General features: G+C 72.4%; 195 protein-coding genes and 3 riboswitches (2 of these 198 only partly in view). Of the genes, 107 read left to right on the forward strand and 88 right to left on the reverse strand.

From position 1 onward, the window contains the following. On the forward strand, positions 1–501 hold the 3' portion of the coding sequence (locus tag ACIP9H_RS06535) for a DUF1963 domain-containing protein (RefSeq protein WP_401581777.1). It extends 297 nt beyond the left edge of the window; the window shows 501 of its 798 coding nt (coding positions 298–798); its start codon lies off the left edge, out of view; the stop codon is at positions 499–501. Between the two features lie 98 nt (positions 502–599). On the opposite strand, the gene ACIP9H_RS06540 is transcribed toward ACIP9H_RS06535, so the two are convergent. Continuing rightward, positions 600–1,280: a response regulator gene (locus tag ACIP9H_RS06540; RefSeq protein ID WP_401581780.1), complete on the reverse strand. Its 681-nt coding sequence runs from the start codon at positions 1,278–1,280 to the stop codon at positions 600–602. Positions 1,281–1,825: 545 nt separating this feature from the next. Here ACIP9H_RS06540 and ACIP9H_RS06545 point away from each other — a divergent pair. The 4 genes from ACIP9H_RS06545 to ACIP9H_RS06560 all read left to right on the forward strand — a co-directional run bounded on the left by ACIP9H_RS06545 (position 1,826) and on the right by ACIP9H_RS06560 (position 6,116). Then, on the forward strand, positions 1,826–2,932 hold the full coding sequence (locus ACIP9H_RS06545) for a ricin-type beta-trefoil lectin domain protein (protein WP_401581783.1): 1,107 nt from the start codon (positions 1,826–1,828) through the stop codon (positions 2,930–2,932). A 377-nt stretch (positions 2,933–3,309) separates the two neighbouring features. Next, positions 3,310–4,782, forward strand: coding sequence for a DEAD/DEAH box helicase (locus tag ACIP9H_RS06550; RefSeq protein ID WP_401581786.1), 1,473 nt, complete (start codon positions 3,310–3,312; stop codon positions 4,780–4,782). A gap of 150 nt (positions 4,783–4,932) precedes the next feature. Then, positions 4,933–5,082, forward strand: a riboswitch (cobalamin riboswitch). A 35-nt stretch (positions 5,083–5,117) separates the two neighbouring features. Next, entirely contained in the window at positions 5,118–5,339 is a 222-nt protein-coding gene (locus ACIP9H_RS06555; protein ID WP_389255346.1) for a CbtB domain-containing protein, read from the forward strand. Between the two features lie 18 nt (positions 5,340–5,357). Then, entirely contained in the window at positions 5,358–6,116 is a 759-nt protein-coding gene (locus ACIP9H_RS06560; RefSeq protein WP_401581788.1) for a CbtA family protein, read from the forward strand. 51 nt (positions 6,117–6,167) lie between these two features. Here ACIP9H_RS06560 and metE read toward each other — a convergent pair whose 3' ends face one another. After that, positions 6,168–8,486 carry a 5-methyltetrahydropteroyltriglutamate--homocysteine S-methyltransferase gene (gene metE, locus ACIP9H_RS06565; RefSeq protein ID WP_401581790.1) on the reverse strand — a complete coding sequence of 773 codons (2,319 nt, stop codon included), beginning with the start codon at positions 8,484–8,486 and terminating at the stop codon, positions 6,168–6,170. Between the two features lie 183 nt (positions 8,487–8,669). Next, positions 8,670–8,817: riboswitch (cobalamin riboswitch) on the reverse strand. 116 nt (positions 8,818–8,933) lie between these two features. Then, a complete protein-coding gene (locus tag ACIP9H_RS06570) occupies positions 8,934–9,407 on the reverse strand; it encodes a hypothetical protein (protein ID WP_401581793.1) in 474 nt (157 codons plus the stop codon). On the opposite strand from ACIP9H_RS06570, the gene ACIP9H_RS06575 reads away from it, so the two are divergent. Beyond that, the gene (locus ACIP9H_RS06575) at positions 9,408–10,109 is read left to right on the forward strand and encodes an alpha/beta hydrolase (RefSeq protein WP_401581796.1); all 702 of its coding nucleotides are present in this window, start codon (positions 9,408–9,410) and stop codon (positions 10,107–10,109) included. It abuts the gene before it with no gap. Positions 10,110–10,181: 72 nt separating this feature from the next. Here ACIP9H_RS06575 and ACIP9H_RS06580 read toward each other — a convergent pair whose 3' ends face one another. Then, a complete protein-coding gene (locus ACIP9H_RS06580; protein ID WP_401581797.1) occupies positions 10,182–11,393 on the reverse strand; it encodes an acyltransferase in 1,212 nt (403 codons plus the stop codon). Between the two features lie 214 nt (positions 11,394–11,607). Between ACIP9H_RS06580 and ACIP9H_RS06585 the strand changes: the two genes are divergently transcribed. From ACIP9H_RS06585 to ACIP9H_RS06595, 3 genes are all read left to right on the forward strand, one after another. Beyond that, positions 11,608–12,693 carry a PP2C family protein-serine/threonine phosphatase gene (locus ACIP9H_RS06585; RefSeq protein ID WP_401581799.1) on the forward strand — a complete coding sequence of 362 codons (1,086 nt, stop codon included), beginning with the start codon at positions 11,608–11,610 and terminating at the stop codon, positions 12,691–12,693. Positions 12,694–12,765: 72 nt separating this feature from the next. Then, entirely contained in the window at positions 12,766–13,491 is a 726-nt protein-coding gene (locus tag ACIP9H_RS06590; RefSeq protein WP_401581802.1) for an alpha/beta fold hydrolase, read from the forward strand. A gap of 234 nt (positions 13,492–13,725) precedes the next feature. Further along, on the forward strand, positions 13,726–14,655 hold the full coding sequence (locus ACIP9H_RS06595; protein ID WP_401581805.1) for a hypothetical protein: 930 nt from the start codon (positions 13,726–13,728) through the stop codon (positions 14,653–14,655). Positions 14,656–14,733: 78 nt separating this feature from the next. On the opposite strand, the gene ACIP9H_RS06600 is transcribed toward ACIP9H_RS06595, so the two are convergent. Next, complete coding sequence (locus ACIP9H_RS06600) at positions 14,734–15,240, reverse strand: cupin domain-containing protein (RefSeq protein WP_401581808.1); 507 nt, start codon at positions 15,238–15,240, stop codon at positions 14,734–14,736. Between the two features lie 136 nt (positions 15,241–15,376). Here ACIP9H_RS06600 and ACIP9H_RS06605 point away from each other — a divergent pair, with 136 nt between their 5' ends. From ACIP9H_RS06605 to ssuE, 11 genes are all read left to right on the forward strand, one after another. Then, on the forward strand, positions 15,377–15,811 hold the full coding sequence (locus tag ACIP9H_RS06605) for an RrF2 family transcriptional regulator (RefSeq protein WP_401581810.1): 435 nt from the start codon (positions 15,377–15,379) through the stop codon (positions 15,809–15,811). Beyond that, a complete protein-coding gene (locus tag ACIP9H_RS06610; RefSeq protein ID WP_401581812.1) occupies positions 15,808–16,722 on the forward strand; it encodes a DsbA family protein in 915 nt (304 codons plus the stop codon). Before ACIP9H_RS06605 ends, ACIP9H_RS06610 begins: the two co-directional genes overlap by 4 nt. A gap of 490 nt (positions 16,723–17,212) precedes the next feature. After that, positions 17,213–18,787, forward strand: coding sequence for an ABC transporter substrate-binding protein (locus ACIP9H_RS06615; protein WP_401957872.1), 1,575 nt, complete (start codon positions 17,213–17,215; stop codon positions 18,785–18,787). Between the two features lie 31 nt (positions 18,788–18,818). Further along, positions 18,819–19,847, forward strand: coding sequence for an ABC transporter permease (locus ACIP9H_RS06620; protein WP_401581817.1), 1,029 nt, complete (start codon positions 18,819–18,821; stop codon positions 19,845–19,847). Positions 19,848–19,849: 2 nt separating this feature from the next. Beyond that, positions 19,850–20,734 carry an ABC transporter permease gene (locus ACIP9H_RS06625; protein WP_401582385.1) on the forward strand — a complete coding sequence of 295 codons (885 nt, stop codon included), beginning with the start codon at positions 19,850–19,852 and terminating at the stop codon, positions 20,732–20,734. Then, positions 20,731–21,630 (forward strand): ABC transporter ATP-binding protein, encoded by a 900-nt coding sequence (locus ACIP9H_RS06630; protein ID WP_401581820.1) that lies wholly within the window; start codon positions 20,731–20,733, stop codon positions 21,628–21,630. The genes ACIP9H_RS06625 and ACIP9H_RS06630 overlap by 4 nt, the downstream gene beginning before the upstream one ends. Further along, positions 21,627–22,493 carry an ABC transporter ATP-binding protein gene (locus ACIP9H_RS06635; RefSeq protein ID WP_401581823.1) on the forward strand — a complete coding sequence of 289 codons (867 nt, stop codon included), beginning with the start codon at positions 21,627–21,629 and terminating at the stop codon, positions 22,491–22,493. Before ACIP9H_RS06630 ends, ACIP9H_RS06635 begins: the two co-directional genes overlap by 4 nt. A gap of 27 nt (positions 22,494–22,520) precedes the next feature. Then, the gene (locus ACIP9H_RS06640; protein WP_401581826.1) at positions 22,521–23,897 is read left to right on the forward strand and encodes an NtaA/DmoA family FMN-dependent monooxygenase; all 1,377 of its coding nucleotides are present in this window, start codon (positions 22,521–22,523) and stop codon (positions 23,895–23,897) included. Between the two features lie 9 nt (positions 23,898–23,906). After that, positions 23,907–24,941 carry an LLM class flavin-dependent oxidoreductase gene (locus ACIP9H_RS06645; RefSeq protein WP_401581829.1) on the forward strand — a complete coding sequence of 345 codons (1,035 nt, stop codon included), beginning with the start codon at positions 23,907–23,909 and terminating at the stop codon, positions 24,939–24,941. Between the two features lies 1 nt (position 24,942). Next, on the forward strand, positions 24,943–25,719 hold the full coding sequence (locus tag ACIP9H_RS06650; protein ID WP_401957878.1) for an alpha/beta hydrolase: 777 nt from the start codon (positions 24,943–24,945) through the stop codon (positions 25,717–25,719). An 89-nt stretch (positions 25,720–25,808) separates the two neighbouring features. Further along, entirely contained in the window at positions 25,809–26,366 is a 558-nt protein-coding gene (gene ssuE, locus ACIP9H_RS06655; RefSeq protein WP_401581835.1) for an NADPH-dependent FMN reductase, read from the forward strand. Between the two features lie 27 nt (positions 26,367–26,393). Here the strand turns inward: ssuE and ACIP9H_RS06660 are convergent, their stop codons facing one another. From ACIP9H_RS06660 to ACIP9H_RS06670, 3 genes are read right to left on the reverse strand one after another with little or no spacing between them, the layout of a single operon-like run. After that, positions 26,394–28,460 (reverse strand): iron ABC transporter permease, encoded by a 2,067-nt coding sequence (locus tag ACIP9H_RS06660; RefSeq protein ID WP_401957881.1) that lies wholly within the window; start codon positions 28,458–28,460, stop codon positions 26,394–26,396. A 4-nt stretch (positions 28,461–28,464) separates the two neighbouring features. Further along, positions 28,465–29,436, reverse strand: coding sequence for an ABC transporter substrate-binding protein (locus tag ACIP9H_RS06665; RefSeq protein WP_401957884.1), 972 nt, complete (start codon positions 29,434–29,436; stop codon positions 28,465–28,467). Further along, positions 29,433–30,305, reverse strand: a complete 873-nt coding sequence (locus ACIP9H_RS06670; protein WP_401581841.1) for an ABC transporter ATP-binding protein — start codon at positions 30,303–30,305, stop codon at positions 29,433–29,435. Before ACIP9H_RS06670 ends, ACIP9H_RS06665 begins: the two co-directional genes overlap by 4 nt. 77 nt (positions 30,306–30,382) lie before the next feature. On the opposite strand from ACIP9H_RS06670, the gene ACIP9H_RS06675 reads away from it, so the two are divergent. The 3 genes from ACIP9H_RS06675 to ACIP9H_RS06685 all read left to right on the forward strand — a co-directional run bounded on the left by ACIP9H_RS06675 (position 30,383) and on the right by ACIP9H_RS06685 (position 32,400). Further along, positions 30,383–31,201, forward strand: a complete 819-nt coding sequence (locus tag ACIP9H_RS06675; RefSeq protein WP_401957888.1) for a siderophore-interacting protein — start codon at positions 30,383–30,385, stop codon at positions 31,199–31,201. A gap of 92 nt (positions 31,202–31,293) precedes the next feature. Then, positions 31,294–31,851 carry a hypothetical protein gene (locus ACIP9H_RS06680; protein ID WP_401581847.1) on the forward strand — a complete coding sequence of 186 codons (558 nt, stop codon included), beginning with the start codon at positions 31,294–31,296 and terminating at the stop codon, positions 31,849–31,851. Positions 31,852–31,911: 60 nt separating this feature from the next. Beyond that, complete coding sequence (locus ACIP9H_RS06685) at positions 31,912–32,400, forward strand: hypothetical protein (RefSeq protein WP_401581849.1); 489 nt, start codon at positions 31,912–31,914, stop codon at positions 32,398–32,400. Here ACIP9H_RS06685 and ACIP9H_RS06690 read toward each other — a convergent pair. Next, complete coding sequence (locus tag ACIP9H_RS06690; RefSeq protein WP_401581851.1) at positions 32,371–32,991, reverse strand: hypothetical protein; 621 nt, start codon at positions 32,989–32,991, stop codon at positions 32,371–32,373. The two genes, ACIP9H_RS06685 and ACIP9H_RS06690, sit on opposite strands and share 30 nt — an antisense overlap. Positions 32,992–33,070: 79 nt before the next feature. Next, on the reverse strand, positions 33,071–35,197 hold the full coding sequence (locus ACIP9H_RS06695) for a SpoIIE family protein phosphatase (RefSeq protein WP_401581853.1): 2,127 nt from the start codon (positions 35,195–35,197) through the stop codon (positions 33,071–33,073). 152 nt (positions 35,198–35,349) lie between these two features. Here ACIP9H_RS06695 and ACIP9H_RS06700 point away from each other — a divergent pair, with 152 nt between their 5' ends. The 4 genes from ACIP9H_RS06700 to ACIP9H_RS06715 all read left to right on the forward strand — a co-directional run bounded on the left by ACIP9H_RS06700 (position 35,350) and on the right by ACIP9H_RS06715 (position 42,589). Continuing rightward, positions 35,350–36,231 (forward strand): class I SAM-dependent methyltransferase, encoded by an 882-nt coding sequence (locus tag ACIP9H_RS06700; protein ID WP_401581856.1) that lies wholly within the window; start codon positions 35,350–35,352, stop codon positions 36,229–36,231. After that, entirely contained in the window at positions 36,231–36,842 is a 612-nt protein-coding gene (locus ACIP9H_RS06705; RefSeq protein WP_401581859.1) for a TetR/AcrR family transcriptional regulator, read from the forward strand. Before ACIP9H_RS06700 ends, ACIP9H_RS06705 begins: the two co-directional genes overlap by 1 nt. A 119-nt stretch (positions 36,843–36,961) precedes the next feature. Beyond that, positions 36,962–38,017: a PP2C family protein-serine/threonine phosphatase gene (locus ACIP9H_RS06710; protein ID WP_401957894.1), complete on the forward strand. Its 1,056-nt coding sequence runs from the start codon at positions 36,962–36,964 to the stop codon at positions 38,015–38,017. Between the two features lie 474 nt (positions 38,018–38,491). Continuing rightward, complete coding sequence (locus ACIP9H_RS06715) at positions 38,492–42,589, forward strand: carboxypeptidase regulatory-like domain-containing protein (RefSeq protein WP_401957897.1); 4,098 nt, start codon at positions 38,492–38,494, stop codon at positions 42,587–42,589. A gap of 90 nt (positions 42,590–42,679) precedes the next feature. Here the strand turns inward: ACIP9H_RS06715 and ACIP9H_RS06720 are convergent, their stop codons facing one another. The 3 genes from ACIP9H_RS06720 to ACIP9H_RS06730 form a co-directional block, all read right to left on the reverse strand. Further along, positions 42,680–43,576, reverse strand: coding sequence for an RNA polymerase sigma-70 factor (locus tag ACIP9H_RS06720; RefSeq protein WP_401581866.1), 897 nt, complete (start codon positions 43,574–43,576; stop codon positions 42,680–42,682). A 97-nt stretch (positions 43,577–43,673) separates the two neighbouring features. Continuing rightward, entirely contained in the window at positions 43,674–44,411 is a 738-nt protein-coding gene (locus tag ACIP9H_RS06725; RefSeq protein WP_401582386.1) for an SDR family oxidoreductase, read from the reverse strand. 196 nt (positions 44,412–44,607) lie between these two features. Then, positions 44,608–45,054 carry a cupin domain-containing protein gene (locus ACIP9H_RS06730; RefSeq protein WP_401957900.1) on the reverse strand — a complete coding sequence of 149 codons (447 nt, stop codon included), beginning with the start codon at positions 45,052–45,054 and terminating at the stop codon, positions 44,608–44,610. Between the two features lie 303 nt (positions 45,055–45,357). Between ACIP9H_RS06730 and ACIP9H_RS06735 the strand changes: the two genes are divergently transcribed. The 7 genes from ACIP9H_RS06735 (at position 45,358) to thiE (ending at position 53,208) form a co-directional block, all read left to right on the forward strand. Beyond that, positions 45,358–45,840 carry a cupin domain-containing protein gene (locus ACIP9H_RS06735; RefSeq protein WP_401581872.1) on the forward strand — a complete coding sequence of 161 codons (483 nt, stop codon included), beginning with the start codon at positions 45,358–45,360 and terminating at the stop codon, positions 45,838–45,840. A gap of 182 nt (positions 45,841–46,022) precedes the next feature. Then, positions 46,023–47,255, forward strand: a complete 1,233-nt coding sequence (locus ACIP9H_RS06740) for an NAD(P)/FAD-dependent oxidoreductase (protein WP_401957903.1) — start codon at positions 46,023–46,025, stop codon at positions 47,253–47,255. 160 nt (positions 47,256–47,415) lie between these two features. After that, positions 47,416–49,116 (forward strand): L-aspartate oxidase, encoded by a 1,701-nt coding sequence (locus ACIP9H_RS06745; protein ID WP_401582388.1) that lies wholly within the window; start codon positions 47,416–47,418, stop codon positions 49,114–49,116. A gap of 110 nt (positions 49,117–49,226) precedes the next feature. Continuing rightward, positions 49,227–49,973, forward strand: a complete 747-nt coding sequence (locus tag ACIP9H_RS06750; protein ID WP_401581877.1) for an SDR family oxidoreductase — start codon at positions 49,227–49,229, stop codon at positions 49,971–49,973. A 247-nt stretch (positions 49,974–50,220) separates the two neighbouring features. After that, positions 50,221–50,314, forward strand: a riboswitch (TPP riboswitch). Beyond that, on the forward strand, positions 50,306–51,697 hold the full coding sequence (locus tag ACIP9H_RS06755) for a purine-cytosine permease family protein (RefSeq protein ID WP_401581880.1): 1,392 nt from the start codon (positions 50,306–50,308) through the stop codon (positions 51,695–51,697). (Overlaps the previous riboswitch by 9 nt.) A 39-nt stretch (positions 51,698–51,736) precedes the next feature. Beyond that, positions 51,737–52,546, forward strand: a complete 810-nt coding sequence (gene thiM, locus ACIP9H_RS06760; RefSeq protein WP_401581882.1) for a hydroxyethylthiazole kinase — start codon at positions 51,737–51,739, stop codon at positions 52,544–52,546. Beyond that, a complete protein-coding gene (gene thiE, locus ACIP9H_RS06765; RefSeq protein WP_401581885.1) occupies positions 52,543–53,208 on the forward strand; it encodes a thiamine phosphate synthase in 666 nt (221 codons plus the stop codon). The genes thiM and thiE overlap by 4 nt, the downstream gene beginning before the upstream one ends. Here the strand turns inward: thiE and ACIP9H_RS06770 are convergent. Then, the gene (locus ACIP9H_RS06770) at positions 53,205–54,797 is read right to left on the reverse strand and encodes a cytochrome bc complex cytochrome b subunit (protein WP_401957909.1); all 1,593 of its coding nucleotides are present in this window, start codon (positions 54,795–54,797) and stop codon (positions 53,205–53,207) included. The two genes, thiE and ACIP9H_RS06770, sit on opposite strands and share 4 nt — an antisense overlap. A gap of 244 nt (positions 54,798–55,041) precedes the next feature. Between ACIP9H_RS06770 and ACIP9H_RS06775 the strand changes: the two genes are divergently transcribed. Further along, the gene (locus ACIP9H_RS06775; RefSeq protein ID WP_401957911.1) at positions 55,042–55,833 is read left to right on the forward strand and encodes an RNA polymerase subunit sigma; all 792 of its coding nucleotides are present in this window, start codon (positions 55,042–55,044) and stop codon (positions 55,831–55,833) included. Between the two features lie 87 nt (positions 55,834–55,920). On the opposite strand, the gene ACIP9H_RS06780 is transcribed toward ACIP9H_RS06775, so the two are convergent. The 4 genes from ACIP9H_RS06780 to ACIP9H_RS06795 form a co-directional block, all read right to left on the reverse strand. Beyond that, entirely contained in the window at positions 55,921–57,276 is a 1,356-nt protein-coding gene (locus tag ACIP9H_RS06780; RefSeq protein ID WP_401581893.1) for an NAD(P)/FAD-dependent oxidoreductase, read from the reverse strand. A gap of 72 nt (positions 57,277–57,348) precedes the next feature. Next, complete coding sequence (locus ACIP9H_RS06785; protein ID WP_401581895.1) at positions 57,349–58,338, reverse strand: ABC transporter ATP-binding protein; 990 nt, start codon at positions 58,336–58,338, stop codon at positions 57,349–57,351. Then, complete coding sequence (locus ACIP9H_RS06790) at positions 58,335–61,106, reverse strand: FtsX-like permease family protein (protein ID WP_401957914.1); 2,772 nt, start codon at positions 61,104–61,106, stop codon at positions 58,335–58,337. The genes ACIP9H_RS06785 and ACIP9H_RS06790 overlap by 4 nt, the downstream gene beginning before the upstream one ends. A gap of 1 nt (position 61,107) precedes the next feature. Then, on the reverse strand, positions 61,108–64,443 hold the full coding sequence (locus tag ACIP9H_RS06795; RefSeq protein ID WP_401957916.1) for an FtsX-like permease family protein: 3,336 nt from the start codon (positions 64,441–64,443) through the stop codon (positions 61,108–61,110). A 342-nt stretch (positions 64,444–64,785) separates the two neighbouring features. Here ACIP9H_RS06795 and ACIP9H_RS06800 point away from each other — a divergent pair, with 342 nt between their 5' ends. The 7 genes from ACIP9H_RS06800 (at position 64,786) to ACIP9H_RS06830 (ending at position 71,242) form a co-directional block, all read left to right on the forward strand. Beyond that, a complete protein-coding gene (locus ACIP9H_RS06800) occupies positions 64,786–65,481 on the forward strand; it encodes an ABC transporter ATP-binding protein (RefSeq protein ID WP_401582390.1) in 696 nt (231 codons plus the stop codon). Positions 65,482–65,647: 166 nt separating this feature from the next. Next, positions 65,648–65,860, forward strand: a complete 213-nt coding sequence (locus tag ACIP9H_RS06805) for a hypothetical protein (protein WP_401957918.1) — start codon at positions 65,648–65,650, stop codon at positions 65,858–65,860. Positions 65,861–66,073: 213 nt separating this feature from the next. Continuing rightward, entirely contained in the window at positions 66,074–66,451 is a 378-nt protein-coding gene (locus ACIP9H_RS06810) for a hypothetical protein (protein ID WP_401957921.1), read from the forward strand. A gap of 204 nt (positions 66,452–66,655) precedes the next feature. Then, positions 66,656–67,228: a dihydrofolate reductase family protein gene (locus ACIP9H_RS06815; protein WP_401581907.1), complete on the forward strand. Its 573-nt coding sequence runs from the start codon at positions 66,656–66,658 to the stop codon at positions 67,226–67,228. A gap of 87 nt (positions 67,229–67,315) precedes the next feature. After that, entirely contained in the window at positions 67,316–68,749 is a 1,434-nt protein-coding gene (locus tag ACIP9H_RS06820; protein WP_401581910.1) for an aldehyde dehydrogenase family protein, read from the forward strand. A 114-nt stretch (positions 68,750–68,863) separates the two neighbouring features. Next, complete coding sequence (locus ACIP9H_RS06825) at positions 68,864–69,679, forward strand: siderophore-interacting protein (RefSeq protein ID WP_401581913.1); 816 nt, start codon at positions 68,864–68,866, stop codon at positions 69,677–69,679. A gap of 207 nt (positions 69,680–69,886) precedes the next feature. After that, positions 69,887–71,242, forward strand: a complete 1,356-nt coding sequence (locus ACIP9H_RS06830) for a lamin tail domain-containing protein (RefSeq protein WP_401582392.1) — start codon at positions 69,887–69,889, stop codon at positions 71,240–71,242. A gap of 120 nt (positions 71,243–71,362) precedes the next feature. Here the strand turns inward: ACIP9H_RS06830 and ACIP9H_RS06835 are convergent, their stop codons facing one another. Next, entirely contained in the window at positions 71,363–72,271 is a 909-nt protein-coding gene (locus ACIP9H_RS06835; RefSeq protein ID WP_401581916.1) for an RNA polymerase sigma-70 factor, read from the reverse strand. Between the two features lie 294 nt (positions 72,272–72,565). Between ACIP9H_RS06835 and ACIP9H_RS06840 the strand changes: the two genes are divergently transcribed. Both ACIP9H_RS06840 and gap read left to right on the forward strand, forming a co-directional pair. Then, a complete protein-coding gene (locus ACIP9H_RS06840) occupies positions 72,566–73,513 on the forward strand; it encodes a GlxA family transcriptional regulator (protein WP_401581919.1) in 948 nt (315 codons plus the stop codon). 130 nt (positions 73,514–73,643) lie between these two features. Further along, positions 73,644–74,642, forward strand: a complete 999-nt coding sequence (gap, locus tag ACIP9H_RS06845; protein WP_401581922.1) for a type I glyceraldehyde-3-phosphate dehydrogenase — start codon at positions 73,644–73,646, stop codon at positions 74,640–74,642. 59 nt (positions 74,643–74,701) lie between these two features. Here gap and ACIP9H_RS06850 read toward each other — a convergent pair whose 3' ends face one another. Next, positions 74,702–75,436, reverse strand: a complete 735-nt coding sequence (locus tag ACIP9H_RS06850; protein WP_401581925.1) for a DUF4142 domain-containing protein — start codon at positions 75,434–75,436, stop codon at positions 74,702–74,704. Positions 75,437–75,676: 240 nt separating this feature from the next. Here ACIP9H_RS06850 and ACIP9H_RS06855 point away from each other — a divergent pair, with 240 nt between their 5' ends. The 4 genes from ACIP9H_RS06855 (at position 75,677) to ACIP9H_RS06870 (ending at position 78,703) form a co-directional block, all read left to right on the forward strand. Further along, positions 75,677–76,168, forward strand: coding sequence for a MarR family winged helix-turn-helix transcriptional regulator (locus ACIP9H_RS06855; RefSeq protein ID WP_401957928.1), 492 nt, complete (start codon positions 75,677–75,679; stop codon positions 76,166–76,168). A 196-nt stretch (positions 76,169–76,364) separates the two neighbouring features. Then, the gene (locus tag ACIP9H_RS06860; protein WP_401957931.1) at positions 76,365–77,780 is read left to right on the forward strand and encodes a molybdopterin-dependent oxidoreductase; all 1,416 of its coding nucleotides are present in this window, start codon (positions 76,365–76,367) and stop codon (positions 77,778–77,780) included. Further along, positions 77,777–78,274 (forward strand): hypothetical protein, encoded by a 498-nt coding sequence (locus ACIP9H_RS06865; RefSeq protein ID WP_401581932.1) that lies wholly within the window; start codon positions 77,777–77,779, stop codon positions 78,272–78,274. Before ACIP9H_RS06860 ends, ACIP9H_RS06865 begins: the two co-directional genes overlap by 4 nt. Positions 78,275–78,334: 60 nt before the next feature. Next, positions 78,335–78,703 carry a VOC family protein gene (locus tag ACIP9H_RS06870; RefSeq protein ID WP_401581934.1) on the forward strand — a complete coding sequence of 123 codons (369 nt, stop codon included), beginning with the start codon at positions 78,335–78,337 and terminating at the stop codon, positions 78,701–78,703. A 66-nt stretch (positions 78,704–78,769) separates the two neighbouring features. Here the strand turns inward: ACIP9H_RS06870 and ACIP9H_RS06875 are convergent, their stop codons facing one another. The 3 genes from ACIP9H_RS06875 to ACIP9H_RS06885 form a co-directional block, all read right to left on the reverse strand. Continuing rightward, positions 78,770–82,216, reverse strand: a complete 3,447-nt coding sequence (locus tag ACIP9H_RS06875) for a phosphocholine-specific phospholipase C (RefSeq protein ID WP_401957935.1) — start codon at positions 82,214–82,216, stop codon at positions 78,770–78,772. A 221-nt stretch (positions 82,217–82,437) separates the two neighbouring features. Beyond that, positions 82,438–83,289 (reverse strand): formate/nitrite transporter family protein, encoded by an 852-nt coding sequence (locus tag ACIP9H_RS06880; protein WP_401957938.1) that lies wholly within the window; start codon positions 83,287–83,289, stop codon positions 82,438–82,440. Positions 83,290–83,516: 227 nt separating this feature from the next. Beyond that, positions 83,517–84,656 (reverse strand): FAD-dependent monooxygenase, encoded by a 1,140-nt coding sequence (locus ACIP9H_RS06885; RefSeq protein ID WP_401957940.1) that lies wholly within the window; start codon positions 84,654–84,656, stop codon positions 83,517–83,519. 316 nt (positions 84,657–84,972) lie between these two features. Here ACIP9H_RS06885 and ACIP9H_RS06890 point away from each other — a divergent pair, with 316 nt between their 5' ends. Together ACIP9H_RS06890 and ACIP9H_RS06895 are read left to right on the forward strand one after the other, a co-directional pair. Continuing rightward, entirely contained in the window at positions 84,973–86,283 is a 1,311-nt protein-coding gene (locus ACIP9H_RS06890) for an epoxide hydrolase family protein (protein WP_401957942.1), read from the forward strand. Positions 86,284–86,839: 556 nt separating this feature from the next. Then, entirely contained in the window at positions 86,840–90,244 is a 3,405-nt protein-coding gene (locus ACIP9H_RS06895) for a S8 family serine peptidase (protein WP_401581946.1), read from the forward strand. Between the two features lie 90 nt (positions 90,245–90,334). On the opposite strand, the gene ACIP9H_RS06900 is transcribed toward ACIP9H_RS06895, so the two are convergent. Beyond that, complete coding sequence (locus ACIP9H_RS06900; protein WP_401581948.1) at positions 90,335–91,240, reverse strand: AraC family transcriptional regulator N-terminal domain-containing protein; 906 nt, start codon at positions 91,238–91,240, stop codon at positions 90,335–90,337. A 218-nt stretch (positions 91,241–91,458) separates the two neighbouring features. Here ACIP9H_RS06900 and ACIP9H_RS06905 point away from each other — a divergent pair, with 218 nt between their 5' ends. Next, complete coding sequence (locus tag ACIP9H_RS06905; protein ID WP_401581950.1) at positions 91,459–91,776, forward strand: putative quinol monooxygenase; 318 nt, start codon at positions 91,459–91,461, stop codon at positions 91,774–91,776. 35 nt (positions 91,777–91,811) lie between these two features. After that, entirely contained in the window at positions 91,812–92,786 is a 975-nt protein-coding gene (locus tag ACIP9H_RS06910) for an alpha/beta hydrolase (RefSeq protein ID WP_401581953.1), read from the forward strand. A gap of 19 nt (positions 92,787–92,805) precedes the next feature. Here ACIP9H_RS06910 and ACIP9H_RS06915 read toward each other — a convergent pair whose 3' ends face one another. The 4 genes from ACIP9H_RS06915 to ACIP9H_RS06930 form a co-directional block, all read right to left on the reverse strand. Continuing rightward, positions 92,806–93,861: an alpha/beta fold hydrolase gene (locus ACIP9H_RS06915; protein WP_401957947.1), complete on the reverse strand. Its 1,056-nt coding sequence runs from the start codon at positions 93,859–93,861 to the stop codon at positions 92,806–92,808. 124 nt (positions 93,862–93,985) lie between these two features. Beyond that, positions 93,986–94,780, reverse strand: coding sequence for an SDR family NAD(P)-dependent oxidoreductase (locus ACIP9H_RS06920; protein ID WP_401581958.1), 795 nt, complete (start codon positions 94,778–94,780; stop codon positions 93,986–93,988). 200 nt (positions 94,781–94,980) lie between these two features. Then, positions 94,981–95,769 (reverse strand): hypothetical protein, encoded by a 789-nt coding sequence (locus tag ACIP9H_RS06925; RefSeq protein WP_401581961.1) that lies wholly within the window; start codon positions 95,767–95,769, stop codon positions 94,981–94,983. 316 nt (positions 95,770–96,085) lie between these two features. Further along, entirely contained in the window at positions 96,086–96,538 is a 453-nt protein-coding gene (locus tag ACIP9H_RS06930) for a MarR family winged helix-turn-helix transcriptional regulator (protein ID WP_401581963.1), read from the reverse strand. Between the two features lie 170 nt (positions 96,539–96,708). Between ACIP9H_RS06930 and ACIP9H_RS06935 the strand changes: the two genes are divergently transcribed. Next, positions 96,709–97,182, forward strand: a complete 474-nt coding sequence (locus ACIP9H_RS06935; RefSeq protein ID WP_360907547.1) for a carboxymuconolactone decarboxylase family protein — start codon at positions 96,709–96,711, stop codon at positions 97,180–97,182. 105 nt (positions 97,183–97,287) lie between these two features. Here the strand turns inward: ACIP9H_RS06935 and ACIP9H_RS06940 are convergent, their stop codons facing one another. The 4 genes from ACIP9H_RS06940 to ACIP9H_RS06955 are packed head-to-tail and all read right to left on the reverse strand — an operon-like array spanning position 97,288 to position 101,272. Continuing rightward, a complete protein-coding gene (locus tag ACIP9H_RS06940; protein WP_401581967.1) occupies positions 97,288–98,316 on the reverse strand; it encodes a LacI family DNA-binding transcriptional regulator in 1,029 nt (342 codons plus the stop codon). 48 nt (positions 98,317–98,364) lie between these two features. Next, entirely contained in the window at positions 98,365–99,273 is a 909-nt protein-coding gene (locus tag ACIP9H_RS06945) for an ATP-binding cassette domain-containing protein (protein WP_401581968.1), read from the reverse strand. Continuing rightward, positions 99,270–100,265, reverse strand: coding sequence for an ABC transporter permease (locus tag ACIP9H_RS06950; protein WP_401581970.1), 996 nt, complete (start codon positions 100,263–100,265; stop codon positions 99,270–99,272). The genes ACIP9H_RS06945 and ACIP9H_RS06950 overlap by 4 nt, the downstream gene beginning before the upstream one ends. Positions 100,266–100,270: 5 nt before the next feature. After that, entirely contained in the window at positions 100,271–101,272 is a 1,002-nt protein-coding gene (locus ACIP9H_RS06955; protein ID WP_401581973.1) for a sugar ABC transporter substrate-binding protein, read from the reverse strand. 263 nt (positions 101,273–101,535) lie between these two features. Between ACIP9H_RS06955 and ACIP9H_RS06960 the strand changes: the two genes are divergently transcribed. The 8 genes from ACIP9H_RS06960 (at position 101,536) to ACIP9H_RS06995 (ending at position 114,831) form a co-directional block, all read left to right on the forward strand. Further along, positions 101,536–102,594, forward strand: coding sequence for a carbohydrate kinase (locus ACIP9H_RS06960; RefSeq protein ID WP_401957954.1), 1,059 nt, complete (start codon positions 101,536–101,538; stop codon positions 102,592–102,594). Positions 102,595–102,694: 100 nt separating this feature from the next. Beyond that, complete coding sequence (locus ACIP9H_RS06965; protein ID WP_401581978.1) at positions 102,695–105,145, forward strand: glycoside hydrolase family 32 protein; 2,451 nt, start codon at positions 102,695–102,697, stop codon at positions 105,143–105,145. Positions 105,146–105,543: 398 nt separating this feature from the next. Further along, positions 105,544–108,843: a LamG-like jellyroll fold domain-containing protein gene (locus tag ACIP9H_RS06970; RefSeq protein ID WP_401957957.1), complete on the forward strand. Its 3,300-nt coding sequence runs from the start codon at positions 105,544–105,546 to the stop codon at positions 108,841–108,843. A 116-nt stretch (positions 108,844–108,959) separates the two neighbouring features. Beyond that, positions 108,960–110,048: an ABC transporter substrate-binding protein gene (locus tag ACIP9H_RS06975; RefSeq protein WP_401581983.1), complete on the forward strand. Its 1,089-nt coding sequence runs from the start codon at positions 108,960–108,962 to the stop codon at positions 110,046–110,048. A gap of 103 nt (positions 110,049–110,151) precedes the next feature. Further along, on the forward strand, positions 110,152–111,768 hold the full coding sequence (locus ACIP9H_RS06980; RefSeq protein WP_401581984.1) for a sugar ABC transporter ATP-binding protein: 1,617 nt from the start codon (positions 110,152–110,154) through the stop codon (positions 111,766–111,768). After that, on the forward strand, positions 111,761–112,729 hold the full coding sequence (locus ACIP9H_RS06985; RefSeq protein WP_401581987.1) for an ABC transporter permease: 969 nt from the start codon (positions 111,761–111,763) through the stop codon (positions 112,727–112,729). Before ACIP9H_RS06980 ends, ACIP9H_RS06985 begins: the two co-directional genes overlap by 8 nt. Next, the gene (locus ACIP9H_RS06990) at positions 112,726–113,754 is read left to right on the forward strand and encodes an ABC transporter permease (RefSeq protein WP_401581990.1); all 1,029 of its coding nucleotides are present in this window, start codon (positions 112,726–112,728) and stop codon (positions 113,752–113,754) included. The genes ACIP9H_RS06985 and ACIP9H_RS06990 overlap by 4 nt, the downstream gene beginning before the upstream one ends. A gap of 63 nt (positions 113,755–113,817) precedes the next feature. Further along, on the forward strand, positions 113,818–114,831 hold the full coding sequence (locus ACIP9H_RS06995) for a LacI family DNA-binding transcriptional regulator (RefSeq protein ID WP_401581992.1): 1,014 nt from the start codon (positions 113,818–113,820) through the stop codon (positions 114,829–114,831). Positions 114,832–114,838: 7 nt separating this feature from the next. Here ACIP9H_RS06995 and ACIP9H_RS07000 read toward each other — a convergent pair whose 3' ends face one another. Continuing rightward, positions 114,839–115,681 carry an SDR family NAD(P)-dependent oxidoreductase gene (locus ACIP9H_RS07000; RefSeq protein WP_401581995.1) on the reverse strand — a complete coding sequence of 281 codons (843 nt, stop codon included), beginning with the start codon at positions 115,679–115,681 and terminating at the stop codon, positions 114,839–114,841. 126 nt (positions 115,682–115,807) lie between these two features. On the opposite strand from ACIP9H_RS07000, the gene ACIP9H_RS07005 reads away from it, so the two are divergent. Further along, complete coding sequence (locus ACIP9H_RS07005) at positions 115,808–116,317, forward strand: winged helix-turn-helix transcriptional regulator (RefSeq protein WP_401581997.1); 510 nt, start codon at positions 115,808–115,810, stop codon at positions 116,315–116,317. A gap of 85 nt (positions 116,318–116,402) precedes the next feature. Here ACIP9H_RS07005 and ACIP9H_RS07010 read toward each other — a convergent pair whose 3' ends face one another. From ACIP9H_RS07010 to ACIP9H_RS07030, 5 genes are all read right to left on the reverse strand, one after another. Further along, on the reverse strand, positions 116,403–116,831 hold the full coding sequence (locus ACIP9H_RS07010) for a TIGR03668 family PPOX class F420-dependent oxidoreductase (RefSeq protein ID WP_401582000.1): 429 nt from the start codon (positions 116,829–116,831) through the stop codon (positions 116,403–116,405). 7 nt (positions 116,832–116,838) lie between these two features. Further along, the gene (locus ACIP9H_RS07015; protein WP_401582003.1) at positions 116,839–117,663 is read right to left on the reverse strand and encodes an LLM class F420-dependent oxidoreductase; all 825 of its coding nucleotides are present in this window, start codon (positions 117,661–117,663) and stop codon (positions 116,839–116,841) included. A 150-nt stretch (positions 117,664–117,813) separates the two neighbouring features. Further along, the gene (locus ACIP9H_RS07020; RefSeq protein WP_401957965.1) at positions 117,814–118,899 is read right to left on the reverse strand and encodes a PP2C family protein-serine/threonine phosphatase; all 1,086 of its coding nucleotides are present in this window, start codon (positions 118,897–118,899) and stop codon (positions 117,814–117,816) included. Between the two features lie 107 nt (positions 118,900–119,006). Next, on the reverse strand, positions 119,007–120,026 hold the full coding sequence (locus tag ACIP9H_RS07025; protein ID WP_401582007.1) for an acetamidase/formamidase family protein: 1,020 nt from the start codon (positions 120,024–120,026) through the stop codon (positions 119,007–119,009). Further along, positions 120,023–121,435 carry an APC family permease gene (locus ACIP9H_RS07030; protein ID WP_401582010.1) on the reverse strand — a complete coding sequence of 471 codons (1,413 nt, stop codon included), beginning with the start codon at positions 121,433–121,435 and terminating at the stop codon, positions 120,023–120,025. The genes ACIP9H_RS07025 and ACIP9H_RS07030 overlap by 4 nt, the downstream gene beginning before the upstream one ends. A gap of 249 nt (positions 121,436–121,684) precedes the next feature. Here ACIP9H_RS07030 and ACIP9H_RS07035 point away from each other — a divergent pair, with 249 nt between their 5' ends. From ACIP9H_RS07035 to ACIP9H_RS07055, 5 genes are all read left to right on the forward strand, one after another. Further along, on the forward strand, positions 121,685–123,130 hold the full coding sequence (locus tag ACIP9H_RS07035) for a WGR domain-containing protein (protein WP_401582011.1): 1,446 nt from the start codon (positions 121,685–121,687) through the stop codon (positions 123,128–123,130). A 93-nt stretch (positions 123,131–123,223) separates the two neighbouring features. Beyond that, positions 123,224–126,100: a SpoIIE family protein phosphatase gene (locus ACIP9H_RS07040; protein ID WP_401582013.1), complete on the forward strand. Its 2,877-nt coding sequence runs from the start codon at positions 123,224–123,226 to the stop codon at positions 126,098–126,100. Between the two features lie 71 nt (positions 126,101–126,171). Then, a complete protein-coding gene (nthB, locus tag ACIP9H_RS07045) occupies positions 126,172–126,843 on the forward strand; it encodes a nitrile hydratase subunit beta (RefSeq protein ID WP_401582015.1) in 672 nt (223 codons plus the stop codon). Then, the gene (gene nthA, locus ACIP9H_RS07050) at positions 126,840–127,436 is read left to right on the forward strand and encodes a nitrile hydratase subunit alpha (RefSeq protein WP_401582018.1); all 597 of its coding nucleotides are present in this window, start codon (positions 126,840–126,842) and stop codon (positions 127,434–127,436) included. Before nthB ends, nthA begins: the two co-directional genes overlap by 4 nt. Then, positions 127,433–127,774 carry a nitrile hydratase accessory protein gene (locus ACIP9H_RS07055; protein ID WP_401582020.1) on the forward strand — a complete coding sequence of 114 codons (342 nt, stop codon included), beginning with the start codon at positions 127,433–127,435 and terminating at the stop codon, positions 127,772–127,774. Before nthA ends, ACIP9H_RS07055 begins: the two co-directional genes overlap by 4 nt. Before the next feature lie 49 nt (positions 127,775–127,823). On the opposite strand, the gene ACIP9H_RS07060 is transcribed toward ACIP9H_RS07055, so the two are convergent. Next, entirely contained in the window at positions 127,824–128,780 is a 957-nt protein-coding gene (locus tag ACIP9H_RS07060; protein ID WP_401582022.1) for a hypothetical protein, read from the reverse strand. Positions 128,781–128,981: 201 nt separating this feature from the next. After that, complete coding sequence (locus ACIP9H_RS07065) at positions 128,982–129,422, reverse strand: winged helix-turn-helix transcriptional regulator (protein ID WP_401582023.1); 441 nt, start codon at positions 129,420–129,422, stop codon at positions 128,982–128,984. A gap of 203 nt (positions 129,423–129,625) precedes the next feature. Here ACIP9H_RS07065 and ACIP9H_RS07070 point away from each other — a divergent pair, with 203 nt between their 5' ends. Continuing rightward, the gene (locus ACIP9H_RS07070; protein WP_401582025.1) at positions 129,626–130,279 is read left to right on the forward strand and encodes an FMN-dependent NADH-azoreductase; all 654 of its coding nucleotides are present in this window, start codon (positions 129,626–129,628) and stop codon (positions 130,277–130,279) included. 72 nt (positions 130,280–130,351) lie between these two features. On the opposite strand, the gene ACIP9H_RS07075 is transcribed toward ACIP9H_RS07070, so the two are convergent. Together ACIP9H_RS07075 and ACIP9H_RS07080 are read right to left on the reverse strand one after the other, a co-directional pair. Next, positions 130,352–131,659, reverse strand: a complete 1,308-nt coding sequence (locus ACIP9H_RS07075) for an FAD-dependent oxidoreductase (RefSeq protein WP_401582028.1) — start codon at positions 131,657–131,659, stop codon at positions 130,352–130,354. After that, entirely contained in the window at positions 131,656–132,555 is a 900-nt protein-coding gene (locus ACIP9H_RS07080; RefSeq protein ID WP_401582031.1) for an LLM class flavin-dependent oxidoreductase, read from the reverse strand. Before ACIP9H_RS07080 ends, ACIP9H_RS07075 begins: the two co-directional genes overlap by 4 nt. A 230-nt stretch (positions 132,556–132,785) precedes the next feature. Here ACIP9H_RS07080 and ACIP9H_RS07085 point away from each other — a divergent pair, with 230 nt between their 5' ends. Beyond that, positions 132,786–133,505: a hypothetical protein gene (locus tag ACIP9H_RS07085; protein WP_401582034.1), complete on the forward strand. Its 720-nt coding sequence runs from the start codon at positions 132,786–132,788 to the stop codon at positions 133,503–133,505. Here the strand turns inward: ACIP9H_RS07085 and ACIP9H_RS07090 are convergent. Continuing rightward, the gene (locus ACIP9H_RS07090; protein ID WP_401582037.1) at positions 133,496–133,867 is read right to left on the reverse strand and encodes a winged helix-turn-helix transcriptional regulator; all 372 of its coding nucleotides are present in this window, start codon (positions 133,865–133,867) and stop codon (positions 133,496–133,498) included. The genes ACIP9H_RS07085 and ACIP9H_RS07090 overlap by 10 nt on opposite strands. Positions 133,868–133,931: 64 nt before the next feature. Continuing rightward, positions 133,932–134,510 carry an MEKHLA domain-containing protein gene (locus tag ACIP9H_RS07095; protein ID WP_401582039.1) on the reverse strand — a complete coding sequence of 193 codons (579 nt, stop codon included), beginning with the start codon at positions 134,508–134,510 and terminating at the stop codon, positions 133,932–133,934. A 350-nt stretch (positions 134,511–134,860) separates the two neighbouring features. Here ACIP9H_RS07095 and ACIP9H_RS07100 point away from each other — a divergent pair, with 350 nt between their 5' ends. Next, a complete protein-coding gene (locus ACIP9H_RS07100; protein ID WP_401582042.1) occupies positions 134,861–135,307 on the forward strand; it encodes a universal stress protein in 447 nt (148 codons plus the stop codon). Positions 135,308–135,396: 89 nt separating this feature from the next. On the opposite strand, the gene ACIP9H_RS07105 is transcribed toward ACIP9H_RS07100, so the two are convergent. The 20 genes from ACIP9H_RS07105 to ACIP9H_RS07200 form a co-directional block, all read right to left on the reverse strand. Beyond that, complete coding sequence (locus ACIP9H_RS07105; RefSeq protein ID WP_401582394.1) at positions 135,397–136,026, reverse strand: hypothetical protein; 630 nt, start codon at positions 136,024–136,026, stop codon at positions 135,397–135,399. An 8-nt stretch (positions 136,027–136,034) separates the two neighbouring features. Continuing rightward, positions 136,035–137,381, reverse strand: coding sequence for a hypothetical protein (locus tag ACIP9H_RS07110; RefSeq protein WP_401582044.1), 1,347 nt, complete (start codon positions 137,379–137,381; stop codon positions 136,035–136,037). Then, the gene (locus tag ACIP9H_RS07115; protein ID WP_401582395.1) at positions 137,378–138,169 is read right to left on the reverse strand and encodes an ABC transporter ATP-binding protein; all 792 of its coding nucleotides are present in this window, start codon (positions 138,167–138,169) and stop codon (positions 137,378–137,380) included. The genes ACIP9H_RS07110 and ACIP9H_RS07115 overlap by 4 nt, the downstream gene beginning before the upstream one ends. 29 nt (positions 138,170–138,198) lie before the next feature. Further along, positions 138,199–139,131 carry a zf-HC2 domain-containing protein gene (locus ACIP9H_RS07120; RefSeq protein WP_401582047.1) on the reverse strand — a complete coding sequence of 311 codons (933 nt, stop codon included), beginning with the start codon at positions 139,129–139,131 and terminating at the stop codon, positions 138,199–138,201. Then, a complete protein-coding gene (locus ACIP9H_RS07125; protein ID WP_401582049.1) occupies positions 139,128–139,706 on the reverse strand; it encodes an RNA polymerase sigma factor in 579 nt (192 codons plus the stop codon). The genes ACIP9H_RS07120 and ACIP9H_RS07125 overlap by 4 nt, the downstream gene beginning before the upstream one ends. Before the next feature lie 293 nt (positions 139,707–139,999). Further along, on the reverse strand, positions 140,000–141,088 hold the full coding sequence (locus ACIP9H_RS07130) for a sugar phosphate isomerase/epimerase family protein (protein WP_401957979.1): 1,089 nt from the start codon (positions 141,086–141,088) through the stop codon (positions 140,000–140,002). Between the two features lie 34 nt (positions 141,089–141,122). After that, the gene (locus ACIP9H_RS07135; RefSeq protein WP_401582055.1) at positions 141,123–142,511 is read right to left on the reverse strand and encodes a nucleotide pyrophosphatase/phosphodiesterase family protein; all 1,389 of its coding nucleotides are present in this window, start codon (positions 142,509–142,511) and stop codon (positions 141,123–141,125) included. Next, positions 142,508–143,677 carry a metabolite traffic protein EboE gene (eboE, locus tag ACIP9H_RS07140; protein ID WP_401582057.1) on the reverse strand — a complete coding sequence of 390 codons (1,170 nt, stop codon included), beginning with the start codon at positions 143,675–143,677 and terminating at the stop codon, positions 142,508–142,510. The genes ACIP9H_RS07135 and eboE overlap by 4 nt, the downstream gene beginning before the upstream one ends. Before the next feature lie 13 nt (positions 143,678–143,690). Further along, positions 143,691–144,539: a TatD family hydrolase gene (locus ACIP9H_RS07145; protein WP_401582060.1), complete on the reverse strand. Its 849-nt coding sequence runs from the start codon at positions 144,537–144,539 to the stop codon at positions 143,691–143,693. Continuing rightward, entirely contained in the window at positions 144,539–145,168 is a 630-nt protein-coding gene (locus tag ACIP9H_RS07150) for an EboA domain-containing protein (protein WP_401582063.1), read from the reverse strand. The genes ACIP9H_RS07145 and ACIP9H_RS07150 overlap by 1 nt, the downstream gene beginning before the upstream one ends. Then, positions 145,165–146,022 carry a sugar phosphate isomerase/epimerase family protein gene (locus ACIP9H_RS07155; protein ID WP_401582066.1) on the reverse strand — a complete coding sequence of 286 codons (858 nt, stop codon included), beginning with the start codon at positions 146,020–146,022 and terminating at the stop codon, positions 145,165–145,167. Before ACIP9H_RS07155 ends, ACIP9H_RS07150 begins: the two co-directional genes overlap by 4 nt. Beyond that, positions 146,019–147,182 (reverse strand): SCO3242 family prenyltransferase, encoded by a 1,164-nt coding sequence (locus ACIP9H_RS07160; RefSeq protein ID WP_401582069.1) that lies wholly within the window; start codon positions 147,180–147,182, stop codon positions 146,019–146,021. The genes ACIP9H_RS07155 and ACIP9H_RS07160 overlap by 4 nt, the downstream gene beginning before the upstream one ends. Beyond that, complete coding sequence (locus tag ACIP9H_RS07165; RefSeq protein ID WP_401582071.1) at positions 147,179–148,348, reverse strand: inositol-3-phosphate synthase; 1,170 nt, start codon at positions 148,346–148,348, stop codon at positions 147,179–147,181. Before ACIP9H_RS07165 ends, ACIP9H_RS07160 begins: the two co-directional genes overlap by 4 nt. A gap of 75 nt (positions 148,349–148,423) precedes the next feature. Further along, positions 148,424–152,152, reverse strand: coding sequence for a ThuA domain-containing protein (locus ACIP9H_RS07170; protein ID WP_401582073.1), 3,729 nt, complete (start codon positions 152,150–152,152; stop codon positions 148,424–148,426). 301 nt (positions 152,153–152,453) lie between these two features. Continuing rightward, complete coding sequence (locus ACIP9H_RS07175) at positions 152,454–153,458, reverse strand: sugar phosphate isomerase/epimerase family protein (RefSeq protein ID WP_360904023.1); 1,005 nt, start codon at positions 153,456–153,458, stop codon at positions 152,454–152,456. Between the two features lie 30 nt (positions 153,459–153,488). Further along, positions 153,489–154,706, reverse strand: coding sequence for a Gfo/Idh/MocA family protein (locus tag ACIP9H_RS07180; RefSeq protein ID WP_401582076.1), 1,218 nt, complete (start codon positions 154,704–154,706; stop codon positions 153,489–153,491). A 49-nt stretch (positions 154,707–154,755) separates the two neighbouring features. Continuing rightward, on the reverse strand, positions 154,756–155,811 hold the full coding sequence (locus ACIP9H_RS07185; protein ID WP_401582079.1) for a substrate-binding domain-containing protein: 1,056 nt from the start codon (positions 155,809–155,811) through the stop codon (positions 154,756–154,758). Positions 155,812–155,975: 164 nt separating this feature from the next. Next, entirely contained in the window at positions 155,976–157,010 is a 1,035-nt protein-coding gene (locus ACIP9H_RS07190; protein WP_401582081.1) for an ABC transporter permease, read from the reverse strand. Next, positions 157,010–158,551, reverse strand: a complete 1,542-nt coding sequence (locus ACIP9H_RS07195; RefSeq protein WP_401582083.1) for a sugar ABC transporter ATP-binding protein — start codon at positions 158,549–158,551, stop codon at positions 157,010–157,012. The genes ACIP9H_RS07190 and ACIP9H_RS07195 overlap by 1 nt, the downstream gene beginning before the upstream one ends. Positions 158,552–158,678: 127 nt before the next feature. After that, entirely contained in the window at positions 158,679–159,860 is a 1,182-nt protein-coding gene (locus ACIP9H_RS07200) for an ROK family transcriptional regulator (protein WP_360904092.1), read from the reverse strand. Between the two features lie 286 nt (positions 159,861–160,146). Here ACIP9H_RS07200 and ACIP9H_RS07205 point away from each other — a divergent pair, with 286 nt between their 5' ends. Next, a complete protein-coding gene (locus tag ACIP9H_RS07205; RefSeq protein WP_401582088.1) occupies positions 160,147–161,463 on the forward strand; it encodes an acyltransferase in 1,317 nt (438 codons plus the stop codon). A 25-nt stretch (positions 161,464–161,488) separates the two neighbouring features. On the opposite strand, the gene fabV is transcribed toward ACIP9H_RS07205, so the two are convergent. Together fabV and ACIP9H_RS07215 are read right to left on the reverse strand one after the other, a co-directional pair. Then, positions 161,489–162,715, reverse strand: a complete 1,227-nt coding sequence (fabV, locus tag ACIP9H_RS07210; protein WP_401582090.1) for an enoyl-[acyl-carrier-protein] reductase FabV — start codon at positions 162,713–162,715, stop codon at positions 161,489–161,491. Positions 162,716–162,938: 223 nt separating this feature from the next. Next, positions 162,939–163,826, reverse strand: coding sequence for an alpha/beta fold hydrolase (locus ACIP9H_RS07215; RefSeq protein ID WP_401582092.1), 888 nt, complete (start codon positions 163,824–163,826; stop codon positions 162,939–162,941). Positions 163,827–164,471: 645 nt separating this feature from the next. Here ACIP9H_RS07215 and ACIP9H_RS07220 point away from each other — a divergent pair. The 3 genes from ACIP9H_RS07220 to ACIP9H_RS07230 are packed head-to-tail and all read left to right on the forward strand — an operon-like array spanning position 164,472 to position 165,937. After that, on the forward strand, positions 164,472–164,987 hold the full coding sequence (locus ACIP9H_RS07220; protein ID WP_401582094.1) for a hypothetical protein: 516 nt from the start codon (positions 164,472–164,474) through the stop codon (positions 164,985–164,987). 6 nt (positions 164,988–164,993) lie between these two features. Beyond that, a complete protein-coding gene (locus ACIP9H_RS07225; protein WP_401957991.1) occupies positions 164,994–165,335 on the forward strand; it encodes a hypothetical protein in 342 nt (113 codons plus the stop codon). Positions 165,336–165,382: 47 nt separating this feature from the next. After that, positions 165,383–165,937, forward strand: a complete 555-nt coding sequence (locus ACIP9H_RS07230; protein WP_401582100.1) for a GNAT family N-acetyltransferase — start codon at positions 165,383–165,385, stop codon at positions 165,935–165,937. A 29-nt stretch (positions 165,938–165,966) separates the two neighbouring features. Here ACIP9H_RS07230 and ACIP9H_RS07235 read toward each other — a convergent pair whose 3' ends face one another. Next, positions 165,967–166,638, reverse strand: coding sequence for a hypothetical protein (locus tag ACIP9H_RS07235; RefSeq protein WP_401582102.1), 672 nt, complete (start codon positions 166,636–166,638; stop codon positions 165,967–165,969). A 172-nt stretch (positions 166,639–166,810) separates the two neighbouring features. Between ACIP9H_RS07235 and ACIP9H_RS07240 the strand changes: the two genes are divergently transcribed. The 3 genes from ACIP9H_RS07240 to ACIP9H_RS07250 all read left to right on the forward strand — a co-directional run bounded on the left by ACIP9H_RS07240 (position 166,811) and on the right by ACIP9H_RS07250 (position 171,230). Then, positions 166,811–168,019, forward strand: a complete 1,209-nt coding sequence (locus ACIP9H_RS07240) for a HupE/UreJ family protein (RefSeq protein WP_401582104.1) — start codon at positions 166,811–166,813, stop codon at positions 168,017–168,019. Positions 168,020–168,148: 129 nt separating this feature from the next. Beyond that, positions 168,149–170,074, forward strand: a complete 1,926-nt coding sequence (locus ACIP9H_RS07245) for a fibronectin type III domain-containing protein (RefSeq protein ID WP_401582106.1) — start codon at positions 168,149–168,151, stop codon at positions 170,072–170,074. A gap of 76 nt (positions 170,075–170,150) precedes the next feature. After that, the gene (locus ACIP9H_RS07250; protein ID WP_401582108.1) at positions 170,151–171,230 is read left to right on the forward strand and encodes a WxL protein peptidoglycan domain-containing protein; all 1,080 of its coding nucleotides are present in this window, start codon (positions 170,151–170,153) and stop codon (positions 171,228–171,230) included. Positions 171,231–171,503: 273 nt separating this feature from the next. Here ACIP9H_RS07250 and ACIP9H_RS07255 read toward each other — a convergent pair whose 3' ends face one another. After that, the gene (locus ACIP9H_RS07255; RefSeq protein WP_401582110.1) at positions 171,504–172,409 is read right to left on the reverse strand and encodes an alpha/beta hydrolase; all 906 of its coding nucleotides are present in this window, start codon (positions 172,407–172,409) and stop codon (positions 171,504–171,506) included. Positions 172,410–172,590: 181 nt separating this feature from the next. Here ACIP9H_RS07255 and ACIP9H_RS07260 point away from each other — a divergent pair, with 181 nt between their 5' ends. Both ACIP9H_RS07260 and ACIP9H_RS07265 read left to right on the forward strand, forming a co-directional pair. Further along, the gene (locus ACIP9H_RS07260; protein ID WP_401582112.1) at positions 172,591–173,139 is read left to right on the forward strand and encodes a hypothetical protein; all 549 of its coding nucleotides are present in this window, start codon (positions 172,591–172,593) and stop codon (positions 173,137–173,139) included. Positions 173,140–173,257: 118 nt separating this feature from the next. After that, entirely contained in the window at positions 173,258–174,010 is a 753-nt protein-coding gene (locus tag ACIP9H_RS07265) for an SDR family NAD(P)-dependent oxidoreductase (protein ID WP_401582115.1), read from the forward strand. 81 nt (positions 174,011–174,091) lie between these two features. Here the strand turns inward: ACIP9H_RS07265 and ACIP9H_RS07270 are convergent, their stop codons facing one another. The 4 genes from ACIP9H_RS07270 to ACIP9H_RS07285 form a co-directional block, all read right to left on the reverse strand. After that, a complete protein-coding gene (locus ACIP9H_RS07270) occupies positions 174,092–174,451 on the reverse strand; it encodes a DUF805 domain-containing protein (RefSeq protein WP_401582117.1) in 360 nt (119 codons plus the stop codon). Positions 174,452–174,959: 508 nt separating this feature from the next. After that, on the reverse strand, positions 174,960–177,476 hold the full coding sequence (locus ACIP9H_RS07275; protein ID WP_401582119.1) for a CehA/McbA family metallohydrolase: 2,517 nt from the start codon (positions 177,474–177,476) through the stop codon (positions 174,960–174,962). A 479-nt stretch (positions 177,477–177,955) separates the two neighbouring features. Next, on the reverse strand, positions 177,956–178,588 hold the full coding sequence (locus ACIP9H_RS07280) for a TetR/AcrR family transcriptional regulator (RefSeq protein WP_401582121.1): 633 nt from the start codon (positions 178,586–178,588) through the stop codon (positions 177,956–177,958). Positions 178,589–178,640: 52 nt separating this feature from the next. Next, positions 178,641–179,960, reverse strand: a complete 1,320-nt coding sequence (locus tag ACIP9H_RS07285) for an MFS transporter (RefSeq protein ID WP_401582123.1) — start codon at positions 179,958–179,960, stop codon at positions 178,641–178,643. Between the two features lie 455 nt (positions 179,961–180,415). Between ACIP9H_RS07285 and ACIP9H_RS07290 the strand changes: the two genes are divergently transcribed. From ACIP9H_RS07290 to lexA, 6 genes are all read left to right on the forward strand, one after another. Next, positions 180,416–181,024 carry a DinB family protein gene (locus ACIP9H_RS07290; protein WP_401582124.1) on the forward strand — a complete coding sequence of 203 codons (609 nt, stop codon included), beginning with the start codon at positions 180,416–180,418 and terminating at the stop codon, positions 181,022–181,024. Between the two features lie 146 nt (positions 181,025–181,170). Further along, positions 181,171–185,688 carry a S8 family serine peptidase gene (locus ACIP9H_RS07295; RefSeq protein WP_401958001.1) on the forward strand — a complete coding sequence of 1,506 codons (4,518 nt, stop codon included), beginning with the start codon at positions 181,171–181,173 and terminating at the stop codon, positions 185,686–185,688. 359 nt (positions 185,689–186,047) lie between these two features. Further along, a complete protein-coding gene (locus ACIP9H_RS07300) occupies positions 186,048–186,482 on the forward strand; it encodes a DUF2267 domain-containing protein (RefSeq protein ID WP_401582129.1) in 435 nt (144 codons plus the stop codon). Between the two features lie 51 nt (positions 186,483–186,533). Then, positions 186,534–187,763 (forward strand): MFS transporter, encoded by a 1,230-nt coding sequence (locus ACIP9H_RS07305; protein WP_401582131.1) that lies wholly within the window; start codon positions 186,534–186,536, stop codon positions 187,761–187,763. A 48-nt stretch (positions 187,764–187,811) separates the two neighbouring features. After that, positions 187,812–188,825 carry a questin oxidase family protein gene (locus ACIP9H_RS07310; RefSeq protein ID WP_401958004.1) on the forward strand — a complete coding sequence of 338 codons (1,014 nt, stop codon included), beginning with the start codon at positions 187,812–187,814 and terminating at the stop codon, positions 188,823–188,825. Positions 188,826–188,935: 110 nt separating this feature from the next. After that, entirely contained in the window at positions 188,936–189,619 is a 684-nt protein-coding gene (gene lexA, locus ACIP9H_RS07315) for a transcriptional repressor LexA (protein WP_401582137.1), read from the forward strand. 13 nt (positions 189,620–189,632) lie between these two features. On the opposite strand, the gene ACIP9H_RS07320 is transcribed toward lexA, so the two are convergent. Next, positions 189,633–190,436 (reverse strand): DUF427 domain-containing protein, encoded by an 804-nt coding sequence (locus ACIP9H_RS07320; protein ID WP_401958007.1) that lies wholly within the window; start codon positions 190,434–190,436, stop codon positions 189,633–189,635. A gap of 110 nt (positions 190,437–190,546) precedes the next feature. Beyond that, positions 190,547–191,815: a PP2C family protein-serine/threonine phosphatase gene (locus ACIP9H_RS07325; protein ID WP_401958169.1), complete on the reverse strand. Its 1,269-nt coding sequence runs from the start codon at positions 191,813–191,815 to the stop codon at positions 190,547–190,549. Between the two features lie 259 nt (positions 191,816–192,074). On the opposite strand from ACIP9H_RS07325, the gene ACIP9H_RS07330 reads away from it, so the two are divergent. Further along, on the forward strand, positions 192,075–193,619 hold the full coding sequence (locus tag ACIP9H_RS07330) for a GMC family oxidoreductase (RefSeq protein ID WP_401582141.1): 1,545 nt from the start codon (positions 192,075–192,077) through the stop codon (positions 193,617–193,619). 45 nt (positions 193,620–193,664) lie between these two features. Here ACIP9H_RS07330 and ACIP9H_RS07335 read toward each other — a convergent pair whose 3' ends face one another. Further along, entirely contained in the window at positions 193,665–194,246 is a 582-nt protein-coding gene (locus tag ACIP9H_RS07335; protein ID WP_360903933.1) for a TetR/AcrR family transcriptional regulator, read from the reverse strand. A gap of 79 nt (positions 194,247–194,325) precedes the next feature. Further along, positions 194,326–194,796, reverse strand: coding sequence for a lipocalin-like domain-containing protein (locus ACIP9H_RS07340; protein ID WP_401582143.1), 471 nt, complete (start codon positions 194,794–194,796; stop codon positions 194,326–194,328). 184 nt (positions 194,797–194,980) lie between these two features. Here ACIP9H_RS07340 and ACIP9H_RS07345 point away from each other — a divergent pair, with 184 nt between their 5' ends. From ACIP9H_RS07345 to ACIP9H_RS07360, 4 genes are all read left to right on the forward strand, one after another. Further along, positions 194,981–195,619 (forward strand): isochorismatase family cysteine hydrolase, encoded by a 639-nt coding sequence (locus tag ACIP9H_RS07345; RefSeq protein WP_401582145.1) that lies wholly within the window; start codon positions 194,981–194,983, stop codon positions 195,617–195,619. Then, positions 195,612–197,198, forward strand: coding sequence for an aldehyde dehydrogenase (NADP(+)) (locus ACIP9H_RS07350; RefSeq protein ID WP_401582148.1), 1,587 nt, complete (start codon positions 195,612–195,614; stop codon positions 197,196–197,198). Before ACIP9H_RS07345 ends, ACIP9H_RS07350 begins: the two co-directional genes overlap by 8 nt. An 86-nt stretch (positions 197,199–197,284) precedes the next feature. Then, positions 197,285–198,049, forward strand: a complete 765-nt coding sequence (locus ACIP9H_RS07355; RefSeq protein ID WP_401582151.1) for a MerR family transcriptional regulator — start codon at positions 197,285–197,287, stop codon at positions 198,047–198,049. A gap of 70 nt (positions 198,050–198,119) precedes the next feature. Then, positions 198,120–198,863 (forward strand): hypothetical protein, encoded by a 744-nt coding sequence (locus tag ACIP9H_RS07360; protein WP_401582153.1) that lies wholly within the window; start codon positions 198,120–198,122, stop codon positions 198,861–198,863. On the opposite strand, the gene ACIP9H_RS07365 is transcribed toward ACIP9H_RS07360, so the two are convergent. From ACIP9H_RS07365 to ACIP9H_RS07375, 3 genes are all read right to left on the reverse strand, one after another. Beyond that, positions 198,853–199,479 carry a hypothetical protein gene (locus ACIP9H_RS07365; protein ID WP_401582155.1) on the reverse strand — a complete coding sequence of 209 codons (627 nt, stop codon included), beginning with the start codon at positions 199,477–199,479 and terminating at the stop codon, positions 198,853–198,855. The two genes, ACIP9H_RS07360 and ACIP9H_RS07365, sit on opposite strands and share 11 nt — an antisense overlap. Before the next feature lie 99 nt (positions 199,480–199,578). Further along, positions 199,579–200,373: a HEAT repeat domain-containing protein gene (locus tag ACIP9H_RS07370; RefSeq protein WP_401582398.1), complete on the reverse strand. Its 795-nt coding sequence runs from the start codon at positions 200,371–200,373 to the stop codon at positions 199,579–199,581. A gap of 91 nt (positions 200,374–200,464) precedes the next feature. Beyond that, positions 200,465–201,295 (reverse strand): helix-turn-helix transcriptional regulator, encoded by an 831-nt coding sequence (locus ACIP9H_RS07375; RefSeq protein WP_401582158.1) that lies wholly within the window; start codon positions 201,293–201,295, stop codon positions 200,465–200,467. A gap of 288 nt (positions 201,296–201,583) precedes the next feature. Between ACIP9H_RS07375 and ACIP9H_RS07380 the strand changes: the two genes are divergently transcribed. Then, the gene (locus tag ACIP9H_RS07380; RefSeq protein WP_401958013.1) at positions 201,584–201,820 is read left to right on the forward strand and encodes a hypothetical protein; all 237 of its coding nucleotides are present in this window, start codon (positions 201,584–201,586) and stop codon (positions 201,818–201,820) included. A 131-nt stretch (positions 201,821–201,951) separates the two neighbouring features. After that, positions 201,952–202,698 (forward strand): SDR family oxidoreductase, encoded by a 747-nt coding sequence (locus tag ACIP9H_RS07385; protein ID WP_401958016.1) that lies wholly within the window; start codon positions 201,952–201,954, stop codon positions 202,696–202,698. 7 nt (positions 202,699–202,705) lie between these two features. Here ACIP9H_RS07385 and ACIP9H_RS07390 read toward each other — a convergent pair whose 3' ends face one another. Next, entirely contained in the window at positions 202,706–203,314 is a 609-nt protein-coding gene (locus tag ACIP9H_RS07390) for an HD domain-containing protein (protein WP_401958019.1), read from the reverse strand. Between the two features lie 215 nt (positions 203,315–203,529). Between ACIP9H_RS07390 and ACIP9H_RS07395 the strand changes: the two genes are divergently transcribed. Then, positions 203,530–205,260, forward strand: a complete 1,731-nt coding sequence (locus tag ACIP9H_RS07395; RefSeq protein ID WP_401958022.1) for a SpoIIE family protein phosphatase — start codon at positions 203,530–203,532, stop codon at positions 205,258–205,260. 63 nt (positions 205,261–205,323) lie between these two features. Here ACIP9H_RS07395 and ACIP9H_RS07400 read toward each other — a convergent pair whose 3' ends face one another. Further along, positions 205,324–206,946, reverse strand: coding sequence for a flavin monoamine oxidase family protein (locus ACIP9H_RS07400; protein ID WP_401958025.1), 1,623 nt, complete (start codon positions 206,944–206,946; stop codon positions 205,324–205,326). Positions 206,947–207,192: 246 nt separating this feature from the next. Here ACIP9H_RS07400 and ACIP9H_RS07405 point away from each other — a divergent pair, with 246 nt between their 5' ends. Next, positions 207,193–207,837 (forward strand): dihydrofolate reductase family protein, encoded by a 645-nt coding sequence (locus ACIP9H_RS07405; RefSeq protein WP_401958028.1) that lies wholly within the window; start codon positions 207,193–207,195, stop codon positions 207,835–207,837. A 29-nt stretch (positions 207,838–207,866) separates the two neighbouring features. Here ACIP9H_RS07405 and ACIP9H_RS07410 read toward each other — a convergent pair whose 3' ends face one another. Beyond that, a complete protein-coding gene (locus ACIP9H_RS07410; RefSeq protein WP_360903886.1) occupies positions 207,867–208,142 on the reverse strand; it encodes a hypothetical protein in 276 nt (91 codons plus the stop codon). A gap of 442 nt (positions 208,143–208,584) precedes the next feature. On the opposite strand from ACIP9H_RS07410, the gene ACIP9H_RS07415 reads away from it, so the two are divergent. The 5 genes from ACIP9H_RS07415 to ACIP9H_RS07435 all read left to right on the forward strand — a co-directional run bounded on the left by ACIP9H_RS07415 (position 208,585) and on the right by ACIP9H_RS07435 (position 212,902). Then, the gene (locus tag ACIP9H_RS07415) at positions 208,585–210,078 is read left to right on the forward strand and encodes an IMP dehydrogenase (protein WP_401958031.1); all 1,494 of its coding nucleotides are present in this window, start codon (positions 208,585–208,587) and stop codon (positions 210,076–210,078) included. 94 nt (positions 210,079–210,172) lie between these two features. Beyond that, the gene (locus ACIP9H_RS07420) at positions 210,173–210,853 is read left to right on the forward strand and encodes a TetR/AcrR family transcriptional regulator (RefSeq protein ID WP_401582179.1); all 681 of its coding nucleotides are present in this window, start codon (positions 210,173–210,175) and stop codon (positions 210,851–210,853) included. 49 nt (positions 210,854–210,902) lie between these two features. Then, positions 210,903–212,114 carry a cytochrome P450 gene (locus tag ACIP9H_RS07425; RefSeq protein ID WP_401958035.1) on the forward strand — a complete coding sequence of 404 codons (1,212 nt, stop codon included), beginning with the start codon at positions 210,903–210,905 and terminating at the stop codon, positions 212,112–212,114. Positions 212,115–212,158: 44 nt separating this feature from the next. Further along, entirely contained in the window at positions 212,159–212,380 is a 222-nt protein-coding gene (locus tag ACIP9H_RS07430; protein WP_401958037.1) for a ferredoxin, read from the forward strand. A 66-nt stretch (positions 212,381–212,446) separates the two neighbouring features. Next, positions 212,447–212,902 (forward strand): hypothetical protein, encoded by a 456-nt coding sequence (locus ACIP9H_RS07435; protein ID WP_401958040.1) that lies wholly within the window; start codon positions 212,447–212,449, stop codon positions 212,900–212,902. 12 nt (positions 212,903–212,914) lie between these two features. Here ACIP9H_RS07435 and ACIP9H_RS07440 read toward each other — a convergent pair whose 3' ends face one another. The 6 genes from ACIP9H_RS07440 to ACIP9H_RS07465 all read right to left on the reverse strand — a co-directional run bounded on the left by ACIP9H_RS07440 (position 212,915) and on the right by ACIP9H_RS07465 (position 221,726). Continuing rightward, on the reverse strand, positions 212,915–213,433 hold the full coding sequence (locus ACIP9H_RS07440) for a hypothetical protein (RefSeq protein WP_401582189.1): 519 nt from the start codon (positions 213,431–213,433) through the stop codon (positions 212,915–212,917). A gap of 29 nt (positions 213,434–213,462) precedes the next feature. Further along, entirely contained in the window at positions 213,463–213,942 is a 480-nt protein-coding gene (locus tag ACIP9H_RS07445) for a hypothetical protein (RefSeq protein WP_401958043.1), read from the reverse strand. 141 nt (positions 213,943–214,083) lie between these two features. Then, positions 214,084–214,380, reverse strand: coding sequence for a hypothetical protein (locus ACIP9H_RS07450; protein WP_401582194.1), 297 nt, complete (start codon positions 214,378–214,380; stop codon positions 214,084–214,086). 136 nt (positions 214,381–214,516) lie between these two features. Further along, positions 214,517–216,916 carry a SpoIIE family protein phosphatase gene (locus ACIP9H_RS07455; RefSeq protein ID WP_401958046.1) on the reverse strand — a complete coding sequence of 800 codons (2,400 nt, stop codon included), beginning with the start codon at positions 216,914–216,916 and terminating at the stop codon, positions 214,517–214,519. A 37-nt stretch (positions 216,917–216,953) separates the two neighbouring features. After that, positions 216,954–220,988 carry a HAMP domain-containing protein gene (locus tag ACIP9H_RS07460; RefSeq protein WP_401582199.1) on the reverse strand — a complete coding sequence of 1,345 codons (4,035 nt, stop codon included), beginning with the start codon at positions 220,986–220,988 and terminating at the stop codon, positions 216,954–216,956. A 264-nt stretch (positions 220,989–221,252) separates the two neighbouring features. Continuing rightward, entirely contained in the window at positions 221,253–221,726 is a 474-nt protein-coding gene (locus ACIP9H_RS07465) for an SPW repeat protein (RefSeq protein WP_360903859.1), read from the reverse strand. A 346-nt stretch (positions 221,727–222,072) separates the two neighbouring features. On the opposite strand from ACIP9H_RS07465, the gene ACIP9H_RS07470 reads away from it, so the two are divergent. The 8 genes from ACIP9H_RS07470 to ACIP9H_RS07505 form a co-directional block, all read left to right on the forward strand. Next, positions 222,073–222,645 carry a type 1 glutamine amidotransferase domain-containing protein gene (locus tag ACIP9H_RS07470; RefSeq protein WP_401582203.1) on the forward strand — a complete coding sequence of 191 codons (573 nt, stop codon included), beginning with the start codon at positions 222,073–222,075 and terminating at the stop codon, positions 222,643–222,645. Positions 222,646–222,745: 100 nt separating this feature from the next. After that, positions 222,746–223,429 carry a 1,4-alpha-glucan branching protein gene (locus tag ACIP9H_RS07475; protein ID WP_401582205.1) on the forward strand — a complete coding sequence of 228 codons (684 nt, stop codon included), beginning with the start codon at positions 222,746–222,748 and terminating at the stop codon, positions 223,427–223,429. A 128-nt stretch (positions 223,430–223,557) separates the two neighbouring features. After that, the gene (glgA, locus tag ACIP9H_RS07480) at positions 223,558–224,724 is read left to right on the forward strand and encodes a glycogen synthase (RefSeq protein WP_401582207.1); all 1,167 of its coding nucleotides are present in this window, start codon (positions 223,558–223,560) and stop codon (positions 224,722–224,724) included. A gap of 49 nt (positions 224,725–224,773) precedes the next feature. Further along, entirely contained in the window at positions 224,774–225,991 is a 1,218-nt protein-coding gene (gene glgC, locus ACIP9H_RS07485; protein ID WP_401582210.1) for a glucose-1-phosphate adenylyltransferase, read from the forward strand. A gap of 117 nt (positions 225,992–226,108) precedes the next feature. Next, positions 226,109–227,050, forward strand: coding sequence for a DMT family transporter (locus ACIP9H_RS07490; RefSeq protein ID WP_401582212.1), 942 nt, complete (start codon positions 226,109–226,111; stop codon positions 227,048–227,050). A gap of 96 nt (positions 227,051–227,146) precedes the next feature. Then, positions 227,147–227,656: a hypothetical protein gene (locus ACIP9H_RS07495; protein ID WP_401582214.1), complete on the forward strand. Its 510-nt coding sequence runs from the start codon at positions 227,147–227,149 to the stop codon at positions 227,654–227,656. 105 nt (positions 227,657–227,761) lie between these two features. Next, positions 227,762–228,235 carry an ATP-binding protein gene (locus ACIP9H_RS07500; RefSeq protein WP_401582216.1) on the forward strand — a complete coding sequence of 158 codons (474 nt, stop codon included), beginning with the start codon at positions 227,762–227,764 and terminating at the stop codon, positions 228,233–228,235. Positions 228,236–228,633: 398 nt separating this feature from the next. After that, positions 228,634–230,686, forward strand: partial view of a SpoIIE family protein phosphatase gene (locus ACIP9H_RS07505; RefSeq protein ID WP_401582219.1) — the 5' portion only. It continues 53 nt past the right edge of the window; 2,053 of the gene's 2,106 nt are visible here — the first part of the coding sequence; its start codon is at positions 228,634–228,636; its stop codon lies off the right edge, out of view.

A 230,686-nucleotide genomic window follows, 5' to 3' on the forward strand; every position in this document is an offset into this window, starting at 1 on the left:
CACCTCGATCCGGACGTGCCGTACGACGTCCTCCGCACGCTGGACGTCTCCGGACCCGGCGCTGCCCGCGTGCTCCCCGCCGACCCCGCACGGGCTGTCGGGACGGTCACGCCCGAACCGGCGAGACGCTACCCCGCCGTACCTCTGCACGCCGCGGAGGTGACCATGCTCCCCGACTGCTGGGACGTCGAGGACGAGGACATCGAGTTCGACAGGGACCGGCACTGGGGTGCGCCATCGTTCGTCCTCAGCGAGATGGGCGATCTCGACGGGAACACCGCCGGCGCCCACTTCGCCTTCGGATGGCCGGACACCTCGTACACCATGAAGGTGACGTCTCGGGACGCCGACGGCCCGGCGGTCCACCTGCTCCAGCTTGCGGAGGAGGCGGACCTCGGATGGGGCTGGGGCGACGCGGGCACCTTGTACTACACGATCCCGGTGGGAGCGTTGAGGGCCGGGGACTTCGGCAAGGCCGTGGCGCGGGTCCAGAGCTGCTGACGGCCTCAGGCCGGGCCACGCGGCCGGGGGTCGAACGCGACCCGGCACACCGCACCGAGTGAGGCGTCGAACCGCATGACGCCTCACTCATGCCCGCGTCATTTCTGGAACTTGTAGCCGACCCCTCGGACGGTGAGGAGATGGCACGGCCTTCCCGGGTCCGACTCGATCTTGATGCGCAAGCGCCTCATGTGGACATCGACGGTCTTGCCGTCACCGAAGTGGTCCGCACCCCACACGTAGTCCAGGATCTGCTGCTTGGTGAGCACCCGGCCCGGGTTCTGGAGCAGAAAGCGCAGGAGGCCGAACTCCTTCAGCGGGAGGTAGACCTCTTTTCCGTTCACCGTGGTGAGGTGCTGTTCGACGTCCATCCGGACGGGCCCCACCTCAAGAACGTTCAAGGGGACGTGGTCCAACTTGCCCCGGCCACGCAGCACGGCGCGGATCCGGGCGATGAGTTCACGGCTGGAGAACGGCTTGGTCACGTAGTCGTCCGCCCCCATTTCCAGTGCCACGACCTTGTCGATCTCGCTGTCCTTGGCGGTCACCATGATCACGGGCACATTGGAGGTCTGACGGAGCCTGCGGCACACCTCAAGTCCAGGGAATTCAGGAAGAATCCAGTCCAGCAGGACCATATCGGCACCGTCGCTGCCGAACTGACTCAGCGCGCCCGGCCCGGTGTCCGCGACCGCGACTTCGAATCCCTCCATCCGCAGGACGAGGGACAGGGCGGTGCTGATCGCCTCGTCGTCCTCCACGACAAGAATCCGGGTCACGAGAACCTCCGGGGCGGGCGCGGGTCGGCATGTGGGCCGGAAACGGATCGTCTCGCCGCCGATGGCGCCACGTCGCCCGGCATCCCTCCCCCGGCACCCCAGTGGCCCGCGACATTCCCGGCCGCTCGGCGCCGGGGCCACTCGACAGGACCGCTCCGGACGGGAAGCACTCCTCCGATCACCGCCACACCACCGGCGCGGTCCGCGCCCCGATCTCCCACCCCGGCTGCCCCCTCGCCACCCTCGCACCGTCGACCCCGGCCACACGACGCAATCCGGCCCCCACGTGCTCCCAACTCAACGCCCCCAGTCCATCAAAGTGCAGCAATAATTCATTCATCATTAAGCTCAGGTTCACTCGATAGAGGTTACCGAAGACCCACGGCGAGCTTCCGGTTCGCGGGGCATCTCGGGGGCGCCGATGCACACATGGACACGGTCGCGCGAGCATTGACAGGTATGCGTCAGTAAGGTTTCCTTTCAATCCGGTGGCCACCCCTGTCCCACCCGTTCGGACGTTCTTCAACGATCGGAAGAGGTGCCCCATGACGCGTACTCGCTTTCGCCTGGGCCTCGCCGCCCTCGGCGTCGCCGCGGCCACGCTGACCGCGACGGTCGGCGTCGGCGCGACCGCATCGAACGCCGCCGGAGCCGCGCAGGCCGTGGCGGCCGCGGGACCGACCGCGGCCCAACTGCTCGCCAAGGCGCAGAACTGCACTCCCGCCTCGAACGGCAAATACGCGACGGACGACGGCGGAGCCGCGACCGTGCAGATCTGCAAGAACGGGTCCGCGTACACCTGGACGTCGGACATGGACATCGACTGCGACGGCGTCGGCACGACGCACTGCAACGCCGCGACCGACCCCTGGTACCAGCCGCAGACGTCCTTCGAGACCTCCACCGGCCAGCCCTTCACCTCGGAGACCACGCACTACTACGTCGTGCCCCTGCCGAGCAGCCGCTTCAACTACCAGTCCGCGGGCATCTCGCCGGGCAGCGTCGCCGCGGTGGTCTACAACGGCAGGGTCGTCTACGCCACGTTCGCCGACGAGGGCCCGGACAACATCATCGGCGAGGGCTCCTACGCGCTGGCCACGGCGCTCGGCATCGATCCCAACCCCGCCACGGGCGGAACCGAGGGCCCGGTGACGTTCATCGTCTTCCCCGGCAAGGTCGCGAGCCCGATCGAGAGCAACACCGCCATCGACAACGTGGGAGCCTCCGCGGCCACCACCTGGGTCGGCGGCACCACCCCGCCCCCCGGCGGCACCGGCCCGATCCGCTCCGGGTACGCCGGCAAGTGCGTGGACATCGCCGGCGCGGCCACCACCAACGGCACCGCGGTCCAGCTCTACGACTGCAACGGCACGGACGCGCAGAAGTGGACCGTCGGCAGTGACGGCACCTTGCGGGCGCTCGGCAAGTGCATGGACGTCGTCGCCGCCGGCACCGCCAACGGCACGAAGGTGGACCTGTACGACTGCAACGGCACCGGGTCGCAGGTCTGGCAGAAGTCCGGCAGCACGCTGGTCAACCCGCAGTCCGGCAAGTGCCTGGACGCCACCGGGCCGAGCTCGGCCAACGGCACCCGCCTGCAGATCTGGAGCTGCGCCGACTCGACCAACCAGCAATGGACGCTGCCCTCCTGACGGAACGGCAGATCTCTCGCACCGCCCGGCGGGCGGCACAGCGGGGCCTCCCGTGCGGCTCGGGGTCGTCGGGACCGGCGAGCACCGGGAGGCCCCGCGTCCGCACGGAACCGTGGTCCGCGTCACACCGCCGTCGCCGTCCCGCCCGGAAAGCCCGGAAAGACGGCCCGGACGGGTAAACTTCCGGCGAGCAGCGCCGTCGCCCGGGCGTCGGCGCCCGGCGCCGGCACGCACGACGCACCCGGGACCCCCGCGCCGAAGGGACGGGGCCGTCGCTGCCGATCACCGTCTTGTCTTCGGCTCGTTCTGGCGACTCCCCGGCCGCACCGCCCCACCGGGAATGCCTCGATGCGCTGCCCCGTCGAGGAAGGTCTCCCATGAACCGTTCGCCCCGCAACGACCACCGCTCCGGCCAGGCGGGGCGTTCCCGTCAGCAGGTTCCCGGGCGCCTGGCCGGCACGGGCCGCCCCGCGGCGGCCCCGCGGGGCGAGTTCGCGGCACCCGGGACGGTCACTCCCGGTCTGCCGCCGGTCACCGGGTTCGCGGAGCTGGGACTCCCGTCGCCCCTGCTCACGGCCCTGACCGCACTCGGAGTGGAGCAGCCGTTCCCCATCCAGGCGGCCACACTGCCGAACGCGCTGGCCGGGCGCGACGTCCTGGGCCGGGGGCGCACCGGCTCCGGCAAGACCCTGGCCTTCGGCCTGGCGCTGCTGGCCCGCACCGCGGGGCAGCGTGCCGAGCCCAAGCGGCCCCGTGCCCTGGTCCTGGTGCCGACGCGGGAGCTGGCCCAGCAGGTCACGGAGGCACTGACCCCCTACGCCGAGGCGCTGGGCCTGCGGCTCGCGACCGTGGTCGGCGGCCTGTCGATCGGCCGGCAGGTCGGCGCGATCCGGGCCGGGGCAGAGGTCGTCGTCGCCACGCCCGGACGGCTGAGCGACCTCGTCGGACGCCGTGACGCGCATCTGGACCACGTGCGGATCACGGTCCTGGACGAGGCGGACCAGATGGCCGACCTGGGCTTCCTGCCGCAGGTGACCGAGCTGCTGGACCTGGTGCGCCCCGATGGCCAGCGGATGCTGTTCTCCGCGACCCTCGACCGGAACATCGATGAGCTGGTCCGCCGCTACCTCAGCGATCCGGTGGTCCACTCGGTCGACCCCGCGGCCGCGGCCGTCGTCGCCATGGAGCATCACCTGCTCTACGTGCACGCCGCCGACAAGTTCGCCGCCGCCACGGAGATCGCCGCCCGTGACGGCCGGGTGATCATGTTCCTGGACACCAAGCACGCCGTCGACCAGTTCACCCGGCACCTGGAGGGTTCGGGCGTGCCCGCGGAGGGCCTGCACAGCGGGAAGTCCCAGCCGCAGCGCACGCGGGCCCTCGCCCGCTTCAGGGCCGGCGAGGTGACGACCCTGGTGGCGACCGACGTCGCCGCCCGCGGCATCCACATCGACGATCTGGATCTCGTGGTGAACGTCGATCCCCCCGCCGAGGCCAAGGACTACCTCCACCGCGGCGGCCGGACCGCCCGCGCCGGGCGCTCCGGCACTGTGGTGACTCTCGTCACCTCCCACCAGCGCGGCGCCGTGACCAGGCTCATGTCCGAGGCCGGTATCCGCCCCACGATCACTCAGGTGCGTTCCGGCGAGACGGCGCTGAGCCGGATCACCGGGGCCCAGGCCCCCTCCGGAGTCCCCGTCGCCGGTGCGGCGCCCGTGAAAGCGCCGGCGCGCGGCGGTGCCCCCTTCCGCGGCCTGGGCACGCGGCCCGGGAAGGAGTCGCGCAAGGCGGCCGAGGCCCGGCAGATGGCCGCCGCCCGCGAGGCCGCACGGGTCCGCCGGGGCAACTGACACAAGGCACCGGGGGCACGGCGTCTGTCGGTCGGCGACGGTGCGTCAGATCACGCGGCAGCTCTGGGAGTTGCCCGTCCTCCCGGCGTAATGGTCCAGGCGGACGCCCCGTCGGCGGCTCCCGGGCCCGGGGCGCGGTCTTGGCCGGGGGTACCGCGGCGCGGTACGGTTTGCCGGATACGACGACGGCATGGCGGAATCCGGTGGAATCCCGGGACGGTCGCGCCACTGTGAACCAGACCGGCCTCAGGGCCGGAACGCCTGGTGAGTCAGACCCGCAGCCGACGTCCTGTGCACCACCGAGATGGGACGCGAACTCCCGAGGAGGACCTGCCATGGCGCAGCCTGTCGCCCAGCCGCCAGTCACCACCCCCGTCATACCGGCCAAGCTGCCGCTGAAGGACATCGCCCCGTGGGCGGTCTTCATCGGCGTCCTCATGCTGATCCTGCTGTACTTCGTCGGCGCCGAGCAGGGTGCCACCTCCGTCGTCAACGGCGCGGACGTCCACGAGTGGGTGCACGACGCCCGCCACCTGCTCGGCTTCCCCTGCCACTGACGGGGACCTCGCGCAGCCATGAACTCCGCAACCGTGAGGAACCTCCTCGTCCGCGGCATGCTCGCCGGCCTGATCGCCGGCGCGCTCGCCCTCCTTGTCGCCTACTTCCTCGGTGAACCCAGCGTCGACAACGCCATCGGCTTCGAGGAGGCGCACGCCTCCGGGCACGAGCACGAGGTCGAACTCGTCAGCCGCCACCTGCAGTCCACCGCGGGGCTGGCCACCGGCATCCTGCTCTACGGCGTCGCCTTCGGCGGAATCGCCGCGCTGGCCTACTGCTTCGCGCTCGGGCGCGTCGGCCGCTTCTCCGCCCGTGCGACGGCCCTGCTGCTGTCGGGCTGCGCGCTGCTGGCGGTCTACGTCGTCCCGTTCCTCAAGTACCCGGCCAACCCGCCGTCGGTGGGCGATCCGGACACCATCGGCAAGCGCACCACGCTGTACTTCCTGATGATGGTGCTCAGCGTGCTGCTGGCGATCGCCGCCGTGATCGTCGGCAAGCGCCTGGCACCCCGCGTGGGCACCTGGTACGCCACGGTCGTCGCGGTCGGGGCCTTCGTCGTCGCCATCGGGCTGGCCTACGCGTTCCTGCCGGTCATCAACGAGGTGCCCGCGGACTTCCCGGCCACGCTGCTGTGGCGGTTCCGCCTGTCGGCCCTGGCCATCCAGCTGACGCTGTGGGGCGGCTTCGGCCTCCTCTTCGGCGAGCTGGCACAACGCCTGCTGTCCCCCCGGCCCGCTCCGTCCGCCTCCGGCCGGGCGGTACCGGCGGCCAACTGAGGCATCACCCGTCGAGAGGGCCCGCGGAACCGTCCGCGGGCCCTCTCGTGTTCAGGACGCGGGGAGTTCGGAACGGACCGTGCGGGCCGCCGCGACCAGGTTCTCCAGGGAGGCGCGGGTCTCCGCCCAGCCGCGGGTCTTCAGCCCGCAGTCCGGGTTGACCCACAACCGCTCGGCGGGGATGGCCTCCAGACCCTTCCTCAGCAGGGCGGCCACCTCGTCCACTCCCGGCACGCGCGGCGAGTGGATGTCGTACACGCCGGGCCCGGCCTCGCGCGGGTACCCGTGCGCGGCGAGTTCGCGGGCGACCTGCATGTGGGAGCGGGCGGCCTCCAGGCTGATGACGTCGGCGTCGAGGTCGTCGATCGCCGCCACAATGTCACCGAATTCGGCGTAGCACATGTGGGTGTGGATCTGCGTGTCCGGACGCACGCCGCTGGTGGTCAGCCGGAACGCCTCGGTGGCCCAGGCCAGGTAGCCGGCGCGGTCGGCGGAGCGCAGCGGCAGCGTCTCGCGCAGGGCGGGCTCGTCGACCTGGACGACCGGCGTTCCCGCGCGCTCCAGGTCGCCGACCTCGTCGCGCAGGGCCAGGGCGACCTGGCGCGCGGTGTCGGCGAGGGGCTGGTCGTCGCGGACGAAGGACCAGGCGAGCATGGTGACCGGACCGGTGAGCATGCCCTTCACCGGCCGGTCGGTGAGCGAGCGGGCGTAGGCCGTCCACCGCACGGTCATGGGCTCGGGGCGGGAGATGTCCCCGGCGAGGACCGGCGGACGGACGTAGCGCGTGCCGTAGGACTGCACCCAGCCGTGCTGGGTGGCGAGGCAGCCGGTGAGCCGCTCGGCGAAGTACTGGACCACGTCGTTGCGTTCGGCCTCGCCGTGCACGAGGACGTCCAGTCCGGTCTTCTCCTGGAAGGAGATCACCTCGCCGATCTCGGCCTTGATGCGCTCCTCGTACTCCGTCTCGCCGATCCGGCCGGCCCGCAGATCGGCCCGTGCCGTGCGGAGTTCCGCGGTCTGCGGGAACGAGCCGATGGTGGTGGTCGGGAGCAGAGGCAGGCCGAGGTGGGCGCGCTGGGCCGCCGCCCGCTCGCCGTACGGCTGCGAGCGGCGGGCGTCGGCGCTCGTGACCGCCGCGGCCCGTGCCCGTACGGCGGGGTCGTGGGTGATGGGCGACGAGGCGCGGGACGCCAGGGCGGCGCGGTTGGCGGCGAGTTCCCCGGCGATGGCGCCGGTCCCCCGGCTCAGCCCCTTGGCGAGGGTGACGACCTCCGCCGTCTTCTGCCGGGCGAAGGCCAGCCAGCGCAGGATCTGCGGGTCGATGTCGCGCTCGGCCGCCGTGTCGAGCGGCACGTGCAGCAGGGAGCACGAGGCGGCCACGTCGACCCGGCCGGCCAGTCCCAGCAGCGTGCCGAGGGTGGCGAGGGACTTCTCCAGGTCGTTGACCCAGATGTTGCGTCCGTCCACGACACCGGCCACCAGGCGCTTGCCGGGCAGGCCGCCCACCGCGGCGAGCGCGTCGAGGTTGGCGGCGGCCGCCCCGGTGAAGTCGAGCGCGAGCCCGTCCACCGGTGCCTTGGCGAGTACCGGCAGGGCCTCGCCGAGCCGGTCGAAGTAGGAGGCCACCAGGAGCCTCGGCCGGTCCTCGACAGCGCCGAGGCGCCCGTACGCCCGCTCCGAGGCGCCGAGTTCGGCGGCGGTCCGGTCCTGCACGAGCGCCGGCTCGTCGAGCTGCGCCCAGCCGGCCCCCGCGGCACGCAGATCGGCCAGGACCTCCGCGTACACCGGCAGCAGCCGGTCGAGGAGGGAGAGCGGCTCGAAGTCCGCGGGGACGCCGGGGGCGGGCTTGGCGAGCAGGAGGTAGGTCACGGGGCCGACGAGGACCGGCCGGGGCGCGAGGCCGAGGGCGAGGGCCTCCTTGACCGCCCCGACCTGCCGGGACGAGTCGGCCGCGAACACGGTGTCCGGACCGAGCTCGGGGACCAGGTAGTGGTAGTTGGTGTCGAACCACTTCGTCATTTCGAGCGGTGCCGTGTCCTGGGTGCCGCGCGCCATCGCGAAGTAGCCGTCGAGCGGGTCGGCGGCCACGGCCCCCCGGTGCCGCGCGGGGACGGCGCCCACCATCACGGTCGTGTCGAGGACGTGGTCGTAGTACGAGAAGTCGCCGGTCGGTACTTCGTGCACGCCGGCCTCGGCGAGCCGCCGCCAGTTCGCGCGGCGCAGTTCGGCGGCGGTGGCCCGGAGGGCGTCGGCGGTGACCCGGCCCTTCCAGTACCCCTCGACGGCCTTCTTCAGCTCCCGGTTGCCGCCCTGGCGGGGGTAGCCGTACACGGTGGGCCGTGCTGCCGCGGCTGCGGACTTGGTGGTCACGGAGATCTCCTTCGCGAGATGAATCCCTGAGATCCCGGGGACGGGTCGAGAGCGCGAAGGCGACGCAGACCGGCGGCCGGAACACGCGCGGCGGGGCGCGGTCATCCGCCAGGTATGTACGCCGACCCGCCCTCGAGGTCACCGGGATGTCCGCGCGCGTTCGGTCGCGCACGGGCAGCGGGCAGGTCTTCGGACTCGCGGGCACGCCTGCCGGGGGCAGACACCTACTGGCCGTCGCTTCCCAGACCCGGCCGGGCCCAGTGCGTATGACGGCGCTCGTTCCCACTCACCGCTGCGGGGCAGTCCCGGATTCCCACCGGGTTCCCTCTTACGACGCGTCCCGCCTGGCGGACGGGGGCGAACCAGCTGCGTCCGCCAGCCTACGGCTCCGGGGGCCGCCATGGGCGGCGGTGCCCGTATTCCGGGACGGCGGGTCGCGGCAGCGGATCAGCGGTGGGACAGCCTCCGCCGTCGGCGCAACGCCCGTTCCAGCAGCACGACGTTGACGATCGCGGCGCACGTCAGCAGCACCACGTTCAGCGTCGTGCTGCCGAGGCTCAGCCAATCGGCCTCCTCACCGCCCGGCCCGGCCACGGGGGACCAGATCCCGCCGACCGCGGAGAGCGCCGCATAGCCCCCGTACATCGCCGGCAGCGCCACGGCCCCCGCGGGCAGGGTCAGCGCGACCGCGAGCAGGTAGTAGACGGCCTGCTCGTGGACGGCCCCCGCCACGGCGAGGCCCCCGATCAGCACGACGTACGCCGCCGCGGCAGCTCTCCCCACCCTGCGCTTCATGTCCGCCCCCAGCGTGCGCGCTTCGGCCTCCGGCCATGCTAGGGCGTGCATCGGAGATGCATCACTGACGGGCTCTCCGATGTCCAGGATCATCTTCTTCGGCACGTCGATCCGGGGGGTGGTCAAGTGACCAGCGCAGTTGTGGTTCACGGCTTGTACCACCAGCCGGAGCACTTCCTCCGGGTTGCCGAGGGTCTGCGGGCTGTCGGCGTGAACGTGGTCGCTCCCGAACTGCATCGAGGCTCGTTGGCCGCGGACACGGCGGCGGTGCAGGCCGCCGTTGACGCGCTGGAGGCGCCTCCCTTGGTGCTGGGCCACTCCTACGGAGGGTCCGTGATCACTGGTCTGCATGGAGTCGAGCGTTTGGTGTATCTGGCGGCCTTCGTGCCGGATGCGGGTGAGAGCGCGGCGGGCTTGGGCGGCGCCTCCAGCCAGTTGAAGGCCGCAATCGAGCCCCAGAACGACGGTTCTACCCGCCTTGAACCAAGCGGGGCCGTGGACGCGCTGTACGCGGATTGCCCCGAGCACCTGGCCGCTTGGGCAGTGGGACTGCTTCGACCCCAGGCGGCGGGCTGCGGTCGAGGAGTCCCGGAACGCCAAAGCTGGAAACATGCCCCTTCCACCTATGTCGTGTGCGCGAAGGACCGAGCCATCGATCCCGGACTCCAGCACGTCATGGCCGCGCGCTGCGACTCCGTCCGCGAGTGGCAGACCGGGCACTCGCCGTTCGTGGGGCGGCCGGAGCTGGTCGTCGACCTGCTTCTGGAGTTGCTAGACGCCCCAGACGCACCGGCCCGGGCAGACCCGGGGATCACAGCCAGTCGTTGATGGCGGCGATGAGGACGGTCGCCGCGCGGCGGCTGTCAACGAGCGGCAGTCACCAGCACATTGGAGTCGCCTCTAGGGCCGCATCCCGAACAGGAAGCGGGTCGCCCGCGTGCGGCGGACCAGGAGCTCGTACGCGGTGAGGGTGAGGACGAGGGCGATCACCACGAGCACGGCGTACTCGACCAGGATCGGCGCGGACCAGCCGGTCACGAAGTAGGCGACGGCGACCACGATCGGCTGGTGCAGGACGTACAGCGGCAGCACGGCCGCGGCGAGATAGCCGTAGAGGCGCCGGCGCGTCGTCGGGGCCGGGTGCGGGGTCGCACGCGGTCGCTTGAGCCGCCGACGGTCGAGGAGGCCCGGGATGGCGACCACCAGGCACCATCCGGCCGCGCCGAACAGCGCCCGGGAGGCGGTGGCCAGGGCGGTCATCTCGGTGAAGGGCTCGTCCGCCAGCGCGAAGCCAGGACCGGCGGCCGCGAACAGCAGGGCGCCGAGCCAGGCCGCGGTCCCGGCGTCGCGCCGCATCGCGGTGCGGAAGCGGTCGTCGCCCGCGAGTACGAAGCCGGCGACGAAGAACAGCAGGTAAGACCAGCGGTGCCAGCCCGCGTAGTCCTCCTCCAGCCGTGCGAGGGCACAGATCGCCGCGAGGACGAGGGCCGGCAGAAGCACGACGCCCCGCCGGCGCAGGGTCGTCTCCGCCACCCGGTCGCCGATGCGGCGGACACGCTCGCGCGGCAGCCACCGGTGGAACGGCACCAGCATGAGGGAGAACGCCAGGAGGAGCACGACGAACCACAGGTGGCCGGTCTCGAAGTGCTCGCCCTGGACGAGGAAGGGGAACTCCGCGGGCTCCAGGTGCACGTCGAAGAAGCGGGGCAGGAAGCCCAGGTACGACTCGTGGTAGCCGGCGTCGGCCGCGCGCAGCCGCAGCCACTGCGGCAGCGGGTTCAGCGCGAGGGTCGCGAACACCAGCGGAACGCCGAGCCGCAGCAGCCGCTCCCTGGCGAAGCCGCCCGCACCGCGGCGCTGAAGCGAGTGCCAGGCGCCGAGGCCGGAGATGAGGAACAGCAGCGGCATGGCCCAGACGACCCCGAACCCGGCGATGATCATGACGGCTTCGGTGGTCTCGGCGTTCTTGACATAGAAGTCGTCGTCGGCGGCGAAGACGAGCGCCGAGTGGAAGAACACCAGGCCGATCACGACCAGCATCCGGATGGTGTCCAGCTCCGGCCGCCGCCGCTCCGGCAGCGGTGCCTGCGCCGGTTCCGCGCGCGTCGCCATGTCGGTGCCCCCCCCTGTCGCCGGTACGTCACCAGTGTTGGAAAGGCGGCCGCCGGGCGCTACCCCCGCGACGCGGGACGTACGGCAGTGCGGGGGGGGCATCACGCTCCGCTACGGCCGGACGCCGTGGCCGCAGGAGCCGCTGGTAGCGGGAGGGCGGCCGGCGAGCGACCGTGGAAGGGAGGAGGGCACGACGCGGCAAGAGGACGGTGCCATGCCTGGTGTCTTCGGCAAGAGGGGCGGCGGCCAACCGTGGCTGCCGCGATGGGCGCGCAAGCTGAAGATCACCGGCTATGCGCTGGTCCTGATGAGCGTGGCCGCCGACTTCGCGGTGGGGACGAATGTCACCTTCTCCCCGGTCCTCGCCGCTCTCCCCGTGCTGGCGAGTGCGGGTGCCCGCCGGGCGACGGTCCCAGCGGCGGCGGGAGCGGTCGCGTGCGGCCTTTTCGCCGCCCTGGCGATCTACGACGTCGGCGTGCCCGCCGTCGTCCTGGCGACCGCGGCGGCCACGATCGTGGCGACCACCTTCTTCAGTTGTGCGGGCGTCGTGGTGGTGGCCAGCCAGGAACGGGAGCTGGCCAAGGTGCACACGGTCGCCGAGGCGGCACAGCGTGCGCTGCTGAGGCTGGTGCCGCGACGGCTGGGGCCGCTGGTGATGGCGGTGCGCTATGTGGCGGCAGAGGCAGAGGCACGCATCGGAGGTGACCTGTACGAGGCGATACCCACCAGCTACGGAGTGCGCCTGATCATCGGGGACGTACGCGGAAAGGGCCTGGCCGCCGTGGAGACCGCGGCCGACGTGCTCGGGGTGTTCCGCGAGGCCGCGCGGGCGGAACCGGAGCTGGCGGAGGTCGCCAAGCGGCTGGACGCGGCGCTGGTCCGCCGCCCGGCGAGGGAGGAGTTCGTCACGGCGGTACTGGTCAGCGTCCCGGACGCACCCGGACCGGCGGCCGTGGTCAACTGCGGGCACCCGCCGCCGCTGCTCCGGCACGCGGGCAGCTGCCGCGAGGTGATCCCGTCGGTCGCCGCACCGCCGCTGGGGCTGCAGGGGCTGGTGGGCAGGGACTACCGCGCCTGCCCCGTCCCGTTCGTCAGCGGTGACCTGATGCTGCTCTACACGGACGGCGTGGCGGAGGCACGGGACGCCGCGGACCGCTTCTACCCACTGACCGAGCGGCTGAGCGCCCTGCCCGCCACCGATCCGGAGGACCTGCTGGACGACCTGCTCGCGGACGTCCGCGCCTACGTCGGCTCCGAACTCGCGGACGACGCGGCTCTGCTGGCCGTCCGCCGGGTGTGAACCGTAAGAAGGGCGTCAAACTTGTCGCGGCCGGCGGGTCCCCGGAGCAGTACGGAACGTAGCGTCGGACGTATGACGCGATCGTCACCCTTTGTCATGGTTCCTGGAGCGTGGCACGGCGGCTGGTCCTGGCAGCCCGTGGCCCGGCTCCTGAGGGCCGCGGGGAACGAGGCGGTTGCGCTGACGCTTCCGGGTCTCGCCGACGGCGACGACACCGTGGCCCCTCGCCCGGAGGATGCCGTACGCCATATCGTCCGCCGCGTGGAGCGCCTCGATGCGGAGAACGTCGTCCTGGTCGCCCACAGCTGGGGCGGCTACCCGGTGACGAACGCGGCGTTCGCGCTGGGGAGGCGGGTGGCGGCGGTGATCTACTGCAACGCCCTCCTGCCGGCACCAGGCAGGAGCACGTTCGACGAACTCCTGCCGGAGATGCAGCCGGGGGTGCGCACACTGCTGGACTCACCCGCCCATGCGTGGCCGATCGACTTCGACTTCGTCCGGACGTACCTCCTCCAGGGCCGGTCCGAGGACCTGCAACGCCTCGTCGCGGCCCTGGTCACTCCCATGCCGGGCCACTACGAGACCGAGCCCTTCGACGCCCCGGATCTGGCGTCGCTCGGCATCCCCCTGCTCTACCTCCTCAGCACGGACGACCGGGCGCTGCCCCGGCCGGGTGCGGAGTTCGCCGCACGGCTCGGCATGCGCCCGGTCATGATCCCCGGCCCTCACGACGCCCTGATCACCCACCCCGAGGAAGTGGCACGGGGCATAGGGGACTTCGTCGCACGTCACGTGTGACCGCCGTCACGGCCCGGACCGGTGCGGCAGGGCGGCGTCAGAATCCGTGCGCCGGGCAACAGAGTCGCGTACCGGAGGGCGTGCCGGACCAGGGAGCGGGAACCGGCGGTGACATGATGGCTACGCGGTGCCCCGATGTGCTGGTCACCGTCCATGGCGACCGCCCCGGGCAGGGAGCCGGGGAGAACGGAACGGCTCAGGGAGGGAAGGCTCGTGGTGCGGGAAGGTCGTGCGATGCGGCAGGCGGCGGTCCTCGACGTGGGCTGCCACAGCGCCCTGTTGACGGTGGTGCGGCGGTCGGAGGACGGCGAGCTGGAGCCCGTGCTCTCCCACAAGGTGCGGTTGGGACTGCACCACAGCCTGGGCCCGGAGGGCCAGTTGCGCCAGTCCGGGGTCAGGACGGTGCAGGAGGCGGTGGCCGAGGTGGTCGCCGCGCACCCGAGGCTCCGGCTGCCGGAGGTCTTCGCGTTCGCCACCTCCGTGATCCGGGACGCCCCCAATTGCGACGACGTCATCGAACGGGTCGCGGACACCACCGGCGTCCAGCTGCGTGTGCTGCCCGGTGAGGAGGAGGCGCGGCTCGCCTACGCGGCAGCGCGCCGCTGGGCGGGTCCTGTCGACGGCCCGCTGCTCGTCCTGGACATCGGCGGCGGCACCGTGGAGATCGCCTCTGGCACCGACGCCCGGCCCCGGACGGTGCTCTCGCTGCCGCTGGGCGCCCGCACGGTCACGCGCAAGCACCTGTCCGGCGACACCACCCCGTCCGCGGAGCAACTGGCGGAGTTGCGGCGGGAACTGCGCCGGTATCTGGGGACGGTGACCGAACTGCCCCGCGCCGAGCCGGGCGGAGCGGTCCTGGCGTGCTCCAAGACCTTCACCCAGCTCGCCCGGCTCGCGGCGGGCCGGGACAGGCGCGCCCGCACGCCGGAGCGGCTGACCCTGCCCGCCCTGCGGGAGGCGATCCCGCTGCTGGCGGCCACGACGCCGGGGAGCCGGGACAAGCTGCCCGGGATCTCCGCGCACCGCGCCGGGCAGTCCCTGGCCGGAGCCCTCGTGGCGGAGGCCTTGATGGAGGCCTGCGATGCCCGCAGCGTGACCATCTGCCCGTGGTCCACCCGCGAAGGGCTCCTCCTGGAACGCCTCGGCGGCCCGTCCGTCAACTGACACACCGTCATGCCCCGCGAACGGGGCGTGACGGGACTTTCCGCTGGCCGCGCAAACTCCCGTACGCTACAAGGCTTTTCAGGCCTCGTCGGCCGGAAGCGCGTACAGCCCCGGGAGGTTGACCACGATCGCCTCCTGGGTGCTGCGGGCGATGACGACCACGGCCTCCTCGGCGGGATCGGGGTTCTCCTCCCGGTGCGGCACGAACGGCGGGACGAAGATGTAGTCGCCCGGTGCGGTGCGCAGCCGCACCTCACGGGGCGGCTCGCCGGAGCCGTCGAGGAAGACGAACTCGGGGTGCCCGCTCACCACGTAGATGGCGGTCTCGGACTCGCCGTGGTGGTGGTCGGAGGACGATGCCGCGGGGGCCACATGGGTCTGGCCCATCCACAGTTTCTCGGATCCCACGGTCTTCCCGCTGACGGCGGCGAACCGGCGCATCCCGCCGGTCTGCGCCGTCCCGCCGTCCAGGGAGTCCGCGCGGATGTGGTGCAGCCGGGAGCGCAGGGGCGTCGTCCCGTGCCCGGGGGTGTCGGGGAGATGGGGGTGGAAGCCCTCACCGGGGTTCGTCAACGGCTCGCTCATGCCGGGACGGTAGAGCCGCCCGGAAAAGGATGTCAAGAAGTGTCCATTGCCCTTCACCTGCGGCAATACTGCCGCAATAGGGCGGGCGAACCGCACGGGCCCCGGTCGGCCGCCGCAGGTCCGGCATGATGTGCCCATGCATATCTCCGCGAAGGCGGACTACGCCGCGCGCGCTCTCCTGGAGCTCGCCTGTGAGCCCGCCCGTCCCCTGACGTGCGAGGCGATCGCCTCCTCGCAGCAGATCCCGTTCCGCTTCCTGAAGTCCGTGGTGGGCGAGCTGCGCAAGGCCGGGCTGGTGCGCAGTCAGCGCGGTTGCGAGGGGGGCTACTGGCTCGGCCGGCCCGCCGGGGAAATCACCCTCCTGGACGTCTCACTCGCCGTGGACGGCGAGTTGATCACCTTGCGGGGCGAGTCGCCGGCCGGGCTCGACTATCCCGGTGCCGCCTCGGGACTGCCCGGCGTGTGGCGCCAGGTCGAGGCGAGTGCGGCGGCGATCCTCGGCGGGGTGACCCTGCTGTCGCTGCTGCCGGCGGACGCCGCGGGACAACCGGCCCGGAAGGGAGCCGCGTGACGGCCGGACTTCCCCCGCCCGCGGTGGAGGTGGTCGAGTACACCGATCCGCTGTGTCCGTGGGCCTGGGGATCGGAGCCCGTCTTCCGCAGGCTGAGGGCGGCGCTGGCCGGGCGGGTCGAATGGCGCCGGGTGTACTGCCTGCTGTTCGACCTCGACGACGATCCGGCCCCCGACCCCGCCGCGGAGACGGCCTGGTACACGGCCTACATCAAGGGGATCACCGCCCACACCCGGGCACCGCGGGCGCCGCGGCTGGACCGTGTGGCGGCGAGTTCCTGGCCGTCTTCGCTGGCGGCCAAGGCCGCGGAGTTCCAGGGCGGCGAGGTGGCGGAGCGGGTGCTGCGCCGTCTGCGGGAGACCGTGTTCGTCCTGGGGGAACCGGCGGACACACCCGCGCTGGCGCTGGCCGCCGTACGGGGCGTGCCCGGTCTCGACCTGGAACGGCTGTCGGCCGACGCGGCGTCCGCCGAGGTACGGGAGCGGGTGCGCGCCGACCGGGCGGAGGCGCGGCGCCCGGTGCGGGACGTGCTGTCGGTGTCCGGCCGCTCGCCGCATCCCGGCGGCGCGAAGGAGACCGGCGACGGCGGGTACCGGTACGCGCTGCCGACGCTGCTCGTCCGCGCCCCGGCGGAGCACCGCGTGGTGCCGGGCTGGCGGACCTACGAGGAGTACACCGCGGCGGTGGAGCAGCTGCGCCCCGGACTGACGGCCGCCGTGCCCCCGCTCCCGCCGGCGCAGGCCCTTCGCTCCTACCGCAGCCTCACCGGCCCGGAGCGCGAGCTGCTGACGGAAGGCCCGTGGCCACCGCCGGGGGCGGTCCGGGTGGACACCGGGAACGGCCCCCTGTGGCTGGACCCCGAGGAGGCCGCCGTGCACCCGGCGACCCGCGGCGGCGCGCACACCTGCTGAACCGGACGGCCTCTGACGGCCGATCAGGACCGCGTCCCGCCCAATGAGACACCAATTGGTGTCTATTGACAGCCGTTCGCGGCGGTCGCCAGGATGTGCACCATGCTCACGACGCACCCCGGTGTGGTGTGCCGCTACGTGGACCTGCGGCGCACCTCCAGCGCCCTCTGTCGCTGACCGGCCGCCGCCCCGGCCCACAGGCGCCTGACCCCTCCCGTCGGCGCCGGCCGTCCCGCCGCTCAGCCGCCGCGGGCGCCCGTCGCCCGCGCCGCCCCCGCGCTTCGCCGCCTCCCCTCGCCCTTCTCCCGGTGAGCCCCCGCGTACCTGCCGACGCCCTGCCCTGAGCGCGGCGTGCCCGATGTGTGCGTCCGCGCGCACACCGGCACGTCCGGAGGGGCACGAGCCGGCTCCGGCGCGGGTGCGAACCGCGCCCGCCGCCGCGCCCCCGCCCGCCCCGAGACGGGCCGGGGCCCTCGCAGAAAGCCTTGAGATGCCCGGACGACTCAGCACCCGCCCTTCCGGAACCGACCCGCGATCCGCCCGGCGAACGGCCCGGCCGCGCGCCGCGGCCCTCGGCACGGCACTTGTCTGCGTACTCGCCCCCGGCCTCAGCGCGTGCGCCGACGGCACGGGCGCCGCGACCGCCGGCGCCACGCTGAAGTGGGCCTCGTCCTACTTCCCCGCGCACTGGGACCCGGTGGTGTCGGGCAGTGGCGCCCAGTTCCGCGAACTCGCCCTGGTGTACGCATCGTTGACACGCACCGACGAAAACGGCAAGGCCGTCCCCGACCTCGCCGAGAGCTGGGACTACAACGCCGAGGGCAACGAGATCACCTTCCATCTGCGCCCCGGCCTGAAGTTCAGCGACGGCGAGCCGGTCGACGCGGCCGCCGTCAAGGCGGCCGTCGAACGGGCCAAGAAGCAGCAGAACTCGGCGCTCTTCGGCGACCTGACCTCGATCGGGTCCGTGGACGCCGAGGGACTGGACGCCGTCGTCCACCTCACGCAGGTCGACTACCAGATCCCGCAACTGCTCGGTCAGCGCGTGCTGCAGATCGCCAGCCCCAAGGCGGCCGCGCACCCGGAGAAACTGGACCAGGATCCCGTCGGCGCCGGGCCCTTCGTCGTCGAGCAGCTGATTCCCGGCACCAAAGTGCTGCTGAAGAAGAACCCGGACTACTGGGACGCGAAGAACATCCACATCGACGACGTCGAACTGGTCTCGGCCCCCGACGCGTCGACCGTGGTCTCCGGACTGCAGACCGGCGTCTACAACTTCGCCGACATCAAACCGAGTCAGGCGGACGCCGCCAAGAAGGCCGGCCTCGACGTCTTCGTCCAGCCCGGCTACAACGCGTCGAACATCAGCCTCAACATCAACAAGGCACCGTTCGACGACGACAGGGTCGTCGACGCCGTCCGCCACGCGATCGACCGCAAGGAGTTCGTGGACAAGCTGACCTTCGGCTACGGCGAGGCGACCGACCAGCCGTTCCCCAAGGGCTACGTGGCCTACGACCCGCGGTCGGAGAACGCCTACCCGTACGACCCGGCGACATCCAGGAAGCTGCTCGCCGAGGCGGGCCACAAGCCGGGGGACATCAAGCTCGACCTGGTCATCCCGGCGGAGGACCCGCAGGCCGAGATCGTCCAGTCGCAGCTGGGCGCCGTCGGCATCACCGTCGACATCAAGATCGACAAGAACTGGGCCACCCCCTTCTTCGCCAAGGACCTGACGTTCTCGCTCTACGGCACCACGGGACGTGACTCCGCCGCGCAGACCCTCACCGCCCACTTCGGCCCCGACGGCCCGCTCAACCTCAGCTCGCCGTACGAGCCGGCCGGCTTCGAGGCGGCCGTCGCCAAGGTCCGCCGGACCCCGCTGGACGCTCCGGACTACGCGCAAACCCTGCAGGCGGCGACCCGGGCGGGCCTGCAGACCAAGGCACTGGTCTTCACGTACTCCTCGCCGAACCTCTTCGCCAAGAGCCGGTCGATATCGGCCCTGCCGAAGAACCCGGCCCACCTCGACTGGACCGGCGTGACGATCTCCGGTCGCGGCTGACCGCCCGTCCGCCGCAGAAAGGGGCACCCTCATGACGACGACCGCCCTGCCGGTCACCTCCGCCCGACATCGCGGTGTCGCCGCGATCAGGGTCCGGCGGACCGCGAGCCGCATCCTGACCGCTCTCGCCCGCTCGGTCGCGATCTTCGTACCCGTGTTCCTGGTCGCGACCTTCGTGACCTTCGCGCTGCGGTCGCTGAGCGGCCTCAGCCCGGCGCGGATCCAGCTGGGCGAGGACGCGACCCCCGAGGCGATCGCCAGGGTCGAGGCCCACTGGGGGCTGAACCGGCCCTTCCTCGTGCAGTACTGGGACTGGTTCACCGGCATCCTGCACGGACAGCTCGGCACCAGCTGGACCAACGGTGCCGACATCTCCACCCTCATCGGCCTCGGCCTCGATGTCAGCCTCTCGGTCGCCACCTTCGCACTGGTCCTCGGAGTGACCGTGGGCTTCGCCCTCGGCACGGTGGCGGCGCTCCGCAGCACCACCTGGCTCGACCGCGCGATCACGGGCTTCGTCACGGTGATCTCGGTGATGCCCCCCTTCGTGGTGGGCATCGTGCTGGTCGCCGTCCTCGCCGTGGAACTGCACCTGTTCCCCTCCGCCGGCTACGTCCCGGCGGAGCAGGGCATCGGCCCGTGGCTCGCGCACATCACCCTGCCCGCCGTCGCCCTGAGCCTCGACGTCGTCGCGGACGTCGCACGCCAACTGCGCACCAGCCTCGTCGCCGCCTACCGCGAGAACTACGTGACCGGCGCGGTGGTACGGGGCCTCAGCCCACGGCGTGTGTTCTTCGGCCATGTCCTGCGCAACGGCATCGGGCCGGCGCTCGCGACCGTCGGGCTGAAGTTCCCCGCGCTGGTCGGTGCCTCCGTCGTCACGGAGTGGATCTTCGGTCTCCAGGGCTTCGGCAGGTTCGCCAACGACTCCGCGCAGGCGGGCGACGTACCCGCCGTGCAGGGCGTCCTCGTGGTGTCGATCGTCCTGGTCGTCACCTTCAACCTGATCGTCAACCTGGTGCTGTCGCGCGTGACGCCGGCCGCCCAGCGGGGGGTATGACCATGGTGCGCCGCGTCCTCGCTCTCCCCTCCGGCCGGATCGCCGCGGCCGTCCTCGCCGTGATCGCGCTGCTGGCGGCCCTCGGCCCGGTACTCGCCCCCGCCGATCCCCTGGCCACCGGCGCCGACACGCTCGCCGGCGCGTCCTCGGCCCACTGGCTGGGCACCGACTACCTCGGCCGTGACGTGCTGAGCCGGCTGCTCGACGGCTCCCGCGTCAGCGTGCTCGGCTCCCTGGAGGTCGCGCTCACCGCCCTGGTGGTCGGTGCGGTCCCCGGCATCCTGTCGGTCCATCTCGGCCGGGTCTTCGAGTGGATCACCCTCCGTCTGGCCGACACGCTCGTCGCCCTGCCGTTCCTGCTGTTCGCCGTCGCGGTCATCGCCCTCCTCGGCAACGGCATCACCCAGGCCATGCTGGTCACCGGCGCCCTGGTGTCGCCGCTGTTCTACCGGGTGGCCCGCGCCGCGACCCTCGCCGTGGCCCGGGCGCCGTACGTGGAGGCCGCGCTGATCTCCGGGGCCTCCATCGGCTGGATCGTCCGCCGCCACGTCTGGGTCAAGGTGCTCCCGCCGATCGCCGTCGCGTTCGCCCAGACGATCGGACTCGGCTTCGTCATCGTGTCGAGCCTGACGTTCCTCGGCATCGGCGTCCAGCCTCCCGCGCCCACGTGGGGCGGCCTGCTCGCCTACGACCTGGGCTACCTCAGCCAGCAGCCGTGGGCGCCACTGGCACCCGCCCTGCTGATCATGGTCGCCGTCTGGGCCGGCAACCAGCTCGCCGACGCGATCCGCGACGTCTCCGGCGAGGCGGGCCGCGCGCTGGTCAACGCCCGCAAGGCCCGTGCCAACCGCCGAGACCGGATCGACGCCGCCGGAGGTGCGCGATGACCACCGTGTCCGAGAACCTCGACCCCGGACAGACCGCAAGCGCCGTGCCCGGCGATGCCGGCGGAGACGAAGCCGGCCCGCCGGCGCCGGTGCTGTCCCTGCGCGACGTGCACATCGGCGACCGGGCAGGTGACCGCGAGATCGTCCACGGCGCGACCTTCGAACTCACCCCCGGCAAGGCGGTCGGCATCGTCGGAGAGTCCGGCAGCGGGAAGACCCTCACCTGCCGCGCAGCGCTCGGCATCCTGCCCCCGCACTTCGAGGTGACCGGCGGCTCGGTCGAGATCCTCGGCACGGACATCGCGACGCTGACGCCTCCGCAGTGGACCGCGCTGCGGGGCGCGGTGATCAGCGCCGTCTTCCAGGACCCCGCGTCCTATCTGAACCCCTCGATCCGGGTGGGTCCGCAGATCGCCGAGGTCGTCCGGGCCAAGAAGAAGCTGAGGCGGCGCGAGGCACGCGACCGTGCCGTCGAACTGCTGCGGGCGGTCCGGCTGCGCGATCCGGAACTCGTCTTCACCCAGTACGCCCACGAGCTCTCCGGGGGCATGCTCCAACGGGTCCTGATCGCGGCGGCCATCGCCGCGGACCCGCGGGTGCTCATCGCCGACGAGGCCACGACGGCCCTCGACGTCACCGTCCAGGCCGAGATCCTCGACCTCCTGGCCGAACTGCGCGACCGCACAGGGCTGGCCCTCGTCCTCGTCTCCCACGACCTGGCCGTCGTCGCCCAGTTGTGCGACGAGGTCCTCGTCATGCGCCAGGGCGAGGTGGTCGAGCAGGGACCGACGCACGCCGTACTCCACGCCCCGCGGCACGAGTACACCCGCCTGCTCGTCGCCGAGCACCAGCAGTACGGCCTGGAGAAGTTCCGCACCCCCGAGGAGGACCGTTGACCACCGAACCGCCCGCAGCGCGCTCCGCCGGCGGCGAACCGGGCGCCCCCGTCCTGGAGGTCGCCGGACTCCAGGTCCACTACGGCCTCGGCCGCCGTCGCCGCCGGGCCCTGCACGACGTCTCGCTGACCGTCGCGCCGGGCGAGATCGTCGGCGTCATCGGTGAGACCGGATCGGGCAAGACCACCCTCGCGCGCGCCGTACTGGGCCTGGTGCGCCCCTCCGCGGGCTCGGTCGCCGTCGGCGGCGAGGACGTCAGCGCCCACGGCCGCCGGCAATGGCGTGCCCTGCGCCGCCGCGGCGTCGTCCAGTACGTCTTCCAGGACCCGCTGCGCAGTCTCGACCCGGACCTCACCGTCGAGGAGTCCCTGGCCGAGCCGCTGCTCCTTCGCGGGGACACCCGCGCCGCGGCGGCCGAGCGGGTGCGCGCGTTCCTGCCCCGCGTGCGCCTGGACGAGGAGTTGCTGCACCGGTTGCCCGGGGAGCTCTCCGGCGGTCAGCGCCAACGGGTCGCCGTCGCGCGGGCGCTGATCACCGATCCGCGGCTGGTCGTCCTGGACGAGCCGGTCAGCGCCCTGGACTCGGCCAACCGCGTGCAGATCCTGGAGATCCTCAAGGAACTGCGTGCCTCCGGCGTCGCCCTGGTCCTCATCTCCCACGACCTCGGCTCCGTGGCCGGTGTCTCCGACCGCATCGCCGTGCTCTACCGGGGCGAACTGGTCGAGGCCGGCGCCGCCCGCGACATCGTCGGCCGGCCGCGGCACCCGTACACACGCCTGCTCGTCGGCTCCGCGCCCACGCTGCACTCCTCCCCCGCGGACCGTGCCGAACGCGAAGCCCTGCGCACCCTGCTCGACGCCTGAGCCCACCACACACAGGAGGAAGCCACCATGTCCCGCAGGATCCACCTCGCGCTCCACCCCTACGGTGTCGGCGGCCCCGGCCAGCACGGCCTGTGGCGGGACGCGCGCGTCGCCAAGAACGCCAGCATCGACATCAACTACTACATCGAACAGGCCAAGGCGGCCGAGCACGCCCTCTTCGACGCCCTCTTCATCGTCGACAGCCAGTTCATCAACGCCACCTACCCGGCCCACTACCTCAACCGGCTGGAACCCCTGACCCTGCTGTCGGCGGTGGCCACGCACACCCGGCACATCGGCCTGGTCGGCACCGCCAGCTCGACCTACAACTCGCCCTTCAACCTGGCCCGGCGCTTCGCCTCCCTGGACCACATCAGCGGGGGCCGCGCCGGCTGGAACGTCGTCACCAGCTTCGACACCGGCACGTCCCGGAACTTCGGGTTCGACGAGCACCTCGACTACGCCACCCGGTACGGCCGGGCCCTGGAGTTCGTCCAGGTGGCCCGCGGTCTGTGGGACTCCTACGAGGACGACGCGTTCCCGGCCGACGTGGACCGCAACCTCTTCCTCGACCCGGCCAAGCTGCACGCGCTCGACCACGTCGGCGAGCACTTCAAGGTCGCCGGCCCCCTCAACCTCTCGCGGTCGCCGCAGGGCCAGCCCGTGATCTTCCAGGCCGGGGTCTCCGAGGAGGGGCGCGACCTGGCGGCGCGGGTGGCCGAGGGCATCTACGCGCCCGGCGGGTCCCTGGAACAGGCCCACGACTACTACACCGACATCAAGCGGCGCACCGCCGCCCACGGCCGCGACCCCGGCCACATCAAGATCTTCATCCACGGCAGTCCCGTCGTCGCCGCCACCGACGGGGAGGCCCGGCGCCGCGAGCGGGAGATCTTCGAGGAGGACAACGACTTCGACCGCAACCTCGCGCTGCTGGGCCGCGCCTTCGGCGCGTACGACTTCAGCGCGCACGACCTCGACGCGCCGTTCCCGGACGTCGCCCACCTCGCCGAGAAGGGCGGCAGGACCGGCGCCGCACGGATCATCGAGCGGGCGAGGGCCGAGAACCTCACATTGCGTCAGATCGCGGACTCGGTGAACGAGTTCCGCGTCTCGCCCTTCGTCGGGGCGCCGGACACCGTGGCCGACACCATCGAGCGGTGGTTCCTGGCCGACACCTTCGACGGCATCAACCTGGCCTTCCGCACCAGCGACGAACTCGCCCTCTTCGTCGACGGTGTCGTCCCGATCCTGCAGCAACGCGGCCTGTTCCGCACCGAGTACGAGGCCGACACCCTGCGCGGCAATCTCGGCCTGCCGGTCCCGGCCAACCGCCATACCGAGGGACGCCGGCTCGTGGACGGCCTCGTCGAGGGCCTCACCGACGATCTCGTCAACGACTGAGGCCGGCCCATGACCTCCGCGACACCGCGCTTCCGGCTCGGCTTCCTCACCCATGTCCAAAGCCGCGACGACAACCCGGCCCGCACCTACCGCAACGCCCAGGAACTCTTCGTCGCCGCCGACGAACTCGGCTTCGACGTCGGCTGGGTCGCCCAGCACCACGTGCCCGCCGGCGGTGGCGGGCTGTCCTCGCCGTGGACCTTCCTCGCCCACGCCGCGGCACGGACCACCCGTATCCGGCTCGGCACGGCCGTCACCGTCCTTCCTCTGGAGGACCCGGTGCGTCTGGCCGAGGACGTCGCCACCGTCGACACGCTCAGCGGCGGCCGCGTCGAGATCGGCGTGGGCAGCGGCTACAACGGCCTGGAGTACGCCGCGTTCGGCAAGGACATCGAGCGCAGGCGTGAACTGACCAGCGCGCACCTCGACATCCTGCGCCGGGCCCTGGCCGGCCAGGAGGTGCGGGCGCCCGGCTTCCGTGTGCAGCCCGCCACGGGTGACGTCACCGACCGCGTCTGGCAGGGCGTGTTCAGCGCGCAGGGCGCCGCGTACGCCGCGGCGGCCGGCTCGAATCTGCTCCTCAACCGGGCCGCGTACGGGTTCGACGCGCCGACCGACACCGTGCAGCGCCCGTGGGCGGACGCCTTCCTCGCCGCCTGGGAGCAGCCGCGCCGCCCACGGATCGGGTTGTCCCGGTTCGTGTTCCCCGCGAAGGACAAGCGCACCGCGCTCCGGCAGATCGGCGACGACGTCCTCCGGGCGGCATCGCGCATGGCGGACAGCGGCGCCTTTCCGAGGGGCCTGGACGTGGCCGAGGCCCTGCGCCGCTTCCATGCCTTCCACGGAGCTCCCGAGGAGATCGTCGCCGCGCTGCGGCAGGAGAGGGTGCTGCCGGTCGCGACCGATCTGATCACCCAGTTCAACCCCGCGGTCCCCGACCACGACGCGGCGCTCCGCGCCCTGGAACTCATCGCCACGCGGATCGCCCCCGCCTTGGGCTGGCAGCCCGCCGGCGCACCCCGGCCCGAACCCGCGGGAGTCTGACATGACCGAATACACCGACCACCACGCCCCCGAAGGCCTGCGCACGCGCGGCACGGTCGTCGTGGTGCCCGGTCGCGGGGAGACACGCGCGACCTACGCCCGGTTCGGCAGGCGGCTGGCCGCCGACGCCTACCGCGTCCGCGTGATCGACGCCCCGGCGGTCGGCACCGCCGATGCGGCGGAGTCGTCGGCCGCGTTCGGCAGGCGCCTCGCCGAGGCCGTCGAGGGCGCCGCCGGCGAGGACGGCCCGGTACGGCCCCTGGTCCTCGTGGGAGCCGACGCCGGCGCCGTGGCGATCGCCGCGTTCCTCGCCCTCGTCGCGAGCATCGAAGGGACGGATGCCGGACGGCCGGACGCCGTCGTCCTCGCGGGTCTTCCGGGCCGGGCCGCCACCGCGCCCGGCACCTGGGAGGCCGAGTTGGACGTCCGCACCTCCTGCCCCGCGCACCGGAGCACGCTCACGCAGGACCCGCGGGTGAGCCGGGGCTCGCTCGGCGACGCCCTGCCGGATGCCCTGCTCGCGGCGGCCCACGACACCGAGGCCGACGTCCCCGCCCTGCTCCTCGTCGGTGACGCCGATCCGCTGGCGGACCGCGACGCGCTCGCCCGTACCGCCAAGTCCCTGCCCCGGGCACGCCTGTCGGTGGTCCGGGGCGCCCACCACGACGTCCTCAACGACCTTCAGCACCGCTCGGTCGCGGCCGAGGTCGTGCTGTTCCTGGAGGCGCTCCGCGATGGCCTCGTGCCCGTCGTCACGGTGGAGTCGAGCGCCTGGTGACCACCGCCGCCGACACCTCCCCCGCGCCCCTGACCCAGTGGCGAACCGCCCCACCCGGTACGTCCGTACCCCGAACCCGGAAGGTCCGCATGGCCGCCATCCTGTCCGTCTCCGGAAGCCCCTCCGCCACCTCCCGCACCGCACGTCTGCTGCGTCACCTCGACGAACGCCTGCGGCTCCAGGGCCACGACGTCGTCTCGCTGGAGGTGCGCACCCTGCCCGCCGAAGCGCTGCTCGGCGCCGACTTCCGGCACCCGGCCGTCACCGAGGCGGCGGCCCTGTTCCAGCGCTCCGACGGCGTGGTGATCGGCACACCCGTCTACAAGGCCGCCTACTCGGGGCTGCTCAAGTCGCTGCTCGACCTGCTCCCGCAGTACGCGCTCGCCGACAAGACGGTGCTGCCGCTGGCCACCGGCGGCAGCACGGCCCACGTGCTGGCCATCGACTACGCGCTGCGTCCGGTGCTGAGCGCCATGGGCGCCGCGCACATCGTGCCGGGCTGGTTCACGCTCGACAAGGACATCACCGTGGCCGACGACGGCGCACTGACCGTCGCGCCTGCCGCGGCCGAGGCCCTGGTCCAGGTCACCGACCGCTTCTCCGCCGCCCTCGGAGGCCGTACGACAGCCCTCGCGCCCACGGGATGAGCGCCGCGCCGCCATCGCCGTGACGGCTCAGCGACGGGTGCGCAGCAGCAGCCGCAGGAAGTACGGCGTGCCGATGACGGCTGTCATGAGCCCGGCGCCGAGCTGCGCCGGGGCGATGACCGTACGGCCGATGAGATCGGCGGTGCAGACGAGCACCGCGCCGAGGAGGACCGCGACCGGGACGACCCGCACGTGCCGACGGCCCACCAGGGCCCGCGCCGCGTGCGGGGCGACCAGTCCGACGAAGCCGATCGTGCCCGCGGCGGCCACGGCGGTGGCGGTCAGCAGCACGCTCGTCACGAGGATCCCGAGCCGGGCCCGGCCCGGTCGCAGACCGAGGAGGCGGGGGGTGTCCTCGTCGAGGGAGAGGAGGTCCAGTTCGCCGCGCCGGGCCACCGCGACCGCGATGCCCAGGGCGAGGGCGGCGGCGACGGGCAGCGTGTCGGGCGCGGTGCGTCCGTAGGTGGAACCGGACAGCCAGGTCAGGGCCTTCGTCGCGTTGAACGGGTCGGTGAGGACGATGAGCAGGCTGATGAGGGCCGTGGTCGCCGCGGACACGCCGACGCCGACGAGGACCAGCCGGGTCTGCTGGAAGCCGCCCCGCGCCGCGAGTCCGAAGACGACGAGGGCGGTCACCCCGGCACCGGCGAACGCCGCTCCCGCCACGCTCCACGACCCCGCGGCGGGCACCGTCGTCACGTACAGGACGGCACCGAGCGCGGCTCCGCCCGAGACCCCGAGGATGCCCGGTTCCGCGAGCGGATTGCGGGTGACGGCCTGGACGAGCGTCCCCGACAGGGCCAGCGCCGCCCCCGCCAGGAGCGCCGCCAGGACGCGCGGCACGCGGGTGTCGAGAACGAAGGACACGGCCTGACCGGCCCTGCCCTGCGCCCAGTTCACCACGTCGCCCAGCAGCAGCTTGGTGTCGCCCAGCAGCACGCCGGCGACGGCCACGCCCACGAGCGCGGCGACGAGGACGCCCACGGTCACCAGGAACGCGGTTCGGCCCGGGATGCGCAGCCGGTCCGGCGCGCTCACCGCGGCCGTCTCCCGGACGCGCAGCGCCATGACGACCAGGAACATCGCGCCGACGAGGCTCGTGACGACGCCGGTGGGCACGGCGACGGCGGCCTGCGCGTTCACGACCGTGCGCAGGGCCACGTCCGCGCCGAGCACCAGGCCGGCGCCGACCAGGCCCGTGACCGGCATGGACACCCGGCTCCTGACCAGCCGCCCGAAGCGCCGGGTCAGCGGCCGGACGAGGGCGGGCGCGCACAGGCCGACGAAGCCGATGGGCCCGGCGAGTGTGACCGCCGCGGACGAGAGGAGCGCGGCGAGTACGACCACCGTGATCCGGGTGCCCCGGACGGGCACTCCCAGACCGCGTGCCGCGTCGTCGCCGAGCGCGAGGGCATCGATCCGACGGGCCGTCAGCAGCAGTCCGGCGAGGGCGGCCACGGCGACGGGTGCCATCCGCACGACGCCGTCGAAGCCGTTCTGGCCGATGCTGCCCTGGCTCCACTGGTAGAGGCCGTTGGTCTGCTGGGGGAAGAGCAGGATCAGCCCCTCGGTGACGGAGGACAGCCCGAGGGTGAGGGCGCTCCCGGCCAGCACCAGGCGCACGGTGCCCGCGCCCAGTCCGGACAACGAAAGGACGACGGCCGCGGCCGCGAGGCCGCCCAGGAAGGCCACCCCTGAGGAGGCGAGCAGCGGGAGCGACACTCCGCCGACCGTCAGCAGGCCGAGGGCGAGGTAGGACCCGGCGTTCACGGCGAGCGTGTCGGGAGCGGCGAGCACATTGCGGCTGACGGCCTGAAGTGCCGCTCCGGCGACGCCCAGTGCTGCCCCGACCAGGAGGCCGGCGGCCGTCCGGGGCAGGCGTGAGGCGATCACGACGGACGCGTCGGCGGGGTCGGCCCGGCCGGCGAGTGCCTTCCACACCTCGGCGGGTCCGACGGACGCCGTGCCCTGGGTGATGTCGACGACCGCGAGGACCGCGACCAGGAGCGCGAGCACGGCCGTCACCGCGGCCGCGCCCGTCCTGGAGGCGGCGGCGCGCGGCCGGGTGGCGGGGGTCGTTGCGGTGACGGCCATGGTGCTACTTCGTCAGTGCGGCGACGAGGGCGTCGACGTACGACTCCATCGACCGCGGGCCGCCGAACATCCAGATGCCGTCGGGCAGTCGGTGCACGTTGCCCTTCTTCACGAAGGGCAGGGACTTCCACACGGCGTTCTTGCCGAGGTCGTCGGCGAAGACGTCGCTGGGCTCGCTGTCGCTGCCGATGTACGCGAACCGGATGTCGCCGAGGCCGGTGAGGCCCTCGACGTCGGTGGCGGCGAGGCCGTAGTCCTTGTCGCCCTTCATGGTCCAGGCGTTCTTCAGGCCGAGCGCCTCGTTGACGCCGCCGATGAGCGAGCCGCTGGTGTAGGGGCGGACGGACACCTGGTTGGAGGCGACCCAGCCGTCGGCGAACGCGATCCTCGCGCCGTTCAGGCCGGCGTCCGCGAGGGCCTTGCCGCCCTCGGCGACCTTGGTGTCGAACGCCTTCCTCGCCTCGTCCGCGCGGGCCGCGGTGCCGGTGGCCTCGGCGATGAGGTCGAGGTTCTCCTTCATCTGCCCGACCGGGTCGGCCGCGTCGGCGGAGCGGACCTCGAGGACGGGGGCGATCTTCCTCAACTGCGCGACGGCGGAGGCCTGGAGGTCGGTGGTGGCGACGATCAGGTCGGGCGAGAGCGAAGCGATGGTGTCCATGCTGGGCTCGCCGCGGGTGCCGATGTCCTTGGGCGTGTTCGTGAGCGGGGCCGAGGTGTCCCACGTCGTGTAGCCCTTGACGTCGGCGACGCCGACCGGGTCCACCCCGAGCGTCACGAGACTCTCGACGACGTTCCATTCGGTGCCGACGACCTTCTTGGCGGGCCCGTCGAGGGTGACCTCGGCGCCGGTCGCGTCGGTGAGGGTGATGCCCTGGGCGGCCTTGCCGGCGCCGGCGGCCGCGCGCTCGGTGGTCCCGCAGCCGGCGAGGGCGACGGCCGCGGCGGCGGCGGCCATGACGATGAACGGGCTTCTCATGAGGTGGTACTGAGCCTTTCGGGTCGTGCGTGGTGGCGGCCCACGGCGCGGGTGCGCAGCAGGCCGGTCAGGGGGTCGATGTCGACTTCGACCCGGATGCCGTAGGTGTCGGTCAGTCGTTCCGGTGTCAGCACGTCCTCGGGACGGCCGTCGGCGACGATCCGGCCCGCGCACAGCAGCGCGATCCGGTCGGCGACGGCGGCCGCCTGGTCCAGGTCGTGCAGGACGACCCCGACGGCGATGCCGTGGTGGTCGGCCAGGTCCCGGACCAGATCGAGGAGTTCGACCTGGTAGCGCAGATCGAGGTACGTCGTGGGCTCGTCCAGGAGCAGCACGCCGGTCTGCTGGGCGAGGCAGCTCGCCAGCCAGACCCGCTGGAGCTGGCCGCCGGAGAGGTGTTCGGCGCCCCGTCCGGCCAGGTCCTCGACGCCGGTCAGGGCGAGCGCACGCCGTACCGCGGCGGGCCCGTCGGGGTCGGGACGGCCCCAGCGCCCCCGGTGGGGGTAGCGGCCGAACTCCACGAGGTCGCGCACGGTCAGGCCGCCCGGTGTGGGGCGCCCCTGGGTCAGCAGCGCGACCCTGCGGGAGAACTCACGGGCGGTCAGGGCGAGCGCGTCGGTGGTGTCCCCGTCCGCCGTGCCGATCGTCAGCGTGGCGCCGCGGGCCCGCTGGAGGCGTGCCACGGTCCGCAGAAGCGTCGACTTGCCGCTGCCGTTGGGGCCCACAAGGGCGGTCACCTCACCGGGCCGGAGGGTGATCGCCGCGTTGTGCACGACGTCCGCCCCGCCGTACGACACGGTCACATCCCGCGCCGACAACCGGTGACCGCGCACGCCGGGGGCCGCGGTTGTCTCTTCACCAGAACTCACACACGAAGGTTAGCCTAACCTAACTAGTGCCTCCGACCACCCCTGGCGGCTCGGTAAACTTAGGCTAACCTTCCCTCATGGCGAAGATCCCTCGGCTCATGCCGCAGAACCCCCGACTCTTCCGCGCCGAGGTCGTCCGCACGGAGCGGGTCTCCCCCTCCATGCAGCGCGTGACCGTCACGGGCGCGGATCTCGGCGAGTTCCCGTGGCTGGGCTACGACCACTGGTTCCGCCTCTTCATGCAGCTGCCCCACCAATCCGTCCTGCGGCTGCCGGAGTTCACCGGGGACCGGTGGTGGCACGCCTACCTGGCCATCCCCGAGGACGAGCGGCCGCACTACTCCAACTACACCGTGGCCGGCCACCGCCCCGAAGCCGCCGAGATGGACATCGACTTCGTCGTCCACCGGGGGCCCACGGGCGAACTGGAGGGCCGGGCCGCGCTGTGGGCCTGCGCGGCCCGCCCCGGCGACGGCCTCGCGGTGCTCGACCAAGGCGTCATGTTCGACCCTCCGCAGGACGCGTCCGAGGTCATCGTGGTCGCCGACGAGAGCGGCCTGCCCGCCGTCACCGGGATCCTGCGCTCACTGCCCCGCGACACCGCCGGCCGGCTCATCCAGGAGGTCCCCACCGAAGCCGACCGCCGCGAACTCGACGCCCCCGCCGCCATGACCGTCACCTGGGTCGTACGGGACGGCGCCGGCGCCGTCCCCGGCCGCGCCGCACTCGACGAACTCCACCGGCACACCACCGTCGACACCCGTGCCTACGCCTTCGTCGTCGGCGAGTCCGGCCTCTCCACCAAGGGCCGCAGACACCTCCACCGCGCCGGCCTCCCCAAGGACCGCATCATGTTCTCGGGTTTCTGGAAGCACGAGGCCCGCAGGCCCGCCTGACGTGCTGCCGCTGAGGTGGGTGTTTCAGGCGGAGGGCTGGGGGCAGGGGTCGAACGAGGGGGGTTCCCGAAGGTGCGAGGGAGTCCGGCCCCATGTCGACAGGGACACTTCTGGCGATCATCATCCCCATCGTGGTGGTGCTCATCATCATCGCGGTGGCGGCCACGCTGTTCACACGGCACCGGCGCCTGCGCCGGCAATTCGGCCCGGAGTACGAGCGGACCGTCGAAGGCACCGGCAGCCGGAGGGAAGCCGAACGGGACCTCAACGCCCGGGCCAAGCGGCACGACTCCCTGGACATCAAGCCGCTGCCGAGCGGTGTCCGCGACCGCTACGCGCGGGAATGGACCGGCGTCCAGGAAGAGTTCGTCGACCGCCCGGAGGACGCCGTCCACGACGCGGACAGCCTGGTGACCTCCCTCATGCACGAGCGCGGGTACCCGACCGAGGACTTCGACCAGCAGCTCAAGGACCTCTCGGTGGAGCACGGTCACACGCTGGAGCACTACCGGGACGCCCACGAGGTCAACGCCCTCAGCTCCCGGCACCAGGCCACGACCGAGCAACTGCGCGGTGCCATGGTGCACTACCGCGCCCTGTTCGACGAACTGCTCACCGACGGCGGCGAGTCCCGCCACGTCCGGGCCTGACGGGCCCGACCGGAGTCCGGGTCACCCCGCGCCGCCACCCCAACACGAGGCAGGCGAAAGATGGAACGCGACCGCGCACGACACTCCCGCGAGAGCGCCCTGACCACCGAGGAACTCGCGCAGCCGCGCGAACACCTCGACACGCCCCCCGACCGGCCGGACCCGTCCTCTCGCGCCCCCGCCTACCCGGGCGAAGGCGCCGTTCCGGTCCGCAAGCCGTCCGAACCCCCGCCGGAGACGGCAGCCGGAACCCCGAGGGAGAACACCGCGGCGGACCGGGCTCCGCAGCTGCTGACCTCGCAGGACGAGGAGAGCTTCCGCGCCCGCTGGCAGCAGATCCAGAGCGAGTTCGTGGACGACCCCCGGGACGCCGTCCACACCGCCGACGCCCTGGTCGCCGACGTCATGCAGAAGCTGGCGGCGACATTCGCCCACCACAAGCAGGAACTGGAGGGCCAGTGGGACCGGGGAGAGCAGGTGAACACCGAGGACCTGCGGACGGCCCTGCGGCAGTACCGCTCATTCTTCAACCGCCTGCTCACTACCTGAGGCCTCCGGGTCCCGCGCGCGGTGCGTGCGGGACCCGCTGCCGTCCGCCGGACCGTCGGGCGGACCGTCGGGCGCAGGATCCTCCAGGCGGACCGTGACCTGTCCGGAAATCCCGCCGCCCCCGGGTCCCCGATGGCGGGTTCCTTTCTGCACGCTGGTGATGAGCAGCCACTCGTAGCGGGTTCGCATTTCGGGGTTCAGCACGGAGTGCGCGGTCGCGGTGAGTCGCACCCATCTGTGGGCGGAAGGTCCCGTGAGCCCGATCGAGATCAGCCGCAGCCACTGGACCAGGGCGGCGGACTGCCCCAGCTCAGCGGGGCCGGGAAGGGCGCCGAACAGCGCGACGTCGTCGCCTTTGCCCAGGATGCGCAACGCGGTCGCGGCGGCCTCGGCGGGCGTCTGCTCCTCGCGGGCGCTGTAGGCGGCGAACAGGGCCATGGCGACGAGGACTCGCACGCGGCGCACGGAGGACGGGAACTCCCAGCCCCATGCCGTGATGCTGTTCACCAGGCGCCGGTGGAACGCCTCGTCGCCCAGGCACTCCGCGAGGATGTCGTCGGCCTCCTGCTCGCACTTGGCAAACGTCACCACGACCGGCCTCCCCTCGGGATTGCGATGATGCCAGCGGGACGCGGGCCCGCGCCATGGGGCGGTCCGTACGCGCGGGTCGCTACCCGGTGACCCGGGCGATCAGGAGCGCGATGTCGTCGTTGCCCGGAGTGGTCCGCAGGGCGTGGTCCACGAGCGTGTCGGCAAGCGCGTCCAGACTCTGGTCGCCGGCCGGGACGAGGTAGCGCAGGAGGTCGGTGGTGCTGCGCTCGATGTCGACCCCCGGGGCCTCGACCAGCCCGTCCGTGTACATGACCAGCACCGTTCCCGCCGAGAGCGGGATGCGCGTCATGGGGTACTCGCCGTCCGGGGCGACTCCGAGCAGGAGACCGGGCGGCATGGGCAAGACCTCGGCGCGCCCGTCGGGATGCCGGATCAGGGGCGGCGGGTGCCCGGCCGTGGCCAGCCGCGCGCGGTGGCGGGTCAGGTCGAGATGGGCGTACAGGCAGCTGGTGAACAGCCCCGCGTTGAGGTCGGTCAGGAGCCGGTTGGTGCGGGTGAGGGTCCTGCTCGGTGAGGTGTGGGCCGTGGCGTGGGCGTGGACGGCCGTGCGGACCTGCCCCATGAGGGCCGCGGCCTGCACATTGTGCCCCTGGACGTCACCGATGGCGAGGGCGGCGCAGGTGCTGCCGCAGTGGATGAGGTCGTAGAAGTCCCCGCCCGTGTCCTGGCCGTGGCCGGACGGACGGTAGCGTGCGGCGATCTCCAGGCCGGGGACCTCGGGGAGGTCCTGGGGGAGCAGGCCCGTCTGCAGCGTACGGGCGAGGTGGCGCGTGGCGTCGTACAGGTGGGCGCGGTCCAGCGCCTGGGCGATGAGCCCGGCCAGTGAGGTGAGGATGGCGCGTTCCCCCAGGGGGAAGGGGCGGGCGCGGTCGTAGGACAGGGTGAGGAGGCCGATGGGCCGGCCGGAGGCGATCAGCGGGAGGAAGGCCCAGGCGTCCCGGTCGCCGTAGCGCGGGGCCTCTGGGTAAGCGCGCTGGAAGTCGCCGAAGCTGGTGAAGAACCGGGGCGTCCCGGTGGCCAGGGCCTGGGTGGGCGGGGTGGCCGCACTGAGCGGGACGCCCTCGAAGCGGGCCATGAACTCGGTTGTGTAGCCCCGGTGGGCGGCGACGTGCAGGCGGCCTTCCTCGGCCGTCAGCAGGGCCAGTCCCTCGGCCTCGAAGGCGGGGACGAGCTGGTCCGCGACCTGGTCCACGACGTCCCTGACCCCGACGGCCTCGCTCAAGGTCGCTGCCAGATGCATCAGTTGGTAGAGGGTGGACGCGCCCATCGGCCCCTGGCCGCGCGGCGGTGCCGCCCTCTCCTCCATCGCCTTCGCCTCGGTGACCGGTGCGACCCGGACGCTGATGCCGTTGGACGCGGGGTAGAAGTGGAAGGACAGCCGCCGGTCCGGGGGCCGCCAGGCGATGAACGCGGTGGGCTGGCGGCTGATCACGGCGGCCCGGTAGCGGTCCTCGAACGTGGGGTCGTCCAGCCACGGCAGCCGCTCCCAGGGGCGGGCACCGAGCAGGTCGGAGGTCCGCTCGCCCAGGAGTTCGGCGGCGGCGCTGTTGAGGAAGGTGATCCTGCCCTCCAGGTCCAGCGACGCGCATCCGGTCGGCAGGCGCTCGGCGAAGTCGTAGGCCGCGAGCGCTTCGGCGGGGTCCGGTGTGCTGGTGCGGACGGCCGGCAGCACCATCGGCTCGACACCGGGCAGCAGCGGTTCCCCGCGCCGCGCGGCCTGCTCCAGCAGCCGGCCTGCCCGGCGGCAGAAGGTGGCGATCGTCTCGCGCTCGCCGGCACTCAACTGGGGCGGGTGCCAGATGGGCCACACCATGCAGATCGCGCCCCACACCCCCTCCTCGGTGGTGAGCGGTGCGGCCGCGAGGAGGATGTCGTACGGGACCATCAGCCCCACCCGGGGGAAGCGGCGGGCCAGCTCGGTCGGGCTGTTCACCCACACCAGGCGCCGCTCGCGCACCGCCTCCGCAACCGGCGCCGCGTCCGCCAGGCCCACCCGCACCCAGGGGGCGGCGATCCGCCGGGACGTTCCCGACAGGGCCAGCAGCTGCAGTACCCGCTCCCCCGGCGGCAGGACGTAGAGCATGCCCACCGAGGCGTCGAGATCCCGCCCCAGGCGGCCGAAGAGCCCGACGAGGGGCCCCATGCCCGTGGTGGTCCGTACGTCGTCGCGGTGCACCGGGCTCACCCCCGGGCCCCACGTCGCCGCGGCTGCCCGGGCTGCCACGCCGCCCGGCCACAGCGCCTGTCACCCATAAACGGACCATACGTCCGGGAGAGGGTTACGGCACCCACACGGCCGGGATAAAAAATGGATGTCCATTCATTATGATGGCCGGCATGCAGAACACACCCAGCCGCACCGCGCAGCACGTCGCGCTCTTCCGGGCCCTGGAGTCCGTACGCCGGGGGCCTCGCCTGTTCACCGATCCCTACGCCGCGTCGTCCCTCGGCCACGGCTACCGCCTGGCCGTGGCGCTCGCCCGGCGCTCGGGGCTGGCCAACGCCCTCGAACGCCGGATAGACCGGCGCTGGCCCGCCGGTCCCCGCGCGTCGGCCGTGGTCCGCACCCGGCTGATCGACGACCTGGTGCGGGACGCCCTCGCCCACGACGCCCGCCAGCTGGTGCTCCTCGGCGCGGGGTACGACAGCCGCGCCTTCCGCCTCGACGCGGCGCGATCCGCCACCGTTTTCGAGGTCGACCACCCGGCGACCCAGGCGGTCAAACGCACGCTCGTCACCACCTGGTCCGAGGCCGGCCGCCCCCACGGCGACCACCGCTTCGTGCCCGCCGACCTGATGCGGCAGGACCTGGGCGAGGCCCTGCGCCGGGCCGGCCTGCGCGACGAACCCGCGGTCGTGGTGTGGGAGGGCGTGACGAACTACCTCGACGAGCCCTCCGTGCACACCACGCTCACCGCACTCGCCGCCACGACCGCACCCGGGAGCAGGATCGTCTTCACGTACATGGACCGGCGCGCCCTCGACGGCACGGGCGGCTTCGCCGGAGTCGAGGCGTGGGCGGCCAGCGTGCGCGCGGCGGGCGAACCGTTCACCTTCGGATTCGTCCCCGGCGAACTCCCCGGCTACCTCGCGGCCCGCGGCCTCGCCCTCACCCTGGACCTCTCGGCACGGGACGCCGCGGAACGCTACCTCGAACCACTGGGGCGCCACGAGCCGGCCGCGCCCTTCTACCGGATCGCCCAGGCGGAGGTGAAGTGATGCCCAAGGTCAGCGAGGAACACCTCCGGAACCGGCGTGCCGACATCCTCGACGCCGCCGCCCGCTGCTTCTCCCGTGCGGGCTTCCACCGCACCACCATCCAGGACATCGCGAAGGAGTCCGGTTTCAGCGCGGGCCTGATCTACCGTTACTTCGCCGACAAGGACGCCATGGTCGTCGCCATCTCCGACCAGTGGCACGAACGCCAGACCCGGCAGCTCCACTTGGACGACCCCGGCGACCGCACGCCCGACACCCTCGGCCGCGTCGCCTCCGGCTACCTCGACCTCCTGCGCTCGCTCGCCGGCCCGGCCGAACGGGAGCGCGTGCAACTCGGTGTCCAGATCTGGGCGGAGGCGCTGCGCTCCCCCGAGGTCCTCTCCGTGGCACGCCAGGGCGTGGACCTCCCCCGCGAGGTCATCACCGGCCTCGTCCACGCCGCACAGGAACGCGGCGACCTGCCGGCGGCCCTGCCGGCCGACGGGCTCGCCCGCGTCTTCATCGCCGTGTACCAGGGCCTGGCGCTGCAGACCGCCTGGGACCCCGAACTCGACAACGCGGCCTGCGTGGAAGCGGTCCAGGCACTCCTGGACGTCCTGACGGGACGGTGACCGCGAGCGCGGTCCGCAGCGTGTGCCCGGGAAGCCGATCATGCATCCCGTACGATCCGCCCATGCATGCTTTGAGACGATTTCGGATGCATGGGGGTCTCCACGGGCGGCGCGACCCGGTGCTCCTGTCTCCCGTCGCCCTCACGGTGGTGATCGGCCTCCTCGCGGTGTTCACCCCGCAGGACGTCCCCTTCTCCCGGCTGCTTCCGGCGGCGCCGGCGCTCGCCGCGTCCGTCTGGTCGGTCAGGGCGACCCTCACCCTCGGGGTCATCTGCCTGCTCCCGGTCATCGGCTTCGCCCTCGCCTTCTCCGACGTCTCGGCCTTCTACACCGCGGGCGCGATCGTCGCCGTCAGTCTCGCCGCCGCCTACGCCAGCCATCTGCGCCTCCAGCGCGAGCACACCCTCGCCCAGGTCCGGGCCGTCGCCGACGCCACCCAGGAAGTCCTGCTGCGCCCCGTGCCGGCCCGCGTCCGGAACCTGGAGATCGCGACCCTCTACCTCGCGGCGGCGCCGCAGGCCCGCATCGGCGGGGACTTCTACGCCGTGGCGGACACCGAACACGGCCTGCGCATCATCCTCGGGGACGTCCGCGGCAAGGGCCTGCCCGCGGTCGGCGTCTCGGCCGCCGTCCTCGGCTCCTTCTACGAAGCCGCCCACGACGCCCCCGACCTGTGCCGCCTCGCGCACCGGCTGGACACCTCCGTCACGCGCTACAACGTCGACGTGCCCGCCCCCGACGGCGCGGAGCGCTTCGCCACGGCCGTCCTCGTCGAGATCCCGCCCACCGGTTCCCGGGCCTCCGTGCTCAGCTGCGGACACCCCCCGCCCCTGCTGCTCCACCGGGGCGACACCCGGAGCGTCGAATCCGCCGCCCCGTCACCCCCCATCAACCTCGCCGCTCTCGTCGGCTCCGACTACCACGTCGAACACGTCCCCTTCACCCCCGGCGACCTGCTGCTCCTCTACACCGACGGCGTCACGGAATCCCGCGACGACAAGGGCACCTTCTTCCCCCTCACCACCTGGACCCGCGACACGGACACCACCTCACCCCCCGCGCTCCTCGACCTGCTCCACCGCGCCCTCCTCCGCCACAGCGGCGGCAACCTCAACGACGACATCGCCTGCGTCGCCATCCGCAACGCCCCGCTCCGGATGCCCCCGACCGGCTGAGGGAAATAAGGAATTCCGGCCCGGCGCACGGAGATTCGATCCCGGATTCTCCCCTCCCGTAATATTTGACATGCCGGTGCCCGCAACAAATGGCCAAGGCAGTAATGCCCGTAACGTCCCGTCACGGGAAATTGCCGGACAACGGCCCGACGCCCTCCGGGGCGTGAGCCGGACATCGGGGGATGCGTGGGGCAACAGGGCTGATGGGGCGACCTGTCACACCTGGGGCCCATACATGCATGGCGCCTCTCCGGATTCCGGACACATCTGCGGCGGGTGCACCGGAGAATGCAAATCGGCGGCTTCTTTGCGTCTTTTCAGCGTTGACATGGACACAAGATCTCTCCGCTAATGGACTCCCGGCGATCGCGGACGTTCGCCCGCCGAGCCTTCACGCGTCGGCGTTTCATGTGATGACTGGGGAGTCGGACGTTGCGCGTACCACACATATCCGGTCCACCACTCCGGCGGCCGGTGTCGACCGTGCTGGCGGTGCTCGGCGCGGCCGCCATGGCCGTCATGGGGGTGCAGACGCCGTCGCAGGCCGCGGCGCCCACCGCCGCCGCGGCGAAGGGCGACGTGCCCTTCGAGGCCGCCTGCGGTACCCCCAAGAGGGGTGAGGCCACCTGCTACGCCCTGCGCCGCACCGATGTCACCTCGGCCAAGGGCCTGCGGACCGCGGCGGCGCCGGGCGGGTTCGGGCCGGCCGACCTGCGTTCGGCGTACAACCTCCCCGAAGGCGGCGGCGCGGGGCAGACCGTCGCCATCGTGGACGCCTTCGACGACCCGACGGCGGAGGCGGACCTGGCGGTCTACCGCGCCCAGTACGGCCTGCCGGCCTGCACCACGGACAACGGCTGCTTCCGGAAGGTCGACCAGCGCGGCGGCACCGACTACCCGCAACCCGACCCGGGTTGGGCCGGGGAGATCTCCCTCGACCTCGACATGGTCTCCGCGGTCGCGCCCGACGCGCACATCCTGCTCGTCGAGGCCGACAGCCCCGCCTTCGACGACCTGGGCGCCGCTGTGGACCGGGCGGTCGCGATGGGTGCCAAGTTCGTCTCCAACTCCTACGGTACGGACTACCGCTTCGGCAGCGGCGAGGACCCCTCCGGGACTGTGGGCCTGGACGTCCACTACAACCACCCCGGCGTCGCGATGGTCGCCTCCTCCGGCGACTACGGGTACGGCGTGTCCTACCCGGCCGCCTCGCCGTACGTGACCGCGGTGGGCGGCACCTCGCTGACCGCCGACGGCGGCACGGACCGCGGCTGGTCCGAGTCCGCCTGGGACGGCGCCGGTTCGGGATGCTCGCTCTACGAGCCCAAGCCCGCCTTCCAGACGGACACCGGCTGCGCGAACCGTTCCGTCGCCGACGTCTCCGCCGTGGCCGACCCCGCCACACCGGTCGCCGTGTACCAGACCTACGGCGGCAGCGGCTGGGGGCAGTTCGGCGGCACCAGCGCCGGATCGCCCATCATCGCCGCGGTCTACGCCAGTGCCGGCGCGCCCGTCGCAGGCACGTACCCCAACTCCTACCCGTACGCCGCGGGCGGGGGCCTCCACGACGTGACCGCCGGCAGCAACGGCTCCTGCGCCCCGGCCTACCTGTGCACGGGCACGGCCGGCTACGACGGCCCGACCGGTCTGGGCACCCCCGACGGCCTGCGTGCCTTCCGCACCGGCCCGCACGGGGCGCTGTCCGGCACCGTCACCGACCGGGCGACCGGCAAGCCCCTCGCGGGCGCCACGATCAGCGCGGGGAGCGGCAATGTCACGCACAGCGGCGCCGACGGCCGCTACACGATCGGCCTCCCGGTGGACACCTACGACGTCACCGTCGACGCGTACGGCTACGCCACCGGCACCGCCGAGGACGTCGCCGTCACCGAAAACGGCTCCCTGACACGGGACTTCGCGCTGAACCCGGTCCCCAGCCAGACCGTCTCCGGCAAGGTCGCGGACGGCTCCGGCCACGGCTGGCCGCTGTACGCCAGGATCACCGTGGACGGTGTCCCCGGCGGCCCGGTGTGGACCGACCCGGCCACCGGTGCCTTCACCCTCTCCCTCCCCCAGGGACACGGCTACACGCTGCGCGCCGAGGCGGCACTGCCCGGATACACCCCCGCCACCACCTCGATCACCGTCGCCGAAGCTCCGCAGTCGCTGAGGCTCTCGCTGCCGGCCGATCCCTGGAAGGCGACCGCGCCCGGCTACGCCGTGCATCTGTCCGGCGCGACCGAGCACTTCGCCTCCACCGACGCGGCCCCGGAGGGCTGGCGCGTCGTCAACGCGGACGGCACCGCGGGCGGCTGGACCTTCGACGACCCGGGAGGGCGCGGCAACCAGACCGGCGGTGAGGGGGCGTTCGCCGTCGCCGACAACCCCACGATCGGCTCGCCGTACGACACGCAGCTGATCAGCCCGTCCTTCGACCTGTCCGGCGCCTCCGATCCGGAACTCGCCTTCGACGCGATGTACTGGGTCTCCGACAGCAAGGCGATCTCGGTCGACGCCAGTTCCGACGACGGTGCGACGTGGAAGTCCCTGTGGACCGCGCCGGCGGGCTTCACGGAGCACGCGAGGGCCGAGATCCCGCTGACCGGATTCGCCGGCGAGCGGGACGTCCGGGTGCGCTTCCACTTCGTCACGCAGTTCGCCTGGTGGTGGGGCGTCGACGACGTGTTCGTCGGCGAACGCGACTACGCGGCCACCCCCGGTGGCCTCGTGACCGGCACGGTTTCCGACGCCAACACCGGCGAGGGCCTGGTCGGTTCCGAGGTCGCCGTCAAGGACGTGCCCGGGGCTCGTACGACCACTGTCGCCACGCCCGAGGACCCCGCGCTCGGTGACGGGCTCTACCTGATGTTCTCGCCCGCTCTCGGCAAGCACGAGGTGGGCGCGGCCAGTCCCCGCTACACGGAGCTGACCAAGACCGTCGGCATCGCGGCCGACAGCGCGGTCTCCGCCTCCTACAAGCTGAAGGCCGGGCAACTGACCGTGACCCCGGCCTCCGTGACCGCCGGCGTCGGCTGGGGCGGTTCGGCCACGCGGAACCTGACGGTCAGGAACACCGGCGGGGCGCCCGTCACCGTGGCGGTGGGCGAACGGGCCGGCGGCTTCCGGCCCCAGGCCCTCGGCGGCGGCGCTCCCCTCCAGACCGTCAAGGGGCACTTCTCCCCGCACGCGAGCAAGACCGGCCGGGCCCCGTCGGGTGCGAGGCAGGCCGCCGCGCCTTCGGGCGACGCCTGGCAGTCCGCCCCCGAGCTCCCCGAGACGGTCCTCGGCAACGTGGTCGGCGCCTATCAGGGCAAGATCTACTCGGCCTTCGGCTGGACCGGTTTCGACGTCACCAACGCGATGTACGTCCTCGACCCCGTCGTCGGCAGCTGGAGCCAGGTGACCGGCGCGGCGGACGGCCGCGAGGCGCCCTCGGGCCAGTTCGTCGACGGCAGGTTCTACGCCGTCGGCGGCTGGCTCCCGGACAACACCACCGACCCCAAGCTGGAGATCTACGACCCCGTCACCGACCGCTGGAGCACCGGGGCCCCGGCACCGGCCGCCTACGCGGGCCAGGGCAACGCGGCGGTCGACGGCAAGCTCTACACGGTCGGCGGCTGCGACGAACGCTGCGGCACCGTCGAGTCGTACGCCTACGACCCTGACACCGACTCCTGGACCCGCATCGCCGACTACCCGGAGAGGGTCGCCTGGGAGTCCTGCGGCGGCGTGAACGGCAAGCTGTACTGCGCCGGCGGCAACGCCGACTCCCTCGGCGAGAGCAAGCACGCCTACGTCTACGACCCGGCGGCCGACACCTGGTCGGCGCTGCCCGACCTGCCGATCCCGCTGTGGAGTTCCTCGTCCACCGCGGCGAACGACCGGCTCGTGATCTCCAGCGGCATCAGCCACGAGGCCATCACCAACCAGGGCTTCGCCTACGATCCGCAGGCGGGGGCCTGGACCGCGCTGCCCAACGCCAATGTGGCGACCTACCGGGGCGGCGCCGCCCTCGGCCTCTACAAGGTCGGCGGCGGAAGCGAGCCGTACACCCCGAGCCGCGCCGTGGAACTGCTGCCCGGGTACGACCAGGGCGGCTCGACCGACGTCACGTGGCTGAGCACGAGCACGCAGCACTTCACGCTGCAGCCGGGGGCGAGCACGACCGTCACCGTCGCACTGGACGCCTCGGTGCCCGGGATCACGCAGCCGGGTGACTTCGCGGCACAACTGGCGCTGGACAACGACACCCCGTACGGGATGCGGAAGGTCGCGGTGTCCCTGCACGTCGACCCGCCGAAGACCTGGGGCAAGATCACCGGAACCGTCCGGGGCGTCCAGAGCGACGGCACGACCAGGCCGCTGGCCGGTGCGACGGTCGAGATCGACAGCTGGGCGGCGAGCTACTCCCTGAGGACGGCCGCCGACGGCACGTACTCCCTGTGGCTCGACTCCCGGAACAACCCGCTCGGTGTCATCGTCGCCAAGGACGGCTACCGGCCGGTCGCGACCACCGTGAAGGTCAAGAAGGGGGCGACCGTCACCGGCGACTTCACGCTCAAGAAGCAGTAACCGCCGCTCGGCGGGAGGCAACACGGGGCGGGCCGGTCCTCCGGGACCGGCCCGCCCTTCCCCGTGCCCCGCGCCCGGGGTCCCGCCGGCTCAGGCGGCCACGGCGGCCAGCTTCGACGGGTTCATCGACCACAGCAGCCGGTCGATGCCGTCCGGGGTGACGCGCAGCGACAGGACGGCGAACACGGCCCCCTCGTGGGAGAGACGGACCGCGGGCAGGCCGTTGATCTCGGCCGGTTCCACCGTGACACCGGTCCAGAAGCGCTCGGAGAAGGCGTGGTAGTACTTCGCCACACGCTGACGGCCCACGACGGGGAACTTCGACGCCCGGACGACGCCTCCGCCGTCGGAGTACGAGATGACGTCCGCCGCGAACAGCTTCTCCAGCGCGGTGATGTTCCCCGACTGCGCGGCCGCGACGAACGCCGTCAGGAACCGGCGGTGCTCGGCCGTCGCCACCCGCGCGCGCTTCTCGGTGGCGAGGTGCTTGCGCGCCCGGCTCACCAACTGCCGCGCGTTGGCCTGCGTCTGGTCGATGATCTCCGCGATCTGCTGGTACGGGTAGTCGAACGCCTCGCGCAGCACATAGGCCGCGCGCTCGGTCGGTGTGAGCCTCTCCAGCAACATGAGGACCGCGACTTCCAGCGCCTCCCCGTTGACCGCCCCCAGCGCGGGGTCGCTCTCGGTGTCGACCGGCTCCGGCAGCCACGGGCCGACGTAGGTCTCGCGGCGCACCCTGGCCGACTGCAGCACGTTGATCGCGAGCCGGGTCACGGTGGTCGCGAGGAACGCCTGCGCGTTCTTCACCTTCGAACGGTCGTAGGTCTGCCAGCGGATCCAGGCCTCCTGGATGACGTCCTCCGCCTCGCTGGCGCTGCCGAGGATCCGATAGGCGATACCGAACATGGTGCCGCGGGCGTCACGGAAGGCCTCCTCCGCCTCCTGGAGAGTGTCAGAGCCTTCCGCTGGTGTGTTCTTCGACGGCATTCCTTGCCTGTTCTCCCTGCTCGGCAAGGTGCCACCGAGGGCCGGTGGCAGCTCACCGATCCGTACGGATCCCTGCCGCGTACCGCGCCGGGCCGCCTCAGGCCCGGGACAGCCAGTCGGTGTAGTGCGTGGGGGCGACGCGGGCACCCTCCCGGGCGGTGAGGGCGTCGCCGCGGACGACGGCGAACATGCCGGCGGTGTCGTCGGGCACGACGGAACGCCCGTCGCCCTTGGCGGCGATGGCCATCCGGCCGATCTCGGCGAGGGGGTAGACGTCGGGGCCGACGACGTTGACGACACCGCCGAGCGGACTGCCGACGGCGACGTCGGCGACGGCGGTGGCGACGTCCGCGGCGGCGATCGGCTGGATCGGCGTCTCCGGCAGCCGGACGGTGTCGCCGTCGGTCGTCCACGACATGGTCGCCTCCATGAACTCCATGAACTGCGTGGCACGCACGATGGAGAACGGCACGGAGCCGGCCTTGAGGATCTCCTCCTGGAGCACCTTGGCCCGGTAGTAGTCCAGGTCGGGCACCCGGTCCACACCGACGATGGACAGGATGACGAAGTGGCCGACGCCGGCCTGCTCGCTCGCGCCGACGAGGTTGTCCATCGACGTCCGGAAGAAGGCCGCCGAGGCCTCGTCGAAGGTCGGCGAGTTCGTCAGGTTGACCACGACGTCGGCGCCGGTCACCGCCTCGTCGACGCCCTTGCCGGTCAGGAGGTCCACCCCCGTCGACAGGGAGTGCGGGACCGCTTCGTGACCTGCGCCGTTGAGCTTCTCGACGACCTGCGACCCGATCAGCCCGGTGCCACCGACGACCGCGACCTTCATGGCACGACCCATCTTTCGATAGTTATGTCCGTTATGCCCCTACGGCACCGAAGTTACCCCTGGGGAAGTCGGCCCGCCCGGGCAGCATGCGTTGAACTATTCAGGACGTTACATATCCTGGATGTTCGATGTCAAAAATACATGCGCCGCCGTCCGCGCCTCCCGCGGGGTGACCGCCGCGCCGCCGGAGCGCGGGTCAGCTCCCGGCGGGACGCGGCGCCCTCAGGTGGGTCCGCTGCGCCAGTTCCTCCGGCTCGACCAGCGTGAGCATCGGGCGGCCCGGCTCGCAGAGCATGGTCACGACGAACCGGGTCCGCGCGTCCGTGAGGGCGTTGCCGTCCTGGTAGTGGATCACGTCCCCGCCCGGCTCCCAGAAGGTCTCACCGGCCCTGACGACGCGTTCCGGCTCGCCTTCCAGTTCGAAGCGCACCGCGCCCTCGATCACGTACCCGAAGGCCGGGCCCGTGTGGCGGTGCGGCGGGGTCCCCGGGTCCCCGGGCGGCCACTCGACCAGGATGGTCATCCCCGAGGCCCCTTCCGGGATGTGGGGCGGCGTGACGTCCTGGAGCATCGTGATCGCTGTCCGCCACGTCCCGGACTGCGGCTGCTCGCCGACCGTGCCCGCTGCTTCCTTGTCCGACATTGCGCTGCACCTCCGTAGACCGGCCCGGAAATCGGCCGAATGACGTCGGACCGCCCGCCCGTCGAGCGGGAGCGCCGGCGGCCGCCTTCCGCGGTGGCCGTACTCGTCCGTCCCAGGCTTGCATGACTCCTGCAGAGGTACGACCGGGGACAAACCGCTTTTGTGACAGGCCCCGGCGAGAAACCCGCTCCGCGGCGGCGCGACGTGTCACACACCGCGGTCGCACCCGGTCTGTCGTGCGTCGGGGGGCTCGGACATGCCTTTCGACGCGACGTTGTGCCACACACAGAGGGGATGGTCTGCATGTCGTACCCGAAGCAGGTGTACTTGGGTGAGGGCGGCGAGGTCAGCGCACGCTTCCGTCCGGAGAGCACGGGACCGGACCTCGGCGAGGCGGGCAAGGACGCCTTCCACTACCTGGCGACCACGGCCACGACACGGGGCGAGTTCGGGCTCTACCGGGTCGAGATGAGTCCGCGGGCCGGCGGCCCCAAGACGCATTTCCACCGGTCCATCTCGGAGTCGTTCTTCATCCTGGACGGGACCGTGCGCCTGTTCAACGGCGAGAAGTGGGTCGAGGCCCGGCAGGGCGACTTCCTGCACGTGCCGCAGGGCGGGCTGCACGCGTACCGCAACGACTCCGACGCGCCGGCCCAGATGCTGCTGCTCTTCGCACCGGGCGCACCGCGTGAGAAGTACTTCGAGGGGCTGTCCCACCTGGCCCACGCCACGGACGAGGAGCGCGCCCGGTTCCTCGACGAGCACGACTCGTACTTCGTGGAGTAACCGGGCCCGTCCCGCCGGCGGACGGGCGTTCGGCTCCCGTCCCCGGCGGGCCGGCCGACGGCGCGCGGTGCCGCCCGTACGTCATCGCGCGTCCCCCCCACCGCCGGTGGTATGACCGGGGTGGCGCGCGGCGCGCACCACGCGGCACATGAGATTCCGAGATTCCCGAGATGAGGCACATCGTGTCCCCTGACAACACTTTCGTGGTCGTCGGCGGCGGCCTCGCCGCCGGCAAGGCGGTGGAGGCCCTCCGGCAGCACGGCCACGACGGCCGGCTCGTGGTCGTCGCCGACGAGCAGGAGAAGCCCTACATCCGGCCGCCGCTCTCCAAGGGCTACCTGCTCGGCAAGGAGGCACGCGACTCCCTCTACGTGCACCCCGACGGCTGGTACGCGGAACACGACGTCGAACTGCTCCTGGGCACCACGGCGCGCGCGCTCGACCCGGCGGCCCGGGAGGTGGAGCTCGACGGCGGACGGCGCCTGCCGTACACCAAGCTGCTGCTGGCCACCGGCTCGTCCCCGCGCCGCCTGACGGTTCCCGGAGCCGAGCAGGACAACGTGCTCTACCTGCGCCGCGTGGGTGACAGCGACCGGCTCAAGGCCGCGTTCACCCCGGGGGCCAGGATCATCGTCATCGGCGCGGGGTGGATCGGCATGGAGACCGCGGCGGCGGCCCGGCTGGCCGGCGCGGAGGTGACGGTGGTGGAGCACTCGGAGCTGCCGCTGCTCAAGGTCCTGGGCCGTGAGGCCGCGGAGGTGTTCGCCGCGCTCCACACCGAGCACGGCGTGGTGCTGCACCCCGACGCGCAGGTGGAGCGCATCACCGGGGCGGACGGCCGTGCCGACGGCGTCCGGCTCGCCGACGGCACCCACCTGCCCGCCGACGCGGTGGTCGTCGGTGTCGGCGCCGCGCCCAACGTCCGGCTCGCCGAGGAGGCCGGGCTGGACGTGCGGAACGGTGTCGTCACCGACGCGCACCTGCGGACCTCGGTGCCCGACGTGTACGCCGCGGGCGACGTCGCCAACGCGCACCACCCGTTCCTCGACCGCCACATCCGCGTCGAGCACTGGGCCAACGCGCTGAACCAGCCGGACACCGCCGCGCAGGGCATGCTCGGCAAGGACGCCGTCTACGACCGGCTGCCGTACTTCTACACCGACCAGTACGACCTCGGCATGGAGTACACCGGCTGGACCGAGCCCGGCGGCTACGACCGCGTCGTCTTCCGGGGAGACCGCGCCGCGCGGGAGTTCATCGCCTTCTGGATGTCCGGGAACCGGGTGCTGGCGGGCATGAACGTCAACGTGTGGGACGTGGTCGAGCCGATCAAGGCCCTGATCACCTCTCGCGCCGACGTCGACGCCGCGCGCCTGGCCGACCCGGACGTCCCCCTGGACAGCGTCGCTCCCTGACGTCCGCCACGTGGGCGGGGGACGGCAGCGGCCGTCCCCCGCCCACCGCGCTGCCGGCGGCGACGCCGTGTCACACCTGCCCGAAGCGCCCGGTCGTAATGAGTGACAACCAAGGCGATCGGAGCGGACCGTGGCACTCACTGAACAGCGCATCTCCACCATGGTGCTGGTGATCGGCACCGGAGGAGCGGGACTGCGGGCGGCGATCGAACTGGCCGAGGCCGGTGTCGACGTCCTCGCCGTCGGCAAACGACCCAAGGAGGACGCCCACACGGCACTCGCCGCCGGAGGCATCAACGCGGCGCTCGCCACGATGGACCCCGAGGACAGCTGGCAGCAGCACGCCGCCGACACCCTCAAGGAGAGCTATCTGCTCGCCGATCCGCGCACCGTGCGCACCGTCACCCACGGTGCCGCCCTGGGCATCGACGACCTCGAGCGGTACGGCATGGCGTTCGCCCGCGAGGAGGACGGCCGGATCTCGCAGCGCTTCTTCGGCGCGCACAAGTTCCGGCGCACCGCGTTCGCCGGGGACTACACCGGTCTGGAGATCCAGCGCACGCTGATCAGGCGCGCGGACCAGCTCGGCATACCGGTGCTCGACGGTGTCTACATCACCCGGCTCCTGGTGCACGAGGGCGCCGTCTTCGGCGCCTACGGCTTCGACGTCGCCACCGGGAAGCGCTACCTCATCCACGCCGACGCCGTCATCCTCGCGGCAGGCGGCCACACGCGCATCTGGCGGCGTACGTCCTCGCGGCGCGACGAGAACACCGGCGACTCGTTCCGCCTGGCCGTGGAGGCCGGAGCCCGCCTCCGCGACGCGGAGCTGGTGCAGTTCCACCCCTCCGGCATCATCGAACCGGAGAACGCGGCCGGAACGCTCGTCAGCGAGGCGGCGCGCGGCGAGGGCGGCATCCTCCGCAACGCGCTCGGCGAGCGCTTCATGAGCCGCTACGACCCCGAGCGCATGGAGCTGTCCACGCGCGACCGGGTGGCGCTGGCCTCCTACACGGAGATCAAGGAAGGGCGCGGCACGCCCAAGGGCGGCGTGTGGCTGGACGTCTCGCACCTGCCGCGGCAGACGATCATGACGCGGCTCCCCCGGGTCTACCAGACCCTGCTGGACCTGCAGATGCTGGACATCACCCGCGAGCCCATCGAGATCGCGCCCACCGCCCACTACTCGATGGGCGGTGTCTGGGTCCGGCCCGAGGACCACAGCACGGACGTCCGCGGCCTGTACGCCATCGGCGAGGCCTCCAGCGGCCTGCACGGCGCCAACCGGCTGGGCGGCAACAGCCTCATCGAGCTGCTGGTCTTCGGCCGTCTCACCGGACAGGCGGCCGCCGCCTACTCCCAGTCGCTGACCTCGCAGCCGCGGTCGGCGTCCGCCGTGGCGCACGCCCGGGCAGAGGTCGACGACCTCCTCGCGGCCGACGGCCACGAGAACGTCCGCGCCCTCCAGCGCGCCATCCGCAACACCATGACCGAGCACGCGGGAGTCGTCCGCGACGAACAGGGGCTGCTGACCGGGCTGGAGGAACTCACCGCGATCGAGAAGCGGATGGCGGACATCGGCGTCCACCCCGACATCGCCGGCTTCCAGGACCTGGCGCACGCCTTCGACCTCAAGGCGGCGGCGCTGGCGGCGCGGGCCACGCTCGAATCGGCGCTCGAACGCCGCGAGACCCGTGGCTGCCACAACCGCAGCGACTACCCGGACCTGGACCCCGCGTTCCAGGTGAACCTCGTCTGGTCCCCGACGACGGGGATCACCCGCGAGAGCATCCCGCCCGTCCCCGAGGAGATCTCCGCCCTGATGGAGGACGTCTCCACCGAGGGGAAGCTCGCCGAGTGACGCCCGGCTCGCGCGCATTGGCGCGCGAGCCCGCCGGGCGCCTGTCACAGGCGGGGTCCCCGCCCGGTCATTTTCTCCGTACGCACGAAACTCTCCGAGAGGAAGCTCCCATGAAGGTCGTCGTCATCGGCGGAACCGGGCTCATCGGCTCGAAGGTCGTCCGCAACCTCAGCGACCACGGGCACGAGGCCGTCGCCGCCTCGCCCAACACGGGCGTCAACACCCTGACGGGAGAGGGCGTCGCCGAGGTGCTCCAAGGCGCGCGGGTCGTCGTCGACGTCTCCAACTCGCCCTCGTTCGAGAACGAGGCCGTGATGCACTTCTTCCGCACCGGCACGACCAACCTGCTCAAGGCGGCCGCGGAGGCCGGTGCCACCCACTACGTCGCGCTCTCCATCGTCGGCACGGACCGGCTCCCGGAGAACGGCTACTTCAGCGCCAAGCTGGCCCAGGAGGAGCTGATCAAGGCGTCGGGCCTGCCGTACTCCATCGTCCACGCCACGCAGTTCTTCGAGTTCACGAACGGGATCGCGGACTCGGCCACCGAGGGCGACACGGTGCGCATCGCTCCCGTCAAGTTCCAGCCCATCCACTCCGACGACGTGGCCCTCGCCGTCGCCCGCACCGCGGCCGGCGCCCCCCTCGACGGAACGCTGGAGATCGCCGGCCCCGACGCCTTCCGGTTCGACGAGCTCATCCGGGACGCGCTCGCCGCCTCGAACGACCCCCGTACGGTCGTCGCGGACCCGCACGCCCCCTACTGGGGGTCCGAGCTGGAAGAGAGCTCGCTCGTGCCGCTCGGGAGCGCGCAGCTCGGCGCGACCCGTTTCGCCGACTGGCTGGCGCTGCAGAAGTGACGCCCGCGGATGGCCCCTGCCCGCCGGGGGGCAGGGGCCACCGCCATGCGGAGCGCGACCGGGCGCACACGACCCGGCGGCACCTGCTCGACATCTGCGCGGTGCGGCCCGAGCCGTCCCACGCCCTTTGAGGAAGATCCATACAGCCCGCGTTTGGCAGCATTTGACCGTGTTGCCCGCGGGCCGTGCTGATGCCGTGCCCTCCTGTCGACGCGCTGAGCAGCGGGATCGGGTTAGTCTGTCCGTCGTACCGGACACGGGGTGCCCCACCGAGGGCTGAGATCACACCCGTCGAACCTGAACCAGTTCGCACTGGCGGAGGGATGTCTTCCATGCCTTTGACGCATGTTTCCGACGGCCGGCAGACCGTCTTCGACGGCCGTATGCCGGCGGCAGCGGGCGATCTCCGCATCGAGGCGCACGGCATACAACCGGTCCCCGAGACCAACCGCTACGGCGGCCCGGGGCGGCTGTTCACCGTGTGGTTCGCTCCCAACCTCACCATGACCGGCGTGTTCACCGGCACCATCGGCATCGCCCTCGGGCTGGACTTCGCCACGGCGCTCGCGGCCGTCGTGCTCGGCACCGTGATCGGCGCGATCCCCACCGCGTACCTCGGCACCTGGGGAAGCCGGACCGGCGCGGGGCAGTTGCCGCTGGCTCGGCTCGCCTTCGGCCGGGCCGTCGCGCTCCCCGGCATCCTGCAGTGGCTGTCCTCGGTCGCCTGGGACGCGCTGATCGGGCTCTTCGGCGGCGACGCGCTGGCCCGGCTGTGCGGACTGCCGTTCTGGCTCGGCGTCCTGGTGATGATGCTCGCCCAGGGCGCTCTCGGCGTCCTCGGCTACGAGGCCATCCACCGGCTCCAGATCGTCATGACCTTCGTGCTCGCCGCCGCGTTCGCGCTGATCGCCTGGAGGCTGCTCGACGGCGTCCACCCCGCGGCCACGGGCTCCGCCCACGGCGCCGACCGGGGCGGCGCGTTCGTCCTGACCAGCACCATCGCGCTGAGTCTCGCGCTGTCCTGGGCCCCCTACGCCAGCGACTTCAGCCGCTACCTGCCGCGCACCACCTCCCGCCCGCGCATGTTCTGGTTCACCACCGCGGGCCTGGTGGTGTCCTTCGTGGCCGTCCAGGCGCTCGGGCTGTGGGGCGCGTCGGTGCTGACCGACCAGACCGCTGCCGGGGTGGCCGATCTGCTGGGAGGCGGGGCGGTGGGCGCGTTCGGGCTGCTCGCCGTGGCGTTGGCGGCCCTGTGCAGCAACGCCATGAACGACTACAGCGGATCGCTCGCCCTCCAGACCGCCGGCGTGCGCATACCGCGCCCGGCGGCGGCCGCCTTGGCCGCCGCCCTCGGCTTCCCCCTGGTGCTGTGGATGCACGCCGCCGACACCACGGCCCGCTTCCAGAACGTCCTTCTGTTCGTGGGCTACTGGATCCCGGGGTTCGTGGCGATCGTCGTCGTCGACTGGCTGGCCCGGGCACGGGCGCGGGGCGGCGAGGAGATCGACCTCGCCGCCGAGACCGGCCGTCCGCAGCCCGGGCTGCCGGCCGTGCTCGCGTTCGCCGCCGCCTTCGCCGCGGCCGTTCCGTTCATGGACACCAGCCTGTACGTCGGCCCGGTGGCGGACGCCCTGCACGGCGCCGACCTCTCGTACTACGTGGCGTTCCTGGTGGCCCTCGCCGTGTACGCGCCGCTGCGGCTGCGCCACCGCGCGCGGGCCTGAGCCGCCGCACCCCCGTCCATCCCCCGAAGGAGCGACCCCATGGCCCCGTCGTCCGCCGACCACATCGCCTTCGCCGCGCAGGCGCTCACCCGCGTCCGGGAGCAGTCCCCGCTGGTCCAGTGCCTGACCAACGCGGTGGTGACGGGCTTCACCGCCAATGTCCTGCTGGCGCTGGGCGCATCGCCCGCCATGGCCGACATCCCCGGAGAGGCAGGACCGTTCGCCGGGATCGCCTCGGGGGTCCTGATCAACCTCGGCACCCCGCACGCCGAGCAGCGCGCCGCCATGACCGAGGCCGCGCGGGCGGCGGCCTCGGCCGGCACCCCGTGGGTGCTCGACCCGGTGGCCGTCGGCGCGCTGCCGGTGCGTACGGCGCTGGCGCGTGAACTCCTGGAGCTGCGGCCGACGATCGTACGGGGCAACGCCTCGGAGATCATCGCGCTGGCGGGCGCGGGCGGCGGCGGCCGCGGGGTGGACTCCTCCGACGGTGTCGAGGCCGCGGAGGAGCCGGCGCGGCGCCTGGCCGCCGCGACCGGCGGCGTGGTCGCCGTCTCGGGGCCGGTGGACCTCGTCACCGACGGCGTGCGCACGGTCCGCGTCGCCAACGGCGACGCCCTGCTGACCCGTGTGACCGGCGGCGGCTGTGCGCTGGGCGCCGTGATGGCGGCCTTCGCCGGGGTGGGCGAGGACCCGTTCGCCTCGACGGTGGCGGCGGTCACCGCGTACACGGTCGCCGCCGAGCCGGCCGCGAAGGCCGCCTCGGGGCCCGGCAGCTTCGCCGTGGAATTCCTGGACGCGCTCGCCGCGCTGCGGGAGTCCGACATCGTGGAGCGGGCGGCGCTGTCGTGACGCCGGCGCCGGTCGACCTGTCGGTCTACCTGGTCACGGACGCTGCCCAGTGCGCGGCTCGTGGCCGCGGTGTGGCCGAGACCGTCGCCGCCGCGGTGGCGGGGGGCGTCACCGCGGTGCAGATCCGCGAGAAGCACGCGGACGGCGGGGACTTCCTGCGGACGGTCACGGAGGTGGCGGCGGTCCTTCCGAAGCGCGTGGCGCTGATCGTCAACGACCGGGTGGACGTGTTCCTGGCCGCCCGCCTCGCGGGCGTGCGGGTGACGGGCGTCCACATCGGCCAGTCGGACCTGCCGCCGGACGCGGTCCGACGGCTCATCGGGGAGCACGCGGTCCTGGGTCTCAGCGCCGCCACCCCCGGCGAGTTGCGCGCCGCGGCACAGGATCCGGCGGGTGTCGACCACGTCGGCATCGGCGCGCTCCACGCGACCCGCACCAAGGCGGACGCCCCACCCTCGCTCGGCCTCGACGGCTTCGCCCGCCTCGCCCGGCTCAGCCCGCTGCCCGCGGTGGCCATCGGCGGCGTGACCCCGGCGGACCTGCCGGGGCTGCGTGCGGCCGGGGCGGCGGGGGCGGCGGTCGTGTCCGGCATCTGCGCGGCCGAGGACCCGCTCGCCTCGGCCCGCGCCTACGCCCTCGCCTGGGGCGGAGTGCCGGTCTAGCCGCTGATCTCCTCGTGCTCGTGGGCCTCGTGTACGACGGGCTTGGGGATCTGCGTGCCCTCGCCGTACAGACCCCGGCTCAGCCTGGCCCGCAGGCGCCGGGCCGGGCCGCCCGCGCCGGCGGGAATCGGGCGGTACTGCTCGTAGTCGGTCAGGGTGTGCAGCCGTTCCGGGTCGAGCGGCTCGTGGACCTCGACGTACTCGCCGTTCGGCATGCGCTTGATGACTCCGGTCTCGCGTCCGTGCAACACCTTGTCGCGGTCGCGGAGTTGGAGACCGAGCGCCCAGCGCTTCGTGACCGCGTAGACGGCGAACGGGACGACGAAGAGCCCGATCCGCACGGCCCATGTCACCGCGTTGACCGAGACGTGGAAGCGGGTGGCCAGCACGTCGTTGGCCGCACCGAGCAGGGCCACGGCGTACACGCTGATCCAGGCCGCGCCGAGCGCCGTCCGCACCGGCCGGTTCCGCGGCCGGTCGAGGAGGTGGTGGTCCCGGTCGTCGTCGGTGACCCAGGCCTCGATGAACGGGTAGGCCCCCATGACGAGGAAGAGACCGCCGCCCACCGCCAGCGGGATCAGGTTGTCCAGGGCGAGGGTGTGGCCCCATACGACGACCTCCCAGCCGGGCATGACCCGCAGGAGCCCGTCGGCCACGCCCATGTACCAGTCGGGCTGGGACCCCGCCGTGACCTGGTCGGGGCGGTACGGGCCGTACAGCCAAACGGGGTTGATCTGCGCGATCGAGGCGATGATCAGGATGATCCCGGCGACCAGGAAGAAGTAGCCGCCCGCCCGCACGGCCAGCGACTTGAAGGGGATGCCGACGACATTGCGCTCCGTGCGCCCCGGTCCCGGGAACTGCGCACGGTTGTGACGGATCGTCAGGAAGATCAGGCCGGCGAACAGCGCCGTCATGATCGCGGGCAGCACCACCACGTGGATCGTGTGGAAGCGGGCGATCAGCTCGGTCCCGGGGAACTCGCCACCGAACAGGAACACCGACAGATAGGTGCCGACGATCGGGATCGACAGGATCGTGCCGTTCACGACCATGAGGCCGGTCCCGGAGAGCAGGTCGTCCGGCAGGTCGTATCCCGTCAGCCCCTCGAACATGCCGAGCACCAGCAGCAGGAAGGAGAGCACCCAGGTGAGCTCCCGCGGCTTGCGGAAGGCGCCGGTGAAGAACATCCGCATCAGGTGCGCGAAGAGACTGGCGACGAAGATCAGCGCCGCCCAGTGGTGGGCCTGGCGGATCAGCAGTCCGCCGCGGACGTCGAAGGAGATGTGCAGGGTCGAGTTGTACGCCTCCGACACCGTCTGCCCGCGCAGCGGCGCGTAGCTCCCCTGGTACGGCACCTGCTCCATCGACGGGTGGAAGTACAGCATCAGGTACACGCCCGTGAGGACGAGCACCAGGAAGCTGTACAGGGATATCTCGCCCAGCATGAAGGACCAGTGGTCCGGGAACACCTTGCGTCTGGTCTCGCGGAAGAGCCCGCTGACCCCCAGCCGCCCCCTCGCCCATGCGGCGAAGGCGTTCCCCCTGGTATCTCGTCGCGCTGCGTCCGGCCGGCTGTCGCTGTCCATTTTCGTACCGCCATTCGTGGATCACCCATGCCGTCACCACTAGGACCGAAACAACGGCGCAAATGTGACATCGGACGACGGAGCGCGGGCGGCGCGTCACAGGATCCGGGCCTGCCCGGTCTCATGTTCAGAGCCGAAGAGTGCGAGCGAGTGCGTCGTGCACTCGTGAGCGGACCTCCTGTACTTCGACGAGGTCGAGCCTGCGGCCGCGCTGTGTGGTGCCGTGCTCGAGGGAGGATGCGGGATGGACTTTGCCGGTGAGGCGGTGTCGCTCGCCGAGTTGCTCGACGAGCGCCGGCATCTGCTGGACGTCGCGTACCGGATGGTGGGCAGCGACGGCGAGGCGGAGGGCGTCGTCGTGGAGACCTACCGCCGGTGGTACGCGCTGTCCGACACCGCACGGGCGCAGATCGCGACGCCGCGGTCCTGGCTCGCGGCGACCGCGGGCGGCATCTGCCGGGCCCGGCAGGACCTGCCCGGCCGGAGCGGGAACCCCGCCCAGGACACCGAGCGGGCGGACTTCGCGGGCGGCAACGCCTTCGGGACGGCGCCCGCCGCGGTGGCGGACGCCGTGGGGAAAGGGCGTCCGGGGTCCCTCGCGCCCGCCGCCCGCGCCTGCCGGTGGCTCCGGTCGTGGCGTGCGCGCACGGCGTCACCCGTACGCCACGACGCGCTCGTCACCGCCGTACGGGAAGCCTGCGCGGCAGAGGACGCCGGACTGCTCGCGTCCTTGCTGGCCGCAGACGCCACGGCGGTCTTCGACGGCGGCGGCAAGGTCAGGGCGCTGGTCAGGCCCGTGCACGGGAGCGAGCAGGTCGCGCGCAGCCTGCTGGTGCTCCTGGCGAGACGGCCGCGCACCACCCTGCGCGCCCAGCCCGTGAGCGGGCGGACCGGCCTCGTGGTGCGCTGCGACCACCAGGTCGCCGCGGTCATCAGTCTCGGTCTCACCGGTGACCGGGTCGGCCGCGTCGGACAAGTGTGGGTCGTCCTCAATCCCGACAAGCTCCGCCCCTGGAACGAGTCCCCCGCCTCCTGACGGCCGTGGCACGCACGACAACACGCACCTGCCGGCCGTCGGGACGGCCGGCAGATGCGTGCGCGGGAATGCCGGGCGGCGGGGCATTCAGACGGTGGTGCGGTCGCCCGCCGGGCGCTCACCGGCGCGCCGGGGATCGCTGCCCGTGACGAACTCGTCCCGCGGATGCTGCACGGAGGCCAGCGAGACGAGATCCCGGCCGAAGACGGCCGCGGTGAGCCAGACGGCGAGCACCCGGACCTTCCGCTCCCAGGTGGGCACCGCCAGCACGTGATAGCCCCGGTGCATCAGCCAGGCGAGGAGTCCCTTGATGACGATCCCCTTGTACTGGAAGATGCCCCGGCCCAGGCCGAGCGTGGCCACCACTCCGAGGCTGCTGTGCCGGTAGTCCCGGACGGTGCCGCCGCGCAGGTCGGCGAGGATGTTCTTCGCCAGGCGCCTGCCCTGCCGCACCGCGTGCTGGGCGTTGGGCACCGTCCGGGCACCCGGCACGGGCGACGCCAGGTCGGGCACGGCCGCGTCGTCCCCGGCCGCCCACACGTCGGGCAGCGGGTCGCTGTCGGTGCCCACCCGCAGGTCGGGGCGGACGACGATCAGGCCGCGCCCGTCGATCGGCAGGTCCGTGTGGTTGTGCACCACGGGGTTGGAGGCGTTGCCGGCGGTCCAGACGATCAGTCCCGAGTCGAACTCCTCCCCGGTGGACAGCACGACATGGCCGTCCTGGGCGGAGGTGAGCTGCGTGTTCAGGTGGACGCGCGCGCCGCGGCGTTCCAGGGAGCGCACGACCCAGGCGCCCGGCTTGTCGGTCACCTCGGGCAGGATGCGGTCCCGTGCCTCGACCAGGTGGAAGGACAGCTCGTCGAAGGCGAGTTCCGGGTACACCTTGAGCATCGCGGTCGCCAGGGACAGCAGTTCACCGAAGCCCTCGACCCCGGAGAACCCGCCGCCCACGACGGTGACGGTCAGCAGCTTGCGCCGCTCGGGACCCGGCGGCAGGGTCGCGGCCTGGTCGAACGCCGTCAGCAGCCGGTCGCGGATGGCCACCGCTTCCTCGACGTGCTTCAGGCCGATGGCGTGCTCCGTCAGGCCCGGTACGGGGAAGGTGCGGGTCACGGCGCCGGCGGTGACCACGAGGACGTCGTAGCGCAGCTCGAACTCGTCCCCGTTCACCGGCCGGACGGTGGCCGTCCGGTCCGCGCTGCGGATCTCGGTCACGCTCCCGGCGATCAGCCGGCTCTTGCGCAGGTGCCGGCGCAGCGACACCGCGGCGTGCCGCGCCTCGACCGAGCCGGCGGTGACCTCCGGCAGGAAGGGCTGGTAGGTCATGTACGGGCGCGGGTCGACGACCGTGATCCTCGCTTCCCCGGCCCGCACCTTCTTCTCAAGGCCCCAGGCGGTGTAAAAGCCCGCATAGCCACCACCGACGATCAGGATCTCACGCATGGTTCCCTCTGTTTTTCGGTCCGTCACCAGGAAGACCGTGCAGAGCGGCGTGATGTGACATGCGGGCACCCGTCAGGGGTTGTCGTGGGGATCGGGGCGCACTTCGATGTGGTCGGGTTCGAGGTCGAGCAGGACGCGCCGGCGGATGTCGAGCGCGGTGGTGAAGTCGCGGGGCAGCTGGAGCCGGCCGGCCCGGTCGACGGTGGCGTACTCGCGGGCGTGGGTGGTGGTGTTGCCCTCGTCGTCGACGGTCGTGCGGCGCAGGACCTCGGAGGCGGTACGGCCGTCGCGGATGGCGACGGTGCGGTCGACGGCCTGGGCGACGGCCTGGTCGTGGGTGACGATGACGACGGTCGTGCCCAGCTCCTGGTTGACGGCGCGGAAGGCGCCGAAGACCTGGTCCGCGGTGGCGGAGTCGAGCTGTCCCGTGGGCTCGTCGGCGAGGACGAGGGCGGGGTGGTTGGCCAGGGCCACGGCAATGGCGGTGCGTTGCTGCTCGCCGCCGGACATCTGCTGGGGGCGGCGGTCGGCGCAGTGGGAGACGCCGACCAGTTCGAGGAGTTCGGCGGCGCGGGCGGCGCGGGCCGCACGGCCCTTGACGCCGCCGGCCAGGCGCATGGGCAGGACGACGTTCTGCAGAGCGGTGAGGTAGGGCAGCAGGTTGCGGGACGTCTGCTGCCAGACGAAGCCGACGACTTCGCGCTGGTAGCGCAGCCGGGCCTTGCCGTCCAGGGCGAGCAGGTCGAAACCGGCGACGGTCGCCGCTCCCGCGGTGGGGGTGTCCAGTCCGGCCAGGATGTTCAGCAGGGTGGACTTGCCGGAGCCCGACGCGCCGACCAGGGCCATCAGTTCGCCGCGTGCGACCAGCAGGTCCAGGCCCTGCAGGGCCTGCACCTCGACGCCCTGGGCGGTGAAGATGCGCACCAGGCGGTCGCAGGCGATGAGGGCGTCCTGTCCGTAGGCGGGGCGCTCCAGGTGCGCCGTGGCGCGCCGTTCGAGCTCCGCCAGGGACACTCCGCCCCCCGCCGGGGTGGCGCCGGTCCGGGTGGTGCTGTCGCTCATGATCGGTCCCCGATCCGCAGTTCCGTTCCTTCGCCGCGCCGTCCGGTGGCCCATGCCTGCACTGCCAGGACCGCGCAGGCCAGCGCGATCAGCGCGGCCGACGGCAGGAGCAGTGAGGCGGGGTCGGTGCGCAGTACCGCCGCCGAGACGTCGGCGGCGGGTGTGCTGGTGCTGAAGGCCAGTGCCGTCAGGTCGACGCCCGGCCGCAGCAGCGGCACGGTGGCGACGCTGACCAGGATGCCGCCGACGGCTCCGAGCAGGACCTGCGGCAGCATCTCCAGGACGGCCAGGGTCTGCCGCTGCCGGCTGCTCATGCCCATGGTGCGCAGCCGGGCCAGCAGTGCGCGCCGCTGCGGTGCGTTGTGCAGCAACGACAGCAGCAGTGCCAGCACGGCGTAACCGGCGCCGGCCGCGACCGCCGCCAGGTACACACCGCGGGCACCGGACTGGAGCGCCGTGGTGGTCCCGTACGCGTCCCGTTCCTCGGAGCGCAGCAGGACCTGCGCTCCGGGCGCCGCGTCGCGGACGACCGAGCGCAGGGCGGCGCCGTCAACCCCGGTACCGGTGATCAGCAGTGTCGTCGCGCCGGTGTCCGCGGGGTCCGTGGCGTGATGCACCCGGCGCACGGAGGCCTCGGAGACGATGATGAACTCGCTGCCGGACGCGGCCGGTGACACGGTCTCGGTACCCACCACACGGGCCGCGACCGTGCTCATGGCGGCATTGACGGTTGCCGTGCCGTTCCCGAGTTCGCGCGCGAGTTTCGGTGACGCGACGATCGGGACCGGGCCGCGCCCGTCGTCGTGCAGCGCGTCCGGCGCGAACGGACCGCCCAGACCGATGTACCGGGTGAGTCGTGCGTAGCGCTCGGGATCCACGATGACCGTCTCGTACGTGGTGCCGGTCCCCACCATGGTCTGCCCTGTCTCGACCCGGACAGCGGCAGTGTCGCGTACGCCGGGAAGCCGCCGGACGCGGGCGTCCAGCCCCGCCGGCAGGGGGGCGTCGAAGGACTGTACCCGCGCGTCGGCGCCGACGTCCACGATCGCCGCATGATCGCGTCCCGCCGCGACGCCCGCGAGGACGGAGCCCCCGAAGGACGCCACGGTGAGCGCGACGAGGACCGCCAGCAGGGGCAGCGCCGCGGTGGAGGGGGCACGGCCCGCGCGCGCCACACCAATGTGGAGTACAGCGCTGTTCAGGCGTGCGGCGGGCCGGGCCAGGAGGCGTACGGGCAGCGGGTACACGCGCAGGAGCACCAGCGCTCCCAGCACCGCGACCAGGACGGGAGCCGCGGCCGTCAGCGCGTCCGCGCCGCCGTCCGCACTGCCCCTCACTCGCAGCGCGGCCACCGCACCGGCCACGACGACGGCGACCGTCAGCTCGGCGACGGTGCGGCGCCGGGAGGGGCGTGCCGTGACGAGGTCCTCGCGCTGTTCCAGGCGTGGCCTGCGGGCGGCGATGACGCCCCGGAGCGGCAGGCCGGCACTGGCCGTGGCCGCCACGGCCGCCGCCGCCAGGGCCGCGGGCACCCAGCGTTCGGTGGGCAGCAGGAGCAGCGCGAGTCCCAGTCCGAAGGCTGCCGACGGCACCGCGACCACCGCGCTCTCGCCGAACAGGCGCGCTGCCAGGCCCGGAAGGGCGATGCCCCGGGCGCGCAGCAGCACCAGCTCCGCCCGGCGCCGCGCGGTCTGGAGTCCGGCGGCCATCAGGAGTACGACGGCGGCGACGGTGGCCACACCGAACCCGGCGATGACGACGAGGGGCTGTGCCGCGTCACGCTCCCCCAGGAAGGGTGTCAGCAGATCGGCGAGTCCGTCCTCGTCGACAGTCAGCCCGCTCTGACCGGTCAGCGCCTGCAGCTTCGTGGCGTCCGGCCCCGAGTTGAGCGCCAGGATCCGGTCGCGGACACCGGAGACGTCGCGCGCGGCCAGGGTGTCGACGTCGGCCACGTGGTGCCAGTACGCCGCCGCGCCGTAGCGGAGACCGAGCAGGTTCGCCGTGGCGTCCGGGTCGATGAGCGCGGTGAAGTGCCAGTAGCGCTTCGGATCGTCGCCCGACCTCGCCGGAACGGCGACGAGCTTGGGCGCCCGCAGGTCGGGTTCGGCGTTCCAGAACGTGCTGCCGGGGTCCAGGGGCCGGACGACACCGGTGATCAGCAGCGACAGATCGGAGTTGGTCGTGGTGGGCAGATGGAGCCGTGCCCCGGTGGCGAGTCCCATGGTTTTCGCGGTGCGGTCGGTGATGACCCCCTCGACGACGCCGTCCTCGCCACCGGCCTTGGGCAGCCGTCCGGTGATGACCCGGGCGTGCCGCGCGAGGTCCCGCTGGGCGGTCAGCGTGGCCTGCGGGTCCCGGCTCCCGGTAGGACGCGGCAACCAGGGTTCGCTCATCGGAATCGCCTCGGCGTTGCGCACGCCGTAGACGGTCTGCTTCCAGTCCAGCGCCAGCGGTGGCCTGACCACCCGCTGGAACGCCGACTCGGTCGAGGCCAGTGAGCGCGGGGTCAGAAGTGCCTTGACGTCGTCCGACGGCCGCGACAGGTCCTGCGACACGGTGACCGTGCGGCCGGTCAGCGGGGCCTGCCGCAATGTGTCGCGCAGTGCGTCGTTCTCGTACCCGTCGACGGCGCGGGGCAGGGCGGCGGCCAGGAACGCCGTCACCAGTACCAGCGCGGCCAGTGCCACGGTCCCGCCTGGGGCGGCCCGCAGCCGGGCGCGGATCCAGGACACGTCGCCGCGACCGCGCGGGATCGTCTGTCCGGTCACGTCACTCACCTCCTTGACGGCGCAGCGCCTGAGCGGAGTCCGCCGAACGCAGCGACGTCAGCGCGACGACGATCAGCGGCAGCACGGCCACGGCGGCGAGCACTTGGACGAGCGAAGCGGTCGGCAAGTCCACCCGCACCGCGGGTACGGGCGCCTCCGCCCCGGCGGTCAGAACGATCAGCGGGACGACCAGCCGGGTCAGCAGGTCGCCGAGCACCGCCCCGACCACCACCGCGACAAGCACCAGCAGGCCCTGCTCGACAGCCACCGTCCGGGCCAGTGAACGCCGCGGGGCACCCAGTGCGGACAGGATCGCGACCTCCTGCGACCGCTCCCGCGTCGCGCCGAGCGCCGCGACGGCGAAGCCGACCGCGGCCAGCACCGCCACGGAGACCACCGCGGCGGGCAGCGCGGACAAGGGGCCCGCGCCGAGCGGGTCGCTGCGCAGTTCGGTCCGCTGCTCCTCGCGGACGAGCAGGGAGGTGATGTCGCCCCGGGCGCGCAGCGCGGACGCCACGCGCGGACCGGCAGCCGGATCGGTGGCGATCCACCACTCGCCCGGCTGCAGCCCGCCCTCGTCCTGCCCGGCCAGGGCACGGTTCACGGTCCGCAGGTCCAGCAGCAGCGCGCCGCCCCCGCCGGCGGCCGACGCGTCGCCGGTGGTGGGCAGGGCACGGACGGCACCAGTGACGCGAACGGTCGTCTTCACACCGCGCAGTTCGACGCTCACCGCGTCACCCACGTGGGCATCGACGGCCCGCAGGAACGCGTCGGTGGCCACCGCGCGCACCTCGCCCTTGAACGGCGCGCCGGCCCGGACACCCACCGTGGCGCTGTGCGAACCGTTCTCGACGGGCTCCTCCCCGGTGTCGTAGCCCAGCGTCAAGGGGCCCGGACCGGAGTGCGGCGTCTGCGCCCGGGAGTTGAGGTAGCCGTCCGCCGGCGAATCCTTGAAGTCCGGGGCGTCGATGCGGGCGTGGGCGCTCCACGTGCCGGCGCCGGACACGGGTACCGCTTTCGCGCCCCCGTCCTCGTCCACGGCGGTCAGCGCGGTGAGGGAGAGCCGGTGGTGCTCGGCCCGGCGAGGAACCGTGTAGTCGGCCTTGAGACCGCTGAGCCGCAACGGCCCGGCGGGACCGGCACCAGGGGTCCGGCCCGCCTCGGCGGCGAAGTCCGCTTCCAAGACGTGCCGCCGCCCGTCGGCGGGAAGGTCCCCCAGGACGAAGGTGTAGGGCGCGCCGTAGCGGTCGACGAAGGTCGCCGTCATCCGGTCGGTGACGGTGCTGCCGGTCACCGCGCGGCCGTGGGAGTCCAGGACCTCCAGACTCATGGCCAGCCGCAGTCGGGGCACGCGCTCCGGCAGCACGATCCCCTCGTCTCGGGCGGCCGCGTCCTGCTGGGGCCGCAGACCCGTGATCAGTTGCTTCAGGGGTTCGCCCGCGAGGTCCTCGCGCAACCGCATCACCTCTGCCGCGGCCGTGGTGTCCACGGCGAGCGCGGTCGCCTCCCGGTCCCCCGGAAGCGGTACCAGCGAACGGTTGGCGGGTGTGACGCGGCTGATGCCCGGTACGTCGTCGTACACGGCTCCTTGTCCGAAGGCGGGGGTGGACGTTCCGATCACACGGACGTCCGCGCCCACGGCGAAGTCCGCCTGGTCGTTCTGCGAACGCGTCCAGCTCGCGTTCTCCCCCACCGCGAAGATGCCGATCGACATGGCGAAGACCAGCAGCAGCGCCGGCGTGGTCCCACGTCCCGCGCGCCGGGAGAGCTGCCAGCCGGCGAGCGCCGCCCCCAGGCCGCGCACGCGGGCCGCACGCCGCTCGCCGAGGCGGGCGGCCAGTGGCAGGAGGCGTAGCGTGAGGACCGCGCCCGCCAGCAGGCACAGCGCCGGGGCGAGCACCAGGACCGGGTCGAGACCCAGGGCCCCGCCGCGGTCGACGGTGAGCACGCCCGATCCGCCGCCGCGGCGTGAGAGCTGCCAGTACCCCAGCACCGCCACCGCCAGCAGGCCGATGTCGGCACCGGCCTTCACGGCGCCGGGAAGGCCCCCCCGGCGGCCGTGATCGCCCGCCGCGCGCTCGCCCCCGTATGTGCCGGTGCGCCGCAGCGACGGAGCCAGCACGATGCAGGCGCAGGCCAGCGCCGTCAGGGCGGCCGCCCACCAAGCGGTGGACACGGGAGCCTCCAAGGGAACTCCGGCGCGGGCCAGTGCCCCGTGCGTGGCGAGCAGCCGCACGAGTGGACCGGTCAGCAGCGGCGCCAGCAGCGCGGCGGGCAGCGCGAGCAGCAGTGCCTCCGCCGCGGCGAGCCCGGCGAGGCGGCCCCGGGAACCACCGCGGGCGCGCAGCCACGCGGTCTCCGCGGAGCGTTCGATCGACAGCAGCCCGGCGACGAGCGACAGCGCGAGCCCGGCCAGCAGGCCCAGTTGCAGCGCGACGACGAGCAGCGTCGAACGGGTCACGAACAGGGACCGGTGCAACGCCTCCAGCAGATCCGGCAGTTCACTGGTGGCCACGACGTCGCCGTCCGGCGTCAGATGCCCGGACTGCGCCACGGCCTGCCGGACGCTCCGCCCGAGACCGTCCATGCTGCCGGCGGTGACGGTGCCGAAATCCGCACGTCCCTGCCAGACCTTCTCGCCCGCCCGGGCGCGGCCCTGCGCGAAGACGGCCGGGTCGACGAACATCGGCCCGTAGGTGGTGAACGACAACGTCTGCGTCCCCCGGCCGCCCAGCGGGTCCAGCAGCCAGTACGAGGACTCCGGGTCGCTGGGCCGGTACGTACCGGTGAGCCGTACCTTCAAGGTCCCGCCACCGAGCCGGTCGGTGAGCGTGACCTCGTCGCCCGGACGCAGCTTCAGCGCGGTCGCCGCAGTCTCGGGGAGTGCCACCGGAACGGGCCCCTGCGCCGGCGGCGGTCCGGGAAGCGTCCCGCCGACCACGGTCACCCGTGCCGGGTCGAGGGTGGCGAGGACCGTCAGGTCCGGATCGTCGGTATGCGGCGAGCCCGCTCGGCGCAGGCCCGGCGGCAGACCGTACGCGCTGGAGCGGGTGCTCGTGGCCACCGTCACCGGCAGCCCGTCGAACGCTCGGGCCACGGCCTTCCGTACCGCGCGGTCCGTGCCCGCGGGGTCGCCGCCGTCGGCGTCCGCGGTCACCTCGAGGAGTGTCCGGCCGGACGCCGGGTCCTGGAGCGCGCGCCGCAGTCCCGCGTCCCCCACCGAGGCGCCGAAGGCCGCGAGTGCAGCCACCGTGCACGTGGTGAGCACGATCGACAGCAGGGCGGCGCCCAGGAGCAGCCGGTGGGCGCGCAGCCGCAGCAGTAGAAACCTCGGCAACTGTCCCCAACCCTCGTTCTTCCGCAACCGCGGAAGCGACATCGGCTCCGTTCACTGCGCCGGCAGTGTGGTTGCTGCGGAGATCCGGACGGTGCAGCCACCCACTACCGCGCGAGGAGCACATGGCACCGCCGCAGTCCGTCCGAACGCGGGGTGATCTTCTCATCGGATCGCACTCTTGCCAATGACTGCCGCGGAATCCCACTGTGCCCATCATCACGTTGCGCTGTGCACGTACACCGTAGCTGGCGCCGCTCCCGCCTCCTTAGGGTGGCCGCCATGAGCAACGGAGTGTTGGATCGACAGGGGGAGCCGGCCGGGGGCGGCGCGGTTGCCGATGCCATGGTCGTCGTCGAGGACCTGGTGCGCACCTACGGGAGCGGGGACACCGCCGTGCACGCGGTGCGGGGTGTGTCCTTCAGCGTGGCGCGCGGCGAACTCGTCGCCCTGAAGGGGCGTTCGGGTTCGGGCAAGACGACGCTGCTCAATCTCATCGGGGGGCTGGACCGGCCCGACTCCGGCAGCGTCCGTGTCGACGGCACCGAGCTCGCCGGGCTGAGTGAACGCGAACTGCTCGCGCTGCGCCGGGACCGTATCGGTTTCGTCTTCCAGTCCTTCGGCCTGCTGCCGATCCTCACCGCCGCCGAGAACGTCGGCGTCCCGCTGCGGCTGCGCAAGGCCGAGCGCGCCGAGCGCGAGGAGCGCGTCAGCCTCCTTCTCACCCTCGTCGGCCTGGACGGGCACGCCGCCCAGCGGCCCGGCGAACTGTCCGGCGGCCAGCAGCAGCGGGTGGCCATCGCCCGCGCCCTGGCCAACCGCCCGGCCCTGATCATCGCCGACGAACCGACGGGCCAGCTCGACGCCGACACCGGCCGGGCCGTCATGGAACTCCTGCGCGCGGTCGTGCACAGCGAGGGCGTCACCGCCCTCGTCGCCACCCACGACCCCCAACTCCTCGCTCTCGCCGACCGCGTGATCGAACTGCGCGACGGCTCCCTCCTGGACGACGAGCCGGCCGGCGAGGACCCGTCCGCCTGATCGTGCGGCGGCAGCCCCGGTCGGGGCGCCGCACCGCCGATGCCTCACGGGCACCTGCTGTCACCATCTCCCCGCCTGTCCTGTCTTGGGTTCGTGTCCCCACTCCCCTTCTTCCGGAAGGGGGCACGTCCCCGCTCAACTGCCAGGAAGGGCAACCATGTTCCGTATGAGCGACGACGCCCCCCGCGTCCGCGTGGCCGTCATGTCCCTGACCGCGGAAGCCGAGTTCCTCGAAGTGCGCGTCCGCCATCTGCGCGAGGAGATCTCCGCCATCGACACGCGGCTCGACGCGATCAGTACCGCGCTTCGCGGCCTGCCGGCCCCGGCCCGCCCGTACGCCGGCCCCGGCACCGGTTCCCGGACCACGCATCGCCGCTGAGCCCCGGTGGTGAGGTCATGACACACCTTGGGGAACGTGTGAAATCTCTCCCCCGGAAACCGCTGTGCGCTGTCACGGACGGGCGTGCCGCCCGGTCTACCCAATAGAACGACAAACCAGACAATCCAGGCGCGTTCGGAGGGGAGTTCACCACCCCGGCGCGGCCGCCGGAATCGAGATCGAGAAGGGAGCTGAGCGGCCATGCTGCTCGAGATGACCGGACGCGATTCCCGGGAGTCCGCCACGGACAGCCCCGGCACCGGGACAGGCCCTCACGCCCCGCGCCACGCCCCCGACCACCAACGCCGCTCCCCCGCGGACCGCACCACGACCCACGCACCCGCCCCCGGTCAGGACAAGTGGCTCGTGGGCCTGGAGGCCCGGACCGCGAGCGGCCGCAGACTCTGGCTGTTCTACGTCGTCAACCAGGCATGCGATGCCGGCCACGCCGTGCACCAGGCGCTGGTCCGCGCCAACAGCGCGCCGGAGCTCGCCGCCCGGGACGGGGCGCTCATCAAGAGCGGCCGCGCGGAAGTGCACCAGATACACCGGGACCGACTGGGGCGGCTCTCCCTGGTGCGGCACATCTGACCCCGCCCGCCGACACCCGTCCACAGCCCCCGGCACCCAGCGGCCCCCGCGCCGCCGAGTGCCGGGGGCTGCCGTACTCCCGGCCCCACCGCACGCCATCACCGACAACTACATCCTCCTTGACAATTATTTTTGTCGGTCGCATCCTGGAACAGCCCCCGGGCCCCGCCCCGCACCCGTCCACGACACGGAGGAAGACCTCACATGCGCACCCTCATCAGCTCCGCCTTCATCTCGCTCGACGGCGTCGTCGAGGCCCCGGGCGGCGAACCCGGCTACCGGAACTCCGGATGGGTCTTCAAGGGCGTCGAGTTCTCCCTCGAGGCGGTCGAGCTCAAGGGCAGGGAGCAGGAGGAGGCCACCGCCGTCCTGCTGGGCCGGGTCAGCTACGAGGCGTTCAGCCCCGTGTGGCCGGGCATGGCGGAGTTCGCGCGCTACAACGCGCTGCCGAAGTACGTCGTCTCCACGACCCTGGCCGAGGACAGGCTCGCCACCGACTGGGGCGAGACCACGATCCTGCGCTCCCTGGACGAGGTCGCCGCGCTCAAGGAGACCGACGGCGGCCCGATCATCGTCCACGGCAGCGCCTCGCTGAACCACGGCCTCTCGGACGCGGGCCTGATCGACCGCTACCACCTGCTCGTCTTCCCGCTGCTCCTCGGCGCCGGCAAGCGCCTGTTCAGCACCGCGGACATGGACACGCGCAAGCTGAAGCCGGTCGAGCACGAGGTCTACGGCAACGGCGTGCAGAAGCAGGTCTTCGACGTCGTCCGCTGACGGCGGCCCCGGTCCCCGCGGTGTGGTGGCCGTCACGGGACAGTCCGTCCCTGGTTGCCGCTCACGCGCCCCTGTTCCCTGGGGCATATGAACGACTCGACCCCACCCCCCTTCCCCGCCCCCGCCCACTGGATCGACGGACGTGCCGTGCCCGCGGACGGCCCGTACCTCGACGTGGTCAACCCCGCCACCGGCACCGTCGTCGCGAAGGTCCCGCAGGGCACCCCCGAGGACGTCGACCGCGCGGTGGAGGCGGCCGCGGCGGCCTTCCCCGGCTGGGCGGCCACGGCGCCCGCGGAACGCGCCGCCGTGCTCAAGCGCGTGGCGGAGGGCATGCAGGCGCGCACGGAGGAGATCGCCACGACGATCACGGCCGAGATCGGCGTGCCGATCTCGTTCTCGCGCATGGCGCAGGCCGCGTTCCCGGTCCTCTCGACCACCGCGAGCATCTCCGTGGCAGAGGACTTCGCGTGGACGGAGGAGGTCGCCAACTCCCTGATCGTGCGCGAGCCGATCGGTGTCGTGGGCGCCATCACCCCCTGGAACTTCCCGCTCCAGCAACTGGTCACCAAGGTGGTCCCCGCGCTGCTGGCGGGCAACAGCGTGGTGCTCAAACCCTCCGAGATCGCGCCGCTGACGGCCATGGTCTTCGCGGAGATCGCCGCCGGGTCCGGCCTTCCGCCGGGTGTGCTGAACGTCGTGCACGGCACGGGACCGGTCGTCGGTGAGGCCATCGCCGCGCACAGCGATGTCGACATGGTGTCCTTCACCGGCTCGACGGCCGCCGGCAAGCGCGTGTCGGCCGTCGCCTCCGGAACCGTCAAGCGCGTCGCCCTGGAACTCGGCGGCAAGTCCGCCCACATCATCCTCCGGGACGCCGACGTCGAGGCCGCCGTCCTGCGCGGCCTCGGCTACGCCTGGAGCAACGCCGGGCAGGCGTGCGGCGCCTGGACGCGCATGCTGGTACCGGCCGAACGGCACGACGAGGTGGCCGGCATGCTGCGCGAGGCCGCCGCCGCGTACACCGTGGGCGACCCCGCCGACGAGGCGACCCGGATCGGCCCGCTGGCCTCCGAACGCCAGCGGCAGCGCGTGGACGCCTACATCAAGCGGGGCATCGCCGACGGCGCCACGCTGGTGTACGGCGGCCCGGGGCGCCCGGAGGGCCTGACGACCGGTGCGTACGTCCGGCCGACCGTCTTCGGGAACGTCGACCCGGACTCGGTCGTCGCGCAGGAGGAGATCTTCGGCCCGGTCCTCGTCCTCATCCCGTACACCGACGACGACCACGCCGTGGCGATCGCGAACGGCACCGTCTACGGCCTCAACGCCTCGGTCGCGGGCGAGCCCGGGCACGCCCTGGCCGTCGCCCGCCGGCTCCGCGCGGGCCAGGTCGACGTCAACGGGGCCCAGCACAACTTCCTGGCGCCCTTCGGCGGTTACAAGCAGTCGGGCAACGGCCGGGAGATGGGCCGGGCCGGACTGGAGGAGTTCCTGGAGACCAAGGCCATCACCCGCTGACCGCCGAGCGGTTCCCGCCCCGCACCGCGCTGCCGCACATCGCGGTGCGGGGCCGTCCTCGTTCGGTACGCGGGGGTGATGGGCCCGGCAGGGAACTTAGGCTAGCCTTCCCTCATGGCGAAGATCCCGCGGCTCCCACCGAAGAACCCCCGGCTGTTCCGCGCCGCGGTGGTCCGCACCGAGCGGGTCTCCCCCTCCATCCACCGCGTGACCGCCACCGGTCCGGACCTCGCCGAGTTCCCGTGGCTGGGCTACGACCACTGGTTCCGCCTCTTCATCACACTGCCCCACCAATCCGCCCTGCGGCTGCCGGAGTTCACCGGCGCCCGGTGGTGGTTCCCCTACCTGGCCATCCCCGAGGCCGAACGGCCGCACTGCGCCAACTACACCGTGGCCGGCCACCGCCCCGAGGCCGCCGAGATGGACATCGACTTCGTCGTCCACCGCCTCCCGACCGGCGAGATCGAGGGCCGTGCCGCGATATGGGCCTGCGCGGCCCGTCCCGGCGACGAACTGGCCGTGCTGGACCAGGGGATCACGTTCGACTGCCCGCCCGACGCCTCTGAAGTCATCGTGGTGGCCGACGAGAGCGGCCTGCCCGCCGTCACCGGGATCCTGCGCTCGCTCCCCCGTGACACCGTCGGCCGGCTCATCCAGGAAATCCCCACCGAAGCCGACCGCCGCGACCTCGACGCCCCCGCCGCCATGACCCTCACCTGGGTCGTCCGCGACGCAGGCGCCGTCCCCGGTCAGGCCGCGCTCGGCGAACTCCGCCGGCACACCACCGTCGACACCCACGCCTACGCCTTCGTCGTCGGCGAATCCGGCCTCTCCACCAAGGGCCGCAGGCACCTCCACCGCGCCGGCCTCCCCAAGGACCGCATCACCTTCACCGGCTTCTGGAAGCACGAGGCGCCCCGCCCCGCCTGACGGCCCGCCGAACGTCACGTCGCCGCACGCCAGTTGGCCCATCGTTCACAAGGCACACGTCTGCCGGTCCCCACCCGTTCGGTCCCCGTCGGAAGTCTCACTCCGCCCTGTCAGAACGACCCCAGGACGGACTTCGTGATCGCATCACGTACGCCCCGGCGACGCCGCGACCTGCGCCGCCTCCTCGTTGCCCTCGCCGGCCCGGCGATGGTGGCCGGGACACTGGTCGCCTCCCCGGCCCACGCGGCCGCGGCCGACGACATCCGGATCAACGAAGTCGTGACCACCGGAGACGTGAACGACTCGATCGAGCTGTACAACAAGGGCACCGGCACCGTCGACATCTCGGGCTGGATCCTCAAGGACGACAACAAGAGCTCGAAGTACAAGATCGCGTCCGGGACCATGCTGGCCCCCGGCGGGTTCCGGGCCTTCGACGTGCACGACGCGTTCGGCCTGGGCTCCGACGACCAGGCGCGCCTCTACCTCGCCGACGGCAGCACCCTGGTCGACAGCTTCAGCTGGGACGACCACTCCGATCCGTCCTGGTCGCGCTGCCCCGACGGCACCGGCGCCTTCGGCGAGGCCGAACTGACCCTCGGCGCCGCGAACGACTGCGGCACCGGCGGGGGCGGCGGCACCTCCCCGGTGGCCTGGCCCGGCAGCGGCACGGTCGCGACCGCCGACGCCTCGAACGTCTTCGGTTCGGACCTCAGCGGCCTCTACCAGGAGGGGGGCGTGATGTGGGGAGCCCAGAACTCCGGGAAGCTGTGGCGGCTGCTCCCGAACGGCTCCGGCGGCTGGAAGCCCGACACCGCGAACGGCTGGACCTCCGGCAAGACGCTCCGCTTCCCGGGCGGCTCCGGCAGCCCCGACAGCGAGGGTGTCACGGTCACCGGCGCGGGCTCCGCGGGCGGCGTGTTCGTCGCGAGCGAGCGCAACGGCGACTCCTCCGGCACGAGCCGGCTGTCCGTCCTCCGGTACGACGTCAGCGGCACCGCCACCACGCTGACCGCCACCAAGGAGTGGAACCTCACCTCCGGTCTGCCCTCCGTCGGCTCCAACCTCGGCTTCGAGGCGGTCACCTGGGTCCCGGACGCGACGTTGACCGCGGCCGGCTTCAAGGACGAGTCGACCGGCGCGGCCTACGACCCGAACCACTACGCCGCGCACTCGGGCGGCGTGTTCTTCGTCGGCGTCGAGGGCACCGGCATGATCTACGGCTACGTCCTCCAGGACGCGGGCACCTTCACCCGCGTGGCGTCCGTCAGCAGCGGGATGGCCGGCGTCATGGACCTGCAGTGGGAGCCGCAGGCCTCCCGCCTGTGGGTCGTCTGCGACGACACCTGCTCCGGCCAGCACCGGACCATGCGCGTGAACACGTCCGGGGTCCTCGCCACCACGGCGGTCTACAACCGGCCCAGCGGCATGGCCGACATCAACAACGAGGGCTTCTCGGTGGCCCCGGCCGGTGAGTGCGTCTCCGGTTCCAAGCCCGTCTACTGGGCCGACGACAGCAACACCAGCGGTCACGCCCTCCGCAGGGGCACCATCACCTGCTGACGGCCGCTCAACACAGCGCAGGATCGCGGGCCCTGTCCACCCCGGACGGGGCCCGCCCGCCCCGCGTCGCGCGCGGGTACGTCACGGGCAGCCGCGGGCCCGGAGATCGGCCGAGCGGGTTCACCTGCCCAGTGAGGCCACATACGCGGCCAGTTTGGCCGGGGTCACCACCCACAGGACGCGTTCGATGCCCTGCACGGACACATCGGCGGTCACCAGGGCCACCACAGCTCCATCCGTCGAGACAAGGGCGGCCGGCCGGCCGTTCGCCTCGACCCAGCGGATGTCGGTACCGGGCCAGAACCGCGGGGCATACGCGACAAAGGTCTTGGCAACGTGCTGACGTCCGACGATCGGAATCCTGGATGCGCCCCGCGCCCCGCTGCCGTCGGCGTAGCTGACCACATCGGCCGCGAGAACCTCCTCGAGCGCGGCCATGTCGCCACTCCGCGCGGCCGTGATGAACGCCTTGAGCAGTCGCTGGTGAGCACCGGAACTGACCGGTTCCCTGCGTTCCGCCGTCAGATACTTCCTGGAGCGGCTGACCAGTTGGCGTGCATTGCTTTCGCTCGTCTCCAGGATGCCTGCGATCTCCTTGTAGGGATAATCGAAGGCTTCCCTCAGGACGTAGGCAGCCCTTTCCACGGGGTTCAGCTTCTCCAGGAGGAAGAGAACCGCCAGATCGAGCACCTCGGCCCGTTCGGCACCCAACTGCGGATCCGAACTGGTGTCAACAGGCTCGGGAAGCCAAGGCCCCACGTATGACTCACGCCGCATCCTCGCGGACTGGGCCGCGTTGATCGCCAGGCGCGTGGTGACCGTGGTGAGGAACGCCGCCGGATTCTGGATATCGGCGTGATCGACGGTCTGCCAGCGCAGCCAGGAGTCCTGGACAATGTCTTCAGCCTCCACGCAACTGCCGAGCACGCGGTACGCGATTCCGAACAGCTGGGGACGCAACGCCTCGAATTCCTTGGTCGCCCGTTCAGTCGCCTGTTCAAGGGGGTTTGCGTCACTACCGGCACACATCGGTGGCCTCCACCTTCGAATCACCCTGCTCCTGACCGTCACCGCCGTACGCGCGCCCGTGATGTGCGGAGCGCCCGCCCCCCACCTTTCAAGCATCTCCGTCCGGGCCTTTTCGTCGACCGCGCAGCCCGCCGATTTGTGACATCGGGAGCAGACGAGAACTCTCAGCGAGCGTGGAGCGACACAGCGCGCCTGGACGTGTCATGTGGGTGGCAGGATGCTTGCGACAGAGGTCATTCGCGTCGCGGAGCGGGCGGGTGCCGCTCCGGGACGGGAACCGTCGCAGGAGGCCCGATGAGCCGCAGGAACCACCACGTCGCCGTGCTCGTGCTCGACGGGGCGAAGCCACTGGACGTCGGCATCCCCGCGCAGGTGTTCTCCAACCGGCCGAGCATGCCGTACGAGGTGCGGGTGTGCGGCGCGGCGCCGGGGCCGGTGACCGGCGGGGACGGGCTGTCGTACCACGTGGCCGAGGGCCTCGACGCGTTGCGGCACGCCGACACCGTCTTCATCCCGGGCTACCGGGAGCCCGCGACCACCCGGCCGCCGGCGGCGGTCGTCGAAGCGCTCACGGCCGCCCACGAACGGGGAACGCGGCTCGCGGCCATCTCGACGGGGGCCTTCGCCCTGGCGGCCACGGGCCTGCTCGACGGCAAGCGGGCCACGACGCACTGGCACTACACGAAGGCCCTCGCGCAACGGCATCCGCGGGTGCTGGTCGACGAGAACGTGCTGTTCGTGGACGAGGGCGACGTGCTCACGTCGGCGGGCGCTGCGTCCGGCATCGACCTGTGCCTGCACCTGGTGCGGCGCGACCACGGTGTCGCCCTGTCCAACCATGTGGCCCGGCGGCTGGTGGCGGCGCCCTACCGGAGCGGTGGGCAGGCGCAGTACGTTCCCCGGAGTGTGCCCGAGCCGCTGGGCGACCTCTTCGCTGGCACGCGGGAGTGGGCCCTCGGGCATCTCGCGGAACCACTGACCATCGAGACGCTCGCCCGCAACGCGCGGGTGTCGGCGCGCACCTTCTCGCGCCGGTTCGTGGAGGACACCGGCTACACGCCGATGCAGTGGGTGCTCCGGGCGCGCGTCGACCTGGCACGCGAACTGCTGGAACGCACCGATCTGGGCGTGGAGCAGATCGCCGGCCGGGTGGGGCTGGGCACCGGGGCGAACCTGCGGCTGCACTTCCAGCGCATTCTGGGCACCTCCCCGACGGAGTACCGGCACACCTTCTCGGCCTGACCCTCCCCGGGTCGCGCACGCCTCTCGGGCATGTGGCGAGATCCTTGCGCACGGTGTCATTCGGGCCACTGTCGGCGCGGCATCCGGTTGCCGAGGATGGACGCGACAGGACGACACGAAAGGCACCTTCATGACCCGCATCGCCGTCAACGGCTTCGGCCGCATCGGACGCAACACCCTCCGCGCGCTGCTGGAGCGCGGGACCGACCTCGAGGTCGTCGCCATCAACGACCTCACCGCCCCCGACACACTCGCGCACCTGCTCGCGTTCGACAGCTCGCTCGGCCGCTTCGGCCGCTCGGTCGAGGTCGACGGGACCGACCTCGTGGTCGACGGCCGCCGCATCAAGGTGCTCGCCGAGCGCGAGCCCGTCAAGCTGCCGTGGGCCGAACTCGGCGTGGACATCGTGCTCGAGGCCACGGGCCGCTTCACCGCGGCGGACGCCGCCCGCGCCCACATCGACGCGGGGGCGAAGCGCGTGCTGGTGAGCGCCCCCTCCGACGGCGCCGACGTCACGCTCGCGTACGGCGTGAACACCGATGTCTACGACCCCGCCGCCCACGTGATCGTCTCGAACGCCTCATGCACGACCAACGCGCTGGCTCCGCTGGCCTCCGTGCTGGACGACCTGGCCGGCATCGAGCACGGCTTCATGACCACGGTGCACGCCTACACCCAGGAGCAGAACCTCCAGGACGGCCCCCACCGCGACCTGCGCCGCTCCCGCGCCGCCGGCGTGAACATCGTGCCCACCACCACCGGGGCCGCGAAGGCCATCGGCCTGGTGCTGCCGAACCTCGCGGGCAAGCTGTCGGGCGACTCGATCCGCGTGCCGGTCCCGGTCGGGTCGATCGTGGAGCTGAACACCACGGTCTCGCGCGAGGTCAGCCGCGACGAGGTGCTCGCGGCCTACCGCGAGGCCGCCGACGGCAGGCTCAAGGGCATCCTCGACTACACCGACAAGCCGCTGGTCTCCAGCGACATCACCGGCCAGCCGGCGTCGGCGATCTTCGACTCCGCCCTCACGCGCGTGGACGGCAGGCACGTCAAGGTGGTGGCCTGGTACGACAACGAGTGGGGATTCTCCAACCGTGTCGTCGACACGCTCGAACTGCTCGCCCGCGGCTGAGCACACCCTAACGGGCTGTCAGGGGCTGTTCGTCCCCTGGCAGCCCGCCGTCCGGCGTCCTACTGCTGCGGCGGCGCCGACACGGCGGGGGCCAGGGAGCCCGAGCCCTGCGGGTTGACGATGAGCGTGGGCTCGCCCGGGGCGGGCGAGGGGGCCACAGTGTCCGCCGGATTGATGGTCGGGCTGGCGGTCGTCTGGTCCACGACCTGCGGGAAGTTCACCAGTCCGGTCTTCTCCATCACCGTGATGTGGTCGAGCACCGTGTTGTTGGCCTGGTCGGCCAGTTGACGGACCAGGCTGTTCATGGTGGTCGAGCGGACCTTGGCGATCGTGTTGAAGATCTGGCCGTGGGTCAGGCGCAGCAGATTGGCGAACGTCGAGTCGAACGCGGTCCCGTTGGCGCCCGAGAGCGTGGCGAGGAATCCCTGCTGCTGCGGGGTGGGCTGGTTCGGGAGCACGATGCCGAGTTGGGTGGCGACGGTACGGTCGGCGCTGTCCAGTGCGGTGTGGCCGTCTATCAGGTGCTGACCTGCCGTCTTGACCGCCTGCGTCGTGCCCTTCTGGAGCGCTATCTGACCGGCCGGGAACTCCCAGAGGCCCGCCAGGCGCACCTTGACGACGAACTCCCGGTCGAGCGCGGTCATGGGCCCGTAGGGAGTGGAAACCGCACCCGCGTACGGCGAGGACGCCGCCGCGTTCACCCCGGACATCGCCGGGTAGACGAGCGCGGCAGCGGTGCAGACCAGCGCTCCGGCGACCAGAGCGGTGCCGGCCGTGAACCGGTTGGGGAACATGACGCCTCCTGTGCGGAATCTCGTACGCGCATCCGGACGTTAACGCTCCTTGCCGTGGGAACCGCGGGATTGGAGGGGCCCGAGCGATTCCCGGGACACCGCACCATCAGTGTTGGTAGCGTGCAAAATTTCCTCTGTGCAAAGATCGCGCGGCCTCGGCGGCTCTCCGGAAAGGTCGGCGCCGACCGCGACCTGGGGAACGGTCGGCGCCACAACAGTGCCGGGCGGTACAAATGACCCATGGCCGCCCGCATCCCCGCCGACGACTCCGACGCCGAAGCGATGGTCGGCGCCCTGCTGACCGCGTCGCGCCTCCTCGTGGCCGTCTCCGCCCGCTCGCTCGCCGCGGTCGAGGAGGCCCTGACCCTGCCCCAGTTCCGGATGCTGGTCGTCCTCGACACCCGCGGACCGCTGAGCCTGTCCCGACTCGCCGCGGAACTGGGCGTGCAGCCGTCGACCGCCATGCGGATGCTGGACCGGCTGGAGTCCGCCGGCACGGTGACCCGGGCCCCGTCCTCCACCGACCGGCGCGTCAGTGTCGTCTCGCTCACCGCGCCGGGGCGACGGACGGTGCGTGACGTCACCGAGCGCCGCAGGGCCGAGATCACGGGCATCGTCGCGTCCATGACGCCCGGTCACCGCCGCGGTCTCGTCCAGGCCCTGCAGGCCTTCACCGAGGCCGGGGGCGAGCCCGCCGTCGGCGAGGAGACGCCGCTGCACGTGGGCTGGTGAGGGCCGTCCCCGAGCACGTCATGCCCGCGGCGGATACGCCGCATGAGTGCGGTCTTGTGCTGTGTTCGCGGGACACGAGGCGATCCGCGGTGGTGGTGAGCCCCGCGACCGGCCGCCGTGATCTATGTGTGGGGCAGCGTGATCGAGGCCGCCCTTTCCTGCCAGGGCGCGGCCCGGAGGCGGAGGAGACGGTCGGATGAGCGGTGACGGACGGGCCCCGGCCCCCGGTCCGGCCAAGGGGACGCGGCCTTCCAAGCGCCGCGTACGGCGCGCGTGGCGGCGCCTTCGGCGGGTCGTCGCCGAGGTGGGCGCCGGTGCCCGGGCGACGGCACGGCGGGTGCGGGAGTCACCCCCGCCCCCGGGGCCGTTCCGGCCGGGCTTCTGGCGCAGCCCGATCCGCGGGCCGTGGCTGACGTCGGTGTTCGGCCTGGTGCTGCTGTTCGGCATCCCCGTGCTGTTCGTCACCGGCGCCCTGTCCTACGCCGCGTACAACCCGGACCTGGGCCCGCTCAACGACCAGACCCCCGACAAGGGCCTGCTCGGCTTCTACCTGTTCGACTGGCCCACTCGGCCCTACTGGCTCTACCGGCTGACCCAGGGCGTCCACGTCACCCTCGGGGTGGTCCTGCTGCCCGTCCTGCTGGCCAAACTGTGGTCGGTCATCCCCAGGCTTTTCTCGTGGCCGCCCTTGCGGTCCCCCGCGCAAGGGCTCGAACGGCTGTCGCTGCTCCTTCTGGTGGGCGGGGCCGTCTTCGGGTTCGTCACCGGGATCTTCAACGTCCAGCTCTTCTACATCTTTCCCGGCTCCTTCTACACCCTGCACTTCTACGGCGCGTGGGTGTTCATCGCCGCGTTCGCCGTCCATGTGTGCCTGAAGCTCGGCCGCATGAGACGTGCGCTGCGCTCCCGCGGACTGCTCGCGGAACTGCGCACCGACCGGGCCCGCACCCGTCCCGAGCCGCCCGACGCCGACGGCCTGGTGCCGGTCGCCCCGGCGGCCCCCACCATGTCACGGCGCGGGGCCGTGGGGATGGTGGGCGCCGGGTCGCTGGCCCTGCTCGTGGTCACCGCCGGCCAGAGCATCGGCGGCGCGCTGCGCAACACCGCCCTGCTGGCGCCGCACAACCGCAATCCCGGAAGCGGTCCGAACGGCTTCCAGATCAACAAGACGGCCGCCTCCGTCGGTGTCACCCCCGCCCTGACCGGCCCCGCCTGGCGGCTGGAGGTCCACGGCAGGGGACCGGCCCTGGCCCTCACCCGTGGACAGCTCCTCGCCATGGACCAACGCACGGCCGCCCTGCCGATCGCCTGCGTCGAGGGCTGGTCCACCGAGGACCAGTACTGGAGCGGCCTGCGGCTCGCCGAGCTGGCCGCCATGGCGGGCCTTCCCCACGCGGGGAGCGTGCTGGTGGAGTCCGTGCAACCGCCGGGCCCCTACAGCTCGGTCATGTTGCGCGGCAACCAGATCCACGACCCGCGTGCCCTGCTCGCCCTGCGCGTCAACGGAGCCGACCTCTCGCTCGACCACGGCTACCCGGCGCGCATCATCGTCCCGGCCAACCCCGGTGTGAACAACACCAAGTGGGTGCACCGGCTCACCTTCAGGACATGACCATGGCACGCGCCCCGCGCTGGTACGGCGCCAATCCCCTGCACCTGCTGGTGCTGCTCTGCTCCTTCGCGCTCAGCGCGTACGCCTGCCTGCGGCTGTTCGCGGTGCGGCCGGTCGAAGTGGCGGTCTGGTTCATGGGAGCGGCGGTCCTGCACGACCTGATCCTGCTGCCCCTGTACTCCCTCGCCGACCTGTCGGCCCTCGCGGTCCTGCGGCACCGCGAGCACGTGGTTCCGAAGGCGCCGTGGATCAACCACCTGCGCGTACCGGCCTTCCTGTCAGGTCTGCTGCTCCTGGTGTGGTTCCCCCTGATCCTCGGCATCTCGCGCCCCTACCCGGCAGCCACCGCGCTCAGCATCCACGTCTACCTTCCCCGCTGGCTGTTCGTCACCGCCGTCCTGTTCGGCGTCTCGGCACTGGCCTACGCGCTCAGGCTGCGTCGCATCCGCAAGGCCGAACGCGCCGAAAAGCGGGTCGCCGGTTCGGGGAGGTGATCGCTACCGTGTGGGCCGAACAGGTGCGCACACGCACATGACGGCTCGAACGGAGGCGCCGTGCCCCCGCACATGAGGCTGACGGCGGTCACACTCGACTGCGCGGATCCCCAGGCCCTGGCCGCGTTCTACCAGCGGGCCACCGGGCTCGCGCTCCACCCGGATTCCGACGGCGACTTCGCCGGACTCACCCGCGAGGACGGCTTCTTCCTCGGGTTCCAGCGGGTCGACGGCTACCGGGCGCCGGACTGGCCCGGCCAAGCCGTCCCCCAGCAGGCCCACTTCGACTTCGCGGTCGACGACCTGGACGAAGCCGAGGCCCTGCTCGTGGAGTCGGGCGCGACCAAGCCGCGAGAGCAGCCGGGCGGGGACAAGTGGCGGGTCCTTCTCGACCCGGCCGGGCATCCCTTCTGCCTGGCCAGGAGCTGACGGGCCGAGGACGGCCGCAGCCGCGCCCGCGCGGGGACGGACGGGTCCCCGCGCAGGCGGACGGCATCAGGCGTCGGCGATCGGGCCGGTGCCCAGGCGGACGTTGTCGATCGCCCAGAACCAGTTGTTGCCGGCGTTGAAGATCCGGAAGTTCACCTTGACCGACGTCGCCCCCGACGGGACGGCGACGGGCAGGTCGACCAGGCGGTTCTGCTGGTCCTGGCCGCGGTTGGTGTTCCCGGAGGTGGCGCTGGAGTAGTACAGCACGCGGGACTTCTCGCCGGTGTCGAACTCGACGGTGACCTCGGCCTCCTGCGGGCTCTCCTGGCGGTAGTGCGAGTCGAAGCCGAGGTGCAGCGTCGACGTGCCCGCCGGGACGGCGACCGCGGGGGTCGTCAGCGTCGAGTCGAAGCGCCCCCGGGAGGACGGACTGCCAGTGTCGTCCCAGTCGTCCGGGTCGGCGACAGCGACGATTCCCAGGCCGCGGGTGAAGTTCGTGCGGTCCTGCGCGGCGGGGAACCAGAACTGCTTGGACAGGAACGACCAGCCCTGGAGCTCCCGCGTGCCCTGGGGCATGCCCGTCGCATTGGTGATCGTCCAGCCCGCCGGCGTGGTCCGCGTCCAGCCCACCAGGCCGGGCCGGCTGAGGTCGGCGGCCGGAGCCAGGGCGGGGGCGACGGACTCGAAGTCCTCGGCCAGCAGCAGACCGGTCATGACGGGACCGACCTTGGCGGGCAGCGACGCGGTCTGCTCCTTGGTGCGGCCGGCCAGGACGGCCGTGACGGTCGCCTGAAGGGTGGCGGAGGACCGCGCCGCCGCGGCCGGGGCCACGACGTCCCAGGTGAGGGCGACCGACGAGCGGGCCGGCACCGAGGCCGGCGTGCCCGCCGCCGCGGTGGCCTTCCAGCCGGCGGGCAGCGCGAGCGAGGCCGCCAGGGCGGTCAGCGGGGCGCTGCCGGCGTTGGTGACGGTCGCGGTGACGGTCAGCGGCCTGTCCGGGGACAGCACGGTGCCGTCGGTCTTCGGCGACGTGGCGGGAGCGGTCAGGGCCACGCTCATCGCGGGCGCGACCTTGGTCCGCACCCGCGCGTCGGCGACCTTCAGCAGCCCCTTGCCGTCGGCATGCGCGGCGACGGCGAGGCTGCCCGCCGTGGCGTCCGCGGCCGGGGTGACGGTGAAGCGGACCTCGGCGGACGCTCCCGGAGCGAGCGACTTCGGCGCGGAGCCGGCCTGTTCGAGCGTCCAGTCGGTGGGCGCGAGCAGGGACGCCGCCAGGGCGACCAGCGTGTCCGTGCCCTGGTTCGTCACGGTGACGACGACCTCGGCCGGGCTGCCCTGCGCGAGCGGGGCGTCCAGGGAGGGCAGCGGTGCGGGGAGGGTGATCGCCGCGCTCAGTGCCGGGACCGTTCCGGTGGCCGGGTCGGTGACACCTTCCTTGCCGTCTGCCTGACGGCCGGTCATGCGGCGCAGGAAGCGCGGGTCGTCCAGGTCGACGACCACGATGTCGTACCAGCCGTGGTGCGAGGGGTGGATGGAGACCGTCCGCGTCTGGCCGGGCGCGAGGGTGACGGTGCTGATCTCGTCGTTGGCGTTGCGCGGGTAGACCGACTCGCCCACGAGCAGTGTGCGCGTCGTGGAGGAGGGGTTGCTGCACTGGATGCGGACCGGGCCGGTGCCGCTCTCGTCGACGAGGAAGGCCTCGGCGCCCGCACCCGCGCCGCGCAGCTCCCACAGGGCCCAGCCGGGGCCGCGCACCTGGAGGTCGTAGCCGTCGGTGCCGTAGGCGACCGTGCCGGTGGCCGTCGCGCCGCTGCCCACGGTCCAGGTCTGCGGGGCCGTTCCGTCACCGGAGTACGCGGTGATCGTGGCGGCCCTGCTGCCGGTGTTCCCCAGGGTCAGCCGGACGCCGTCCGCCGGGGACCCGGCGACCTCGGCGCGCAGCGACAGGCGGTACGGAGACGGACGGGTGGGCCGGGTGCCCTCCTCCTGCTCCGGGAGCGCCTGCTCCTTCGGCGGGACGGGGTTCCAGCGGCCGATCGGCGCCGGCACCGGGCCGGGCTGCTCCACGTCGGGCTGGTTGCGTCCGTGGCTGAAGTCGAAGGCGGAGGTGAGGTCGCCGAAGACGCTGCGGCGCCAGGCGCTGATGTTGGGCTCCTGCACCCCCGTCCAGCGCTCCAGGAAGCGGATCACGGAGGTGTGGTCGAACGCCTCGGAGCAGACGAAGCCGCCCGTCGTCCACGGCGAGACGACGGTCATCGGCACGCGCGGGCCGGGGCCGACCGGTCGGCCGCCGAACCAGTCGTCGCTGTTGCCGGACTCCGGCTTCGGCGCGACCGGCGCGGGCACGTGGTCGAAGTAGCCGTCGTTCTCGTCGAAGTTGATGAACACCGCCGTCTTCGACCAGGTCTCGCGGTCGCTGGCGATGGCGTCGAGCAGGTCGTAGACGAGGTTGGCGCTGCCGACCGGGGTGGAGGAGCCGGGGTGCTCGGAGAGCGCCGCCGTGGGCACGATCCAGCTCACCTTGGGCAGCGTGCCGTTGCGGATGTCCTGCTTCATCCGGGTGATCAGGGTGTCCGGCTCGGAGCGGTAGGCGCCGCGCAGGAAGAGCCCGCGCTCGGCCTCGTCCAGCACGTCGACGCCCTGCTGGAACTGGGCGAGCGCCGCCCGGCGGTCCGCTTCGGTCCGGTCCCAGAGGCTGTCGTAGAACTGCTCGGTGGTGGCGAACTGACCGCTCACCTTGGAGAGGATCTTGCGGCCGATCTCCTTCCAGGGACGGAAGTACTCGACAGCGTTGTCAGTGAAGTTGTCCCACTCCTGGTAGATCTGCCAGGAGATCCCGGCCGCCTCCAGGCGCTCGGGGTAGGTCGTCCAGTTGTAGCCGCCGTGGTTGTAGTCGTAGGCGGCGTTGGTGACGGCCCTGTTGACTCCGTCCGGCTCGTAGCCCGTGGTGCCGGTCCACAGGTAGTTGCGGTTGGGGTTGGTCGAGCCGTACACGGAGCAGAAGTAGGAGTCGCAGATGGTGAAGCGGTCGGCCAGCTCGTACTGGAGGGGGATGTCCCGCCGGTCGTAGTGGGCCATGGTGCTCTGGCCCTTGGCGGCCACCCAGTCGTTCCACCAGCCGTTCGCCCGGGCCTGGTTGGCGTCGGAGAAGCCGTGCGGGAGCGAACCCAGGTACTGGATGTCGCTCTCGGGGCGGCCGGCGTCGCGCGCGGCCTGCCGGGCGGAGAAGGGCAGCACGGCGCCGCCAGCAGCCCGCGGCTGCTCGAAGACCGTCGCGCCGTCGGGCAGCCGCAGCGGCGTACGGTCGCCGAAGCCGCGAACGCCCTTGAGGGCGCCGTAGTAGTTGTCGAAGGAACGGTTCTCCTGCATCAGCACGATCACGTGCTCGATCGCGTCCATGCCACCGGGCGCCATCGGCGCGGCCATGGCCTGGAGGAGCGACGGGGGAAGGAAGGAGAGCGCGGTACCACCGGCGAGAGCGCCGAGAAGCTTGCGGCGGGAGATGTCGGACATAGTGGGGAGGCTAAGTTGCGGGCCGAGCAGCGGGTAACCCTCCGCGACAGAGCTTCGTCCGCCGTTCACGAGGGAGCGCCGGGCGTTCAACTGTTCGCGTCACACGGGGGCATGGCACACGGTGTTGTCCGACGTGACGCCAATTCCCGCAACGGCGATGGCCCGGTTCGCCGCAACTCCCTCGTCATTAACCGGAGTCGGGAGTCCCGGGCCTCCCCTTCTCAGGCGGAGACCGTCGCGGGCGTCTCGCTGTCGGCCGACTCGTCGGCGGCTTTCGTCCGCGGGCCTCGTCCCACGAAGGCGTAGGCCGCGCCGACGAGCAGACCACCGCCGACGAGATTGCCCAGGCCCACCAGCAGGAGGTTGCGCCCGAAGGCGGCCGCGTTCGCGCCGGGTATGTGCTCGAACATGCCGAGCGTGTAGTAGGTCATGTTCGCCACGACGTGCTCGAACCCCGAGCCGACGAACGCCAGCAGGCACCAGAAGATCACGGTCAGCTTGGCACCCTCGGACCGGGTCCGCGCCGCCATCCACACGGCCAGGCAGACCAGGAAGTTGCAGAGCACCCCGCGGAAGAACAGCGCGGCCCCCGACTCGGCCGCCTTCGCCTTCACCAGGCTCGCCAGCAGGGCGAGCGCCGGCGCGGTGTGCCCGGGGGCCCCACCGGAGGTGATCACACCGCTGCCGTGCACGAGCCAGGCGAAGGCGACCGACCCGACGAGGTTTCCGAGGAACGATCCGACGATCAGCGCGCCCGCGTCGGCCGCGGTGATGCGCCGGACGATCGCCCCTTGCACCGCGGTCATCATGTTGCCGGTGGACAGTTCGGCGCCGGCGAACACGGCCAGCGTGAGCCCGACCCCGAAGACCAGCCCCTCGACGAGTTTCGTGTACGGCGACGAGGCGACCAGCAGCGGCCCCGCGACCGCGAGCAGCAGGACCGCCGCAACCCCGATGAACGCCCCGGCCAGCATGGAACCGACCAGGAACCGGCCCGGCCTGCGGAGGCCTGCGGCCTTGTCGGCGGCCACCTGCCCCTGGTCTTCGAGGGCCTGCGAAACGGGGATGGGCATGCTGTCACCTCATAGGTCGCACGACGGACATACAGGGAATACAGGTAATGCAGGGAATAACCCCGCACTTTTCTCGATGCTAGGCCGAAAAGGACGGCCCGAAGGAAAAGGAGTCCTACGTCACACCGCCGGAGAGAGGGATGCGACATGAACGCCAATACCGGAACAAATCGCGGTCATGACTCATTCCGGTATCGGTAAAATCGCGGTATATGCCCCGCCGCGGGTCAGTCGCCGGTGAAGAACGTGCGCCCCGCCCCGACCCCCAGCCCCGATGCCGCCGCCAGCTCCCGGCCCGTCCCGGCCAGCGTGACCAGACGGTCGAGGCGCAGCACCTCCCAGTGCTCCAGGGCGACGGCCGGCAGCGGCTGCGCCGGGGTCCACCCGAGCAGGGCCGTCGCAAGGCCCTCGGCGTCGCCGAAAGCCTTGGACGCCGCCACCGAGGTGTGGGGGCGGACCGTGCCCGCCGCGTCGCCGATGAGCGCCGCGTGGTCGGCCACCATGCGCCACGGGGGCACGTCCAGCACCGGCTGCGCGAAGGGGTCCGACAGCCGCACCAGCTCGGCGAGGGCCGGCGGAAGCGACACCTCTGCCTCGCGCACCACCCGCTCGGCGGTCTCCGGCGGCACGTCGCCGGGCGGCAGGAAGGACGCGGAACGCCGCGCGGAGCGGCCCGGCAGGAGCCCCGGCAGATCCCGCTCGGCCACATTGACGTACCAGACCCAGTTGACGCGCCGCGCGCCCTTCTCCAGCTCGCCGCCGGGTCCCGGGACCAAGGAGCAGAGCATCTGCATGCCGTCGGAGGTGAAGTGCGTGAGACGACCGGAGAGAAGCTCCAGCAGGTCACCGGGAAGCCGGGATTCGGGTTCCAGTCCGCGCCATCCGACGTACCCCGCGTACGCGGGGCGGAAGGACGGGTCGAGGAGTCTGCGCGTCGCCGAACCGATGCCGTCCGCGCCCACGAGGAAATTGCCGTGCGCCGTGTACCCGTCCGAGAACTCGGCGGTGACCTCGTGGCCCTCCACCCGCACACGCCGCAGCGCGCCGTCCAGGCGGTGGCACACATCGGCGAGGGGTTCCCGCAGCACCCGGTGGAGGACGTCCCAGGCCGTCATCCACTGCGGCGCCTCCTCGCGCACGGCCCTGCCGTCCACGTCGAGTCGCCGGCTCTCGTACAGCTCGACGGCCACCGCCTCGACCGGCACGCCCAGGCGGTGCAGCAGCGCCTCGATGTCCGGCCGCACGACGATGCCGGCGCCGTGTGCCGGCGTCCGCGGCGCCGACCGCTCGTGGACGGCGACATCGGCCCCGGCAGCCCGTAGTTCGTGCGCGGCCGCCAGACCGCCGAGCGATCCGCCGACCACCATCGCCGCGAAGCCGTTCGTCTCCGGAATGGCGCACCTCCACTGCCGCGCGGTCGCTCCCGCACGTCATCCGTTCGGCGAGGGAGCCTAAACACACCCTCCGGACCCCCGCAACACCCGCGTGTGCGCCGGGATTCACCGTGTCAGCCGTTCGCGGCAGCCAGGTTGCGGGGCCATTCCCGGCCAATTAGCGTGACGTGCGGTCGCACCGTTCAGGCGATGAATACCGAGCGCTTTTCCGCCGGTTGCGGGCCCGTCCGGTCAGGCGTTCCCAGGGCCGCCGCAGGAATCGCAGGGAATCACCCCAAGGAGATCCGCCGTGCCCGAGTTCCCTCATTGGCATTCCCGCCGGAAGGTGCTCCTCACCTCGGCCGCCGCCATGACCGCGGCCACCACGGGGGCCTTCGGCCTGCTCTCCCGGAAACCGGTCGCGGCGAAGGCGGGCACGGCCGTCCGCCCCTTCCGTATCGACATTCCGCAGGGGGATCTCGACGAGCTGCACCGGCGCATCGTGGCAACGCGGTGGCCCGACCGGGAAACGGTGCCCGACCAGTCCCAGGGCGTGCAGCTGGCGACGATGCGGGAACTCTCGCTCTACTGGGCGACGTCCTACAACTGGCGGAGGATCGAGGCGAAGCTCAATTCCCTGCCCCAGTTCATGACCGAGATCGACGGGCTCGACATCCACTTCCTGCACATCCGCTCCCGCCACGCGAACGCGCTGCCGATGATCCTGACCCACGGCTGGCCGGGATCCATCCTGGAATTCCTCAAGGTGATCGACCCGCTCACCAACCCGACGGCGCACGGGGGAAGCGCGGACGACGCCTTCCATCTCGTCATCCCCTCCATGCCCGGATACGGCTTCTCGGAGAAGCCGACCACCACGGGATGGGGGCCCGACCGCATCGGCCGGGCCTGGGCCGTGCTGATGGAGCGCCTGGGATACGAGCACTACGTGTCCCAGGGCGGCGACTGGGGAGCGGTGATCTCGGACCGGATGGCGATGCAGCGTGTCCCGGGACTGCTCGGCATCCATGTGAACTTCCCGGCCACGGTGCCGCCGGACATCGCGAAGAAACTCGCCTGCGGTGACCCGGCCCCGGCCGGCCTGTCCGTGGACGAGCGGGCCGCGTACGACAAACTCGCCGACTTCTACGCAAGGGGCTCCGGCTACTCCGCCATGATGGTCACCCGCCCGCAGACCGTGGGATACGGGCTGACGGACTCCCCCGCGGGACTGGCCGCCTGGATGTACGACAAGTTCGCGGCGTGGACGGACAGCGGCGGCCACCCCGATCGCGTGCTGACCAAGGACGAGATACTCAACGACATCACGCTCTACTGGGTCACCAACACGGCGGTCTCCTCCGCTCGCCTGTACTGGGAGAACAACGCCAACAACTTCAACGCGGTGTCGGTCTCCCTCCCCGCGGCCATCACGGTGTTCCCGGGCGAGATCTACCAGGCGCCGCTGAGCTGGGCCAAGCAGGCCTACCACGACCTCATTTACTACAACAAGGCCCGCAAGGGCGGTCACTTCGCGGCGTGGGAAGTGCCGGACATCTTCACCAGGGAACTGCGCGCCGCGTTCGCGTCACTGCGTCATCCCGGAGCCGCCGGCAAGTGAGCCCGGACGACCCGGTCTCCCCGGGTCGCACGTGACGCGTGCCGATCGCCGCCGCGGGCAACATCCGTGCCGATCCCCCGAGTTCGCCTGCACCCGACCCCTTCCACGGGCGCCATGGTTTGTGAACTCGCCTATAGGCAGGCCTTGTTGACGAAAACGGCGGAATGGATTCCGCTACCGTCCCGCGCAGGTGTGCACAACTCGCGGTCACCGCGCGATATCGGAACGCGGCGCGTGGTCACCGGCGCGCCACCCGCAGCCCAATACGGACAAAGACCGCCTTCTTTTCCGATGTATTGCAGAACGCCCCCGAAGGGCCGGCGCCGCAATTTCCTGGACGGGAAACCCACATCCCTATGCAACCTTGTTCGGGTGTGGTTTTCTCATCCCTCGTGACCAAGGACTCGGTCGGAACTTCCAACTGAGTGGGCGGGGCGTCCGACGTCCCTTCCACGAGGCTGCTCCGACCGCGTTCCCGGGTGCCCGGAGACCGCCGGGTGCCCCACCGTCCGCCGCCCGTGTTACAGGTCTCCCGGGCGGCCAAGGGTAGTCGTAGATGCGAATACAAGCCCGATGGGCCCTGATCCCCGCCCTGGCAGGCCTCCTGGCGGGCGCCGTACCCGGCGCCGCGCTGGCATCCCAGAGCCCCGTCGCGGGGGCGTCCCCCGTGGGCACCGCTCCGGCCGGGTCCGCGTCGGTCCGGACCGTCACGTTGATCACCGGTGACAAGGTGACGGTCGTCCAGGGCACCAGCGGTGTACCCGCGGTGAGCGTGCGGCGCGGCCCCGGCCGCGCCGGCATCGCCTTCGAGGTGTCGCACCAGTGGCACGGCTCCGACCACCACATCTCGGTGGTGCCGTCGGACGCGCAGGCGCTGCTGACCTCCGGACGGCTCGACGCCCGCCTGTTCGACGTCACCGAGCAGCTCGACGCGGGCTACGACGACGCCTCGACCACCACGCTCCCCCTGATCTACTCGAGCCGCAGCGGCAAGTCCGCCACGGCCCGCGCCGCGATCCAGCAGCACGGCGCGCGGATCTCCCGCACCCTGGACGTGCTGGACGGCGGCAGCTTCGCCCCGGCCAAGCGCGACGCCGCCTCGTTCTGGACGTTCGTCACCGGGACACAGGGGCTGCGCGGCCCGCTGCGCGAACTGTGGCTCAACGGCCGCAGCCGGGTCGCCCTCGCCGAGAGCACCGGCATCATCGGCGCCCCCAAGGTGTGGGACAGCGTCGACGCCAACGGCGTGCACATCACCGGCAAGGGCGTGGTCGTGGCCGACCTCGACACCGGCTACGACCCCACCCACCCGGACCTCAAGGACAAGGCCGCCGCCGGCCGGACCATGGACTTCACGGGGTCCGGCACCGTGGTGGACGGGCACGGCCACGGCACCCACACCGCGTCCATCATCGCGGGCACCGGCGCCGCCTCCGCGGGCAAGTACAAGGGCGTCGCCCCCGACGCCGAACTGCTCGTCGGCAAGGTCTGCGACAACGACGGCTTCTGCCCCGACGACGCGGTCATCAACGGCATGACCTGGGCGTCGGAGGCCGGCGCGAAGGCCGTCAACCTCAGCCTGGGCTCGCCCCCGTACGCGCAGACGGACCCGCTCACCGAGACGGTCGAGAAGCTGACCGCCGAGCACGGCACGCTGTTCGTGATCGCGGCGGGCAACGAGGGCGCCCCCTCCGCCGACTACTTCGGCGGCACCGTGGGCAGCCCGGGCATCGCCGACTCCGCGCTCACCGTGGGCAGCACCACCAAGCAGGACACCCTCAGCGACTTCTCCAGCCGCGGCCCGCGCATCGGCGACTTCGCCGTGAAGCCCGACATCGTCGCGCCCGGTTCGGACATCACCGCGGCCCGCGCCGCCGGCACCACGATGGGCGACCCGGTCGGCGCCTCGTACGTCACCGCGTCCGGCACCTCGATGGCCACCCCGCACGTCACGGGCGCCGTCGCGCTGCTCGCCCAGGAGCACCCGGACTGGAAGGCGGCCGACTTCAAGTCCGCCCTCACCAGCGCCGCCAAGGGCCTGCCCGGACTCACCGCCTACGACCAGGGCACCGGACGGCTGGACGTGGCCCGCGCCGCGGTGCAGACCGTGCGCGCCACCTCCGGCAGCATCAGTTTCGGCAAGGCCGACTTCCCGCACGAGAACGTCACCCGGACCGGCACCGTCACGTACACCAACGACGGCGCCGCCGACGTCACACTGCACCTGTCCGTCGACGCCCACGGGCCCCGCGGCACAAAGGCACCCGCCGGTGCCTTCACCCTGTCCGCGGACACCGTGACCGTCCCGGCCGGCGGCACCGCCTCGGCCGGCCTCACCGCCACGGTCGACGCCACGATGACCGGCGCCTACGGCGGTTCGATCGTCGCCACCACGGACGACGGCGCCACCACGGTCCGCGACGCCTTCGGCGTCTACGCCGAACCGCTCACCCACGCGCTGTCGTTCACGGTCCTCGGCCTCGACGGCAAGCCGGTGGGCGAGGGCACGTACGTCAACGCCTTCGACGTCAGCACCGGCCTGCAGTACAGCGTCACCACCGACGCCGACGGCAAGGCGTCGATGCAGCTGCCCGAGAGCGAGTACGACATCTCGGCGAACAAGTTCGACCCCGTCGGGCACACCTCGGTCCTGTTCTCCACGCCGGGCGTCCACCTCACCGGCGACACCTCGCTCAGCCTCGACGGCCGCACGGCCAAGGAGGTCAACCTGACGGTCGACAAGAGCCAGGCGACGAACGAGGGCATCTTCGCCAGCGTGACGTCCATCAGCACCGACGGGCACTACGGCACGCAGAAGTTCGTGATGGGCTTCCCCGGCGACCGCATCTACGCCACCCCGACGGCTCAGGTCACCAGCCACCCGTTCTGGTTCCTCACCGCCCAGCGGTGGACCGGCACCAAGCCCGTGACCGCCACCAGCCCGGCGTCGAGCTACGCCTACAACCTGGCCGTCAACGCCAAGGGCGGCATCCCGTCCACCCTCACCCGCAGGCTCCCCGACCGCTCGCTCGCCCGGGTCGAGGAGACCTACGCCGGCCAGGGCGGCAAGCCGCTCGGTGTCCGGATCGACACCCCGGTCCCGACGTACGGCGCGGTCGCCTTCGTGGACGGCAGCCAGATCCCGGTCCCGGGCAGGCAGACCCGCTACTACACCGACGACGCGGCGATCGTCTGGGACCGCACGCTCGGCATGCGCGCCCAGAACACCGCGGGCTTCGACGAGATCCAGTTCGCCGACACCACGCGGTTCCGGCCGGACACGGCCTCCACCCGGCTGTGGAACCAGGCCCCGCTGCGCGCCCGTTCACTGGACGCACTGCGTCTCGAGGACCAGCTCTACCTCACCCCGGGCCTGTTCTCCACGGCCGCCGCGAACACGGCCTCCTACTCGGGCCAGGCCCGGGGCACCACGGGCTCCTCGACCCTGTACCGCAACGGGGTGAAGATCGCGTCGCTGGACTCCCTGGGCCAGTTGCAGACCCCCGTCCCGTACGAGAAGGCCACGTACACCCTGAAGTCCTCCGGCACCCGCTCCGTGGGCTGGACGACGCTGGGCAGCAAGGCCTCCGCCACCTGGACCTTCACCTCCCAGCGGCCGAGCACCACGACGATGACCCAGCAGCAGCTGATGAACGTCCGGCTCGGCGGCCCGCTGGACTCCGCGAGCGCCCTTCCCGGCGGCCGTACGTACACCTTCGTCGTCAACGCCGAACGCGGCGGCAAGGCGGCCACCACGTCGCTGGGCATGCGGCTCTCCTTCGACGACGGCAGGACCTGGAAGACCCTGCGGGTCATCCGCTGGGGCGACCTCGGCCTGGTCACCGTGACCACCCCCAAGGCCGGTGGCTACGCCTCCGTCCGGCTCACGGCCAAGGACGCGGCGGGCAACGCGGTCGACCAGACCGTCATCCGCTCCTTCCGGGTGACCCCGAAGAAGTAGGGCAGCCCCGCACCACGCGGCACAGCGGCCCCCGGCGACGGCTCACCGGCCGCCGGCGGGGGCCGCTTCCCGTGGTGCCCGTCCGGGCGTTCAGGGCAGGGCCGGGGCCGTGCTCCGGATGAGACCGCGCAGGTCGGCCGCGTCCTGGCTGGGCGGTACGCCGAACTGGCGGCGGTACTCGCGGCTGAACTGCGACGGGCTGTCGTAGCCGACGCGATGGCCCACCCCCGTGATGTCGTGGGGGTGGGCGGCCAGCAGGAGGCGGGCCTCCTGGAGTCTGATCCGCTTCTGGAACTGGATGGGGCTCATCGCCGCCACCGCCTGGAAGTTGCGGTAGAACGCCGACGTGCTCATCCCCGTCCGCCGGGCGAGGTCCTCGACACGGAACGGCTCCGCGTAGTGCTCGCGGATCCACCGCACGGCGCGCGCGATGTGGCTGAGGCTGCTGTCCGCCAGGCCGAGCTGGCGCACCACGGCCCCCTGGTCGCCGGTGATCAGCCGCCACAGGATCTCGCGGACGACGAGCGGGGCCAGCACGCCGCGGTCCCGCGGCCGGTCGAGCAGCCGTACCAATCGGACCAGGGCGTCGAGCAGTTCGGGCGACATGTCCCCGACGGCGATGCCGGGCGGGGCGCCCGGGGCGGGGCGCGGGAGGTCGCCCGGTCCGGCGCGCAGGAGGAGTTCAGCGATGGCGGACGGTTCCAGGACGAGGGCGAGCCCCAGGGCCGGCCGGTCCGGGCCGATCTCCGTGAAGTGGCCGGTGACGGGCAGGTCGACAGAGGCGACGAAGTACGTACCGGGGCGGTACTCGTACAGCCGCTCCCCCAGCGCCAGGCGTTTCGCCCCCTGCGCCAGGACCGCGAGCACGGTGCCGGACATCGACGTCGACGGCGGGCCCGGGCGGTCGACCCGCGCGATGTGCAGACCGCCGATGTCCGTGGTGGCGTCGTCGCGCACATGCCGGGCCAGCAGGGCGCGGAGCTCGTCGAATCCCATGGCTCCATTGCAGCACGGCGGCCCGGTGGGAATTCCCGTTCGGGACGCCAGGTCGGGACGATCGTGCAAGCACCGGCGAGCTTCGTTCTACCGTTGCCGCACGTCAGCGCGGTGAAATGGGATCCGTGACACCCCGGCGGCAGCGGACACCACCTGCCACCCGGGGAGGAACGGACATTCCCGGATCCCCGGATCCCCGTCGACAGAGGAGCACCGCCATGACCGCCGGCTACGGATTCAGCGCCACACTCACCGCCAGGCCCGCGATGGGCGACCGGCTGGCCGACCTGCTGCTGACCGCCCTGGAGGAGGGCAACCCCGCCGCGAGCGAACACTGCCTGGTCTACCTCGTCTCCCGTTCGGCCGCCGACCGCGACGTCGTGCACGTCGCCGAGGGCTGGACGAGCGAGGAGGACCACCACCGGGTCTTCGCCGGCGCCGCCGCGCAGGCGATCGTGGCGCGGGTCCAGGAACTGGTGGCGGCGAGTTCGCCGTACACCGACCACGTCCCGGTGGGCGGCAAGGCCGTCCTCTGACCCCCCCATCACCCCGCCCACGGAAAGGATCGGCCATGTCCTCCGCACGCCCCGGCCTCGACCCCGAACTCCGCACCCTCCTCGCTCCGATGCCGCTCACCACGCGGCTGACACCGGAACTCCTCGCGCAGCTGCGCCGCATGCCGTCGGCTCCGGTCGAACCCCTCCTGCACGACCACGCGGCCACCCGGCGCGACGTCCTCGTCCCCGGCCCGGACGGCGCGCGGATCCCGCTGTCCGTCCTCACCCCGGCCGCGGCCGGCCGCGCCACGCCCGCACCGTGCGTGTACTGGATGCACGGCGGCGGAATGATCATGGGCGACCGGTTCTCGCAGATCGACATCCCGCTGGAATGGCTCGGCCTGTTCGGGGCCGTCGTGGTCACCGTCGACTACCGGCTTGCGCCGGAGGCCACCGGCACCACCGCGGTCGAGGACTGCTACCGCGGACTGCTGTGGGTGGCCGAACACGCCGCCGAACTGGGCATCGACCCCGACCGCATCGTCATCGCGGGCGCCAGCGCCGGCGGCGGGCTCACCGCCGGCCTCGCCCTCGTGGCACGCGACCGCGGCACCCCCGCCGTCGCCGCCCAGATCCTGATCTGCCCCATGCTCGACCACCGCAACAGCACCGTCTCGAGCCGCCAGTACTCCGGCGGACCCGGCGTGTGGACGCGTGAGACCAACGCGTTCGCCTGGCAGTCCGTCCTCGGCGACCTCGCCGGGGAGGACGAGGTCCCCGCCTGCGTATCCCCCGCGCTGGCCGACGACCTGTCCTCGTTGCCGACCACCTACATCGACGCCGGCTCGGCCGAGGTCTTCCGCGACGAGGCCGTCGGCCACGCCTCCCGCATCTGGGCGGCCGGCGGCCAGGCGGAACTGCACATCTGGGCCGGCGGCTTCCACGGATTCGACGCGCTCTTCCCCGAGGCGCACCTCTCGGCCACCGCGCGCCGCACCCGCACCGACTGGCTGCGCCGCGTCCTGACCCCGGCGCCCGTGACCTCGTAGCCTCCGGCGGGCGGGGGCGTCACATGCCGTCGACGTCCATGACCGCCCGCGCGAAGGCCGCGGGGGCCTCCTGCGGGAGGTTGTGTCCGATGCCGTCCAGCGTCCGGTGCGCGTAGGGCCCGGTGAACTTCGCGCGGTAGGAGGCGCCGTTGCCCGGGGGCGTGAAGGGGTCCTCCGCACCGTCCAGCGTGACGGTGGGGACGGTGATCACGGGTCCGCGCGCCAGACGCGCTTCGAGCGCGTCGTACCGGGGATCGCCTTCGACCAGGCCGAGCCGCCAGCGGTAGTTGCCGATCACGATGGCGACGTAGTCCGGGTTGTCGAAGGCCTCGGCCGTGCGCTCGAAGGTGGCGTCGTCGAAGGCCCAGGTCGGTGAGTTGAACTTCCACACCAGCCGGGCGAGGTCGCTCCGGTAGCGTTCCAGTCCCAGCTGGCCGCGGTCCGTGGCGAAGTAGTACTGGTACCACCACGCCCATTCGCTTTTCGGCGGCAGTGGCTGCTGGTTCGCCTTCCGATTGGTGATCAGGTAGCCGGTCACCGACACCAGGCCCTTGACGCGTTCCGGCCACAGCGCCGCGATGATGTCGGCGGTCCGCGAGCCCCAGTCGAAGCCGGCGAGGATCGCCTTCTTGATCCCCAGGGCGTCCATGAGCGCGACGATGTCGAGGGCGAAGGCCGACTGCTGCGGAGCCCGCGGAGTGGAACGCTGGAGGAACCGCGTCGTTCCGTGCCCCCGCAGGTACGGCACGACGACGCGGTAGCCCTTGGCGGCCAGCAGGGGCGCGACTCCTTCGAAGCTGTGGATGTCGTACGGCCAGCCGTGCAGGAGGACCACGGCGGGGCCGTCGGCCGGGCCGGCCTCCACGTAGCCGACGTTCAGGACACCCGCCGTGATCTGCCGCACCGGGCCGAAGGAGGCCGCGGCGTCCGGGCTCTCCTTGCCGCCTGCCGGGGCGGCCGGCGCGGGCCCGCTCACGGCGGACGGCGCCGTCGAGCATGCCGTGGAGAGGCCGGCCAGGACGGCCCCGGCCGCTCCCGAGCCGACGATCCTGCCGAAACTGCGCCTGTCGATCATCCTCGGCCTTCCCCGGGGTGCGGGCGGTGGAACCACGCCGGGTTCTTGCCCGGTACAGCAGCGCCCGCGGCGCGGAGTGCCGGATTGTCAGCCCGTCCGCGCAACGCCGCGGGCGGCGCGGCGTTCAGGGGATGACGGCGTCGACGCAGCCGCCGTCCACCCGCAGGGCACCGCCCGTGGTGGCGGATGCCTGGTCGGAGGCGAGGTAGACCACCATGTTGGCGATCTCCGCGGGGGCGATCAGACGTCGCAGCAGGGACTGCGGGCGGTGGTCGCGCATGAAGATCCGCTCCGCTTCCTCCCATGGCAGGTCGCGGCCGACCAGGTCGCGGACGAACTCCTCCACGCCGGCGGTGCGCGTCGGGCCGGCCAGGACCGAGTTGACCGTGACGCCGGTGCCGGCCGCCTTCTTCGCGAAACCGCGCCCGAGGGCCAGCATGGCGGTCTTCGTCGTGCCGTAGTGGATCATCTCGGCGGGGATGGCCACCGCGGATTCACTGGCGATGTACTGGACGCGGCCCCAGTCGCGTTCGAGCATCCGCGGGAGGTAGCCGCGGGTCAGCCGGACGGCGGCCAGCACGTTGACCTCGAAGTACCGGCGCCAGTCCGCGTCGGTGATGTCGAGCGGGTCCTGCGAACGGTAGACGCCCAGATTGTTGACCAGGACATCGACGTCGGGCATCGCCGCCAGAACGCTCGCCGCCCCCTCCTCGGACACGACATCGGCGACGACGGCGACGAAGTCGCCGTCCGGCACCTCCGCCCGCAGCCGCCGTACCGCTTCGTCGACCCTCCCGGCGTCACGTCCGTTGACGCCCACCCGTGCGCCCGCCGCCGCGAGGCCGGCCGCGATGGCGGCCCCGATGCCCTGCGTCGACGCTGTCACCAGCGCGGTCCGTCCGGTGAGATCGATACGCATGTGCGACTCCCTGTCGAGGCCTGCGGCCACGCGGCCGAGTTCGCGGATGTACCGGCAGAATCGTCACGGATGGCAACAACAGCCTCATACGCCGCATCGGCATCCTAAAGGGGACATCGAGCGGCAGCACCTTGCGCGAGGGACCCGGCCGGCAGGCCGCCGGCCGGGTCCCTCGCGGAGCGTGAGGGGCGGGCCGGGCGTCAGCCGACGCGATGCGCCCTGACGCCGGTGGGTTCGAAGTCGTAGACGTACCGGTTGATCCGGAGGCCGTCGACAGCGCCGATCCACATGTGGTCCCGGCCCTTGCCCACCGCGATGCTGAGGATGGTGGGCTGCCGCACGGCACCGGCGAACGATGCCTTCAGCTCTGCGAACGTGCACTGCCGGGGGCTGCGGTTCTGGGTGCAGGAGGTCTCGCCGCCGGTGAGGTACCACGTACCGGACTCGGTGGCGTCGATGTACTTGCTCCAGCTGTTCACCGCCAGGGAGGCGGGCGGGTTCCACACCAGGGTCGAGTAGTCGTCGGGCACGGTCATGTTCGGATCGATCTCGATCCGGATGTTCGGCATGTTGAGGGCGCCACCGTAGGAGACGTTCTCACTGGTCTGGAAGACATGGAATCCGATCTTGTCCAGGCCCAGCAGCCGGTCACCCAGGAAGTCGACCTCGTTGCCGAAGTCGACCTTCTCGTCGGGTGTCACCTGGATGCCCAGGCTGCCGGTTCCGTAGGGAGGCCTGGAGGTGGAAGTCGACCCCCCCTGCGTGGTGACCGGGACGAAGGGACCGTTCCGCAGCTGGGCCACGGCGGAACCGATCGTGTTGCGCGTGATCAGCCCCCAATGATCCGACGCACCCGGCCCGTTGCCGCTTCCGTTTCCGTTTCCGTCCGCGACGGCCGACACCGATCCCGACAGCATCGAGACGAGAACGGCGGCCACCGATATGACCGCGCGTGCCCTTCCCCGGCTTCCGCCCAAACGAGCCTTCACGTCCGCTCCTTCCAGTCGGTGGGAGAGCCGGACGCACGCGGGCCGTCGGGCGGCGTGGGGCACGCCGCCGCGGGGAGGCGGCTGTTCGGGCATGGCTCTCCGCGACGTCCCCAGATCTTGGGTCAGTCCTTGTCGTTCACCGGGACGCGTCCCAGTACGCCCTCGGGATCGGACTCCCGGCAGGGCCACGGTGCATTCCCCTGGCATGTGCCGGTCGGGAAATTCACCTGATCACCGTGGCATGCGGTGCCGGGCGTCGCATTCCGGACGTGCCGTTCGTGGCCGGAGCACCGCGCACGGGCGACCTGCCGGCCGCCTACTCGGCCCAGGGCCGGAAACCGGTGTCCAGGACGGCTTCGAGGGACGCGCGCAACCGGGCGGCCTCCTCGGCGCCGAACGACTCCTCGAACCGTTCCTGGACCGCCCGCCACAGGGGCAGCGCCGCCTTCAGGCGGGCCCGGCCGTCCGCCGTGATCGTGACGACACGGGCGCGGCGGTCGGTCTCCGAGGTCCCGACGGTCACCAGCCCCTCCCGGGCGAGCGGCTTGAGGTTGGAGGCCATCGTCGTGCGGTCCATGGCGATCATTTCGGCGAGGAGGGTGATCGTCGTCTGCCCTTGCGCGCCGAGCTTCTGCAGGACGGTGAGCTGCGTGGCGCGCAGACCGACCGGCGCCAGGGCCCTGTCGTACGTCGCGCCGAGATACCGGGACGCCTTGCGCAGTGCCAGGTTGTTGCACGGGTCGTCGAGGTTCTTCAATGCGCGGGTCACGGCACCTCCCCTTCCGCATCCCACGATACGCGCACGTGCTCGCATATGTCCGCACCGGGTGGTGGCACGGAGAAGCCGATGAGACGTGCGTCACTTTCGCGCCGCTGTCACATTCCGCTCGACTGCGCGGTCAGAGCTGCGTAACCGTTCCTACGGCACAGGAGAGCACGATGAACGCGCGTCTCAACTTCTTCGGTAACCCGACCGCGGGCAAGTTCCTCAAGCACATCAACTCTGCGGGCATGGTCGCGGCCGAGTCGACCCTGCCGCACGCGACGCAGGAACTGGTGAAGATCCGCGCCAGCCAGATCAACGGCTGCGGCTTCTGCACCGACATGCACACCAAGGAGGCCACCCGCGCGGGTGAGACCCCGGTGCGCCTCAACCTCGTCGCCGCCTGGCGCGAGGCCACGGTCTTCACCGACGCCGAGCGCGCGGCCCTGGAAGTGACCGAGCAGGCCACCCGCATCGCCGACGCGGCCGGCGGCGTCTCCGACGAGGCGTGGGCCGCCGCCGCCAAGCACTACGACGAGGACCAGCTGATCGCCCTGATCTCCCTCATCGCGGTCATCAACGCCTACAACCGCATCAACGTGATCAACCAGCAGCCCGCCGGCGACTACCAGCCCGGCATGTTCGGCTGATCGACGAGCCTCCCGCCCCACGGGACGGGTTGTCCGTCTCCGGGCCATGTCCCCGACCATGGCCCGGAGACGGGCGGACACCCGCGCCCCCGGTCCCGCCCGTGTTCACTCCGGGCGGCGCGGCGCCGGGAGTTCGCCGGACCCGCGGGCGACCAGTCGGGTCTCGACCATGATCGTGCGGGCGCGTGAGCGGTCGCCCTCCAGGCGTTCGACGGCGGTGGCGCCCGCCACCTCCCCCATCGCCGCGGGGTTCTGCGCGACCACGGTGAGCGCGGGTTCGAGGATCGCGGCCATCGGCACGTCGTCGAAGGCGACGACGGCCACGTCCTTCCGGCGGCTGCGCGAGAGTTCGGCCATGACCCCGATCGTCATGACGTTGTTGCCGGAGAGCAGCGCGGTGGGCGGATCGGGCAGCGCGAGCAGCCGCGCGGTCGCCTCGGCCGCACCGGACGGGTCGTGGGCGTCGGCGACCAGGGCGCGGTCGTACGGCAGGCCGGCCTCGGCGATCGCCGCGCGGTAGCCGGCGAGGCGTTCGCGGCGGGTGTACAACCGGGCCGGCAGGTCGCCGATGAAGCCGATCCTGCGGTGGCCGCGGGTGATCAGATGGGTCACGCCCTCGTGGGTGCCCGAGCGGTTGGAGCTGACGACCGTGTCGGCGGTGAGGCCGTTGCCGGGCCGGTCGAGGAAGACGACGGGCATGCCGCCGGACCGCTGCGCCTTGAGGTACGTGTGGTCGGCCCCGACGGCGGGCGCCACCATGAGCACGCTCACCCTGCGGGCCAGGAAGGTCCGGATCAGGGCGAGTTCACGTTCCGGGTCGTCGTCGGAGGAACCCATGAGCAGGGTCAGCCCGCGGGTGTGCACGGCGTCCTCGATGCCGCCGGCCACCGCGCCGAAGAACGGGTTGCCGAGGTCCGGCACCACCAGGCCCACGGTGGTGTCCGGTCCGCCGACCCGGATGCTCCGGGCCATCAGGTTGGGCTGGAAGCCGAGTTTGGCGACGGCCTCCAGTACCCGCTTCCTGGTCTCCGGGGAACTGGGGCCGTCCTCGTTGAGGACCCGGGAGACCGTCTTGGCGCTCACGCCCACCTCGCGGGCCACATCGGCGAGGGTCGGTCTGCGGGTCGCTGCCATAAACCACCTTCTTCGTGGACGTCGGTCCCGTGGATGCCGGAACCGCGGTCAGCTCCCCCGCACCCCGGCTGCCGAGGCCGCGTCGCTGTCCGTCACGACCGTACCCCCGTCGGCCCGCACACTCAGCGCGCCGGTCATGATGGCCACCACTTCCGCCATGGAGTAGTCCGACGGCCTGATCACCGCCTCGCGCCTGCCGAGCCGGTGCACGTGGACGCGGTCGGCGATCTCGAAGACGTGCGGCATGTTGTGGCTGATGAGGATCACCGGGATGCCCTTGTCCCGGACCCGGCGGATGAGGTCGAGGACCTGCCCCGACTCCTTGACGCCCAGCGCGGCGGTCGGCTCGTCCATCACCACGACGCTGCGCGCCCAGGCGGCCGCGCGGGCCACCGCGACGGCCTGCCGCTGACCGCCGGAGAGGGTCTCCACCGGCTGCGCGAGCGAGCCGACACCGACCTTGAGCGCGGCCATGTGGGCGGCTGCCTCCCGGCGCATGGCCTTCTTGTCGAGCATGCGGAACACCGAGCCGAGCACACCGGGGCGGCGGATCTCGCGGCCGAGGAACATGTTGGAGGCGATGTCCATGGACGCCGCGACGGCGAGGTCCTGGTAGACCGTCTCGATCCCGTGGGCCCGCGCGTCCTGCGGCCCGCCGAACCGGATGGGCACTCCGTGCAGCCGGATCTCGCCGGCGTCCGGCACGAGGGCACCGGTGAGTGCCTTGATCAGGCTGGTCTTCCCGGCGCCGTTGTCGCCGATGACGGCCAGCACCTCGCCGGGCATCAGGTCGAAGTCGGCCTCGTCGATCGCCGTGACGTGCCCGTAGCGCTTGACCAGGCCGCGCGCGCTGAGGACGGGTTCGGGGGCGCCGCCCGGCGCGGGCTTCGCCGTCGGGGAGGCGGCGCTGCCGGGTCCGCCCGGCGCCGGGTCGTGGGAGGAGGCCGGGCCGGTCATCGGGTCCCCTTTCGCGAGAGCTGGTCGACGGTCACCGCGAGGATGACGAGGACGCCGGTGACCAGCGTCTGGTAGACGGACGAGACACCCATCAACTGGAGGCCGTTGCGGAAGACACCGACGATGAGGACGCCGACGAAGGTGCCGAGCACCGTGCCGCGCCCGCCGAACAGGCTGGTGCCGCCGAGCACGACCGCGGTGATGCTGTCGAGGTTGTCGGTCTGGCCCGCCTGCGGGTCGCCGACGCCGGTCCGCGACACCAGGAGCAGGGCCGCGACACCGTAGACCAGGCCGGCCACCGCGTAGACGCCGACGGTGAGGCGGGACACGCGGATGCCGCTGAGGCGGGCGCTCTCGGCACTGTTGCCGAGAGCGTAGACGTGGCGGCCCCACGCGGTGCTGCTGAGCGCGTAGGCGAATCCCAGGAACAGCGCGACGGTGACCAGCGACCCGTAGGTGACATCGGTCCGGCCGAGGGGGAAGGTCCTGCCGAGCACGGTCAGCGGTCCGGGCAGGCCCGTGACCGTCTGCTCGGCGGAGTAGATGTGGGTCAGGGCGAAGGCGACGTTGAGCATGCCGAGCGTCACGATGAACGGCGGCAGCGGCACCGCCCGCACCAGCAGGCCGTTGACGAGCCCGAAGACGCCGCAGGCCAGGATGCCGATCACGATGGCGAGCACCGGCGGCAGCGGCCCCTGGACCGCGAGCTTGGCGATCAGGATGCCGCCAAAGGCCATCACCGCGCCGCAGGACAGGTCGATGCCCGCGGTGAGGATGATGAGCGTCTGGCCGATGGCGAGCGTGCCCACCACCATGACCTGCTGGAGGATCAGCGAGAAGTTCCCGCCGGACAGGAACTGGTCGGTCGACACCGAGAAGAACACGGACGCGATGACGAGGGCCGCGAAGGGGCCCGCCGCGGGCGCCGTGAGCAGCCTGCGCAGTGCGGTCGGCTCGCCGGCGCCCACGGGGAGCGTGGTGGAAGTGGTCAACGTGCTCAGCCCCAGCAGTTCTCGAGGCCGAAGGCGGTGTCCTTGGCGTCGGCACCGGCCTGGGGCTTGTCGGTGATGAGGGTGACCCCGGTGTCGGTGTAACCGCTGCTCTTCTTGCCGTCCTTGGCGAACGCGGCGACCGCCTTGACGCCGTCGGCGGCCATCTTCAGCGGGTACTGCTGCGACGTGGCGGCGATCTTGCCGTCCTTGACGGCCTGGACGCCGGTGCAGCCGCCGTCGATCGCGACGATCATCACGTCCTTCTCGCGGCCCTTGGCCTTGATGGCCGTGTACGCGCCGAGCGCGGCGGGCTCGTTGATCGCGTAGACGAGGTTGATGTCCGGCGCCTTCTGCAGGCAGGTCTCCATGGCGGTCTGGCCCTTGGCCTGGTCGCCGCCGGTGTCCTGGGAGCAGACGATCGAGGGGTCGGAGGCGTCGATGCCGAAGCCCTTCACGAACCCGTCGTGGCGCTGCACACCGACGGACACACCGGGGGCGAGGTCCAGGGTGGCGATCTTCACCGGCTTGCCGGACATCGCGGCCTTGGCGTACGCGCCGATCAGCTCGCCCGCCTTCACGTTGTCGGTGGCGAACAGCGCGTCGGCGGCGTCCTGCGGCTCGGGCGGGGTGTCGAGCGCGATGACCAGCACGCCCTTGGCGCGCGCCTTCGCGATCGCGGGGACGATGGCCTTGGAGTCGTTGGGGGTGATGAGCACGCCCTTGACCCCGGCGGCGACCATGTTCTCCAGCGCGGTGACCTGGCTCGCGTTGTCGCCGTCGAACTTGCCCGCCGCGGTGGTCAGTTCGATGTTCTCGCTCTTGGCGGCCTCCTCGGCGCCCTGCTTCATCTTCACGAAGTACGGGTTGGTGTCGGTCTTGGTGATGAGGCCGACCTTCACCTTGCCCCCGGACGGGGAGCTGCCGCCGGAACCGGACCCGCACGCCGCGAGGGACAGGGCGAGGCCGGCGGCGCCGATGACGAGGACCGGGCGGGCTCTACGGGACATGTGCGACTCCTGGGGGAAGCAGTGAGCGGGGGACGTCCGAGCGGTGCCGGGCGTCGGGGAACGCGACGCCGGAGGCAATGCCATCGTTGACATATGTCATCGTTGACACTGCCTGCGGAGGATGATGGACTCCCGCTCCGGCAACGTCAATGCCCTCTGCAGAACACGAGTTGGCAACGGCCGGAGCGCCGCGAGCGGGTCGACGCCCGGCACTCGGGGCCGCTCCGGCCGCAGGTTCCGCACCCCACCTGGAGGAATTCCGCATGCAGTCGCGTCAGGTCACCGTGCTGGGAGAGTGCGTCGCCGATGTCTTCGCGGACGCCCGGTCCGGCCCACCGCACCCCGGCGGTCAGGACCGGGCGGGCGCTGTCGCCGGGGACCCCGCCCAAGGGCTGCGTCTGCACGCCCTGCCCGGCGGCGGGCCGGCCAACACCGCTGCCGGGCTGGCCCGGCTCGGCACACCCACCCGGTTGCTGGCGCGGCTGTCGGGCGATGTCTTCGGCCGGTTGTTCCGCGCCCATCTCCTGCATTCGGGCGTCGATCTGACGGATGCCCCGGTCGCGGCGGAGCCCAGCACCCTGGCGGTCGCCGACATCGACGCCACAGGTCAGGCCACGTACAGCTTCCACGCCGAGGGCACCGCGGACTGGCAGTGGACGAGGGCCGAACTGGACCGGGCCGGCCTGGGCGACGCGGTCTGTGTGCACTCCGGTTCACTCGCGCTGGCCCGCGAACCGGGAGGCCCGCTGCTGGAGGAGTTCCTGGCCGCGGCGAGACCGCGGGCGACGGTGAGCATCGATCCCAACGTCCGCCCCGCGCTGGTCGATCCGGCGGTCTACCGGCGCCGGCTGCCGGGCTGGTGCGCGGTGGCGGACATCCTGCGGCTGAGCGAGGACGACCTGCGGGTCCTGGCCCCTGGCACCGGGGTGGAGGAGGCGTGCGCGAGCCTGCACGCGGCGGGGGCGCGGCTGGTGGTGATCACGCGCGGTGCGCACGGAGCCTTCGCCTCGCTCGACGGGCGGACCGTCTCCGTACCCGGGGTGCCCACACACGTCGTCGACACAGTCGGGGCGGGGGACTCGTTCACCGCGGGGCTGCTGCACTTCCTCGGCGAGCGGGAGCTGCTGGGCGGCCGACTGGAGGACCTGCGGCTGTCCGACGTCACGGCGGCCTGCGCGTTCGCGGTGCACGTGGCGGCGCTGACCTGCGCCGTGGCCGGCCCCAACCCGCCGTGGGCCCGTCAAGTGGCGTCGTTCCACGGGGGGATGAGCACCGCCGCCGACAGCCCCGGGCAGCGGAACCCATCCGGTCCGAGGCGTTGACGGGCCCCCAGCCGGGGCCCATCATCGGTCATCGATCGGATGTCAGCGATGACATGTGTCAACGATGACACTCACAGCGACGTCAAGAGAGCTGGTTCACATGCGTCGAAGAGTCGGGGCCCTGCTGGCCGCCCTGATCGCGGGCCTGGCCGCGCTCCTCCTGCCGAACACGCCCGCGGTCGCCGGGACCGTCTCGGACTACCCCGAGTTCCCCTATCCGGCGACCACGTACAGCGAGCCGTTCCGCGGCCAGTTCCACTTCAGCTCGCAGTCGGGCTGGATGAACGACCCCAACGGCCTGGTCTACGCGAACGGCCTCTACCACTTCTTCTACCAGCACAATCCGCACGGCCTGGCCTGGGACACCATGCACTGGGGCCACGCCACCAGCCCCGACCTGGTGCACTGGACGCAGAAGCCGATCGCCCTGGAACCGGGTGTGCACCCCGGGACGCTCTTCTCCGGGGGCGGCGTCGTCGACAAGGACAACACCTCGGGCCTGAAGACCGGATCACTCGACCCGATCGTGGTGTTCTCCAACACCGACGGCGTGAGCATCTTCTACAGCAACGACAACGGCCGGACCTTCCAGGCGTACGACAAGGGCCGCAAGCAGATCGAGATCCCCGACGAGAGCCGCGACCCGAAGGTGATCTGGGACGCGGCACGCCACCGCTGGACCATGGTCGTCTGGTCCAACCAGGGCGGGAACGGCGTGAACCTCTACACCTCGCCGAACCTCCTGGACTGGACCCTCGCCAGCCGCTACCAGGCGCCCTGGCTCTTCGAGTGCCCCGACTTCTACCCGCTGCCCCTGGACGGCAAGAGCAACCAGCAGAAGTGGGTGCTGACCTCCGCCTCCAGCCAGTACGTCGTCGGCAGCTTCGACGGCACGACCTTCCGCACCGACTGGACCCAGCCCCAGCAGATGGACCTGGGCACCACGTACGCGGGCGGCAGCTTCTACGCCGCCGAGACGTTCACCAACACCCCCGACGGCCGCACGGTGCAGATGGCCTGGCAGGGCGGCAACCGCGGCAGCACCTGGACCGGCAACGCGACCTTCCCGGTGACCCTGGCCCTGGTCAGCACCCCGGACGGACCGCGGATCACCCGCACTCCGGTGGCCGAGCTCTCCTCGCTCGCCTCGGAGACCGAGACCTGGAAGAACGACACCGTCAAGGCACCCAAGGAGCCCAAGCCGGGCAAGGAGCCCAAGGCGGCCGACAACCCCTTCGAGGGCATCAAGGCCGACACCTACGAGATCACCGCCCAGTTCGACGTGAAGAACTCGACCGCGACCCGGTTCGGCTTCGACCTGCACAGCCGCAGTGACGGGACCGCCGACCGCAGCGTGGTGTACGACACCGCCGCACAGACGCTGCAGGGCAAGCCCCTCAAGCCCAGGGACGGCAAGGTCACCATGCGACTGCTGGTGGACCGCGGCCAGTTGGAGATCTTCGCCGACGGCGGGCTGTACTCGCTGTCCGACAACGTCGACTTCGACTCCGCGGCCGACAGCCAGGGCATCCGGCTCTTCGCCACCGGCGGCAAGGTGAAGCTCGACAACGCGACCTTCACCCGCCTCAACACCAGCTGGGGGACGGCCCAGTCCACCCTGGAGAGCAACCTGAAGGGCCCCTGGCACGCCGCCGGCGGCGCCTGGACCGACGTCAGCGGCGGCAAGCGCGCCTCCACCAGCGGCGACGGCTTCTACCTGAGCGCGAGCAGCGGCGGCGACGCCGTCTACCAGGGCGACATCACCCTGGACACCGCGCGCGCCGGCGGTCTGACCTTCCGCGCGACCGCCGCGGGCGCCGGCTACACGGCGACGCTCGACACGAGTGGTGTGCTCAAACTGTGGCGCCCCGGCAAGGACATCGCCGTCAAGGCCCTGCCGGTCAGCACCGGCCGCACCTACCACCTGACGGTCCGGACCGACGGCCCCCGCATCCGGGTCTGGGTCGACAACGGCGCGGACCCGGCCATCGACGCCACCGACGCCACGTACACCACCGGCCTGTTCGGGGTGAACGTCTACAACGGCAACGCGACCGTGCAGAACCTGAACACCGGACCGGGCGGCTTCACCGCCTTCCCCGCCGGCCGGTGGACCCCGCGCGGCGGCACCTGGACGGTCACCCCGGCCGGCCTGAACGGCAGCGCGCCGCAGAACGGCTTCTACCTCAGCGACCGCACGGGGGGCGACTTCACCTACGAGGGCGACCTGTCCGTCACCAACGGCACGGCGACCGGCCTGACCTTCCGGGCCGGGAGCGACGGCACCGGGTACACGGCGAACATCGACACCAGTGCCGGTGTGGTCAAACTGTGGCGCCCGGGCCGGGACATCGCGACGTACGCCACGGCGATCACCGAGGGCCGCACCTACCACCTGAAGGTGCGCACCGACGGCAGCCGCATCCGCGTGTGGTTCGGCAACAAGGCCGATCCCGTCATCGACGCCACGGACGACGCCTACACCAGCGGCCTGTTCGGGGTGAACACCTTCGCGGCGAACAGCGTCGCGCAGAACCTCGCCGTCAGCTGACACCAGGTCGGAGACGCGCGGAACCCGGGGCCGGCCGGCGGGCCGGCCCCGGGTTTCCCATGCCCGGCCGCAGGCGCGACTTTCCCACGTTGGAAAATGCCGCGGGAAAACCGGCACCCGACGTGAGGGACGATGCCGGTACACCCCTCCGATCTGCGGATTCGCCATCGCGCAGGGCGAGTTGACGGTCCCAGAGACCTCATGAGCCTCTCCGGCACCACCTCGACGCGAGGTCTGGACACGGCGGCACGGCACTGCTTTCATTCTCACCGCGTCCAGATTTCCAACGTTGTACAAGCGCGTTTCCGGCGTACACCCTTCTTCGCACCAGGCGCCACACCCCCTTGACCAGCACTTCCCTCCAGGCGTGGACGACGCCCCTCACGGAAGGTGCAAGCGTGAGTCCTGGCAGACGACGTACCACTTGGCTCGGGCGCTTTGCCGCCCTGCTCCCGCTCCTCCTCGGCGCGGCCCTGATGACGCCGCCCCCCGCCGCGGCCCGGCCCACCGTCACGGACGCCTCGCCCGCCGCGGCCGACACCGGCCTGCGCGGCGACTACTACCGCATGACCAGCGGCACCGCGCTGGACTTCGCGCAGTACACGGGCACGCGGATCGACAGTTCGCTCCACGTCGACGACCTGCTGCCCACCCTGCGCACGTACGCGGGCACCACCGACAACGTCGCGGTCCGCTGGACAGGCCGGCTGGACGTACCCGCCGACGGCACGTACACCTTCTACATCAAGGGCGACAACGGCTTCCGCCTGTCCCTCGACGGTGCGAGCGTGATCGACCACTGGACGACCGACTGGGACGTGCAGACCACCTCGCAGCCGATCACCCTCACCGCCGGCCTCCACGACCTCGCGATGGACTACAACCAGGGCAACGGCGGTGCCTACCTGCACACCGAGTGGTCCGGCCCCGGCTTCGACCGCCGGCCCGTGCCCGACACGGCCCTGCACCTGCCCACCGGCTTCGCCCCGGCCGACGCCGAGGCGTCCGTCGACAAAACCGGCCGCGTCGCCACCGTCGACCTCGGCTCCCGCGTGACCGCCATGCCCGCCGACGCCGCCTCCCACCTGGCGCTGCTGTCCGGCGGCACCCGATGGTCGGCCACGGTGACCAAGGACCCCGAGCACCCCTCGCGGCTGCTGCTGCGTCCCGGGAAGTCCGACTCCCCGGTCGCCCTGAAGGCCGACGTGCGGATCAGCTACGACGGCAAGGGCGGCATCACCACCGCGGACGGCGCCACCGGCCCCTTCTCCGTCCTCGCGCGGAACGACTCCACCTGGTACTTCGCCACGAAGTGGGCCAAGGACGTGTCCCGGTCCCACCCGCTGCCGGACTACCCGCGGCCCCAGCTGACCCGCAAGCAGTGGAAGAACCTCAACGGGACCTGGGAGTTCCAGCCGACCGAGCAGGACGCGGCGCTCCCCCGGGGCCCGCTCAGCGACACCATCGTGGTCCCCTACCCGATGGAGTCGGGCCTGTCCGGCGTGGCCCGGCACCACGACTGGTCGCTGTACCAGCGCACCTTCACCGTGCCCGACGGCTGGAGGATCCGCTCCGGCAACCGGTTGAACCTCAACTTCGGTGCGGTGGACTACGAGGCCTGGGTGTACGTCAACGGCCGGCAGGTCGCCCACCACACCGGCGGCTACCAGGCGTTCACCGCCGACGTCACCGACGCCCTGGCCGGGCACGGGGCGCAGGAGCTGACGGTCAAGGTCCGCGACACCACCGACGACCGCTACGCGCTGGGCAAGCAGTCCCGCAACCCCAGCGGCATCTGGTACACGCCGAGTTCGGGCATCTGGCAGACGGTGTGGATGGAGCCCGTCCCCGAGGCGGCCGTCGACTCGCTGGTGCTGACCCCGAACCTCGCGGACTCCTCGCTCGCGGTCACGGTACGCCCCGGCGCAGGCACCTCGCCCGGGGCCCAGGTCACCGCCACCGCCTATACCCGCGACGGCCGCAAGGCCGGCTCGGTGACGGGCACGGCGGGCACCGCGCTGCGGCTGCCGATCGCGCACGCCCGGCTGTGGAGCCCGGACGCCCCGTACCTGTACGACCTCGACGTCACCCTCACCGACGGCCGCAGCAAGGACCGGGTCGGCTCCTACTTCGGGATGCGGTCGATCGAGGTGGCCCCGGCCGGCGGCACGAACCGGATCAAGCTCAACGGCAAGCCCGTCTTCGTACTCGCCACCCTCGACCAGGGGTTCTGGCCGGACGGCCTCTACACCGCGCCGACGGACGACGCCCTCAAGTCCGACCTCGTGCAGCACAAGAAGCTCGGCTTCAACGCGGTCCGCAAGCACATCAAGGTCGAGCCCGCCCGCTGGTACTACTGGGCGGACCGGCTGGGCCTGATGGTGTGGCAGGACATGCCCAGCCGGGGCACGGCCGCCGCGGGTACCCCGGAGACCGAGGCCTTCGTCGACCAGGTCCACCAGATCGTCGACCAGCACATCAGCGCCCCGTCCGTGGTGATGTGGACGCTGATGAACGAGGGCTGGGGCGAGTGGAGCAAGGAGGCGACCGGCCAACTCGCCGACTCGGTGAAGCAGCAGGACCCCTCGCGTCTGGTCGACGCCCACTCCGGCGTCAACTGCTGTGCCTCCAAGGGTGATTCGGGTCGCGGTGACCTGATCGACTTCCACGACTACCACGGCCCGGCCACCCCCGCGCCCGACGCCGGCCGCGCCGCGGTCGACGGGGAGCACGGCGGCTACTCCTACCTCGTCCCCGGGCACATCCTCGGCACCGCGGGCGGCCAGGACTACGGCGACGCCGCGCACAGCAAGGAGGAGCTGACCGCGGCCTACGTGGAGAACACCCGCAGACTGCTCCGCCCGGCCGCGTGCGGCCTGTCCGGATCGGTCTACACGGAGATCACGGACGTGGAGGGCGAACTCAACGGCCTGGTCACCTACGACCGCGCGGTGGTGAAGGTGGACCCGGAGCAGGTGCGGGCCATCAACCGCCAGGTCATCGCGGCGGGCGCCGCCGCCGGCGGGACCCAGGTCCCACCGGGCACACCCGGGCAGCGGGGTGTCTCCTGGTGGCCGCTGCACGAGGGGTCCGGCACGGTGGCGAAGGACGTCGCCGGCTCCCACGACGGGACCCTGAACGGCGGCACGAGCTGGACGACCGGCCCCCACGGCGGCGCCCTGCAACTGGACGGGCGGACCGGCTTCGTCGACACCGGCGCCCCGGTGCTGGACACCGACGGGGCCGACTACTCCGTCGCCGCCTGGGTCCGGCTGGACGACAAGGGGCACTTCAGCACCGCGGTGTCCCTGGACGGCACCTCCAACAGCGCCTTCTACCTGCAGTACTCGCAGGCCGACCGGCGGTTCGCGTTCAGCTTCGCAGGCAGCCGGGCGCTGGCGAACACCATCGGCGAGCCGGTGGCCGGCCGCTGGTACCACCTGGTGGGCAGCTACAGCCACGGTGACGGCCAGCTGCGGGTCTACGTCGACGGCAGCCAGGCCGGTTCGGCGCGGGCCTGCAACGCCGAGGGGCCCTCGGGCCACCTGGTGATCGGCCGCGGCAAGTACGGCGGCAACCTCGTCGACTACTGGGGCGGAGCGATCGCCGACGTCCACGCCTACGACCGCGCCCTGAGCGCGGCCGAGGTCGCGACGCTGGCGGCCGGCGAACCCGCGGCGCCGGCGACGAGCCGCTGAGCACCGGCGGCCCGCCCCGCTCACGGGGGCGGGGCGGACCGCCTCCCCCGGGCTCCTCGTGGGCCCCGCACTCCCCTGATCAGGTCGCACACCGCTCTACGAGGAGTTGAACGTACATGAGCACCTCCCGTACCACCCGCATGATGGCCGTCGTGTGCCTCACCGCCGCGGCCGCCCTGACCGCCACGTCCTGCGCCAAGCAGGAGGACTCCGGCGCCGCCTCCCCCAGCTCCTCCGAGGGCGCCCAGGTCGTCCAGTCCCCGACCGCCACCGCGGCCGCCGGTGACGGCTGCACGCTCCAGGCCTACGGCGCGACCGAGCTCGACCTGAAGAACACGGTCGTCGGCTTCTCGCAGTCCGAGAAGGAGGCGAACCCCTTCCGCATCGCGGAGACGCAGTCCATCAAGGACGAGGCGGCCAAGCTCGGCGTGAAGAAGCTCCTCACCACCAACGCCCAGTCCCAACTGCCCAAGCAGATCAGCGACATCCAGGACATGCTCGCCCAGGGCGCGCAGCTGCTGATCGTCGCCCCGCTCAACTCGGACGGACTGGAGCCCGCGCTGCAGGCCGCGGCCGCCAAGCACGTCCCGGTGATCACCATCGACCGCAAGATCAACGCCACCGCGTGCAAGGACTACGTGGCCTTCCTCGGCTCGGACTTCGTGGAGCAGGGCAAGCGCGCGGCCGACCAGATGATCGACGTCACCGGCGGCAAGGGCAAGGTGGCGATCCTGCTCGGCGCCTCCGGCAACAACGTCACCACGGACCGCACCAAGGGCTTCGTCGACCAACTCGCCGCCAAGGCGCCCGGTCTGAAGATCGTGGCCCAGCAGACCGGCGAGTTCGCCCGCGACAAGGGCCAGCAGGTGATGGAGCAGCTGATCCAGTCCAACCCCGACATCACCGCGGTCTACGCGGAGAACGACGAGATGGGCCTCGGCGCGGTCACCGCGCTCAAGGCGGCCGGGAAGAAGCCCGGCAAGGACGTCAAGATCGTGTCCATCGACGGCACGCGCAACGCAGTGCAGGCACTGGCCAACGGGCAGTACAACGGCGTCATCGAGTCCAACCCGCGCTTCGGGCCGCTCGCCTTCGCCACGGCGCAGAAGTTCTTCGGCGGCGAGGCCATCCCGGAGGACGTGATCATCTCGGACCGGTCCTACGACGCCTCCAACGCGAAGGACTCGCTGGCCGGGGCGTACTGAGTCCGCCGTCGGGCCGCCCGGCCGGACCGGCAGGGCGGCCGTGCCCCTCACCACTCCCCCCGAGGCCCGACCCACCGCATCGCGAATCCCTGGAAGGCCCCCTATGGCACCCCCCGAAGCGGCAGCCGCCGCACCGCCCCCGGAGCCGGGCAGTCCCAGCGCCCCTGCGGTGCTGGAGGCGCTCGGTGTCGGCAAGCGCTTCCCCGGCGTGGTGGCGCTCGACGACGTGACCCTCACCCTGCGGCGCGGCGAGATCCACGCGCTGGTCGGCGAGAACGGCGCCGGCAAGTCCACTCTGATCAAGGTACTCACCGGCGTGCACCGCCCCGACAGCGGCGAACTGCGGCTCGACGGAAGTCCCGTCGCGTTCGCCCGGCCCGTCGACGCCCAGCAGGCCGGCGTCACGACGATCTACCAGGAGGTCAACCTCGTCCCGCTGATGAGCGTGGCCCGCAACATCTTCCTGGGCCGTGAGCCGAAGAACCGCTTCGGCCTGATCGACTTCCCCCGCATGCACCGCGAGGCGGCCGCGCTCATGGCGGGCTTCGGTGTCACCGCCGACGTCCGCAGGCCGCTCGACAGCCTCGGTGTCGGCACCCAGCAGATGGTGGCGCTGGCGCGCGCGGTGTCGGTGCGGGCGAAGGTCGTGGTGATGGACGAGCCGACCTCCGCGCTGGAACCGCGCGAGGTAGAGACGCTCTTCCGGGTCGTCGAGGAACTGCACAGCCGCGACATCGCCATCCTCTACGTCAGCCACCGGATCGAGGAGCTGTACCGGATCTGCGACCGGGTCACCGTCCTGCGGGACGGGCGCCTGGTGCACACCGGCGACCTCGCCGGGCTGGAACGGATGCAGCTGGTCGCCATGATGCTCGGCCGCGAGGTCGCCGAGGTGCGCCGGCACGGCAGGACCGGCTTCGGCGAGTCCCACCGGCCCGACCGCAAGCCGGTGCTGACGGCCGAGGCACTGAGCCGCCGTCATGTACTGGACGACGTGTCGCTGGAACTGCACCCCGGAGAGGTGCTGGGCCTGGGCGGCCTGCTCGGCTCCGGGCGCAGCGAGACCGCCAAGGCACTGGCCGGGGCACTGCCGCTGGACTCCGGCTCCGTCACGGTGGCCGGCCGGCGGCTCGGCCGTCCCTCCCCCGCCGCCGCGATCCGGGCGGGTGTCGGTCTGCTGCCGGAGGACCGCAAGGCAGAAGGCGTGATCCCCGGCCTGTCGGTGCGGGAGAACATCGTGCTGGCCGCCATGCCGCGGCTGTCGCGGGCCGGGGTGGTGTCCCGGGCCCGGCAGGACCGCGTCGTCGACGTCTTCATGAAACGGCTGCGCATCAAGGCGTCGAGCCCCGAGCAGAAGGTCGGCGAACTCTCCGGCGGCAACCAGCAGAAGGTGCTGCTGGCCCGCTGGCTGTGCCTGGAGCCGAAGGTGCTGCTGCTGGACGAACCCACCCGGGGCATCGACGTCGGCGCCAAGGCCGAGGTGCAGGCGCTGGTGGACGAACTCGCGCAGGAGGGGCTCGCGGTGCTGCTGATCTCCTCCGACATCGAGGAGCTGGTGGAGGGCGCCGACCGTCTGGTGGTGCTGCGCAGCGGCGCGGTGGCCGGGGAACTGACCGGCGAGCAGGTCGGCGAGGGAGAACTGCTGGAGGTGCTCGCGGCCCACGGAACGGCCGCGAAGGAGACCTCCGGGACCGGCGAGGAGGAGGAGCGCGATGACTGAGCTCTCCCCGGCCGTGCGGCGGGGCGCGCTCCGGCTCCCCGCCCCGGCCTGGTTCCAGACGTACGGGGTGTACGCGGCGGTGGCGGTGCTCGTGCTGTTCAACGCCGTTTTCACCGACCACTTCCTGACGGCGGGCAACCTGCGCACCCAACTGGTGCAGGTGGCACCGGTGGTGATCGTCGCGCTGGGCATGGCCCTGGTGATCGGGACCGAGGGCGTCGACCTGTCGGTGGGCTCGGTGATGGCTCTCGCCACGGCCCTGCTGCCGCTGTACCTGGGGTACGGACTGCTGCCGGCGCTGCTGGTGGCGCTGGCCGCCGGTGCCGCGGTGGGCGCGGTCAACGGCACGCTGGTGGCGGTGGTGGGACTCCAGCCCATTGTGGCCACCCTGGCGCTGTTCGTGGGCGGCCGCGGGCTCGCCCTTGTCCTCGCCGACGGGCAGTTGAAGCAGATCGCCAATCCCGCCCTGCTGGGCCTGGGCACCGACGACGTGCTCGGCGTCCCCGTGGTCGTGCTGATCGCCGGCGTGCTGGCCGTGGTCGTCGCCGGTCTCGTCCACCGGACCACCTTCGGGCGCCAGTTGGTCGCTGTGGGCGGCAACCGGGCCGCCGCGGGTCTGGCCGGGCTGCCGGTCAAGCGCGTCCTGATCGGCGTCTACGTCCTCTGCGGCATCCTGGCGGCCCTGGCCGGGGTGCTCGCCACCGCGCGGCTGACGGCCAGTGACCCGTCCACCCTGGGTACCTTGATGGAGCTGTCCGCGATCACCGCGGTGGTGGTGGGCGGCACGCCGCTGACCGGCGGTTCCGTGCGGGTCCTGGGCACCGTCTTCGGCGCGCTGCTGATGCAGCTGCTCCGGGCCACGCTCGTCAAGCACGATCTTCCCGACTCCACCGCGCAGATGGCCCAGGCCGTCATCATCCTCGTCGCCGTCTACATCGCCCGGGAGCGCCGATCCCGATGAAGTCACTCGCCACGCCCCGCTCCGCCGGGGTGCTCCCCGAAGCACCCGGGCCGGCGGCGGCCCGCTCCGCCGACCGGCGGCGGCTCGCCGTACTCGTCCAACGGCAGGGCGTCCTGGCCGTCCTGCTGGCCGTCGTGGTCGTCTCCTCCTTCGTCTTCCCGTCGTTCGGCACGCTCGCCAACGCGCGGAACATCACCGTGCAGGCGTCGTTCCTCGCGGTGGTGGCGCTCGGCATGACGCTGGTCATCATCACCGGGGGCATCGACCTGTCGGTCGGGTCGGTGTTCGCGCTCGGCGGCGTCCTGGCCGCCTGGGCGTCGCAGTACGGGCTGCTTCCGGCGCTGCTGGTGCCGCTGGCCGTGTGCGGGCTGCTCGGCACGGTGCACGGCCTGCTGATCGCCAGGGCCGGCATGGCGCCGTTCATCGTGACGCTGGCCGGGCTGCTGGCCGCGCGCGGGCTGCTGCTGGCCCTGACCGACGAGGGCGCCACCACCTATCTCGTGCCGCGCGACTCGGTCTTCGCCGAACTCGGGCAGGGCACCGTGGGGGGCTTCGGTTATCCGGTGCTCATCGCGCTGGTGCTCTTCGCCGCCGGCGGACTGGTCCTCCAGCGCACGTCGTTCGGCCAGTCGCTGTTCGCCGTGGGCGGCAGCCCGGACGCGGCGACGCTGATGGGACTGCCGGTGGCCAGGACACGGGTGCTGGTCTACGCCGTCAGCGGGCTGCTGGCGGGCTTCGCCGGGGCGCTGAACGCCGCCCGCCTGTCCTCGGGGGTGACCATCATCGGCGTCGGCATGGAACTGGACGCGATCGCCGCGGTGGTCATCGGCGGCACCCTGCTGATCGGCGGCTCCGGTTCGGTCAGCGGCACCCTGTGGGGTGTGCTCATGCTGGCGGTGATCCAGAATCTGATCAACCAGATCGGCTCCCTCAACTCTTCCTACCAATCGGTGGTCAGCGGCGGGTTCCTGATCGTGGTCGTCGTGGCCCAGCGCTACCTCGCGCGGGGACCGCGCACCACATGACCGCGCCGGTGCCGCGGGGCCGGACGCGGCCCGGCGGCACCGGCCCCAACCGGAGGGAACGCCGTGGGCGTCAGCCTCAAGGACGTCGCGCAGCGCGCCGGCGTGTCCATCAAGACCGTGTCCAACGTCGTGAACGGCTATGCCCATGTCACCCCCGCGATGCGGGCGCGGGTCCAGCAGGCGATCGACGAACTCGGATACCGGCCCAACCTGACCGCCCGGCATCTCCGCAAGGGCCGCACGGGCATCATCGCCCTGGCCCTTCCGGAGCTCGGCAACCCGTACTTCGCGGAGCTGGCCGGCGCCGTGATCGACGCCGCCGCCCGCCACGACTACACCGTGCTGCTGGACCACACCTCCGGCGAGCGCAGGAAGGAGATCCTGGTCAGCCAGGGGTTCCGCGCCCATGTCATCGACGGCCTGATCCTCTCGCCGATCGAACTGGAGGCAGCGGACCTGCTGGCCCGCAGCGACACCGCGCCCCTGGTGCTGCTCGGCGAGCGGGAGTACGACGCCCCGCACGACCACATCGTCATCGACAACGTGGCCGCCGCCCGCAGCGCGGTACGCCATCTGACCGGCATGGGCCGGCAGCGGATCGCCTTCCTCGGCGCCCGCCGTGAGAGCGCGCGGCAACCCGCCCACCTGCGGCAGCGCGGCTGGCGCGAGGAACTGGCCGACTCCGGGCTCCCGCACGGGGACGACCTGGTGGCCACCGCCTCAGGCTACGGACGGGAGGACGGCGCGCAGGCGATGGCCGACCTGCTGGACCGCGGTTCGCGTCCGGACGCGGTCTTCGCGTACAACGACCTCCAGGCCATCGGCGCCCTGCGGGTCCTGACCACACGGGGGTTGCGGGTGCCGGAGGACATCGCCCTGGTCGGCTTCGACGACATCGAGGAGGGCCGCTACAGCGGCGTCACCCTGACCACGATCTCCCCCGACAAGAAGGCCATCGCGCGCCAGGCCGTCGAATGCCTCGTCGAGCGCCTCACCGGAACTCCGGACACGCCGCCCCGCCGCGTCCGGCCCGGCTTCGACCTGGTCGTCCGCGAGTCCACCCTCGGCCGCCGCTGAGGCCCGGTCACCGTCCGGCGGGGAAGTCCGCGCCGCGGGAGGCGGCTTCACGGGCGCGGAGCTCGCCGAGCGTGCCCTCCAAGTGGGAGGTCACGGCCTCGTAGCCGTCGGCTCCCAGGACCAGGCGACGCGGAGAGTCGTCCTCGTCGAGCGCGGCGACGACGGCGCGCACTCCCCGGTGGGGGTCGCCGGCCTGCCGGCCGTCCTGGTCGATCATGAACGTGCGCACCGACTCGATGAGGGGGACATAGGCGTCGACCGTCTCGTCGACGGGCTCGCCGGCGAATCCGGTGTAGGCGCGGGTGCGGAACGCGCCGGGTTCGACCGCGAGCACCTTGATGCCGAACGGAGCCACTTCCTGGCGCAGCACTTCGGTGAGTCCCTCGAGGGCGAACTTGACGGCGCTGTAGTAGCCGAATCCGGCCACGCCGCGCAGGCCCGCGATCGAGGACATGTTGACGACCGCTCCGCTGCGGCGCTCGCGCATCCCGGGCAGGACGGCGCGCAGGACCTCGGCGACGGCGAAGAAGTTCAGCTCGAAGGTCTTCCTGACGTCCGCGTCGGGCATTCCCTCCACCGATCCGTACCAGCCCCTGCCGGCGTTGTTGACCAGGACGTCGATTCCCCCGAAGCGTTCCTCGGCGGCCGCGACGGCGTCGTGGATCTGCCGCGCGTCGGTGACGTCGAGCGGCAGGACGAGCACCTTGTCGCCGTGCTCGCGGGCCCACTCCTCCAGCAGCTCGGGGCGGCGGGCGGTGAGGACGACGTTGTCGCCGTCCTCCAGGGCGACCTCCGCGTAGGCCATCCCGAAACCGCCGGGGGTACCGCCGGTGATGAACCAGGTCCTCAAGGTCGTTCCTCTCGCACGGGGCGGCGGCGGGCATCGTTCCGCGCAGGGCACAGCCCGCCCCCAGTCACTGCTAAAATGGAAGCACGTAACTTTGACTTTAGCAGTGACTCGGGAGAGTGTGGCGCCATGGCGAGCCGGATCCGGCTGGAGGACCGCGAGTGTCCGCTGTCGACGACCGTGCAGCACGTCGGGGAGTGGTGGACGCTGCTGATCCTCCACGACGCCTTCGACGGCTACACGCGCTTCGACCAGTTCCAGAAGAGCATGAACATCTCCACCAGCATGCTCACCACGCGGCTGAAGACCCTCGTCGCCGACGGACTGCTGGAGCGGCGCCCCTACCAGACCAATCCCGTGCGCCACGAGTACGTGCTGACCGAACGCGGCCGAACCCTGCGCCCCGTGGTCGTCGCCCTGGCCGCCTGGGGCAACCAGCACCTCGCGCCGGAGGAGCGCAGCATGATCCTGGTCGACGCCGAGACGGGCGAGGAGGCCGACCCGGTGGTCGTCGATGCCCGGACCGGCCGCAGGCTCGACGACAGCGCGGCCTTCGTGTTCACCGCGGGCCCGGCCGCGGGCGACCAGATGCGCGCCCGGTACACCGAACTGGAGCGTCGGCGCGGCGCGGACGACTGAGCGCGCCGCCTCCGCGCCACGGGGCGGCGGGGCCGGGGCGCACCTCGCGTCGCACCGGACCGCGCGGACGGCGCACGACCGCCCCTCAGACCGCACGCCAGCCCGTCCAGCGGTGCACCGAGATCGCGACGACAGGCCCGGCGGGCGGGTGGTCGGTGTACTGCCCGTACCGGGCGGTCAGCAGGGCGACCCGCCGGGCCGCCTCGGGCGAGTCCGCGGACGGCGGGAGGACGCGGGCCTCGCCGTCCGCGCGGGCCCACCACAGCAGATCCCAGTTCTCGTCGTAGTGGTCGACGAGCAGGCAGACCGCCGGGTTGGCGGCGATGTTGGCCAGGCGCTTCAGCCGCGCCGTCCGCTTGGGCTTGTGGTCCACCGCCAGGCTCACCGAGTCGCCGTCGAGGGCGAAGACCACCGGCACCAGATGCGGGCGGCCCGCCGCGTCGGCCGTCGCCAGACGGGCCACGCGTGCCGCGGTGAACCGCTCCCGCACCTGCGCGGCCGTCAGTTCGGGCACAGGGCACTCACCGGTACCGGCCGGCGAGGTCGGCCAGCCGGTCCAGGTGCGCGAGCGAGTCCCGCTCGGGCAGCGTCGGCAGGTTGAACAGCACCCGTTCCACGCCGAGAGCGAGGTAGCCCTCGACCTGCGCGGCGTCGCCGGGCACCCCGTAGACCGTCACCGGCACCTGCCGCCCCGCGACGGAGCGCAGCTTCTCCAGGGACGCGGACAGCCTCTCCGGAGTCGTGTCGTTCGCCAGCCAGGCGTCGCCGAACCGGGCGACCCGGTGGAAGCCGCCCTCGCCGCCGCCCACGTAGATCGGCGGATGCGGGCGCTGTACCGGCTTGGGCCAGGCGAAGGCGGGGTCGAAGTCCACGAACTCGCCGTGGAACTCCGCCTTCTCCGCGGTCCACAACTGCAGGATGGCGCCGAGCCTCTCGTCGGTGAGCGGGCCCCGCGTCCGGGGATCGGTGCCGTGGTCCCGCATCTCCTCGCGGTTCCACCCGATGCCGACGCCGAGGACCGCCCTGCCGCCGGACACCAGGTCCAGCGTGGCGACCTCCTTCGCCGTGTGGAACGGGTCGCGCTGCGGGATCAGTGCGATGCCGGTGCCCAGCAGCAGGCGCTCGGTGACGGTCGCGATCACGGCGAGGGCGACGAAGGGGTCGAGCGTCCGGTAGTACATCTCGGGCAGTTCACCGCCGCCCGGGTACGGGGACTCGCGCTTCACGGGGATGTGACTGTGCTCCGCGATGAACAGCGAGTCGAACGCGCGCTCCTCCAGCGCGGCCCCGAGCGGGGCGGGGCGGATGCCCTGGTCGGTGATGAACGTCGACACTCCGAATTTCACGACGGCTCCGTCGGGTGGAAGGGAACGGGTGACGGCTGCCACCGAACGTGCTGACTACCCGCGCAGGCGGCCCACGAGCGCCGCACCACCCGTCAGGAGCATCGGCCACCACCCGTCAGGACGGCGAGCAGCGCGCGGAGGCCGGGGCCGTCATCCGTCGGAGGTGACGGCGAGCAGCGCCATGTCGTCGTTGCGCGGTCCGCCCACGTGCCGGTAGACATCGGTGACCAGCGCCCCCAGCAGTTCCGCCGGCTCGCCGAAGCCGACCCCGGTGAGGCGGGTCACCGGGTCGTAGAAGCTGCCGCGGGTGTCGCGCGCCTCGGTGACGCCGTCCGTGCACAGCAGCAGCGTCGAGCCCGCCGGGAACGGCACCCTGTCGACCACCACGGACCCCTTGTCGAGCCCCACACCGAGCGGCATGGCGTACCGCGAGGGATCGGCGGACCGCACCCCGCCCTCCGTGAGCAGCAGCGGCGCGGGATGGCCGAGGTTGACCAGCAGCACCTCCCGCGAGCCCCGGGGGAACTCCGCCAGCACCACCGTGGCGAACCACTCCAGCGCGTCCAGCCGTCCGCGCCGCACGATCTCCCGGCACAGGACACGGTGCATCTGGACGGCCACCGCGGCGAGTGTCGTCTCCTCCCCGGCGGCCATCCGGAAGATGCCGAGCACCAGCGTCGCGGCCTCGACGGCCTCCATGCCCTTGCCCCGGACATCCCCCACAACACACCGCAGCCCTCGGGGGGTGTCCTGCACCGCGTACAGGTCCCCGCCGATCCCGGCCTCCTCGTCGGCCGCCTCGTAGCGCGCGGCGATCCGCAACGGGCCCGCGCGCGTGGGTGGTTCGGGCAGCACCGCCCGCTGCACGGTCGCGGAGACGGACCGGGCCGAACGCAGGCGCACCTCCCGGGCGTGGAGCACCCGGTTGATCCACACGGCCACCACCGCGACGGACAGCAGCTCGCTCATGCCGGCGAGCGTGGGCAGGTACCGGTAGCGGGCGATGATCGCCAGGTCGGCGGCGATCGCCCCCAGGCCCACCAGCATGGTCCCGTTCATCGACAGCACCAGGGCGGCGAGCATCGGGGCGACGGAGTAGAACGCCGTACCGGTGTACTGGGCGGGGGTGAGGTAGTCCACCGCGGCGCCGCAGGCCAGGAGCGTCATCGGGAGCGCCCGGACGTACCGGGCCACGTCCTTGTGGCCGTCCGGGCTCCATGTGTCCGCCCTCCCCACGCGTCCTCCCGGGGTCCGTCCCACGACTGTCACCCCAGACTCCCCAAACGCGGCCCCGCCGGCCACCCCGCGCACTCTCCGGGGTGAATCGACACCCCGGAGAGTGCTCAGCGCAGGCGGAGGTACTCCAGCCCCTTCTCGCGCAGGGCGCGGTGCAGCCCGTCGTAGGCGGGCACACCGTCCAGGACGGACTTGGCGAGCTTGGCGACCACGGTGTAGTTGGTGTCCACCACGTTGCCGATCGGCGCCAGTCCTGCCTGGCTGACCAGCTGGTACGCGTCGAGCTGGTGCAGTCCGGTGAGGGACGCCGTCCAGCCGATCAGATCGTGCTGGCTGATCCGGTAGGCGTCCTCCAGCGGGCGCACCGACCCGGTCGACATGAGGAAGCGGTCGTCCTCCAGGCGCGGCCAGGCCGGCGCGCCGCCCTTGATCAGGTCGATCACGACCACGGTGTGCATCGCGGCCTCCACGGCAGTGCCGCAGACCTCGCCCTCACCCTGCCGGGCGTGGCCGTCGCCGATCGACAGCAGGGCCCCGGGCACATTGACGCCCAGGTAGAGGGTGGTGCCCGCGCGCATCTCGGGGGTGTCCATGTTCCCGCCGTGCGCACCGGGGGTGATGCTCATGATGACCTCGCCGGCCGCCGGCGCGACACCGACGGTGCCGTGCATCGGGTCCAGCGGCAGGTCGACGGTGTGGTCGGAGAACCGGGCCTGGAAGCGGCAGCTGTTGCGGTCGCGGTCGATGCCGTACCGCCAGACCACCTCCTGCAGCGGGTCGTGGAGCATCGCCGTGGAGTGGGTCGTGGTCAGCGCGCCGAAGTGCGGGAAGGTGGTGGACACCGCCCAGTCCCGCGCGGGCGCGATGTCGACGAAGTGCACGGCGAGGGTGTCGCCCGGCTCCGCGCCCTCGACGTGGATCGGGCCCGTGACGGGGTTGAGGTAGGGGAACTCGCACACCCTGCTCGGGAGGTCGTCCGCCCCCCGGACCCGGCCGCCGAAGCAGTCCTCGGTGAAGAGCTCCACGACCGTTCCGGGGCGCACCCGCAGCAGCGGCTCGCGGCCGCCGAAGGTGTAGGCGTACTGCTCGGGGTCGGGGTGGAGCGTCACGACGTCGATGTCACTCATGCGTGTCCGGCCTCCTCGGCCGCGGAGTTCTCGTTGGGCAGTTCGGGACGGCGGCCCGCGAGCAGCAGGCCGACCAGCAGGATCACACCGATCGCCAGCCAGAGGAAGCCGAGGCGCTGGGCGGCGACCTTGGCGTTGATCACGACGTAGGTGAGGATCGCGAAGCCTATCGCCGGCGCGACCAGGTGGCGCCACCAGTCCCGGCTGCCGCGGCGGACGACGTAGTGGACGACGACGGAGACATGGAGCACCAGGAAGGCCGTCATCGCACCGAAGTTGACCAGGGAACCGAGCAGAGTGATGCCGTCCGGCCGGGAGTTCATGTACAGGCCCAGCCCCAGCGAGACCACGGCGACGAGGAAGGTCGCGTTGACCGGGACCCGGCGGCGGACGTCGATCCTGGCGAGGAAGCCGGGCAGTTGGCGGTCGCGGGCCATCGCGAAGAGCAGCCGGGAGGTGGCCGCCTGGGCGACCAGGGAGTTGGCGAAGCCCCAGGCGATCGCGGTGGCCAGGGCGCTCAGCGTCCCCAGCCAGGCGCCCCCGGCCACGCGGGCGGCGTCGTAGAAGGCGGTGCCGTCCGGGTCGCCGTCGCTGATGAGCGTCTGCGGATGGGGCACGAGCATCGCCGCGACCCAGGTCTGCACGATGAACAGCACGCCGGCGAGCAGCAGCGCGGCGACCATCGACCGGCCGATCGCCTTGGCGGAGTCGCGGTTCTCCTCGGCCAGGGTCGAGATCCCGTCGAAGCCGAGGAAGCTGAGGACCGCGATCGACACCGCCCCGAAGACCAGGGACCACGAGAAGGTGTGGGCGTCGTAGAAGGCGTGGAAGCTGAAGCCGTTGCCCTTGCCCTGGGCGACCGCGACGACACCCACCACCAGGAAGATCGCGAGCACGACCAGTTCGGCGGCGAGCATGATCTTGTTGATCCTGGCGGTCATCTCGATGCCGAACCAGTTCACGACGGTGTTCAGCACCACGAAGCCGATCAGCCAGAGCCACACCGGCACCGAGGCGACCAGCGAGTTCATGGCGACGGCGGCGACCAGGTAGAGCAGCGCGGGCACCAGGATGTAGTCGAGCAGGATCATCCAGCCGGACAGGAAACCGAAGGGCGCGCCGATGCCCCGCCCCGCGTACGAGTACACCGACCCGGCCATCGGGAAGGCCCGCGACATCTGCGCGTACGAGTGCGCGGTGAACATCATCGCCAGCATGCCGACGGCGTACGCGAGGGCGACCATGCCGCCCGCGCCCTGGAAGACCCCGCCGAAGATGCCGAACGGCGCGATCGGCACCATGAAGACCAGGCCGTAGACCACCAGGTCCCAGAAGCCGAGCGACCTCGCCAACTGCTGTGTGTAGCCGTACGTCTCGAGTTCTTCCCCACCCCGTGCGCTGTTGCTCACGTCGCCTCCCCGGCGGCCGCGGTCCCGTGACTGGCGGGGTGATCTTAGGGGGCGTGCCGGGGACAGGGGAACGCCTGTGACAGAAGGAATCAGGCGGCCGTGCCGGTGCCGGCAGGACGAGCGGCGTCGGGGGCGGTGTCAGTGCCCCGCCCTAGAGTCCTGGGTATCGAGAGGGCCGTGCCCGCCTGACGGGCGCTCAGGTCCTCGGGTCCGATGCCTCCTTGCGCTCCGCACGAAGAAGGGTCAGCCATGCCCGCGACCACCGGGTCCACCACCTACCTCGAACTCTCCGAGGAGGGCGGCGGCGCCCACAAGTACTACGAGGTGCGGCACTCGGGCACCGAGGTGACCATCGCCTTCGGGCGGATCGGCGAACAGGGCCAGACGCGTTCGGCCGGCTACCCGACCGTGGAGAAGGCGTCGGCCGCCGCGGCGCGCAAGGTGGGCGAGAAGGTCCGCAAGGGGTACGCCCCGGCGGTGCGGGGCCTGCGTGAGCGGCGTGCGGTCACCCGGCGCGAGATCACCAGCAGCCGTTCGACAGCGCGTCAGGCCCCCGTCCTGTGGCGCTTCTCCTCCGGCGCCCCGGCCTTCGGCATCTTCGTCGGCGAGGACCACGTCTGGATCGGCAATCAGCGCGGCGACGTCTTCACCCTTGCCCACGACGGCCGGGTGACCGGCCGCTTCGGCCTGCCCGACGGTGTGAAGTGCATCGTGGCCGACGACTTCTGGATCTACGCGGGCTGCGACGACGGCCGCGTCTACGACCTGAGCGGCAAGGTGCCGCACGTCGCCTACGAGATCGCCGAGGACGTCGACATCTACTGGCTCGACATCCACGACGGGCTCCTCGGGGTGTCCGACGCCCAGGGCGGTGTCACCACCGTCGACCACGAGGACGAGTTCCAGTGGCGGCGTTCGGGCCCGGGTGACAGCGCCTGGATGGTCCGCTGCGACGACCGGGGCGTCTTCCACGGCGACTCGCGCGGCGTGGCCATGTACGGAGCCCGCGACGGCGCGCCGCTCTGGTCGGTCGCCACCCAGGGCCCGGTGCTGTTCGGATGGCAGGAGGCGGACGAGGTGTTCGCCGGCACCGCCCGCGGCCGGGTCCACCGGCTCGCCAAGGCCGACGGTGCCGAGCGCGCCCGGTACCGCTGCGACTCCGCCGTCTTCTCCTGCGCCACCTCGCCCGACGGCCGCTACGTCTTCGCCGGCGACAACACCTCGTCCATCTACTGCTTCGCCGCCGACGGCACGCGGCTGTGGAAGCTCGGTACCGGCTGCGGCTCGGCCTACTCCATGCAGTACCGCGACGAGCGTCTCTACATCGTCACCACGGACGGCTCGCTGGCCTGCATCGACGCGAGCGAGAGCGCGGTGCGCGAGGCGGAGGGCGGCCGGCTGCCGCGGACCGCGGACGTCAAGGCCACCGGGTGGGAGCGGGTCACACCCGCGCGGGAGCTCGCCACGGTCCACGTCGCGCCGGCCGCCCCCGCGCAGGGCATCGTGGTCGAGTGTCTGGGGGAGGGCTCCCGCACCCGTGTACGCGTGGTCTCCCCGGGCTACGACCCGTCCTGGCACGTGCAGTTCCCCAAGGACATCCGCGTCGTGGGCGCCCGCTACGTGGTCTACGAGGTCCTGGCCTCCACGCGCGGCGGCTTCTACCGGGCCCGCGGGGACATCAAGCGCCTCTTGTGAACGGCCCTCGCGGGCCCGCGCCCGCCCGCACGCGTTCGGCGACGTCGTACGGCGCCACCTGCCAGGTTTCCTCCAGAAATGTACATTTACATGGTGAACGACCGATTGGCACTGCTCTCCGCCGTCGAGAAGGGCATCACGGAAGGCGAGGTGCTCCGGCTCGCGATCCAGCAGGCGGTGGCCGGATTGGGCGGGCTGGGCGGAACGGTCCACCTGTGCGGGCCCATGTCCGCGCTTCGCCTGGTGTCGACCGTGGGGCTGTCCCCCGCCCTCGTGCGGCACTGGGAGATCATCGATCAGGACAGCGCGGCCGTGCCGGCCCGCGTGCTGGACCGGGAAGAAGGGCTGTGGGCCCCGCACGGGGCCGCCGGGAGCGCGCAGCCGCCCGGAACGCGGGCGTGGCCCGGCACGGGTCTGGCGGCGGTACTCCTGTCGGACGGGGAGATCCCGGTCGGATCGCTCACCGTGGTCACCGGTTCCGGGGGAGAGCCCACGCGGGAGCAGTGGGAGTTCCTGGCGGCGGTGGCCGCCTGGGCGCAGGAGCGCATGGGCCAGTCCCCGCCCCCCGCCCGCCCCCTCCACGAGGACCCCACCGGCACCGGCCTGCGGCAGGCGCTCAAGGCGGTCGAGGTGGGCACCTGGGACTGGAACATCCGCACCGGAGACCTGGCCTGGGACGACGCCGCCATGGCCGTCTACGGCACCGACCCCGCCGACTTCGTGCCCCGGGTCGAGAGCTGGATGAAGGTGGTCCACCCCGACGACCTGCCGTGGACGCTCGCCGCCGCCGAGAAGGCCATCCGCAACCGGGGCGTGTTCGAGGCCGAGTACCGCGTGCGGCGTCCGGACGGCGGTTACGCGTGGACCGAGACCCGCGCCAAGGTGGTGCTCGACGACACCGGCGAACCCTACCGGATGATCGGCACGGCTTGGGAGAGCAGCGACTCCCGCTCGGCCCGTGCCGCGCTCAGCCGAGCCCTGCGGCACATGAGCGACGGTTTCCTGTCCGTGGACGACGACTGGCGCATCACGTTCGTCAACCTCATGGCGGAGAACATGCTGGGCTCCCCCGAGGAGGAGCTCTTCGACCGCGTGCTGTGGACGCTGCCGTCGCTGCGGCAGATACCCGGCCTGGAGGCGCGCTGCCGCGAGGCCGCCGCCAAGGCGGTGCCCACGAGCTTCGACGTGGGGCTGCCCGACCGGGGGTCCTGTTTCCACCTGCGGCTCGTGCCGGTCCCCGACGGCGTCACCCTGTACTTCACCGATGTCACCGACCGGCGGCGGCGCGAGGCCGAGCGGGTCGCCTCCGAGCGGGCCTCCACCGAGCGCTCGGCCCGGATCGCCGAACTCACCGCGGCCCTCGCCGCGGCGACCACGTCGCGCGACGTGGTGGACGCGGTGGCCCAGCGGGTGCTGCCCCCGTTCGGCGCCTCCGGTCTGCTGGTGCAGGCGATCGAGGGCGACCGCGTCTACACCGTGGGCTCCGTCGGCTATCCGCAGGCCTTCCTGGACGGCCTCGAGGGCCGTCCGCGGGCCGTGGAGGACCCGGGATGGCAGTCGCTGTCCACCAGTGAACCGCTGTTCGTCTCCTCCGCCGAGGAGTACGCGGAGCGGTACCCCACCATGGCCGACCGTCCGGGCATGATCGGGAAGCAGTCGTGGGCCTTCCTGCCGCTGATCGCCTCCGGTCTCACCTTCGGGATCTGCGTGGTCGCCTTCGACGGGCCCCGCCGCCTCACCGACGAGGAACGCACGCTGCTGAGCACCATCAGCGCCCTGGTGGCCCACGCCCTGGAACGCGCGCGGCTGTACGACGCCGAGCACACCCGGTCCAGGGAGCTGCAGAGCGCGCTGCTCCCCCAGCAGCTGCCCACCCTCCAGTCGTGCTCGCTCGCCGCCCGCTACCTGCCGACGGAACAGGGCGCGGACGTCGGGGGCGACTGGTACGACGTCATCCCGCTGTCGGCCGGCCGGGTCGCGCTCGTGATCGGCGACGTGATGGGCCACGGCCTGTCCGAGGCCGTGACCATGGGCCGGCTGCGCACCGCCGTCCACACGCTCGCCGGCCTGGAGCTGCCCCCCGACGAGATCATGAGCCACCTCAACGACATCGTCAGCGGTCTCGGCGAGGACTCCTACGCCACCTGCCTCTACGCGCTGTACGACTCCACCACCGGTTCGTGCAGCATCACCCGCGCAGGGCATCCGCCACCGGCCGTCGTGCATCCGGACGGCACGGTCCATTTCCCCGAGGCAGCCCCGAACCCGCCCCTCGGCGCGGCGGAGCCGCCGTTCGAGACCGTCGAGATGGAGATCCCGCGGGAGAGTCTGCTGGTGCTCTTCACCGACGGCCTGGTCGAGTCGTCCGAGCGGGAGATCGACCAGGGCCTGTCCGACCTCGCGCACCTGCTGCGCAGCTCGGGCGGCGAGGACCTGGACCGGCTCTGCGACACCGTCATCACCAACCTGCTGCCCGCCGGGCGGACCACCACGGACGACATCGCGCTCCTGATCGCCCGTATGCACGCCCTCCCCGCGGACCGGATGGCCTCCTGGCCGCTCCCCCAGGACCCGCAGGCGGCCGCGCTCGCCCGCGGGCTCGTCCGGGAGCAGCTGTCGGACTGGGAACTGGACGAGCTGACGCCGACGACGGAACTGCTCGCCAGCGAGCTGATCGGCAATGTCGTCCGGCACGCGAAGGGGCCGATGCGGCTGCGGCTGCTGCGGGACACCGAGCTGATCTGCGAGGTCGCCGACGGCAGCCTGACGATGCCCCGTATCCGGCATCCCTCCGAGACGGACGAGGGCGGCCGGGGGCTGCAGCTCGTCGCCTCGCTCTCCCAGCGCTGGGGCACCCGCTACACCTCGAACGGCAAGTGCATCTGGACGGCGCAGCAGGTGCCCGGCAACGGCGCGCCCGTCCCGCCGCTGGAGGAATTCGACGTGGACGCCGTGCCGCCCCTCGCTTGAGCACCCCGGACCCCACAGAATGGGCTCTGTATGCATTTGTCCGTTCCTGGCGAGGTGCGAGAGGTGGTGCCATGGAGGGAATCGCCGACATGGGCGGCACGGACGGCTGGGGCCGTGTCCCCCCGTCGCGCGACGACGAACCGGTCTTCGCGGAACCCTGGCAGGGCCGCGCCTTCGCGCTGGGGATGGCCTCCATCCGGCTCGCCTGCGGCGGCCTCAACACGGACGCCTTCCGCCACACGGTCGAGCGGCTGGACCGGGCGGCCTACCTGGACGACGGCTACTACGGGCGCTGGCTCAACGGCGCGGAGCTGATGCTCACCGAGACGGACTTCCTCGCGCCGGGCGCCGTCGACGCCCGCGCCCGCAACCTGCTCGGCGGGCACACGGCCGAGCCTCCGGCGCCCGAGCACCCCAGGCCCGCCCCCGCACCGGCCCAAGACGGCTGGATGCGCGCCGTGGACACCCCGCCCGCCTTCGCCGTCGGCGAGCGCGTCCGCGCCAAGGACATCTCGCCGCCCGGTCACACCCGGATGCCGGGCTATGTCCGGGGGCACGCCGGCGTCGTCGAGGCGGTCCAGCCCGCCGCCGTACTGCCGGACACCAATGCCCACTTCAAGGGTGAGCATCCGCAGCACGTCTACTCGGTGCGCTTCGACTCACGGGAGTTGTGGGGCGCCGGGTCGGAACCCTTCGAGGTCACCGCCGAGTTGTACGAGAGCTATCTGGAGACACTTTCATGACCACCGCCGGACCGGGCGTGCGCCCGCCCGTGGCGCTGCGCGCCGAGGCCCTGGAGCAACTCCTCACCGAGCGGGGCCTGATCGACCCGAAGGTGATGGACGGGCTCATCACCGAGTACGAGACCACCATCGGCCCCCTGAACGGCGCCAAGGTCGTCGCGAGGGCATGGACCGACCCGGAGTACCGGCGCCGGCTGCTCGACGACGGGACCGCCGCCATCGCGGAACTGGGCTTCACGGGGCCGCAGGGTGAGCACATCGTGGTCGTCGAGAACACCCCGGCCATCCACAACGTCATCGTGTGCACGCTGTGTTCGTGCTACCCGTGGCCGGTGCTCGGGCTGCCGCCGAGCTGGTACAAGGACCCGGCCTACCGCGCCCGCGTGGTCAAGGAGCCGCGCGCCGTGCTGTCCGAGATGGGCCTCGACCTCGACGACGGCGTACGGATCGTCGTGCGCGACTCCACCAGCGAGGTGCGCTGGCTGGTGCTGCCCGAACGCCCGCCCGGCACCGAGCACCTGACCGAGGAGCAGCTCGTGCCGCTGGTCACCCGGGACGCCATGGTCGGCGTGGCCAAGGCGAGGACCCCGTGACCGCCCCGCTCGACACCGAGGGGCCGGCGGCCCCGCCTCGTGCCAATGGGGAGTTGATGTTCGCCGAGCCGTGGGAGAGCCGCGCCTTCGGCATGGCCGTCACCCTCTACGAGGCCGGCGCGTTCACCTGGCCGCGGTTCCAGGCCGCGCTGATCACCCGGATCGCGGTCTGGGAGGCCGCGCACGACCAGGACGGCGAGCCCTGGAACTACTACCAGCACTGGCTCGGCGCCCTGGAGGACGTGCTCGCCGGCCAGGGCACCGTGTCCGACGACGAGGTCACCGCCCGCGCCCGGGCCCTGGACCGGCGCCCCGCGGGCCACGACCACCCGCACTGACCTCCGCCTCCGGGCCGGCGACCGTTCCGCCGCCGGCCCGGAGGCTTCGTCAGGAGCGGTAGGTGTTGCGGGTGTAGGCCAGGCTCAGCGGGGCCGTGTTGCCGAAGTACACCGAGACCAGGTACGCCGGGTCCGGCGCGATGGAACCGCGCTGGAGGTCGCTGCCGTCGTTGGTGTCGTCCCAGCCCCACGGCGTGTGCGCCGCGTTGTCCTTGCCGTTGTCACCGGCGAAGGTGCCCCATGAGGCGTACGGCGGGTTGGTGTTGCGGCGCTCCCACAGGCCCCCCGCGCCGAAGATGTCGACGAGCTGGTAGCTCGCGGCCCGGTCGTTGCCGCTCCTGGGCACGGTGCCGCCCGTGCGGCTGGGGCGGTAGACGATGCCGTCACCGCCCGCGAAGTCGGCGCCGTCCCAGTTGTACATGCCGTGGCCGCGGGCCTCCTGGAACACCAGCGGGTGCTGCGCACCGTCGTACGCCTGCGTGAACAGGGTGCCGTCGACCGTCTCGCGGTTGCCGGTGAAGGGACTGCCCGCCGGGACGTAGGAGTAGTAGTTGTCGTGCGCCTGGGTGACGGCCGCCTGAAGGCTGCCGTAGGTGCTGCCGTCCTTGCGGACGACCTCCAGCACGCCCTCCATGTCGTTCTCGTGGCCCGTCAGGTTGATCGGGTAGTCCTTCCAGTCGCGGGGGTGGAAGAACGCGTACGTGATGAACCAGTGGGTGGAGGTCTCCACCACCGAGTAGTACGCGGTGCCGGTCAGCCGCTGGGTGTTGGCGTCGAGGTTCTCCCAGTTGTTGCGGGTGTTCCAGTCGCCGTCGTAGTCGACGGGCGAGAGGTAGTCCGCGGTGTAGTACGCCGACGACGTGTCCTGGTAGTGGAGGGGGGCCCAGCGGTAGGCAAGGTCCGCGTCGGTCGGCGCCGCGGCCCGGGCCGGGCCCGCGGCCACGAGGGTGGCGACGGAGAGGAAGAGCGTCATCGCAGCGGCGCCGAAGGCTCGCCAGGGCTTCATGGGGGGGGGCTCCGAGTCAGGAGGAGGGACGCGCAACGAGGCGGCGCTACTCTCCTGGCGCCCAATGACGCTTTGTACGTGGCTTGTTGACCCGCGCGTTAACGTCGGCGGGACGGTGTGGGCGGCGGCGGGCCGACACAGGGGACGTACCGTCAGATGTCCCCGTACGGCGGGCCGGCGGGCCGGGACGCCGCGGAGGCCTCAGCCGTCCGCGGTGCCGCTTCCTTCCCCGCCGCCGTGGCCGCCGCCCGCGGACGTCCTGCGGCGCCGCACGGGCGCCTGGTCCACCTGGCCGAGGCGCCGGGCGCTCCACATGGCGAGGGGTTGCAGGGCCTCCACGAGTGTGCGGCCGTCGGGGGCGAGACTGTAGCGGATCTGCACGGGAGTGGTCGGCACCACCGTGCGCTCGATGAGCCCCTCCGCCTCCAGCTCCTTCAGCCGCTGCGCGAGCAGCCGGTCGGAGATTCCGGTGACCATGGCCCGGTACTCGCCGAAGCGTCGGGCCCCGTGCGAGGCGGCCTCCAGGATCCCGCCCGTCCAGCGGCGCCCGACCAGTTCCAGGGCGCCCTGCAGGTTCGGGCAACTGCTGTCGTCGATGCCGCGGACCTCGCGCGGCCGGGGTGACGGGGTACTCGCTTCCACTTACCCAAGATTAGCACCTAATACTTTCTTTGTTCCGGAGCGGCTGTCCGACCGACTGTGGACGCATGGCCGGTCACGGACCCCCGCTTCCCGGAGCACCTACCGCTCAGGGGCGGAATCCGCTGATCAGAGGCCCTGGACGCCGCCGGCGGCAGCCGCTGCCGGCGGCGCGCCCAGAACCGCCCTCCACCCCGGAAGAGACCATGGCAACCCTGCTCCACATCGACTCCTCCCTCCACGCCGGTACGGACTCCGCCTCCCGCACCGTGGCCCGGACATTCCGCGACGCCTGGCAGGCCCAGCATCCCGACGGCACCGTGCTCCACCGCGACCTCGCCGCCGACCCGCTGCCCCACTTCGGTCTGCCCGCCTTCTCGGCGGCCCTGGTGGACGCCCATGCCCGCACCCCCGAGCAGGCGGCGGCCTTCGCCGGGCGCCTGGCGCTGATCGAGGAACTGGAGCGCGCCGACGCGGTCCTCCTCGGCGCCCCGATGTACAACTTCACGATCCCCTCGACGCTCAAGAGCTGGATCGACCAAGTGCTCCTGGTCGGCCGCACCACCGGCGAGGACTCCACCGTCAAGGACCTCCCGGTCACCGTCGTCGCCAGCCGCGGCGGCTCCTACGCGCCGGGCACGCCCCGGGCCTCGTCCGAGTACGTGCAGAACTACCTGCGCTCCATCCTCGGCGAGTACATGGGCCTGGACGTCGACTTCATCGTCCCCGAGCTGACCGCGGCGGCGTCCAACCCGGCCATGAGCGAGCTCGTCCCCCTGGCCGAGGCCTCGTGGGCCAGGGCCCTGGAGGACGCCGCGGTCAAGGGCAAGGACATCGCGCTGCGCGTCGCCGCGAGCTGACGCCGCGGCGCGCAGGCGACGACGGCGCTCGCGTCCGGAACGGGATTCCGGACGCGAGCGCCGTCTTCGTGCTCAGCGGATACCGGGCCGCAGCACACCGTCGGGGTCGTACCGCTGCCGCAGTGCGGCCACGCGCGCACCGGTCTCCCCGGGGTAGGTGCGGGCGAAGGTCTCCGCGTCGGGATGGCTCTCGAAGTTGACATAGGCACCGTCGGTGTACGGAAGCAGCGGCTTCCACCCGGCCGACAGCGTCCCCCGGTCCCCGGGAGGAAAGGCCGTTGCGGTGACGAGGGTCCGCTGGTGACGGTGCGGGTAGGCCGTCGCGGCGGGGTCCATGTCGTTGACCGCGCCGCCCAGCGACCGCATCTGGATCAGCACGGGCTCCGGGGCGGTGACCGCCGCGACCAGACCGCGGGCGGCCTCCGGCGTCATCCGCGTGAGCAGGCCGTTGGTGGTGACCACGGGCATCTGACCGCTGTGTCCGTGCAGTTGGGCGGTGGAGAGCAACTGCGGGTACGGGAGGACGTAAGCCTGCTGGAGGACGGTGTCGCCCAGGCCGGCGAGCGGTTCCAGCGCGCGCCGGACGACGGACTCGCTGTCGGAGGCCACGACCGCGGTGACGGAGGCGACCGCGAAGGACCCCTGGCCGGAGAGGTTCACCGCGGTGGACAGCTCCCGGGGCGCCGCGGCCATCATGGCTGCCCAGCGGCGCAGGGCCGTTCCGGCGGGGTCCACCACGACGGTCGCCTCGGCGTACCCGACCCTGCCGAGCTCGACCGCCTCGATCTCGAAGGCGGTCGCTGTCGCCGTGCCCGCTCCCGCCCCGCGCATGACCCACAGCAGATCGGGCTCGTGCTCGGCGTCGGCGCGGACCACCGAGCCGTCGGCGAGCACCACTTCGACGGCGCGCACGTGGTCGACGGTCAGCCCGTACGAGCGCACGAGCCAGCCGATGCCCCCGCCGGTGGCCAGCCCGCCCACGCCGACGTTGCCGTGGTCGCCGGAGCTGATGGCGAGCCCGTGCGGGGCCAGTGCCCGAGCCACCTCGGCCCAGCGGGCACCGGCCTCCACCCGTACCAGGCGCGCCCCTCGGTCGAGGACCCGTACGCCGCGCATCGCGCTCAGGTCGACGACCAGTCCCCCGTCGTTGGTCGCGGCGCCCGACAGCCCGTGACCGCCGCTGCGGACCGCGACACGCAGCCGCTGGTCGGCGGCGAAGGCCAGGGCGCGCGCCACATCGCGCGGGGACTCCGGCAGCGCGACCAGGGCCGGGCTGCCGACCCGGGTGTACGTCGACCGGAGCGCGCCGTAGCGGCGGTCCCCGGGCCCGACGAGTTTGCCCGCGAGCCCGGCGGGCACCGGGTGCGGGACGGCGTTCATCGGGCGCTCCGCAGGCGTGCGACGCGCTCGCGCACCGCCGGGACGACCTCTTCGGCGAACACCGCGAGCTGCCTCTCCGGCTCGGCGGCCGGCCAGAAGACGAAGGTGTCGAAGCCGAGGCCGACCGCCCACTCGCTGAGGGTGTCCGCCCAGTGCCCGGCGTCGCCTGCGAGCCCGGGCAGCCCGCGCGGCTCACCGATCGTCCCGATGACGTTGTAGACGCGGCGGATGGACGCCGGGGCGCGCCCCGCCGCCTCGGCTGCCTCGTCGATGACACGCTGGGCGCCGGGGACCCGCTCGGGCGGCACGTAGATGTTCAGCGGGGAGATCCAGCCGTCGGCGGCGCGGCCGGTCAGGGCGAGCATCCTCGGCTTCTGCGCGCCGAGCCACACCCCGACCGGCGTGGGGGGCACCGGTCCGGCCCGGTAGCCCTCGACGGTGTGGTGCGCGTCCCGCAGCCGCACCGGCCCGCCGCCGAGGGCGCCGCGCAGCAGGCCCAGCGCCCCCTCGGTGAAGCCGACCATCGCCGCGCCGCTGCGGGGCACACCGCCCATGGAGGCGATGGCCTCCGGGAAGGCACCGCCACCGACACCGAGCTGGACCCGTCCGCCGGTGAGCACGCCGAGCGACGCGGCCGCCTTCGCCAGCATGGTCGGTGGTCGCAGCTGGAGATCCGCGACGTCGGTGAGGAACGAGATCCGGCGGGTCGTCCCGGAGAGGTGCCCGATCAGGGTCCAGGCGTCGAGGTGGCCGGGCTGGTACGGGTGGTCCTGGACGGCAAGGTAGTCCAGGCCGCGCGCCTCGGCTTCGTGCGCGAGTGCCCTGGTGCGGGGCAGCACATCGGCGTCGGGATCGAGGCTGAGCCCGAACGAGAGGGGGTGTCCGTAGTCATTCATGCCTCCACGCTGCGCACCGCGCCCCGCGGCACAAAGTCGGAGGTGAGTTACTTATCCGAAGTAAGTGGCCGCGCAGGCGGAGGCAGGCCCGTCGCTCGCTTCGCGGGCCGGGCGCGGTGCTGGGAAAATCAACGGAAAGGCCTGTTCCGGGCGGGAGTCCGGACCGGCACCACCCCCCACCCGGAGCGACCCCGCCGGGTCGCCGGGGACCGGCGACGGGACACCGAGCTGTGGACCAGTTACTGGCGAAGATCCTCCAGGCGCACGGCGGCAGTGACCGCTATGCGCAGTTCTCCGAGGTCCGCGCGACGATCGTCACCGGAGGCGGGCTGTGGGCGATCAAAGGGGTGCCGCAGGATCCCGACCCGCGGGAGATGACCGTCCGGCTCCACGAGGAACGGGCGTCGGTGCGGCCCTTCGGGGCGCCCGACCAGCGGACCGCGTTCACCCCCGGGCGCGTGGCGATCGAGCGGACCGACGGGACCGTGGTCGCGGAACGCCCGGACCCGCGCGCGTCCTTCGCGGGACACGAGTTCGCCACGCCCTGGGACGGCCTCCAGAGGGCCTATTTCAACGGCTACGCGATGTGGACCTACCTGACCACCCCCTTCCTGCTCGCCATGCCGGGAGTGACGGTCACCCCCCTCCCGGACCTGCACGAGAACGGCGAACGGTGGCACGGGCTGCGGGCCGCCCTTCCCGAGGACATCGCCAGTCACAGCCGCGAGCAGGAGTTCTGGTTCGGGGACGACCTGCTGCTGCGCCGGCACGACTACCGCGTCGACGTGGCGGGCGGGTTCCCCGCCGTCCAGTACGTCCACCACTACATCGAGGCCCAGGGGCTGCGCATGCCCTCGAAGCGCCGCGCCTACCGCTGCGGCGACGACGGCAGGGCCCTGCCGGACGAGTTGATGGTCGCGATCGACATCAGCGACCTGCGCTACAGCTGAGGCGGATGGCCCTGCGTCCCGGGATAGTGCTCGTCGGCCCAGCGGCTCAGCGCGGTGAGGGCGGGGCGCAGGGCGGCGCCCGCCTCGGTCACCTCGTAGCGGACCCGCAGCGGGGGCCCGGGGTCGACGTCCCTGACGACGAGGCCCGCCTCCACCAGCTCGGTCAGGCGCTCGGAGAGCATGCGCTCGCTGATCCCGGGGACCGCGCGGCGCAGTTGGGCGAAGTAGGTCGGCGACCCGGTCAGCACGGCCAGGACGAGGCCGGTCCAGCGCTTGCCGAGCAGCCCGAAGACGCGCGCCAGGGTGGCGTCCACCTCACGGCACGGCTCCTCGGGTTCGGCCGGTCCCGGCTCCCCGCTCATCCCGGCACCGGGAACGTCCGGGCCGGGCGTCCACGAGCTGCGGCCGGCACGAGGGCGGCGCCCCTCATGCGACCGGGTCGCCCGGGGCCGGGACCGGAACGGTCGAAACGGGCGACCACGAGCCGAAGACCGCGGCCTGGCCGTGCCGTTGGCCGTCGGCGTCCACGAGGTTCCACATGCAGACGTCCTCGATCCAGAAGCTGCTGCCGTCCTTGGCCAGCCGCAGGCCCCGGTAACCGTCGGCGTAACCGCGGTCGTTGACCGCCGCGAGCAGTGCCTCCCGGTCCTCCTGGCCGCCGGGACCGGCCGACAGGCGCGAGGGCAGGCCGACGAATTCCTCCCAGGAGTAACCGAAGCACTCCTGCGCCGTGCGGTTCGCGTAGACGAACCGCGGGTCGGCGGAGGTGTCGTGCACGAGCAGCCCGAACGGCGCGTCCTCGTAGAGCCATGCCGCGGCCTCGTCCTCCGAGGACCAGACCGGCGGGCACAGCCCGACCCCGACCAGGCTGCGGTGGCTGTCCAGCAGCAGGGACGCGAACCGGGAACCGCGCACCGGATCGGTCGACACGGGCGCGGCCGCGGGCGAAGCCACCGGCGTACGCCCGGGTACTCCGGTCCCCGCGCTGCTGTTCGGCTCGGTCACGGACATCCTCCACTGGATCGGCGGCACGGCACGGGCACGTGGTCGCGACGCGGCCCGCAGTGATTCTAGGTCGCCGGATCCGGGGGCGAGCAGGTGTGCGAGGCGTGGGCGGACCTCGCCTCGCCCCTGCCGGGTGCCGGCCGCTCCGTGTTCACGTCGTCGCATCCGGGGCGTCATCCTCGTCGCCGTGAGGGCATCGGGGGCGGGTGACGGAGCGCCAAGACGTGGCGTGGACCCCCCATACCGTTAACCGGGGATTCTTGGGAAAAGCGGAGGTGATAGATGTACTGGGCCGGTATTCGCGTGATCGGCCGCTTTTCCACAAAGCTCGATACGGAGATGAAGACGCAATGTTCCAGCGCATCATGGTCGCCATCGACCCCACCCCCGCCCGCCACTCCGCCCTGCGCATGGCCCACGGTCTCGCGCGGCTCTCCGGCGCCCAGGTCCACGTCGTGCACGTCGCCACCTCCGCTGTCACGTACAACACGGTCCTGCCGTTGGAGGACGACGACGAGGCCAAGGCCATCCTGGCCGAGGCGCTCGCCGGGTTCCGCGAGGACGGCATCGAGGCCGACGGCGCGCTCGCGACCGGCCTCGTCCAGCAGGTCCCCGACACCATCGCCGAGGAGGCCGAGAAGTTCGGGGCCGACCTGCTGGTCCTCAGCCCGCACCACCGCAACTCCCTGGCGGCGCTGTTCAACCCCCGTGTCAGCGACGCGATCGCGCACCGCGTCGACATAGCCGTGCTCCTCGCCCCCGAGGACGCCGAGGCCGCAGAGGCCGACGCCGGCTGATCGTGCGACGCACGGGCCGGTCGGTGAACCGGCCGTGAAGGCAGCAGGCCCGGTCCCGCGCACGGGACCGGGCCGCTCCTCCTCCGTGGTCACACAGGCCGCTCGCGTTCGGGGCGCGACCCGAGCCAGGCGTACAGCGCGGAGCCGAGGACGAACAGCACCGCGGCCGTGGTCCACGCACCGGGGACCGGCCCCGGCTGCAGCGGCCAGGCCCACACCACCCTGGTGCCGCCCGGTTCCCCCGGCGCGCCGGCGAGGTAGACGGCGCTCAGGTACACGGTGGCCGGCAGCCAGCTCAGCCGCGCCCCGAGCAGCGCCGCACCCGCGGCGCAGATCCCCGTGGCCCCCAGCACATTGCGCACCGCTGCGGACCACCCGAAGTCCGGGGAGTGGCCGGGCAGGGCGAGGGCCAGCAGCGCGGCCGCGCACGCGGTGAGCGCGAGCAGATGGGCCAGCCGCCGAGGCCACCAGGCGCGTACCGCGGTCCGGTCGAGGTCGTCGCTGTACGTGTGCAGACCGGTTCCGATCGCCCCCGCCGCGAGCAGCGGGGCCAGTACCACCACCGGCACCAGCGCGTTCGCGCCGAGGGACGGCAGGTCGAGGAGCCGGCGCGCCGACCAGTAGGTCACGGCGGCGGTTCCGATCAGTGCGGCGGCACTCGCGGGCAGCGCACGGGAGCGCAGGTAGAGGCCGGGCCCGCGGTGGGCGAGCCGCGGCATCACGGTGCTCACGGAACCGGTACCGCCTTCAGGTCGCACCGGTCGGCGGCGAGGTAGCGGGTGAGGTACGCGCGTCGCTCGGCGGCGTCCTTCTCCCGCAGGTGGCGCAGCATCGTCCTGGCCCCCTCCCCGTTCATGTCCTCGAAGCCCGGCTGCGGCGCGAGCCACTGCACCACGGCACCGTCCACGTCGTAGGCACGGCTCGCGGCCGCGGCCGCGGCGTCGTCGGTACCGGTGTCGGCGGGGCAGTCCCTGACGAAGAGGTTCGCGACCGCGTTGTGGGCGTAGCGGGCCGGATCCCGCAGTTCGCCGTGGCGCATCCCGTCCCCGAGGTCCGCCAGCCGGGCATCGTGCGGCCCGAGGGGCGCCGGCCCCTCGACCCAGCGGGTGGGAGCGCCCGGTACCCCGCGCAGTTGGCCGCGGACCCCGGTCAGCGCCTGTGAGACGGCGGCGAGTGCCTTGCTGTCGGCGGCGCTGACGCACACCTTCGGGACCCCTGTGTCGCACACCGGTCGTGCGGCGCCCGGATCGGGCCGCCACAGTCCGTCGCCCGTCCGCGCGACGGGCACCGCGGCGGCGACGGCGAGCGCCAGCGGGATCACCGCGGTGGCGCGGCGCCGTGCCGCCAGGGCGAGCAGCGCGGCCGCCGCGAGTCCCGCGGTCCAGACCGCGCTCGCGGGACCGAACCACCACTGAGGCCGGTCCCAGGCGAAGGTGTGCTCCTGGACAGGGCCGAGCCAGCGCGCGTCCTCGGTCAGGTACGACGGGAGACCGAGTACGACGTAGGTGATCACGGCGACGAGCAGCGGCAGCAGACGCCACGAGGCCATCCGCCCGACGACGAAACCGAGCAGCCCCATCGCGCCGAGCGCGACCGCGTCGGCCAGCAGGAGCGTGCCGAACGGATGCCCGTACCCGGCGAACGGCAAGGTGGCGAGCAGGCTGACCGCCGCGGCCAGGAGGTACCCGGCCACCGGCCACAGGGCTGCGGGGGCGGCGGCGAGCAGCGTCCTGCGCAGTGCGGGGCGGGGGGTGGTCGCCAGCAGGTCCCGCAGGCCCAGCCGGCGTTCCCGGCTGCCCTGCCGGCAGCCGGCCGCCGCGGCCAGCGGGCCGCCCAGCAGCAGGCCCGCGATCCGGAGCAGGTCGGTGGTGTCCGTCCAGCGGCTCTGCCAGGCGGGCGCCTTGGCGAACATCGCGATGCAGACGACGACCGCGATCGCCGCCCCGGTGGCCGGTCCGATTCCGCGGATCAGCTCGGTACGCAGGACGCGTCCCGACCGGGGACGCGGCCGCGCCGGTCCGCCGGACGTTCCCCGGCCACCGGAACTCCCGGTCCGCACGTCGACGGCGCTCATCGCTGCCCCCCGGTGGCCACACCCGCGCGGTGGGCGCGCAGTGCGGCGGCGTAGCCGCGTTCGACCGGACTGACATCCGTCTGCCCGTCGCCGTCGCTCTCGCCGAGGCGGATGAGTTCGGCGGTGGTACCCCGATAGGTGACACGGCCCGACTCCAGGAGGGTCACCTCGGAGCACGCGGCGGCGACGTCCTCGACCAGATGGGTCGACACGATCACCGTCGACGTCGTCCCCAGCTCCCGCAGGAGCGACCGGAACTCCATGCGCTGCTCAGGGTCGAGGCCCGCCGTCGGCTCGTCGAGGAGCAGCAGCCGGGGCTCGTTCACGATCGCCTGAGCGACGCCGACCCGCCGGACCATGCCGCCGGACAGCGTCTTCACCTTCGCGTCGATCCGGTCGGACAGCCCCACCCGGTCGACCGCCCGCGCCACGGCCTGCGGCACGTCCGCCGCGGGCATCTCCTTCAGCCAGGCCACGTACGACACGAACTCGCGCACGGTGAAACCCGGGTAGTAGCCGAACTCCTGCGGCAGGTAGCCGAGGCTGCGCCGGATCTCCGCGCGTTCCCGGTGCGCGGACAGGTCACGCCCGAGCAGTTCCACCCGGCCGGCCGCCGGGGCGGCCACCGTCGCCAGCACGCGGATCAGCGAGGTCTTGCCCGCGCCGTTGGGTCCCAGCAGGCCGTGCACGCCGGGCCGCAGGCTGAGGTCGACCGCGTCGAGCGCGATCCTCTTGCGGTGACGGACCGTCAGTCCGGTCACCTCCACGCCCGTGCCGGTCGCTGTCATGTCGATCCCCTCGATGGTTCCGTTCGCGTTCACATGTGCCCCCGGCGGCCGGAGTGGGCGACGTCGAAGGAGCGCCTGCGCAGGACGAGCAGTCCCGCGCACACGGCGGCTCCGGCCGCCCACCCGCTCTGGGCGGCAGGGGCGGACAGCAGTGTCAGATGGTGTGCCAGCGCGTCGGCCGACACGGTGAGGCCCCGGGACAACCTGAGTACGGGCGTGAGCACCGCCAGCGCCCAGCCGCCAGAGACGATCCCGGCGGCCGTCCGGCCGTCCAGGAACGAGCCGAGTGCCGGCACCGCCAGCGTCAGCGCGAAACCCGGCAGCAGCCACGTCGCCGCCCCCGGACCCGGCGCCCCGGAGGGCAGCAGTGCCCCGGCCAGGGTCAGCGCGGGCATGCTGACGGCCAGCACGACCGCGGTCCTGGTCAGCAGCAGACGCAGCCCGCCGCCGGGAGTGGAGGCGTTGATCTCGTGCATCGGGTCCGCGTGCCGCCCGTACGACAGCGCCACCCCCGCCACCGGCAGGAAGGGAGCCAGTGCCAGCAGCAGCGGACGGCTCACGTCGGACGCGCCCGCGAGGGCCAGCCCGAACGCGACCGCGATCACCAGCAGCAGCGCCACGGTCCAGGGCCCGCGCAGAGCCGGCCCCCCGGCCCTGACCAGGCGGGCGACCGGGCCGGGACGCGGCGCCCCCGCCACCGTCGGCACGCCGGCTTCCGATCGCGCGGCGACGCGGGGACCGGCGGCCTCCGCGGGCTGCCGCCCCGCGGTCACGGCCCGTACGTCCGCGAGGACGGCCGTCAGCACCGGACCGGCCGGTCCGGACCGTACGGCGGCCGACACCAGGCCGGCGCATGCCTCGCAGACCTCGACGTGCTTCTCCACCGACCAGGCGTCGGAGTCCGGGACGGCCCCGGAGGCGTACCGGGCGGCGAGCGCACCGCTCACGTGCCATGCGTTCATGCCGTTCCCTCCAGTCCGCCCAGCGGGCCGATGTCGCCCAGCAGCAGCCGCAGCTCCCTGCGGGCCCGCATGGCGCGGGTCTTGACCGTGCCTTCCGGGATGCCGAGCAGTCGTGCGGTCTCCCGGGTGGTGAGCCCGTCCACGACGGTGGCGCGCAGGACGGCGCGCAGCTCCGGGGAGATGCGGTCGAGTGCCGCTCCGACGTCGCCGAACTCCAGGCCCGAGAGCACGTGCTCCTCGGCGGAGGGGATGACGCCGGGCAGTTGGTGCGGCACGCGCTCCGAGCGCGCCCGCGCCCGCTCGGCGTCCACCAGACGCCGGGCAGCGATCACCCACAGCCAGCCGCCCGCCGGGCCGCCGTGATGGGCCGCCGCCGACTGCCACACGCTCACGAAGGTGTCCTGCAGCACATCACGCGCGGTCTCGGGATCGGGGCACCGCCGGAGCAGCCGCGCGTACAGCCACCCGGCATGCCGCTCGAACAGCTCGGCCAGTGCCCCCTCGTCACCGGCGGCCACGGCGCGCAGCAGCGCGGCGTCGTCCTGATGGGCCCCTGGGGGGCGGAAAACTCTCACGTTCCCTCTGTCGCTCCGCCGCGCGCCGACGGTTCACGGCGGGGGCGGCGGGCTGCGGTGCGCGGGGCGGCGGCCGGTCTGCCGGCCCCCATCCTCGCAAAGGACCGGTCGGCGAAGAGGCGGGAAAGCGCACAAATCGAACGATGTCCGAATGGAGGGGGCGGATCCGGGCCGGAGAGAGGGTGGCAACGATGTCAAAGCTGCCGCCGCCTGCCTGGACGGCTGTGCCGCCGCGCCCCGCTCGGCGGGGGCGGCGGCACCGGTACTCCGGCGGACGGCGGGAGGAAGCGCCGTCAGCAGTCCTTCTCGCGCAGCGCGTGCAGGTACGCGCTGGAGCGGCGGGCGAAGGACAGGGAGTCCGCCGGGAAGTCGTGCTCGGTCTGCCAGTGGTGGGACTGCCGGCCGCCGCGGGTGCGCGTGACGGCCGAGATGAACCCCTCGTAGTCGATGTCGCCGTCGCCGACGTCCACCATGTCGTAGCCGTCGCTTGCGGCGTCGTTGCGCTCGCCGTCCTTGACGTGGAAGAGGGGGTAGCGGTCGGGCTGCCGGAGGACGTAGCGCAGCGGGTCGAAGGGGGCGGGGGTGCCGTCGACGCGCTCGGAGAAGCGGTACTGCCCGACAAACGCCCAGTAGATGTCCATCTCCAGGTACACCAGGCGCGGATCGGTCTCGGCGAGGAGCACGTCGTAGAGCCGCACGTCGGGGCGGTCAGTGGCGAAGGAGAACTCCTCGGCGTGGTTGTGCTGATAGAACTTCATGCCGCGCGCCTTGGCGGCGGCGCCGAACACGTTGAACTCCTCGGCGCAGCGCTTCCATCCGTCGACGGTGCTGCCGTAGCGCCAGGGGCCGGAGGCCGTGCCGATGTGCTTCAGGCCGAGGGCCTCGGCGTCGTCGAGGACCTTGGCGAGGTTCTGGGCGAAGGTGTAGGCGCCGGGGTTGCCGTCGTCGTAGTAGCCGACATGACTGCCGATGGCCGTAAGCCCGTGGTCCCGGGCGAGCCCGCGCAATTGGGCGAGGGTGATGGCGCCCGCGGAGCCCTGGGTGTAGCCGGCGTACTCGACCTCGTCGTAGCCGTATTTCGCGAGCTCGGCGAAGACCGGGGCGAAGCCGAGGGTGGAGACCTTGTCGCGCAGCGAGTAGAGCTGGATGCCGAGGCGGCCGGGGGGCAGTACGGGACGTCCGTGGCCGCCCCTGCCGTGGCCCTTGTGGTGATCCTCGCCGTGGCCCTTGTCGTGGGCGGCGGCGGTGGGGGCGGTGGCACCGAGGAGGGCGGCCGCGGTGGCGCCGGCGGCCACACCGAGCATGCCGCGCCTGCTGAGCCTGCTGAGCCTGCGGCTGAGCTCCGGGCCGGGCGTGCCGCTTGTACGACTATTGCCGCGCATTGTGGATAACTCCCTGTCGTCGATGGCGTGTGGTTCAGTGAAGTCCTGCGAGGCGCAGGAGCAGGGACTTCACATCGGTGGCCGCGACGCGACCGCTGAGGGCACGGGGGACGGAGCAGAGGATGAGGGGACCTTCGTCGTCGCTCGCCGGGAGGCGGCCGTGGCTGCCGCGAATAGGCGAGGGATCGAGCGGTACGACCGCCATGCGGTAGCGCATGCCGAGCTTCTTGCGGGCGAGCGCCGTCGCCGCCTTGACGCGGACGTAGGGGTCGACGGGGTCCATGAACAGCTCGACGGGGTCGTAGCCGGGCTTGCGGTGGATCTCGACAAGCTGCGCGAAGTCGGGCGCCCGGTCGTCGTCGAGCCAGTAGTAGTACGTGAACCACGCGTCGGGTTCGGCGACGGCGACGAGTTCGCCGGAGCGGTGGTGGTCGAGGCCGTGCCGCTTCTTGCCCTCGTCGTCGAGGAGTTCGGCGATCCCGGGCAGGTCCGCCAGGGCCGCGCGGGTGGCCTCCAGGTCCTCGGGGCGGCGCACGTACACATGGGCGATCTGGTGGTCGGCGACGGCGAAGGCACGGGAGGCCATCGGGTCGAGGTACTCCATGCCGTCCTGGGTGTGGACCTCGAGCAGGCCGGCGCGGCGCAGGGCCCGGTTGATGTCGACCGGTCGGCTCACCGGCGTGATGCCGTACTCCGACAGGACGACCACGGTGCGGCCTTCGCGCCGGGCGTCGTCGAGGAGCGGGGCCATCGCCGTGTCCAGGTCGGTGGCGGCCCGGCGGGAGCGCGGGTCGTCCGGGCCGTAGCGCTGGAGGTCGTAGTCGAGGTGCGGGAGGTAGCAGAGGGCGAGGTCGGGAGTGCGGGTGCGCAGGATGTGCCGGGTGGCGTCGATGATCCAGCGGCTGGAGACGATGTCGGCGCCCGGGCCCCAGAAGCGGAAGAGGGGGAAGGTGCCGAACCCCTGGGTGAGTTCGTCGTGGAGGTCCGGCGGGCGGGTGTAGCAGTCGGGTTCCTTGCGGCCGTCGGCGTAGTAGACGGGGCGCGGGGTGACTGTGATGTCGGTGTCGGCACCCATCGCGTACCACCAGCAGATGTTGGCGACGGTGTAGCCGGGGTGGGCGCGGCGGGCGGCGTCCCACAGCTTGTCGCCGGCGACCAGACCGTTGTGCTGGCGCCACAGCAGGACGTCGCCGAGCTCGCGGAAGTACCAGCCGTTGCCGACGATGCCGTGTTCGGAGGGAGGTGCGCCGGTGAGGAAGGTGGACTGTGCGGCGCAGGTGACGGCCGGCAGCACCGTGCCGAGCGGGGCCCGGGAGCCGGCGTCGGCGAAGCGTGCCAGGTGCGGCATGTGCTCCAGCAGCCGCGGTGTGAGGCCGACGACGTCCAGGACGAGGAGCGGGGTCGGCCCGGCGGTCGCGTTCATGGCAGTTCCTTGAGGCCGAGGTCGTGCAGGAGGTCACGGGCGAGGCCGAGTTCGGCGGCGATCCCGTCGGCGAGCTGGGCGCGGGTGCGCGGCCGCAGTTCGGCGGGGAGTGCCTGCCAGGTGTAGGTCTCGACCTCCAGGTGGTGGGTGAGCGGTACGGGACCGCCGACGAGGCGGCCCAGGGCGTCCTTCAGGACGCCGAGAGTGGAGGTGAGGGGTGGTGCCGGTGGTGCGTGCAGGGGCACGTGGAAGTGCGAGCGCCATGGTGCGCCGGTGGGGAGGGCGTCCGGGGTGAGGGCCTCGTGGAGGTCGTCGGTGCTGAGGAGGCCGCCGGCGGTGCGGGTGCGGGTCTGGTGCAGGAAGCGGGGTTCGGCGAAGGCGGCGAGTGCGTCGCGCACGCCGGGGAGTTCGGGGTGTTCGGCGTGCAGTGCGGCGGAGAGCTGGACCTTGGGAATGGCGATGCCGGCGGCGGCGAGTGCGTTCAGCGCCGCGACCGGTTCTTCGAAGGAGGTGGCGAGATGGCAGGTGTCGACGCAGATGCCGATGCGGGGCTGGGCGAGGTCCGTGAGAGGGCCGATCGCGTCGGCGGTGGTCTCGATGGTGCAGCCCGGCTCGGGTTCCAGGGCGATCCTGATGGACTTCCCGGTGAGCTCGGCGAGCGCGTCGAGACGCTGGGCGAGGGTGGTGAGGGCGGCGCGGGCGGTCGCGGCGGCGCGCTCGTCGAAGAGGGTGCGCCAGGCGAGCGGGAGGGTGGAGACGGACCCCTCGGTGACGTCGTCCGGGAGCAGGGCGGCGAGCAGGTCGGCCAGGACGCTGGTGTAGGCGAGGCGCTCGGGTTCGGTCCAGTCCGGCCGGTAGACCCGGTACTTGACCTCCTGGGCGCCGAACCCCTCGTACGGGAAGCCGTTGAGGGTGACGACCTCGAGGCCCCGGCTGTCCAGGGCGGCGCGCAGTCCGCGCAGCGACGCCGGATCGGTGTGCAGGGCGCGCGCGGCGTCCTTGGCGAGCCACAGGCCGATGCCGAGGCGGTCGCGGCCGAGGCGCTTGCGCACGGGTTCGCAGTGGTCGCGGAGCTGGGCGAGGACGCCGTCGAGCGTCTCGGCGGGGTGCACGTTGGTGCAGTAGGACAAGTGGACGACGGAACCGTCCGGGTGGCGGAAGCGCATGGTGGCCGTCCCCTCATTCCCCGCCGCGGAGCAGGGAGTTGCCCTCGTGCAGGGCCCCGGTTTCGGGGGTGTCCAGATGGAGCCTGCCGCTGCGGCCGTAGAAGGCCACCGGGTTGCGCCACAGGACCTGGTCGACGTCGTCCGCACCGAAGCCGGCGGCGAGCATGGCGTCGGCGGTGCGGCGGGTCTTGAGGGGGTCGCTCTTTCCCCAGTCGGCCGCGGAGTTGACGAGCACCTTCTCCGTGCCGTGGGCCTTCAGCACGGCGACCATGCGGTCCTCGTCCATCTTGGTGTCGGGGTAGACGGAGAACCCGAGCCAGCAGCCGCTGTCGGCGGCCTCTTTGACGGTGGTCTCGTTGAGGTGGTCCAGGAGGACGTGCTCGGGGTCGAGCGACGACTCGCGGACGACGTCGATGGTGCGCCGCATCCCGGCGAGTTTGTCGCGGTGCGGGGTGTGCACGAGGGCGGGCAGTCCGTGGTCGGCGGCGAGCTGGAGCTGGGCGGCCAGTGCCGTGTCCTCCGCCGGTGTCATGGAGTCGTAGCCGATCTCCCCGACGGCGACGACGTTGTCCTTGACGAGGTAGCGGGGCAGGGCGTCCAGGACGGGGGTGCAGCGCGGGTCGTTGGCCTCCTTGGGGTTCAGCGCGATGGTGCAGTGGTGGGCGATGCCGTACTGCGCGGCCCTGAAGGGTTCCCAGCCGAGGAGGGAGTCGAAGTAGTCGAAGAAGGACTCGGGCGAGGTACGGGGCTGTCCGAGCCAGAAGGAGGGTTCGACCAGGGCGCGGACACCGGCGTCGTACATCGCCTGGTAGTCGTCCGTGGTGCGGGAGGTCATGTGGATGTGGGGGTCGAAGATGCGCATCAGGACTCCTCCGTGGGGGACGTCAGGGCGAGGAGGCGGTGCAGGTCGGCGGGGACGGGCCGGCCCGCGGCGGTGCGTTCGGCGGCGTAGTCGCCGAGCATGCGGGCCAGTTCCGTGTCGCCTCTGGCGCGGTCTTCGAGCCGGTCGGCCGCGTCCAGGGGCACCCCTGTAAACAGGCACTTCAGGAGGGCCTGACGCCAGGCGGGCGGGTCGAGGTGCTCGGCGGCGTAGGGGCCGACGGCGGCGGCGACCAGCCGGGTGTCGTTGGTGCGCAGCGCGTCCTGGACGAGGGGCAGTCCGTCCGCGGGGGCGGGTGCCAGGTGGGGCAGGGCCAGGAGGACCGCACGCCGTTCCGCGGCGGCGCCCTGCTGGTACAGCCGGGTCAGGGTCCGGGCGTCGGGGCGTGCCTCGCGCAGCAGGAGGACGCGCACGGCGTCGGCCTGCTCCTGGCCGCAGTGGCGGCCGGCGGAGGCGAAGCGCAGTTCCCAGGGGGCCACGGTGCGCCTCGGGCCGGGGGCGTCCCAGGACGCGGCGGCACTGAGTGCGGCGTCGGCGAGGGCCGTGTCGAGCCAGGTCCGGGCGTCGTTGTCGAGCCGGTTGCGGAGGTTCTCGCGGGTGGGTGCGGTCATGCCGTTGCTCCGATCGTGGGGGCGTGGGAGCGCAGGAAATCGAGGGAGGTGCGCGCGAGTTCGGGGCCCGCGTGGGAGTGGCGGGGCAGTTCGACCACGGTCAGGCCCTGGTAGCCGGTGGCGGCGAGGGCTTGCAGGACGGGCGGGAAGTCGATCTCGCCGTCGCCGAAGGGGAGGTGTTCGTGGACGCCGCGGCGCATGTCCTCGATCTGGACGTGCCGCAGCCAGGGTGCGGCCTGTGTCACGCAGTCGGCCGGGGTCGCCGGCTCCAGGCACTGGCAGTGGCCGATGTCGAGCGTGAGGCCGAGCGGCCCGGGGTCGCCGAGGAGGGAGCGCAGGTGGTGGAAGTCGTCGAGGCACGACAGGAGATGACCCGGCTCGGGTTCGACGGCGAGCGGCACGTCCGCGGTGGCCGCGGCGTCCAGGACAGGGGTGAGGGCGGATCGGAGCCGGTCCCAGGCGACAGCGGACGGGGTGCCGTCGGGCGTGATGCCGCTGAAGCAGTGCAGGGCGTGGGCGCCGAGGTCCGCCGCGACCTGGACGGCCCGCACGAGAAGGCGGGTGCGGGCGGCACGGGCGTCTGGGTCGGGGTCGAGGAGGGAGGGGCCGTGCTTGCGCCGCGGGTCCAGGACGTAGCGGGCGCCGGTCTCGACGGTGACCTGGAGACCGAGCCGGTCCAGACGCCCCGCCAGGCGGCGGGTGCGGTCGGTGAGATCGGGCGCGAGGGGGTCCAGGTGCATGTGGTCGAGGGTGAGTCCGAGGCCGTCGTAGCCGAGGTCGGCAAGGAGGGTGAGGGCGTCGTCGAGGCGGAGGTCGGTGAGGCCGTTGGTCCCGTAACCGAAACGCAGGGTCATGTGGGGCTCACCTTCCGGGCCAGCCGACGGGCGAGCGGACCGAGCGCGAGAACGGCCAGCGCGGTGGTTCCCGCGCCCGCCCGTGCCGCGAGAGCCGCCTGCAGCGGGATCATGGCGCGGATTCCGGCGCCGACTCCCCGCTGGGTCAGCTGCGGGGAGGGGTTGAGCGCGGCGTGGACGAGAGGAGTGAGGGCGGTACGGGCGTACGAGGCCGCCGCCAGGGCGGCGACGGCCCGGGGCGCGAGCTCCGGTCGTCCGGTCACGGGTCGGGCGGGAGGGAGGGCCCGCGCCGCACCGGCATCGGGGCGGCGCGGGCCCGCGGACGCGGGGAGGGCCGCGTCGCGCGCGGACCGCCGGTAGCCACGCAGTGAACGGAGCGCCCCGGCACCGCCGGCGGTGACACCGGCGATGCCCGCCGTCACGGCCACCGCCGCCAGCGGCGCCGCGGTGGAACCGCCGTGTGCCTCGTGCCGGGACACCGAGGTGACGGCGTAGGTGTGGGCGCCGAGGATTCCCGCGTGGGGCAGGGCGGCGGCGAACGCGCGGGGCCGGGTCGCCGTCGCGCCGAGCAGCAGGTCCAGCGCGCGGGCCGACGCCATGGCGGCCGGGCCTGCCGGGGTGTGCTTCAGTCCCAGGTCGTACGACCAGACCGTCGCCGCCAGGGCCGTGGCGGCGGCCAGCGGGGCGCGCCCCGCGCGGCGGGCGAGTGCCAGCCCGGCCACGGTGAGCACCCCGGCCGCCGTCAGGGCGGCGGCAGGTGTGATCCGGCCGGACGGGATGGGGCGGTGGGGGCGGTCGACGGCGTCCTCGTCGCGGTCCGCGTAGTCGTTGAGGGCCATACCCGCGTGGTACAGGCACAGCGAGGTGCCGACGGCGAGCAACGTGCCGCGGTGCGGGCGCCTCCCGGCGGCCGCCGCGCCCGCGAGGGCGTCGCCGGGCACGGTGAACAGGGCGGAGATGCGCAGCAGTTCGGCCCAGGCCCAGAACCGCGCGGCTGGTGCCGGGGCATCGGCGACCGGTGCGGGCGGCCGTGCGGCGCCGACCGCCGGCCTGCCGTCGTCGCGTACTTCGGCCCGCCCCTGCGGGGCGCGCGGATCCCCCGTCGTCGGGGCCCCGTCGTCGGCGACGGCGGAGGCCCGCCTGCCCGGTGGGGGCGTCACCGTGACTCCCCCAGCCGTTCGGCGAGGGTGAGGAGCGCGGCGTACTGGTCGGCGAGGGCCGCGGGGGCACCCGGGTCGGGGTCCTTGAAGTAGAAGGCGAATTCCGGCAGCGGGCCGGTCAGCCCGGCTTCGTGGGCGCGCGCGACCAGCCGTGCGAGGTCGAGGACGAGAGGAGCCGCGAGGGCGGAGTCGCACCCCTGCCATGTGGTCTGCAGCACCATGCGGGTGCCGAGGAAGCCGTCGAAGGCGATGTGGTCCCAGGCGGTCTTCCAGTCACCGAGGGCCGGGACGTCGTCGATGTGCACCTCGCCCTCGGGGGCGCCGCCGAGGATGTCGGCGAGGACGCGTTCCTTCCCCGCGTTCTTGGCCGCGGCCGCCGCGGGGTCCGCGAGCGCTGCCCCGTCGCCGCCGCCGAGCAGGTTGGTGCCGGACCAGGACCGTACCGAGAGCGCGCGCTGGACGAACATCGGGGCGAGGACGGAGCGGAGCAGGGTCTGCCCGGTCTTCCCGTCCCGTCCGGCGTGCGGAAGCCCGCGTGCGCCGGCCGCGTCGGTGAGCGCGGCGGTCCGTATCCCGGTGGAGGGGGTGAAGTTGACGTAGGAACATCCCGCTTCGATCGCCGCGGCGGCGTACAGGGAGCTCGCCGGCAGCCGGGTGCTGCCGGGTTCGGGCACGGGCTCGGTGGAGGCCACGTTGACGACGACCGTCCGGCCGAGGGCGTGGCGGCGGGTGAAGGCGGTGATGTCCGCCGCGAACGCCGCGATCAGTTCGTCGTCGCCGCGGGTGTCGCCGGGCAGGGGTCCGCCGCTGCGGATCTCACTGTCGGCGGCGGCCAGTTCGGCGTGGAGTGCGGACGGCAGGCCGTGCGGGAGGACGCCGGCCTCCGCGAGGAGTTCGGCCCGCTTGCCCAGCGGGCAGGCAGCCGTGTCGTGTCCGCCGAAGACCAGGGAGGACAGCGCCGGCAGCCCGGCGTCAGCGAAGGGTGGGGTCTCGGTCACCATGCCGGTCGCCGGGTGGAGCCCGGCGGTGACCGCCGCGCAACCGGCGACGGCGGTGGTGGCGACGGAGCCGCGGGCTCCGATGAGCCACACTCCGGTGCGGTCGGGCGACGGGCGGTCCAGTGCCTGGGCGTGCGGATTCGTCACGGCTGCCTCTCCCTGCTGCATGGGGTGGGGGCGGCGGGCGGGGGCACGGCGTCTCCCCGCCCGCCGCCGGCTCATGGGGTGCCGGCAGGGACTGCCCTACGAGGAGGGCAGCTCCTTGATCTGGACGTTGCGGAAGGACACCTGGTCGTCGGCGCCGTGGTTCTGCAAGCCGATGTAGCCGTCCTTCAGGCTGCGGACAGGGTCGGTGTTGGTGAAGTCGTTGATCTTGACTCCGTTCAGGAAGACCTGGAGTCGTTCACCCTGGACCTTGATCTCGTAGCTGTTCCACTGGCCCGGAGGCCTCAGCACCTGGTCGCGGGCCTTGAGGTTGGCCGACTTGAAGGTGTAGACGGAACCGGTGGTGCGGTCCGGGGTGTCGGTGGCGTCGATCTGGATCTCGTAGCCCTTGTTCACCGCGGACCACGGGTCGTCCGAGGCCGGGAAGCCGAGGAAGACACCGGAGTTGTCGTCGCCGTCCATCTTCCAGTCGAGCTTCAGGGAGTACGAGCCGAACTGCTTGGACTGGTACCACAGCAGGCCCATGCCGCCCTCGGTGCGCAGTTCACCGTTGGCGACGTTGAACTTGCCGGGGCCCGCCTGCTTCCAGCCTTCCAGGGTGTGCCCGTTGAACAGGTCGCGGTAGCCGGTCTGCGGCTTGCAGTCGGCCTTGACCTGCCCGACGGCGTAGCGCAGTCCGCCCAGGAGGTGCTGGCGGAAGGCCGGGTCGACGTAGGACTCCTTGGTGTGCCCGAGACCGGTGTAGAAGGACCGGCCGGACTGGTAGTTCTGGCACCACGCGATGGGGTGGTCGCCCTTCATCGTGCCGCCCTGGTAGGTGGTCTCGTCCAGGGTGGCGAGGACGTGAACCTGACCGCGCGGGTTGGTGCGGTAGTTGTACAGCTCGTCGGTGCGCTGCCAGCCGGCCTCGTCGAGGTGCGCGGTGGCGGGGTGCTCGTGGTCCTCCGCGCGGACGGTGACCGGCTGGATCTGCGGGTGCCCCTGGAAGTAGGCACCGACGAGGCCGCCGTAGAAGGGCCAGTCGTACTCGGTGTCGGCGGCGGCGTGGACGCCCATGTAGCCGCCCCCGCCCTTGATGTAGTTCTCGAACGCCTGCTGCTGCTCGGCGTTGAGCACGTCACCGGTGGTCGACAGGAACACCACGGCGTCGTAGCGCGCCAGGTTGTTGCTGGTGAACTGCTTGGGCTCCTCCGTGGCGTCGACGGTGATGTTGGCGGTGGGGCCGAGCTCCTTCAGCGCGGCGATCCCGTTGGGGATGGCGTCGTGGCGGAAGGCGGCGGTCCTGGAGAAGACCAGGACGCGCTTGGCGGCGCGGTCGGCCGGGACGTCGGAGAGCTCGAAGTCGTCCAGGTCGTAGAGCGCCCCGGAGCCCGAGCCGCCCTTGAAGACCAGGAAGAGTTCGGTGGTCTTCTTCGGCACGGCGCGCAGCGGTACGTCGATCTCCTGGAAGGTCTCCCAGCTACCGGTCACCGGGACGGGTGCGGAGCCCAGGATCGGGCCGGTCGCGGAGCCGGTGCGCACCTCGAGGAAGCCGCCCGCGCCACCGGAGGAGACCCGTGCGGTCAGCCGCACGGAGCCGGTGAGGTTGTAGGGCTTGAAGGAGATCCAGTCGCCGTCGTCGATGTTGCCGACGGTGCGGCCGCCGTGGGCCTCGGCCTTGTCGAAGAGGTCGATGCCGGACGAGGAGGTGAAGTGCTCGGCCTGCCGGTGGCGCGGCTGGAGCTGCGCCTGGTCGTGGCCGGCGAGCGCCTCCTGGCCGCCGCCCCCGCCGTCGGTGTACTCGGCGTCGATGACGCCGAAGATGTTGGCGTTGGGGTCGTGCCCGCCGTCCGCGGAGGTCTTGATGGTGCCGGAGCAGCCGTTGACGGAGGTCACGGGGTGGCCGTGGCTGTCATGGCCGAGGATGTAGGTGACCTTGACCTTCGAGCAGTCGACGGTCCCGTCCTCGGGGTCGGTGACGGTGACGTCGAACGGGATCTCGTCACCGAAGCTGAACAGGGCGCCCTCGGCGGGCAGGTTCAGCGTCACCTTGGGCGCGGTGTTGCCGACGACGACCTGGACGCTCGCGGACGCGGTGCGGCCGGTCGGGTCCTTGACCGTGAGGGTCGCGGTGTAGGTGCCGTTCGTGCGGTAGGTGTGCGCCGGGTCGGCCGCGGTGGACGTGCCGCCGTCACCGAAGTCCCAGGCGTAGGTGAGGGCGTCGCCGTCGGGGTCGACGGTGCCAGCCGACGAGAAGCCGACCCTCAGCGGCGCGACGCCGGAGGTCTTGTTCGCGGAGGTCTCGGCGCTCGGGGAGCGGCCGCCGGTGGCGTTCTCGATGCGGTAGAGGGCGGAGTGCTCGTCACCGCCGAACCAGGCGGTGCCGTAGTCCAGCACGTACAGCGCGCCGTCCGGGCCGAACGCCATGTCCATGATCTGCGTGCCGGTCCAGGGGACGTCGTTGATGGACTGGACGGCACCGTTGTCGTCCTGGTCGATGCGCTTGATCCAGCGGCGCCCGAACTCGCCGGCGAAGAAGTCGCCGTCGTACGCCTCGGGGAACTTCACCGGGGAGTCCAGCGCGGGGTCGTACCGGTAGACCGGGCCGCCCATCGGGGACTCCGAGCCGCTGCCGAACTCGGGCACCGATCCGCCGTCGTAGGGGATCCACGCCGCCTGCGCGGGCGGCAGGTCGGTCAGGCCCGTGTTGTACGGCGAGTCGTTCTTCGGCGCGGCGCAGTCGAAGGTGGATCCGGACTGCCCGGTCGCGAAGTCGTAGTCGACGTACGGGTCGTTCTTGCCCGTGCAGAAGGGCCAGCCGAAGTTGCCGGCCTGGGTGACGCGGGCGAACTCGACCTGGCCGCCGGGTCCGCGCTTGGGGTCGGCCGCACCGGCGTCGGGTCCGTAGTCGCCGACGTAGGCGATGCCGGTCTTCTTGTCGACGCTGAAGCGGAACGGGTTGCGGAAGCCCATGGCGTAGATCTCGGGCCGGGTCCTGTCGGTCCCCGGGGCGAAGAGGTTGCCCGCGGGGATCGTGTACGACCCGTCGTCGGCGACCTTGATGCGCAGCAGCTTGCCGCGCAGGTCGTTGGTGTTGCCCGAGGTGCGGCGGGCGTCGTAGGCGGGGTTGCGGCCCGGCCGGTCGTCGAGGGGCGCGAAGCCGTCGGAGGCGAACGGGTTGGAGTCGTCGCCGGTGGACAGGTAGAGGTTGCCCTGGGCGTCGAAGTCGATGTCACCGCCGACGTGGCAGCAGATGCCGCGCGTGGTGGCGACGTCGAGGACCTTCTTCTCGCTGCCGAGGTCGAGGCTCCAGTCGGCCTTCAGCGTGAACCGGGAGAGCCGGTTGACGCCGTCGAACTTGGCGAAGTCGGCCGCGGTCCCCTGGTCGGGGGCGTCGCCCGCGGGGGTGTCGAGCGGGGGCGCGTAGTAGAGGAAGATCGCCCGGTTCTGGTCGAAGTCCGGGTCGATGCCGACGCCCTGCAGGCCCTCCTCGTCGTGGGTGTAGACGGGGACGGTGCCGATCACCGTGGTGGTGCCGGCGGCGTCGGTCCTGCGCAGCTCGCCGTCGCGCGAGGTGTGCAGCACGCTGCGGTCGGGCAGGACGGCGAGCGACATGGGCTCGCCGGTCTCGGGCTCCCCCTTGGCGAGGGTGACCTGCTGGAACTGCTCGGCCGCCGCGGCGGCCGCGGGCTCGGTGTCGAGCGGGCTGGCCACCGCCCCCATGGGGGCTGCGACGACGAGGGAGGTCGCCGCTAAGAGGCTGCCGGTGAGGAGTGCGAGTCCTTGTCGGATCCGCGAACGGTGTGCTCCGGGCCGTTGTCTGTGCACGTGTGTCCTCCGGAGGAACGGTCGTACGGGCGGATGTGCTGCCGTGCGGTATTTCCCGGGGACCGGCGTGCGCCGTCACGCTGGTCGGGTCACGCGAGCAGGACCGGCCTCATGTTTCGGGCCCGTGTCCTGTACACCTCAGGGACGGTAGCCGGGTTCGTCCGGGACCGAAAGCCCTTGAGTGGCAGATAAGTTGAACTTTCTCCCGGGTCAGGACAAAGCCGGGCCCGGGCAGCCCGACAGGCCCGGCGGCGGTGCCGCCGGGCTGCGGGCTGCTGCGCTCCTGAGCTGGGAGAAGGGCCTAGTCGTTGCCTCCGAAGGCGGCGTCGAACGACGCCGCCGGCGGGTCGAAGTCGTACCTCTTCAGGAGGGAGAGCGCTTCCGGGGCGCCGGCGAGGCGGTCCATCCCGGCGTCCTCCCACTCCACCGAGACCGGGCCGTCGTATCCGATCGAGCGGAGCATCCGGAAGACGTCCTCCCACGGAACGTCGCCGTGTCCGGCCGACACGAAGTCCCAGCCGCGCCGCGGGTCGCCCCACGGCAGATGGGAGCCGAGGCGCCCGTTGCGGCCGTCCAGCCTCTTGCGGGCCTCCTTGCAGTCGACGTGGTAGATGCGGTCCTTGAAGTCCCACAGGAACCCGACCGGGTCGAGGTCCTGCCACACGAAGTGGCTCGGGTCGAAGTTCAGCCCGAACGCCGGCCGGTGGCCGACCGCCTCCATCGCGCGGTGCGTGGTCCAGTAGTCGTAGGCGATCTCGGCGGGGTGGACCTCGTGGGCGAAACGGACCCCTTCGGCGTCGTAGACGTCCAGGATCGGGTTCCACCGCTCGGCGAAGTCCTCGTAGCCGCGCTCGATCATCCGCTCGGGAACCGGCGGGAACATCGCGACCAGGTGCCAGATCGACGAGCCGGTGAAGCCGATGACGGTCCGAACGCCGAAGGCCGCCGCGGCGCGCGCGGTGTCGGCCAGCTCGCGGGCCGCGCGCTGCCGGACGCCCTCGGGTTCGCCGTCGCCCCAGATCCTGGCGGGCAGGATCGCCTGGTGGCGCTCGTCGATCGGGTTGTCGCAGACGGCCTGCCCGACCAGATGGTTCGAGACGGCCCAGCACTTGAGCCCGTACTTGTCGAGCAGCGCCCGCCGCCCGTCCAGGTAACCGGGGTCGGCGAGGGCCTTGTCGACCTCGAAATGGTCGCCCCAGCAGGCGAGTTCGAGCCCGTCGTAACCGAAGTCGCGGGCGAGGCGGCAGACCTCCTCCAGGGGAAGGTCGGCCCATTGGCCGGTGAAGAGGGTGAAGGGACGTGGCACGGCGAGGACCTCCTCTAAACGGTTGCGCGGTCAGGCGGGGACAGGGGTGTAGACGGAGTTCTTCTCGGCGCTCTCCTCCACGGCCGCGAGCACCCGCTGCACCTGCAGCCCGTCGGCGAACGTCGGCGCCGGGGCCGTGCCCTCCGCGACGGCGACCAGCAGGTCGCGCGCCTGGTGCGTGAAGGTGTGCTCGTAGCCGAGGGCATGGCCCGGCGGCCACCACGCCGCCAGGTACGGGTGGTCCGGCTCGGTCACCAGGATCCGGCGGAAGCCGGCCGTGGCGGCGGGCTCGGTGTGGTCGTGGAAGAACAGCTCGTTCAGGCGCTCCAGGTCGAAGGCGAGCGACCCGCGTTCGCCGTTGATCTCCAGCCGCAGGGCGTTCTTGCGGCCCGAGGCCATCCGTGTGGCCTCGAAGTTGGCGAGCGCCCCGGAGGCGAGGCGCCCGGTGAACAGCGCGGCGTCGTCGACGGTCACCGGTCCCCGCTCGGAGCCGACGGCGGAGCCCGACAGGCCCGACGACACCCCGGCGAGCAGCGGCCGCTCCCGTACGAACGTCTCGGTGAGCGCCGAGACACCGACCAGGGGCTCCCCCGCCAGGTACTGCGCGAGGTCCACGGCGTGCGCGCCGAGGTCGCCCAGCGCCCCGGAGCCGGCGTACTCGCGCTTGAGCCGCCAGGTCAGCGGGAAGTCCGGGTCGACGAGCCAGTCCTGGAGATAGGTGACCCGCACATGACGGATCGTGCCGAGCCGGCCCTCGGCGACGAGCCCGCGGGCGTACGCCGCCGCCGGCAGGCGCCGGTAGTTGAAGCCGACCATGGCCACCTGGCCCCGCGCGGCGGCCCGTTCGGCCGCCGCGACCATGGCTTCCGCCTCGGCGACCGAATTGGCCAGCGGCTTCTCGCACAGGACGTGCTTGCCCGCCTCCAGCGCCGCGATGGCGATCTCGGCGTGGCTGTCCCCGGGGGTGCACACGTCCACGAGCTGGACGTCGTCCCGGGCGATCAGGTCCCGCCAGTCCGTCTCCGCGGCGGCCCAGCCGTGCTGGGCCGCCGCGGCCCGTACCGCCGCCGCGTCCCGGCCGCCGATGGCGGCCAGGACCGGCCGCACCGGCAGGTCGAAGACGCGGCCCACGGTGCGCCACGCCTGGGAGTGGGCAGCGCCCATGAACGCGTAGCCGACCATCCCGATGCCGAGGGCCGGCGCAGCGCCCTCCGCTCCACGGGTCTCGTTATCGGCCGTACCAGCCATGCCTTGCTCCTCGTCGGTTGCTCGGATCGGACGGGCGGGGCACTGCCCGTTAGTTGAAGCCCGTCGGCAGGTACTGGTCGACGTTCGCCTTGGTGACGACGGCCGAGTAGAGGGTGATGGAGGCCGGGATCTCCAGCTCGGCGAGCCCGCCGATGCCCTTCTTCTGGCCGAGGGTGCGGGCCAGGTCGATGGCGGAGGCGGCCATGGTCGGCGGGTAGAGGACGGTGGCCTTCAGCACGCCGTTGTCGGCCTTGATGGCGTCCATGGCCGACTTGGCGCCCGCGCCGCCGACCATGAGGAAGTCGTCGCGGCCGGCCTGCGCGATGGCGCGCAGGGCGCCGACGCCCTGGTCGTCGTCGTGGTTCCACACCGCGTCGAACTGCTTCTGCGCCTGGAGCAGCTGGGCCATCTTGGCCTGGCCGGACTCCACGGTGAACTCGGCCGCCTGACGGGCGACCTTCTTGATGTTGGGGTAGTTCTTCAGGGCGTCGTCGAAGCCCTGGGTGCGCTGCCGGGTCAGCTCGAGGTTGTCCAGTCCGGCGAGCTCGATCACCTTGGCGTCGGCCTTGTCCTTGAGCTGCTCGCCGATGTAGTTGCCGGCGTTGAGGCCCATGCCGTAGTTGTCGCCGCCGATCCAGCAGCGGTACGCCTGCGGGGAGGCGAAGATCCGGTCGAGGTTGATCACCGGGATGCCGGCCTTCATGGCCTGGAGCCCCACCTGGGTGAGGGCCTTGCCGTCGGCCGGCAGGATCACCAGCACGTCGACCTTCTTGTTGATCAGGGTCTGGACCTGGCCGATCTGGGCGGCGGTGTCGTTGGAGCCCTCGGTGATCTCCAGGGTCACGTCGGAGTACGTCGCCGCGCGGTCCTTGGCGTTCTGGTTGATGGCGTTGAGCCAGCCGTGGTCGGCCTGGGGACCGGCGAACCCGATGGTGACGGGCGTGCCCGGCTGGTTGTCGGTGGTGGCGGTGGAGGGGGCGTTGGTGGCGGCCGCCTCCTGCTTCTTCGGCTCGTTGCTGGTGCAGGCGGTGAGGGCGGCGCCGGCGGAGACGGCGGCGGCGCCGAAGAGCAGGCTTCTGCGGCTGGTGATCGGGTTTTGTGGCATGGCGGTGAAACCCTCCTGGGTTTGGGCACACGGGGCGGGTGCGTGCTCTGCGGTGAGGTGGGTCGAGGGCGGGACAACGGGACGGCTGCGGGGGCCGGCGCCACAAGCGGCGCCGGTTCGGGAGACGTACGGGGCGGGAACGGTGCGGCGGCGGTCCGCTCGCGTCAGCTGTCGCCGCCGCGTGCGGTGCCGCGCTGGACCAGGACGGCGGCCACGATGATCGCTCCCTTGGCGATCTGCTGGACCGCGCTCTCCAGGTTGTTCAGGGCGAAGATGTTGGTGATGGTGGTGAAGACCAGGACACCGAGGACGGATCCGACGATGGTGCCGCGGCCGCCGCTGAGCAGCGTGCCGCCGATGATCGCGGCGGCGATGGCGTCGAGTTCGTAGAGATTGCCGTTGGTGTTCTGACCCGATCCGGCCAGGATGATCAGCAGGAAGGCGGCGATCCCGCAGCACAGCCCGGACAGCAGGTAGAGGTACAGCCGCTGCCGGCGGACGTCGATGCCGGCGAGCCGGGCCGCCTCGGCGTTGCCGCCGACGGCGACGGTGCGGCGCCCGAAGGTGGTGCGGTTGAGCACCAGCCAGCCGATGACGGTGACCGCGGCGAAGACCAGGACCAGCGGTGGGATGCCGAGGATGTAGGAGTCGGGGACGCCGAGGTCGAGCACCGACTTCTCGGTGACGATCTGGGTCTTGCCGTCCGTGAGCTGGAGGGCGAGTCCGCGGGCCGACGCGAGCATCGCGAGGGTCGCGATGAACGGCACCATGCCGCCGTACGCGATGAGCACCCCGTTGACGAGTCCGCAGCCGAGTCCCACCAGGACCGCGGTGAACAGGATGCCGGCGAAGCCGTACTCCTGCGTGGCGACGGTCGTCGCCCACACCGAGGACAGCGCGACGATCGCGCCGACGGACAGGTCGATGCCGCCGCTGGTGATCACGAAGGTCATGCCGACGGTGACGACGCCGATGACGGACGCCTGGGTCAGCACCAGTTGGAGGTTGGAGACGTCGAGGAACGAGTCGGGCTGCGTGATGCCGCCGACCGCGACGAGCACGGCGAGGACACCGAGCAGGGACAGGTTGCGCACGTCGGCACGGAGTCCGGCCGCCGGACGCCGGCCGCCCTTGACGGCGGAGGGCGCGTCCGCGGGCGGCAGCGGTGCCTGCGGGACCTGGGAAGCGGGCTGCGTCATCAGCTCGGGCTCCCTTCCATGACGAGGTCGAGTACACGGTGTTCGTCCAGCTCCTGTGCGGGCGCCGTGTGCACGACACGGCCCTCGCGGAGCACCAGTACGCGGTCGGCGAGGCCCAGTACCTCGGGCACCTCGCTGGAGACGAGGAGGACGGCGAGCCCGTCGTCGGCGAGCCGGCGGATCACGGCGTACAGCTCGGCGCGGGCGCCCACGTCCACGCCGCGGGTCGGCTCGTCCAGCAGCAGGACGCGGCAGCCGCGCAGCAGCCAGCGGGCGAGCACGGCCTTCTGCTGGTTGCCGCCGGACAGGGTGCGGACCCGCGCGTCCGGGTTGTCGGGCCGCAGCGACAGCGACCGGGTGGACTGCTGCGCGGCCAGGCGTTCCTGGCGGCGGTCGAGCCAGCCGCCGCGGGAGAAGCGGGAGAGCGAGGACACCGACACATTGCGGGTGACCGACTCCAGCATGAGCAGGGCCTGGGCCTTGCGCTCCTCGGGTGCCATGCCCAGTCCGGCGCGGACAGCCGAGCGGACGCTGCCGGGCTTGAGCGGGCGGCCGTCGACGGTGACGCGGCCCGCGGTGGGCCGGCGCGCGCCGTAGACGGTCTCCAGGATCTCCGAGCGGCCGGAGCCGACGAGGCCGGCGAGCCCGACGATCTCGCCGGGCCGGATCTCCAGGTCGACGGGCGCGAACTCCCCGTCGCGGGCCAGTCCTTCGACGGTCAGCACGGGTGCGCCCTCGCGCGGGCCCGCCGGACGTTCGGGGAAGACGTACTCCACGTCGCGGCCCGTCATCAGGGCGACGATGTCGCGGGTGGGCATCGACTTCGCGGGCAAGCCGCCCGCCACCGCCCGGCCGTCCTTGAGCACCGTGACACGGTCGCCGATGCGCCGGATCTCCTCCAGCCGGTGGGAGATGTAGACGACGGCGACGCCCTCCGCGGTGAGCTGGGCGACGATGCGCAGCAGGTTGTCGGTCTCCTCCGGGTCCAGCGCGGCGGACGGCTCGTCCATCACGATGAGCCGGACGTCGTGGGAGAGTGCCCGGGCCATCGAGACGATCTGCTGCTGGGCGGCGGACAGTTCGCCGACCTGCCGGGCGGGATCGATCTCGGGGTGGCCGAGCCGGCGCAGCAGGACCTCGGCCTCGCGGCGGGCCTGGCGGCCGCGCACCACGAACCCGGCCGTGGTGGGTTCGTGGCCGAGGAAGACGTTCTCCGCGACCGACAGCCCCTCCACCAGGTCGAGTTCCTGGTAGATGGTGGCGATCCCCAGGCGCATGGCCGCGATGGGCGACCTCAGCGCGACGGGTTCGCCGCGCCAGGTGATCTCCCCGTCGTCGGGCTGGTGGGCCCCGGCGAGCACCTTGATGAGCGTGGACTTCCCGGCGCCGTTCTGGCCCAGGAGGCAGTGCACCTCGCCGGCCTGGACGTCCAGGTCGACGCCGTCGAGGGCGCGGACACCGGGGAAGGACTTGGTGATGCCGGACATCGTGAGCAGCGAGGCCGCGGACGGCGGTGGCGGGGCCGGTGGTACTGGTGCCATGACGGATCCCCTCGGCGGGTGCGGGTACACGTGCGCGTGCGGAGCGTGCAGGTGGAGCCAGTGGTGCCGTGGTGCCGATGACTCGGTGGTGCTGTGCCTGTGGTGCCGTGCCGGTGGTGCGGGCCGGTCAGGCCGGGGAGAAGACGTGGTCGCTGATGAGCCGGGCCGCGCCGATCACGCCCGCGGTGGGGCCCAGTTCGCCCAGGACGATGGGGAGGTTGCCGGTCGCCAGGGGCAGCGACTGGCGGTAGACCTGGCTGCGGATGCTGGCCAGCAGGGTGTGGCCGAGCCCGGTGACACCGCCGCCGATCACGACGAGTCCGGGGTTGAAGAAGCTGACGAGTCCGGCGATGACCTGCCCGACGCGATTGCCGCCCTCGCGGATGAGTTCAAGCGCGGTCGCGTCACCGGCGGACGCCGCGACCGCGACATCGGCCGCGGACAGCCGTCCCGCCGCCTCCAGCCGGGCCGCGAGCGCCGGTGAACGCCCGGAGGTGGCGGCCTCTTTGGCGTCGAGGACGAGTGCCGCCCCGCTGAAGTGGGCCTCCAGGCAGCCGGTGTTGCCGCAGGCGCAGGGCCGCCCGCCGTCCACGACCTGGATGTGGCCGATGTCGCCGGCGCTGCCCGTCGCCCCGCGGTAGACCTCGCCGCCCACGACGATGCCGCAGCCGATGCCCGTACCGATCTTGACGCAGAGGAAGTCCGCGGCGGAGCGGGCGACTCCCGCGTGCTGCTCCCCCATCGCCATCAGGTTCACGTCGTTGTCGACCATGACGGGGCAGCCCAGTTCCTGGCTGAGCGCCTCGCGGACCGGGAAGCCGTCCCAGCCGGGCATGATGGGCGGCGCGACCGGGACGCCCTCCGGGTAGCGGACGGGCCCCGGCACGCCGATGCCCGCGCCGTCGAACCCTTCGGCGAGTCCGGCGGCCTGGAGCTTGGCGGCCATTTCGAGGATCCGCTCGAAGACGGCGACCGGGCCCTCGCGGACGTCCATCGGATGGTTGAGGTGGCCGAGCACCTCCAGTTCGGCGTTGGTGACGGCGACGTCGACCGAGGTGGCGCCGATGTCGACGCCCAGGAAGCGCAGGCTCGGGGCGAGTCGTACGTTGTGCGAGCGGCGGCCGCCGCGCGAGGCGGCGAGACCGTCGGAGACGACGAGACCGGTCTCCAGCAGGCGGTCGACCTCGACTGCCAGCTTGGAGCGCGAGAGCCCGATCAGGTCCCCCATCTGGGCGCGGGAGCTGGGCCCGCCGTCGCGGAGCAGCCGCAGCAGCCGCACCTGGTGCGCATTGGCGGGTCGAGCCGTCATACGTCTCACGCGCCCCTCCCCTCCCCCTGCCCCGTGGCACGGGGATGTGCGGCCGGCCACCGGCCGGCCCTGTCCTTGAGGCTTTCGAGGGGAAAGTAGCAGCGGCTGCCCGGAGGGGGAAGAAGTTGCGCAGGAATCAGCTCTCTCTTTTTCCGATCGCGGGACAAAGTCCGGTCGCAGCGCCTGCCGTGGTGTCCGGCGTGGTGATGTCATGACGGGCACGGATTGGTTGCGGCACGGGTTCCCGGTGCCCGATCCACCTGCGGTGAGGGCAGCATGACGACGCATGAGCAGAGACCGTTACGTCGACTTCCTCCGCGCGTGGGCGATCGTCCTCGTGGTGCTCGGCCACTGGCTGATCACCGGGCTGGTCAGGGAACCCGGCGGGGCGACCAGCGCACCGGAACTGCTGGCCGTCGTTCCCTGGACCCAGTGGCTGACCCTGGGCTTCCAGATCATGCCGCTCTTCTTCCTCGCCGGGGGCCGGTCGGCGGGCGACTCGTGGTCGCGCGCCCGGGCTGCGGGAGGCACGGCCGCCGGGTGGGTGGGACGGCGGTCCCTGCGCCTGCTGCTGCCGACCGCCGTGTACAGCGGGCTGGTGCTCCTCGCCGTGGGGATCTGCGCGGCGGCCGGCGTGGACGCCGGCACGCTCTCCCTGGTGGGCTGGGCGATGGGCATGCAGTTCTGGTTCCTCCCCGTGTACCTGGTCCTCGGCGCCCTGACACCCGTGCTGCACGCGGCACATGGCCGCTGGGGGCTCCGCGCGCCGCTGGCCGTGGCAGCGGCGGCCGTGGTGGCCGACGTCCTGGTGCTGACCGTGCACGCGCCGTACGTGGGCCTGCTCGACTACGTCCTGGTGTGGGGTGTCGCCTACCAGCTCGGCTTCTGCTGGGGGGACGGTCTGCTGACGCGGCGCCGGACGACTCCCGTGGCGCTGGCCGCGGGCGGCGCGGTGGTCTTCGCGGCCCTCGTCGGTCCCGGGCCGTTCCCGGTCAGCCTGATCCTGGTGACCGGGCAGGACCCGGGCAACACCGACCCGCCGTCGGTCGCCATGCTGGCCTGGGCGGTGGCGCAGGTGGGGCTGTGCGTGCTGGTCGCCCCCGCGGTGCGGCGGTGGCTGGCGCACGACCGGGTCTGGCGGCTGGTCCGTCCCGTGGGCGGGGTCAGCATGACCCTGTACCTGTGGCACATGCTGCCGGTGCTGGTGGTCGCCGCCGCGTTCTACCTCACCGGGCTCGCCCCCGAGCCCGCGTTCGGTTCACCGTCGTGGTGGGCGCTCCGCGTGCCCTGGCTGCTGCTGCTCGGCCTCGTACTGACCGGCGTCGTACGGCTGTTGCGCCCCGTGGACCGCGGCTTGGCGGCAGCGTCCGGGCGGACCCGCCCCGCTGCCGCCCCGCCTCGCCCCTGGCTGGTGTGGCTCGGCCTGGCCGCCGCCGTGCCCGCACTCGCCCGCTTCGCCGTGCAGGGCTTCGCGCCCGACGGCCGGTTCCCCGTCCTGCCCGCGGTGGGCCTGGCCGTGGGCACGGCCCTCGTCGTGCTGCCGTGGGACCGGGCCCGTCGCGGCAGTCCGGAGGCCGAGGACGCGCTGGAACCCGCGGCCTGACAGCCGCTCAGGAACCGCGGAGCGGCTACGCGGTGACGGGAGCGGCGGGGTCCGGCCAGTCCACCGCGGTCTCCACGGGGCGGCCGTAGTCGACACCGTCCACGTCGAAGCCGTACAGGCGGCGCACTTCGGCGCCGAACCAGTCGAGGTCGGCGAGGCCGGCGATGGTGCCGGTGGTCGCCCGGTCCCAGCGGTCGGCGACGGCGGCCTGGACGTCGTCCCCGAGTTCCCAGGTGTCCAGGCGCACCCGTCCTTCGTCGTCCAGGGGCAGTTCCGCCGCACCGGTCAGACCGTCCCACAACTCGGTGAGCTGAGCGGCCGGCGGCACGAGCCGGTCGCCGAGCACGCCCCGCAGCAGGCCCACGTACAGGGCGATGCCGGGGATGGCGGTCGAGGACTGCGTGACGGCCGCGCCGTTGACGGACGTGAAGGCACGGCCGCGGACGGAGGTGCCGAGCCGTTCGTCGAGGCGGCGGGCGGTGGCCTCCAGGTGGGCCTTGGCGGCGCCGATCGTGCCCTGCCGGTAGATCGCGGCGGTCAGCGGGGAGCCGATGTAGGACAGGGCGACGGTGCTGAAGCCGTCGGCGAGCAGCCCGCGGCCCGCGAGCCGGTCGATCCACCGCTCCCAGTCGGCGCCGCCCATGACGGCGACGGTCTGCTCGACGTCGTCGCCCTCGGCGGGCGCCGTCTCGACGTCGCGGATCTCGGGTGCGCCGTCGGCGCCGAAGACGAGGGTCTTCGTACGGTGGGGCGCGCCGATCGGTTTGAGCACCGAGGCGAACGTGGTGCCGGTGTCGGGGTCGGTGCGCCGGGGCGCGGCCACCGAGTAGACGAGGTGGTCGAGGCGTCCGCCGAACCGCCGCGCGAGCAGATCGGCGACCTGGTCCTTCATCGCGTCGCCGAAGGCGTCGCCGTTGAGGAAGACCATGTCGGCGCCGGCTTCGCGGGCGAGGCGGGCAGTGGTCGCCGTGCGGTACCAGCCGGCCGTGGCGGTGCGCCGCTCGGTGGGCCCCTTCTCGAAGCAGACGCCGATGCCCCGGATGCCGGCCCGCTTGAGCCCGGCGACCGTGGCGGCGAGTCCGTATCCGGCGGACGAGCCGATCACGAGGGCGACCGGCCGGTCCTCCGGGGACGCGGCAGGGGCCGCGGGGACGGAGGACCACATGGCCTCGACGACGCGTTCGCATCCGGCGGGGTGCGCGTCGAGGAAGAGGAATCCGCGGCTGCGGGGGGCGATGGTGCGCTGGGTCACCTGAGGTCCCTTTCAGGGATCGGCGGAGCCGAGACGGCCGCCACGTGCTGCCAGTCTCCGGTGCCGCGGCCCCGGATCCGGCTCGCGCAGCGCACAACAATCGCCGGACGATCTTGGAGCGTTCCCACGAGATCCCCCGGCGCGAGGCCCGCCGGAGTGAACTCGGCGGCACGGCCGGGCGCGGGCCCGGCCGTGCCCCCGGGCCCGCGGTCGCACAGCGCCGCTACGCCAGGAACCCGGCGGTGGCCGCCACAAAGCGCTCGGGGTCGTCGAGCCACGGGTGGTGCCCGGCCCCCGGCTGGACAACGAGCCCGGCCGCGGGGAAGAGCGCGGCGAACTCCGCGACCGCCGCGGGCGGAGCACCCGGGTCGACCTCTCCGGCCAGCAGGAGCACCGGCGGCGCGAAGTCGGCGAGCGCGGCGCGCGTGGCGTCCGGGGTGAAAGCGCCGTCGGCGCCGAAGGCGGCCATGACACCCTGGTTCATCTGGTTCATCTGGTTCATCCGCTCCTCCGCGGCGGCGTGATGGGTGCGCGCGGCTTCGTCCCACCGCCCGTAGGAGAACGGTGCGACAGCCTCCCAGTGGCTGTCGTCGCCCCGTCCCGCAGCGATGGCCTCCAGCGCCGCGTAGGCGGCGGGGTACCAGGGCTCGTCCTTGCGCAGCCGCGCGGTCGCGAGACGGAGGTCGCCGGCGATCGGGATGCCGACCGCCCTGACGCTGGGGGTGACCAGCACCATCGCGCGGACCCGTCCGGGACGGAGCGCCGCGTACTGGACGGCCGGATTGGCCCCCGCGCAGTGGGCGAGCAGGTCCATGCGATCGAGCCCGAGATGCTCGCGCAGGGCCTCCACGTCGTCGACGAGCCGGTCGCACCGGCAGGAGGCGAGGTCGTCGGGGACCTGCGACCGGCCGGTGCCGCGCAGGTCGAGTCGAATCACCCGGCGATGCGCGGAGAGACCTCCGAGGTCCCCCAGGTACGCGGAGTCCGTCGGCCCGCCGGGCAGGCAGACGAGGGGATCGCCGTCACCGGCGGAGTGGTACGCGAGCCGGGTTCCGTCGTGGGCGGAGAACGAGTCCGAGGAAAATGATGGAGAAGCGGCGAACTCGGGCATGGCAGAGGTCCTTTCGGCGAGTGCTCGGAACAAGTGCCGCCCTCACCGGACGGCTTGACGCGCGCAGATCACCCGCGGGAGTGCGGGGCGCAGGCATCCGGCGCGACATGCCGAGGGCAGGGGTCCGCGGGACCTGGGCGGCGAGGAGTTCCGAGACGCCGTTCGAGGTCGTCCCTGTCGTGGAGCGCATGGCAATGCGGCCTTCCGGGATGCCTGAGGGCGCTCCCGGGGCCGGCCGTCTCAGATGGACAGCGCGGCCGTACAGGAGGAGAGCGCCCAGCGTGCGACTGCGTTGATGGGACTCACCTCCTCGGTCGGTCACGTGCACGGTGACGCTATCAGGCCCTCACCGCCGGGAACAGAGCGCCGGAACGATCCCCGGGGACGGGCGTCCTTGACGTCCGGGATGCCGCCGCGCATCATCCTGTGACCCGGTGACGCATGTCGTCCATGTCACGACAGAGCCGCACGTCACGGCCATCCCATGCGCCAACCCCGCCACCGACGTGAGCGTCACCACCTTGACGGGTGACGCAGCCTGTGCGAGCGTCGTCATCAACCACGACCGGCATGGCCGGTGCCCCCTGGGCGAGGGACACGGAGCGGAATCCCGGTCACGGCTCCCGAGAGAAAGGCGCGCGCAGCATGCCGAACACACGCAGTACCCGCAAGGTACGGCTCCTGAGCGCGGCGGCCGGCGTGGCCGCCCTCCTCACCGGTGGCCTGGCCGCGGCCCCGCTCGCCTCTGCCGCCCCGGCGGCCCCTGCCGCCGCACACGCCGCCCCGTCCCGCACGGAAGTACTCGCACTGGTCGCCCGGCAGACCCAGTCCACCTCGGTGGACCTGGGCACGAAGGGGCTCAGCCTGGGCGACGAGCTCGTCATCGCCGAGGACGTCTACCGCGACGGCAAGAAGATCGGCGACCACAGCGTGGTCTGCACCTACGTCCACCTCGAACCGAGCGCGCTGCAGTGCGTGGGAACGTTCGCCCTGCCCAAGGGACAGATCAGCGGTCAGGTGCTGCTCCACCTGCCGCCCGCCCCGTCCATCGACATCCCCATCACCGGGGGTTCCGGCGCCTACGACACGGCACGCGGCTACGTCCACACGGTGCCGGCCGGCAAGACGGAACGGCATCTCACCTTCCACATCATCCACTGATCACCGATGGCCGGATCGACCCAGCGGACCCAGCGGACCCAGCGGACCCAGCGGACCCAGCGGACCCAGCGGACCCAGCAGACAAGGAAGCGGATCGTGTCGAAGACCTCGCGGAACATCACCAAGGCGCCCGAAGCTCCCGCCGCCACCGCGGCGCCCAGGGTCACCGTCGTCGCCGCTGCCGTCCCGGCCGCGGATGCCGACGCGGCGGCCCGTCGGGCCAGGTTCGGGGCACTGCCCGAGCGCATACGGCCGCAGGACACGACGGAGGTGGTCCCCCTCGTGGACAGGTATCCGTCGCAGGACCACTACGACCACGAGAAGTGGCTCACCTGCCGGTTCGTGTAGAGGTATATCCGATCGACCCGCGCGGGAGACCGGGCTAGGTTGGCGCGATGACCGAACTGCGCACCGAACGCCTCCTGCTCCGCGGATGGCGGGACTCCGACCGCGCGCCCTGGGGCGCGCTCAACGCCGATCCGCGGGTCCGCGAGTTCTTCCCCGGGGTGCTCACCCGGGAGCAGAGCGACGCGTCCGCGGCCCGGTTCCAGGCCGACCTCGAACGGCGTGGCTGGGGGTGGTGGGCCGTGGAGGTCGCGTCCACCGGGGAGTTCATCGGGTTCACCGGGCTCGACCCGGTGGACGAGGGCATGCCGTTCACCGGGGTGGAGGCCGGCTGGCGCCTGGCCCGTTCGGCGTGGGGCCACGGCTACGCCACCGAAGCGGCCCTGGCCGTGCTGGCCTTCGGTTTCCAGGACCTCGGTCTCGACGAGATCCTCGCGGTCACGACCGCGACCAATCTGCGGTCCCAGGCCGTGATGCGCCGCGTCGGCATGACGCGTGACCCGGCCGACGACTTCGACGACCCCGAGGTGCCGGACGGCCCTCTGCGGCGCAGTGTGGTGTACCGCCTCCGGGCCGGCGACCCGCCGTCGCCGAGCGTGCCGTAGGCCCGTGCGTCCGGACCGGACGCCGGCGGTCACACCTTGTCGAGCCAGAGCACGATGCCGGTCATGTCGCTGAGCACCGCCGCGACGCCCGCCCTGATCGCCGCCTCGCACCGCTCGGTGGTGAACGAGGCGGCGTCGTAGGTGGACGACATGCCGAGTCCTTCACCGCGGAACGAGGCGCCGGACCAGTCGACCGCCGTCACGTTGTGCGTGGGTTCGGCGAGTTCGGCACCCACGACCAGGAACCGTTGCGACAGGTGGTTGGGGGTGACCATCGCGAGCGGGTCGATCAGGTCGTTGCCCGCGCTGACGATGAGGTCGGCGTGCATCTTCAGGGCCCTGCTCGCCGCCGGAATGTAGTCGGACGAGCCGTCGGCGGCCACCGTCCTGAGATCGACGTGCTCCGCCTCGGCCCAGCCCTTGACCGCCGCGACGAGCGCCTTGGTCGGGGCGTCGTCGCCCGCGGTGAGCAGCACGACGCGGTAGCCCCGCGGCGGGTGGACCCCGCTCCAGGAGCCGGGCCGCGGGGTGGCGGTGGCCTCCGGTCCTGGCGGGTTGGCGGGGTCGACGAACCCGGGGCCGAGCGTGCCGACGGCGGTCGGCTCGGGGTGCGGCCGTGACCAGTCGTCACCGGAGCCGCATCCGGTGAGCAGCGCGACGGCCACGGCCAGCGTGGCGAGGGCGCGAAGCGGGGCGCGCAAGGTGATCGTCCTCCGAGTGGTGAGGGTGGTGCGTCCCCCATCCTGCTCCCCCGTTCGCGTCCGCGGTCGTTCGCGGGTCCCGTTCTCGATGTTGTTGTTCGACGGTTCGCCGACAGGGCGCATCGTGTTCACCCGTGGCATGCACCGTGCACTGGCAACCTGAAGGAGCCACATGTCACAACGTGTCCGCCGCGCCGTCATCGGGACAGCCGCGGCCGTGATCGCTTTCCTGGGCCTGGCACAACCGGCGCAGGCCCACGGGTTCTCGTCGACCGTGTACGTCAACGTCACCTCGGGGGACGAGGGCCGGACACGGACGACGCTGCAACTCGAGTACGACCTCTTCGTCGTGTCGACCGCCGACTACCAGCACGACGACGCCCTCTTCAAGGAGGGCACCGCAGCGTTCGACGCGGGTGACGAGAAGGCGCAGGGAGCGGCGCTCGACGCCCACGCCGCGTCGGCGGTCGCCTATGTCACCAAGCGCTTCTCCGTCTCCTCCGCCGGCAAGGCCTGCACCCCGTCGCAGGTCGGCGGGTTCACTATGGGGCAGCGGGAGGGCGTGCCGTACGCCGGCCTGACGCTCGACTGGGCCTGCGCCGCGGAGGGCGACGACCACGCGGTGCGCGGCGGGCTGTTCGCCGACTCCGAGGGCTACGTCAAGGGTGTCAAGACGATCGTCACCTACGACCTCGACGGCCGCTCGGGCAGCGCGGCCATCGACGCGGAGCACCCGTCCTTCTCGATCAGCCAGACGTGGTACGAGCGGTTCTGGGAGTTCTTCCGCCTGGGCGCCGAGCACCTGCTGACCGGTATCGACCACATCCTGTTCCTGCTGGCGCTCATCGCGGGTTCGCGCCGGCCGCGGGAGATCGTGCTCGCCGCGACCAGCTTCACACTGGCGCACTCGGTGACGTTCATGCTTGCCGCGCTCGGTGTGGTCGATGTGCCCTCGCGGATCGTGGAGCCCGTCATCGCCCTGTCGATCGCAGTGGTGGCCGGCTGGCACCTGTGGCGGATCTGGCGTCGTCGCGGTCATGCCACGGACTTGGAGACCGCGGGAGGCGGGCACTTCAGCCTGGACCGCGCGGGCTGGTCGCGCCTGGGCGTCGTGTTCTGCTTCGGTCTTGTGCACGGACTCGGCTTCGCGGGCGCGCTGGGCATCGAGGCGGCATGGTCGTGGACGCTGCTGTGGTCGCTGCTGGTGTTCAACGTGGGCATCGAGACCGTGCAGCTGGCCATCATCGCCGTGGTCTTCCCGGTGCTGATCCTGCTCCGCCGTCGGTCGCCGGTTACCGGCCTGTGGACGACAGGTGTCATCTCCGCGGGCGTGGCCGCGATGGGTCTGGTCTGGTTTGTGCAGCGGGCGTTCGGCGTCTGAAACCGACATACCTTCCGTGTGTTGTTCAGACAACTCGAAGATCGCATTTGGCTTCCCTTTACCAACAGCCGACAGTTTATTGATCTCCATTCCATGCACACACATCGTGCACAAGAGGATCGAAAACTCATGAGATCGAGCAACTCCTCGCAGGCTTCCGGGCCTGTGCGGCGCCGTGTCGCCACTGGCGCCACCGCGGCATTTCTCGGCCTGAGCGTGGCCCTCGGCAGCGGCCTGGCGACCCCCGCCACCGCCGCTGACGCGTCCACGATCACCGGCATCGTGCTCGGCGTGGGCTCCAACGAGTCGCAGCGCACCGTCACGTGGTACTCCTCCGCCGACACGGCGCAGAAGGTCCAGGTCGTCCCGACCGCGGCGCTCGTCAACGGCGAGTTCCCGGCCGACGCCACCACCTTCGACGCCATCGGCGCGGCGAACATCGCGACCAGCGGCGGCTTCAACCGCCACGCGACGATCACCGGTCTGAAGGAGAACACGGCCTACTCCTACCGAGTCGGCACCGACGGCAACTGGTCGACGGCGTACGCCTTCAAGACGCAGGACTTCGAGGGCGACTACGACTTCCTGTTCTACGGCGACCCGCAGATCGGCTCCTCCGGCAACCTGGCCGCTGACCAGGCCGGCTGGCAGGACACGGTCGACGTGTCGCTGAAGGCCAACCCGAACGCCGAGATCCTGGTGTCGGGTGGTGACCAGGTCGAGACGGCGAACACCGAGTCCCAGTGGAACTCCTTCCTCGCCCCGGACGGACTCCGCCAGTACCCGTGGGCCGCCACCATCGGTAACCACGACGTCGGCGGCAAGGCCTACGAGCAGCACTTCACCACCCCGAACACCGACCGTTCGGCCCCGTACTACGACAACGGGAACCCCGACGGCACCAAGTCGGGCGGTGACTACTGGTACATCTACAAGGATGTCCTGTTCATCGACCTGAACAGCAACAGCTACAACTCCGCCAACGGCGCCGGTGACGCGGCACACGTGAACTACGTGACCGACGTCATCAACAAGCACGGCAACGAGGCCAAGTGGAAGGTCCTCGTCTACCACCACGCGATCTACTCGCCGGCCTCGCACGCCAAGGACGGCGACAACAAGCAGCGTCGTCTGGACTTCCCGACCACGTTCTCCAAGCTCGGTGTGGACCTGGTCCTGCAGGGCCACGACCACAGCTACTCCCGCAGCTACCTGATCAAGAACGGCGAGAAGGAGAACCCGGCCGAGAAGCCGGGTGCCGCCGACGTGTACCCGGGTCCCGGCGGCGTCCTGTACGTGACGGCCAACTCCGCCTCGGGCTCGAAGTACTACGACATCACCGCGCCGGACAACAGCGGCACGAGTGGTGCGGGCAACGGCGCCGACCCGCTGAACCCGAAGAACTACTGGTACAACTCGGTTCAGAACCAGGAGCACGTCCGCACCTACGTCAAGGTGCAGGTGCGCAACGACAAGCTCGTGGTCGAGAACATCCGCAGCGCCGCCAACGGCGCCGACCAGCCGGTCGGTTCGCACGTCGACGACGTCACGGTGCACCCGTACCACGGTGACGCGCAGGACCTCCAGGTCAACGTCCCGAACCCGGCTCCGGGCGAGTTCGGCTGGACGATCGACGGCTACAACGGCCTGGTGGACCTCGGCACCGCCGAGGAGAAGAACGGCAACCACTTCGAGGCCGACGGCCGGATCAACCCGATCGTCGTCTCCGACAGCCGCCGCTCGCTCGCCCCGTGGTCGGTCTCGGCCAGCGTCAGCGCGTTCAAGGACGCCGACAAGACGTTCGCGGCTTCCTTCCTCGGCTGGACGCCCCGCGTCCTGGTCGACGGTGCGGGCGCCACGGCCAACGCGTCGGTCGCCTCGGGCTACGACGACCAGGGCCAGGGCCTCGCGATCTCGCGTGGTCTCGCCTCCGCCGAGCAGGGCCACCCGCGCGGCGAGGCCAAGGTGGGCGCCGACCTGGATCTGAAGATCCCGGACAGCGTCCAGAAGGGTGACTACCGCGCCACCCTGACGATCACCGCGCTCAGCAGCTGATCGGACCCGTTCCACCTTGGCGGGGCGGGCACCGTCCGGTGCCCGCCCCGCCTCCCCGTTGCAGGAGAATCCCGAGATGCACGCACCCGTACCGCACCGGACGACCGCCGCCATCGCGCGCGTCCGCACCGTCGCCCTGGCCCTGCTCCTGGCCTTCGCGTTCACCGGCCTGAGCGGCGGCCCCGCGCGGGCGGCCGACGGCGACGTCACCTGGACGGTCAGGACGGCCGCGAACGGGTACGGCGACGACCGGTCCAGCTACAGCTACGACGTGAACCCCGGCGGCCAGGTCAAGGACGCCATGGTCGTGGCCAACCACAGCAAGTCCACGCTCCGCCTGGCGCTCTACGCCGCGGACGGCTACACCACCGAGACGGGTCAGCTCGACCTGCTCACCAAGGACAAGAAGTCCGTCGGCATCGGGGCCTGGGTCCACGCCGACCGCGACAGTGTCGAGATCAAGCCCGGCAAGACCGCGCAGATCCCCTTCACCGTCAGCGTCCCCGCCAACGCCACGCCCGGCGACCACGTGGGCGGCATCCTCACCTCCCTCAAGCAGTCCGACGACGCCGCGGGCATCAACGTGGACCGGCGCCTGGGCATCCGGGTCAAGCTGCGGGTCAGCGGCGCGCTCAAGCCGCAGTTGGCGGTCGAGGACCTGCACGTCGACTACGCCGGCACCGCGAACCCGTTCGCCAAGGGCGACGCCACCGTCACCTACACCATTCACAACACCGGCAACGCCACCTTGTCGACCCGCCAGGCGGTCTCCGTCACGGGCCCGTTCGGATGGCTGAGCGCCGAGGCCGGCAGCATCCCCGCCTCGCCGGAACTGCTGCCCGGCGAGACCTGGCAGGTGAAGGTGCCCGTCCACGGCGTCGCGCCGGCCGTGAGCCTGACGGCGAAGGCGACCCTCTCCCCGCTCCTCACCGACGCCTCGGGCACCACCACCCCGCTCAAGGCAGTCCAGGCCACGGCCCACGGCTGGGCCGTCCCGTGGACGCTGCTCGTGCTCGTCGTCGTCGTGATCGCGGCCCTCGTCGGCTGGTTCCTCCTCGCACGCCGCGCCCGCGCACGCCGCAAGGTGCGCGAGGACGCCCGGGTGCAGAACGCCGTCGAGAAGGCCCTGCTCGAACGCACGACACAGGAGAGCTGACCGACCGACCACCGCCGCGCGGTGCGCGTCGCCGGGCCGTCCGCGGCCGGGACGACGCGTGCCGCGCGGACGTCGTACGGGCCTGAGGCAGAGGGCGCGGGCATGACTGCGCGGCGCGGGCAGAATTACCCTAGGGAGATCACATCATCCGCCCGCGCCTCCACCGAAACCCTGTGCCCCGGTGGTGCTTTCACCCTAAACCAGCACGTTCCGGCCGACACACCCAGGTCCCGGGCTCGGGCACCGGGAAGCCCGCCGGGAACGGACCGGACGTCAGCGCGCCTTGTCGTACGCGGCCACGACGAACGCGATGACGTCGCGTTCCAGGGCGGCGCCGCGCCGCCCGCGCCGGATCATGTCGGTCCCGTGGTAGCCGCTCTGATCGATGACGAGCCGCTTCTGCGTGGCCGCCGACGCCGCGTAGACCTCACGCACCTGCTTCTCCACCGCGCCCAGCATGTCCCCCGGGGACACGACGAACAGGGACGGGGCGTCGATCTTCCGCGCCGCCGCCACCGCGTCCACGCCGCCGCACCGGGCGGGTGAGGACATCATCAGCAGCCCCACCACGGGAAGTTCGCCCTCGGCCCCGACGACGGCGGCCGTGCTGCCGCCGCACGACGCGCCGCCGAGGAAGACCCGCTTCGCACCGAGGCGCTTGAGTTCGGCGAGGCCCGCACGTGCGTCGCGCTCGATGTGCTCGTTGTCCGCGAGGTGCTCGGACGCCCCGTGGTTGCGGTACTCCGGGATCACCACACGGTAGCCGCGCGCGGCGAGCTTCCTCCCGATGCCGAGGAACGAGCAGATGTTGTAGCCCTGTTCGTGATCGAGGAGCACACCGTCGGGGCCGTCGCCGAGTTCGAGGGCGGACAGATGGACGCCGTCGCTGGTGGTCAGCGTCGTCGCCTTGTCGCGGAGTGACTCCGGGACACAGGTGTCGACGAGGTACCCGGCTTTGGTGCGGGTGGTCCGGTCGGGCCAGCTGGGCTTGTAGGCGACGGGCGGGTGGGCACTGGGCGGGCGCAGGCCGGGCCGCTGCGAGGGCTTGCCGGCCGACGACTGGCGCACCGACGCCTTGGTGGGCTCCGGCACGTCGGCGGCCTCGGGTGCGGAGGAGCAGGCCGACAGTCCGCCGAGGCACAGCAGGGCAACCGGGATCGCCCAGCGGGTTGTTCTCACGTTCGTCCTTGGGTGTGGGTGCCTGGGAGCACCGTCGCGCGGGCACGGCGCGACGGTCCATTCGTCCACACAGACGCGCGGCGCCCGCGGGCGTTGCGGCCGCGGTGCCGATTTTTTCCCGGGCGGGAGAGGCGAGGTCCCGGCTAGGGTTCCGCACACAGGACCGAGGGGGTGGGGCGGGATGCGCCCGGTACTGATGGTGGACGTGGACGGACCGCTGAATCCGTACGCGGCGAAGCGGCACCAACGGCCGCACGGCTACGGGACGCACCGGATGCTCACACCCCGCTGGGCGGCGGCCGAGCAGGCCCGGCGGTCCGCATGGGGGCTGACGGGCAGGCGGATCAGGCCCCTTCGCGTGTGGCTCAATCCAGAGCACGGGCCCGCGTTGCGGGCGCTGCCCTTCGACCTGGTGTGGGCCACCATGTGGGAGGACGAGGCCAACGACTTCATCGCCCCGGTGCTGGGGCTGCCCGCGCTGCCGTTCGTCGCGTGGGCCTCGCCCCGTGCGGAGCCGGGCGGCGGTGTGTTCTGGAAGACCCCGGAGATCGTGGCATGGGCGGAGGGCCGTGCGTTCGCGTGGGTGGACGACGAGATCACCGATGCGGATCGTGCCTGGGTGGCCGCCCACCACGAGGGTCCGGCCCTGCTGCACCGCATCGACCCGCGGATCGGGCTGGCCCCCGGCGACTTCGCCGCGCTCGGGGAATGGGCCGCGGGCGTGGGCTGAGACCGCCGGGCAGCGCGGGCCGCGCCCGTGCCGGCCCCCGAAAGATGGACTTGCGGGTCCAATTTCCTCGACGCAAGGTGGACCCCGTTCCGTCCGCACCCAGAGGGGCAGCACGATCATGACCGCACGTCTGCAGCACAAGACCGCCCTGGTCACCGGGGCCACCAGCAACATCGGCCGGGCCATCGCCCTGGCCTTCGGTGCGGAGGGGGCGCACGTGGCCGTCTCGGGGCGCAGCAAGGAGCGCGGGGAAGAGGTCGTGGCGGAAATCCGCGCCCGGGGCGGCGCCGCCACGTTCGTCCCCGCGGACCTCGACGGCAGCGCCGCCGCCTCGCGGCAGCTGGCCGAGGAGGCCGGCCGGGCCCTCGGCGGGCGCATCGACATCCTGGTCAACAACGCGGGCATCTACCCGGGCCCGGCGACACCCGAGACCGACGAGGAGACCTTCGACCGGGTCATCGCCGTCAACATGAAGGCGCCGTTCTTCCTCACGGCGGCGGTCGCCCCGGCCATGGCCGCGGCCGGCGGTGGCGCGATCGTCAACCTGGGTTCGTGGATCGCGCGGTTGGGCCTGCCCCGCGGCGCGCTCTACAGCTCCACCAAGGGCGCGGTGGAGACGCTCACGCGCGCGTGGGCCGCCGAGTTCGGGGCGAGCGGAGTACGCGTCAACGCCATCTCCCCGGGAGTGATCCTGGCCCCCGGGCACAGCGCCGAAGCGCTGATGGTGGGTACTCCGGCGGGAACCGTCGGCTCCCCCGAGGACATCGCCCAGGCCGCGGTGTACCTCGCCTCCGACGAGGCGCGGTTCGTCCACGGGATCACCCTCGACGTGGACGGCGGCCGGACGACCGCGGCCGTGATCGCCGCCTGACCCGCGGACGGCGTCGGCGCACGGCGGGGCGGTCCCGGACGCCGTCGTCCAGGACCGCTCCGCCGTGCGCCGCGGGGGACGTCAGACGGCCGGACCGGCGACGAGCTTCGGGTTCACCCCGTACTCGTTGTCGCCGGGCTGGCTGTCGCCGCAGAAGAAGACCAGCAGGATGATGCCGCCGACGCACGGGATCAGGCCGAGCAGGTACAGCCAGCCGGTACGGCCGGTGTCGTGCAGCCGGCGGACACCGACGGCGATCGTGGGCAGGAGCACCGCGATCCCGTACAGGGCCGGCAGCAGGGAGAAGCCGATGGCGCGACCCACGAGGAGCAGCACGACGTAGATGATCACGTTGAACAGCGTGAACATCCAGTACTCGGTGCGGCGCGCCCGCCCGTTGAAGTCGGCGTACTTCTTGAGCACGTCGAGGTACCAGTTCATGCGATTGCCCCCAAGGCCATGTGTGAAGCTCGTCTTGAAATGATCGAGCAGGCGGAAGTTACGAGCCTTGTGCTGTGCAGGTCAAGACACGTTTCGATAACCGGTCCAGCGGCCGGTACGAACTCCCGCCGGGCGCCTCCCGCGCAGCGCCACACACCGGCGCGCACAGCCGCGTTCGCCCGGCCGACGCCCTGCGGCAATCCCCCCGTCCCCGGCGTCCGTTTCGATGCGGACACGGCATCAGCCGGCCCTCTTGGACAACCTCAGGACTCCCCGTGCTCCGCGATCTCGCCGTCCGTTCCGTCCTCGGCGTCCTCAAGGGGGTGGGCTACGCGTACTGGTACCTCTGGCGCCGGCGCCGGTATGTCCCGTACCACGATGTGCGCAGCGCCGATTACCACGGTGTGACTCGACACGGCGCAACGATGGAGGGTGCCGCACCGCCGCGGCCGTCCGGCCCCGGTGACGGCGATCGCCGTACGGTTCCGGGGCCGGACGGGCACACGGATCAGGCCAGCCGGGTCCGGTAGACCTGCTGGGTGACGTCCCGCTGGGTGCGGGTGGCGTCGCGGTCGGTGGTGAAGACGACCGTGCCGCCGTGCAGGGCGGGCCAGGTGTTGTTGCCGAGCGTGGTGACCTGCTCGGCCGCCGACCAGGTGCCGGCGGCGTCGACGGTGGCAGTGAGGACCTTCCAACGCCAGTCGGCGGAGCGGGAGTCGTACCAGACCGCCCGCACGCGGCCGTCGGGGTCCTGGGCCAGCCGCGCCCGCTGGCTCATGGCGTTCGGGTCGAGGGCGACCTGCCGGTACGGACCCCAGGTGGCACCGCCGTCGGTGGAAGTGCTGGACCGCAGCTGGAGGTTGGCGCCGGAGCTCTGCAGGGCGCCGGACTCCCAGACCGCCACGAGCGTGCCGTGCGCGTCGACCGCGACGCTCGGGTGCCGGTCCGCGCGGTCGGTGACCGCGCTCACCGCGACCGGGGTGCCCCAGGGGCGGCCCGGTGCGGTGCGGACCGCGGCGAGGATCTGCCAGTTGTCGGGGTCGGTGCCGCCGCTCGCGGGCTGACCGGCCGGCGGGGTGTGCCCGGTCCACAGCGGGTCCGGGTCGTAGCGGTCGTCCTGCCAGGTCACGACGGCGCGCTTGCCGTCGACGACGGTGACGGCCGGGAAGAGCGAGGCGGGGTAGCGGGGTGACCGTGCGTCGGCGGGGGTGCCGGGGCTGGTGGTCTTGCCCGCCGCGGACACGTTCACCGCGGCCTTGTCGACGCCGACGATCTGCGCGTACACGTCGAAGGCGCCGCCGCTGTTGTCGGACCAGACGACCAGCGGGTGCTTGTCCTCCACGAGAGCCAGCGCCGGCTGGATCGCCCGCCCCTTGCCCTTGCTGATCTTCTGGGGGGCCTTGAAGGACTGGCCGCCGTTGCCGCTGGTCGCCATCAGGACCACCGGCCGGTGCGGCTGCTCCTTGCCGAGTTCGTCCTGCCACACCACCCACACGTCGTCGCCGTGGGCGGCGATCCGCGGGAAGCGGGCGGTCGGCGAATCGCCGGACAGGGTACGGACCTTGCCGGGCCGGCCCTTGCGGTCGAGCATGACGTGGACGACCCGGGTCGCCTGGTCCTCGTGCACCTCGGCGACGACGTGGGTGACGTCACCGACCACCGCCACGTCGGCGAAGCCGGTGAACAGGCCCGTCTCACCGGTGACCCGGTCCGCACGGTCGGCGGTGGTGTCCGCGGCGGGCAGCGGGATCTCCGGGGCGGGTTCGGCGGGCGCGCCGACCGACAGGAAGATCGGGGAGGTCGCGGCGCGCAGCTGGTCCGGGAGGGTCGGGTCGGCCTCCGAGCCCGACGCGCTGCCGGGCGAACGGACCTCGACCCGGTACCAGGTGTGGTCGCCGCCCTTGATGTCGAGCGGCAGTTCGTACGTCTCGTTCGCCGTCCGCGGGACGAAGGTGGCGACCGGGCCGGCGGAGCGTCCGGGCGCGGCGTACACGTGCACGGTGGTGCCCTTGCCGGACTTCACCTTCACCCGCAGGCTCGCCTTGCGGGGGAGCTTGCGAGCGGGGACCACGATCTCGTCGCCGCCGATCGCCTCGAAGACGCCGTCGCCGTCGGCGTCGGCCTCCAGCGTGACGAACGGACCGGTGATGTTCTGCGAGACGCTGGTGCGGCCGGCCTGGAAGCCGTCGAGGATGCCGCGGACCGACCGCTGCGCGGCGAAGACCCGGGTGGTGGGCTCGCCGGGGCTGTCGATGTCCCACAGCTCGCGGAAGTGGCAGTCGCTGGCGGCGGCCACACCGAAGCGGAAGCCGTGGTTCCAGCGGTTCTCGGCGTACTCCATCTCCACGTCGGGGTCGCTCGCGACGTTCAGCACCTCGACCAGGTCGCTGCCCTGCACACTGGCGTTGGCGTTGACGCCGCCGGCCCGCGTGTACTCGCCGTCGTCGGGGTGCGCCTGCGACCACACGGCGTTCTGGGCGTGGACGTCCCACACCGACTGCTGGACGTGCCGGTAGGCCGCCGAACCGGGCGGGTTGGCGCCGTCGACCACCACGTCGACGTTGCCGAGCACGATGGCGTGCGGGGAGCCGTTGGCCTCCTCACCGGGCAGCAGGAGCAGGGCGGAGGAGGCCCACTGCGGGTCCCACACCTGGTCGTAGGTGCGGTGGTCGGTCAGCGGCATGAAGTCCAGGCCGACCTTCTCGCCCTGCGCGATCTGGTCGCCTACCGGGAGGTTGCCCGGGAGGGTCTGCTTCGAGGTCTGGCGGGGACCGCTGCCGTCGGAGGAGTGGTCGTCGTGCACATGAGTGTCGCCGGCGAGCCACGTGCCCTTGGGGGCCTTGACCTTGGCCTTCTTCGCAGCCACGTCCTCCGGGGCGGGGCTCCCCGGACCGCCGGTGGCCGTCGCGGCGTCGGCGACGCCCGCGCCTATGGTCGCGACGGCGACGGCCGCACCTGCCGCGACGAAGAGTTTCCTTCGGGACAGGTGGCCGCCTGCCGGCTCTTGGGGAGCGTCAGGTCGCATTGGGGCCTGCATCAGGACTACCGCCTTTCGTCCACTGCCCTGGGTGAGCAGTGCGGTCCCGACGCTAGAAAGATGCATGCGCAAATACATGAATTCGCCGCGAAGAGCCCCTTCCGGTCGGCCTAACACCGTGGGCCGCGGCCAGACGCCCTCCACGGGCCGCGGCCCGTGCCCCGCCGGCACGGATGACCGGTGAACAGCGCGTGACCTGCGCCGATTTGCCCCTCCATGGGGCGCTCCTACGGTCGTGGGACACCCCGCCGCGCGCGCCACCACGGGAGGAGCGCGGTCTTCGGCGATCCCGGGCCCAACGGCGCTTCGCCCTGTGAACCGCCGCGCGCTACCGGGTACCGGTGACCCACGTCGTCCGCGTCAACCGCACATGCGGGGCCCGCCGGAGTTCTCGGAGCTCCTGCGCGTCCCCGGCGGCGACTTCCTCGACATCGCGGGCGTCGACGTGCTCGCCCTGGCAGGCGCGGTCACCCGGGGCTGCCGCCGGGGTCCGGCGCCTGGCCGGCCAGGGCCGCGTCCAGCAGCACCTCGGCGACCGCCCGCGCCGCGGAGCCCGCGCCGGGGTCCCCGTCCATCCGGACGGAGACGGCGGAGCCGTCGTAGAGCAGCTGCAGCCGGCGCCCGAGGGCCTCCGCATCCACGACACCCGCCTCCCGCGCCAGCCGGGTCAGCAGACCGCGCACCCAGGCCCGGTAGTCGTTCGAGGCCTCTTCCGTCCTGCTGCCGGGCTTGGCCTCGGCACCGGCCGCGATGAACGCGCAGCCGCGGTACCCGGGGCCGGTGAACGCCTCCGCCTGGGCGTCGAAGACGCCGAGCAGCCGGTCGCGCGGGGTGTCGTGCCGATCGACGGCGGCGAGCACGCGACGGGCGGTGGCGGCGTGCCTGGCCTCCAGGTAGGCATGGACCAACTCGTCCTTGCTGCCGAAGGTGTTGTAGAGGGACGCCTTGGCCACACCGGCCCGGTCGATGACCCGGTCGATGCCGACGGTCTGCACTCCCTCGTCGTAGAACAGCTCGTTGGCCGCCTTCAGCAGGCGCGCGCGGGCGGAGGGCCTCGCCTCGGCGTGCCCGGCGGACGATCCCGTGGCCTTGGCTGCCATCGGCACTCCCTCCGGTTCCGTGTGGTCCGCGTGCTGCCTGCCCGCATTCACCCTAGTGCTGTGCGGGGCCGCCGACATGGCGCTTCTCCGTCAGCAGGCCGGCCAGCGCCAGCAGGGCGAGGACGATGACCGCGACCCCGTACTCCCGTGCCGTGGTCAGCAGACCCCCGGCGTGGACGACGAGGTATCCGGCGACGACCGCGGGCAGGCCCATGCCCAGGTAGGACACGACGTACAGCAGCGACAGCACTCCGGACCGCTCGTGGGCCGCGGTCAGCGGCATCACCGTGCGGATGCCGCCCTGGAAGCCGCTGCCGAAGCCGATGCCGGCGATGGCGGTGCCGGTGAAGAACAGGGCGGTGGAGCCGGTCCCGATCGCCAGCAGGGTCAGCGCGACGCCCGCGACGAGGGTCCCGATACCGGTGAGCATGACCCCGCGCGGGGGTGCGGTGCGCAGCACGAGGGTCGCCGCGGCGGCCACCCCGGCCAGTACGAACAGGGCCAGGCCGCCGTAGACCGCGGACGTGGAATGGGTCATGGTCCGCACCAGGGCCGGGCCCAGGGAACCGTAGAAGCCCGCCAGCGCCCAGACGGCTATCAGGACCGGGGCGGCGTTGAGGACCGCCCGCCGCACCGTCCGGGGCAGCTTGATGTCCGGCACCAGGGTGCCCAGCGCCCCGGGGGTGGGCTTCAGAGTCTCCTTCATCAGGAACACACCCACGGCCTGGAGGGCGAAGACCGCGACCAGGACCAGGTAGACCAGGTGCGTGGGCGCCGGGAGGTACTGGACGAGGAAAGCGGAGATCAAGGAACCGCTGGCGGTGCCGAGACCGGGGGCGAAGGAGTTGGCGACGGTCCCCCGCCGCTTGTCGACGTCCAGCATTCCGGCGCCGACGGCGCCCAGCGCGGCACCCGTGGACACACCCTGGACCACTCGGCCGATCATCAGCTCCGGCACGCCGTGAGCGGTCGCGAACACGACCATCGCGGCCGCCTGGGCGGCGAGCGCCACCAGCAGGACCGGGCGCCGGCCGAGGTGGTCCGACAGCCGTCCCAGGGTGAGGAGGGACACGAGCACGGCGATCGCGTACACCCCGAACACCAGGGTGGTCGTGACCGGGCTGAATCCCCATTCCTGCTGGTAGACGGCGTAGAGCGGGGTCGGCGCACTGGATGCCGCAAGGAACGACACGATGATCGAGGCCAGCAGGTAGAGCGCCGCCCCCTGGGGCAGTACCCCCTTCGCGGACCGGTGCCGACCCGCGGAGGGGACGACGGGAGCGCCCGTCCGGCGGGCGTCTTCCACGAGGTCGGCCTCCGCCGTCAGCGTGGCGGTGCCGCCGTGGTCGTGTGAGGTGCGCTGCTCGGGCATGCCACCGTCCTGTGGTGAGTAGATCGGTCTCTCCGTATTGAGTAGACAGGTCTGTCTAACCACGGCGGAACGGGATTCCTTCCCACTACACGAAAAAAGTGGAAGACGATCGTCCGGTGACCGAAGGGCCAATACCTGCTGTCCGGACGGGGAGGGCACGGCGGGCGCCTTGCCACAGCGGGCACGTTGTGCACAGTGGGAGCTGTAGGGCGCCACGGGGAGGCGGATGGGGGAGGGAAGGCGCCATGGCGAGGTACGCACACCTTCATCTGAAGCTGTCCATCCTCTGGTGCTGCGCCGCCATCGGCGCCGCGGCAGTGACCTTCGGCGTGCGCGGGAGCCTCTCGGCACCGGTCAGTTCTTCTACTCGACCCCACGGACACCGACGACCACGTGACCCCGGGCCGCCGTAAAACCCCGGGCGGGGCCGGCGTGCCGGATGGCAGACTCCCCGCATGATCGAACCGAAGCAGAAGTCCGACCTCTGCCGCTACCTGCAATCCGGGCGCAACGCGCTCCTCTGGAAGCTCGACGGACTCTCCGAGTACGACGTGCGCCGCCCGATGACGCCGACCGGCACGAATCTGCTGGGTCTGGTGAAGCACGCCGCCGGCGTCGAGGCCGGGTACTTCGGCGACACGTTCGGGCGCCCCTTCGGTGAGGCGCTGCCGTGGATCGCCGAGGACGCCGAGCCCAACGCGGACCTGTGGGCGACCGCGGACGAGTCGCGCGAGCAGATCGTGGGCCTGTACCAGCGGGTGTGGCGGCACGCGGACGCCACGATCGCCGAGCTGGACCTGGACGCGACGGGTCGTGTGCCCTGGTGGTCCGAGGGACGGCAGGAGGTGATGCTGCATCAGATCCTGGTGCACGTGGCAACGGAGACGCACCGGCACGCCGGGCATGCCGACATCGTCCGTGAACTCATCGACGGTGCCGTCGGGATGAGCGAGGGCAACGACAACCTGCCCGCGGGTGACCGGTCGTGGTGGGAGAGCCACCGGGACCGGCTGGAGCAGGCCGCCCGGGAGGCCGGCCGCCGCACGGACGCCCCGCCCTCCTGAGAAGGGCGTGGCCCCTTGTGGCCACTGTCCGGTATCGGAAACACCAACTCTTGGTCATCGGAGGATCATCCGGCTAGAACTAGTGTGCGCCCGCGCGGCGTTCACTCCGCCGGTACGGCCGGCCATCCCCCGAAGAAGGAGCTTTGGTGGCACTTGCACCTCCGCCAGCCCGCCTCCCGGTGAAGCGGCGATCCGTCGCCGCGGCCGTCGCGGCCGTCGGCCTGCTCTTCCCCCTGGCCGTCGCCGAGTCGCCCGCCGTCGCGGCACCGCTCCCGGCTCCGTCGGCCACCGGCACCCCGCCCACCACAGGTCAACCGCCCGTCGCGGGGCGGTACATCGTCACCCTGCGCGAGCCCGCCGCGGCGACGTACACCGGTGGTGTGGCGGGCAAGGAGCGCACCGCGCCGCGGGCGGGAGAGGGCCTGAAGGCCGACTCCGCACCGGTCCGTGCCTACCGCGACCATCTGCGGCAGGGCCAGCGGGACGCGGCCGCCTCGGTCGGCGCCCGCGTCATCTCCTCGTACTCCGCCGCCCTCAACGGCTTCACGGCCGAACTGGAGCCGGAGCAGGCCGAACGGCTGCGCACCGACCCGACGGTGGTGTCGGTGGTCAAGGACGAGCTGCGCAAGCCGCTGGCCGCCACGACCTCGACCGACTACCTCGGCCTGAGCGGCGACCACGGCGTGTGGGCCGCCAACGGCGGTGTCGGGAAGGCCGGCCAGGGCATCGTGGTCGGCGTCGTCGACACGGGCATCGCCCCCGAGAACCCGTCGTTCGCCGGCGCCCCGCTCGGCACGGAACCGGGTTCCGAGCCCTATCTCGACGGCACCACCGTCAAGTACCGCAAGGCCGACGGCGGCACGTTCAGCGGCACGTGCACGCCGGGCGTGCAGTTCACCGCCGCGGACTGCTCCACCAAACTGGTGTCCGCGCGCTACTTCGTCGACAATTTCGGCGCCGGCAACACAGGCGGCACCGCTATCGGCGAGTACCTCTCGCCGCGCGACGGCGAGGCGCACGGTTCGCACACGGCCAGTACGGCCGCCGGCGCCAACGGCGTGGAGGCAGACCTCGGCGGTGTCGCGCTGGGCAGGATCTCCGGTGTCTCCCCCGCCGCCAAGATCGCGGCCTACAAGGCCTGCTGGAGCGGTCCCGACGCCGCGAGCCCCGAGGACGACGGGTGCGCCACCGGCGACCTGCTCGCCGCGATCGACGCGGCCGTGGCCGACAACGTCGACGTGATCAACTACTCGATCGGCTCGGCGGGCGGTGCCCAGAGCACCGACTCGGTCGTCGACGAGGCGTTCCGCAACGCCGCCGCGAGCGGCATCTTCGTCGCCACGGCGGGCGGCAACGCGGGCCCCGACGCCAGTACCGTCGACAACGCGTCGCCGTGGATCACCACCGCCGCGGCGAGCACCATCCCGACCCGTGAGGCCACGGCCGAGCTGGGCGACGGCGTGAACCTGCTCGGTGCCTCGGTCTCGGTGCCCGCGGGCGGCCGCGGTGTCAGCGGTCCGCTGGTGGCGGCGTCCGCCGCCGGGGCCGACGGGGCCGGCCAGCCGCAGCTCTGCGGCCCGCAGACCCTGGACCCGGCCAAGGTGACCGGCAGGATCGTGCTGTGCGAGCGGGGAACGGTCGACCGGCTGGCCAAGTCGGCCGAGGTCAAGCGCGCGGGCGGCACCGGGATGATCCTGGTGAACCCGACGCCCGACTCGGTGGACCTGGACGCGCACTCCGTGCCGACCCTCCACATCGACGCGGACGGCTACGACACCCTCGTCGCGTACGCCGGCACCGCGAACCCGACGGTCACGCTGGTCGACGGCAACCCGCACCACCTCGCGTCGGCCGCCGCCCCGCAGATCGCCGGATTCTCCTCGCGCGGACCGCTGACGGCCGACGGCGGCGACCTCATCAAGCCCGACCTCGCGGCCCCCGGCGTGGGCATCCTGGCCGACGGAGCGAACCCCGCGGGCGGACGTCCCGGGTTCACCTTCATGTCGGGCACCTCGATGGCGTCGCCGCACGTGGCCGGTCTCGCCGCGCTGTACCTCGGAGTCCATCCGCAGGCGACTCCCGCCGAGATCAAGTCCGCGCTGATGACGACCACTTCCCCGACCGTCGGCGGCGACGGGAAGCCGTCCGCGGACGTGTTCGCGCAGGGCAACGGCCAGGTCGACCCGACCCGCTACCTGAACCCCGGGCTGCTCTACCTCAACGGCCCGGCCGACTGGGCGCGGTACGTCGCGGCCCTCGGCGGCGACCCCTCCGCACCCGCCCCGTCCGACCTCAACCTCGCCTCGATCGGTGTCGGTTCGCTCGCCGGACAGCAGACCGTGACGCGTACGGTGACCTCGACCGCGGCCGGGACCTTCACCGCGGACGCGGTGCGGATCCCCGGTGTGGAGACCAAGGTCGAGCCGTCGGTCCTGAGCTTCACGGCACCGGGCCAGTCCAAGAGCTTCCGGGTGACCTTCACCCGGACCACGGCCCCGCTGGACGAGTACGCGACCGGCTACCTGACCTGGCGGAACGGTTCCCAGAGCGTGCGCAGCGCCCTCGCGGTGCGCCCGGTGGCCCTGGTCGCGCCGGCGGCACTCGCGGCCGCGGGCAGTACCGGCCGCGCCACCGCGGCCCTGCGCGGCGGCGACGCCCGCGACGTGCCGGTGACGGTGACCGGCCTGGCCCGGGGCCAGCGGGTCCAGGGCTCCGGGACCGTCGGCAGCCCGGCGCAGAACCACATCGTGCAGATCCCGGCCGGGACGACGCACGCGCGGTTCGACCTCGACGCCGCCGACAACACCGCCGACCTCGACCTGTCGGTCTACCGACTGAACGCCTACGGCGACAAGTCGCTTTTCGCCCGGGCGGCCACCGACTCCGCCGACGAGCGGATCGACCTGGACGACGTCCCCGCCGGCCTCTACCAGGTCGAGGTCGACTTCTTCGCCGGGACCGGACCCTTGGCGTTCACCGTGACCAGCTTCGCCCTGAACGACAAGGGCGCAGAAGGCACGTTCACGGCCCGGCCCGCCACGGCGCACCTGACGATCGGCGGCTCGACCCCGGTCACCCTGGCCTGGAACGGCCTGCGCAGCGGCGGGGTCTACCTCGGCCGCGTCGGGTACGGCGACACCGGCCGCAGCACCTACGTGACGGTCACGAGCGATCCGCGCACCGGCCCGCCGACCGGCACCCCCGGCGCCCGGCCGACGGTCACCGTCACACCCGACTACGCGGTGCCCGGCCGGCCCGTGATCGTGGTCGCGACCGGCCTGACCCCTGCCGTGGACTTCCAGATCCGCCTCAAGGGCTCGGGGAAGGTGCTCGCGAGCGGACGCACCAGCGACGACGGCGGCGCGGCCCGCTCGGTCACCCTGCCGACCGGACTCACCGCCGGGAAGCAGACCATGGAGGTCCGCTACGCCGGCCGCACCGCGGCCGACTCCTTCACCGTCAGCCCGCTGGTCCTGCGCGACCTCGACCACGTCGACCAGCAGGCCTTCGACGGCAACCCCTTGGTCGCGCTGACCGGCGGGGTCCAGGGCAAGGGCAAGGTCAAGGTCACCATCCGGAGCGTCTGGCACACCTACCTGAACCGGACCGTCCCGGTCGACTCCACCGGCTGGCCCTGGCTCAGCTGGAAGTCGGACCTGGTCGAGACCAGGGCCGAGAAGCTCACGGCGACCCTCACGGTGGTCCAGGCCGACGGCCGTGCCGGACAGAGCAAGTCGGTGAGCTGGACACCGGTCGCGTCGACCCCGAGCTCGGCGTCGCTCGTCAAGGACGCGAAGGCGGCGCACGCCGCGAAGCTGAGCTACACCAACAGGACCGACCGCACCGCCTTCCCGACGCTGCGCTACAAGCTGACCGGCGGGGACGTGGTCTTCACGACCCTGATGATCGACCCCGGCGTCACCTTCACCCGTTCCTACGACACGACCGGCGTGGACCACCTGGACCTGGTCCTCGACGGGGTGGCCGTCGCGACCTACCGCAACGGGCAGCAGAGCGGGCTCAGCGGCCGGCCGGCCATGGCGGAGCCCTTCTACGCGACGTTCCACCGCGGTACGTCCCGGCGCGCGGGTGACCCCGTGTCGATGACCCTCACCAACCGCCCGGCGGCCTACAGCGCCGAGTTCATCCTCACGGCCGGTGAGGGCACCGAGGTCTACGCGGGGACGAGCTACTTCCACAACGAGAAGATCCCCACCCCCCGCAGCACGCAGGAGGGCGCACCGGTCTCCCGCACCCTCTCCGTGCCGTCCGGCCGGCCGCTGTGGGCGACGGCGGGCTTCGAGGTCCACGGCCCGATCGTCTCCTACGTCGCGGACCGGTACCTGCTCATGACGCCGATGACCGCGGACGACCTCCAGCCGGTGCGCGCGTCGCACTCCGGCACGCCGTTCGTGGTCGACGTGTCGCCCCGGCAGTCGCCCGGGGGCACGACCGTGTCGGTGACGGCGGCCGGACTGGCCGCGCACGAGGCGTGGACCGTACGCATCGGCGGCCGGGTCGCCGTGACCGGCCGGGCCGGGGCGACGGGCTTCGTGCACGCCTTCGTGCGGGTGCCGGCCGCGCACGGACGGACCACGTCGGTCCGGGTGACGGGCAGCCGGTCCGACCGCTTCGGCGAAGCCGTCCTGGAGACACGCCAGTAGCCGGTTCGCCGACCGCCCCGGGACCGCCGGCCGACCTCGCGTCGGCCGGCGGTCCCGTGTCGTCCGGGGCCCCGAACGCGGCGTCCCGCCGGTGTCGCCATCGTCCGTTCGGGTGAATCGTCACGGCGCGGGCAGCCGCCTCTGCCCTCGGTGTCCGCTGACATCCCGCCGTTCGACACCGGCTTGTAACGCGGCGTTACCCGCCCGTGCCACACGCGGGGAACGATGGGGGTGACGAGGCCGTCGCGTGACGTTTTTCCACCGAATGCGGCAAGGCCGTCATACTCGCCGGAATCGGGGGTAGACGCGCGCCGGACGGCCGGACACCGGCCCACGAACGACCGCCGCGGAGGTTCCTGATGTTCCCCCAGCCTCAAACGGGACGGCCCGCTGTGGCCATGACGTTCCACCAGATGCTGGAAAGGGTGCGGTACGACGGCGCCCACCCCACGCTGGAGCGGGCCGAGGAGGCGGTGCGCAGCGTGCTCGCCGGGCTCGGCCGGCAGGTGACCGGTGACGAACGCGTCGACCTGGCCGCCTGCCTGCCCGTCGAGGCCGCGCTGGTCCTCACCGCCGAGATCCCCGCCACCGTGCCGCTTCCCGGGGACGCCTTCGTCCGCGAGCTGGCGGTCCGCACCGGCGGCACGCCCGCCACGGCGCGCTGGAACGCCTGCACCGTCCTCGCGGTCGTCGCCCGGCTGGCCGGGACCGCCCTGGTCACCCGGATCCTCGAACAGCTCCCCGAGGGCTACGCCCTGCTCTTCGGCCGGACCGAACTGGCGCCCGCCGCCTGACCGCGGCCCCGCCGCACCGTGCTCCGCCGGAACACGCCCTAGATTGGGTGCGTGATCGCTCAAGCCGGCGGGGCACGCCGCGGGCGGGCCTCGTACATCGCCGCCGCGGGGGTGTTCGCGGTCGGTATGGCGGGCACCACGCTGCCCACGCCGCTCTACGGGCTCTACCGCGAACGGATCGGGTTCTCCGAACTGGTCGTCACGGTGGTCTTCGCGGTGTACGCGATCGGAGTGATCGCCGCCCTGCTGATCGCCGGCGACTTCTCGGACGTCCTGGGGCGGCGGCCGGTGCTGGTGGCCGCACTCGTGCTGTCGCTGCTGAGCGCGGTGTGCTTCCTCTTCCAGAACGGGCTGCCGCTGCTGTTCACCGGCCGGCTGCTCTCCGGGTTCTCCGCCGGGCTGTTCAGTGGCGCCGCCACCGCCGCCGTCCTCGAACTGGCGCCTCCCGGGCGGGAGGCGCGGGCGGCGTTCGCGGCCACCGCCGCCAACATGGGCGGCCTGGGGTGCGGACCGCTGCTGTCGGGAATCCTGGCCCAGTACGCGCCGTGGCCGCTGCGCCTGCCCTTCCTCGTGCACATCGCCCTGCTCCTGGCGGCCCTCGCCGTCACGTTCGCGCTGCCCGAGACGGTGGCACGCCGCACGCCCCGGCCCCCGCTGCGCCCGCAGGGCATGGTCGTGCCGCCGCAGACCCGGGCGGCGTTCGTCCCGGCCGGGCTGGCGGCGTTCGCCGGCTTCTCCCTGCTCGGACTCTTCACCGCGGTGGCACCGAGCTTCCTCGAGGAGACACTGGGCGAGGACAACCTGGCCGTCATCGCCGCGGTCGTCTTCTCCGTGTTCGGCTCCTCCACCGCCGGCCAGCTGCTGACGGGACGCGTGGGCCCGCGGCGCGCGCTGCCCGCCGGATGCCTGCTGATGACCGCGGGGATGGCCGTGGTGGCGACATCGCTGCTCGTGGAGTCCCTGGCCGTGCTGGTGGTGGGCGCCATGATCGGCGGCCTCGGCCAGGGCATGTCGTTCCGTGCGGGCCTCACCGGGGTGAGTGCGGCGGCTCCGGAAGAGCACCGGGGCGCGACGATCTCGGCCTTCTTCGTCGTGGCCTATGTCGGCATCTCCGTGCCGGTGGTCGGAGTCGGCGCCCTCGCCCTCGCGCTCGACCTGCGGGACGCGGGAATGCTGTTCGCCGTCTACGTGGTCCTGATGTCGGCCGCCGTGGGCGTACACCTCCTCCGCAGGCCGCCCTCTCCTCGCTCGGGACTCCCCCGGCGGGGTCCTCGGACCTAGGACCTGCGCCGGTTACACGGGGCGGGCGCGCGCCCTAACGTCCGCTGCATGGACGGAACAGGGGTACTCGACGAGGCACTCGAACGGCTGCACCGGACCGGGCCGGAGCGCCTGGGCCGGCTCAGCAACCACGCGCCGATGGCGGTCGAGGCACTGGCCGCACACGGGCTCGCGGGGGATGTGCACCGCTGGCTCGACCGGTACGCCCCGAAGCTGGAGGAGTTCCCCTCGGGCACCGCGCCCGTGGCGGCCGCCGACTGGCGGGAGGCGCTGGGCGACCCGCGCCGGCTGGCCGACTGGATCGCCTTCTTCGGGCGGGAGGTCGCCGAACGCCCGTGGCGGGACGTGCTCGGCCAGTGGTGGCCGCGGCTGCTGCCGGGCATGTACGGCGGGTCGACGCATCCGGTGATCAGGGTCGGCCACGCGGTACGCACGCTGCTCGCCGGGGAGGAGACCCGGCCGCGGCTCGGCGAACTCGCCCAGGGCATGGGCTACTGGGCCGCACGCCACCGGCCCGTCACGGGGCTCGGTGTGCTGCGAGCGGGGGCGGACAGCGCCGGCGCGGCCCTCGACGCCGTGCCGCCCCTGGCCGAGCGCACCGGGGGCTTCGCCGACCGGCTGGCCCGCGTGACGGCCGTCCCCGCATGGGCCGACGGCGCCGGCGACCCTCAGAGCGCGCGGCAGCGGCTCGCCGAACTCGTCCGGGCGGCGACCCACCGGTACGCCACCCACGGGCACGGCGAGGAGACGATGCTCGTCCACGCGGCCACCGCGCCCAACGCCGTGCTGCGCACCCTGCCCGCGCTGCCCGAGAGCCTGTGGCTGCCGAGCCTGCGTGCCGCGTGGGTGGCCTCGGCGGCGGTGACCGCGATGTACGCGCCCGCCGCGCCCGTCGCCTGGTCCCCGCCCGGCCGGATCGCGCCAGGGGAGATCCTGGCACTGGCCCTGGCCCATGGGGACGAACACGTCATCAAGTTCGCCGACACCGCTCTCGACGTCGGCGACGAGCGGGCCCTGGCCGCCGCCCTGCGCTGCATCGAACTGAGCGAACCACTGCCGTAGCCGTCCTGTGCCGCCGCTCGGGGGCAAATCCCCGCACCCCGTTCCGTCCCGGCAGGTCAGCGGGGTACGGTGGCACAACGGTCAAGATCGGCACACGTGGAGGAACCGGCATGGACGCGACCAGCGGAGCGGGACCTGGCCGCCCGCCCGGCGACAGAGTGCGCCCGGACGGCCTGACCACCCGCCAGGCCCGCATCGTCGAGGCCGTTCTGCAGTCGGTGGCCCAGCGCGGCTACCCGCCGTCGATGCGGGAGATCGGCCAGGCCGTGGGGCTCGCCAGCACCTCGTCCGTCGCCCACCAGGTCGGCGCGCTGCAGCGCAAGGGCGTGCTGGAGCAGGACCCGCACCGCCCGCGGGCGTACCGGGTGCGGTCCGCGTCGCCGGAGGGGCGCGCCGCGGCGGAGACCGCGGAGCTGCCCGAGCCCGCCTACGTGCCGGTGGTCGGGCGGATCGCGGCGGGCGCGCCGATCCTGGCGGAGGAGGTCGTCGAGGACGTGTTCGCCCTGCCGCGGGAAGTGGTCGGCGAGGGCGAGCTGTTCGCGCTGGAGGTGGCCGGCGACTCCATGATCGGCGCCGCGATCTGCGACGGCGACTGGGTGACGGTGCGGCGGCAGCCGACGGCGGAGAACGGCGACATCGTCGCCGCCATGCTCGACGGCGAGGCGACCGTGAAGCGCCTCAAGCAGGAGGGCGGCCACGTGTGGCTGCTCCCGGAGAATCCGGCGTACGCGCCGATCGCGGGCGAGAACGCGACGGTACTCGGCAAGGTCGTCGCGGTGCTCCGCACCTTGTGAGGCGCGCGGCCGGTCAGCGCTCGTGCGCCCGCTGCCAGGCGTCGCGCGAGACGGGAACGGGCCGCGGCACGGGGGCGCCGTCGACCGAGAGGTCGACCTGCTCGTTGTAGAAGGCGACCATGCCGGCGATCGACGCCACCTGCGGGGTGGGGAAGTCGTAGGACCAGGCGATGTCGGCGTGCGTGGCGGTCCGCGAGGTGAACGACCAGTACCCGGTGGTCGTCCCCTTGTACGGGCAGGCCGTCACCGTGTCCGCGGGCTCGAGCACGGTCCAGTCGACGTAGGGCCGTTCCACGTAGTAGCGGGTGGGCAGGCCCGTCTCGAACAGGAGCACCGCGTGCGGCGCGTCCGCCAGGACCACGCCGTCCACCTCCACGCGGACGCCGCTGGAGGACCGCAGGGCGTCGACGCGGGTGTAGGGGCTGCGCGGGTGCACGAAGACCTGCTCGTCCTCCTCGTACCAGGCGTCGATCGCGTCCCACCGGAAGCGGGCCGTGCCGAGCAGCCGCTCGGGGGCGCCCTCCTCCCACACCCAGGCGGCGGCTTCGCGGACCTGTGACCCGGCGTGGAGCGCGTGCCGCCGCGCGGGCCCCGGGCTGAGCTTTCCGGTGCGGCCCTCGTCGGTGAGGGCACCCTCGGCGACGTCCCGCAGGGGGATGCTGTACTGCGGATAGCCGGGCCACTCCCACACGTACAGCGCGTTTCTGGTGTCGAGCACCGTCCGGCCGTCGACCGTGCCCCGGATGCGCCGCGGGACCGGCTCCACGTGCCCGACCGGGACGATGAGTCCCGGGTGGTTCACTCGCGCCTCCGACATGGACGTCCTCCTCGGCAAGTCTTCCGTGTTCCGTGTTGTCGCGTTGCCTCTCCTTCCAGCATGGTCCGCCGGAAGTACCCCTGCCCGGCGGCCGCACCGTACGGGGCGCGTCAGCGGTCCATGGACGGCAGGGACCGCGCGGCCCGTGTGCCACCGGGGACCGGCATGCCGGCCTCGGCGGCGGCGCGGTCCTGCCGGTCCGGGGACGAGCCGAGCCATTCGCAGAACAACACCGCGGCGTCGTCGCGCAGTTCGCCGTCGTGGCGGTCCACGACCGCGTGCATGAAGCGGCAGAGCGTCTCGGGAACGGAGAGACGGTCGGCGTGGCTCCGGATGAGGAAGTCCACGAGTCCGGCCGGCCCGAGTTCGTCGCCCGTGACCGATCGGGTCTCCGTGATGCCGTCGGTGTACAGCACGATCCGGTCGCCCGGCTCCAGTTGGGCCCGGCACACCTCGGGCGCCACACCCAGACCCGTGCCCATGGGATCACCGGGAGCGCACGCGAGCTCCCGGACCCAGCGGCGGCCCCTGATGAGCACCGGCGGATGGTGGCCGCGGTTGACCCACTCCGGGACCCCGGTGCGGGTGTCCAGCCGCGCCACGACGCCGGTGGCGTAGCGCGCGCCGCCGAACTGCTCCACGAGCGCCTTCTCGATCTCCTCGGCCGTCCCGGCCGGATCCGCCTGCCGGCGGCGGGCGTTGCGGCCGGCGGCCATCGCGAGTCCCGCCGTCACGCCCGCCGCGGTGTCGTGCCCCATCGCGTCGAAGATCGACAGATGGACGAGGGGGCCGTCGAGGGCATAGTCGAAGGCGTCCCCGCCCACCCGGTAGGCCGGCTCCAGCGCCGCGGCGATGACGACCCGGCCGTCGGCGTACGAGCGCGGGGGCAGCAGGCGCCACTGCATCTCGGCCGCCACGTTCATCGTGTCCGTGCGCACCCTGCGGGCGTGAGCGTCGCTGGAGTCGCGTTTGGCGACGACGATGAGCCCGACCGCGTCGGCGAGCATCCGCAGGTCCTCGCGGGTCCGGGCGTCGTCGGTGTACGTGGTGGCGCGCAGCACGCCCAGCCGCTCCGTGCCGCCGAGCAGCGGCACCCACCACCGGAATCCGCCGGGGCACGGGGAGGCGGCGGGCAGGAGCCGGCCGTACTGGTAGGCGCGTCCGGCGACGGTGCCCGCGATCCGCAGTTCGGCGCTGTGGGTGCGGACCCCGGCGCAGGTCCAGTCGGCGTCGCCGAGGTTGCGGAGCACATGGCGCTGGAGATCGGCGAGAAAGACCGCCACGTGGGCGAGACCCGCGGCGGCCGCGTACTCGGCCGTCCTGGCGGGCAGTTGCTCGAGGGGCATCAGACGGCTGTCGGCCGGCAGGCCCGCCACCATCAGGCGGGCGCACTGGTCCCTGTTCTGGAGCCGGACCCTGTCCTGGACTGTCACCCCTGCTCCTCACCGGCCGCCCCCGCCGCTCGGTGCCGCGGCCGTTCTGCCCGCTTTTCTCATGCTACGCGCGGCCGCGCGGCACAACCGCATGCCGCGTCAAGGGCACCCAGGGCGATGAAAACCTGGCGGACGGACACACACGAGCGATGAGTGGGCTTTCGTCCCTGTTACGGCGCATATACGGTGACGTGGGAGGTCTGCGATGACGGAATACGACCACATCGTCGTCGGCGGGGGAACCGCCGGATGCGTCCTGGCGGCCCGTTTGTCCGAGGACCCCCACGCGCAGGTGCTGCTCCTGGAGGCGGGGCCTGCCCGCGGTTCCGACGCCGTCGCGGAACCCTCGCGGTGGACGGGCCTCATCGGCGGCGACATGGACTGGGGACGCTCCACCACCATCGCGGAGCACGACGGCCGGCGGACCGTGGTCCCCTACCCCCTCGGGCGGACGCTCGGCGGGTCGAGCAGCATCAACGGAATGATCCATCTGCGCGGGCACCCGGCAGGCTACGACGCCTGGGAGGCGGCGGGCGCCACCGGCTGGAACTACCGGAGCCTGCTGCCGTACCTGCGGCGCAGCGAAAGCACCGAGGGCCGCGACCCCGAGTACCGCGGCACCCGCGGCCCCATGCGCGTGGCCCCGGCACCCGTCGCGCACCCGGTCTCCGCCGCCTGCCTCGGCGCCCTGCAGGCCGCGGGCCACCGGCTCACGACCGACATCAACGGCCGGCATCACCTGGGCGGCGGATGGCTGGACCTCAATGTCGTGGACGGCGTACGGCAGAGCGCCGCCGACGGCTATCTGCGGCCGGTGCTGGACCGGCCCAACCTGACCGTGCACGCCGACACGCTCGTCCGGCGCCTCCTGCTCGACCGCGGACGCTGCACCGGTGTCGCGTACGAACGCGAGGGCCGCACCGAGCGGGCGACGGCCGGTGAGGTGGTGCTCGCCGCGGGGGCTGTCGGCTCCCCCCACCTGCTCATGCTGTCCGGCATCGGACCGGCCGACGACCTGCGGCGGGCGGGCGTCGACGTCGCGGTGGACTCCCCCGGCGTCGGGGCCGACCTGCACGACCACCCCATCTGCGTCGTCAACTTCCGTGCGGCACGGCCCTTGCCCGCCCCCACCGGCCCCGCGTTCGACGCGGCCGCCACGCTGTGCAGCGACCGCTCGGGGACCGTGCCCGATCTGCAGATCCTCTTCTTCACCATGTCGTACGCGCCGCCCCCGCTGACCGCCGTGGACGGCGGTTTCAGCTTCGTCGTGGGCCTCATGGCGCCCCACAGCCGCGGATCGGTGCGGCTCTCGGGTCCCGGCCCCCACGACGCCCCCGTCGTCGACCTCGGTTTCCTGACCGAGCGGTCGGACGTCGACCGGCTGGCCGAGGGCATCGAGCTCGCGCGGGAGGTCGGGCGGCAGCACACCCTGGACGCCTGGCGCGCGGAGGAGGTGCTGCCCGGCGGCGACGTGCGCGACGTGGCCGGGCGGCGGGCGTACGTGCAGCACGGCGTCGGCAGCTACTACCACCCCGTGGGCACCTGCCGCATGGGCTCCGACGACGGCGCCGTGGTCGACCCGCGGTTGCGGGTCCGCGGCGTCGACGGCCTGCGGGTCGCCGACGCCTCCATCATGCCGTCCATCGTGTCGGCCAACACCAATGCGACCGTGCTGGCCGTCGCGGAACGGGCGGCGAACCTGATCAGGAGCCGGCGGCAGGACGACGAGGGCGAGGCCGCCGGGGCCTGAGCGCCGCCGCGCCGGCGGATCGGATCCTGTGCGCGGTCGCGGCGGTCAGACCGCCGCGGCCGGGTGCTTCAGCCGCTCGGCGACCGTCTTCAGCAGTTCGTCGGACAACTGCGGGTCGGCGACCGCCCGCGCCATCAGGATCGCGCCGACCATGGCGCTCAGGGTGAGCATGGCGTCGGCCCGCGTCTCCTCGGGGTCGTCGCCCTGTGCGGCCTCGCCGATGAGCTCCAGGTAGCCGAGCACCTGCTTCTCGTACGCCTCTTTCATCTCGACGACACCGCGGCCGGCCGCCGCGCCGAGCGTCACCAGGGCGCAGCCCGTTCCGGGGGCGTCGCGGTGGCGCGTGCTGAGGTAGGCGTCGATCAGGCCCGTACGCGGCTCCTCGGGGTCGCGGCGGGCGGCATCGGCCATCTTGGCCTCGCCGTCCTCGAGGGCCAGGGTCGCGGCCTGGACCATCAGTTCGTCGCGGGACGCGAAGTGCTTGTAGAACCCGCCGTGGGTGAGGCCCGCCTCTTTCATCAGGTCCGCGACACCCGGGGCGGTCATGCCTTCCTCGCGGATACGGCGGGCGGCGATCCGCAGGACCCGCTCACGGGATTCCGCCTTGGCTGCCTGGGAGTGACCCATCTGAAGACCTCCCCGATGTCGGTCAGGCTGCACCGGTCAAGTGTGGATGACGGGCATCATACACCTTGGGTCGCCGCGTTCACGCGGGCGCGGCGCCGACGGCCGGCAGGCGCTCCCAGACGAGGACGCCGTCACGCAGCGCGCCCCAGATGAGGGCGGGCTCGCGCAGCGCCAGGCGGAGCCTCGGCCCCTCCCAGCCGACCGCCCTCACCTGGGGGACACCCACCCAGTTGGGAAACAGGCTCAGCTCCACGTGGTGGACCACGAGATCGTCCTCGGGCACCTCGTAGGTCCCCCCGTAGGCCAGGTAGCCGACGGCCGCGGCCACCAGCTCCTCGGGCAGGCCCTTCTCCAGGCGCCCCTCGCGGAAGACGGGACGGCCGGGACGCATGATCTGGGCCGACATGCGGCCGTCGGGGGTGTAGACGATCAGCCCCTGGGGTCGCGGCCCGAAGGGCTCGACGACGTCACCGCCCTCGACCGCGGTGGCCCGGTACGACACCAGGCGCCACGCGCCGGGCAGCGCCTTGCGCAGCTCTTCGGGATTCATGTCCTGCCTCCTCGATCTCGTGACCCGCTTCGCCCGCCGGGCGCCCCGGATGCATTCTGGATGATGGCAATCATACAGATTCCCGTCGCGCACACCCCTCGCCTTGACGATCTGGATGACGCGAGTAATCCTGAATGCGGATGACAGGATGATATGCATCCTCCACATTTTTGGAGTCACACCGATGACCATCCCGTACGACCCCACCCGCACCGCCGTCCTCCTGGTCGACCCCTACAACGACTTCCTCTCCGACGGCGGCAAGGTCTGGCCCCTCCTCGAACCCGTGGCCGCCGACGTCGGCCTGCTGGACAACCTGCGCGCCGTCGTCGCCGCCGGCCGCCGCGCGAACCTGCCGGTCTTCTTCGTCCCGCACCGCCGCTGGCAGGAGGGCGACTACGAGGGCTGGGAACACCCCAACCCGACCCAGCGCATCGTCCAGGAGCGCCGCACCTTCGCCCTGGGCACCTGGGGCGGGGAGTTCCACCCGGACTTCCGGCCCGCCGAAGGCGACGTGGTCGTCCAGGAGCACTGGGCGCAGAGCGGTTTCGCCAACACCGATCTGGACTTCCGGCTCCGGCAGCGCGGCATCACCCACGTCATCGTGATCGGCCTGCTCGCCAACACCTGCATCGAGTCCACGGGCCGCTACGCCATGGAGCTCGGCTACCACGTCACCCTCGTCCGCGACGCCACGGCGGCCTTCCTGCCGGAGATGATGCACGCCGCCCACGAGCTGAACGGACCCACGTACGCCCACGCCATCACCCGCACCCAGGACCTGGTCCTGGCCCTCCAGGACGGAGCCCACCGCCATGGCTGACATCGCACTGACCGGAGACATGCTGATCGGCTCGGTGTCCGTACCGGCGGCCGGCGCCACGATGCGGGCGCTGAACCCCGCGACCGGCCACGAGATCGAGCCCCCCTTCGCGCTCGGCGGCGCGGCCGAGGTGGACCGTGCCGCGCGCCTCGCCGACGAGGCCTTCGACAGCTACCACCGCACCGGCCTGGACGAGCGCGCCGCCTTCCTCGAGCTGATCGCCGACCGGCTGGACGCCGTCAACGGCGAACTGGCCGAACGGACGGCACTGGAGACCGGCCTGCCCGCCGCCCAGCTCTCGGCGGAAGTGACCAAGTCCGCCGGCCAGTTCCGGCAGTTCGCGGAGGTAGTGCGGGAGGGCCGCTTCCGGCACGCCACCATCGACCCGGCGCAGCCCGGACGGCAGCCGCGGCCCCGCGCGGACCACCGCATGCAGAAGATCGCGATCGGCCCGGTCGCCGTCTTCGGCGCGAGCAACTTCCCCGTCTCGTACTCCGTCGCCGGCGGTGACACCGCCTCCGCGCTGGCGGCGGGCGCCCCGGTGATCCTCAAGGCCCACAACGCGCACCCGGGCTCCTCGGAGCTGCAGGCGCGCGCCATCCGCAGCGCCGTCGCCGACAGCGGGCTGCACGAAGGCGTCTTCTCCATGGTCCGCGGCGCGGGCAACGGGATCGGCGAGGCCCTGGTGGACCACCCGCTGATCAAGGCGGTCACCTTCACCGGCTCCGAGGCCGGCGGCATGGCGCTCTACCGGCGGGCCCAGGCGCGCCCCGAACCGATCCCGGTCTTCGCCGAGATGACCAGCGTCAACCCGACCTTCGTCCTGCCCGCGGCCCTCGCCGCCCGCGGCGCGGAGATCGGCGACGGCTTCGCGGAGCGCATGCTCGTCAACGTCGGCCAGGCATGCCTGAAGCCGGCCCTCCTGCTCGCGATCGACGGCCCCGGCTACACCGCCCTGCGCGACGCCGCCGCCGCCCGCGTGGGCGCCATGCACGCGCGCACCATGCTGACCCCGGGCATCCACGACGCCTACGAGCGGGGCGTCCGGCGGCTGCGCGACGCGGGGGCCGCCACGCTGGTGGAGGGCCCCGGGCCGCAGGGACCGGGTGAGGGCCGTGCCCTGCTCCTGGAGGTCGACGGCGACCGCTTCCTCGCCGAACCCGCGCTGTCCGGCGAGGTCTTCGGGCCGACCGCGATCGTGGTCCGGCTGACCGGCATGGACCAGCTGATGGAGGTGGCCCGGAGCCTGCGCGGCCAGCTCTCGGCGGCGATGCACCTCGACGAGCCCGACCACGCTGCCGCCGCGCGCCTGCTGCCGGTCCTGGAGCGGCGCACCGGCCGGATCGTCGTGAACGCCTTCGCCCACCCGCAGGAGGTCGGGCACGCCACCGTCCACGGCGGCCCGTTCCCGGCCACGACCGACAGCCGCTTCACCTCGGTCGGCATGAGCGCGATCGACCGCTTCCTGCGGCCCGTCACCTACCAGGGCTTCCCCGACGCGCTGCTGCCCGAGGCGCTGTCCGCCGGCAACCCCCTGGGCCTGTGGCGGCTGACCGACGGGCAGCTGTCCCGCGACTGACACCGGGGCCGTACCGCGGGGCCCTCCTTCCGGGAGGGCCCCGCGGGCTTGATCCTCCCGTGACGGGAGGTCGTAGCGTTGCGGACGTGATCGGGAACGACACCACCGGACCCCGGTGGACCATCGGCGAGCTGGCCAGGGCCAGCGGCGTCACCGTACGGACGCTGTACCACTACGACGAGATCGGCCTCGTGTGCGCGAGCGAGCGCACCGGCTCGGGGCACCGCCGCTATACCGGGCGCGACCTGCACCGCCTGTACCGCGTACGGGCGCTGCGCACCCTGGGGCTGTCCCTGGAGGAGATCGGCGACGTGGTGGACGGCGCCCCCGACGACCTCCCGGCGATGCGCGCGGTCCTGGGCGCCCAGCTGGAGGAGCTCCAGCGGCAGGGCGAGCGGATCGGGCGGATCGCCCAGCAGGTCCGCGGGCTCCTGCGGCAGTTCGACGGGGAGGCGGCGCCCGATCCGGACCAGTTCATGACGACCTTGGAGATGATCTCTGTGCTGGACAGCTACTTCACCCAGGAGCAGCAGGACCAACTGGCCCGGCGCCGGGCCGAGCTCGGACCGGCGGCCGTCGAGACGGCGCGGACGCGGTGGGCCGGCCTCGTCGGGGAACTCCTCGCGCACGTCGACGCCGGCACCGCGGTGGACGACCCCGGGGTGCGGGAACTCGTGCGGGAGTGGGACGCGCTCGGGTCCGCGTTCCACAGCGGCGACCGGCAGACCGAGGACGCCGCGCGGCGGATGTGGCAGGACCACGGCGACGACCTCAGCCGGGGACTGCCCTGGCCCGCGGAGCGGATGGCCGCCCTGGTCGGCTACCTGGAGCGGGCCCGGCAGGCGCGCTGACGGACCGTCATCCCGGCCGCCGCCGGTGTCCGCTGCGGCGATTCGCCGCCCCGGGCGCCACACTGACCCCGTGAACGATGAGTTGAGGGCCGTGCACAACCGGCTGGCGCGGATCGAGGAACTGCTCACCACCTCCCCGGAGGGGGCCGCGGCGGAGCCGGCCTGGCGCCGCCGCACGCGGGTGGAGGGGCGGGGGGCGGTGTCGGTGGCGGTACTGGTCGCCATCGTCCTGCAGTTGGTGCTGCCGGACCGCCTGGCCATTCATCCGCGGTGGCTCCTGCCGGGGCTGGAGCTCCTGCTGCTGGTCGCGCTGCTGCCCGCCACCCCCTCCCGTGCCCGCCGGATGGGTCCGCTCCTGCGTGCCGGGGGGCTGGCGCTGGCCGCGGCGGTCAGCGTGGCCAACGGCTGGTCGGCGGTCCGGCTGATCCAGCACCTGGTGCGCGGGACCGAGCAGAGCGACGCGCAGGCGCTGTTGCTGGGCGCGGCGTCCATCTGGGTCACCAACATCATCGTCTTCGCCCTGTGGTACTGGGAGTGGGACCGCGGCGGACCGGTCGCCCGCGCCGCGGGGACGCGGGACACCCCGGACTTCCTCTTCCCGCAGATGCAGAGCCCGGACCCGGTCCACCAGGAGTGGGAACCGGCGTTCGCCGACTACCTGTACGTGTCGTTCACCGACGCGACCGCCTTCAGCCCCACCGACACGATGCCGATGTCCCGTTGGGCCAAACTGCTGATGACCTTCCAGGCCATGGTCTCGCTGCTGACCCTGGCCCTGGTGGTGGCCCGGTCGGTGAACATCCTCAAGGCGTGAACCGCAGGCGTACGGCCTCGCACCACGACCCCGTCCCGCGCACCGCGACGTCCCCGGAACGGGCGGCGGGGGCGAGGCCCTTGAGGACGGCCGCCGCGACCACCGCGTACGCCACGTGCGGGACGAGGTCGGCGGCCCAGTCCGACGCGGACCAGGTACGGGGATCCGTCACGCGCAGGACGGTCATCGGCCCGTTGGTGCCGATCAGGGCCAGGGCACCCGCCGTCGCGGTAAGGGTGGCGTTGCCCGGCCGCCAGCCGGCCGCGGTGAGCAGTCCCAGCGTCGCGCCCATGCCCACGCCCGCGGCGATGCCGGTGAGCGGACCCAGTCCGGCGACGCGGTTCGCGCGGACACCGGGCGAGCCCGGTACCGGCACGTGCACGGCCTGCGACAGCCGTTCGGCCGTCACGTCCGGGGTGGTGCTGGCGCCGCGCCCCCGCACGACCATGTCCAGGTAGCCGACCGTGTCCAGGGCCGTGCACCCGGCGGCCCCCGCGGCCGCTCCCCGCAGCATGCCGCGCAGGAGCCGGCCCGCGGTGGGGGCCGTGGCCGCGCCCTGCCGCCCGCACGGTCCGTACGTGCGGCGGACGAGGAACAAGGGACAGGTGACACGCATGGGATCCAGTAAGGCACCGAACGATGCCCCACGCCACCGGACCCGGGAAGCCCCCTCCGCCGGTCCCCGCACGGCACGCCGCCGGGGACACTCCGGGGCTCAGGCGTCGCCGCGGACCGCCTCCACGGCCTCCCGGACGTCCGGATGCGGGTCGTCCGCGAGGGCGTCCAGCAACGCGGCGACCCCGGGGGTGGCCCACCCGGCGACCGCCCACACCAGGTCCTCCCGAACGCCCGGGTCCGGGTGGACGGCCAGCGGGCCCAGGTGCCCGAGGGGCCCGCGCCGGCGCATCCCGAACCAGTGCAGCGCCTCCCGCAGGACGACGGGGTCACCGGGGTCACCCGCCGCCGCGATCCTGGCCAGCAGGACCGGGACCGGCGGCGGGGGACCGTCCAGCGGGTGCGGCATCCGCTCGCGCAGGCGCCGCGACCCGTATTCGCCCCGCACCCGGCAACCGGCGCAGGTGCAGGGCCGCGTCCCGTGCGCGTCCGGCCAGTAGCGCCAGCCCGTCACCTGGGGTGCGGTGCGCGTGCGGTGCACTTCGTGCGGGCGGATCGCCCGGGGGACGAACACCTCCCACCCCCGCGGGTCGGGCAGCGCGGCGATCCCGCGCACCGCCTCGGCCGCACTGACGGCGGCCTCGACGCCCCGCGCCCGGTCCGCGTAGTGGCCGGCCCGTACCGGCTCGTCGTCGGCCAGGCGGATGTGCACGGCCACCAGTCCTCCCCTGGTGCCGGACCGGGCCAGTTCCCGCAGCCATTGATGGGTGAGGGTGTAGGAGGTCAGGACCGGGAAGCAGTACACCCCGCGTGCGCCGCCCGGTCCGCGTCCCGCGCGTATCCCGGACCGCCGGATGCGGGGCGCGTACGCCGCCGACGTCAGGTGCACGAACATCGCCACGCCGCAAAGGGTAGTCGGCGACGTGCGACGAGCAGGGTGCGGGGCGCCGCCGGGAACCGGTCGTCCGACGTGGCTGTGGCACCGGTCAGTCGGCGCCGGTCATGGAGGCGAGGTACGTGAGGGCCTGCGCGCTGCGGCTGCCGGGTTCGGGGCTGCCCACCAGGAGTTGCTGGCCCGGGGCGTCACGGACGTCGAAGGTCTGGTAGGTGAGTTCCACGCGGCCCGCGTCGGGATGGACGAAGACCTTGTAGGCGCGGGTGAGGCCGGCGGCCATCTGGTCGTTCCACAGTGCCGCGAACTCCTCGGAGCGGACGAGGAGTTCCGAGACGAGGTCGCCGATGTCGGCGTCGTGCGGGAAGCGGGCGGCGTTGAGGCGCAACGCGTGCACCGTGGCACTGGTGACCAGCGGCCATTCCACGAACACCGTACGGGCCGCGGGGTGGGTGAACAGGATCCTGGGCATGTTGGTCTCCGCCCCGAAGGGCGCCAGGAGCGCGCGGGCGAGCGTGTTCGCGGCCAGGACGTCGAAGGCGGGGCCCAGCACGTAGGCGGCGGCCGAGGGGAAGGAGTCGAGCAGGCGCAGCAGGTCGGGGTGGACGTGGTGCCGGGTGCGGTCGGCGGGATGGCCGGGAACGAGCCCGGCGAGAAGGAAGAGGTGGCCGCGCGCGTCGACGTTCAGCCGCAGGGCACGCCCGAGGGCCTCGATCACCTGGGCGGAGGGGCGGCGTTCACGGCCCTGTTCCAGACGCGTGTAGTAGTCCGCGCTCACTCCCGTCAGGACGGCGACCTCCTCCCGGCGCAGTCCGGCGACCCGGCGGCGTCCCCCGCCGGCCGGCAGGCCCACGTCGGACGGCTCCAGACGGGACCGCGCGGCCCGCAGAAAGGCGCCCAGGTCGTTGTCGGACGGATCGGGCATACGGCTCATGCTACTGCCGTCCCGGTCACCGGCCGGTGGACGGGCCGGGGCGTACGGGTTCATGGCTCTCCTCGGCGGAACGGCGCGGCAGGGGTGCTCGCGAGGTCCCAGCCTGCCGGGGCGGCGGCGTCCGGTGCAGGCCGCGGTGGTCCTGGGTGTGCCGCACCCAGGTACCCCGCACCGGGCCCGGCACGGCCTTCCCGCGTCGCTCCGGCGGGTCGAGGCTGTCGGGGCGGCGGCGTTGTCCGGGCCGCCGCGCCCGCCCCCTTCCCGGAGAGGACCTCCGCCTTGGACCACGCACGGGAGATCACGACCCTCGCCCCGGCGCCCGGCCGCACGGCCGCCGACTTCGTCGCCGGCAACCAGGACGGCACCGTCGTCGACATCGTGGCCCGGGACACCCCCGAACAGGCGATGGCCGCCGCCCGCGGGATCACCACGGAGACGGGCGGCTCCCCCGTCCACGCCACCATCGGCCGGCGGACCGTCGACCGGCAGGTGGCCCGCATGGCGGACACGGCCTGATCGCCGGCCGCTCGGCCGGCGCGACCCCGGCAGGCCGTCCCCGGTCCCCTTCCGGTTCTTGTCTCTCGCATCCTCTCGTTCCCCTCGTTCCTCCCGTTCCTCCCGTTCCTTCCATTCGTTCGGAGATCGTCGTGCAGCACCCCACCCCTTCCCCCCGCCGCAAGACCGTCCTGGTGACCGGCGCGTCCAGCGGCATCGGCGAGGCCACCGCCCGCCATCTGGCCGCCGCCGGCCACCACGTCGTCCTCGGTGCCCGGCGCGTGGACCGCCTGGCCGGGCTGGTCGCCGAGCTGACCGCCGCAGGCCACAGCGCCGAGTACGCGGAACTGGACGTCACCGACGCGGGCAGCGTCAACGCCTTCGTCACCGGCGCGCTCGCCCGTCACGGACGCGTGGACGTCCTCGTGAACAACGCGGGCGTGATGGCCCTCTCCCCCATGGCGTCCCTGCGGGTCGACGAGTGGGACCGGATGATCGACGTGAACCTGCGCGGTGTGCTGCACGGCATCGCCGCCGTCCTGCCCTCCATGCGCGAGGCCCGGTCGGGGCACATCGTCACCGTCGCCTCGACCGCGGCGCTCCGCGTCGACGCGACCGCCGCCGTGTACTGCGCGACCAAGTACGCGGTGCGGGCCCTGTCGGAGGGGCTCCGGCAGGAGAACTCCGACATCCGCGTCACGGTCGTCAGCCCGGGCTTCACCCGTTCCGAACTCACCCTCGCCGGTGGCGATCCCGAGGTGCAGGGCGCGGCCCGGGCCGCCACGGACATGATCGGCCTCCCCGCGTCCGCCGTCGCGGAGGCCGTCGGTTACGCGATCGCCCAGCCGGACGGGGTCGACGTCAACGAGATCGTCGTACGCCCCACCGTCCAGAACTGAGGGAGCATCAGCTCCGCTCCGTCAACGCGTGCCCGTGGGCCGCCGCGAGCGGGACGAGTTCGGGTTCGCCGAACTCGGCCCGCAGGGCGTGGAACCCGGCGACCTTCTCCTCGCCGTACCGGCGGAGCCGTTCGGTGTACGCGGGGAAGGAGAGGAAGCGCGGCGGCGTCGACTTGCTGTGGAACTTGTCCGCGTACATCACCAGCCGCTCCTCGCGGGTCACCGGTACGTAGTCCGCCGGGGGCAGGGGCAGCCCCTGTGCCAGCACGTCGGCCGCGGTGAGGCCCACCCCCGTGTGGCAGGAGCAGAACCGGCACAGCACTTCGGGAAGGCCCTCGGCCGCGAGGAGGTCATGGCCGAGAAGGCCGTGGCGCACGTACCCGCCGTGGTCGAGGCGGCCGGCGTCGTCGAAGAGCCGGTAGACGCCGATGTCGTGGAGCAGGCATCCCGCGCGCACCAGTTCCGCGTCGACGTCGTCCCGGCCCGAGGCGGTCAGCAGCTGCTCGGCGATGCGCCACACGATCTCGCAGTGCGTGAACACGAGGTCGAAGGCCTCGGCGGTGGGCGCGTGCTTCTCGTGCAGGGCACGGATCCGTGCGGGGCTGGGGATCGGCATCCCCGGAGCCTAGTGGGCACGGCAGGGCCGTGACCCCGGCGGCCCCCGGCGGGCGGGCGAACGGGGGCCGCGCCGAGCGGAGTCGGTCCGGGCGGCGGAGTCCCCGATCCGTTCATGGGGCGGGAAACCGTCGTTCGCGGTGGATCCGCCGCGCGGACGCGTGTGATGCTGGTGGGGCAGATTCACCCCAGGTCTCCGACCGGATCGAGGAGGGTATGGAAGCCGCCGCGTCACCGGCTGATTTCCCGCCCGCGCCCGGACCCCGTACGCCGGACGGTCCCCCGGCCCCGGCCCTCGACCTGGAGAGCGTCCGGGCATCGTCCCTCGTCGTCGACAACGAGGGACGGATCGTCGCGGCCAACGCCGGGGCCCGGCAGCTGTTCCGGAAGTCCGCCGGCGAACTCGCCGGGCAGGACGCCCACGACCTGCTGCACCGCGACAGCCACGGGCACCCCCTGCCCCGCTCCCGCTGCCCGATGCGCGACGCGCTCCTCACCGAGACCACCACGCAGGGCGACCTCGGCTGGTTCGCCTGCGGTGACGGCACGCTGCTCGGGCTGTCCTGGCTCATCACGCCCTACACGCTGGCACCGGGGACGACGGGGGCGCTGGTCCTGCTGCACGAGGTGCGGCAGGGCGAAGGGGCGACGCGCGGCGCCGGCACCGCGCCCCCGCCGCTGTCCGAACTCGACCGCCTCGCGCTGCTGGCGGAGACCACGACCGGGCTCACCTCGACCCTCGACGTGGACGAGGCCCTGCGGCGGCTGGCGGCCCTGACCGTGCCCCGGCTCGCGGACTGGGCGGTCGTGGACCTGCTGACCGAGGGCGACGAGGTTCGGCGGGCCCTGGTCGTGCACCACGACAACGGCGTCCTGATCGAGCGCACGGACCTCCAGGGCCCCATGCCGCCCCTGCCGCAGGAATCCCCGATGCCGTTGTCGCGCGCGCTGCGCGGCGCCGCGTCCGCCCTGGCCGGCCCCTCGACCTACCAGGGGCCGCCCGACTCGGGCATCGCGGTCGAGCAGCACCGGCTGTTCGCCGCGACCGGCATGCACTCGGCGGCCATCGCGCCCGTCCGCGGGCTCCGGGACGTGCTCGGCGCGCTGACGCTGGGGCGCTCGCAGCGCCCGGACGCCTTCACCGCGGCGGACCTCCCGCTGCTGGAGGACCTGACCCGCCGGGCCGGACTGGCCCTGGACAACGCGCGCCTGTACCAGCGGCAGCGCAAGGTCGCCGAGACGATGCAGCGCCATCTGCTGCCGCAGATGCCGATCGTCCCGGGCCTGGAGATGAAGGCGCGGTATGTGCCCGCCCCGGACGCCTCGCAGGTCGGCGGGGACTGGTACGACGCCTTCCCGCTCGCCGACGGGGCGACGGCCCTGGCCATCGGCGATGTCGTCGGGCACGACCTGGAGGCGGCCGGCGGCATGGCGCAGCTCCGCAACATGCTGCGCGCCTTCGCCTGGTCGCAGCCGGAGAGCCCCAGCACCGTCGTCACCCAGCTCGACCGGGCCGTCATGCACATCGCGGAGGTCCCCATGGCCACGATGCTGCTCGCCCGGCTGACCTGCGACGACGGACTGTGGCAACTGCAGTGGACGAACGCGGGCCACCCGCCGCCCCTGCTCATCACCCACGACGGCCGGGCCCGCTACCTCACCGACGCGCACGGCATCCTGCTCGGCACCGGCAGCACCAAGCCGCGCCGTGACGCCGTCGTCAGCCTGCCGCCCCGGTCGACGCTGATGCTCTACACCGACGGACTGATCGAGTCCCCCAGCCACTCGCTCGACCACGGCCTCGACCTGCTCAGCAAACACGCCGCCTCCCTCGCCCGCCGCGCCCTGGACTCCTTCAGCGACACGCTCCTGGAGCAGGTGCGTCCCGCGGACAACGACGACGACGTGGCCTTCCTCGCGGTGCGCACGCCCGACGCGGCAGGATGAGCCGGCGGGCCGCGGGGGGCGGCGGGCACGCCGCCCGCACCGCGGCCACCGTCCGTCGGCCCGTCAGGCCTTGAGGGCCCGGCTGTGCAGAGCCGTGACGGCCTTGCGGGCCGACAGGATCGCCCCGTGCTGCCAGGCGTCCATGTAGGACAGCCAGTCCCCGGCGAAGAGCACCCGCCCGGCCGGCTCGTTGAGCGGCTTGTACACGGCGGCGTCGGGGCCGCCGGGGATGCTGTGCCAGGCACCCTCGAGATGGCGTACGCGCTTCCAGGCGATGGAGAAGGAGTGGGCCAGTTCGGTCCGGTACTTCTCGCCGTGGATCTTCACGCCCTGGAGGACGGCGCGGGCCTCGCGCTCGGCGGGGGTGAGGGCCGCGTAGGCGTCGGCGTTGGCCCCGGTGTTGTAGTAGCCGACGACGACGCCGCGTTCGCCGTGGTGGCCGTAGGACGGGTACCAGATGTGGGAGAGGTCGAGGTCGGTCTCGGTGATGCCGCCGTAGATCCGGTGGTCGGTCTCCCACCAGCGGCTGCGGTACTCCAGCCCGATCTTGCCGGCCGACGAGGGCCGGATCGTGGTGAGCGCGGTCTGCACGTCGGGGCCGAGGTTGTGCGTCAGCTTGGCGAGCAGGTGCGGCGGCATGGCCGCGACGCAGTAATCGGCCTCCAACTGCCGCTGCCGGCCGTGCGGGTCGGTGTAGCCGACGGTCACCCCCCGCGCCGACTGGACGAGCGAGGTCGCCTGGCACCCGTACCGGAACCGGTGGGATCCGATGGCCCGGGCGAAGGCCTTCGGTATCCGGTCCATGCCGCCGACCGGCTGGAACATCAGCATCGCCTGGTCGAACTCGAACTCGAAGGCGAAGTGCCGACCCACGCCGGAGGCGAAGACCTCCGAGGCACTGGGCAGACCCCCGAGCAGCGTCCCGGGAGTGCCGGCGGCACCGGGCCAGGTGGTGTAGCCGCGGTTGGCGCCCCCTGTGTACGTCCAGGCCTCGTTCCGGCCGCCGATCTCGCCGAAGCCCTCCAGGAAGGACAGCAGCCGCTCCTTGTCGTCGGCGGTCAGCTCCTTGTCGAGCGCGCCCTGATCGGTCGCCTTGGCGAGCAGTTCGCTGACGTACCCGTAGGTGTCGGCCTTGGCCGTGCGGTAGCGCATCGGGTTGCCGGGCCGCATGCCCGCCGACTCGTGGTAGATGTACGCGTCGGCATTGGCATTGGTGAAGACCTCGATGGGCACGCCGAGTTCGCGGCAGTAGTCGAGGGTGACCATCCACTGGGCCAGCCGCGCCGGTCCGGCGTTGAGGTACTGCCCCTCGGAGAACCGGGCCTTCTGCGTGCGGCCGTCGAGGTCGGTGTGGGAGTCCCCGCCGCGGACCGTGTAGTTGCGGCCGCCGGGCCGGTCGCGCGGCTCGAGGATCGTGCAGTCGTAGCCTGCCTTGCCCAGTTCGTACGCCGTCGTCAGGCCGGCGATGCCCCCGCCCAGGACGACGACCTTGCCCGCGGCCCGTCCGGTGAGGTGGAAGTCGGCGGCGCTCGGCGCCCGGAAGTCGCTGTCGCGGCCCGCCGCCTCGGCGGTGGGCGCCAGCCCCATCGCGCCCATCGTGGCAAACATCGCGCCCGCACCGCCGGTGATGCCGACGGCGCGCAGAAATCCCCTGCGGTCGAGTCCTGTTGGCTGCCCCTGCGTCATGAGTCGCCCTCTCTCGATCTGCCGGTGTGCACGCCGATCTTCGAGGGGGGCTGTTACGGGCGGCGTGGCCGGGGCGTCACGGGCTGATGTCGGGGCCCGCGCGCGTGTGAACGGCGGGAAAACGCGACCCAGGGCTGACGGTCCGTCACGACGGCTGGCGGAACAGGGCGCCGCGGCGGCGATGAGTCCTGCGTCGCCCATGGGTCTACCTGCCGAACGGGACAACCGACGGACCAGGAGCACCCCATGGGCCTCATCCACATCGAGCTGTTCGCGACCCTCGACCTCGTCGGGCAGGCACCCGGCGGCCCCGACGAGGACCCGGTGGGGTTCCCGTTCGGCGGCTGGCAGGCGCCCTTGATGGACGAGGTCGCCGGGGCGCAGATCGCCGCCGCCTACGAGGGCACGGACGCCCTCCTGCTCGGCCGCCGGACGTACGACATCTTCGCCGCCTACTGGCCGCACCAGAAGGGCGGCGAGGACGGCGACATCGCCACGCTGTTCAACGGCGTCCCGAAGTACGTCGCCTCCCGCGGCAGGCCCGACCTCTCGTGGGCCGGGTCCACGCACCTCGGCCCCGATCTCGCCACCGCGGTGCACGCGGTCCGCGACCGGCACCGGAACGTGAAGGTCGTCGGCAGCCTGAACCTGGTGCAGACCCTCCTGCGCGAGCGGCTCTTCGACCGTCTCGACCTCTGGGTGCACCCGATCGTGCTCGGCGTCGGCAAGAAGGTCTTCGACGGCGGCGCGGTCCCCACCAACCTCACCCTCCTGGACCCCCCGGCGACCAGCCCGAAGGGCACCGTCCACCTCCGCTACGGGCTCGCGGACGGCACCCCCGCGACGGGCGACATGACCGCGCCCCGCCGCGGCACAGGGCTCGACGCCTGAGCCGCCGGCGCAGTGCCCGGTGAGGTTGTTCAGGTGCTCGTGCTCACGTGGCTCCACAGGATTCCACTGCTCAGCAGCACATTGTGAGCGAAGCGGAAGCCCCACAGGACCATGAGGGATCCGATGACGAGCGCGCCCGCTCGCTTCAGCCGGTGGTGCCTGCCGTCCACCACCGGGACGACGACGAACGCCTCGTTGAGAAAGCGTGTCGTGCGGCCGGGTATCACCACCAGGCACAAGCCAAGGCCCAGGAGCGTCAGGGCAGCCAGAACGGCCACCAGCGTCGCGCCCGCGAATCCGCGCATCAGGCATCCTCCGTCTCGCCGAACAGCGCCACGGTAGGGGGTCCCGGCGGTTCCTCCGCGTCTGTTGACGCCGCTCTGACGGCCGGGTGATCGGTCTTCTCGCGCCTCTGTCGGACAGACGCCGGCCTCGCACCGAAGACCCGGCCGCCGTCGCGGGGCCGCAGCGGCCCGCAGCGGTCAAGGACTGACGGGGCGTGCGGTACCGTGCCGTATGGCGTGATGGAAGTCAGCGCCTGTGCAGCACCGTGCGGATGCGATCTGCCGTGCCCTCGCCGCCGATTCGGCCGCGCGTGCGAGCACCGCTGCGCCGGGTGTGCCCGCTCTCAGGATCTCCGGAGCGCGTTCTTCCGACAGTGCGCCACCGGCCGGCATCGATCCGCACTGCCCGCACGAGCCCCGCCGGTCCGCACGCGGTCGCCGGGGGCTCTCCCTTGGAGACGACATGAGAATCCTCCCCGAGATCTCGCGCACCCTGAGCGAGTTCCTCCTGATTCCGGGCCTGACCACGGAAGACTGCACGCCGGACAATGTCGATCTCGGGGCGCCCCTGGTGCGTCACCGGGTCGGCGAGGAGGCGGGGATCCGCCTCGCCACCCCCATGGTGAGCGCCATCATGCAGGCGGTCTCGTCACCGACGCTGGCGGTGGCGCTGGCGCAGGCCGGCGGGCTGTCGTTCATCCACCAGAACCAGCGGATCGAGGACCAGGCCGCCGACGTGCTGACGGTCAAGCGGCACAAGGCCGGCTTCCGGACCGGCGACGTCACCGTCGCCCCGGAGACACCGCTCGGTGAGGTCGCGCGGCTCCTGGCCGGCACCGAACAGGGCGTTGCCGTGGTCACGCGGAGCGGTGAACCGGACGGCGCGTTCCTCGGGGTCATCAGCCTCGACGACTTCCACCTGGAGCGGCACGGCGCCTCCGGCACCGCCCGCGACCGGATGCGCGGCCGTGACCACCTGGTCACGGCGCCGGCCTCGGTGTCGCTGTCGGAGGCGAACGAGCTGATCTGGCATCACCACGTGGACGTGCTGCCGGTACTCGAGGACGACCGGGCCGTCTCCCTGGTCCTCAAGAGGGACTACCAGGCGCACAAGACGTATCACCGTGCCACCGTCGACGGCGGCAAGCGCCTGCGGGTGGGCGCCGGTCTCAACTCCCGTGACTTCAAGGACCGGATTCCCGCTCTGGTGGAGGCCGGTGCGGATGTCCTGTGCCTGGACTCCTCCGACGGCTATTCCGTGTACCAGGCGCGGACTCTCGAATTCGCCCGGGAGGCCTACGGCGACGACGTCTTCGTCGGCGCGGGGAATGTCGTCGACGGCCGGGCCTTCCGCTATCTGGCCGATGCGGGCGCGGCGTTCGTGAAGGTCGGGATCGGGGGCGGGGCCATCTGCACCACCCGGGCACAGAAGGGCATCGGCCGCGGGCAGGCCTCCGCGCTGCTCGACGTGGTCGAGGCCCGGGACCGCTACGCGCAGGAGACCGGGGTGTACGTGCCGCTGTGCTGCGACGGCGGCCTGCTCAACGACTCGCACATGGCGATGGCCCTGGCCATGGGGGCGGACTTCATCATGCTCGGCCGATACTTCGCCCGGCTCGACGAGAGCCCGTCGCGGAAGCTCCAGATCGGCGGCCAGTGGTACAAGGAGTACTGGGGTGAGGGCTCGCGGCGGGCGCAGAACGCGGCGCGCTACGGTCAGCGCGGCGAGATGGTCTTCGAGGAGGGCGTCGACGGCTACGTGCCGTACGCGGGGAGCCTGTACGACAACGTGGAGCGGACCCGCGCGAAGCTCACCGCGACGATGATCAGCTGCGGGTCGACGAACCTGCGGGACTTCCACCGCGACGCGGTCCTCGTTCCGGTGTCCGCGGAGTCGTTCAAGCAGTCCGGGGCCGAGGTGCAGCTGCGGCGGCCCGCCATCGACCCCGGGGAGTGACCCGGCCGGAGCGGGCCGACGGGGCTCCCGTCCCCGCTCCCCGATCGGCGCTGCACAATATGTCAAGATTTGCTGCATTTTGTACGCTGGTCCCATGGAGCGTCGCAAGCAGGCCGCCGACCGTTCCGCGACCGCCCTGGACGCACCGCGTCCGGCCGGTCGCGGTCCGCGGGTGAGCCTGCGCGAGCAGCAGCGGGACCTGACCCGCAACCGGGTGCTGGACGGGGCGGTCACCGTCTTCACCACGACGTCGTTCGTGCACGCCACGATGGAGGACATCGCGGCGGCGAGCGGTGTCACCAGGGCCACGGTGTACGCGCACTTCGGCGGCAAGGCGGCGATCATCGCGGCGCTGTCCGACCGGGTGTACGCGGTCGCCGACAGCCTGTACGCGGATCTCGCCGCCGTCCCCGAGTGGACGCGCGCCACCGTCCGCGCGTGGCTGGACCGCGCGGCGGCGGACTGGCGCGCGCTGGCGCCCACGATCCGGGTGCTCTTCGCCGCCACACCGGCGGCGGCCGGTGACGACCAGAGCGTCCGCGAACGCTACGTGGCCGCGCACGAACGGTACGTGGACCTGCTGACCCACGACACCGCGCGGTGGCGGGGCGTGTCCCGCGAGGAGGCCCGGCAGCGGGCGCTGATGGCCGCGCTCCAGACGGGTTCGTTCCTGACCACATGGATCGCGGGCGGTCTGCCGGTGGGCACCGCCGACCCGCTGGACCTGCTCGCGGACGACCTCTGCCATCTGCTCGGCCCCGCGCTGCCGCCGTGAGGGCTCCCGCAGCGTCCGCATCCTCCACCCCCTGAGCGCAGGAGTTGCCATGGCCGTCACCGAACCGAGGACCTACCCCTTCACCGCGGCCGACCGGCTGACCGTGGACCCGGTGTTCGCCGAGCTGCGCGACAACGAGCCGATGTGCCGGGTCCGCTTCCCGTACGGCGAGCCCGCCTGGCTCGTCACCCGGTACGAGGACGTCAAGACGGTCCTGAGTGACCCTCGGTTCAGCCGGACGGAGGCCGCCCGCCGCGACGAACCCCGAATGCGGCCCGGCCGGGGCCTGCCAGGCAACATCCTGGAACTCGACCCGCCCGAGCACACCAGGGTGCGCCGGGTCGTGGCGAAGGCGTTCACCGCACGCCACGTCGAGCGGCTGCGGCCCCGCACCGAGCAGATCGCCGCCGGCCTGCTCGACGCGATGGTCGCCAAGGGCGCCCCGGCCGACCTCGTGGAGGACTTCGCGCTGCCGCTGCCGGTCACCGTCATCTGCGAGCTACTGGGTGTGCCGTACGAGGACCGCGCCGCATTCCGCGAGTGGTCGGACGCCCTGCTGTCCACCACGAAGTTCACCCCCGAGCAGGTCGAGGAGCGCACCCGTCGGCTCACGGAGTACATGGCCGGCCTGATCGCCCGGCGGCGGGACGGCTCCGCGCCCGGGGACGACCTGCTCAGCTCGCTCGTCGCCGCCCGGGACGAGGAGGAGCGGCTCTCGGAGCAGGAACTGGTGGTCCTGGCCATCGCGCTGCTCGTCGCGGGCCACGAGACGACGGCCACTCAGATCCCCAACTTCGTCTACACCCTCCTCACCCACCCCCGGCAACTGGAGGCGCTGCGCGCCGATCCCGGCCTGGTACCGCAGGCGGTCGAGGAGCTGATGCGCTTCGTCCCGCTGGGCAACGGCGCCGGGATGCCGCGCTATGCCACGGAGGACGTCGAGTTGAGCTGCGGCACGGTGCGGGCCGGGGATGCGGTCGTGGTCGCCGCCGTGTCCGCCAACCGCGACGCGTCGGTGTACTCCGATCCGGACCGGCTCGACCTGCGGCGCGAGGAGGCCACGCACGTCGGCTTCGGGCACGGACCGCACCACTGCCTCGGCGCCCAACTGGCCCGCATGGAGCTCCAGGTGGCCCTCGGCTCCCTGCTGGAGCGGCTGCCCGGTCTGCGGTTCGCGGACCGGGAGGAGTCCGTCGTGTGGAAGTCCGGCGTGGCACTGCGCGGCCCGGAGTACCTGCCCGTCACGTGGGATCGCCCCTGATCCCCCAACCCCACCCACACCAACCGGCGACCGAGGACACGACCATGACCTGGCACATCACCGTGGACGAGCACACCTGCATGGGCACCGGCTCCTGCGCCGGCATCGCCCCCGAGCACTTCGAGGTCCGGGACGGGGTCTCACACCCCCGGCACCCGCAGACCGAACCGGCGGACGTCCTCGTCGACGCGGCCGAGTCCTGCCCCGTCGAGGCGATCATGATCCGGGACGCGGGCACGGGCGAGGTCGTCGCACCCGAGGAGTAGCGTTCCGCCCCGGCCGACGCGCGCACCGCCGGGGGCGGTGTCCGTGCGACCCCCTACCCTGCGCTCATGACCGCCACCCTCGGGGACCACCTCTCCCTGATCGATAAGCTGCTCGCAGGTCTGTTCCCGGAGACGGAGGCCGACGACGCGAACGGCTACGGCGGCCCGCACCACCGGGTGTGCGTTCTGTGGAACAGCCGGGACTTCTGGGACGACGACGGGCAGGCGTGGCGGGAGGCCGAAGCGGATGGGCGGGCCCGCCTGGACGCGCTGATCGCCGCGCTCGCGCCGCGTTGGGGCGCTCCGGTGGAGATCGACCTGTGGCCGTATCTCAAGGCCAGTATCGACGGCGAGGAAGTGCCCGAGCCGCTGTTCTCCCTCAGCCAGCAGTTCGTCAGCCTGCAAGCAGCGTGGCCGGTCCGGGATCGTGACCGCTGGCTCGCGCTCGCCGTGGGCCAGGCGGACAAGGAGCTGCCGTTCGAACTGCTGGCCGCGGTCGGGCGGGGGCCTGTGCCGGCCTGAGGTGGGCGGTGGTCACGTGGGAGGCGGGAGCTCTCCCGCCAGCCATGCTCGCAGCACCGCGAAGTCCCGTTCCGTCAGGCCCCGTCGAGGGTCGACGCGGTGCAGCAGGGCGTGCGCGCCCTGGGCGGCGACCCAGTCGCGGTCGGCGCCGGTGATCTCGTCGTCGGCCCACGCGAAGGGCCGTCCGGCCGCCCGGCACAGCAGAGTGCGGGTCTTCCAGTGCAGCCCCGCCCGTTCGTCGCGCACCTCCTCGGCGGACGGCTCCGGCCAGGTCACCGACGGCAGGGCCGGCAGGCCGAGCCGGGGTGCCACGGAGGTGTTGGCGTCCTCGGCCGTCCAGGAGGTCGCCCAGACCGGTTCGCAGGGCAGTGCCAGCAGTTTCGGACCGAGGGCGGGATCGATCCGGTCCAGCAGCGGGTTCGCGTCCTCCCCCGGGAACGCGGGAACCGCGGGGAACACGGGGTGGCCGGTCGGGGAGCCGAAGGGGATCAGCGGCCCGTCGATGTCGAGGAAGAGCAGCGGGCGGGACATCCGGGCAGGCTAGCGGCTGCCCGCACCCGTCAGCCCGTGCAGCCGGTCCCGAGCGGGCTGACGGTGAGCCGGTCGCCCCTGTCGGTGCGGGTGGCGGTGTCGTAGGTGGCGGCGTCGACGCGGTACCAGACGTCGTCGAGGCGTACGCACCACCGCTCGGTGTGCACGACGCGGCGGTATGCCTCGGTGCCGCGCGGGACCTTGCGGCAGTCGCGCTCGTGCTCGGTGGTGTACCAGGTCCGGGTTGTGCGGCGCTTGCCGGAGCCGCTGGACGAGGTGTGCCGCACCCGGCGTGTGCGGTCGGTGCACGCGTCGACCATGCGGGTCCGCGTGGCGGGGACCGTCTTCCGGGGGTCGTGCCGGTAGGTGTCGAGCACGCCGGTGACGGTGTCGTCCGGGGCCGCCTGTGCCGTGCCGGAACCCGAAGGGGAACCGGCGCACGCGCCCAGGAGGGCGGCCAGGATGACGGCTGCCACAGCGGTGGCGCCCGCTCGGAGACGTCTGTGCACGGGTGTCGTGTGTCCTCTGTGTGACGGGGCCGCCCGGCTCGCGCGGCGCCGATCATGACCGGCACCGGCCGGGCGGCTGTTCCGGGGACCCCGGTGCCACCAGGCCGGTGACGGTACGTCAACTACTGCTACCGAGGCCGGTCAGTGGTCGTCCCAGTGCCCCTCGTGGGCCGCGTGGCGGTGGCCGTCGTGCACGAAGTCCGTGTGGTCGCCGTGCCGCACCGCGACGTGGCCGCAGTCCTCGCCGTGCTGGTGGGCGTGCTCCCCGTGGGTGACGTGGGCGTTCTTGTCGCACTCGTCGACGTGGTCCTCGTGGGAGCGGTGCACGTGCCCGTCGTGGGCGTAGTCGGTGTGGTCGTCGTGCCGGAAGCCGACGTGGCCGCAGTTCTCGCCGTGGACGTGCTCGTGGTGGTCGTGGGGGTGGTGCGGGCTGGCCATCATGGACTCCTGGTTCCTCGGTGGCGTCCGCCGGCCGGGCGGCGGACCGCGATTCGGCGGCGACCTTAGCTCGTCCGCGTTCATGCCGTTATGTCCGACACGGCATCCCGGTCGGCGGTGCCCGCCGGACGGTGCGTCAGATCACACGGATGCCGATGACGCAGGTGTCGTCGTCGGTGTCGGAGCGGCTGCCGGCGAGGAGCCGGTCGAGGCGCTGCTCCAACGAGGATGCGGCGGCGTCGCGGGCGGTCGCCAGCAGGTGGGCCACCGAGTCGGTCACGGAGCTGTCCCGGCGCTCGACCAGGCCGTCGGTGTACATCAGCAGCGTGTCCCCGGGGCGCAGGCGCGTCTCCTGCTCCTCGTACGCGGTCTCCGGAACGGCGCCGAGCAGGATGCCCTGCCCCGGCGGCAGGGTCGTCGCCTCCTCCCCCCGCAGCAGGGCAGGGGGGAGGTGGCCGGCCCTCGCCCAGCGCAGCGAGCGCGTGGCGGGGATGTACAGGCCGCAGACGACGGTGGCCGTGACGCGGTCCGTCAGGTGGTACGCCACGACGTTGAGCCAGGACAGCAGTTGCCCGGGGCCGGCGCCGGTGACGGCGAGTCCGCGCAGGGCGTTGCGCAGGACGACCATGCTCGTCGCGGCCTCGATCCCGTGCCCCGCCACGTCGCCGACGCACAGCAGGACGTGCCCCGACGGCAGCACGACCGCGTCGTACCAGTCCCCTCCGACCAGGGACTCCGTCTCCGCGGGCCGGTACCGCACGGCGACCTCCAGGCCGGGGGCGTCCAGCGGTCCGCGGGTGGGCGGCATGATGGCGTGCTGCAACTGCAGGGCGAGCCGGTCGCTTTCCGCTGCCTGCTCCTCGGAGTGGGCGAGCCGGTCCTGTGTCGCGGCGAGTGCCACCTCCGTCCAGTGCTGGGAGGAGACGTCCTGGTAGGCCCCGCGCACGGCGAGCAGCCGGCCGTCGGTGTCCAGCACCGGTTCGGCGACGACGCGGATGTGCCGGGTGACGCCGTCGGGGCGCCGCAGCCGGAAGGCGACGGAGGCGGCGCGGTGGTGGCGCGAGACCGTGCGCAGGAAACGGCCGATCGCCGCGGAGTCGTCGGCGTGGGCGTGCAGGCGCAGGTCCTCCAGCGGCACCGGGGCGGAGTGCTCGTTCTTGCCGTACAGCGCGAACAGTTCGCTGTTCCAGGTGATCTCGCCGGTACGCACGTTCTCCTCGAAGCCGCTCAGGCCGCCGAGGCGCTGGGCGTGCTGCAGGAGGTCGTCCAGCCGGGCGGTCTCGTCCTCGGGGCGCCAGACCAGCAGCAGGTGCGCGCCGTGCCGGCTGATGCCGACCTCGGCGACGACGGTCAGCTCGACGTGCTCGATGAGCGAGGTGAGCACCATGTGCCGGGCACGGAAGGGTTCGCCGGTGGCCAGGACGCGCACGGCCGCGTCGAAGACGTGGCCGTCGCCCGCCCCCGAGGGGTAGGCCTCCAGGAGGGTGGCTCCGCTGACGGCGCCGCGGGGGCGTCCGGCGGGGTCCACGAAGCTCGCGTTGGTGTGGCTGATGCGGAAGTCCGTCACGTTTCCGTCGCTGCCGGTGAGCGGTGTCAGCACCACCGCGGGGTCGTGGAGTGCGTCGCAGATGTCGATCAGCTCGTCGACCGGCAGCGGACCCGGCACCCCGGGGACGGGGACCAGGGTGTGCGCGCACAGTCCGGCCATCGCGTCGATCTGCCGCAGGACCGCCGGGGACAACGGGGGCGGCTCCTCCGGCCAGCAGATCTCCAGGACGACGTCGACACGCCCGCCCGCGCCCGCGGGCACCGCGATACGACCGCCCGCGCCGCACTCCGGCCGCATCGAGGGGACGTCCTCCCGCGGGGCCGGAGCAGCGCGGAAGGAGAGCGCCGCGCGCGCCTCCAGGGCCCGGCGGGCGACGGTCGCCACGGCGGGCGGCACGTACCGCCAGCGCCGTGCCTCGGGTTCGGTGTACCCGGCGTGACCGGCCAGGGTGAGGGAGCCGTCCGGTCCCGCCGCCCAGATCGCGACGGCGCAGGCGCCCAGCGGGGCCAGCGCGTGCTCCAGCAGTGACGACGCGGCGGTCTGCGTGTCCGTGGCGGCCAGTGCGCCGCTCTCCGCGGTGCGCAGGCGCACCCCGGGAGGGGGGCCGCCGGCGTCCGCCGGATCCGCCGCGGGCCCGTGCGCCGCGACCTCGCCGACGGCGTCGGCGGCGTCGCCGATGCGGTCGTGCGCCGCGTCGTTGACCACGTCCGCCGCCAGTTCCAGGCGGGGAACGCCCGCGGCGGCGGCGAGCCGGGTCAGTTGCCGGTCCGCCTCGGCGGGGCCGCAGCCCAGCCGTGCGACCAGTACCCCCTTGGCCAGTTCGATGAGGGCGCGGCCGTCCGCCACGGCCTGGGCCTCCTGGAGTTGCCGCCGCAGGCTGTCCACCGTGGCGGCGAGCCGTCCGGCAGCGGCCGCGGACGGCGTCACGTCCGGGCGGGCGGGTTCCGGATCCGGCCGGGCCGGTCCCGGGCGGTCGGAGGCGGTCACGTCGGCGGCTGTTCCCCGGCGGTCGGTGCGGGTCGTTTCATGGGGCCAGCCAGTAGCGCACGCGGGAGAGCAGGTCGTCGGCGTCGAAGGGCTTGGTGACGTAGTCGCTCGCGCCGGCGGCCAGGTTCTTCTCGCGGTCGCCGGGCATCGCCTTGGCGGTGACCGCGATGATGGGCAGTCCGGCGTACTCGGGCATCCCGCGGATCTCCGCGGTCGCGGCGTAGCCGTCCATCTCCGGCATCATCACGTCCATCAGGACGAGGTCGACCTCGGGGTGGGCGATCAGTGTCTCGATGCCGCTGCGGCCGTTGTCCGCGCGCAGCACGCGGATGCCCCGCAGTTCCAGGATGCCGGTGATGGCGAACATGTTGCGGGCGTCGTCGTCCACGACCAGCACGGTGCGCCCGGCCAGGGACGGCGCCGCGGGCTCGTCGTCGGCGGCGGGCCGCGGGGCCGGCCGGGGCGGCGCGGGTGGTGCGTCCGCGGGCCGGCGGGGCGACAGGTGCGCGGCGATGCGTGCGCGCAGTTCGTCGAGACCGGTGAGGAGTTCCACGCGTTGTGCACCGGCCTGCGCCCGCAGGACCGCGTCCGGCTCGGTGTCGCCGGAGCCGCCGCGGTACGCCAGGACGGGGACGGACGCCAGCGCGGGGTCCTGCCGCATGTCCCGGACGATACGTGCGGCCTCGCCCTGCGGCAGTCCGAGGTCGAGCACCACGCACTCGACGCGCCCTGCGGGTACGCCGGGTTCGGCGGGTTCGGCGGGTTCGGCGGAAAGCACCGCGGCCGCCTCGGGCGCGCCCACGGCGGTGACGATGTCGACGGTCTCCTCCGGTGGCGGCGCGCCGGGACCGGTCACCAGGTCGGCGAGGGCGCTCTCGGCGACCAGGGACAGCAGCCCGCGGGGCCGCGGTTCGACCACCAGCAGGCGGCGTTCGCGTCGTGGCGCCGCCTCCGGGGCCGTGCCGCCCGCCGCGTCAGATGCCGTGGTCGCGTCGGTGGTCGCGCCGTCGCCGCCGCAGGGCTCCATCGCGGCGGCGCGGCCGAGGGCCGGCTCCGGCGCCGGTTCCTGTGCGGCGCGCGGCACGCGGGCGAACGGCAGGTAGAGGGTGAAGGTGCTGCCGCTGCCGAGAGTGCTCCGGGCCGTGACCGCGCCGCCCAGCAGGTGGGCGATCTCCCGGCTGATGGACAGACCGAGGCCGGTGCCGCCGTACTTGCGGCTGGTCGTGCCGTCGGCCTGCTGGAAGGCACCGAAGATCGTCTCCAGTTGCCGCTCGGCGATGCCGATCCCGGTGTCGGTGACCCGGAACGCGATCGCGCCGTCCTCCGCCTCGACGTCGGGGGGCAGTTCACCGGCCGCGACCGCTTCGACGCTCAGCCCCACCTGTCCCTCCTCGGTGAACTTCACCGCGTTGGACAGCAGGTTGCGCAGCACCTGCCGGAGCCGGGCCTCGTCGGTGCGGAGCGCGTCCGGGACGCCGGGCCCGGCGGCCACGTCGAACGCGAGTCCCTTCTCCGTGGTCATCGGCCGGAACGTCGCCTCGATGTACTCCACGATCCGCCGCAGCGGGATCGGTTCGACGTTGACGTCCATCTTCCCGGCCTCGATCTTGGACAGGTCGAGGATGTCGTTGATCAGCTCCAGCAGGTCAGAACCGGCCGAGTGGATGATGCCGGCGTACTCGACCTGCTTGGGCGTGAGGTTCCGGGTCGCGTTCTGCGCCAGCAACTGGGCGAGCACGAGCAGGCTGTTGAGCGGTGTGCGCAGTTCATGGCTCATGTTGGCCAGGAACTCCGACTTGTAGGTCGAGGCGAGGTCCAGTTCGCGGGCCCGGGCCTCCAGTTCCTGGCGGGCCTGCTCGATCTCCAGGTTCTTGATCTCGATGTCGCGGTTCTGCGCGGCCAGGAGCGTGGCCTTCTCCTCGAGTTCGGCATTGGACCGCTGCAACTCGTCCTGCTGCACCTGGAGTTCCTCGGAGCGGGCCCGCAGCTCCCCGGCCAGGCGCTGGGACTCCTGCAGCAGTTCGTCGGTGCGGGCGTTGGCCAGGATGGTACTGACGTTGACGCCGATGGTCTCCCTCAGCTGCTCCAGGAAGTCGCGGTGCACGGCGGTGAAGGCCGCGAAGGAGGCCAGTTCGATGACGCCCAGCACCTGGTCCTCGACCACGACCGGCAGCACGATGAGGCCGGCGGGGGCCGCCGACCCCAGCCCGGAGGAGATGACGTAGCCCGCGGGCACCTCGTCGACGGCGATCGTCCGGCGACTGCGCGCGACCTGGCCGACCAGGGACTCGCCGAGCGCGAAACGCTCCCCCGCCCGGGTCCCGGAGGGCCGGCCGTAGGAGCCGACCATCCTCAGGACGGTGCTGTCGCCGCTCTCCTCGGCCAGGTAGAAGGCTCCGTACTGGGCGTCGACAAGGGGGGTCAGCTCGTCCATGACGAGCTCCGCCACCACGTCCAGCTCGCGGTGGCCCTGGAGCAGGCCGGAGATGCGCGCCAGGTTCGTCTTGAGCCAGTCCTGCTCGCGGTTGGCGCGGGTGCTCTCGCGCAGGGAACCCACCATGGCATTGATGTTGTCCTTGAGCTCGGCGACCTCACCGGAGGCGTCCACGGTGATCGAGCGGGTGAGGTCGCCCTCGGCGACCGCGCTGGCGACCTCGGCGATCGCCCGGACCTGCCGGGTCAGATTGCCCGCGAGCTCGTTGACGTTCTCCGTCAGGCGCTTCCAGGTGCCGGACACGCCCTCCACCTCGGCCTGGCCGCCGAGCCGCCCCTCGCTGCCGACCTCACGGGCGACCCGGGTGACCTCGGCGGCGAAGGCGGAGAGCTGGTCGACCATCGTGTTGATGGTGGTCTTCAGCTCCAGGATCTCGCCCCGGGCGTCGACGTCGATCTTCCGTGAGAGGTCGCCCCTGGCGACCGCGGTGGTGACCTGCGCGATGTTCCTGACCTGACCGGTCAGGTTGTTGGCCATGGAGTTGACGTTGTCGGTCAGGTCCTTCCAGGTGCCGGCCACCGCGGGAACGCGGGCCTGGCCGCCGAGCCGCCCCTCGGTCCCGACCTCGCGGGCCACCCGGGTCACCTCGTCGGCGAACGCCGAGAGAGTGTCGACCATGGTGTTGATGACCCCGGCCAGGGCGGCCACCTCGCCCTTCGCCTCGACCGTGATCTTCTGCGAGAGGTCGCCGCGGGCCACCGCGGTGGCGACCTGGGCGATGGAGCGGACCTGCCCGGTGAGGTTGGAGGCCATCACGTTGACGTTGTCGGTGAGGTCCTTCCACGTCCCGGACACGCCGCGCACGGTGGCCTGGCCGCCGAGGTTGCCCTCGGTGCCGACCTCGCGGGCCACCCGCGTCACCTCGTCGGCGAAGGCGGAGAGCTGGTCGACCATCGTGTTGACGGTCTCCTTCAGCTCCAGGATCTCTCCCCGCGCGTCCACCCTGATCTTCTGGGACAGGTCGCCCCCGGCGACCGCCGTGGCGACCTGCGCGATGTTCCTGACCTGACCAGTCAGGTTCCCCGCCATGAAGTTCACGGAGTCCGTCAGGTCCCGCCACGTGCCCGAGACGCCCTGGACGTCGGCCTGCCCGCCGAGATTGCCCTCGGTCCCGACCTCGCGGGCCACCCGCGTCACCTCGTCGGCGAACGAGGAGAGCTGGTCGACCATCGTGTTGACGGTCTCCTTCAGCTCCAGGATCTCCCCCCGCGCGTCGACGTCGATCTTCTGGGAGAGGTCGCCCCTGGCGACGGCGGTGGTGACCTGCGCGATGTTCCTGACCTGGGCGGTCAGATTGCCCGCCATCGCGTTGACGGAGTCCGTCAGGTCCGCCCACGTCCCGGAGACGGCGGGCACGTCCGCCTGGCCGCCGAGCACGCCCTCGGTGCCGACCTCGCGGGCCACCCGCGTCACCTCGGAGGTGAAGAGCGACAGCTGGTCGACCATGCCGTTGAACACGGTGGCGATCTCGGCCAGCAGACCGTCCCCGCCGTCGGGCAGACGGGTGCCGAAGTCGCCGTCGCGCACTGCCGTCAGGCCCGCGAGCAGTTGCCGCAGTTCCGGCTCCTCCACCGACATGCCGCCTCGTTCCCGTCGCCTGCTGGGTGCGTATGGCACATATGGCACATGAGTGGCGCATGGGGTCGCCGCCCCCGCCCGGTCGGTGCGGGGCGGACGATCGGCAAGGCCATCTCCCAGTAGACCGCCGGGAGGACGCGCGTGCCAGGCCAGTCCCGGGGACGGGGATCGGCGGAGGGCGCCACCGGCATGCGGTGCCGCCCTCCGCCGATCCCCGTCCGGCGGTCCAGGTGACCGCCCGGCAGGGTTCCCGCGGGATGCCGCTCAGATGCGCCGGCCGCCGCCCGGCGTGGGGTCGGGCACCTCGCGGCGCATGCGCTTCGTGCCGGGACGCATCGTCGCCGCCGCCAGCGCGAGGACGAGCATGATCACGCCGACGACCACGTTGTTGGTGATCGTGCGGGTGGTGGCGACGCTTCCCGCGATGCACCACGGCGAGATGATCGTCCACAGACCGATGATCGCCGCGGCCCACGCCATGGAGTGCGTGCGCTCGAACCCCCGCCCGATACCGCCCATCAGCAGGGCGTACGCGACGCCGGCGATCAGGTTGGCGACCGCTATCGTCGACAGGCCGTTGAAGCCGACGATCCATGGAGACGCGGCCAGGTAGGTGCCTGTGACCAGGCCCATGGCCTCGATCGCCTGCCCCCGGTTGGTCGCTGTCGTCCGCTCGTACTCGGCGCGGAGCTCAAGAAGGTCCGGGTGCTCCTCGATGCTCGGTCGCGTGTAGGCCATCGAAACCATCTCCGCTCATTTCGGGCTTTTCGACCATCAAATACCCCTGTTGGGGCAATTGAGTCGTCCGAATCGACATGGATTGGCGTGGGCACGGCGGTACGGGGTGAAGTAACGGCCAACGATCACGGGAGGCTCGGCGGGCATCACGTACGGTGATCGGTTTCGGTGCGGAGAGCCCGGCAGGGAGCGGCCTTCGACCGCCGGTCCCGAGCCGGTTGGGCATATGCCAATATTCCGCATCTACGAGATAAAGGTTTCATTACGTACGTTTTCGTCACAGAGGGTCGGGCAGACGCCGTTCGTCCAGGCAGCCGCATCCGCGGCACTCAGGAAAGGCACCACCATGGCCGATCATCCCCTCAGCGGTCACCGTGTCCTGGCGATCGCCACCAACTACGGCGTGGAGCAGGACGAACTCGTCGTCCCCACCGAGCACGTACGCGACGAAGGCGCCGAGGTGACCATCGCCGCCGCCCTGGACGAGCCCATCGTGACCCTCGTCGGTGACAAGGACCCGGGCAGGACCGTGCGGCCGACCACCACCTTCGACAAGGTGGACCCGGCCGACTTCGACCTGCTCCTCATCCCGGGCGGCACCATCAACGCAGACGCGCTCCGCCAGAGCGAGGAAGCGATCGGCATCGTCCGGTCGTTCGTCTCCTCCGGCCGGCCCGTCGCCGCGATCTGCCACGGCCCCTGGGCGCTGGTGGAGGCCGATGCCGTGCGGGGCAAGACCCTCACCTCGTACGCGTCGCTGCGGACCGACATCGGCAACGCCGGCGCCGCGTCCTGGGTGGACGAGCCCGTGGTGAGCGACAGGACCGGCGGCTGGACCCTCGTGACCTCCCGTACGCCGGACGATCTCGACGCCTTCGTCGCGGAGGTCGACAAGGCGCTGACCGGCACCGGCCGCTGAACCGGCACCTTCCCTTCCAGGTCCCTCCCCGGCCCGTGGGGCGGATGGCACGATGAGGGACTGCGCGGACTGCGCTCGCCGAGGGGAAGGCTTCACGGGAATGTCCTTGATCCACCGCACCACACTGTCGCCCACCAAACTGGAACTGCTCACCCAGTGGCTCCCCGGACAGCCGTGGTACGCGGGCACGGACCGGCTGCCCGAACTGACCAGGTCGGGGGGCTTCCGCCTGGACGACCCCCGGGGCGAGGTCGGCCTGGAGTTCATGGTGGTCACCGACGCCGGCGGGGACGGTGACGGGGCGGCGTACCACGTGCCGCTCAGCTACCGCGGGGCCCCGCTGGCGGGGGCCGAGCACGCACTGATCGGCACCACGGAGCACGGCGTGCTGGGCACGCGCTGGGTGTACGACGGCACCCATGACCCGGTGCTCGTCGGCCAGTTGGCGGCCTTCGTGCGCGGCGAGGCCGAGGCGCAGGCGCAGAGCGTGAGCGACACCCCCGATCCCACCGTGGGCCGCTCCTGGTCAGGGCCCGCGAGCGTCCCGGCTCCCGGTCCCGGCACGGTGGCGGACGGGCCCGACGGCACCACGGACGTGCTCCTGGACGGCGGCGCGGACGGGCGGCTGGTGCTGCGGGTGGCCCGCGCGCTGCGCCCGGTCGCGGACCCCGGGGCGGCGGGCAGCGGCGGCCTCGGGCATGTCGACGCCCGCTGGCGGTTGCCCGGCGGCGGCGAGGCCCGCGCCGTCTTCGTCACCGTCCACGACGGGACGCCCTCCGAGTAGGCCGCGGTTGCGGGTCGGAGAACGCCCGGCCCTCTCCACAGATCCACGGCGGCGGCGCACAATGCGGGTCGAACGACGTTCCGCGGGGCAGGGATGTCCCGACACGGCGACGCAATCTGGAGGCGCCCGTGAAGGTGGCCCTGCTCACTCGCGAATACCCACCGGACGTGTACGGCGGCGCCGGCGTCCATGTCGAGTTCCTCGCCCGCGAGTTGCGGGCCCTGACGGACCTTCAGGTGCACTGCTGGGCCGGGTCGGGGGCGGACGACCCGGCAGGGGTGCTCCGGCACGCCGCGGACGCCGGCCTCGCCGGGGCCAACGAGGCGCTGCGGAGCCTGTCCGTGGACCTGTCAATGGCCGCCGCCCTGGCCGGGCGCGACCTGGTGCACTCGCACACCTGGTACGCCAACCTCGGCGGTCATCTCGGCAAGTTGCTGCACGGCATCCCGCATGTGATGACCGCCCACTCGCTCGAACCCCTGCGTCCCTGGAAGGCCGAGCAACTCGGCGGCGGGTACGCCCTGTCCGGCTGGGCGGAGCGCACCGCGATCGAGGCGGCCGACGCGGTCGTCGCCGTCTCGCACGGCATGCGCGCGGACATCCTGGAGTCCTATCCGGCCCTGGACCCGTCCCGCGTGCACGTGGTGCACAACGGCATCGACACGCGGCTGTACCGGCCCGACCCCGACGAGTCCGTCCTGCACGCCCACGGTATCGACCCGACCCGCCCGTACGTCCTGTTCGTCGGGCGCATCACCCGGCAGAAGGGCGTCCCCCATCTGCTGCGCGCCGCCCGCCGCCTCGATCCGGACATCCAGCTCGTGCTGGCCGCCGGAGCCCCCGACACACCGGCCGTCGACGCCGAGTTCCGCGATCTGGTGGAGCAACTGGGCCAGTCCCGCAGGGGGGTGGTCTGGATCCCGGGCATGCTGCCGCGCCCGGAAGTGGTGCAACTGCTCACCCACGCCGCGGTGTTCGTGTGCCCGTCGGTGTACGAGCCGCTGGGCATCGTCAATCTGGAGGCGATGGCCTGCGGGACCGCGGTCGTCGCCTCGGCCGTCGGCGGCATCCCGGAGGTGGTGCGGGACGGCGTGACCGGGGTGCTCGTGCCGTACGAGGAGAAGGACCCGGCCGGCTTCGAGGAGGGCCTGGCGGCCGCCGTCAACGCCGTCGCCGGCGACCCCGCCGCAGCGGCCCGGATGGGTGCGGCGGGCCGGGAGCGCGCGGTGGCCGAGTTCGGCTGGGACGCGGTGGCCCGCCGCACGGTGGACGTGTACGAGCGGACCCTCGGGTGAGCGGGCAGGGAACGTGCGAACAGCAACGGACCAGGGGTAGGGGGAAGCGATGCGCGGCGGACCTTCAGTGCTCGGAATCGTTCTCGCGGGCGGGGAGGGAAAGCGGCTCATGCCGCTGACCGCCGACCGCGCCAAACCGGCCGTGCCCTTCGGCGGCGCCTACCGGCTGGTGGACTTCGTCCTGTCCAACCTCGTCAACGGGGACATCATGCGCATCTGCGTGCTGACGCAGTACAAGTCGCACTCCCTGGACCGGCACATCACCACCACCTGGCGGATGTCCAATCTGCTGGGCAACTACGTCACCCCGGTCCCGGCGCAGCAGCGGCTGGGCCCGCGGTGGTTCCTCGGCAGCGCGGACGCCATCTTCCAGTCCCTGAACCTCGTGTACGACGAGCAGCCGGACTACATCGTCGTCTTCGGCGCCGACCACGTGTACCGGATGGACCCCCGTCAGATGCTGCGCCAGCACATCGAGAACGGCGCGGGCGCCACGGTCGCCGGGATACGCGTCCCGCGCGACCAGGCGTCGTCCTTCGGCATCATCACCCCGGCGGCCGGCGGCATCCGCGTCGAGGAATTCCTGGAGAAGCCGGCCGACCCGCCCGGCCTGCCGGGCGACCCCGACCACGTCTACGCCTCCATGGGCAACTACATCTTCACCACCAAGGTCCTGCTCGACGCCCTCCACCAGGACGCCGAGGACGACGACTCGGTGCACGACATGGGCGGCAGCATCATCCCCCTGCTCACCGACAAGGGGCAGGTGCAGGTCTACGACTTCGACGACAACCACGTCCCCGGCGAGACCGCCCGCGACCACGGCTACTGGCGGGACGTGGGCACCCTGGACGCCTACTACGACTCCCACCTGGACCTGATCTCGATCAACCCGGTCTTCAACCTCTACAACAACCAGTGGCCGCTCTACACCCACTCCCTGCGGCTGCCGCCCGCCAAGTTCGTCGCCGGGGGCATCGCGAGCGAGTCCATGGTCAGCCCGGGCTGCATCATCTCCGGCCAGGTCACCCAGTCCGTGCTGTCACCCGGTGTCGTGGTCGAGGAGGGAGCCGTCGTCCAGGGGTCGGTCCTCCACGACAACGTGCGTATCGGCCGCGGGGCGGTGGTCCGCCGGGCCATCCTCGACAAGAACATCACCGTGCCGGCGGGCGCCACGATCGGCGTCAACCCCGACCGCGACCGCGAGCTGTACCACGCCTCGGCCAACGGCATCATCGCCCTCGGCAAGGGCCAGCGCGTGCTGTGATCCGCTCCGGGCGGGCCCGGATCCGCGCGCGCCGGCCGACGCGTCGCGCGCGTGCCGGACGGATGCCAGCGATTACTTTGGGATCGGTGTGGGAGGTGAGGCAAAGGAGATCCCCGGGTGCAGACCGTCCTTGCCGTGCTGTTCGCGCTCCTCGCGGCTCTCAGCAACGCGCTGGCCACCGTACTGCAGCGCTACGCCGCCCGCACGGTGCCGCTCACGACGGGGCTGCGGCTCGCCCTCATCGGGGAACTGCTGCGCAAGCCCGTGTGGCTGGTCGGCTTCGGCGCGGTGATCGCCGCGGCCGCGTTCCAGGCCCTGGCCCTGCTCAACGGGGAGCTGACCCTCGTCCAGCCGCTCTTCGTCCTGGAGCTGCCGTTCGCGATGTTCCTCGCGGGAATCGTGCTGCGCCGGCGGCTGCCGCCGCGCGGCTGGGCGGCCGTCGCCTGCATGGTCGTCGGGCTGGGCGTGGGCCTGTGGGCGGCGTCGCCCAGCGGCGGGGTGAACCAGCCGCGTCCCGAACTGTGGGCGGCGGCCCTGCCGGCCTGCTGCGCCGCCGTCCTGCTCCTCGTCGCGGTCGCCGCCCGCCGCCCGGAGGGGCGGGTGCGTGCCACGTGCTTCGGAGCGAGCGCGGCCATCTGCTACGCGCTGACCGCGGGGCTGCTGAAGGACGCCACGCAGGTCTGGAACGACGAGGGCCCCGGGGCCTTCTTCACCGCGTGGCAGACCTACGGCTTCGCCCTCGTCGGGGTCGCCGCCGTCTTCCTCCTGGAGAACGCCATGCAGTCGGGGCCCCTCGTCGCCTCGCAGCCCGCGCTCACCCTCGGGGACGCCACGGTGAGCCTCGCGCTGGGCGTCACCGTCTTCGAGGAGCGGCTGCGGGGCGGCTGGTACGTCCTGCCGATGCTGCTCGGCGCGTTCCTGGTGATCTGCGGCGCGCTGATCCTCGTCCGCGTCCCGCTCATCCACACCCTCGTCGGACCGGGCGCGTCGGACGGTGAGAAGGACGGCCGGAAGGACGGCGGGAACGGCCAGGACGGGCAGGCCGCGGGCGCGCGCTGACAGCCGACAGGCCGTTCCGGTCGCGGTGCACGAAAATGGAACGGACATCCACACCCCCGCCGGTCGCCCACCGGGCGACGCGCAGGAGGGAGCACCATGTCCGTGGCGAACCGTCCCCCCGTCCGGCCCCTGATGGAGCCGCATTACGACGCCTCGATCGTCGACATCCGCGACTCGCTGCTCACCGTGCCCGTCCTGCTGATCGGCGGATGGCTCTTCGTGGCGGGCTGGCCGCTGGCCTACCCCAACACGCCCATCGCCAACGGCGCGCGCATGGTGGACCTGGTCTTCGCCACCGTCCTCATCCTGAACGGGTTCTCGCGTGTGTCGAGAACCCGCGGCGCGGGCAGCGACATCCTGACCGTCTTCTGCGGCGCGTGCCTGGTGGCGGCACCCTTCGCGTTCGGCTACTTCGGCGAGGACTCGGGGGCGGGGCTGGCGTACCTGAGCCAGATCGTGACCGGCGCCGCCCTGATCGTCCTGGGGCTGGCGAGCCTGGCCCTGTTCCGGCGCGGCCAGGCGGTGGCCCGGCGCGCCGCGGCGGACGCGGCGCGGGCCGGCGACCGGAGCGCCGACCGGCCCCGTACCCGGACCCGCAGCCACTGACCTGCCCGCGCCCCGGAACGTCGCCGGAAAACGCCAGGTGTGATCGTGCCCCCTCGGGGGCACACGCATCGGAGCAGGTGTGGAAGCGGCACGGAGGCGGACGGGATGCACGAGGCTGTACACGGCGGTGACCGGACGTTTCCGGACACGCGACCGATCGCGGTGACCGCCGCCTACGAGGGCAGTGAGCAGATCGCGGAGGCCCGCGACCTCGCACGCGACTTCCTCACCGATGTGCAGGCGGTGCACGGACTGCCGGTCTCGGACCGCGTGATGGTGACGGTCCAGCTCGTGGTCAGCGAGCTGGTGACCAACGCCCGCAAGTACGCCCCGGGGCCGTGCCTGCTGACCCTGCAGATCAGCGAGGGCACGGTCGAGGTGACCGTGTGGGACAGCGACACGACGCTCCCGGTGGCCCGCGCCGCCGACGCCGACCGGGTCGGCCAGCACGGCCTGGAGATCATCATGGCCGTCTGCCAGAGCTTCGAGGTCCACCGGCAGCCCGTGGGCAAGCGCATCACCGCCCGCGTCGTGCTGGCCGACGCCCCGGACGGGGACATCGCGGGCCGCCACCCCTGACCGCCCGTACCGCCGCCGAGGCCGGACAGCCGGAACGCTTCGGACAGGAACCGCAGGCCGATCTGGACCGCCGCTCCGGCACCGGGACGACCGATGGTGTCGGCCGGCAGCGCGGCCGCGCCGAGGGCGAGCAGCAGGACGCCGAACGTCCTGTCCCCGTCCTGTTCGGAAGGCCGGGGGACGGAGACCTCGAAGGGGTTCTCGGGGCACCGCGGACCGCCTCCGCCGCGTAAATGACTCAGCCGGACGGCCCGCGGGTAGGCGAGCCGGAGAACGTCATCGGCACGCACGCGGTCGCGCGCCTCCAAGCAGGCGCGCAGTGACGGGCGGCCGCCGCACGGCACGGCCGGACTCCGGCCCGCGGCCGCCGCTCGGGTGGGGCGAAAGGAGAGCCCACGATGAGCGAAGTGGATCGCCGGCCACTCGACGTGGGCCATCGCGAGGCCGCGGCGCTGGGCCCCAGCGGGCTCATGGACATCCTCGGCGTCGCGGCGGTCCTGCTGGACGACGACGGCCGCATTGACATGTGGAGCCCCCAGGCCGAGGAGCTGTTCGGTTACCCGGCGAACGAGGCCGTGGGGCAGTACGCCGCGCTGCTGCTCGTGGACCCCCGGGACCAGGACGCCGCGGTCCGGCTGTTCGCGGAAGTGATGGAGACCGGCCGCAGCTGGGCCGGGGCGTTCCCGATCCGCTGCAAGGACGGCAGCACGCGGCTGGTGGAGTTCCGCAACGTACGGCTGTCGGACAGCGCCGGCGGCTGCCACGCGCTGGGGCTGGCCACCGACCGGTCGCGGCTGCAGACGATGGAGCGGGGCCTCGCCCTGGCCTACCAGCTGGTCGAGCAGTCGCCGATCGGCCTGGCGGTCATGGACACGGGCCTGCGGTACCTGTCGGTCAACCCCGCGCTGGCCCGGATGCACGGCCTCACCGAGGACGACCACATGGGCCGCGCCTTCCGGGAGGTGCTGCCGAGGGCCGAGTTCGGCCAGGCCGAGCGGACGCTGTGGGAGGTCCTGGACACCGGCGTCCCCGTCGTCGACCGGTACGTCGTCGGCCGCACCGCCGCGGACCTTGACCACGACCACGCCTGGGCCGTCTCGTTCTACCGGCTGGAGGACCAGAACGGACTCGTGCTGGGTGTCGCGTGCTCCGTGGTCGACGTCACCGACCGGCACAGCGCCACATTGGAGGCCGACCGTGCCCGCCGCCGCCTCGCCCTGATCGCGGACGGCTCGGCCCGGCTCGGCACCACCTTGGAGGTGGTGCAGACCGCGCGGGAGCTGGCGGACGTGGTCGTGCCGGAACCGGCCGACATGGCCGCGGTGGACGTGCTCGACGCCGTTCTCGAAGAGCAGGACGCCGAGCCCGCGGAGGACGCCCCGGTCTTCCGGACCCTGGCCTCCAAGACCACGCACTCCACGCGGGTGGCGCGTCTGCGCGCGGAACCGGAGACCGTCGTGACGTACCCGCCCGCCCATCTGGCGGCGCTCTGCGTGCGCACCGGCCGTCCGCAGTTGATCACGCACGTGGGCGACGGGGACCTGCTGCGCATCAGCCGCGACGAGGACGAGGCGGCCGACCTGGCCGAGGCGGGCGTGCACACGGCCATGGCGGTGCCGCTCATCGCCCGCGGCCGCGTCCTCGGAGTGCTCGGGCTGGGGCGTGCGCGCGATCCGCAGCCCTTCGACGAGGACGACGTGACCGTCGCCTGGGAACTGGCCTCCCGCGCCGCCGTGTGCATCGACAACGCCCGTCTGCACCAGCGCCTGCGCAGCACCGCGGAGACCTTGCAGCGCAGCCTCCTTCCGCAGCTGCGCCCCTGCCACCCCTGTCTGGAAGTCGCCGCCCGCTACCGTCCGGCGCAGGCCAGCAGCGAGGTCGGCGGCGACTGGTACGACGTCATCGCCCTGGAGGACGGCAAGGCCGTTCTTGTCGTCGGCGACGTCATGGGCAGCGGGGTCCCCGCGGCCACGACCATGGGCCGGCTCCGCACCGCCGCCTCGACCCTCGCCGTCCTCAACCTCGAACCGGCGCAGATCCTGGGCGAGTTGGACAAGAGCATCCAGGGGCGGGAGCACGCCGACCACTCCATCGCCACCTGCGTGCTGGCGGTCTTCGACCCGGAGCGCGGCGAATGCCGGGTCGCCAACGCCGGCCACCTCCCGCCGATCGTCGTGCGCGACGGGGAACGGCCCGAACTGCTCGACCTGCCGACGGGCACTCCGCTCGGGGTGGGCGGTGTGCCGTTCCAGAACACCGTGGTGCGCCTGGGTCCCGGCGACGCACTCGTCCTCTACACCGACGGGCTCGTCGAGACACGCGACCAGCCCATCGACGAACGCCTCTCGGTGCTGGTCGACCTCCTGCACCGCGAGGACCGCTCGGTGGAGGAGACCTGCGACCGGCTCCTCGCCGAACTGCGCCGGCCCGGATGCCGCGACGACGTCGCCC

The sequence above is a fragment of the Streptomyces sp. NPDC088732 genome, from assembly GCF_044751205.1.
GTDB lineage: Bacteria > Actinomycetota > Actinomycetes > Streptomycetales > Streptomycetaceae > Actinacidiphila.

Bases quoted from the DNA above. Each gene is read 5' to 3' on its own strand.
- ACIP9H_RS06545 (WP_401581783.1), top strand. From the start codon at position 1,826: ATGACGCGTACTCGCTTTCGCCTGGGCCTCGCCGCCCTCGGCGTCGCC.
- ACIP9H_RS06550 (WP_401581786.1), top strand. From the start codon at position 3,310: ATGAACCGTTCGCCCCGCAACGACCACCGCTCCGGCCAGGCGGGGCGT.
- ACIP9H_RS06555 (WP_389255346.1), top strand. From the start codon at position 5,118: ATGGCGCAGCCTGTCGCCCAGCCGCCAGTCACCACCCCCGTCATACCG.
- ACIP9H_RS06560 (WP_401581788.1), top strand. From the start codon at position 5,358: ATGAACTCCGCAACCGTGAGGAACCTCCTCGTCCGCGGCATGCTCGCC.
- ACIP9H_RS06580 (WP_401581797.1), bottom strand. From the start codon at position 11,393: ATGGCGACGCGCGCGGAACCGGCGCAGGCACCGCTGCCGGAGCGGCGG.
- ACIP9H_RS06585 (WP_401581799.1), top strand. From the start codon at position 11,608: ATGCCTGGTGTCTTCGGCAAGAGGGGCGGCGGCCAACCGTGGCTGCCG.
- ACIP9H_RS06590 (WP_401581802.1), top strand. From the start codon at position 12,766: ATGACGCGATCGTCACCCTTTGTCATGGTTCCTGGAGCGTGGCACGGC.
- ACIP9H_RS06595 (WP_401581805.1), top strand. From the start codon at position 13,726: ATGCGGCAGGCGGCGGTCCTCGACGTGGGCTGCCACAGCGCCCTGTTG.
- ACIP9H_RS06600 (WP_401581808.1), bottom strand. From the start codon at position 15,240: ATGAGCGAGCCGTTGACGAACCCCGGTGAGGGCTTCCACCCCCATCTC.
- ACIP9H_RS06605 (WP_401581810.1), top strand. From the start codon at position 15,377: ATGCATATCTCCGCGAAGGCGGACTACGCCGCGCGCGCTCTCCTGGAG.
- ACIP9H_RS06615 (WP_401957872.1), top strand. From the start codon at position 17,213: ATGCCCGGACGACTCAGCACCCGCCCTTCCGGAACCGACCCGCGATCC.
- ACIP9H_RS06620 (WP_401581817.1), top strand. From the start codon at position 18,819: ATGACGACGACCGCCCTGCCGGTCACCTCCGCCCGACATCGCGGTGTC.
- ACIP9H_RS06625 (WP_401582385.1), top strand. From the start codon at position 19,850: ATGGTGCGCCGCGTCCTCGCTCTCCCCTCCGGCCGGATCGCCGCGGCC.
- ACIP9H_RS06630 (WP_401581820.1), top strand. From the start codon at position 20,731: ATGACCACCGTGTCCGAGAACCTCGACCCCGGACAGACCGCAAGCGCC.
- ACIP9H_RS06640 (WP_401581826.1), top strand. From the start codon at position 22,521: ATGTCCCGCAGGATCCACCTCGCGCTCCACCCCTACGGTGTCGGCGGC.
- ACIP9H_RS06645 (WP_401581829.1), top strand. From the start codon at position 23,907: ATGACCTCCGCGACACCGCGCTTCCGGCTCGGCTTCCTCACCCATGTC.
- ACIP9H_RS06650 (WP_401957878.1), top strand. From the start codon at position 24,943: ATGACCGAATACACCGACCACCACGCCCCCGAAGGCCTGCGCACGCGC.
- ssuE (WP_401581835.1), top strand. From the start codon at position 25,809: ATGGCCGCCATCCTGTCCGTCTCCGGAAGCCCCTCCGCCACCTCCCGC.
- ACIP9H_RS06660 (WP_401957881.1), bottom strand. From the start codon at position 28,460: ATGGCCGTCACCGCAACGACCCCCGCCACCCGGCCGCGCGCCGCCGCC.
- ACIP9H_RS06665 (WP_401957884.1), bottom strand. From the start codon at position 29,436: ATGAGAAGCCCGTTCATCGTCATGGCCGCCGCCGCCGCGGCCGTCGCC.
- ACIP9H_RS06675 (WP_401957888.1), top strand. From the start codon at position 30,383: ATGGCGAAGATCCCTCGGCTCATGCCGCAGAACCCCCGACTCTTCCGC.
- ACIP9H_RS06680 (WP_401581847.1), top strand. From the start codon at position 31,294: ATGTCGACAGGGACACTTCTGGCGATCATCATCCCCATCGTGGTGGTG.
- ACIP9H_RS06685 (WP_401581849.1), top strand. From the start codon at position 31,912: ATGGAACGCGACCGCGCACGACACTCCCGCGAGAGCGCCCTGACCACC.
- ACIP9H_RS06700 (WP_401581856.1), top strand. From the start codon at position 35,350: ATGCAGAACACACCCAGCCGCACCGCGCAGCACGTCGCGCTCTTCCGG.
- ACIP9H_RS06705 (WP_401581859.1), top strand. From the start codon at position 36,231: ATGCCCAAGGTCAGCGAGGAACACCTCCGGAACCGGCGTGCCGACATC.
- ACIP9H_RS06720 (WP_401581866.1), bottom strand. From the start codon at position 43,576: ATGCCGTCGAAGAACACACCAGCGGAAGGCTCTGACACTCTCCAGGAG.
- ACIP9H_RS06725 (WP_401582386.1), bottom strand. From the start codon at position 44,411: ATGAAGGTCGCGGTCGTCGGTGGCACCGGGCTGATCGGGTCGCAGGTC.
- ACIP9H_RS06730 (WP_401957900.1), bottom strand. From the start codon at position 45,054: ATGTCGGACAAGGAAGCAGCGGGCACGGTCGGCGAGCAGCCGCAGTCC.
- ACIP9H_RS06735 (WP_401581872.1), top strand. From the start codon at position 45,358: ATGTCGTACCCGAAGCAGGTGTACTTGGGTGAGGGCGGCGAGGTCAGC.
- ACIP9H_RS06745 (WP_401582388.1), top strand. From the start codon at position 47,416: ATGGTGCTGGTGATCGGCACCGGAGGAGCGGGACTGCGGGCGGCGATC.
- ACIP9H_RS06750 (WP_401581877.1), top strand. From the start codon at position 49,227: ATGAAGGTCGTCGTCATCGGCGGAACCGGGCTCATCGGCTCGAAGGTC.
- ACIP9H_RS06755 (WP_401581880.1), top strand. From the start codon at position 50,306: ATGCCTTTGACGCATGTTTCCGACGGCCGGCAGACCGTCTTCGACGGC.
- thiM (WP_401581882.1), top strand. From the start codon at position 51,737: ATGGCCCCGTCGTCCGCCGACCACATCGCCTTCGCCGCGCAGGCGCTC.
- ACIP9H_RS06770 (WP_401957909.1), bottom strand. From the start codon at position 54,797: ATGGACAGCGACAGCCGGCCGGACGCAGCGCGACGAGATACCAGGGGG.
- ACIP9H_RS06775 (WP_401957911.1), top strand. From the start codon at position 55,042: ATGGACTTTGCCGGTGAGGCGGTGTCGCTCGCCGAGTTGCTCGACGAG.
- ACIP9H_RS06780 (WP_401581893.1), bottom strand. From the start codon at position 57,276: ATGCGTGAGATCCTGATCGTCGGTGGTGGCTATGCGGGCTTTTACACC.
- ACIP9H_RS06785 (WP_401581895.1), bottom strand. From the start codon at position 58,338: ATGAGCGACAGCACCACCCGGACCGGCGCCACCCCGGCGGGGGGCGGA.
- ACIP9H_RS06800 (WP_401582390.1), top strand. From the start codon at position 64,786: ATGGTCGTCGTCGAGGACCTGGTGCGCACCTACGGGAGCGGGGACACC.
- ACIP9H_RS06805 (WP_401957918.1), top strand. From the start codon at position 65,648: ATGAGCGACGACGCCCCCCGCGTCCGCGTGGCCGTCATGTCCCTGACC.
- ACIP9H_RS06810 (WP_401957921.1), top strand. From the start codon at position 66,074: ATGACCGGACGCGATTCCCGGGAGTCCGCCACGGACAGCCCCGGCACC.
- ACIP9H_RS06815 (WP_401581907.1), top strand. From the start codon at position 66,656: ATGCGCACCCTCATCAGCTCCGCCTTCATCTCGCTCGACGGCGTCGTC.
- ACIP9H_RS06820 (WP_401581910.1), top strand. From the start codon at position 67,316: ATGAACGACTCGACCCCACCCCCCTTCCCCGCCCCCGCCCACTGGATC.
- ACIP9H_RS06825 (WP_401581913.1), top strand. From the start codon at position 68,864: ATGGCGAAGATCCCGCGGCTCCCACCGAAGAACCCCCGGCTGTTCCGC.
- ACIP9H_RS06830 (WP_401582392.1), top strand. From the start codon at position 69,887: ATGGTGGCCGGGACACTGGTCGCCTCCCCGGCCCACGCGGCCGCGGCC.
- ACIP9H_RS06835 (WP_401581916.1), bottom strand. From the start codon at position 72,271: ATGTGTGCCGGTAGTGACGCAAACCCCCTTGAACAGGCGACTGAACGG.
- ACIP9H_RS06840 (WP_401581919.1), top strand. From the start codon at position 72,566: ATGAGCCGCAGGAACCACCACGTCGCCGTGCTCGTGCTCGACGGGGCG.
- gap (WP_401581922.1), top strand. From the start codon at position 73,644: ATGACCCGCATCGCCGTCAACGGCTTCGGCCGCATCGGACGCAACACC.
- ACIP9H_RS06850 (WP_401581925.1), bottom strand. From the start codon at position 75,436: ATGTTCCCCAACCGGTTCACGGCCGGCACCGCTCTGGTCGCCGGAGCG.
- ACIP9H_RS06855 (WP_401957928.1), top strand. From the start codon at position 75,677: ATGGCCGCCCGCATCCCCGCCGACGACTCCGACGCCGAAGCGATGGTC.
- ACIP9H_RS06860 (WP_401957931.1), top strand. From the start codon at position 76,365: ATGAGCGGTGACGGACGGGCCCCGGCCCCCGGTCCGGCCAAGGGGACG.
- ACIP9H_RS06865 (WP_401581932.1), top strand. From the start codon at position 77,777: ATGACCATGGCACGCGCCCCGCGCTGGTACGGCGCCAATCCCCTGCAC.
- ACIP9H_RS06875 (WP_401957935.1), bottom strand. From the start codon at position 82,216: ATGTCCGACATCTCCCGCCGCAAGCTTCTCGGCGCTCTCGCCGGTGGT.
- ACIP9H_RS06880 (WP_401957938.1), bottom strand. From the start codon at position 83,289: ATGCCCATCCCCGTTTCGCAGGCCCTCGAAGACCAGGGGCAGGTGGCC.
- ACIP9H_RS06885 (WP_401957940.1), bottom strand. From the start codon at position 84,656: ATGGTGGTCGGCGGATCGCTCGGCGGTCTGGCGGCCGCGCACGAACTA.
- ACIP9H_RS06895 (WP_401581946.1), top strand. From the start codon at position 86,840: ATGCGAATACAAGCCCGATGGGCCCTGATCCCCGCCCTGGCAGGCCTC.
- ACIP9H_RS06900 (WP_401581948.1), bottom strand. From the start codon at position 91,240: ATGGGATTCGACGAGCTCCGCGCCCTGCTGGCCCGGCATGTGCGCGAC.
- ACIP9H_RS06905 (WP_401581950.1), top strand. From the start codon at position 91,459: ATGACCGCCGGCTACGGATTCAGCGCCACACTCACCGCCAGGCCCGCG.
- ACIP9H_RS06910 (WP_401581953.1), top strand. From the start codon at position 91,812: ATGTCCTCCGCACGCCCCGGCCTCGACCCCGAACTCCGCACCCTCCTC.
- ACIP9H_RS06915 (WP_401957947.1), bottom strand. From the start codon at position 93,861: ATGATCGACAGGCGCAGTTTCGGCAGGATCGTCGGCTCGGGAGCGGCC.
- ACIP9H_RS06920 (WP_401581958.1), bottom strand. From the start codon at position 94,780: ATGCGTATCGATCTCACCGGACGGACCGCGCTGGTGACAGCGTCGACG.
- ACIP9H_RS06935 (WP_360907547.1), top strand. From the start codon at position 96,709: ATGAACGCGCGTCTCAACTTCTTCGGTAACCCGACCGCGGGCAAGTTC.
- ACIP9H_RS06940 (WP_401581967.1), bottom strand. From the start codon at position 98,316: ATGGCAGCGACCCGCAGACCGACCCTCGCCGATGTGGCCCGCGAGGTG.
- ACIP9H_RS06945 (WP_401581968.1), bottom strand. From the start codon at position 99,273: ATGACCGGCCCGGCCTCCTCCCACGACCCGGCGCCGGGCGGACCCGGC.
- ACIP9H_RS06955 (WP_401581973.1), bottom strand. From the start codon at position 101,272: ATGTCCCGTAGAGCCCGCCCGGTCCTCGTCATCGGCGCCGCCGGCCTC.
- ACIP9H_RS06960 (WP_401957954.1), top strand. From the start codon at position 101,536: ATGCAGTCGCGTCAGGTCACCGTGCTGGGAGAGTGCGTCGCCGATGTC.
- ACIP9H_RS06965 (WP_401581978.1), top strand. From the start codon at position 102,695: ATGCGTCGAAGAGTCGGGGCCCTGCTGGCCGCCCTGATCGCGGGCCTG.
- ACIP9H_RS06975 (WP_401581983.1), top strand. From the start codon at position 108,960: ATGAGCACCTCCCGTACCACCCGCATGATGGCCGTCGTGTGCCTCACC.
- ACIP9H_RS06980 (WP_401581984.1), top strand. From the start codon at position 110,152: ATGGCACCCCCCGAAGCGGCAGCCGCCGCACCGCCCCCGGAGCCGGGC.
- ACIP9H_RS06985 (WP_401581987.1), top strand. From the start codon at position 111,761: ATGACTGAGCTCTCCCCGGCCGTGCGGCGGGGCGCGCTCCGGCTCCCC.
- ACIP9H_RS06990 (WP_401581990.1), top strand. From the start codon at position 112,726: ATGAAGTCACTCGCCACGCCCCGCTCCGCCGGGGTGCTCCCCGAAGCA.
- ACIP9H_RS07005 (WP_401581997.1), top strand. From the start codon at position 115,808: ATGGCGAGCCGGATCCGGCTGGAGGACCGCGAGTGTCCGCTGTCGACG.
- ACIP9H_RS07025 (WP_401582007.1), bottom strand. From the start codon at position 120,026: ATGAGTGACATCGACGTCGTGACGCTCCACCCCGACCCCGAGCAGTAC.
- ACIP9H_RS07035 (WP_401582011.1), top strand. From the start codon at position 121,685: ATGCCCGCGACCACCGGGTCCACCACCTACCTCGAACTCTCCGAGGAG.
- nthB (WP_401582015.1), top strand. From the start codon at position 126,172: ATGGAGGGAATCGCCGACATGGGCGGCACGGACGGCTGGGGCCGTGTC.
- nthA (WP_401582018.1), top strand. From the start codon at position 126,840: ATGACCACCGCCGGACCGGGCGTGCGCCCGCCCGTGGCGCTGCGCGCC.
- ACIP9H_RS07060 (WP_401582022.1), bottom strand. From the start codon at position 128,780: ATGAAGCCCTGGCGAGCCTTCGGCGCCGCTGCGATGACGCTCTTCCTC.
- ACIP9H_RS07070 (WP_401582025.1), top strand. From the start codon at position 129,626: ATGGCAACCCTGCTCCACATCGACTCCTCCCTCCACGCCGGTACGGAC.
- ACIP9H_RS07075 (WP_401582028.1), bottom strand. From the start codon at position 131,659: ATGAACGCCGTCCCGCACCCGGTGCCCGCCGGGCTCGCGGGCAAACTC.
- ACIP9H_RS07080 (WP_401582031.1), bottom strand. From the start codon at position 132,555: ATGAATGACTACGGACACCCCCTCTCGTTCGGGCTCAGCCTCGATCCC.
- ACIP9H_RS07090 (WP_401582037.1), bottom strand. From the start codon at position 133,867: ATGAGCGGGGAGCCGGGACCGGCCGAACCCGAGGAGCCGTGCCGTGAG.
- ACIP9H_RS07100 (WP_401582042.1), top strand. From the start codon at position 134,861: ATGTTCCAGCGCATCATGGTCGCCATCGACCCCACCCCCGCCCGCCAC.
- ACIP9H_RS07105 (WP_401582394.1), bottom strand. From the start codon at position 136,026: ATGCCGCGGCTCGCCCACCGCGGGCCCGGCCTCTACCTGCGCTCCCGT.
- ACIP9H_RS07110 (WP_401582044.1), bottom strand. From the start codon at position 137,381: ATGAGCGCCGTCGACGTGCGGACCGGGAGTTCCGGTGGCCGGGGAACG.
- ACIP9H_RS07115 (WP_401582395.1), bottom strand. From the start codon at position 138,169: ATGACAGCGACCGGCACGGGCGTGGAGGTGACCGGACTGACGGTCCGT.
- ACIP9H_RS07120 (WP_401582047.1), bottom strand. From the start codon at position 139,131: ATGAACGCATGGCACGTGAGCGGTGCGCTCGCCGCCCGGTACGCCTCC.
- ACIP9H_RS07130 (WP_401957979.1), bottom strand. From the start codon at position 141,088: ATGCGCGGCAATAGTCGTACAAGCGGCACGCCCGGCCCGGAGCTCAGC.
- ACIP9H_RS07135 (WP_401582055.1), bottom strand. From the start codon at position 142,511: ATGAACGCGACCGCCGGGCCGACCCCGCTCCTCGTCCTGGACGTCGTC.
- eboE (WP_401582057.1), bottom strand. From the start codon at position 143,677: ATGCGCTTCCGCCACCCGGACGGTTCCGTCGTCCACTTGTCCTACTGC.
- ACIP9H_RS07145 (WP_401582060.1), bottom strand. From the start codon at position 144,539: ATGCGCATCTTCGACCCCCACATCCACATGACCTCCCGCACCACGGAC.
- ACIP9H_RS07150 (WP_401582063.1), bottom strand. From the start codon at position 145,168: ATGACCGCACCCACCCGCGAGAACCTCCGCAACCGGCTCGACAACGAC.
- ACIP9H_RS07155 (WP_401582066.1), bottom strand. From the start codon at position 146,022: ATGACCCTGCGTTTCGGTTACGGGACCAACGGCCTCACCGACCTCCGC.
- ACIP9H_RS07165 (WP_401582071.1), bottom strand. From the start codon at position 148,348: ATGCAGCAGGGAGAGGCAGCCGTGACGAATCCGCACGCCCAGGCACTG.
- ACIP9H_RS07180 (WP_401582076.1), bottom strand. From the start codon at position 154,706: ATGGCTGGTACGGCCGATAACGAGACCCGTGGAGCGGAGGGCGCTGCG.
- ACIP9H_RS07185 (WP_401582079.1), bottom strand. From the start codon at position 155,811: ATGCCACAAAACCCGATCACCAGCCGCAGAAGCCTGCTCTTCGGCGCC.
- ACIP9H_RS07190 (WP_401582081.1), bottom strand. From the start codon at position 157,010: ATGACGCAGCCCGCTTCCCAGGTCCCGCAGGCACCGCTGCCGCCCGCG.
- ACIP9H_RS07195 (WP_401582083.1), bottom strand. From the start codon at position 158,551: ATGGCACCAGTACCACCGGCCCCGCCACCGCCGTCCGCGGCCTCGCTG.
- ACIP9H_RS07200 (WP_360904092.1), bottom strand. From the start codon at position 159,860: ATGACGGCTCGACCCGCCAATGCGCACCAGGTGCGGCTGCTGCGGCTG.
- ACIP9H_RS07205 (WP_401582088.1), top strand. From the start codon at position 160,147: ATGAGCAGAGACCGTTACGTCGACTTCCTCCGCGCGTGGGCGATCGTC.
- ACIP9H_RS07215 (WP_401582092.1), bottom strand. From the start codon at position 163,826: ATGCCCGAGTTCGCCGCTTCTCCATCATTTTCCTCGGACTCGTTCTCC.
- ACIP9H_RS07220 (WP_401582094.1), top strand. From the start codon at position 164,472: ATGCCGAACACACGCAGTACCCGCAAGGTACGGCTCCTGAGCGCGGCG.
- ACIP9H_RS07225 (WP_401957991.1), top strand. From the start codon at position 164,994: ATGGCCGGATCGACCCAGCGGACCCAGCGGACCCAGCGGACCCAGCGG.
- ACIP9H_RS07230 (WP_401582100.1), top strand. From the start codon at position 165,383: ATGACCGAACTGCGCACCGAACGCCTCCTGCTCCGCGGATGGCGGGAC.
- ACIP9H_RS07240 (WP_401582104.1), top strand. From the start codon at position 166,811: ATGTCACAACGTGTCCGCCGCGCCGTCATCGGGACAGCCGCGGCCGTG.
- ACIP9H_RS07245 (WP_401582106.1), top strand. From the start codon at position 168,149: ATGAGATCGAGCAACTCCTCGCAGGCTTCCGGGCCTGTGCGGCGCCGT.
- ACIP9H_RS07250 (WP_401582108.1), top strand. From the start codon at position 170,151: ATGCACGCACCCGTACCGCACCGGACGACCGCCGCCATCGCGCGCGTC.
- ACIP9H_RS07260 (WP_401582112.1), top strand. From the start codon at position 172,591: ATGCGCCCGGTACTGATGGTGGACGTGGACGGACCGCTGAATCCGTAC.
- ACIP9H_RS07265 (WP_401582115.1), top strand. From the start codon at position 173,258: ATGACCGCACGTCTGCAGCACAAGACCGCCCTGGTCACCGGGGCCACC.
- ACIP9H_RS07270 (WP_401582117.1), bottom strand. From the start codon at position 174,451: ATGAACTGGTACCTCGACGTGCTCAAGAAGTACGCCGACTTCAACGGG.
- ACIP9H_RS07275 (WP_401582119.1), bottom strand. From the start codon at position 177,476: ATGCGACCTGACGCTCCCCAAGAGCCGGCAGGCGGCCACCTGTCCCGA.
- ACIP9H_RS07280 (WP_401582121.1), bottom strand. From the start codon at position 178,588: ATGGCAGCCAAGGCCACGGGATCGTCCGCCGGGCACGCCGAGGCGAGG.
- ACIP9H_RS07285 (WP_401582123.1), bottom strand. From the start codon at position 179,960: ATGCCCGAGCAGCGCACCTCACACGACCACGGCGGCACCGCCACGCTG.
- ACIP9H_RS07290 (WP_401582124.1), top strand. From the start codon at position 180,416: ATGATCGAACCGAAGCAGAAGTCCGACCTCTGCCGCTACCTGCAATCC.
- ACIP9H_RS07300 (WP_401582129.1), top strand. From the start codon at position 186,048: ATGTTCCCCCAGCCTCAAACGGGACGGCCCGCTGTGGCCATGACGTTC.
- ACIP9H_RS07310 (WP_401958004.1), top strand. From the start codon at position 187,812: ATGGACGGAACAGGGGTACTCGACGAGGCACTCGAACGGCTGCACCGG.
- lexA (WP_401582137.1), top strand. From the start codon at position 188,936: ATGGACGCGACCAGCGGAGCGGGACCTGGCCGCCCGCCCGGCGACAGA.
- ACIP9H_RS07320 (WP_401958007.1), bottom strand. From the start codon at position 190,436: ATGTCGGAGGCGCGAGTGAACCACCCGGGACTCATCGTCCCGGTCGGG.
- ACIP9H_RS07325 (WP_401958169.1), bottom strand. From the start codon at position 191,815: ATGGTGGCGGGCCTGCCGGCCGACAGCCGTCTGATGCCCCTCGAGCAA.
- ACIP9H_RS07330 (WP_401582141.1), top strand. From the start codon at position 192,075: ATGACGGAATACGACCACATCGTCGTCGGCGGGGGAACCGCCGGATGC.
- ACIP9H_RS07335 (WP_360903933.1), bottom strand. From the start codon at position 194,246: ATGGGTCACTCCCAGGCAGCCAAGGCGGAATCCCGTGAGCGGGTCCTG.
- ACIP9H_RS07340 (WP_401582143.1), bottom strand. From the start codon at position 194,796: ATGAATCCCGAAGAGCTGCGCAAGGCGCTGCCCGGCGCGTGGCGCCTG.
- ACIP9H_RS07345 (WP_401582145.1), top strand. From the start codon at position 194,981: ATGACCATCCCGTACGACCCCACCCGCACCGCCGTCCTCCTGGTCGAC.
- ACIP9H_RS07350 (WP_401582148.1), top strand. From the start codon at position 195,612: ATGGCTGACATCGCACTGACCGGAGACATGCTGATCGGCTCGGTGTCC.
- ACIP9H_RS07365 (WP_401582155.1), bottom strand. From the start codon at position 199,479: ATGCGTGTCACCTGTCCCTTGTTCCTCGTCCGCCGCACGTACGGACCG.
- ACIP9H_RS07370 (WP_401582398.1), bottom strand. From the start codon at position 200,373: ATGTTCGTGCACCTGACGTCGGCGGCGTACGCGCCCCGCATCCGGCGG.
- ACIP9H_RS07375 (WP_401582158.1), bottom strand. From the start codon at position 201,295: ATGCCCGATCCGTCCGACAACGACCTGGGCGCCTTTCTGCGGGCCGCG.
- ACIP9H_RS07390 (WP_401958019.1), bottom strand. From the start codon at position 203,314: ATGCCGATCCCCAGCCCCGCACGGATCCGTGCCCTGCACGAGAAGCAC.
- ACIP9H_RS07395 (WP_401958022.1), top strand. From the start codon at position 203,530: ATGGAAGCCGCCGCGTCACCGGCTGATTTCCCGCCCGCGCCCGGACCC.
- ACIP9H_RS07400 (WP_401958025.1), bottom strand. From the start codon at position 206,946: ATGACGCAGGGGCAGCCAACAGGACTCGACCGCAGGGGATTTCTGCGC.
- ACIP9H_RS07405 (WP_401958028.1), top strand. From the start codon at position 207,193: ATGGGCCTCATCCACATCGAGCTGTTCGCGACCCTCGACCTCGTCGGG.
- ACIP9H_RS07410 (WP_360903886.1), bottom strand. From the start codon at position 208,142: ATGCGCGGATTCGCGGGCGCGACGCTGGTGGCCGTTCTGGCTGCCCTG.
- ACIP9H_RS07415 (WP_401958031.1), top strand. From the start codon at position 208,585: ATGAGAATCCTCCCCGAGATCTCGCGCACCCTGAGCGAGTTCCTCCTG.
- ACIP9H_RS07420 (WP_401582179.1), top strand. From the start codon at position 210,173: ATGGAGCGTCGCAAGCAGGCCGCCGACCGTTCCGCGACCGCCCTGGAC.
- ACIP9H_RS07425 (WP_401958035.1), top strand. From the start codon at position 210,903: ATGGCCGTCACCGAACCGAGGACCTACCCCTTCACCGCGGCCGACCGG.
- ACIP9H_RS07430 (WP_401958037.1), top strand. From the start codon at position 212,159: ATGACCTGGCACATCACCGTGGACGAGCACACCTGCATGGGCACCGGC.
- ACIP9H_RS07435 (WP_401958040.1), top strand. From the start codon at position 212,447: ATGACCGCCACCCTCGGGGACCACCTCTCCCTGATCGATAAGCTGCTC.
- ACIP9H_RS07440 (WP_401582189.1), bottom strand. From the start codon at position 213,433: ATGTCCCGCCCGCTGCTCTTCCTCGACATCGACGGGCCGCTGATCCCC.
- ACIP9H_RS07450 (WP_401582194.1), bottom strand. From the start codon at position 214,380: ATGGCCAGCCCGCACCACCCCCACGACCACCACGAGCACGTCCACGGC.
- ACIP9H_RS07460 (WP_401582199.1), bottom strand. From the start codon at position 220,988: ATGTCGGTGGAGGAGCCGGAACTGCGGCAACTGCTCGCGGGCCTGACG.
- ACIP9H_RS07465 (WP_360903859.1), bottom strand. From the start codon at position 221,726: ATGGCCTACACGCGACCGAGCATCGAGGAGCACCCGGACCTTCTTGAG.
- ACIP9H_RS07470 (WP_401582203.1), top strand. From the start codon at position 222,073: ATGGCCGATCATCCCCTCAGCGGTCACCGTGTCCTGGCGATCGCCACC.
- ACIP9H_RS07475 (WP_401582205.1), top strand. From the start codon at position 222,746: ATGTCCTTGATCCACCGCACCACACTGTCGCCCACCAAACTGGAACTG.
- glgC (WP_401582210.1), top strand. From the start codon at position 224,774: ATGCGCGGCGGACCTTCAGTGCTCGGAATCGTTCTCGCGGGCGGGGAG.
- ACIP9H_RS07495 (WP_401582214.1), top strand. From the start codon at position 227,147: ATGTCCGTGGCGAACCGTCCCCCCGTCCGGCCCCTGATGGAGCCGCAT.
- ACIP9H_RS07500 (WP_401582216.1), top strand. From the start codon at position 227,762: ATGCACGAGGCTGTACACGGCGGTGACCGGACGTTTCCGGACACGCGA.